Source organism: Hyphomicrobium denitrificans ATCC 51888, from assembly GCF_000143145.1.
Lineage (GTDB): Bacteria > Pseudomonadota > Alphaproteobacteria > Rhizobiales > Hyphomicrobiaceae > Hyphomicrobium_B > Hyphomicrobium_B denitrificans.
Genome location: NC_014313.1, coordinates 1759926 through 1990611, shown reverse-complemented (window position 1 = coordinate 1990611; position 230686 = coordinate 1759926). Strand labels below are relative to the sequence as shown.

218 protein-coding genes, 5 tRNA genes and 4 pseudogenes are annotated in these 230686 nt (G+C 61.4%); 140 read left to right on the top strand and 87 right to left on the bottom strand.

Translation table 11 applies throughout. The features are described 5' to 3' along the window. Positions 1–23: 23 nt before the first annotated feature. On the bottom strand, positions 24–2198 hold the full coding sequence (locus HDEN_RS09595) for a CHASE2 domain-containing protein (RefSeq protein ID WP_013215910.1): 2175 nt from the start codon (positions 2196–2198) through the stop codon (positions 24–26). A gap of 298 nt (positions 2199–2496) precedes the next feature. On the opposite strand from HDEN_RS09595, the gene HDEN_RS09590 reads away from it, so the two are divergent. The 45 genes from HDEN_RS09590 to lpxB all read left to right on the top strand — a co-directional run bounded on the left by HDEN_RS09590 (position 2497) and on the right by lpxB (position 48861). Further along, the gene (locus HDEN_RS09590; protein ID WP_013215909.1) at positions 2497–2862 is read left to right on the top strand and encodes a hypothetical protein; all 366 of its coding nucleotides are present in this window, start codon (positions 2497–2499) and stop codon (positions 2860–2862) included. Between the two features lie 173 nt (positions 2863–3035). Further along, positions 3036–3296 (top strand): hypothetical protein, encoded by a 261-nt coding sequence (locus tag HDEN_RS09585; RefSeq protein ID WP_013215908.1) that lies wholly within the window; start codon positions 3036–3038, stop codon positions 3294–3296. Between the two features lie 332 nt (positions 3297–3628). Next, positions 3629–3892, top strand: a complete 264-nt coding sequence (locus tag HDEN_RS09580) for a hypothetical protein (protein WP_013215907.1) — start codon at positions 3629–3631, stop codon at positions 3890–3892. Between the two features lie 455 nt (positions 3893–4347). Next, on the top strand, positions 4348–4713 hold the full coding sequence (locus tag HDEN_RS09575; protein ID WP_013215906.1) for an NADH-quinone oxidoreductase subunit A: 366 nt from the start codon (positions 4348–4350) through the stop codon (positions 4711–4713). Then, the gene (locus HDEN_RS09570) at positions 4704–5300 is read left to right on the top strand and encodes a NuoB/complex I 20 kDa subunit family protein (RefSeq protein WP_013215905.1); all 597 of its coding nucleotides are present in this window, start codon (positions 4704–4706) and stop codon (positions 5298–5300) included. The genes HDEN_RS09575 and HDEN_RS09570 overlap by 10 nt, the downstream gene beginning before the upstream one ends. A gap of 21 nt (positions 5301–5321) precedes the next feature. Further along, positions 5322–5741, top strand: a complete 420-nt coding sequence (locus tag HDEN_RS09565) for a hypothetical protein (RefSeq protein WP_013215904.1) — start codon at positions 5322–5324, stop codon at positions 5739–5741. A gap of 15 nt (positions 5742–5756) precedes the next feature. After that, positions 5757–6356, top strand: a complete 600-nt coding sequence (locus HDEN_RS09560) for an NADH-quinone oxidoreductase subunit C (protein WP_013215903.1) — start codon at positions 5757–5759, stop codon at positions 6354–6356. A 56-nt stretch (positions 6357–6412) separates the two neighbouring features. After that, positions 6413–6712: a hypothetical protein gene (locus HDEN_RS09555; protein ID WP_013215902.1), complete on the top strand. Its 300-nt coding sequence runs from the start codon at positions 6413–6415 to the stop codon at positions 6710–6712. An 11-nt stretch (positions 6713–6723) separates the two neighbouring features. Further along, a complete protein-coding gene (locus tag HDEN_RS09550) occupies positions 6724–7173 on the top strand; it encodes a thioesterase family protein (protein ID WP_013215901.1) in 450 nt (149 codons plus the stop codon). Positions 7174–7175: 2 nt separating this feature from the next. Then, positions 7176–8366 carry an NADH-quinone oxidoreductase subunit D gene (locus tag HDEN_RS09545; RefSeq protein ID WP_013215900.1) on the top strand — a complete coding sequence of 397 codons (1191 nt, stop codon included), beginning with the start codon at positions 7176–7178 and terminating at the stop codon, positions 8364–8366. 230 nt (positions 8367–8596) lie between these two features. After that, positions 8597–9079 (top strand): hypothetical protein, encoded by a 483-nt coding sequence (locus HDEN_RS09540; protein WP_013215899.1) that lies wholly within the window; start codon positions 8597–8599, stop codon positions 9077–9079. Between the two features lie 251 nt (positions 9080–9330). After that, positions 9331–10497 carry an NADH-quinone oxidoreductase subunit NuoE gene (gene nuoE, locus HDEN_RS09535; RefSeq protein ID WP_013215898.1) on the top strand — a complete coding sequence of 389 codons (1167 nt, stop codon included), beginning with the start codon at positions 9331–9333 and terminating at the stop codon, positions 10495–10497. Between the two features lie 5 nt (positions 10498–10502). Beyond that, on the top strand, positions 10503–11789 hold the full coding sequence (gene nuoF / locus HDEN_RS09530) for an NADH-quinone oxidoreductase subunit NuoF (RefSeq protein ID WP_013215897.1): 1287 nt from the start codon (positions 10503–10505) through the stop codon (positions 11787–11789). A gap of 18 nt (positions 11790–11807) precedes the next feature. Then, entirely contained in the window at positions 11808–13901 is a 2094-nt protein-coding gene (nuoG, locus tag HDEN_RS09525; protein ID WP_013215896.1) for an NADH-quinone oxidoreductase subunit NuoG, read from the top strand. A gap of 29 nt (positions 13902–13930) precedes the next feature. Next, positions 13931–14977, top strand: a complete 1047-nt coding sequence (nuoH, locus tag HDEN_RS09520; protein WP_425337345.1) for an NADH-quinone oxidoreductase subunit NuoH — start codon at positions 13931–13933, stop codon at positions 14975–14977. Continuing rightward, positions 14974–15462: an NADH-quinone oxidoreductase subunit NuoI gene (gene nuoI, locus HDEN_RS09515; RefSeq protein WP_013215894.1), complete on the top strand. Its 489-nt coding sequence runs from the start codon at positions 14974–14976 to the stop codon at positions 15460–15462. Before nuoH ends, nuoI begins: the two co-directional genes overlap by 4 nt. A 38-nt stretch (positions 15463–15500) precedes the next feature. Next, positions 15501–16151, top strand: coding sequence for an NADH-quinone oxidoreductase subunit J (locus tag HDEN_RS09510; RefSeq protein ID WP_013215893.1), 651 nt, complete (start codon positions 15501–15503; stop codon positions 16149–16151). Then, positions 16148–16456, top strand: coding sequence for an NADH-quinone oxidoreductase subunit NuoK (nuoK, locus tag HDEN_RS09505; protein ID WP_013215892.1), 309 nt, complete (start codon positions 16148–16150; stop codon positions 16454–16456). Before HDEN_RS09510 ends, nuoK begins: the two co-directional genes overlap by 4 nt. 86 nt (positions 16457–16542) lie before the next feature. Then, positions 16543–18501: an NADH-quinone oxidoreductase subunit L gene (gene nuoL / locus HDEN_RS09500; protein ID WP_013215891.1), complete on the top strand. Its 1959-nt coding sequence runs from the start codon at positions 16543–16545 to the stop codon at positions 18499–18501. Continuing rightward, positions 18498–19985 (top strand): NADH-quinone oxidoreductase subunit M, encoded by a 1488-nt coding sequence (locus HDEN_RS09495; RefSeq protein ID WP_013215890.1) that lies wholly within the window; start codon positions 18498–18500, stop codon positions 19983–19985. The genes nuoL and HDEN_RS09495 overlap by 4 nt, the downstream gene beginning before the upstream one ends. A gap of 11 nt (positions 19986–19996) precedes the next feature. Next, positions 19997–21457 carry an NADH-quinone oxidoreductase subunit NuoN gene (gene nuoN, locus HDEN_RS09490; protein WP_013215889.1) on the top strand — a complete coding sequence of 487 codons (1461 nt, stop codon included), beginning with the start codon at positions 19997–19999 and terminating at the stop codon, positions 21455–21457. A 4-nt stretch (positions 21458–21461) separates the two neighbouring features. Further along, a complete protein-coding gene (locus HDEN_RS09485; protein ID WP_013215888.1) occupies positions 21462–22238 on the top strand; it encodes a biotin--[acetyl-CoA-carboxylase] ligase in 777 nt (258 codons plus the stop codon). After that, positions 22235–23950 carry a ribonuclease J gene (locus tag HDEN_RS09480; protein ID WP_013215887.1) on the top strand — a complete coding sequence of 572 codons (1716 nt, stop codon included), beginning with the start codon at positions 22235–22237 and terminating at the stop codon, positions 23948–23950. The genes HDEN_RS09485 and HDEN_RS09480 overlap by 4 nt, the downstream gene beginning before the upstream one ends. 49 nt (positions 23951–23999) lie before the next feature. Further along, positions 24000–24404, top strand: coding sequence for a methylmalonyl-CoA epimerase (gene mce / locus HDEN_RS09475; RefSeq protein WP_013215886.1), 405 nt, complete (start codon positions 24000–24002; stop codon positions 24402–24404). A gap of 42 nt (positions 24405–24446) precedes the next feature. Further along, the gene (locus tag HDEN_RS09470) at positions 24447–24722 is read left to right on the top strand and encodes a DUF1467 family protein (RefSeq protein WP_013215885.1); all 276 of its coding nucleotides are present in this window, start codon (positions 24447–24449) and stop codon (positions 24720–24722) included. A gap of 172 nt (positions 24723–24894) precedes the next feature. Continuing rightward, on the top strand, positions 24895–26427 hold the full coding sequence (gene proS, locus HDEN_RS09465) for a proline--tRNA ligase (protein ID WP_013215884.1): 1533 nt from the start codon (positions 24895–24897) through the stop codon (positions 26425–26427). Positions 26428–26530: 103 nt separating this feature from the next. Continuing rightward, on the top strand, positions 26531–27802 hold the full coding sequence (locus HDEN_RS09460) for a lipoprotein-releasing ABC transporter permease subunit (protein WP_013215883.1): 1272 nt from the start codon (positions 26531–26533) through the stop codon (positions 27800–27802). Positions 27803–27807: 5 nt separating this feature from the next. Beyond that, on the top strand, positions 27808–28533 hold the full coding sequence (locus HDEN_RS09455) for an ABC transporter ATP-binding protein (RefSeq protein ID WP_013215882.1): 726 nt from the start codon (positions 27808–27810) through the stop codon (positions 28531–28533). 66 nt (positions 28534–28599) lie between these two features. Then, positions 28600–32142 (top strand): DNA polymerase III subunit alpha, encoded by a 3543-nt coding sequence (dnaE, locus tag HDEN_RS09450; protein WP_013215881.1) that lies wholly within the window; start codon positions 28600–28602, stop codon positions 32140–32142. A 149-nt stretch (positions 32143–32291) separates the two neighbouring features. Then, positions 32292–32543, top strand: a complete 252-nt coding sequence (locus HDEN_RS09445) for a hypothetical protein (RefSeq protein WP_013215880.1) — start codon at positions 32292–32294, stop codon at positions 32541–32543. A 107-nt stretch (positions 32544–32650) separates the two neighbouring features. Then, positions 32651–33016: a hypothetical protein gene (locus HDEN_RS09440; RefSeq protein WP_013215879.1), complete on the top strand. Its 366-nt coding sequence runs from the start codon at positions 32651–32653 to the stop codon at positions 33014–33016. A gap of 389 nt (positions 33017–33405) precedes the next feature. Further along, on the top strand, positions 33406–34395 hold the full coding sequence (locus HDEN_RS09435) for a 30S ribosomal protein S2 (RefSeq protein WP_013215878.1): 990 nt from the start codon (positions 33406–33408) through the stop codon (positions 34393–34395). Positions 34396–34487: 92 nt separating this feature from the next. Next, positions 34488–35411, top strand: a complete 924-nt coding sequence (gene tsf, locus HDEN_RS09430) for a translation elongation factor Ts (protein WP_041921626.1) — start codon at positions 34488–34490, stop codon at positions 35409–35411. Between the two features lie 87 nt (positions 35412–35498). Beyond that, positions 35499–36233, top strand: a complete 735-nt coding sequence (gene pyrH, locus HDEN_RS09425) for a UMP kinase (protein ID WP_013215876.1) — start codon at positions 35499–35501, stop codon at positions 36231–36233. Between the two features lie 83 nt (positions 36234–36316). Then, complete coding sequence (gene frr / locus HDEN_RS09420) at positions 36317–36880, top strand: ribosome recycling factor (RefSeq protein WP_013215875.1); 564 nt, start codon at positions 36317–36319, stop codon at positions 36878–36880. An 80-nt stretch (positions 36881–36960) separates the two neighbouring features. Next, entirely contained in the window at positions 36961–37719 is a 759-nt protein-coding gene (locus tag HDEN_RS09415; RefSeq protein ID WP_013215874.1) for an isoprenyl transferase, read from the top strand. Between the two features lie 9 nt (positions 37720–37728). Further along, positions 37729–38604 carry a phosphatidate cytidylyltransferase gene (locus HDEN_RS09410; RefSeq protein ID WP_013215873.1) on the top strand — a complete coding sequence of 292 codons (876 nt, stop codon included), beginning with the start codon at positions 37729–37731 and terminating at the stop codon, positions 38602–38604. Next, positions 38604–39854, top strand: coding sequence for a 1-deoxy-D-xylulose-5-phosphate reductoisomerase (locus tag HDEN_RS09405; protein WP_013215872.1), 1251 nt, complete (start codon positions 38604–38606; stop codon positions 39852–39854). Before HDEN_RS09410 ends, HDEN_RS09405 begins: the two co-directional genes overlap by 1 nt. A gap of 68 nt (positions 39855–39922) precedes the next feature. Then, positions 39923–41068, top strand: coding sequence for an RIP metalloprotease RseP (gene rseP, locus HDEN_RS09400; protein ID WP_013215871.1), 1146 nt, complete (start codon positions 39923–39925; stop codon positions 41066–41068). A gap of 278 nt (positions 41069–41346) precedes the next feature. Continuing rightward, on the top strand, positions 41347–43755 hold the full coding sequence (bamA, locus tag HDEN_RS09395) for an outer membrane protein assembly factor BamA (protein ID WP_049775280.1): 2409 nt from the start codon (positions 41347–41349) through the stop codon (positions 43753–43755). A 173-nt stretch (positions 43756–43928) separates the two neighbouring features. Further along, positions 43929–44990, top strand: coding sequence for a UDP-3-O-(3-hydroxymyristoyl)glucosamine N-acyltransferase (gene lpxD / locus HDEN_RS09390; protein ID WP_013215869.1), 1062 nt, complete (start codon positions 43929–43931; stop codon positions 44988–44990). Between the two features lie 56 nt (positions 44991–45046). Then, entirely contained in the window at positions 45047–45550 is a 504-nt protein-coding gene (gene fabZ / locus HDEN_RS09385; RefSeq protein ID WP_013215868.1) for a 3-hydroxyacyl-ACP dehydratase FabZ, read from the top strand. Next, on the top strand, positions 45543–46349 hold the full coding sequence (gene lpxA, locus HDEN_RS09380) for an acyl-ACP--UDP-N-acetylglucosamine O-acyltransferase (RefSeq protein ID WP_013215867.1): 807 nt from the start codon (positions 45543–45545) through the stop codon (positions 46347–46349). The genes fabZ and lpxA overlap by 8 nt, the downstream gene beginning before the upstream one ends. 9 nt (positions 46350–46358) lie before the next feature. Next, a complete protein-coding gene (locus tag HDEN_RS09375; RefSeq protein WP_013215866.1) occupies positions 46359–47636 on the top strand; it encodes an LpxI family protein in 1278 nt (425 codons plus the stop codon). Then, positions 47629–48861, top strand: a complete 1233-nt coding sequence (gene lpxB, locus HDEN_RS09370; protein WP_013215865.1) for a lipid-A-disaccharide synthase — start codon at positions 47629–47631, stop codon at positions 48859–48861. Before HDEN_RS09375 ends, lpxB begins: the two co-directional genes overlap by 8 nt. On the opposite strand, the gene gltA is transcribed toward lpxB, so the two are convergent. Together gltA and gltX (HDEN_RS09360) are read right to left on the bottom strand one after the other, a co-directional pair. Continuing rightward, positions 48819–50144, bottom strand: a complete 1326-nt coding sequence (gltA, locus tag HDEN_RS09365) for a citrate synthase (protein WP_013215864.1) — start codon at positions 50142–50144, stop codon at positions 48819–48821. The two genes, lpxB and gltA, sit on opposite strands and share 43 nt — an antisense overlap. Before the next feature lie 198 nt (positions 50145–50342). Then, entirely contained in the window at positions 50343–51887 is a 1545-nt protein-coding gene (gltX, locus tag HDEN_RS09360; RefSeq protein WP_013215863.1) for a glutamate--tRNA ligase, read from the bottom strand. Between the two features lie 111 nt (positions 51888–51998). Between gltX (HDEN_RS09360) and HDEN_RS09355 the strand changes: the two genes are divergently transcribed. Then, positions 51999–54338 carry a ComEC/Rec2 family competence protein gene (locus HDEN_RS09355; protein WP_013215862.1) on the top strand — a complete coding sequence of 780 codons (2340 nt, stop codon included), beginning with the start codon at positions 51999–52001 and terminating at the stop codon, positions 54336–54338. Here HDEN_RS09355 and lexA read toward each other — a convergent pair. The 3 genes and pseudogenes from lexA to HDEN_RS18170 all read right to left on the bottom strand — a co-directional run bounded on the left by lexA (position 54332) and on the right by HDEN_RS18170 (position 56621). Beyond that, positions 54332–55051: a transcriptional repressor LexA gene (lexA, locus tag HDEN_RS09350; RefSeq protein WP_013215861.1), complete on the bottom strand. Its 720-nt coding sequence runs from the start codon at positions 55049–55051 to the stop codon at positions 54332–54334. The genes HDEN_RS09355 and lexA overlap by 7 nt on opposite strands. 166 nt (positions 55052–55217) lie before the next feature. Then, positions 55218–56123, bottom strand: a pseudogene (locus HDEN_RS18590) (IS1 family transposase). Positions 56124–56156: 33 nt separating this feature from the next. Beyond that, positions 56157–56621, bottom strand: coding sequence for a hypothetical protein (locus tag HDEN_RS18170; protein ID WP_150103234.1), 465 nt, complete (start codon positions 56619–56621; stop codon positions 56157–56159). Between the two features lie 68 nt (positions 56622–56689). Here HDEN_RS18170 and HDEN_RS17765 point away from each other — a divergent pair, with 68 nt between their 5' ends. After that, complete coding sequence (locus HDEN_RS17765; protein ID WP_013215860.1) at positions 56690–57565, top strand: BRO family protein; 876 nt, start codon at positions 56690–56692, stop codon at positions 57563–57565. A gap of 1 nt (position 57566) precedes the next feature. Here HDEN_RS17765 and HDEN_RS09335 read toward each other — a convergent pair whose 3' ends face one another. From HDEN_RS09335 to HDEN_RS09320, 4 genes are all read right to left on the bottom strand, one after another. Further along, positions 57567–57800 carry a hypothetical protein gene (locus HDEN_RS09335; RefSeq protein ID WP_013215859.1) on the bottom strand — a complete coding sequence of 78 codons (234 nt, stop codon included), beginning with the start codon at positions 57798–57800 and terminating at the stop codon, positions 57567–57569. After that, the gene (locus HDEN_RS18360) at positions 57800–58027 is read right to left on the bottom strand and encodes a hypothetical protein (RefSeq protein WP_041921625.1); all 228 of its coding nucleotides are present in this window, start codon (positions 58025–58027) and stop codon (positions 57800–57802) included. The genes HDEN_RS09335 and HDEN_RS18360 overlap by 1 nt, the downstream gene beginning before the upstream one ends. 334 nt (positions 58028–58361) lie before the next feature. Next, entirely contained in the window at positions 58362–58556 is a 195-nt protein-coding gene (locus HDEN_RS09325; RefSeq protein WP_013215857.1) for a hypothetical protein, read from the bottom strand. Positions 58557–58625: 69 nt separating this feature from the next. After that, positions 58626–58901, bottom strand: a complete 276-nt coding sequence (locus tag HDEN_RS09320) for a hypothetical protein (RefSeq protein ID WP_013215856.1) — start codon at positions 58899–58901, stop codon at positions 58626–58628. A 129-nt stretch (positions 58902–59030) separates the two neighbouring features. Between HDEN_RS09320 and HDEN_RS18165 the strand changes: the two genes are divergently transcribed. Then, complete coding sequence (locus HDEN_RS18165; RefSeq protein ID WP_150103233.1) at positions 59031–59279, top strand: hypothetical protein; 249 nt, start codon at positions 59031–59033, stop codon at positions 59277–59279. A 137-nt stretch (positions 59280–59416) separates the two neighbouring features. Here HDEN_RS18165 and HDEN_RS09310 read toward each other — a convergent pair whose 3' ends face one another. Then, positions 59417–59857 carry a hypothetical protein gene (locus HDEN_RS09310; protein WP_013215855.1) on the bottom strand — a complete coding sequence of 147 codons (441 nt, stop codon included), beginning with the start codon at positions 59855–59857 and terminating at the stop codon, positions 59417–59419. 153 nt (positions 59858–60010) lie between these two features. Between HDEN_RS09310 and pdxH the strand changes: the two genes are divergently transcribed. Next, positions 60011–60661, top strand: coding sequence for a pyridoxamine 5'-phosphate oxidase (gene pdxH / locus HDEN_RS09305; protein ID WP_013215854.1), 651 nt, complete (start codon positions 60011–60013; stop codon positions 60659–60661). A 99-nt stretch (positions 60662–60760) separates the two neighbouring features. Next, a pseudogene (locus tag HDEN_RS18465) lies at positions 60761–61579 on the top strand (DUF1499 domain-containing protein); the annotation flags it as partial. 88 nt (positions 61580–61667) lie between these two features. Here the strand turns inward: HDEN_RS18465 and HDEN_RS17985 are convergent. Then, positions 61668–62576, bottom strand: a complete 909-nt coding sequence (locus tag HDEN_RS17985; protein WP_013215852.1) for an MBL fold metallo-hydrolase — start codon at positions 62574–62576, stop codon at positions 61668–61670. 214 nt (positions 62577–62790) lie between these two features. Beyond that, on the bottom strand, positions 62791–63186 hold the full coding sequence (locus tag HDEN_RS09295; protein WP_013215851.1) for a PilZ domain-containing protein: 396 nt from the start codon (positions 63184–63186) through the stop codon (positions 62791–62793). Between the two features lie 169 nt (positions 63187–63355). Here HDEN_RS09295 and HDEN_RS09290 point away from each other — a divergent pair, with 169 nt between their 5' ends. The 4 genes from HDEN_RS09290 to HDEN_RS09275 all read left to right on the top strand — a co-directional run bounded on the left by HDEN_RS09290 (position 63356) and on the right by HDEN_RS09275 (position 69926). Then, positions 63356–63598, top strand: a complete 243-nt coding sequence (locus tag HDEN_RS09290; protein WP_013215850.1) for a hypothetical protein — start codon at positions 63356–63358, stop codon at positions 63596–63598. Positions 63599–63696: 98 nt separating this feature from the next. Next, positions 63697–64203, top strand: coding sequence for a hypothetical protein (locus HDEN_RS18160; protein ID WP_150103232.1), 507 nt, complete (start codon positions 63697–63699; stop codon positions 64201–64203). A gap of 351 nt (positions 64204–64554) precedes the next feature. Then, a complete protein-coding gene (locus tag HDEN_RS09280; RefSeq protein ID WP_013215849.1) occupies positions 64555–68997 on the top strand; it encodes an autotransporter domain-containing protein in 4443 nt (1480 codons plus the stop codon). A gap of 245 nt (positions 68998–69242) precedes the next feature. Then, positions 69243–69926 (top strand): SDR family oxidoreductase, encoded by a 684-nt coding sequence (locus HDEN_RS09275; RefSeq protein ID WP_013215848.1) that lies wholly within the window; start codon positions 69243–69245, stop codon positions 69924–69926. 30 nt (positions 69927–69956) lie between these two features. Here HDEN_RS09275 and HDEN_RS09270 read toward each other — a convergent pair whose 3' ends face one another. Both HDEN_RS09270 and HDEN_RS09265 read right to left on the bottom strand, forming a co-directional pair. Further along, positions 69957–70682: a helix-turn-helix transcriptional regulator gene (locus tag HDEN_RS09270; RefSeq protein WP_013215847.1), complete on the bottom strand. Its 726-nt coding sequence runs from the start codon at positions 70680–70682 to the stop codon at positions 69957–69959. Positions 70683–70990: 308 nt separating this feature from the next. Beyond that, positions 70991–71851 (bottom strand): ferritin-like domain-containing protein, encoded by an 861-nt coding sequence (locus HDEN_RS09265; protein WP_013215846.1) that lies wholly within the window; start codon positions 71849–71851, stop codon positions 70991–70993. 113 nt (positions 71852–71964) lie between these two features. On the opposite strand from HDEN_RS09265, the gene HDEN_RS09260 reads away from it, so the two are divergent. The 7 genes from HDEN_RS09260 to HDEN_RS09230 are packed head-to-tail and all read left to right on the top strand — an operon-like array spanning position 71965 to position 80900. Further along, positions 71965–74235: a NosR/NirI family protein gene (locus tag HDEN_RS09260; RefSeq protein WP_013215845.1), complete on the top strand. Its 2271-nt coding sequence runs from the start codon at positions 71965–71967 to the stop codon at positions 74233–74235. A 41-nt stretch (positions 74236–74276) separates the two neighbouring features. Then, positions 74277–76202, top strand: coding sequence for a TAT-dependent nitrous-oxide reductase (nosZ, locus tag HDEN_RS09255; protein ID WP_013215844.1), 1926 nt, complete (start codon positions 74277–74279; stop codon positions 76200–76202). A gap of 30 nt (positions 76203–76232) precedes the next feature. Next, positions 76233–77606, top strand: a complete 1374-nt coding sequence (locus HDEN_RS09250; protein WP_041921622.1) for a nitrous oxide reductase family maturation protein NosD — start codon at positions 76233–76235, stop codon at positions 77604–77606. Beyond that, a complete protein-coding gene (locus tag HDEN_RS09245; RefSeq protein ID WP_013215842.1) occupies positions 77603–78526 on the top strand; it encodes an ABC transporter ATP-binding protein in 924 nt (307 codons plus the stop codon). The genes HDEN_RS09250 and HDEN_RS09245 overlap by 4 nt, the downstream gene beginning before the upstream one ends. Next, entirely contained in the window at positions 78523–79353 is an 831-nt protein-coding gene (locus HDEN_RS09240) for an ABC transporter permease subunit (protein WP_013215841.1), read from the top strand. The genes HDEN_RS09245 and HDEN_RS09240 overlap by 4 nt, the downstream gene beginning before the upstream one ends. Further along, positions 79350–79901: a nitrous oxide reductase accessory protein NosL gene (locus HDEN_RS09235; RefSeq protein WP_013215840.1), complete on the top strand. Its 552-nt coding sequence runs from the start codon at positions 79350–79352 to the stop codon at positions 79899–79901. The genes HDEN_RS09240 and HDEN_RS09235 overlap by 4 nt, the downstream gene beginning before the upstream one ends. A 9-nt stretch (positions 79902–79910) precedes the next feature. Further along, entirely contained in the window at positions 79911–80900 is a 990-nt protein-coding gene (locus HDEN_RS09230) for an FAD:protein FMN transferase (RefSeq protein ID WP_013215839.1), read from the top strand. On the opposite strand, the gene HDEN_RS09225 is transcribed toward HDEN_RS09230, so the two are convergent. The 3 genes from HDEN_RS09225 to HDEN_RS09215 form a co-directional block, all read right to left on the bottom strand. Further along, positions 80895–81098 (bottom strand): hypothetical protein, encoded by a 204-nt coding sequence (locus tag HDEN_RS09225; RefSeq protein ID WP_013215838.1) that lies wholly within the window; start codon positions 81096–81098, stop codon positions 80895–80897. The two genes, HDEN_RS09230 and HDEN_RS09225, sit on opposite strands and share 6 nt — an antisense overlap. Positions 81099–81345: 247 nt before the next feature. Further along, on the bottom strand, positions 81346–81885 hold the full coding sequence (gene fae / locus HDEN_RS09220; protein WP_013215837.1) for a formaldehyde-activating enzyme: 540 nt from the start codon (positions 81883–81885) through the stop codon (positions 81346–81348). A 336-nt stretch (positions 81886–82221) separates the two neighbouring features. Further along, positions 82222–82296, bottom strand: a tRNA-Gln gene (locus HDEN_RS09215). A 281-nt stretch (positions 82297–82577) separates the two neighbouring features. Between HDEN_RS09215 and HDEN_RS09210 the strand changes: the two genes are divergently transcribed. Continuing rightward, a tRNA-Pro gene (locus HDEN_RS09210) sits at positions 82578–82654 on the top strand. Positions 82655–82794: 140 nt separating this feature from the next. Here HDEN_RS09210 and HDEN_RS09205 read toward each other — a convergent pair. The 3 genes from HDEN_RS09205 to HDEN_RS09195 all read right to left on the bottom strand — a co-directional run bounded on the left by HDEN_RS09205 (position 82795) and on the right by HDEN_RS09195 (position 85809). After that, positions 82795–84090, bottom strand: coding sequence for a DUF2130 domain-containing protein (locus tag HDEN_RS09205; RefSeq protein ID WP_013215836.1), 1296 nt, complete (start codon positions 84088–84090; stop codon positions 82795–82797). Positions 84091–84194: 104 nt separating this feature from the next. Further along, on the bottom strand, positions 84195–85016 hold the full coding sequence (locus HDEN_RS09200; RefSeq protein WP_013215835.1) for a cytochrome c: 822 nt from the start codon (positions 85014–85016) through the stop codon (positions 84195–84197). 13 nt (positions 85017–85029) lie between these two features. Further along, entirely contained in the window at positions 85030–85809 is a 780-nt protein-coding gene (locus HDEN_RS09195) for a cobalamin-binding protein (RefSeq protein WP_013215834.1), read from the bottom strand. 203 nt (positions 85810–86012) lie between these two features. Between HDEN_RS09195 and HDEN_RS09190 the strand changes: the two genes are divergently transcribed. Next, a complete protein-coding gene (locus tag HDEN_RS09190) occupies positions 86013–86726 on the top strand; it encodes a Crp/Fnr family transcriptional regulator (protein WP_013215833.1) in 714 nt (237 codons plus the stop codon). 18 nt (positions 86727–86744) lie between these two features. Here HDEN_RS09190 and pdxR read toward each other — a convergent pair whose 3' ends face one another. Next, positions 86745–88262 (bottom strand): MocR-like pyridoxine biosynthesis transcription factor PdxR, encoded by a 1518-nt coding sequence (gene pdxR, locus HDEN_RS09185; RefSeq protein ID WP_013215832.1) that lies wholly within the window; start codon positions 88260–88262, stop codon positions 86745–86747. A 356-nt stretch (positions 88263–88618) separates the two neighbouring features. Here pdxR and HDEN_RS09180 point away from each other — a divergent pair, with 356 nt between their 5' ends. From HDEN_RS09180 to HDEN_RS09165, 4 genes are all read left to right on the top strand, one after another. Next, positions 88619–90442 (top strand): methanol/ethanol family PQQ-dependent dehydrogenase, encoded by a 1824-nt coding sequence (locus tag HDEN_RS09180; protein ID WP_013215831.1) that lies wholly within the window; start codon positions 88619–88621, stop codon positions 90440–90442. Between the two features lie 90 nt (positions 90443–90532). Then, positions 90533–91243: an MOSC domain-containing protein gene (locus HDEN_RS09175; RefSeq protein ID WP_245256603.1), complete on the top strand. Its 711-nt coding sequence runs from the start codon at positions 90533–90535 to the stop codon at positions 91241–91243. Between the two features lie 93 nt (positions 91244–91336). After that, positions 91337–92398, top strand: coding sequence for a tRNA dihydrouridine(20/20a) synthase DusA (gene dusA / locus HDEN_RS09170; RefSeq protein ID WP_150103231.1), 1062 nt, complete (start codon positions 91337–91339; stop codon positions 92396–92398). A 9-nt stretch (positions 92399–92407) separates the two neighbouring features. Further along, entirely contained in the window at positions 92408–93232 is an 825-nt protein-coding gene (locus tag HDEN_RS09165; protein ID WP_013215828.1) for a sulfite exporter TauE/SafE family protein, read from the top strand. A gap of 99 nt (positions 93233–93331) precedes the next feature. On the opposite strand, the gene HDEN_RS09160 is transcribed toward HDEN_RS09165, so the two are convergent. The 4 genes from HDEN_RS09160 to HDEN_RS09145 all read right to left on the bottom strand — a co-directional run bounded on the left by HDEN_RS09160 (position 93332) and on the right by HDEN_RS09145 (position 97896). Next, complete coding sequence (locus tag HDEN_RS09160; protein WP_013215827.1) at positions 93332–94837, bottom strand: phosphomannomutase/phosphoglucomutase; 1506 nt, start codon at positions 94835–94837, stop codon at positions 93332–93334. Positions 94838–94943: 106 nt separating this feature from the next. After that, the gene (locus HDEN_RS09155; protein ID WP_013215826.1) at positions 94944–95513 is read right to left on the bottom strand and encodes a retropepsin-like aspartic protease family protein; all 570 of its coding nucleotides are present in this window, start codon (positions 95511–95513) and stop codon (positions 94944–94946) included. 43 nt (positions 95514–95556) lie between these two features. Then, the gene (locus HDEN_RS09150; RefSeq protein WP_013215825.1) at positions 95557–96261 is read right to left on the bottom strand and encodes a retropepsin-like aspartic protease family protein; all 705 of its coding nucleotides are present in this window, start codon (positions 96259–96261) and stop codon (positions 95557–95559) included. 6 nt (positions 96262–96267) lie between these two features. Beyond that, complete coding sequence (locus tag HDEN_RS09145; protein ID WP_041921620.1) at positions 96268–97896, bottom strand: sensor histidine kinase; 1629 nt, start codon at positions 97894–97896, stop codon at positions 96268–96270. A 98-nt stretch (positions 97897–97994) separates the two neighbouring features. Here HDEN_RS09145 and HDEN_RS09140 point away from each other — a divergent pair, with 98 nt between their 5' ends. The 3 genes from HDEN_RS09140 (at position 97995) to HDEN_RS09130 (ending at position 99788) form a co-directional block, all read left to right on the top strand. Beyond that, positions 97995–98561: a thermonuclease family protein gene (locus tag HDEN_RS09140; RefSeq protein ID WP_013215823.1), complete on the top strand. Its 567-nt coding sequence runs from the start codon at positions 97995–97997 to the stop codon at positions 98559–98561. Between the two features lie 5 nt (positions 98562–98566). Next, positions 98567–99178: a glutathione S-transferase family protein gene (locus tag HDEN_RS09135; RefSeq protein WP_013215822.1), complete on the top strand. Its 612-nt coding sequence runs from the start codon at positions 98567–98569 to the stop codon at positions 99176–99178. Between the two features lie 112 nt (positions 99179–99290). After that, positions 99291–99788, top strand: coding sequence for an Lrp/AsnC family transcriptional regulator (locus tag HDEN_RS09130; protein ID WP_041921963.1), 498 nt, complete (start codon positions 99291–99293; stop codon positions 99786–99788). 12 nt (positions 99789–99800) lie between these two features. Here the strand turns inward: HDEN_RS09130 and HDEN_RS09125 are convergent, their stop codons facing one another. Both HDEN_RS09125 and HDEN_RS09120 read right to left on the bottom strand, forming a co-directional pair. Beyond that, the gene (locus tag HDEN_RS09125) at positions 99801–100694 is read right to left on the bottom strand and encodes an NAD(P)-dependent oxidoreductase (protein ID WP_013215820.1); all 894 of its coding nucleotides are present in this window, start codon (positions 100692–100694) and stop codon (positions 99801–99803) included. Between the two features lie 98 nt (positions 100695–100792). After that, positions 100793–101452: a hypothetical protein gene (locus HDEN_RS09120; RefSeq protein ID WP_013215819.1), complete on the bottom strand. Its 660-nt coding sequence runs from the start codon at positions 101450–101452 to the stop codon at positions 100793–100795. 219 nt (positions 101453–101671) lie between these two features. On the opposite strand from HDEN_RS09120, the gene HDEN_RS09115 reads away from it, so the two are divergent. Continuing rightward, entirely contained in the window at positions 101672–102907 is a 1236-nt protein-coding gene (locus HDEN_RS09115) for a threonine ammonia-lyase (RefSeq protein WP_013215818.1), read from the top strand. Positions 102908–103005: 98 nt separating this feature from the next. Here HDEN_RS09115 and HDEN_RS18355 read toward each other — a convergent pair whose 3' ends face one another. After that, positions 103006–103170 (bottom strand): hypothetical protein, encoded by a 165-nt coding sequence (locus HDEN_RS18355; RefSeq protein WP_013215817.1) that lies wholly within the window; start codon positions 103168–103170, stop codon positions 103006–103008. Between the two features lie 340 nt (positions 103171–103510). On the opposite strand from HDEN_RS18355, the gene HDEN_RS09110 reads away from it, so the two are divergent. Together HDEN_RS09110 and HDEN_RS09105 are read left to right on the top strand one after the other, a co-directional pair. Further along, positions 103511–105835, top strand: a complete 2325-nt coding sequence (locus HDEN_RS09110) for a DUF4384 domain-containing protein (RefSeq protein WP_245256602.1) — start codon at positions 103511–103513, stop codon at positions 105833–105835. Positions 105836–106060: 225 nt separating this feature from the next. Then, positions 106061–107239 carry a type III PLP-dependent enzyme domain-containing protein gene (locus HDEN_RS09105; RefSeq protein WP_013215815.1) on the top strand — a complete coding sequence of 393 codons (1179 nt, stop codon included), beginning with the start codon at positions 106061–106063 and terminating at the stop codon, positions 107237–107239. 128 nt (positions 107240–107367) lie between these two features. Here the strand turns inward: HDEN_RS09105 and msrA are convergent, their stop codons facing one another. The 3 genes from msrA to HDEN_RS09090 all read right to left on the bottom strand — a co-directional run bounded on the left by msrA (position 107368) and on the right by HDEN_RS09090 (position 108945). Then, positions 107368–108111, bottom strand: a complete 744-nt coding sequence (gene msrA, locus HDEN_RS09100; RefSeq protein ID WP_013215814.1) for a peptide-methionine (S)-S-oxide reductase MsrA — start codon at positions 108109–108111, stop codon at positions 107368–107370. A 95-nt stretch (positions 108112–108206) separates the two neighbouring features. Then, positions 108207–108755 (bottom strand): BPSL1445 family SYLF domain-containing lipoprotein, encoded by a 549-nt coding sequence (locus HDEN_RS09095; protein ID WP_013215813.1) that lies wholly within the window; start codon positions 108753–108755, stop codon positions 108207–108209. A gap of 115 nt (positions 108756–108870) precedes the next feature. Then, positions 108871–108945, bottom strand: a tRNA-Val gene (locus HDEN_RS09090). 284 nt (positions 108946–109229) lie between these two features. On the opposite strand from HDEN_RS09090, the gene HDEN_RS09085 reads away from it, so the two are divergent. Both HDEN_RS09085 and HDEN_RS09080 read left to right on the top strand, forming a co-directional pair. After that, positions 109230–111542: an efflux RND transporter permease subunit gene (locus tag HDEN_RS09085; RefSeq protein ID WP_013215812.1), complete on the top strand. Its 2313-nt coding sequence runs from the start codon at positions 109230–109232 to the stop codon at positions 111540–111542. Between the two features lie 72 nt (positions 111543–111614). Next, positions 111615–111992: a DsrE family protein gene (locus tag HDEN_RS09080; protein WP_013215811.1), complete on the top strand. Its 378-nt coding sequence runs from the start codon at positions 111615–111617 to the stop codon at positions 111990–111992. On the opposite strand, the gene HDEN_RS09075 is transcribed toward HDEN_RS09080, so the two are convergent. Next, the gene (locus HDEN_RS09075) at positions 111982–112665 is read right to left on the bottom strand and encodes an HAD family hydrolase (RefSeq protein WP_013215810.1); all 684 of its coding nucleotides are present in this window, start codon (positions 112663–112665) and stop codon (positions 111982–111984) included. The genes HDEN_RS09080 and HDEN_RS09075 overlap by 11 nt on opposite strands. A gap of 170 nt (positions 112666–112835) precedes the next feature. Between HDEN_RS09075 and rpiA the strand changes: the two genes are divergently transcribed. From rpiA to gltX (HDEN_RS09035), 9 genes are all read left to right on the top strand, one after another. Next, a complete protein-coding gene (gene rpiA / locus HDEN_RS09070; protein ID WP_013215809.1) occupies positions 112836–113561 on the top strand; it encodes a ribose-5-phosphate isomerase RpiA in 726 nt (241 codons plus the stop codon). Beyond that, positions 113561–114079 carry a DUF2059 domain-containing protein gene (locus HDEN_RS09065; protein ID WP_013215808.1) on the top strand — a complete coding sequence of 173 codons (519 nt, stop codon included), beginning with the start codon at positions 113561–113563 and terminating at the stop codon, positions 114077–114079. Before rpiA ends, HDEN_RS09065 begins: the two co-directional genes overlap by 1 nt. Before the next feature lie 16 nt (positions 114080–114095). Continuing rightward, positions 114096–115475, top strand: coding sequence for a glutathione-disulfide reductase (gene gor / locus HDEN_RS09060; RefSeq protein ID WP_013215807.1), 1380 nt, complete (start codon positions 114096–114098; stop codon positions 115473–115475). A 55-nt stretch (positions 115476–115530) separates the two neighbouring features. After that, entirely contained in the window at positions 115531–116286 is a 756-nt protein-coding gene (locus tag HDEN_RS09055; RefSeq protein ID WP_013215806.1) for an SDR family NAD(P)-dependent oxidoreductase, read from the top strand. Between the two features lie 133 nt (positions 116287–116419). Continuing rightward, entirely contained in the window at positions 116420–117823 is a 1404-nt protein-coding gene (locus HDEN_RS09050) for a class II 3-deoxy-7-phosphoheptulonate synthase (RefSeq protein WP_013215805.1), read from the top strand. A gap of 88 nt (positions 117824–117911) precedes the next feature. Beyond that, positions 117912–118070, top strand: a complete 159-nt coding sequence (locus tag HDEN_RS18350; RefSeq protein ID WP_013215804.1) for a hypothetical protein — start codon at positions 117912–117914, stop codon at positions 118068–118070. Positions 118071–118244: 174 nt separating this feature from the next. Continuing rightward, positions 118245–118658, top strand: coding sequence for a universal stress protein (locus HDEN_RS09045; RefSeq protein ID WP_013215803.1), 414 nt, complete (start codon positions 118245–118247; stop codon positions 118656–118658). A gap of 96 nt (positions 118659–118754) precedes the next feature. Beyond that, positions 118755–120482 carry an NAD+ synthase gene (locus HDEN_RS09040; RefSeq protein ID WP_013215802.1) on the top strand — a complete coding sequence of 576 codons (1728 nt, stop codon included), beginning with the start codon at positions 118755–118757 and terminating at the stop codon, positions 120480–120482. A gap of 67 nt (positions 120483–120549) precedes the next feature. Further along, complete coding sequence (gene gltX / locus HDEN_RS09035; RefSeq protein WP_013215801.1) at positions 120550–121920, top strand: glutamate--tRNA ligase; 1371 nt, start codon at positions 120550–120552, stop codon at positions 121918–121920. A 30-nt stretch (positions 121921–121950) separates the two neighbouring features. Here the strand turns inward: gltX (HDEN_RS09035) and HDEN_RS09030 are convergent, their stop codons facing one another. Continuing rightward, a complete protein-coding gene (locus HDEN_RS09030) occupies positions 121951–123153 on the bottom strand; it encodes a DUF2865 domain-containing protein (protein WP_013215800.1) in 1203 nt (400 codons plus the stop codon). Between the two features lie 286 nt (positions 123154–123439). Here HDEN_RS09030 and cysS point away from each other — a divergent pair, with 286 nt between their 5' ends. Next, a complete protein-coding gene (cysS, locus tag HDEN_RS09025) occupies positions 123440–124849 on the top strand; it encodes a cysteine--tRNA ligase (protein ID WP_013215799.1) in 1410 nt (469 codons plus the stop codon). 684 nt (positions 124850–125533) lie between these two features. Here the strand turns inward: cysS and HDEN_RS09020 are convergent. Continuing rightward, positions 125534–127246, bottom strand: a complete 1713-nt coding sequence (locus HDEN_RS09020) for a long-chain-fatty-acid--CoA ligase (RefSeq protein WP_013215798.1) — start codon at positions 127244–127246, stop codon at positions 125534–125536. A gap of 316 nt (positions 127247–127562) precedes the next feature. Here HDEN_RS09020 and HDEN_RS09015 point away from each other — a divergent pair, with 316 nt between their 5' ends. The 4 genes from HDEN_RS09015 (at position 127563) to HDEN_RS09000 (ending at position 131010) form a co-directional block, all read left to right on the top strand. After that, positions 127563–127832, top strand: a complete 270-nt coding sequence (locus tag HDEN_RS09015) for an acyl carrier protein (protein ID WP_013215797.1) — start codon at positions 127563–127565, stop codon at positions 127830–127832. A gap of 93 nt (positions 127833–127925) precedes the next feature. After that, positions 127926–129170, top strand: a complete 1245-nt coding sequence (locus HDEN_RS09010; RefSeq protein WP_013215796.1) for a beta-ketoacyl-[acyl-carrier-protein] synthase family protein — start codon at positions 127926–127928, stop codon at positions 129168–129170. A gap of 271 nt (positions 129171–129441) precedes the next feature. Next, entirely contained in the window at positions 129442–129819 is a 378-nt protein-coding gene (locus HDEN_RS09005; protein ID WP_013215795.1) for a cyclophilin-like fold protein, read from the top strand. Positions 129820–129867: 48 nt separating this feature from the next. After that, a complete protein-coding gene (locus tag HDEN_RS09000; protein WP_041921960.1) occupies positions 129868–131010 on the top strand; it encodes an alpha-hydroxy acid oxidase in 1143 nt (380 codons plus the stop codon). 9 nt (positions 131011–131019) lie between these two features. Here HDEN_RS09000 and HDEN_RS08995 read toward each other — a convergent pair whose 3' ends face one another. After that, complete coding sequence (locus HDEN_RS08995; RefSeq protein ID WP_013215793.1) at positions 131020–131424, bottom strand: GNAT family N-acetyltransferase; 405 nt, start codon at positions 131422–131424, stop codon at positions 131020–131022. 186 nt (positions 131425–131610) lie between these two features. Between HDEN_RS08995 and HDEN_RS08990 the strand changes: the two genes are divergently transcribed. Then, positions 131611–131964 (top strand): YbaN family protein, encoded by a 354-nt coding sequence (locus HDEN_RS08990; RefSeq protein WP_013215792.1) that lies wholly within the window; start codon positions 131611–131613, stop codon positions 131962–131964. A 102-nt stretch (positions 131965–132066) separates the two neighbouring features. Here HDEN_RS08990 and HDEN_RS08985 read toward each other — a convergent pair whose 3' ends face one another. From HDEN_RS08985 to HDEN_RS08975, 3 genes are all read right to left on the bottom strand, one after another. Then, complete coding sequence (locus tag HDEN_RS08985; RefSeq protein WP_013215791.1) at positions 132067–132366, bottom strand: hypothetical protein; 300 nt, start codon at positions 132364–132366, stop codon at positions 132067–132069. Positions 132367–132554: 188 nt separating this feature from the next. Further along, a complete protein-coding gene (nhaD, locus tag HDEN_RS08980) occupies positions 132555–133946 on the bottom strand; it encodes a sodium:proton antiporter NhaD (protein WP_013215790.1) in 1392 nt (463 codons plus the stop codon). A 510-nt stretch (positions 133947–134456) separates the two neighbouring features. After that, a tRNA-Ile gene (locus tag HDEN_RS08975) sits at positions 134457–134532 on the bottom strand. Positions 134533–134640: 108 nt separating this feature from the next. On the opposite strand from HDEN_RS08975, the gene HDEN_RS08970 reads away from it, so the two are divergent. Next, positions 134641–135378, top strand: coding sequence for an SIMPL domain-containing protein (locus HDEN_RS08970; RefSeq protein WP_013215789.1), 738 nt, complete (start codon positions 134641–134643; stop codon positions 135376–135378). Positions 135379–135386: 8 nt separating this feature from the next. Here the strand turns inward: HDEN_RS08970 and HDEN_RS08965 are convergent, their stop codons facing one another. From HDEN_RS08965 to HDEN_RS08950, 4 genes are all read right to left on the bottom strand, one after another. Then, positions 135387–136298, bottom strand: a complete 912-nt coding sequence (locus HDEN_RS08965) for a carbon-nitrogen hydrolase family protein (RefSeq protein ID WP_013215788.1) — start codon at positions 136296–136298, stop codon at positions 135387–135389. Further along, positions 136295–136903, bottom strand: a complete 609-nt coding sequence (locus tag HDEN_RS08960) for a hypothetical protein (RefSeq protein ID WP_013215787.1) — start codon at positions 136901–136903, stop codon at positions 136295–136297. Before HDEN_RS08960 ends, HDEN_RS08965 begins: the two co-directional genes overlap by 4 nt. Before the next feature lie 14 nt (positions 136904–136917). Further along, positions 136918–137352 (bottom strand): ketosteroid isomerase-related protein, encoded by a 435-nt coding sequence (locus HDEN_RS08955; RefSeq protein WP_013215786.1) that lies wholly within the window; start codon positions 137350–137352, stop codon positions 136918–136920. A 155-nt stretch (positions 137353–137507) separates the two neighbouring features. Further along, complete coding sequence (locus tag HDEN_RS08950; protein ID WP_013215785.1) at positions 137508–137927, bottom strand: secondary thiamine-phosphate synthase enzyme YjbQ; 420 nt, start codon at positions 137925–137927, stop codon at positions 137508–137510. 37 nt (positions 137928–137964) lie between these two features. On the opposite strand from HDEN_RS08950, the gene greA (HDEN_RS08945) reads away from it, so the two are divergent. Beyond that, positions 137965–138423, top strand: a complete 459-nt coding sequence (gene greA / locus HDEN_RS08945) for a transcription elongation factor GreA (RefSeq protein ID WP_013215784.1) — start codon at positions 137965–137967, stop codon at positions 138421–138423. Between the two features lie 107 nt (positions 138424–138530). After that, the gene (locus HDEN_RS08940) at positions 138531–138845 is read left to right on the top strand and encodes an EthD family reductase (protein ID WP_013215783.1); all 315 of its coding nucleotides are present in this window, start codon (positions 138531–138533) and stop codon (positions 138843–138845) included. 56 nt (positions 138846–138901) lie between these two features. Here HDEN_RS08940 and rpoD read toward each other — a convergent pair whose 3' ends face one another. The 3 genes from rpoD to HDEN_RS08925 all read right to left on the bottom strand — a co-directional run bounded on the left by rpoD (position 138902) and on the right by HDEN_RS08925 (position 143581). Continuing rightward, complete coding sequence (rpoD, locus tag HDEN_RS08935; protein ID WP_013215782.1) at positions 138902–140902, bottom strand: RNA polymerase sigma factor RpoD; 2001 nt, start codon at positions 140900–140902, stop codon at positions 138902–138904. A gap of 112 nt (positions 140903–141014) precedes the next feature. Beyond that, positions 141015–143000 (bottom strand): DNA primase, encoded by a 1986-nt coding sequence (gene dnaG / locus HDEN_RS08930; RefSeq protein ID WP_013215781.1) that lies wholly within the window; start codon positions 142998–143000, stop codon positions 141015–141017. Between the two features lie 143 nt (positions 143001–143143). Beyond that, on the bottom strand, positions 143144–143581 hold the full coding sequence (locus tag HDEN_RS08925) for a GatB/YqeY domain-containing protein (protein WP_013215780.1): 438 nt from the start codon (positions 143579–143581) through the stop codon (positions 143144–143146). A gap of 169 nt (positions 143582–143750) precedes the next feature. Between HDEN_RS08925 and carA the strand changes: the two genes are divergently transcribed. The 6 genes from carA (at position 143751) to greA (HDEN_RS08895) (ending at position 151882) form a co-directional block, all read left to right on the top strand. After that, on the top strand, positions 143751–144950 hold the full coding sequence (gene carA / locus HDEN_RS08920; RefSeq protein WP_013215779.1) for a glutamine-hydrolyzing carbamoyl-phosphate synthase small subunit: 1200 nt from the start codon (positions 143751–143753) through the stop codon (positions 144948–144950). A 113-nt stretch (positions 144951–145063) separates the two neighbouring features. Further along, a complete protein-coding gene (locus HDEN_RS08915) occupies positions 145064–145687 on the top strand; it encodes a hypothetical protein (protein ID WP_013215778.1) in 624 nt (207 codons plus the stop codon). A 37-nt stretch (positions 145688–145724) separates the two neighbouring features. Continuing rightward, on the top strand, positions 145725–146486 hold the full coding sequence (locus tag HDEN_RS08910) for a hypothetical protein (RefSeq protein WP_013215777.1): 762 nt from the start codon (positions 145725–145727) through the stop codon (positions 146484–146486). Between the two features lie 126 nt (positions 146487–146612). Beyond that, positions 146613–147827 (top strand): MFS transporter, encoded by a 1215-nt coding sequence (locus HDEN_RS08905; RefSeq protein ID WP_013215776.1) that lies wholly within the window; start codon positions 146613–146615, stop codon positions 147825–147827. 164 nt (positions 147828–147991) lie between these two features. After that, the gene (gene carB / locus HDEN_RS08900; RefSeq protein ID WP_013215775.1) at positions 147992–151267 is read left to right on the top strand and encodes a carbamoyl-phosphate synthase large subunit; all 3276 of its coding nucleotides are present in this window, start codon (positions 147992–147994) and stop codon (positions 151265–151267) included. Positions 151268–151408: 141 nt separating this feature from the next. Beyond that, the gene (gene greA, locus HDEN_RS08895) at positions 151409–151882 is read left to right on the top strand and encodes a transcription elongation factor GreA (RefSeq protein WP_013215774.1); all 474 of its coding nucleotides are present in this window, start codon (positions 151409–151411) and stop codon (positions 151880–151882) included. 31 nt (positions 151883–151913) lie between these two features. On the opposite strand, the gene HDEN_RS08890 is transcribed toward greA (HDEN_RS08895), so the two are convergent. Continuing rightward, positions 151914–152483 (bottom strand): hypothetical protein, encoded by a 570-nt coding sequence (locus tag HDEN_RS08890; protein WP_013215773.1) that lies wholly within the window; start codon positions 152481–152483, stop codon positions 151914–151916. Positions 152484–152506: 23 nt separating this feature from the next. Next, on the bottom strand, positions 152507–152995 hold the full coding sequence (locus tag HDEN_RS08885) for an Lrp/AsnC family transcriptional regulator (RefSeq protein ID WP_013215772.1): 489 nt from the start codon (positions 152993–152995) through the stop codon (positions 152507–152509). Positions 152996–153126: 131 nt separating this feature from the next. On the opposite strand from HDEN_RS08885, the gene HDEN_RS08880 reads away from it, so the two are divergent. Further along, positions 153127–154158 (top strand): mitochondrial fission ELM1 family protein, encoded by a 1032-nt coding sequence (locus HDEN_RS08880; RefSeq protein WP_013215771.1) that lies wholly within the window; start codon positions 153127–153129, stop codon positions 154156–154158. A gap of 124 nt (positions 154159–154282) precedes the next feature. After that, the gene (ettA, locus tag HDEN_RS08875) at positions 154283–155941 is read left to right on the top strand and encodes an energy-dependent translational throttle protein EttA (RefSeq protein WP_013215770.1); all 1659 of its coding nucleotides are present in this window, start codon (positions 154283–154285) and stop codon (positions 155939–155941) included. A 207-nt stretch (positions 155942–156148) separates the two neighbouring features. Here the strand turns inward: ettA and HDEN_RS08870 are convergent, their stop codons facing one another. From HDEN_RS08870 to HDEN_RS08855, 4 genes are all read right to left on the bottom strand, one after another. Continuing rightward, positions 156149–158017 (bottom strand): hypothetical protein, encoded by a 1869-nt coding sequence (locus HDEN_RS08870; RefSeq protein WP_013215769.1) that lies wholly within the window; start codon positions 158015–158017, stop codon positions 156149–156151. A 162-nt stretch (positions 158018–158179) separates the two neighbouring features. Continuing rightward, on the bottom strand, positions 158180–158866 hold the full coding sequence (locus HDEN_RS08865) for a PRC-barrel domain-containing protein (RefSeq protein WP_150103230.1): 687 nt from the start codon (positions 158864–158866) through the stop codon (positions 158180–158182). Between the two features lie 300 nt (positions 158867–159166). Then, positions 159167–159748 (bottom strand): ABC transporter substrate-binding protein, encoded by a 582-nt coding sequence (locus tag HDEN_RS08860; RefSeq protein WP_041921617.1) that lies wholly within the window; start codon positions 159746–159748, stop codon positions 159167–159169. Between the two features lie 145 nt (positions 159749–159893). Beyond that, the gene (locus HDEN_RS08855; protein ID WP_013215766.1) at positions 159894–160529 is read right to left on the bottom strand and encodes a hypothetical protein; all 636 of its coding nucleotides are present in this window, start codon (positions 160527–160529) and stop codon (positions 159894–159896) included. Positions 160530–160670: 141 nt separating this feature from the next. On the opposite strand from HDEN_RS08855, the gene HDEN_RS08850 reads away from it, so the two are divergent. The 3 genes and pseudogenes from HDEN_RS08850 to metH all read left to right on the top strand — a co-directional run bounded on the left by HDEN_RS08850 (position 160671) and on the right by metH (position 166410). Then, on the top strand, positions 160671–161699 hold the full coding sequence (locus tag HDEN_RS08850) for an ArsR/SmtB family transcription factor (protein WP_013215765.1): 1029 nt from the start codon (positions 160671–160673) through the stop codon (positions 161697–161699). Then, the gene (gene metF / locus HDEN_RS08845) at positions 161699–162616 is read left to right on the top strand and encodes a methylenetetrahydrofolate reductase [NAD(P)H] (RefSeq protein ID WP_013215764.1); all 918 of its coding nucleotides are present in this window, start codon (positions 161699–161701) and stop codon (positions 162614–162616) included. Before HDEN_RS08850 ends, metF begins: the two co-directional genes overlap by 1 nt. Before the next feature lie 28 nt (positions 162617–162644). Continuing rightward, positions 162645–166410, top strand: a pseudogene (gene metH, locus HDEN_RS08840) (methionine synthase). Positions 166411–167051: 641 nt separating this feature from the next. Here metH and HDEN_RS08835 read toward each other — a convergent pair. The 3 genes from HDEN_RS08835 to HDEN_RS08825 are packed head-to-tail and all read right to left on the bottom strand — an operon-like array spanning position 167052 to position 169487. Beyond that, positions 167052–167549 (bottom strand): GNAT family N-acetyltransferase, encoded by a 498-nt coding sequence (locus HDEN_RS08835; protein WP_150103229.1) that lies wholly within the window; start codon positions 167547–167549, stop codon positions 167052–167054. A 1-nt stretch (position 167550) separates the two neighbouring features. Further along, positions 167551–168690 carry a polysaccharide deacetylase family protein gene (locus HDEN_RS08830; protein ID WP_013215760.1) on the bottom strand — a complete coding sequence of 380 codons (1140 nt, stop codon included), beginning with the start codon at positions 168688–168690 and terminating at the stop codon, positions 167551–167553. Continuing rightward, entirely contained in the window at positions 168687–169487 is an 801-nt protein-coding gene (locus HDEN_RS08825; protein ID WP_013215759.1) for an enoyl-CoA hydratase, read from the bottom strand. Before HDEN_RS08825 ends, HDEN_RS08830 begins: the two co-directional genes overlap by 4 nt. A gap of 229 nt (positions 169488–169716) precedes the next feature. On the opposite strand from HDEN_RS08825, the gene cysE reads away from it, so the two are divergent. The 3 genes from cysE to HDEN_RS08810 are packed head-to-tail and all read left to right on the top strand — an operon-like array spanning position 169717 to position 171333. After that, a complete protein-coding gene (gene cysE, locus HDEN_RS08820; RefSeq protein WP_013215758.1) occupies positions 169717–170544 on the top strand; it encodes a serine O-acetyltransferase in 828 nt (275 codons plus the stop codon). Positions 170545–170565: 21 nt separating this feature from the next. Then, the gene (locus tag HDEN_RS08815; protein ID WP_013215757.1) at positions 170566–170781 is read left to right on the top strand and encodes a DUF3126 family protein; all 216 of its coding nucleotides are present in this window, start codon (positions 170566–170568) and stop codon (positions 170779–170781) included. Positions 170782–170799: 18 nt separating this feature from the next. Then, a complete protein-coding gene (locus tag HDEN_RS08810; protein ID WP_013215756.1) occupies positions 170800–171333 on the top strand; it encodes a gamma carbonic anhydrase family protein in 534 nt (177 codons plus the stop codon). 106 nt (positions 171334–171439) lie between these two features. Here the strand turns inward: HDEN_RS08810 and HDEN_RS08805 are convergent, their stop codons facing one another. The 3 genes from HDEN_RS08805 to HDEN_RS08795 all read right to left on the bottom strand — a co-directional run bounded on the left by HDEN_RS08805 (position 171440) and on the right by HDEN_RS08795 (position 173722). Then, the gene (locus HDEN_RS08805; RefSeq protein ID WP_245256769.1) at positions 171440–172078 is read right to left on the bottom strand and encodes a transglutaminase-like cysteine peptidase; all 639 of its coding nucleotides are present in this window, start codon (positions 172076–172078) and stop codon (positions 171440–171442) included. 207 nt (positions 172079–172285) lie between these two features. Continuing rightward, on the bottom strand, positions 172286–172912 hold the full coding sequence (locus tag HDEN_RS08800; RefSeq protein WP_013215754.1) for a PilZ domain-containing protein: 627 nt from the start codon (positions 172910–172912) through the stop codon (positions 172286–172288). A gap of 183 nt (positions 172913–173095) precedes the next feature. Beyond that, positions 173096–173722, bottom strand: a complete 627-nt coding sequence (locus HDEN_RS08795) for a PAS domain-containing protein (RefSeq protein ID WP_245256768.1) — start codon at positions 173720–173722, stop codon at positions 173096–173098. Positions 173723–173939: 217 nt separating this feature from the next. Between HDEN_RS08795 and HDEN_RS08790 the strand changes: the two genes are divergently transcribed. Then, on the top strand, positions 173940–174668 hold the full coding sequence (locus tag HDEN_RS08790; protein ID WP_013215752.1) for a rhomboid family intramembrane serine protease: 729 nt from the start codon (positions 173940–173942) through the stop codon (positions 174666–174668). Between the two features lie 67 nt (positions 174669–174735). Next, positions 174736–175278, top strand: a complete 543-nt coding sequence (locus HDEN_RS08785; protein ID WP_245256767.1) for a CBS domain-containing protein — start codon at positions 174736–174738, stop codon at positions 175276–175278. Here HDEN_RS08785 and HDEN_RS08780 read toward each other — a convergent pair. The 3 genes from HDEN_RS08780 to folE all read right to left on the bottom strand — a co-directional run bounded on the left by HDEN_RS08780 (position 175260) and on the right by folE (position 177543). Next, positions 175260–176279, bottom strand: a complete 1020-nt coding sequence (locus tag HDEN_RS08780) for a patatin-like phospholipase family protein (protein ID WP_013215750.1) — start codon at positions 176277–176279, stop codon at positions 175260–175262. The two genes, HDEN_RS08785 and HDEN_RS08780, sit on opposite strands and share 19 nt — an antisense overlap. A 178-nt stretch (positions 176280–176457) precedes the next feature. After that, the gene (gene hisI / locus HDEN_RS08775) at positions 176458–176907 is read right to left on the bottom strand and encodes a phosphoribosyl-AMP cyclohydrolase (protein WP_013215749.1); all 450 of its coding nucleotides are present in this window, start codon (positions 176905–176907) and stop codon (positions 176458–176460) included. Positions 176908–176931: 24 nt separating this feature from the next. Next, on the bottom strand, positions 176932–177543 hold the full coding sequence (gene folE, locus HDEN_RS08770; protein ID WP_013215748.1) for a GTP cyclohydrolase I FolE: 612 nt from the start codon (positions 177541–177543) through the stop codon (positions 176932–176934). Positions 177544–177678: 135 nt separating this feature from the next. Between folE and HDEN_RS08765 the strand changes: the two genes are divergently transcribed. The 3 genes from HDEN_RS08765 to yidD all read left to right on the top strand — a co-directional run bounded on the left by HDEN_RS08765 (position 177679) and on the right by yidD (position 179471). Then, complete coding sequence (locus tag HDEN_RS08765; protein ID WP_013215747.1) at positions 177679–178137, top strand: iron-sulfur cluster assembly scaffold protein; 459 nt, start codon at positions 177679–177681, stop codon at positions 178135–178137. Between the two features lie 248 nt (positions 178138–178385). After that, positions 178386–179048: a hypothetical protein gene (locus HDEN_RS08760; RefSeq protein WP_013215746.1), complete on the top strand. Its 663-nt coding sequence runs from the start codon at positions 178386–178388 to the stop codon at positions 179046–179048. Between the two features lie 117 nt (positions 179049–179165). Further along, positions 179166–179471, top strand: a complete 306-nt coding sequence (gene yidD / locus HDEN_RS08755; RefSeq protein ID WP_013215745.1) for a membrane protein insertion efficiency factor YidD — start codon at positions 179166–179168, stop codon at positions 179469–179471. On the opposite strand, the gene HDEN_RS08750 is transcribed toward yidD, so the two are convergent. Beyond that, entirely contained in the window at positions 179447–179929 is a 483-nt protein-coding gene (locus HDEN_RS08750) for a hypothetical protein (RefSeq protein WP_013215744.1), read from the bottom strand. The genes yidD and HDEN_RS08750 overlap by 25 nt on opposite strands. A 231-nt stretch (positions 179930–180160) precedes the next feature. On the opposite strand from HDEN_RS08750, the gene thrS reads away from it, so the two are divergent. After that, positions 180161–182113, top strand: a complete 1953-nt coding sequence (gene thrS, locus HDEN_RS08745; protein ID WP_013215743.1) for a threonine--tRNA ligase — start codon at positions 180161–180163, stop codon at positions 182111–182113. Here the strand turns inward: thrS and HDEN_RS08740 are convergent. Beyond that, positions 182110–182613: a DUF992 domain-containing protein gene (locus HDEN_RS08740; RefSeq protein WP_245256766.1), complete on the bottom strand. Its 504-nt coding sequence runs from the start codon at positions 182611–182613 to the stop codon at positions 182110–182112. The two genes, thrS and HDEN_RS08740, sit on opposite strands and share 4 nt — an antisense overlap. Positions 182614–182798: 185 nt before the next feature. Next, a complete protein-coding gene (locus tag HDEN_RS08735) occupies positions 182799–183203 on the bottom strand; it encodes a lysozyme inhibitor LprI family protein (RefSeq protein WP_013215741.1) in 405 nt (134 codons plus the stop codon). A 156-nt stretch (positions 183204–183359) separates the two neighbouring features. Here HDEN_RS08735 and HDEN_RS08730 point away from each other — a divergent pair, with 156 nt between their 5' ends. Both HDEN_RS08730 and HDEN_RS17975 read left to right on the top strand, forming a co-directional pair. Continuing rightward, entirely contained in the window at positions 183360–184295 is a 936-nt protein-coding gene (locus HDEN_RS08730; protein ID WP_013215740.1) for a pirin family protein, read from the top strand. Positions 184296–184597: 302 nt separating this feature from the next. Next, positions 184598–184891, top strand: coding sequence for a hypothetical protein (locus HDEN_RS17975; protein WP_013215739.1), 294 nt, complete (start codon positions 184598–184600; stop codon positions 184889–184891). A gap of 43 nt (positions 184892–184934) precedes the next feature. Here HDEN_RS17975 and queF read toward each other — a convergent pair whose 3' ends face one another. From queF to HDEN_RS08710, 4 genes are all read right to left on the bottom strand, one after another. After that, a complete protein-coding gene (queF, locus tag HDEN_RS08725) occupies positions 184935–185393 on the bottom strand; it encodes a preQ(1) synthase (protein WP_013215738.1) in 459 nt (152 codons plus the stop codon). Positions 185394–185398: 5 nt separating this feature from the next. Next, complete coding sequence (locus tag HDEN_RS08720) at positions 185399–185821, bottom strand: 6-pyruvoyl trahydropterin synthase family protein (RefSeq protein ID WP_013215737.1); 423 nt, start codon at positions 185819–185821, stop codon at positions 185399–185401. 50 nt (positions 185822–185871) lie between these two features. Further along, complete coding sequence (queE, locus tag HDEN_RS08715; protein ID WP_013215736.1) at positions 185872–186498, bottom strand: 7-carboxy-7-deazaguanine synthase; 627 nt, start codon at positions 186496–186498, stop codon at positions 185872–185874. Between the two features lie 162 nt (positions 186499–186660). Further along, a complete protein-coding gene (locus tag HDEN_RS08710; RefSeq protein WP_013215735.1) occupies positions 186661–187689 on the bottom strand; it encodes a radical SAM protein in 1029 nt (342 codons plus the stop codon). 331 nt (positions 187690–188020) lie between these two features. Here HDEN_RS08710 and HDEN_RS08705 point away from each other — a divergent pair, with 331 nt between their 5' ends. After that, positions 188021–188506 carry a PaaI family thioesterase gene (locus HDEN_RS08705; RefSeq protein ID WP_013215734.1) on the top strand — a complete coding sequence of 162 codons (486 nt, stop codon included), beginning with the start codon at positions 188021–188023 and terminating at the stop codon, positions 188504–188506. A 6-nt stretch (positions 188507–188512) separates the two neighbouring features. Here HDEN_RS08705 and HDEN_RS08700 read toward each other — a convergent pair whose 3' ends face one another. The 3 genes from HDEN_RS08700 to HDEN_RS08690 are packed head-to-tail and all read right to left on the bottom strand — an operon-like array spanning position 188513 to position 189798. Next, complete coding sequence (locus HDEN_RS08700; protein ID WP_013215733.1) at positions 188513–188758, bottom strand: hypothetical protein; 246 nt, start codon at positions 188756–188758, stop codon at positions 188513–188515. Next, a complete protein-coding gene (gene queC / locus HDEN_RS08695; protein WP_013215732.1) occupies positions 188737–189435 on the bottom strand; it encodes a 7-cyano-7-deazaguanine synthase QueC in 699 nt (232 codons plus the stop codon). The genes HDEN_RS08700 and queC overlap by 22 nt, the downstream gene beginning before the upstream one ends. 3 nt (positions 189436–189438) lie before the next feature. Further along, a complete protein-coding gene (locus HDEN_RS08690; protein WP_013215731.1) occupies positions 189439–189798 on the bottom strand; it encodes a GFA family protein in 360 nt (119 codons plus the stop codon). 145 nt (positions 189799–189943) lie between these two features. Between HDEN_RS08690 and eno the strand changes: the two genes are divergently transcribed. From eno to HDEN_RS08650, 8 genes are all read left to right on the top strand, one after another. Beyond that, a complete protein-coding gene (gene eno, locus HDEN_RS08685; protein WP_013215730.1) occupies positions 189944–191230 on the top strand; it encodes a phosphopyruvate hydratase in 1287 nt (428 codons plus the stop codon). An 813-nt stretch (positions 191231–192043) separates the two neighbouring features. Next, entirely contained in the window at positions 192044–192361 is a 318-nt protein-coding gene (locus tag HDEN_RS08680) for a hypothetical protein (protein WP_013215729.1), read from the top strand. Next, a complete protein-coding gene (locus HDEN_RS17760) occupies positions 192348–194147 on the top strand; it encodes an ATP-binding protein (RefSeq protein ID WP_049775270.1) in 1800 nt (599 codons plus the stop codon). Before HDEN_RS08680 ends, HDEN_RS17760 begins: the two co-directional genes overlap by 14 nt. A gap of 170 nt (positions 194148–194317) precedes the next feature. Continuing rightward, positions 194318–194866 carry a hypothetical protein gene (locus HDEN_RS08670; protein ID WP_013215727.1) on the top strand — a complete coding sequence of 183 codons (549 nt, stop codon included), beginning with the start codon at positions 194318–194320 and terminating at the stop codon, positions 194864–194866. Beyond that, positions 194863–195738, top strand: a complete 876-nt coding sequence (locus tag HDEN_RS08665) for a ParA family protein (protein WP_013215726.1) — start codon at positions 194863–194865, stop codon at positions 195736–195738. The genes HDEN_RS08670 and HDEN_RS08665 overlap by 4 nt, the downstream gene beginning before the upstream one ends. A gap of 7 nt (positions 195739–195745) precedes the next feature. Continuing rightward, a complete protein-coding gene (locus HDEN_RS08660) occupies positions 195746–196114 on the top strand; it encodes a hypothetical protein (protein WP_013215725.1) in 369 nt (122 codons plus the stop codon). A 59-nt stretch (positions 196115–196173) separates the two neighbouring features. Next, positions 196174–196659, top strand: a complete 486-nt coding sequence (locus tag HDEN_RS08655) for a hypothetical protein (RefSeq protein ID WP_013215724.1) — start codon at positions 196174–196176, stop codon at positions 196657–196659. 581 nt (positions 196660–197240) lie between these two features. Then, entirely contained in the window at positions 197241–197423 is a 183-nt protein-coding gene (locus HDEN_RS08650; protein ID WP_013215722.1) for a hypothetical protein, read from the top strand. 22 nt (positions 197424–197445) lie between these two features. Here the strand turns inward: HDEN_RS08650 and HDEN_RS08645 are convergent, their stop codons facing one another. Beyond that, positions 197446–197748: a cupin domain-containing protein gene (locus HDEN_RS08645; protein ID WP_245256765.1), complete on the bottom strand. Its 303-nt coding sequence runs from the start codon at positions 197746–197748 to the stop codon at positions 197446–197448. Between the two features lie 355 nt (positions 197749–198103). On the opposite strand from HDEN_RS08645, the gene HDEN_RS08640 reads away from it, so the two are divergent. The 3 genes from HDEN_RS08640 to HDEN_RS08630 are packed head-to-tail and all read left to right on the top strand — an operon-like array spanning position 198104 to position 200038. Then, positions 198104–198445, top strand: a complete 342-nt coding sequence (locus tag HDEN_RS08640) for a PadR family transcriptional regulator (protein WP_013215720.1) — start codon at positions 198104–198106, stop codon at positions 198443–198445. Next, a complete protein-coding gene (locus HDEN_RS08635; RefSeq protein WP_013215719.1) occupies positions 198438–199097 on the top strand; it encodes a permease prefix domain 1-containing protein in 660 nt (219 codons plus the stop codon). The genes HDEN_RS08640 and HDEN_RS08635 overlap by 8 nt, the downstream gene beginning before the upstream one ends. 2 nt (positions 199098–199099) lie before the next feature. Then, positions 199100–200038 carry an alpha/beta fold hydrolase gene (locus HDEN_RS08630; protein WP_245256764.1) on the top strand — a complete coding sequence of 313 codons (939 nt, stop codon included), beginning with the start codon at positions 199100–199102 and terminating at the stop codon, positions 200036–200038. Between the two features lie 122 nt (positions 200039–200160). On the opposite strand, the gene HDEN_RS08625 is transcribed toward HDEN_RS08630, so the two are convergent. The 5 genes from HDEN_RS08625 to HDEN_RS18345 all read right to left on the bottom strand — a co-directional run bounded on the left by HDEN_RS08625 (position 200161) and on the right by HDEN_RS18345 (position 206656). Next, entirely contained in the window at positions 200161–200970 is an 810-nt protein-coding gene (locus tag HDEN_RS08625; RefSeq protein ID WP_013215717.1) for an ABC transporter ATP-binding protein, read from the bottom strand. A gap of 26 nt (positions 200971–200996) precedes the next feature. Beyond that, positions 200997–201956 carry a FecCD family ABC transporter permease gene (locus tag HDEN_RS08620; RefSeq protein WP_245256763.1) on the bottom strand — a complete coding sequence of 320 codons (960 nt, stop codon included), beginning with the start codon at positions 201954–201956 and terminating at the stop codon, positions 200997–200999. A gap of 56 nt (positions 201957–202012) precedes the next feature. After that, positions 202013–203056: an LLM class flavin-dependent oxidoreductase gene (locus HDEN_RS08615; protein ID WP_013215715.1), complete on the bottom strand. Its 1044-nt coding sequence runs from the start codon at positions 203054–203056 to the stop codon at positions 202013–202015. A 49-nt stretch (positions 203057–203105) separates the two neighbouring features. Further along, entirely contained in the window at positions 203106–204149 is a 1044-nt protein-coding gene (locus HDEN_RS08610) for an ABC transporter substrate-binding protein (protein WP_013215714.1), read from the bottom strand. A gap of 86 nt (positions 204150–204235) precedes the next feature. Further along, positions 204236–206656 carry a TonB-dependent receptor gene (locus HDEN_RS18345; protein WP_013215713.1) on the bottom strand — a complete coding sequence of 807 codons (2421 nt, stop codon included), beginning with the start codon at positions 206654–206656 and terminating at the stop codon, positions 204236–204238. 845 nt (positions 206657–207501) lie between these two features. On the opposite strand from HDEN_RS18345, the gene HDEN_RS08600 reads away from it, so the two are divergent. After that, positions 207502–208197, top strand: coding sequence for a VIT1/CCC1 transporter family protein (locus HDEN_RS08600; protein WP_013215712.1), 696 nt, complete (start codon positions 207502–207504; stop codon positions 208195–208197). Positions 208198–208506: 309 nt separating this feature from the next. Continuing rightward, complete coding sequence (locus HDEN_RS08595; protein WP_013215711.1) at positions 208507–209229, top strand: outer membrane protein; 723 nt, start codon at positions 208507–208509, stop codon at positions 209227–209229. A gap of 553 nt (positions 209230–209782) precedes the next feature. Here HDEN_RS08595 and HDEN_RS08590 read toward each other — a convergent pair. Further along, positions 209783–210055 (bottom strand): annotated as a pseudogene (locus HDEN_RS08590) (efflux RND transporter permease subunit); the annotation flags it as partial. Positions 210056–210343: 288 nt separating this feature from the next. After that, positions 210344–210769 carry a MerR family transcriptional regulator gene (locus HDEN_RS08580; RefSeq protein WP_013215710.1) on the bottom strand — a complete coding sequence of 142 codons (426 nt, stop codon included), beginning with the start codon at positions 210767–210769 and terminating at the stop codon, positions 210344–210346. Positions 210770–210834: 65 nt separating this feature from the next. Between HDEN_RS08580 and HDEN_RS08575 the strand changes: the two genes are divergently transcribed. Further along, complete coding sequence (locus HDEN_RS08575; RefSeq protein WP_013215709.1) at positions 210835–211488, top strand: cation efflux transmembrane domain-containing protein; 654 nt, start codon at positions 210835–210837, stop codon at positions 211486–211488. Here HDEN_RS08575 and HDEN_RS18340 read toward each other — a convergent pair. Then, positions 211485–211865 carry a hypothetical protein gene (locus tag HDEN_RS18340; protein ID WP_013215708.1) on the bottom strand — a complete coding sequence of 127 codons (381 nt, stop codon included), beginning with the start codon at positions 211863–211865 and terminating at the stop codon, positions 211485–211487. The genes HDEN_RS08575 and HDEN_RS18340 overlap by 4 nt on opposite strands. Before the next feature lie 177 nt (positions 211866–212042). Here HDEN_RS18340 and HDEN_RS08565 point away from each other — a divergent pair, with 177 nt between their 5' ends. The 3 genes from HDEN_RS08565 to HDEN_RS08555 are packed head-to-tail and all read left to right on the top strand — an operon-like array spanning position 212043 to position 217062. Continuing rightward, positions 212043–212438, top strand: coding sequence for a FixH family protein (locus HDEN_RS08565; RefSeq protein WP_013215707.1), 396 nt, complete (start codon positions 212043–212045; stop codon positions 212436–212438). Then, positions 212435–213907: an efflux RND transporter periplasmic adaptor subunit gene (locus tag HDEN_RS08560; protein ID WP_013215706.1), complete on the top strand. Its 1473-nt coding sequence runs from the start codon at positions 212435–212437 to the stop codon at positions 213905–213907. The genes HDEN_RS08565 and HDEN_RS08560 overlap by 4 nt, the downstream gene beginning before the upstream one ends. After that, positions 213904–217062, top strand: coding sequence for an efflux RND transporter permease subunit (locus HDEN_RS08555; RefSeq protein ID WP_013215705.1), 3159 nt, complete (start codon positions 213904–213906; stop codon positions 217060–217062). The genes HDEN_RS08560 and HDEN_RS08555 overlap by 4 nt, the downstream gene beginning before the upstream one ends. Positions 217063–217613: 551 nt before the next feature. Here HDEN_RS08555 and HDEN_RS08550 read toward each other — a convergent pair. From HDEN_RS08550 to HDEN_RS08525, 6 genes are all read right to left on the bottom strand, one after another. After that, on the bottom strand, positions 217614–218819 hold the full coding sequence (locus HDEN_RS08550) for a phage/plasmid primase, P4 family (RefSeq protein ID WP_013215704.1): 1206 nt from the start codon (positions 218817–218819) through the stop codon (positions 217614–217616). Then, a complete protein-coding gene (locus tag HDEN_RS17755) occupies positions 218816–219688 on the bottom strand; it encodes a toprim domain-containing protein (RefSeq protein WP_013215703.1) in 873 nt (290 codons plus the stop codon). The genes HDEN_RS08550 and HDEN_RS17755 overlap by 4 nt, the downstream gene beginning before the upstream one ends. Positions 219689–219837: 149 nt before the next feature. Next, on the bottom strand, positions 219838–220053 hold the full coding sequence (locus tag HDEN_RS08540) for a helix-turn-helix domain-containing protein (RefSeq protein ID WP_049775264.1): 216 nt from the start codon (positions 220051–220053) through the stop codon (positions 219838–219840). Positions 220054–220219: 166 nt separating this feature from the next. Further along, complete coding sequence (locus HDEN_RS08535) at positions 220220–221020, bottom strand: hypothetical protein (RefSeq protein WP_013215701.1); 801 nt, start codon at positions 221018–221020, stop codon at positions 220220–220222. Further along, positions 221007–222263: a tyrosine-type recombinase/integrase gene (locus HDEN_RS08530; protein WP_013215700.1), complete on the bottom strand. Its 1257-nt coding sequence runs from the start codon at positions 222261–222263 to the stop codon at positions 221007–221009. The genes HDEN_RS08535 and HDEN_RS08530 overlap by 14 nt, the downstream gene beginning before the upstream one ends. A 147-nt stretch (positions 222264–222410) precedes the next feature. Next, positions 222411–222500: transfer RNA gene (locus HDEN_RS08525), tRNA-Ser, on the bottom strand. 234 nt (positions 222501–222734) lie between these two features. Between HDEN_RS08525 and HDEN_RS08520 the strand changes: the two genes are divergently transcribed. The 7 genes from HDEN_RS08520 to HDEN_RS08490 all read left to right on the top strand — a co-directional run bounded on the left by HDEN_RS08520 (position 222735) and on the right by HDEN_RS08490 (position 230165). Then, positions 222735–223868 carry a septal ring lytic transglycosylase RlpA family protein gene (locus HDEN_RS08520; RefSeq protein ID WP_013215699.1) on the top strand — a complete coding sequence of 378 codons (1134 nt, stop codon included), beginning with the start codon at positions 222735–222737 and terminating at the stop codon, positions 223866–223868. Between the two features lie 108 nt (positions 223869–223976). Next, a complete protein-coding gene (locus tag HDEN_RS08515) occupies positions 223977–225170 on the top strand; it encodes a D-alanyl-D-alanine carboxypeptidase family protein (protein WP_013215698.1) in 1194 nt (397 codons plus the stop codon). Positions 225171–225199: 29 nt separating this feature from the next. Further along, complete coding sequence (gene tmk, locus HDEN_RS08510) at positions 225200–225829, top strand: dTMP kinase (protein WP_013215697.1); 630 nt, start codon at positions 225200–225202, stop codon at positions 225827–225829. Next, positions 225829–226950: a DNA polymerase III subunit delta' gene (locus HDEN_RS08505; protein ID WP_013215696.1), complete on the top strand. Its 1122-nt coding sequence runs from the start codon at positions 225829–225831 to the stop codon at positions 226948–226950. Before tmk ends, HDEN_RS08505 begins: the two co-directional genes overlap by 1 nt. Before the next feature lie 49 nt (positions 226951–226999). Continuing rightward, a complete protein-coding gene (gene metG / locus HDEN_RS08500) occupies positions 227000–228562 on the top strand; it encodes a methionine--tRNA ligase (RefSeq protein WP_013215695.1) in 1563 nt (520 codons plus the stop codon). Next, the gene (locus HDEN_RS08495; protein WP_013215694.1) at positions 228562–229371 is read left to right on the top strand and encodes a TatD family hydrolase; all 810 of its coding nucleotides are present in this window, start codon (positions 228562–228564) and stop codon (positions 229369–229371) included. The genes metG and HDEN_RS08495 overlap by 1 nt, the downstream gene beginning before the upstream one ends. Next, on the top strand, positions 229368–230165 hold the full coding sequence (locus tag HDEN_RS08490; RefSeq protein ID WP_013215693.1) for an MBL fold metallo-hydrolase: 798 nt from the start codon (positions 229368–229370) through the stop codon (positions 230163–230165). The genes HDEN_RS08495 and HDEN_RS08490 overlap by 4 nt, the downstream gene beginning before the upstream one ends. A gap of 39 nt (positions 230166–230204) precedes the next feature. Here the strand turns inward: HDEN_RS08490 and HDEN_RS08485 are convergent, their stop codons facing one another. Beyond that, entirely contained in the window at positions 230205–230609 is a 405-nt protein-coding gene (locus HDEN_RS08485) for a DUF930 domain-containing protein (RefSeq protein WP_013215692.1), read from the bottom strand. Positions 230610–230686 lie beyond the last annotated feature (77 nt).

Here is a 230686-nt window from a genome sequence, read left to right as displayed (position 1 = left end):
CGCGCGTGACACCCCGCGCAGCGTCAGGGCTGGACGAACTGGCTTAGGCCCCGGCTGTAGTAACCCGCGATGGATGACGGGCAAAGCTTGCGGCATTTGACGAGCGCCGCTTCGCGCTCGCCGGTGTCCGACGACGCAACAAGCAAAGTCGTATGCGCCGCCTTGAGTTCGGAAAATTCTGACGACGCCGCAAAGGTCTCGTCGCCGATCAGCGCGAAGATCCGCTCGGGACGATCCTTGCCGCGCGGCATCACGGTGCCGAGTTCCAGAAATGCGAAGCTGGGCACATCGGCGGCCGTTCGCTCGCCGACGACGATATCCACGCCGAACGTCTTCGTCGCTTCCTCGAAGCGTGCGGCGACGTTCACGGCATCGCCCAGAACGGAATAGTCGAAGCGCTGAGGCGAGCCGACGTTGCCGACGACGCACGCGCCGGTATTCAATCCTATGCCGAGCCGCACCGGCACGGCGGTTTCGCCACGCAGCGCGCTCTCTTCCGAAAGTTTGGCGTTGAAGCGCGCAACATCGTCCAGCATTGCGAGCGCCGCGCGGCACGCGTTTCGTGCGTGCTCTTCATCCTGCAACGGAGCGTTCCAGAACGCCATCACGGCGTCGCCCATGAACTTGTCGATGGTGCCGCGATGATCGAGGATGGTGTCGGCGAGCGGCGTGAACAGGCGGTTGACGAAGCGAACCAGCTCGTCCGGCTGCAGTCCTTCCGATAGTTTCGAAAAGCCACGGACGTCGGCGAACAGCAGTGTGACGTCGCGCTCGTCGCCGCCGAGTTTCAACCTGTCGGGATGCCGGGCGATTTCGGAGACGACGGACGGCGAAATATAATGCCCGAATGCCGAGCGGATCTGCGCACGTTCGATTTCCGATTGAACGTAGCTGGTCAGCGACGTTCCGAGATAGAGGAACGCGATCGCCAATCCGGGATACACCGGATCGAACAGCAGGCCCGCGCGAGAAAACGCAAGCCAGGATAGAGCGACAATGCCCGCAATCGCCAGGCCGCCGACGATGGCCGCGATCAGCGCGCCGCTGCGCGCGATCATCCACGCGACCAGCGCGCCGAACAGCACGATGAATGTGATCTCGAGCCCGGTCGCGTAGGCTGGCCGGATCAGATGCTCGCCGGAAAGCATCTGCTCCAAAGCCTGCGCCTCGATTTCGACGCCAGGGATCGAAGACGCAAGAGGCGTCGCTCGAAGATCGAGCAAGCCCGTTGCCGTCGCGCCGATGAAGATATGACGCGCCTTGATCGCCTCGGGATCGAAGCTGCCGTCGAGGATGTTGCTCGCCGAGATCGTGCGCTGTGGATCGTGCGGCGAGAATTTGAGCCACAGCTCGCCGCGGTCCGTTGTCGGCAGAATTGTTTGCCCGACGCGAACGGACTCGATGCCGGTTTGACTACCGAAGGCTTCGACGTCGCTGCCGCCCGACGACTTCACGAAAATCGTCGACTGTCCGGTGCCGACGCGAAGCGCTTCCAGCGCTTGCGAAGGGTAGAGCTTGCCGCCGATCGCGACGAGCAGAGGAATGCGCCGGACGATCTGATCCTCGGACGGCACCCAGTTGACGGCGCCGACGCCACGCGCCGCCTGCGCCAGTATCGGCAGATTTTCGACGCCGCCGGGATAGGCGTGGACGAACATCATCGGATTGTCGCCCGCGAACGAGATGCCGCCGCGATAGGCAGCGACGCTGCGATTGGACTGCGCCTCGCCCGCCACGCCGAGCACGACCGGAGCGGATGCAATGGCATTCGCGAGTTGTTGGTCATTCGAAGGAAGCCGTGAAATCTCCGACACGATGGCCGCGCTGACCGCTTGCCCATCCAGCGATCGCAACAGCGCATCGGGCGACAGCCGATCCGGCTCTGCCAGCACGACGTCGAACGTGATCGATTTGGCGCCGGCCCGATGCAGACGCGATGTCAGTTCCGCGAGAACCGATCGCGGCCACGGCCATTGGCCTGCGCGCGCCAACGAGGCTTCGTCGATCGCTATGATGCGCACCGGAAACGACGGATCGGCGGCGCGTGGGGCGGCGCGCAGATAAGTATCGAAAACGGATAGCCTCAATTGCGAAATCGGCTGCGGATCGGCGACGCGCAACGCAACGCAGGCTGCGAGAATTGCGAACGCAACGAGCGCATGCAGGGGTATGCGAAATAGTGCCGGATACCGGGACATGAGCGAAGACCTGATACTATGATCTGCGATCGCTTCATAAGGAATCGTGAGCGATAATCGCACGGTGAAGGCGAAAACTTATAGGCGAATGTTGTCCGGTTCCGCATGCCTTGCGCGTTGAAGGATTAATTTGCGGCGCGTGTCGCCGAACGGCTCTCGCCCGATGGCAGGCAATGCAATCGCGACGGTCGCCGCCGTTTATTTGCTCTCCCCTTAAATCCGCCGGGAGCCCGCTAACAGGCAGCCACAATTCATTGGTTAGTCCGCGCACCAACGAAGGCAACCGAGGATCTTAAAAATGCGTCTTGCATCCATTGGCCTGGCTACGGCTGCTGTTCTCGTCTCGACGATGGCCGCGGACTCTCAGACCGTCCGCTTCAACGATGGCAATTTCTCATTCCGCTTCGGCGGCAGCGATCGGCGCGGCGAGGTCGAAGGCAAGCGCGCGAGCTGCGAAGTTTATGCGCGCATCGCTCAAGTGCAGGCCGACGCGAACAATAGATTCCGTTGCGGCTATCGCGGTCCGCGTTGGGATTCGGATTTGAGACCGCATTTCCAGTGGTGCCGTTGGGCTCCGCGCCGGGCGCTCGCGGAAGAGCAGCGCGGACGTGCCGAACAGCTTCAGGATTGTTTCAATCGCCTCGGCGATTTCGACGGCCGCTGAATTCGAACGGCGGGGATACTGCGCAGCCTCGCGCGGTATTCCCACTGATCGAGTGTGCTGAATTCCTGAATAAACGCTCATCTATCATACGAAGAAGTATAGCGCGCGGCCATCGGAAGCGCGGCTTTCGCGCGTTGTTGGAAGCACCTGAGTTCGACAACCGGGAGCTTCCTATGACATCGATGAAACAGCTTGCAGCAGTTGCGTTTGCGGCGTTGGCCGTCGTCGGTTTTTCCGCTTCGGCCGAGGCCTATCACGGTCGCGGATACGGACACTGGCATGGATACGGCCACGGCCATTATGGCGGCGGATACGGTCACCGGCGTCACTGGGGATATGGATGGGGCTATCCCGCGTGGGGCGTCTATCCGGCCTGGGGCTACGATTACCGGCATTGCTATTGGCGTTATGGCCGCCGCGTCTGCTGGTACTGAGCGATGAAGATCGGCGGCGTTAACGTCTGCGATAGTTTGACACTGATATAAGAGCGTTCCGCTCCGTCCCCCATGAGCGGCACGCGCGCAAAGCATCCCCTGAATTTGCTGCGTTACGGGCGTCGGCTTTCCCCCAAGCTGACGCCCTTTATTTTGTCACCGGGGCACGCGCACACATCGACGATGAGGAAAAAGGCTCTGCAACTTGAGTGAGTGCAAGCTTACCAAACAGTATATTCTTTAAACGTAGATATTCATCAACCTGACAGGAATCCTCACCTAGAAGTGCCGCGCGTCGCGAGTGACGCCAACGCACCATTAGGAGCCTTATTATGAAGACCACTTTGACTGTCGCACTTGCTGCCGCTGCTATGATGCTCGGAGCCGGCGTTGCCAGCGCGCATGACAAGACCGCCAAGGGCGTTCATCATCATCATGCCCATCACGCTGCGCACCACAAGCACGCTTCCAAGCATGCTTCCAAGCATGCTTCCAAGCACGCCGAGAAGCATGCAGCGAAGAAGGCGCACAAGCACGCCGCGAAGCACGGCCACAAGCACGTCGTGTCGAAGAAGGCCGTCAAGAAGGCCGGTTGATTTTCGGCGAGGTGTGGAGGCCGCTCCTTCACACCTCGTGTCCGGCCGGTACCCGCCTGCCGATTCGTTAGACCCACGACCCCGACGCCGGGGGTGTTCGGCGACCCGCGCTAGAATAAGCGCAATTGCTTCAATTCATAAAAAATATCGATGTTTTCACTGCGGCGCGGTCTACGCTGCCGGCCGTCGGGCCGCTGCGAATAAAACCATCAGTCTGCAGGCAACCTGCAACCCTATGGGTCGTTGAAACAGACCGGCCTCCACGCGAGGCGGTGCGGCAGGTCGGCACCAGCAACCGCATCGGTCAAACGGTTCCTTTTTAGCTCATAGACATATAGTCCCAGCCGTTTGAAGCACTCGCGAGTTGCACCCCATTAGGTCCTGGGCTAACACCGGGCGTGCGCGGCGGCATCGTGCGCCTTTGCAGGCTCCGTGCCCTATGTGGACGAGATGCGATGGTCGATCTGACTTCTCACTACCTGCCAATTGCGATTTTCATCGGCGTTGCGCTGTTGATTGGCGCAGCCCTGATGGTGGCGCCGTTTCTGGTTGCGTACCGCAATCCGGACCCCGAAAAGGTGTCTGCTTACGAATGCGGCTTCAACGCCTTCGATGATGCGCGCATGAAATTCGACGTGAGGTTCTACCTCGTGTCGATCCTGTTCATCGTCTTCGATCTCGAAATTGCGTTCCTGTTTCCGTGGGCGGTGGCGTTCAAGGACATCGGCGTATTCGGGTTCTGGTCGATGATGGCGTTCCTCGGCGTGCTGACGGTCGGCTTCATCTACGAGTGGAAGAAGGGCGCGCTCGAATGGGAGTGATACGCACCAACGACGGACAGATCATCTTCGACCGCGCCTTGGATAAGGCGCGCGAAGGCGTCTCGGGCGCGGCAACCTCGATCATTCGTCCCGACGACCAGTTCTTCACCGGAATCTCCAACGAGTTGGCCGACAAGGGCTTTCTCGTGACGACAGTCGATGACCTCATCAACTGGGCGCGCACCGGCTCGCTGATGTGGATGACGTTCGGTCTCGCCTGCTGCGCCGTCGAGATGATGCAGGCCTCGATGCCGCGTTACGATCTCGAACGCTTCGGCTTTGCGCCCCGCGCTTCGCCGCGCCAGTCCGACGTGATGATCGTCGCCGGCACGCTGACCAACAAGATGGCTCCGGCGTTGCGCAAGGTCTACGACCAGATGCCGGAACCGCGTTACGTGATTTCGATGGGAAGCTGCGCCAACGGCGGCGGCTACTATCATTATTCCTATGCCGTCGTGCGCGGTTGCGATCGCGTCGTCCCGGTCGATGTTTACGTCCCGGGTTGCCCGCCGACGGCTGAGGCGCTGGTCTATGGAATTCTGCTGCTACAACGCAAAATACGCCGGACGGGAACGATCGAGAGATAGGCAACTCGGAAAGGCCGTGTCGTGAACCGCCGCCTGATAACTGCAGCTGCAGGCACCCTTTCGGTTTTCGTTGCGGCCGTTGCGCTATCGCAGCCGTCACTCGCCGCTGAGTCCGGTCCGAATCTTGTGGGCACGTGGTCCGGCCACACGGATTCGATCGGCGATATCTATGGTCTCCGGACGCGCGAGCGCACCGTCCATATCACGGAGCAGACCGACCGGAGGTTTCGCGGCTATTTCGTCTACGAAGGCGGCCGCCGCGATTTCTTCGGGATCGTCTTTCCCGATAACACGTCGTTCGCGTGGACCTCGACCGCCGCGAAATCCGTGACGGAAGGCCGAATTCTCGGCGACGGTCACATCGCGGCCTGTTACATCGAAGCCGGAACGGAAGCGACGGCTGGCTGTTCCGACCTCACGCGCGTTGATAAAAAGCCCTAAGCGGATGCTGTTCTGATGGAAATCGCAAACCTTATCACTCACGTCGGCACGCTCTTCGGAGCCGACATCCTCGCCAGCAGCACGGCCTTCGACGAGGCATCGATTTCCGTGCCCCGCGACCGGATCGTCGAGGTGCTGACGAAACTGCGCGACGATCCCAAGTGCCAGTTCGAGGTTCTGATCGATATCTGCGGCGTCGACTATCCCGAGCGCGCCGAACGCTTCGAGGTCGTCTATCATCTGCTTTCGCCGCGCCTCAATCAGCGGCTGCGCATCAAGATCTCGACCGACGAGACGACTGCGGTGCAGAGCGTGAACGACGTCTTCCCCGCCGCCAACTGGTATGAGCGCGAAGCTTACGATCTCTATGGCATCCGCTTCATCGGACATCCCGATCTCAGACGCATCCTGACGGACTACGGTTTTCAGGGACATCCGCTGCGCAAGGATTTCCCGCTCACCGGTTACGTCGAGGTTCGCTACGACGACGAAAAGAAGCGCGTCGTGTACGAGCCGGTCAAGCTCACGCAGGAATTCCGCGATTTCGATTTCGAAAGCCCGTGGGAAGGTCCGAACTACATCATTCCGGGTGACGAAAAAGCACAGCGTTCATGACGGCTGCCGGGCGTCGGCCCGGTTCCGGTTCCATCACCTGCACCGTGGGCATTTGAATGGATTTTGAAACGAATGTAGCCATTTCGGCCGGGTTGATGGTCGCTGCATTCGTTCTCGACTGGCCGCGCGCAATCGTGGGTGTGGCGTTCGGCGTTCTGGGCCGGTTTCTGCCTTATGCGACGATCGTCGTTCCGCTCGGCGTCGTCCTCATCTCGATCGGCGGCGAGTTCGTTTACCCGCTGCTCGGGCGCACCGAATCGCCGAGCCTGTCGTCATTCGCGATCGGTTTATTTTCGGTCGCAGCAACAGCTTCTAACCTCTATATAACGATCCGAAATCTGAAAGACAGACTGTGAGGGCCGACGCAGTGAAACCTTCGCTTCAGGCTGGAGCGCGCACTGAGTTTTCGTTTCGTGTGCCGGCAACGAAAACGGTGCCGTATCTTTATCCGGAGGCTCGGGAGTTCCAGCTCATGCCGACGGTCTTCGCGACCGGCTTCATGGTCGGGCTGATGGAATGGACCTGCCTGCACATCCTCGAGGAGCATCTCGATCAAGGCGAAGGCTCGCTCGGTGTGCATATTAACGTGTCGCACGTCGCGGCGACCGTTCCAGGGCAAACGGTCACGGTCGAGGCCGAGTGCACGAAAGTCGCGGGGCGTCGCATCTTTTTCCACGTTAAAGCCCACGACGGGATTGACCTGATTGGCGAGGGCGAGCATGAGCGCGTGGTCGTCGATTGGGAAAAGTTCGAGCAGCGCGTAAACGGTAAGGCGAAGCTCGCGCGTCTCTCTCCAATTACGCGGGGAACTGGTTGAAAATGGCCGAAACGGAAATCCGCAACTTCAACATCAATTTCGGACCGCAGCATCCGGCCGCGCACGGCGTGTTGCGCCTGGTGCTGGAACTTGACGGCGAAGTCGTCGAGCGGGTCGATCCGCACATCGGCCTGTTGCATCGTGGGACCGAGAAGCTCATCGAGCACAAGACCTACATGCAGGCGATCGGCTATTTCGATCGTCTCGATTACGTCGCGCCGATGAATCAGGAGCATGCGTTCTGCCTCGCGGCCGAGCGGCTGCTGGGCATCACCGTCCCGCGCCGCGGTCAGCTGATCCGCGTGCTCTTCTCCGAAATCGGCCGCATCCTTTCGCATCTCCTGAACGTCACGACGCAGGCGATGGACGTCGGCGCCCTGACCCCGCCGCTCTGGGGCTTCGAGGAACGCGAGAAGCTGATGGTGTTCTATGAGCGCGCATCCGGCGCGCGCATGCACGCCAAGTATTTCCGCATCGGCGGCGTGCACCAGGATCTGCCGGAAAAGCTGATCGACGACATTTATGCCTTCTGCGATCCGTTCCTGAAAGTCGTCGACGACATCGACGTGCTCCTGACCGAGAACCGCATCTTCAAGCAGCGCAACGTCGATATCGGCGTCGTCTCGCTGGATGAGGCCTTTGCCTGGGGCTTCTCGGGCGTCATGGTCCGCGGCTCAGGCGCGGCCTGGGACCTCCGCAAGTCGCAGCCCTACGAATGCTATAGCGAACTCGATTTCGATATTCCGATCGGCAAGAACGGCGACTGCTACGACAGATATCTGATCCGCATGCAGGAAATGCGGGAATCGACCAAGCTGATGAAGCAGTGCTGCGAGCTGCTGAAGTCGCCGGGCGGCCAGGGGCCGCACTCGGCCGAGAACAAGAAAGTCGTGCCGCCGAAGCGTGGAGAGATGAAGCGCTCGATGGAAGCGCTGATCCATCACTTCAAGCTCTACACGGAAGGTTTTCACGTCCCCGCCGGCGACGTCTATGCGGCCGTCGAAGCGCCGAAGGGCGAGTTCGGCGTCTATCTCGTGGCGGATGGCTCCAACAAGCCCTATCGCTGCAAGATCCGCGCACCGGGCTTCCCGCACCTCGCGGCTATGGACTTCCTGAACCGCGGGCACATGCTGGCGGACGTCTCGGCCATCATCGGGTCGCTCGACATCGTGTTCGGAGAGATCGACCGCTGACGGCGGGCGCCGCGCGGCTGTCTGCTATGACCGCCGGGAATGGCTGATCCGTTTCGCGCGTCACATCACGCTTTAGCCCGGCCGCATGCCTGCCACTCCGGCTGCCTACGCGGCGGAGGCGCTGTCGCGCGGCTGTCATCCGGGAGCGACGTGGACTAGCATCCGCCTCAAACCCCTGGCAAAACAACGCCTCGCGGTTTCGCAGTCCAAGTAATCCCGAGGTGATGCGTATGATTTATGGTGCAAGCCCAGTCATCGACAATCTGTTCCTGCTGGCGGTCGTCGCGCTGGGATGGGGCTTAAGCCTTTCTACTTATCGCCTTTTTGCCCGTTCGCGGGGCTGGCCGATGGGCGCGCTGCAGGCCGACGCGCCGTTCATTCCCGTGCTGATAGGACTGGCCGGACTGTTTGCCGGACTGATCTTCGCCGCCGCGCGCGGCTCCGATGATGGCGGCTGGGTCATCATCGCCCTCGGCCTGCTGTTCGCGGTGTTGTGGACCGGGTTCCTGCGCGTCGCCTCGCAGCTCTCGCTGATCCTTGCGCCGATTGCGACGTTTCTATTGCTGCTCGGCTGGCTGGCGGTGCCGCTCGGTTTTTCAGAGCGTCGATGGGCGACGGAACGACCATCTGAAACGCTTCAGCGGCGCGGAATTTTGAAACCCGATTCGTCGGTCGCCGTGCCCAATCCGCCGGCATCAGACGGGACCCCTTGATCCTCATCAAACAGTCATAGATCGGGGAACCATTAGTCGCACCTGCTTGCTGTTTATCTCGGTCGCTTCATGCTTTCGCCGCATCTGCAAATCCTTGCCTAGTCGCGTTCTTCCGCGTACTGGACCGTGTTGACGCTCGAAGGGTAATGTCGATTTGCAAGAGTCGGCATTGGCGTGGCGGGGCAAGGTCGTTCGTCTGACCTGACCACGTACTATTCGGCGCCGCGACCCTTGGTTTTCAGGAGCCGTTGATGGCTGTTCGCCGAGTGAATCCGGATCAACCCGCTGAGTTCGCTTTTTCAGCGGAGAACCTTGCGTGGGCGCAAGAGACAATCGCGAAATATCCTTCGGGCAAGCAGGCATCCGCCATTATCCCGTTGTTGTGGCGCGCTCAGGAACAGTCGGGCGGATGGTTGCCTGAGCCCGCGATCCGCGCCGTCTGCGATCTTCTCGGAATGGCCCATATCCGAGGCATGGAAGTCGCGACGTTCTACACGATGTTTCAGTTGTCGCCGGTCGGAACGAAAGCGCATGTGCAGGTCTGTGGTACGACGCCGTGCATGCTGCGCGGATCGCGCGATCTGATTTCGGTCTGCCAGCATCGCATTCACGAACATCCGCACACGCCCAATAGCGACGGCACGCTGTCGTGGGAAGAAGTCGAGTGCATCGGCGTCTGCGCCAACGCGCCGGTCGTTCAGATCGGCAAGGACACCTACGAAGATCTGACGGCGGAGCAATTCGAAAAAGTGCTCGACGGCTTCATCGCCGGCAAGCCGCTGAAGCCGGGTTCGCAGACGGGACGCACCGCATCCTGTCCCGCCGGTGGTCCGACGAGCCTGACGGATCAATCGCTGTACGATGGTTCGACGATCGACGCCTGGAGAAAGCGCTTCGAAGAAACGTCTGAGGCGACCGATCATGCCCAGGAAGCGACATCGCCGTCCTCTCCTGCCGGATCATCATCAGCAGCGGCGGCGCCTGCAGTTCATCCCGCAGCGCTGGCTGCGATCGCGAACGCAGGCCTCGTCAAGGAACTCGAGGCGCGCGGTGGCGGCAAGGCGATGTCGGCCGGCGAACTCGATAAGATCAAGGCAGATATGCTGCGCGATCGTGTGATCGCAGCCGCACAGGCCGCTCAAGACCCGGAATTGTTGAGTGAGCCGCGCGGCGGCAAAGGCGACGACCTCTCGCTGATTTGGGGCGTTGCGGATAAGATGGCCGAAAAGCTGAATTCGATCGGCGTCTGGCACTTCGATCAGATCGCTAAATGGACGCCCGCAAACGTCGCCTGGTTCGAAAGCCGCCTCGACGGGTTCAAGAGTCGCGTGACGCGAGAGAAATGGATCGAGCAGGCACAAAAGCTTGCGTCGGGTTGGCGACCGGATTCGAAAGCCGGTGAAAGGCCGAAGGACTAGCTCGCATGCTTCATGACCGCGATCGCATCTTTCGAAATCTTTATGGCTTCCATGACGCGCGCCTCAAGGGCGCGATCAGCCGTGGCGCCTGGGACGGCACGAAGTTCTTCATCGACAAGGGTCACGACTACATCATCGACGAGGTGAAGAAGTCGGGCCTGCGCGGACGCGGCGGCGCTGGCTTTCCGACGGGCCTCAAGTGGTCGTTCATGCCGAAGGCGGATCATCGCCCGAGCTATCTCGTCATCAACGCCGACGAGTCGGAGCCGGGGTCCTGCAAGGACCGCGAGATCATGCGGCACGATCCGCATCTTCTGATCGAGGGAGCGCTGCTCGCAGCCTTCGCGATGCGCGCCCACACGAGCTACATCTACGTGCGCGGCGAATACATCCGCGAGCGCGAGGCGCTGCAGCGCGCCATCGACGAAGCCTATGCGGCGAAGCTGATCGGCAAGAATAACGTCCACGGCTGGGACTTCGATCTCTACGTTCATCACGGCGCCGGCGCCTACATTTGCGGCGAAGAAACCGCGATGCTCGAAAGCATCGAAGGCAAGAAGGGCCAGCCGCGTCTGAAGCCGCCGTTCCCCGCCAACGTCGGTCTTTACGGCGCACCGACCACGATCAACAACGTCGAGAGTATCGCCGTCACCGGCGAAATTCTGCGCCGTGGCGCGAACTGGTTCGCAGCGCTCGGCCTGCCGAACAACACCGGCACCAAGCTGTTCCAGATTTCCGGTCACGTCGAGCGGCCGTGCACCGTCGAAGAAGAGATGGGCATTCCGCTCAAGGAACTGATCGACAAGCACTGCGGCGGCATTCGCGGCGGCTGGGACAACCTGCTGGCGGTCATTCCCGGCGGATCGTCCGTGCGTTGCATCACTGCCGAGCAGGCGATGAACGTGACGATGGATTTCGACGCGCTCGGCAAGCTCGGCTCCGGCCTCGGCACCGCGGCGATCATCGTCATGGACAAGTCGACGGACATCATCGGAGCCATCCGGCGCATCGCGTACTTCTATAAGCACGAGAGCTGCGGCCAGTGCACGCCGTGCCGCGAAGGCACCGGCTGGATGTGGCGTGTGCTCGAGCGCATGGAGCGCGGGCAGGCGGAAAAGCGCGAGATCGATCTTCTCTTTGACGTCACGAAGCAGATTGAAGGCCACACGATTTGTGCGCTGGGCGATGCGGCGGCTTGGCCGGTGCAGGGACTGATCAAGAATTTCCGTCCCGTCATCGAAGAGCGCATCGACCAGTATCAGGCGAAGCACGCGCGCGTGGCGGCGGAGTAGGGCGGCGGACAACGAGCAATGCCAAAGCAACTGATAGTCGACGGCAAGGCAATCGAGGTCGAAGACGGCACGACGCTGATGCACGCCTGCGAGATCGCCGGCGCCGTCATCCCGCGCTTCTGTTATCACGAGCGCCTGTCGATCGCCGGCAACTGCCGCATGTGCCTTGTCGAGGTGCAGGGCTCGCCGAAGCCGATCGCATCCTGCGCGATGCTGGTCAACGATCTGCCGCCGAACAAGGACGGCTCTCCGAAGATCATCAGCACCACGTCGCCGCTGGTCAAGAAAGCGCGCGAAGGCGTGATGGAATTCCTGCTCATCAATCATCCGCTCGACTGCCCGATCTGCGATCAGGGCGGCGAGTGCGATCTGCAGGATCAGGCGATGGCGTTTGGCATGGGCGGTTCGCGCTACCATGAGAACAAGCGCGCCGTCGAAGAGAAACATATCGGTCCGCTGATCAAGACGATGATGACGCGCTGCATTCACTGCACGCGCTGCGTCCGTTACATGACCGAAGTCGCGGGCGTCGAAGAGCTTGGCCTCATCGGACGTGGCGAAGACGCCGAGATCACGACCTATCTCGAACGCGGCATCATGTCGGAGATGAGCGCCAACGCCGTCGATCTCTGCCCCGTCGGCGCGCTGACGCATCGGCCGTGGGCGTTTTCCGCGCGTCCGTGGGAAATGGAATCGACTGAGACGATCGACGCGATGGACGCCGTCGGCTCGGCAATTCGCGTCGACACGCGCGGCGGTGCCGTCATGCGCATCCTGCCGCGCAACAACGACGCCGTGAACGAGGAATGGATTTCGGACAAGACGCGCCACGTCGCGGATGGCTTGAAAATCCAGCGGCTCGACCAGCCGTACATCCGCAAGGGCGGGCGGCTCCAGCCTGCGAGCTGGGATGAAGCCCTCGCCCTCGTCGCCGACAAGCTCAAGGCGGCTTCGCCCGACAAGACCGGTGCGATCGCGGGTGACCTCGCGGCTGCGGAAGAAATGTTCGCGCTGAAGGATCTGCTGACGCGCTTCGGTGCCACCTCGATCGATTGCCGCCAGGCCGGAGACAAGCTCGATCCGAAGCTCGGCCGCGCCAGCTACGTTTTCAATTCCTCGATCGAAGGCATCGAACACGCCGACGCGATCCTGATCGTGGGCTCCAATCCGCGCCTCGAAGCGCCGGTGCTCAATGCGCGCATCCGCAAGCGCTGGCGGACGGCGTCGACAAAGATCGCGCTCATCGGCGCCAAGGCCGATCTCACATACCCATATGAATATCTGGGCGCTGGCCCCGACACGTTGGCCGACGTCGCGAGCGGCAAGCACGCTTTCGCGGACGTTCTGAAATCGGCCGAGCGCCCGATGCTGATCGTCGGGCAGGGCGCGTTCGCGCGCGCCGACGGACTCGCCGTGCTTTCGCTGGCGGCGCGCATCGTCACCGCCGTGTCGGCCGGCAAGGACGCGGCATGGAACGGCTTCAACGTTCTTCACACGGCCGCGGGCCGCGTCGCCGGTCTCGATGTCGGCTTCGTGCCCGGCAAGGGCGGCAAGGACGTCGCCGGCATCCTCGGCGGCGGCATGGACTTCGTCTATCTGCTCGGGGCCGACGAAAGCGATCTGTCGAAACTTGGAACCGCCTTCGTGGTTTACCAGGGTAGTCACGGCGATCGCGGCGCGGAGCGCGCTGACGTCATCCTTCCGGGCGCCGCCTACACCGAAAAAGGCGCGACCTACGTCAACACGGAAGGCCGCGTCCAGCAGACGACCAAGGCGGCGTTCTCGCCGGGAAGCGCCAAGGAAGATTGGACCATCCTGCGCGCGCTGTCCGCGCGTGCGGGCAAGACACTGCCTTACGACACATTGAAAGACCTGCGCGCCGCCATGTACAAAGCCGCGCCGCAGCTTGCCGAGATCGACGCGGTCGAAACCCGCGCGGTGTCGGGCCTTGAAACGCTCGCAAAGCTTTCCGGGCAGCCGACGGCGACGGCCTTCGCATCGGCGATTGAAGATTTCTATCTAACCAACGCGGTCGCGCGGGCTTCGGCTGTCATGGCCGGAATGAGTGCGCTTCGAAGCGCCCGCGACCAGAGGCTCAGCGCGGCGGAATAGGAACGATGCTCGAGACCCTGCAAACATTCATGACCGACTACGGCTGGAACCTGCTGATCCTCCTCGTGGGATCGCTGGCCGTGCTTGTCGGACTTTTGGTCATCATCGCTTTTCTGCTGCTGTTCGACCGCAAGGTCTGGGCCGCCGTGCAGATGCGCCGCGGTCCGAACGTCGTCGGGCCGTTCGGCTTGTTCCAGTCGTTCGCCGACCTTTTGAAATTCGTCTTCAAGGAGCCGGTGATCCCGGCAGGCGCCGATAAGGCCGTCTTCCTGCTCGCGCCGCTCGCGACCGCGATGTTTGCGCTGTCGGCGTGGGCCGTCATCCCGCTCGACCAGAACATCTGGGGCAAGTGGGTGATCTCCGACATGAACGTCGGAATTCTCTATCTGCTCGCGATTTCCTCGCTCGGCGTCTACGGCATCATCATGGGCGGCTGGGCGTCGAACTCGAAATATCCGTTCATGGGCAGCCTCCGGTCTGCAGCGCAGATGGTGTCCTATGAAGTCTCGATCGGATTCGTCATCATTTGCGTGTTGCTGTGCGTCGGCTCGCTCAACATGACCGATATCGTCAACGCGCAGCGCGCCGGTCTTGGAACGCGCGCCGGCCTGACCAACTCGTTCCTCGATTGGTACTGGCTGCCGCTGTTCCCGATGTTCGTCGTGTTCTTCATCTCGGCGCTCGCCGAAACGAACCGCACGCCGTTCGACTTGGTCGAAGCGGAATCGGAACTCGTCGCGGGCTTCATGGTCGAATATTCATCGACCCCGTATCTGCTCTACATGCTGGGCGAGTACGTCGCGATCGTCACGATGTGCGCGCTGACGACGATCCTGTTCCTCGGAGGCTGGCTGCCGCCGCTCGACGTCTGGCCGCTGAACGCGATCCCGGGCTTCTTCTGGTTCCTCGCCAAGGTCGTCTTCGTCTTTTTCATGTTCGCGATGATGAAGGCGCTGTTGCCGCGCTATCGCTACGACCAGCTGATGCGCCTCGGCTGGAAGGTGTTTCTGCCGCTGTCACTGCTCATGGTCGTGGTCACGGCCGCAGTGCTCAGGTTCGGAGGATTTTTGTCATGAGCGTTGCTCGCGCTGCAAAGTCGCTGTTCCTGACGGAAATCGTCGTGGCGTTCGTGCTGACGCTCCGCTATTTCTTCGCGCCGAAGAAAACGCTGAACTATCCGTACGAAAAAGGCCCGCTTTCGCCGCGCTTCCGTGGCGAGCACGCGCTTCGTCGCTATCCCAATGGCGAAGAGCGCTGCATCGCCTGCAAGCTTTGCGAAGCGATCTGCCCCGCGCAGGCGATCACCATCGAGGCCGGACCGCGCCGCAACGATGGCACCCGCCGCACCACGCGTTACGACATCGACATGACGAAATGCATCTATTGCGGGCTGTGCCAGGAGGCTTGCCCCGTGGACGCCATCGTCGAGGGACCGAATTTCGAGTTCGCGACGGAAACGCGCGAAGAGCTTTTCTACGATAAGGAGCGGTTGCTTTCGAACGGCGATCGCTGGGAACGTGAGATCGCGAAGAACATCGCGCTCGACGCGAAGTATCGCTAAATCGCCCATCCGACGGGATAACAGGAAGAACGAGAACGATGGCGGAGGCAGGTTTCTTCTATCTCTTTGCGGTGTTGGCGGTAGCGTCCGGCGCGATGGTCATCCTCGCCAGAAATCCCGTGCACGCGGTGCTGTTTCTCGTCCTGGCGTTCTTCAACGCCGCCGGACTTTTCCTGCTGCTCGGCGCTGAATTCCTCGCGATGCTCCTCGTCATCGTCTACGTCGGGGCCGTGTCGGTGATCTTCCTGTTCGTCGTCATGATGCTCGACGTCGACTTTGCCGAGCTGAAAGCGGGCTTCATCAAGAACGCCAAGATCGGCGCCATCGTCGGCGGCGTTGTGCTCGCCGAGCTCGTCGCTCTCTTCAGCTTCCGCGGATTCAGCATCGCGCCAACCGTCAATGTCGCGGCGCCGATGCCGGCTGCGGGATCGACACTCACCAACACCGCGGCGCTCGGACAGATCCTTTATACGAAGTACGTCTATCTGTTTCAGGCGTCCGGCATGATCCTGCTGGTCGCGATGATCGGCGCCATCGTGCTGACCTTGAAGCACCGCACCAACGTCAAGCGCCAGTCGATCGCAGCCCAGGTATCGCGCGATCCGGCCAAGACGCTCGAAGTCGTGAAAGTTCCAACCGGCGGATCGGTCGTCCCCGCCGCGAGCAAGCGCGCGGAGGCTGTGGAATGACCATCGGACTCGGACATTATCTGACGGTCGCCGCCTGCCTGTTCACGCTCGGCGTCTTCGGCATCTTCATTAACCGCAAGAACGTGATCGTCATCCTGATGTCGATCGAGCTGATCCTGCTCGCCGTGAACATCAATCTGGTCGCGTTCTCGCATTTCAACGCCGATCTCGTCGGCCAGGTGTTCGCGCTGTTCGTGCTGACGGTTGCCGCCGCCGAATCCGCGATCGGCCTCGCAATCATCGTCGTCTACTACCGCAATCGGGGTTCGATCGCGGTCGAAGACGTCAACATGATGAAGGGGTGAGACGTGATCGGGTTCTGGCAACGACACGTGTCGTACGCTCTCGCCACGAACGAGGGGCATGACGGGAATAGGGGGATTGTTTCCGCATGATCTACGCGACGATTGTTCTGCTGCCGCTTGCCGGCGCGCTTATCGCTGGCCTCTTCGGTCGCATCATCGGAGACCGTCCGAGCGAAGTCATCACGACGGCGCTGCTGATTATTGCGGCGGCGCTCTCATGGGTCACGTTCGTTCAGGTCGCGCTCGGACATGAGACGCACACCGTCACGCTGTTCCGCTGGATCACGTCGGGCGAACTCGACACCTCCTGGGCGCTGAAGATCGACACGCTGACGGCGGTCATGCTCGTTGTCGTGACGACCGTGTCCTCGCTCGTGCACCTCTATTCCATCGGCTACATGCACGAGGACGACTCGCGCCCGCGCTTCTTCGCGTATCTGTCGCTGTTCACGTTCGCGATGTTGACGCTGGTGACGAGCAACAACCTCGTCCAGATGTTCTTCGGATGGGAAGGCGTCGGCCTCGCATCGTATCTGCTCATCGGCTTCTGGTATAAAAAGCCGTCGGCCAATGCGGCTGCCATCAAGGCGTTCGTCGTCAACCGCGTCGGCGACTTCGGCTTCGCGCTCGGCATCTTTGGGCTGTTCTTCGTCTTCAATACGGTCAATCTCGACGCGCTGTTCGCCGCCGTGCCGACCGCCGTCGGCAAGACCTTCGTCTTCGCCGGATACGAACTCGACATCCTGACGACGCTCTCGCTGCTGCTCTTCATGGGTGCGATGGGTAAGTCGGCGCAGTTCCTGCTGCACACCTGGCTTCCGGACGCGATGGAAGGTCCGACGCCTGTCTCGGCGCTGATCCATGCCGCGACGATGGTCACCGCCGGCGTGTTCATGGTCGCGCGGCTGTCGCCGATTTTCGAACTGGCGCCCGAGGCGCTGAAATTCGTGACGCTGATCGGCGCCATTACGGCGTTCTTCGCGGCGACCGTCGGCCTCGTCCAGAACGACATCAAGCGCGTCGTCGCCTATTCGACGTGCTCGCAGCTTGGCTACATGTTTGTCGCCTGCGGGATCGGCGCTTACGGCGTCGCGATCTTCCACCTCTTTACGCACGCGTTCTTCAAGGCGCTTCTGTTCCTCGGCTCGGGCTCGGTCATCCACGCCATGCATCACGAGCAGGACATGCGGATGATGGGCGGGCTGCGCAAGAAGATCCCGTGGACGTTCGCGGCCATGCTGATCGGCACGCTGGCGATCACCGGCGTCGGCATCCCGCATCTGACGGGTTTCGCTGGCTTCTATTCCAAGGACGCGATCATCGAAGGAGCGTATGCGGCTCAGACGCCGAATAACTACGCCTTCTGGCTTCTCGTCGTTGGCGCGCTGATGACGTCGTTCTACTCGTGGCGTCTCATCTTCATGACGTTCTATGGAAAGACCCGCGCCGATCATCATACCTACGATCACGCGCACGAGAGCCCGTGGACGATGATGCTGCCGCTCGCCGTGTTGTCGGCCGGCGCGATCTTCGCCGGCGTCGTGTTCTCCGGCTACTTCATCGGACATCACGAGAATGAGTTCTGGGGCGCGGCGCTCTTCCGTTCCGAGACGAACCACATTCTGCACGAAATGCATGATGTGCCTGGATGGGTGCCTTACTCGTCGCTCATCGCAATGCTCGTCGGCTTCGGCATTGCCTGGGTCTATTACATCGGCGCGCCCTGGCTGCCCGCCGCGACGGCACGGGCATTCAAGCCGCTGTATCTCTTCCTGCTCAACAAGTGGTACTTCGACGAGCTGTACAATCTGATCTTCGTGCGCCCGGCGTTCGCGATCGGACGCCTGCTCTGGAAGGGCGGCGACGGCGCGATCATCGATGGCGCGATCGACGGGACGGCGGCCGGTGTCGGACGCGTCACCGAAAGGGTCGTCCGCCTACAGACCGGATACCTCTACCACTATGCTTTCGCGATGCTGCTGGGAGTGGCGGCGCTCATGACCTGGCTCACCTACAACGGGCTTTTCGCCGGGGTGTTTAAATGAACAACATCCTTTCGGTTATCACCTTCCTGCCGCTCGTCGGCGCGCTTCTGATCGCCGTGCAGAATGCGGAAGCGAAGCAGAACGCCCGCTGGATCGCGCTCTGGACGACATTGGTCACGTTCGCCGTTTCGCTGCTGATCTGGTGGAACTTCGACACAACCCAGTCGGGCTTCCAGTTCGTCGAGGAACACGCCTGGCTCGGATCGCTGAAGTACAAGCTCGGCGTCGACGGCATCTCGATGCTGTTCATCATCCTGACGACGTTCCTGATGCCGCTCTGCATCCTCGCGAGCTGGGTGTCGGTCGAGAACCGCGTCAAGGAATACATGATCGCGTTCCTCGTGCTCGAAACGCTGATGCTCGGCGTGTTCTCGGCGCTCGATCTCGTGCTGTTCTACCTGTTCTTCGAGGGCGGCCTCATCCCGATGTTCATCATCATCGGCGTCTGGGGCGGCAAGCGGCGCGTCTACGCCAGCTTCAAGTTCTTCCTCTACACGCTGCTCGGCTCTGTGCTGATGCTGCTCGCGATGATGGCGATGTACTGGCACGCGGGAACGACGGACATTCCGACGCTTCTGCAGACCAAGTTCCCGCCTGACATGCAGTGGTGGCTGTGGATCGCCTTCTTCGCCTCGTTCGCGGTGAAGATGCCGATGTGGCCGGTGCACACCTGGCTTCCCGACGCGCACGTCGAAGCGCCGACGGCAGGCTCCGTCATTCTCGCCGGCATTCTCTTGAAAATGGGTGGCTACGGCTTCCTGCGCTTCTCGCTGCCGATGTTCCCGAATGCCTCGGCCGATCTCGCGCCGCTGGTCTTCTCGCTGTCGATCATCGCGATCATCTACACGTCGCTGGTGGCGCTCGTGCAGGAGGACATGAAGAAGCTGATCGCCTATTCGTCCGTTGCCCACATGGGCTACGTGACGATGGGCATTTTCACTGGCTCGCAGCAGGGCATCGACGGCGCGATCTTCCAGATGCTGTCGCACGGCCTCGTGTCGTCCGCGCTGTTCCTGTGTGTCGGTGTCATTTACGACCGGATGCACACGCGCGAAATTTCTGCCTACGGCGGACTAGTCGAGCGAATGCCGAAATACGCTGTGGCGTTCATGATTTTCACGATGGCCAACGTCGGACTGCCCGGCACCAGCGGCTTCATCGGCGAATTCCTGACGCTGATGGCGGCCTTCAAATCCAACACCTGGGTTGCGATCCTGGCGACGACCGGCATCATCCTGTCGGCGGCGTACGCGCTCTATCTCTATCGGCGCGTAGTTTTCGGCGTGCTCGAGAAAGCCAATCTCCGGAGCATTCTCGATCTCTCGCCGCGGGAGATCGCGATCCTAGCGCCGCTGATATTGCTGACGATCTATTACGGATTCTATCCCGCGCCCGTGCTCGATGTGACGGCGGCGTCGGTCAAGAATCTCGTCCAGAACTATCAGGATGCCCAGAACACGGCCGCCGCTCTCCTGGCGCCATGAGGAATTGACCGATGGACAGCGCGCTACTCAACATCATCTCGCCGGAGCTGATCCTGGCGCTCGGCGCCCTGGCGCTGCTGATGCTCGGCGTCTTCAGCCCTGAAGGCGAGAAGACCGGCCGCTTCATCGGCTGGCTTACCATCGGCGTGCTCGGCGCGGCGATCGTCGCGCTGTTTCAGCAGACCGGCGTTTCGCAGGCGTTCGAGGGTGCATTCGTATCGGATCCGCTGACGCGCTTCTTCAAGATCATGATCCTGGTCGCCGCGATCGTGGCGCTCATTCTGACCTTCGACAGCTTTGCCCGCGCCAAGCTGCTGGTGTTCGAATATCCGGTGCTCGTTCTGCTCGCCGCGCTCGGCATGATGCTGATGGTGTCGGCGAACGATCTGATCACGCTCTATCTCGGGCTCGAACTGCAGAACCTTTCGCTCTACGTCATCACCGCCTTCAAGCGCGACAACGTGCGATCGAGCGAAGCCGGTCTCAAGTATTTCGTTCTGAGCGCGCTCGCGTCGGGCCTCTTTCTCTATGGTGCTTCGTTGCTTTACGGCGTTACCGGCGCGACCGGCTATGGCGCCATCGCGGCGGCGACGCAGCTTCCCGAGATGGCAGCAAACATCGGTCTGACGTTTGGTCTCGTCTTCGTGCTCGTCGGGCTTGCGTTCAAGATTTCGTCGGTGCCGTTCCACATGTGGACGCCGGACGTCTACCAGGGCGCGCCGACGCCGGTGACGGTGTTCCTCGCGAGCGCTGCCAAGGTCGCCGCGATCGCCATGGTCGTGCGCTTCACCCAGGCCGCCATGCCCGGCGTGCCGGGACAATGGCAGCAGATCATCATCTTCCTCTCGATTGCCTCGATGGCGCTCGGCGCCTTCGCCGCGATCGGCCAGACGAACATCAAGCGCCTGTTCGCGTACTCCGCGATCGGCCATATCGGGTTTGCGCTCGTCGGCCTCGCGGCCAACAACACCGAAGGCACGGCGGGCGTGCTGCTGTATCTCGCCATCTACGTTGCGATGACGCTCGGCGCCTTCGCCTGCGTGCTCGCGATGCGCCGCAAGGGCGAGAACGTCGAGAATATCTCCGATCTCGCAGGCCTCGCGAAAACGGACCTGACCTACGCGTCGATCCTTGGAATCCTGATGTTCTCGCTCGCCGGAATTCCGCCGCTCGCGGGCTTCTGGGCGAAGTGGTACGTCTTCCTCGCCGCCATCAAAGCGGGCCTTTATCCGCTGGCCGTCATCGGCGTCGTGACCAGCGTCGTCGGCGCGTTCTACTATCTGCGCATCGTCAAGATCATGTTCTTCGACGACAGCGCCGAGGCCTTCCAGCCGCGTGAGGGCAAGATCTCCGCGGTCATGATTCTCTCGGCGGCTTTCATCGTTCTGTTCGTCCTGCCGTTCATCGGCGGAACGCTTGTCGATGCGGCGACAGCGGCAGCAGCCGTGCTGACGCCGGCGCACGCGCTCTAGCGCAATGATGGATGCTCAACCCGCACCGCGCATCCTGCACATCGACGAAACGCAATCGACCAACGCCGACGCCATGCGCCTCGCTCTCAAGGGCGAGGCGCTGCCGCTCTGGGTGATCGCCCGCCGGCAGACGGCGGGTCGCGGCCGCGCCGGTCGCTCGTGGGTCTCGCCGGAAGGAAACCTCTATACGAGCATTGCCTTCTGCTGCTCCGCGCCGATGGAAAAAGCGGGACAATTGTCACTCATCGCGGGAATCTCGCTTTTCGAGGCCATTCGCGCCTCGACGGACCTTGCGCAGGACGCCCCGCTTCGCCTCAAATGGCCGAACGACATTCTGATGGGGACTGCCAAGATGGGGGGCATTCTGGTCGAAAGCACCACTGCGCGCGGAAGCCCCGGTTTCCTCGCGGTCGTGGGCTTTGGCTTGAACCTCGCGTCGTATCCCGATGACCTCGGCCGCGCGGCGACCGCTCTCAGCCAGCACGCGCAAGCGCCAGTAGCTGCAACTTTACTCGACGCTCTGGCCGGGCAATTCCCGCAGTGGCTCGACGTCTGGAAGGACGGTGACGACTTCGCAGCCGTCCGGCGCGCCTGGATGGAACGGGCGGGTCCGATCGGCGAAGCAATTTCCGTCAATTCGATTGACGGACCAATTCGCGGGACATATCGCGGGCTTGCCGACAATGGGGCGTTGCTTGCAGAGGTCGGCGGCGAGCTGCGAGAGATCAATCACGGCGACGTGGCGCTCGGCGGCGCGGACACGCCAAATGGGGATGCATGAGCGAATACGACAGGTCATCGCAGCGGTCGCATAAAGGCAAGTCCGACGAACTGGTGTTCATGGCGCTCGGCGGTCTCGGTGAGATCGGCATGAATACGTATCTCTACGGCTACGGTCCGCCGAATGCTCGTTCGTGGCTGATGGTCGATCTCGGCGTGACGTTCCCGCATGAATCGGAACCGGGCGCCGACGTCGTGCTGCCGGATCTGCGCTACATCGTGGCCGACCGAAAGAATCTCGTCGGACTCGTTCTGACGCACGCGCACGAGGATCACATCGGCGCCGTGCTCGATCTCTGGCCGTCGCTCGAATGTCCGATTTTCGCGACGCCGTTCACCGCGGGCATGGTGAAGACCAAAGTCGGCGAGGCGGGAAGGTCGGCGGCGCTTCCGATCCGCACCGTTCCGCTCGGCGGACGTTTCAAAGCCGGCGTCTTCGACATCGAGTTCGTCGGTCTGACGCATTCGATTCCCGAGCCGAACGGCATCGCGATCAGAACGCCTGCGGGGCTCGTGTTTCACACCGGCGACTGGAAGTTCGACCCGACGCCCGTCGTCGGCAAGCCGCACGATCCGGAAAAGCTGAAATCGCTCGGCGATGAAGGCGTGCTCGCCCTCGTCGGAGATTCGACGAACGCGATGCGCGACGGCCGCTCGGCCTCAGAAGCCGACGTCGCCCACACGTTGATGAAAATCATCGCCGACGCGCCGCGTTGCGTCGCCGTGACGTTGTTTGCGTCGAACGTCGCGCGTGTTGCGTCGATCGCGGAGGCGGCGCGCAAATCCGGGCGCACGCTCGTCGTTGCAGGCCGCGCGCTTCACCGCATCATCGAAGTCGCGAAAGAGACCGGCTATCTCCCTGAGAGTTTCACATATCTCGATCAGCAGCGCTTTTCCGATCTGCCGCGCAACAAGACGCTCGTGCTGTGCACCGGCAGCCAGGGCGAGAGCCGCGCGGCCGTCGCGCGCATCGCCGAGGAGGCGCATCCCGACATCTCCCTCGACAAGGGCGATCTCGTGATCTTTTCCTCGCGCACCATTCCCGGCAACGAGAAAGCCGTCTCGAAAGTTCAGAACGCGCTGGCACGCATCGGCGTCGACCTGATCACCGATACTGACGCGCTCGTTCACGTCACGGGACATCCGCGACGCGAGGAGTTGAAGGACATGTACGCGTGGCTGCGGCCGAAGCTGGCCGTGCCCATGCATGGCGAAGCCCGCCACTTGCGCGAGCATGCGAAGCTCGCGCGCGCCTGCGGCGTCAGCGAGACGTTCACGATCGTCGACGGCGAAATTCTGAAGCTCTGGCCGGGGCAGGCGGGCGTCATCGACGAAGCACCCGTCGGACGGCTCTATCGCGACGGCAACCTGATCGTTCCCGATGTCGAAGGGCCGGTGAAGGCGCGTCGCAAGCTGTCGTTCGTCGGCATCGCGGTCGTATCGCTGGTGCTGTCGCGGCGCGGCGACGTGCTCGGCGAGCCCGGGCTCGTTCTCGAAGGCATCCCGGCGGCCGATGCCGACGGCGACTCGATGCGGGAAGTCGTGTTCGACGCCATCGACGGGACGTTCCGGTCGATCCCGCCGAAGCGGCGTAGCGATCTCTCGATGGTGCAGGAGGCCGTTCAAAAGGCCGTTCGCGCCGCCATTAACGAAGCCTGGGGCAAGAAGCCGGTTGTCAAAGTGCTGCTCTCCGTGGTGGAAGCTAGGGGCTAGCCGCGCCTGACAGGTGCCGCCCGAAATTCACCATTCTGGAGAACGACGCATGATCGGACGTTTGAACCATGTCGCCATCGCGGTCAAAGATCTCGAAAAGGCTGCATCGGTTTATAAAAACGCCCTCGGCGCCAAGGTCGGCCCGCCGCTCAAGCAACCCGAGCACGGCGTGACCGTTATCTTCATCGAGCTGCCGAATACGAAAATCGAACTGCTCGAGCCGCTCGGCGAAAATTCACCGATCGCGAAGTTCCTCGAGAAGGCACCGGATGGCGGTATCCATCACGTGTGCTACGAGGTCGAGGATATCACGGCGGCCCGCGATCAGCTGAAGTCGCAAGGTGCGCGTGTCCTCGGCGACGGCAATCCGAAGATCGGCGCGCATGGGAAGCCCGTGCTGTTCCTGCATCCGAAGGATTTCTGCGGCACGCTCGTCGAGCTTGAGCAGGTATAAGACTGAGCCGCCGAAAGGCGAAAGGCAGGCAAGGGCCGACTGATGCGAACGTCGATCGCGATAGCCATCTTTTTCTGCCTCTGGTTCATTACGCTCTTTGGCGTTCTTCCGTTCTTCGCCAAGACGCAGGACGAGGCGGGAGAGGTCGTGCCCGGCACGCCTGAAAGCGCCCCGTCCCGCATCAACATCTGGAAGCTGTTTCTGGTGAATACGCTGGTGGCGATCGTCGCGTTCGCGGTCGTCTACGTGGTCATCGCCAACTTCGATGCGATCGCGGGCTTTTTCGGCGTGGTGCTGGGGCGCGAGCCCGCCAACTGATCCACTGCGGAAGTCTCGGGCACGATCCGCGGCCTCGGTAAATTCCTGGACCGGGGCCACGCACGCGTTCCTTGCCTTCGCATTGCCAGAAGCGGCGCAATCCGCTATCGCCGATGACCGATACTGGCCGGGCACGACACCCGGCCGAGCCCCAAAAAAGCGAGCCTATTGAATGAGCAAGCGTGCCCTGTCCGTCAGCCGTGAAGAGAACTTCCCCGACTGGTATCAGGCGATCGTCCGCGACGGCGACATGGCCGAGACGAGCCCGGTGCGCGGCTGCATGATCATCAAGCCGTGGGGCTGGGGCGTGTGGGAGCGCCTGCAGGCCGAACTCGATGCGCGCATCAAGGATACCGGCCACGACAATTGTTACTTCCCGCTCTTCATTCCGATGAGCTTCATCGCCAAGGAAGCCGAGCACGTCGAAGGCTTCGCCAAGGAAATGGCGGTCGTCACGCATCACCGGCTGAAGAACGAGGGCGGCAAGCTCGTCGTCGATCCCGATGCGAAACTCGAAGAGCCGCTGATCGTTCGTCCGACATCCGAGACGATCATCGGCGACGCGTTTCAGCGCTGGATCAAAAGCTATCGCGACCTGCCGCTGCTCGTGAACCAGTGGGCGAACGTAGTGCGCTGGGAAATGCGCACGCGTCTTTTCCTGCGCACGGCGGAATTCCTCTGGCAGGAAGGCCATACCGCGCACGCGGACAAGGATGACGCCGTCGCCGAAACGCTGAAGATGCTCGAAGTCTATCGCACGTTCGCTGAGGATGTCCTCGCGATGCCCGTGATCGCGGGCGAAAAGCCGGCGAACGAGCGCTTCCCCGGCGCCGACAACACCTATTCGATCGAAGCGATGATGCAGGATGGCAAGGCGCTGCAGGCCGGCACCTCGCATTATCTCGGAACGCATTTCGCGGAAGCGCAGAACATTCAGTTCCAGAACGCCGACGGCAAGCTCACTTATTGCCATACGACGAGCTGGGGTGTTTCAACCCGTCTCATCGGCGGCGTGATCATGACCCACGGCGACGACGATGGCCTGCGTTTGCCGCCCGCGATCGCGCCGCGCCAGATCGTCATCGTGCCAATGCTGCGCGAGAAGCCGGAAGACGCCGCGCTCATCGAATACTGCGCGGCGCTCGAAAAAGATTTGAAGGCCGCCGGCATTCGCACGCTCGTCGATGCGAAGGCGGTGAAGTCCGCCGAGAAGCGCTGGAACTGGGTACGCCGCGGCGCGCCGGTCATCGTCGAAATCGGCGGCCGCGACGCGAGCGGTGGCAACGTCACGTTCATGCGTCGCGATAAGCTGCGCGACGGCGACAAGGTCATCTCGCAGACCTTGCCCCGCGCAGATTTCGTCAGTCAGGCTCCGGCGCTGCTGAAGGAAATCCAACAGGCGCTCTATGCCGAAGCCAAGGCGCGGCTCGACGGCAACATCATCACGAACCTCAATTCGTTCGAGGATCTGGCCGCCTATTTCGGCCCGGCGGAGGGCGACGATGAAGGCGGCGCCTTCAAGGGCTGGGCGCGCGTTCCCTGGTCGCGGCCCGAGGGCGATAGCCTGGACGCGATCGCGGATCGCCTGAAAGCCCTGAAATTGACCATCCGGAATGCCCCGCTGGGCCAGGAACAGGCGGTGGGCAAGTGTCTTTTCACGGGAGAACCCGCGAAGGAGTATGTCTTAATCGCCCGAGCCTATTAAAAACCCTTAGGGAATCGCGCAGCCGCAACTCACCCCATGCCTTAACTCAGACACATGGGGGTGCGATGCGGCGCGCTTCACGGGGAAGACGGAGCGAGGGGCAATGACGACGGCCGTCCGGGATACCAAGCCCTTTTCGTCGTTCGAATGGATGATCGCCGGACGCTATTTGCGCGCCCGCCGCAAGGAAGGCTTCATCTCGGTCATCGCCGGATTCTCGTTTCTCGGCATCATGCTGGGCGTCGCAACGCTCATTATCGTCATGGCCGTGATGAACGGCTTCCGCCACGACCTGTTCTCCAAAATCATGGGCCTCAACGGCCACGTGATCGTGCAAAAGCTCGGTGAGCGCTTCGACGATTACGAGCAGATGGCAGACAAGATCGCGCGGGTGCCCGGCGTGCAAGTCGCTATGCCGGTCATCGAAGGCCAGGTGATGGTGTCGTCAAGCTCGCAGGCCTTGGGCGGTCTCGTGCGCGGCGTGCGCGAAAGCGATCTCAAGGCTCTGAAACTCGTTTCAGGAAATATCCGCGCAGGGACGCTCGACGGCTTCGACGAGCAAACCGGAATCGCGATCGGCGTGCGACTGGCGAACCAGCTGCACGTCGGCCTCGGCGACAGCATCACGCTCGTCTCGCCACGCGGTGCGGCGACGCCGTTCGGAACAGCGCCGAGATCGAAGCCCTATCAGATCACGTCGATCTTCGAGCTCGGCATGAGCGAATACGATCGCATGATGATCTTCATGCCGCTCAAGGAAGCGCAGAAATATTTCTCGAAGGGCGGCGAGGTCGACGTCGTCGAGGTGATCGTCAACGATCCTGAAAACGTCGACAAATTCCGCACCGACATTCTGCAGGCGGGTGGCCCCTCGATCGCCGTCGCCGACTGGCGGCAGCGTAACGAGACGTTCTTCAACGTGCTTTCCGTCGAGCGCAACGTGATGTTCATCATCCTGTCGCTGATCGTGCTGGTCGCGGCGCTGAACATCATCTCCGGCCTGATGATGTTGGTGAAAGACAAAGGCCGCGACATCGCCATTCTGCGCACGATGGGGGCCACGAAAGGCGCGGTGATGCGTGTCTTCCTGATCACCGGAGCCTCGATCGGTATCGTCGGCACGCTGGCGGGGCTGCTGCTCGGCGTCGTCTTTTGCTGGAACATCGACAGCATCAAGAATTTCGCGTCCTGGGTCACAGGCACGACCGTCTTCGATCCGAGCGTCTACTATCTGACGAAGCTGCCTGCCGACATCGATCCGCACGAGACCGGCGGCATCGTCATCATGGCGCTCGTCCTGTCGGTCATTGCAACGCTCTATCCGTCGTGGCGGGCTTCAAGGCTCGACCCCGTCGAAGCGCTGCGGTACGAGTGACGCTCATGGAGACATCGCCCGCCGGTACAACTTTTTCGCCGATCTTGCAGCTCGAGGGCGTAACGCGATCGTTCCGCCAGGGCGAGCGCGAGATCGTGGTCCTGAAGGGTGTCGATGCCGTGTTATGGCCGGGCCAGGCCGTCGCCCTCGTTGGACCGTCCGGCGCGGGCAAGTCGACGCTGCTGCACATCACGGGACTGCTCGAATCTCCGACGAGCGGCCGCGTCTTCCTGAACGGCCGCGACTGCGCAACGCTTTCGGAAGGCGAACGAACGCGGCTGCGGCGCAAGGAAATCGGTTTCGTCTATCAGTTTCATCAGTTGCTGCCGGAATTCTCGGCGCTTGAAAACGTCGTGCTGCCGCAGCTCATTCTCGGCCGCGCCCGCAAGGCTGCCGAAGCCCGAGCGTTGGCCCTGCTCAGCGGCCTCGGCCTCGGCGAGCGCGCCAACCATCGTCCGGCGGAGCTTTCCGGCGGCGAACAGCAGCGCGCCGCGATTTGCCGAGGACTTGCGAATTCGCCCAAGCTTTTGCTGGCCGACGAGCCGACCGGCAACCTCGATCCTCACACGTCCGAATACGTGTTCCGCGAACTGATCGACCTCATTCGCCATCAGGGCGTCGCGGCGCTGATCGCGACCCACAACCTCGAATTGGCGCGGCGCATGGACCGCGTTCTGCAGATGCACGAAGGGCGGCTCGTCGAGCTGGCTCCGGCAAGCGTCGGACGTTGAACGCGCTGGATTCCCGGCTGTGGATGGCGTTCTGACGAAAACGGCTATGATGCCGTAGTCTAAAGCATGGAACAGATTCGGCCTGCCAAAGCTCCGCAGTTCGTGCATCTCAAGGTGCATTCGGCATACTCGCTGCTCGAAGGCGCGCTGCCGATCGCCAAGCTCGCCAAGCTCGCCGAAGCGATGCAGCTTCCGGCGCTCGGCCTCACCGACAGCAACAACTTTTTCGGCGCGCTGGAATTCTCCGACAAGCTTTGGGGCGCGGGCGTGCAGCCGATCGCCGGCGGCTCGCTCGATGTCGACTTCGGCGACAACCGCGACGCTCAGCCGTCGGCGTTGCGATCGCTGAGCAACGAGCCGCGCAGCAAACCTGCGGGCAAGATCGCGCTGCTCGCGATGACGGCGGACGGCTTCGCCAATCTGATGCGGCTGTCGAAGGCGCTCTATTTCGAAGCCGCGGCCGACGAGCCCGCGCACGTCAAGATCGCGCGCATCGAAGAGTTTTCGGAAGGCATCATCGCGCTGACCGGCGGACCGCAAGGCCCGATCGATTCAGCTCTCCGCGACGGCCAGCACGATCTCGCACTCGAGCGCATAAAAACGCTCGAGAAGATTTTCGGTGATCGGCTCTACGTCGAGGTGCAGCGCCACGGCCTGCCCGAGGAAGCCGACGTCGAGCCGGATCTTCTCGATCTCGCTTACGCGCGGCGCATTCCGATCGTCGCGACGAACGAATGCTATTTCGCGCAGCGCGGCGACTACGAAGCACACGACGTTCTGCTGTGCATCGCCGACGGCCGCTACGTCGTCGAAGACAACCGCCGTCGCGCCAGTCCCGAGCATTATCTCAAGACTGAAGCGGAGATGGTGTCGCTGTTCGCGGACCTGCCCGAAGCACTCGCCAACACCGTCGAGATCGCGATGCGCTGCACGGCGCGGCCCGAGGGCCGCAAGCCGATCCTGCCGCGCTTCGTCAAAGCCGACGACAGTCTGAGCGAGATTGAAAACTTCCGGCTCGAAGCTGCCGAACTCAAAGCGCAGGCGAAGGACGGTCTCGCGCGGCGTTTGGCGGCGCACGGGCCCGCGGCGGGATTTACGGTCGAGGATTACGAAAAGCGGCTCGTCTACGAAATCGACGTCATCACGCAGATGAAGTTTCCGGGCTACTTCCTGATCGTGGCCGACTTCATCAAGTGGTCGAAAGCCAACGGCGTTCCGGTCGGGCCGGGCCGCGGATCGGGTGCGGGCTCGCTCGTCGCCTATGCGCTGACGATCACCGATCTCGATCCTTTGCAATTCGGGCTGCTGTTCGAGCGCTTCCTCAATCCCGAACGTATTTCGATGCCGGACTTCGACGTCGACTTCTGCCAGGAAAAGCGCGATCGCGTCATCGACTATGTGCAGAAAAAATACGGCGACGATCGCGTCGCGCAGATCATCACGCACGGAAAGCTGCAGGCGCGCGCCGTGCTGCGCGACGTCGGCCGCGTACTGCAGATGCCGTACGGTCAGGTCGACCGGCTATGCAAACTTGTGCCGAACAACCCGGCCAATCCAGTCACGCTGGCGCAAGCCATCGAGGGCGAGCCGAAGCTGCAGGAAGAGCGTGACCGCGAACCGATCGTCGCGCGCCTTCTCGAAATCGCGCAGAAGCTCGAAGGCCTCTATCGCCACGCGTCGACGCACGCCGCCGGCATGGTGATCGGCGACAGGCCGCTCGAAGAACTGGTGCCGCTTTATCGCGATCCGAAATCGCATTTTCCCATCACGCAATACAACTGGAAGATGGTCGAGGCGGCGGGCCTCGTGAAGTTCGACTTCCTCGGTCTCAAAACGCTCACCGTGCTCGAAAAGGCCGTCAAGCTGATCAGCCAAGTGCGCGGCGTCACCGTCGATCTGCCGAGCCTGCCTCTCGACGACAAGCCGACCTACGACATGCTGGCGAAGGCCGATACGGCTGGCGTCTTCCAGCTTGAAAGTACCGGCATGCGCGAAAGCTTGAAGCGGCTGAAGCCCGACCGCTTCGAAGACATCATCGCCATGGTCGCGCTCTACCGGCCGGGTCCGATGGACAACATCCCGACCTACATCAATCGCAAGCACGGCGAGGAGCCCGTCGATTACCTGCACGACATGCTCCAAGGCATTCTGAAGGAAACCTACGGCGTCATCATCTACCAGGAGCAGGTCATTCAGATCGCGCAGGTGATGGGCGGCTATACGCTCGGACAGGCCGACATGCTTCGCCGCGCGATGGGTAAAAAAGACAAAGCCGAAATGGCGAAGCAGCAGGCGCGCTTCGTCGAGGGCGCCGTCGCCAAAGGCGTGAAGAAAGAAGAAGCGAAATACATCTTCGAACTCGTCGACAAGTTCGCTGGCTACGGCTTCAACAAATCGCACGCGGCGGCCTATGCGCTCGTCAGCTATCACACGGCCTATTTGAAGGCGAACTTCCGCGAGGAATTCTTTGCGGCGTCCATGACGCTCGATATGGGCAACACGGACAAGCTCGCGATGTTTGCGTCGGAAGCGCGCAAATCCGGAATTCGCATGCTGCCGCCGTGCGTCAATCAATCGGCCGTCGATTTCGGTGTCGAGCCGGCGGCGGAAGGCGCGAAGCACGGCGCTATCCGCTATTCGCTGGCCGCGTTGAAGAACATCGGCGCGGGCGCCGTCGAAACGATCGTCAACGAACGTAACGAGAAGGGCGCATTCAAGTCGCTCGCCGATTTCGCGGAGCGGGTCGATGCAAAAGCGCTCAACAAGCGCGCCATCGAAACGCTGGCGAAAGGCGGTGCGTTCGATGCGTTCAATAACGATCGCGCGCGCGTCGCAGCCAACGCCGATACGATCCTCGCGTCGGCACAGCGGCGCACAGCGAACGAAGCGCAGGGTATGACCGATCTCTTCGGCTCTGGCGGCAAGGCAGCTGAACTCGTGTTGCGCTCGGCGGAAGGCTGGACGCCGATGGAGCGCTTGGCCGCCGAGTTCGAGGCCATCGGATTTTATCTCTCGGGCCATCCGCTCGATCAGTACGATCATGTGCTGTCAAAGCTCGGCGTCCGAAAATTCACCGAGTTCGAAGTGCTGACCGAGCGCGGCGCGACAGCCGGACGTTTGGCAGGCGTCGTCATCGCAGCGCGCGAACGGCGCTCGCAGAAGGGCAATAAGTTCGCGTTCGCATCGTTCTCCGATGCGACGGGACAGTTCGAGGCCGTGATCTTTTCCGACACGCTCGCGGTTTGCCGCGAACTCCTCGAGCCCGGAACGCCGGTCATCGTTTCAGTCGAAGCCGAGCGCGATGGCGATACGCTGAAAATGCGCGTGCAATCGATTGAAGCGCTCGATAAGGCGGCCGCGGGTGTTGCACGCAATCTGCGCGTCGTTCTCGATCAGCGCGAATGCGCGGGAGCCAACGGCGCGCGTCTCGCGGAAATCAGCAGCCGTCTGAAGCCGACGCATCGCGGCGGTGAAGTGCGCATCGTGCTTCCATTGTTGGATCGTGGTTGCGAAGTGGATTTGATTCTACCTGGACGCTACGACGTTTCGCCGTTGGAGGCCGGTCGCATCGCGGCGCTGCCGATCGTGGTGGAAGTCATCGAGGCGTAGAGTCGGCGTCCGAACTTCTGGTTGCGCGCACGCGCACGGCGCACCTTGCTCCGCAGAATAATCTTGTTAGCGACGACGGCTTTTTGATCATTCGCACGTTTAGGGTCTGGACGTGCGGAGACGCGTCATATGCTAGATAGGAGCCTTCGATGAAAAAGAGTCTGATCGCAGCTGCGGCCTTCGCCGCTCTGACGCTCGGTGGCGCAAGCATGGCGAGCGCCGGTGTTGCCAGTTCCAGCCTGAACGGCATCAGCACGCACAACAGCAGCTCCGCTGCTGAGCAGGTCGATTATCGCCGTCACGGCCAATACAAAAAGCGCGGCGTCAAGCGTCACTCGTGGCACAAGAAGAAGTGGGTCTGCCGCTATCGCCACGGTCACCGCCACTGCGCCTGGCGCTAAGCCAGTCTGTTTGTCAGGAGAAGGCTGTCTGCAAGACGCAGCCTTCTTCTGACATAGTTTAGGCGCAAGGGTCGCCCGCGCCAGCCCAGCCGAAACGAGGGAACATCATGTCAAAACTTTATGCTGCCGTTATCGCCGCTCTGCTGATCGTTCCTGCCGCTCATGCGCAGGACGCGAAAAACGCGCCCGCGCCCGCCAAAATGAGTGCTGCGGACATTAAGTCGACACTGGATGCGGCGGCGGCCGACCCGGCGAAAGTCAAAGCCTACTGCGCCATGTCGAAAAAAATGGACGAAGTCGGTGACGACCAGAAGAAAGCCGAAGCCGCCGGCGACGAGATCGACGGGTATTTCAAAGTGCTTGGCGACGATTTCGAGAACGCATGGGATGCCGGTCAGGACGCAGCCGACGAAACGCCGGAAGCCAAAGCCATGGACGAAGGCATGACGGCTCTCGACGCCAAGTGTAAGTAATCGCGAGCGTCATTTTCCTGGACGAAAGATTTAAGTCCAGTCGATCGCCGTGCCGTCCGGCTGGCGATTTGCAATCCCAGACAACGGCACGCGGCGGCCTGAGCGCTTGAGCTCGGCGGACAGCGTGCCGTTTTTCTTTTGCCCGGCGTCCGAGCAGTGGCGTTATAGGCAACTTGAAGCGTGCCGAATGCCGCGCTTTTGGGCGGCACGCGTGGGTTGCACTTCCGGAAAAACCCCCGTATACAGCCGCCATCTCACACGCGAGACCATGTGCCATGCGGATGAAAAGCCCCGCATCGCGCTCCGGTGGAGAAACGTAAGCCCATGAAAAGGCTTGCTGATCTCTTCTCAGTCTTGCGGAGGTCTAACCGGAAAAAGGATCCTATTCGATGGCACTTCCTGCCTTCAATATGCGTCAGCTTTTGGAAGCTGGCGTTCATTTCGGCCACCAGGCTCACCGCTGGAACCCCAAGATGGCGCCGTTCATCTATGGGTCGCGCAACAAAATCCACATTCTCGACCTGACGCAGACGGTGCCGATGCTGCACCAGGCGCTGCTCAAGGTTTCCGATACCGTCGCCGGTGGCGGTCGCGTTCTGTTCGTCGCGACGAAGCGTCAGGCATCCGACGGCATCGCCGAAGCTGCAAAGCGCAGCGCGCAGTACTTCATCAATCACCGCTGGCTCGGCGGCACGCTGACCAACTGGAAGACGGTTTCGCAGTCGATCCGCCGTCTGCGTCAGCTCGACGACATTCTTGCCGACCCGCAGGGCCGCACCAAGAAGGAAGTGCTGAACCTGACGCGTGAGCGCGACAAGCTCAACCAGTCGCTCGGCGGCATCAAGGACATGGGCGGCACGCCCGATCTCCTCGTCGTCATCGATACCAACAAGGAATCGATCGCGATCCAGGAAGCGCGCAAGCTCAACATCCCGATCGTTGCGATCGTCGACACGAACTGCGATCCCGACGGCATCGACTATCCGGTTCCGGGCAACGACGACGCTGGCCGCGCGATCACGCTCTATTGCGATCTGATGGCGCGCGCCGCCCTCGACGGCATCGAGCGCGCTCAGGGCTCCTCCGGTATCGATATCGGTGCTTCCGAAGCTCCGCCGGCCGAGGATCTGCCGAAGGTCACGTTCAAGGGCATTGAAGCGCCGCGTGGCGAAGCCGACGATCTCAAGCGCATCACCGGCATCACGCCGAAGCTCGAGCAGCGCCTCAACGACGCTGGCGTCTACCACTTCTGGCAGCTCGCCGACCTCGATGCCGATTATACGGCGGCGCTCGACCGGCAGCTGAAGCTCAAGGGGCAGGTCGTCAAAGAAGATTGGGTTGCGCAGGCTAAGAAGCTCGTGGAAGCAGCCGCCGTATAAGGGCGCGGATTTCGCGCCCTCACACGGGGTTGAACTTGTGAATCAGGACAACAGAGGCGCCTTTCGGCGCCTCGAACCTAATGGGTGACAGGATGACGACGATCACCGCAGCAGATGTGAAGAAGCTGCGCGACATGACCGGCGCAGGCATGATGGATTGCAAGACGGCGCTGACCGAAACCGGCGGCGATATCGAAGCCGCCGTCGACTGGCTGCGCAAGAAGGGTCTTTCGAAAGCCGCGAAGAAGTCGGGACGCATCGCCGCCGACGGTCTCATCGGCATCGTTGCGAAGGGCCGCGAAGGCGCGGTCGTCGAGGTCAACTCGGAAACCGACTTCGTTGCGCGCAACGAGCAGTTCCAGACCATCGTCCGTGACATCGCCTCGCTCGCGCCCGCCGCGAAGGGCGATCTCAAGGCGCTCCTGGCTGCGACCTATCCGGGCTCGAAGAACAACGTCGAAGTCCAGCTGCAGGAAGCCGTTGCGACCATCGGCGAGAACATGACGCTGCGCCGCACGTCCGCGATCGCCGTCAAGGAAGGCGTCGTCGCCGACTACGTTCATAGCCGCGTCGCCGACGGCCTCGGCAAGATCGGCGTGCTGGTCGCGCTCGAAAGCGCCGGCGACGAGCCGACGCTGTTTGAGATCGGACGCCAGCTTGCGATGCACGTCGCGGCAGCAAGCCCGCTTGCTCTCGACATCGCCTCCGTTCCTGCTGACGTGATCGAGCGCGAAAAGGCGATCCTGGCCGAGAAGAACCAGGGCAAGAAGCCTGAGATGCTCGAGAAGATCGTCGCCGGCGGCATCAAAGCCTTCGCCAAGGAGAACTGCCTGCTCGAGCAGCAGTACATCCACGACACGACAAAGACGGTCGCTCAGGCCGTGAAGGAAGCCGAAAGCCGCGCCGGCGCGCCGATCAAGGTCGCGGGCTACATCCGCTACGCGCTGGGCGAAGGCATCGATAAGAAGGAAGAGGACTTCGGCGAGGAAGTCCGCAAGCTCGCGAGCGGCGGCTAGGCGGAATCGCGTTCGCGCGTTAGGTATCAACCGGCCGAGCCACGCGTTCGGCCGGTTTTTTATGCAGATCGACGGGAGTAGGTGGCGATGGCGGCGCGCGGATCTGATCTCAAATACAAGCGGCTGCTGTTGAAGCTTTCCGGCGAAGCCCTGATGGGCAAGCAGCCCTACGGCATCGATATGTCGGTCGCCGACCGGCTGGCTGGCGACATCGCCGAGGCGACGGCGGCCGGGGCTCAGATCGCGGTTGTCATCGGTGGCGGGAATATCTTTCGCGGCCTTTCGGGTGCTGCGAAAGGCATGGACCGGGCGACGGCCGATTATATGGGCATGCTCGCGACCGTCATGAACGCGCTGGCGTTCCAGAACGCGCTCGATCACAAGGGCGTCCCCGCGCGCGTACTCTCCGCCATACCGATGCCGACGGTCTGCGAAAGCTACGTTCGCCCGAAATCGTTGAGCTATCTCGCGAAATCTCAGGTCGTGCTGTTCGCGGCCGGCACCGGCAATCCCTTCTTCACGACCGACACGGCTGCCGTCCTGCGCGCCATCGAGATGAATTGTGACGCCGTTCTGAAGGCGACGCAGGTTGATGGCGTCTACTCGGCCGACCCGAAGAAACACCCGGACGCCAAGCGCTACGACCGTCTGAGCTATGCTGAAGTTTTAGCTAACGATCTCAAAGTGATGGATGGAGCGGCCATTGCTCTTGCCCGAGACAACCGACTTCCGCTAATTGTGGTTTCCATCGACGAACCAGGAAACCTCTTGAAAGTGCTGCGCGGCGAAGCGCGCCAGACGATCATCGAGACTACCGGTTGAAATCCGCGGCAGCGTTTTCGCCCTGCGCCGCGTGCCATCGCGGCTGCGATGGCGGCGCACCGTGTCCGTTGGGAGGATAACGCATGTCTTTGGCTACACACGATATCAACGAAGTCGAAAAGCGCATGCGCGCCTCGCTCGACGCACTGAAGCGGGAATTTTCCGGACTGCGGACCGGACGCGCCAGCGCCAACCTGCTCGATCCCGTCCAAGTCATGGTCTACGGATCCAGAATGCCGCTCAATCAGGTCGCGACCGTTTCCGTGCCGGAGCCGCGCATGATCTCGGTCCAGGTCTGGGACCGCAGCAACGTGACAGCGGTCGACAAGGGCATCCGCGAGGCCAACCTCGGGCTCAACCCGATCATGGACGGGCAGATCCTGCGCCTGCCGATTCCGTCCCTGACCGCCGATCGCCGCCAGGAACTCGTCAAGCTCGCTCACAAATATGCCGAGCAATCGAAAGTTGCGGTTCGTAACGTCCGTCGCGAAGCCATGGATCTTTTGAAAAAGCTCGAAAAAGACGGCAAGATGAGTCAGGACGATCATCGCGGCCATTCCGAGAAGGTCCAGGAGCTGACAGACCGGATCATCAAGGAGGTCGACTCGACGCTCGTCACGAAAGAGGCTGAAATCCAGAAAGTATAGGCGGTCGGGGTGAGGGAGCCTCAGGGCTCTTCGATCTTTTTGTGCGCCGTCCGGCGCTTCATTACAGAGGCCATGCCAGAGTGGCGCCAGCAGCTAAGCTTTCCGATGATCAGACGCGCGCTCTCGCGCCGCCGCGGCATGTCGCGATCATCATGGACGGCAACGGGCGCTGGGCGAAGGAGCGGGGGCTTCCGCGCACGCTCGGACATCGCCAGGGCGTCGAGGCCGTCAGGCGCGCCGTGCGCACGGCGATCGAACTCAACATCACGTATCTGACCATCTTCAGCTTTTCGTCGGAAAACTGGAAGCGCCCGGCCGATGAGGTCGACGACCTGATGGGGCTGATGAAACGCTTCATCCGGCGCGACCTCGTGGAACTGCACGAGGCCGGCGTCTGCATCCGCGTCATCGGCCAGCGCCAGCATGTCGACAGCGAGTTGACGAAGCTGATCGACGATGCCGTCGCGCTGACGAAGGGCAATGACAGGCTGACCCTCGTGATCGCGTTCAACTACGGTTCGCGGAGCGAGATCGCGGGCGCGGCGCGCAAGCTCGCCGCCGAGGTCGCCGCAGGCACGCTCGATCCGTCGGCCATTACGGTTGAACGCATGGCCAACGCGCTCGACACGTCCGGCATTCCCGATCCCGATCTTCTGATCCGGACCTCCGGCGAAATGCGGCTGTCGAATTTCCTGCTGTGGCAGACGGCCTATTCCGAATTCGTTTTTCTCGACTGCTATTGGCCCGATTTCGACAAGGCCGCGTTCGAGGGCGCGATCCACGAATTCCGGTCCCGCGAGCGCCGTTTCGGCGGCTTGACGCAACGCTCGACCGCGTGAGGCTTTCCGATGGCCGCCGGCAAGCCTGACGACACCTCGCGCAAGCTTCTGGACAGAGTCGCCTCTCTGCCACCCGAGCTTTCGAAACGCATCGCCTCCGGGATTGTCATCGGCGCCATAGCGCTCGCGATGACGTATTGGAGCCCGTCGCTGTTCACGATCCTGATGCTCGTCATCGCAGCCGCGATGAGCTGGGAATGGGGCCGGATGGTGCGCGGAGCGACACTGACCGACCCGGCGATGATCGTGCACGTTTTTGCGGTGCTGCTCGCGGTTTTGCTAAGCGCGTCCGACATGGCGGGTCTCGCCATCGCATCGACCGTTATCGGAGCGATCGCGGTGGGCGCATTGACGTTTGGCGTCGGCAATGCGCAGCTCTCGGGCGCGGGCGTTCTCTATACCGGCTTGCCTGTCGTCGCGCTGGGCTGGATCAGGGGCGACGAGCCGCTCGGATTTTCGGCGACGCTGTTCGTGCTTCTAAGCGTCATCGTGACGGATATCGGCGCCTATGCGAGCGGCCGGACCATCGGCGGGCCGAAGCTTTGGCCTGCGGTATCGCCCAACAAAACGTGGTCGGGTCTCCTTGGTGGCGTGCTTGCGGCTTCGCTCGCAGGCGGGCTATTTGCGTGGGTGTCCGGCACGGGATCGGCTTCGTGGCTCGCGGGCCTTGGGCTCGTTCTGGGGCTCGTCGCACAGGGCGGTGATTTGGCGGAATCGGCTTTGAAACGCCATTTTGGCGTGAAAGACAGCAGCAATCTGATTCCCGGCCACGGCGGTGTCATGGACCGCATGGATGGTATCGTCACTGCCAGCGTCATTGCTGCCATCGTCGCATTCGCGATCGATGCCTATGCGCCCGCGCGGGCGCTTCTTTATGGATCGTGATGCACATGGCAGTAACGGCAAGCGTTCCGAACAATGAGGTGAAAGCGGCGTCGCCGGTGGAAATCGAGTGGCCGCACGCGTCGCGGCCTTGCCGCCTGACGGTCCTCGGTGCGACCGGTTCGGTCGGCACCAGCACGCTCGATCTCGTCGCCCGCGCGCCCGAGCGCTTTGAAGTCGTCGCGTTGACGGCGCAGTCGAACGCGCCGGCGCTTGCGGCTCTCGCGCGTCTGCATCGCGCCAAGCTCGCCGTTATCGGTGACGAGAAATACCTGCCCCAGCTTCGCGACGAGCTGGCGGGCACCGGCATCCGCACCGCTGGCGGCGCCGACGCGCTCGTCGAAGCCGCACTGATGCCCGCCGACTGCGTCATGGCGGCCATCGTCGGCGCGGCTGGATTGCGCCCGACGTTTGCGGCGGCGTCTTGCGGAAAGCGCGTTGCGCTCGCCAACAAGGAATGCCTCGTCTCCGCCGGGCACGTTTTCACCGCCGAGATCAAACGCAGCGGCGCCGAGCTTCTCCCCGTCGACAGCGAACATTCCGCCGCCTTCCAGGCGCTGACCGGCGCAGAGCCCGGATCGATCGAAAAGATCGTGCTGACCGCGTCAGGCGGCCCCTTCCGCACGTGGACGCGTGAAGCTCTGGAAAACGCGACGCCGGAGCAGGCGCTCAAGCATCCGAACTGGTCGATGGGCGCCAAGATCACGATCGACAGCGCCACCCTCATGAACAAGGGCCTCGAGCTGATCGAGGCGTTTCATCTCTTTCCGGTTTCCGTCGATGCGCTCGATTGCGTCGTGCATCCGCAGTCGGTCGTCCATTGCCTTGTCAGCTACGTCGACGGATCGGTGCTGGCGCAGCTGGCGGCCCCAGACATGCGCACGCCCATCGCCGTGGCGCTGGCCTGGCCCGGACGAATGTCCGCGCCAACCGAGCGCCTGGACCTCGCGCGGCTTGGATCGCTGACATTTGAAGCCCCCGACGAGACGCGGTTCCCGGCGCTCCGGGTGGCGCGCGCGGCGCTCCGGCGCGGCGACACCGCGCCCGCAGTTCTCAACGCCGCGAACGAAATCGGCGTCCAGGCATTTCTCAATCGGAGAATCAAGTTCCTGGAGATCGCGAAGCTCGTCGAAGAGACCCTGGACGCGGCCGAGCGGCAGGGCGCCATTTCAGCGGCGCAGTGTCTCGATGATATTCTTTCAATCGATGAACGGGCGCGCCGACTGGCAGAAGACGCCCTCAATCGCTATTAAACACCTAAACTTGGCTGACTGCGCGCCGCGATTCGATTCCTGCGGCACCCCTGAAGGATTGGGACTCAATGGACTTCCTGGCGACTCTGGCCACGTGGATCTGGCAGTACGGCATCATGTTCCTGCTCGTGCTGACGCTGGTCGTGTTCATTCACGAGCTTGGCCATTTCCTTGTGGCGCGCTGGTGCGGCGTGACGGTCAAAGCCTTTTCGATCGGCTTCGGGCCTGAAATCTATGGCTTTTACGACAAGCACGGCACGCGCTGGCGGTTTGCTTGGATCCCGCTCGGCGGCTACGTCAAGTTCATCGACGACGACAACGCGTCCTCGCAGGGCTCGTCCACCAAGGGCTTGACCGCGTCCGAGCGTGCGGGCGCTTTCCATTCCAAACCCGTTTCGTCGCGCGCGGCCGTCGTCGCCGCCGGTCCGATTGCGAATTTCCTCTTGGCGACAGTGCTGTATGCGGCGCTGAACATGACAGTCGGCGTCCGCGTGCTGCCCGCCCTCGTCGACGGCGTTGTGCCCAATTCGCCGGCCGCTCAGGCCGGATTCCAGCCCGGCGACCAGGTCGTCGCGATCAACAACACGGCAATCGAGAAATTCGAGGATCTGCAGCGCATTGTCGGTTCGAGCGCCGGCGAGCCGCTGGCGTTCACGATCGAGCGCAACGGCGAAAAGCTGACGCTCAACGCGACACCGAATGTGGACGAACAGCGTGATGCATTTGGCCGCACCTTCCGCCGCGGGCTGATCGGCATCCAGCGCACGATGTCGGCCGACAAGGTTCGGACCGTCGACGTCGGCATTCCGCAGGCGATTTTGCTCGGAGTGGGTGAAACCTACGGCAACATCAGCCAGACGATTGCCGGCCTTTGGGACATCGTCACGCGCCGGCAGTCGGCCGAGCAGATGGGCGGCCCCATCATGATGGCGGAAGTGACGGCAAAGGTTGCGGAACTCGGATGGGAGCCCATGCTCCGCTGGATCGCGTTCATTTCAGCGAACATCGGCTTCCTGAACCTGCTGCCGATTCCGGTCCTCGATGGCGGCCATCTTTTGTTCTACGGCTACGAAGCCGTGCGTCGGAAACCGGCGAGCGAACGCATGCAGCAGATGGGATTCCAGGTCGGCCTGGCGGTGCTGATGATGTTGGTCGTTTTCGTCAATTTCAACGACATTATGAACGTTTGGCGGCGCATCACCGGGACGGGCTGAAGCCAAGCGGAATCATGGGGGAGTGGCGTAAACTTACAACTTTGCGGGTCCCTTCTGAATCGTTAAAAGCGTTATCGTCCGCAGCAGGTTACGACTTCGAATCGGGGGGTCCGAAAAGAAGGTCGAGCGTTGTTGCGGGAAAACGATTGAGTGCCGAGTCGATAACAACACGTCGAAAAACAAGAAGAAAACGCACTTGACGACGCATGAGTGTGACGCTGCCGCCGACAGCGCGCATGTGAACCGGGGGTCGGCGGCACACGGGGGCTAATCCGCGTATGCAGAGAATTCAGGTCATTATGGCGGGCTTGCGCCTCTTTTTGGCGCTTGCATTTATCTCGCCAGTGATCGCGATGGGAGACGCCACCTGGGGGTCGGGTGCAGCGTTTGCTCAGGGCGTCATTCGCAATATCGAGGTCGTCGGTAGCCGGCGTGTCGAGCCCGAAACCGTGCGCTCGTACCTGCAATTCAATGTTGGTGACGGCTATAGCGCCGCCAAGGTCGATGCCTCGATCAAGGCGCTGTTCGCGACCGGCTTGTTCGCCGACGTTTCGATTCAGCCCAAGGGTTCGACGATCGTTGTCTCGGTCAAGGAAAACCCGATCATCAATCAGGTCGCCTTCGAAGGGAACAGCGAGGTCGATACCGCGACGCTGTCCGGCGAAGTGCAGCTCAAGGCCCGTTCCGTTTTCACGCGCGCCAAGGCTCAGGCCGACGTGCAGCGCATCCTCGACGTCTACCGCCGCCAGGGTCTCTTTGCAGCGAGCGTCGAGCCGAAGCTCATTCAACTCGAAGAAAGCCGCGTGAACCTCGTGTTCGAGATCACGGAAGGCGGCGCGACGAAGGTCAAAGGCATCAACTTCGTCGGCAACCACGCATTCAGCGACAGCCAGCTGCGCGACGTCATCTCGACGACGCAGGTCGGCTGGTTCGACTTCCTCAAGGGCACGTCGATCTACGATCCCGATCGTATGAACCTCGACCGGGAACTGATCCGCCAGTATTACCTGAAGAACGGCTACGCCGACGCCTCCGTGACGGCAGCGAACGCTGAAATCGATCCGGACGGCACCGGCTTCCTCATCACCTTCGCGGTCGATGAAGGCCCGCTCTACAATTTCGGCGCCATCAACATCGAGAGCTCGCTTCCCGATGTGCGCCCGGACGATTATCGCAGCCAGTTGCTGACGAACTCGGGCGAAGTCTATGACGCCTCCGAAATCGACAAGACGAGTGAAAAGCTGACGCTCGCCGTCGCCGACGCTGGGTACGCGTTCGCTCGCGTCCGCCCGCGCGCCACGCCGGACGTCGCCAATCACACGATCTCGATCTCGTACATCATCGACGAAGGTCCGCGCATTTACATCGAGCGCATCAACGTCATCGGCAACACGCGCACCAAGGATTTCGTGATCCGTCGCGAATTCCGCTTGGCGGAAGGCGATGCCTTCAACTCGCTGATGGTCGATCGCGCCAAGAAGCGCCTGAAGGCTCTCGGCATCTTCAAGGACGTCGACATCAAGCGCCGTCCGGGCTCCGCGCCTGACCGCGTCGTTCTCGACGTCATGGTGCAGGAACAGTCGACGGGCGAACTCTCGTTCGGTGCCGGTTACTCGACCAATGAAGGCGTCATCGGCGACGTGTCGATCACGGAACGCAACCTGTTCGGCAACGGCCAGTATCTGCGCCTCGGTCTCGCAGGCTCCTTCGAGCGTATGCAGGTCGACCTGTCGTTCACCGAGCCGCGCTTCCTCGACCGCAACCTGTCGGCTGGATTCGACCTCTTCTATAAACAGCTCAACTACCAGGACTCGTCGGGCTTTGATCAGCGCAAGGCTGGCGGTCAGGTTCGCCTTGGCTTCCCGATTGCCGAGAACCTGTGGATGCAGACGAGCTACGGCCTGTCGCGCGACGAGATCTTCGACGTTTCGAACAATGCTTCTATCGCGATTAAGGAAGCGTGCGGAGCCACCAATCTATTAGACAATACCACTCCGGGTTGCCGCGACTCCGGTTACTGGACGTCGCTTGTCGGCACGACGATCACCTACGATAAGCGCAACAATGCGCAGAACCCAACCAGCGGCTACTTCCTGCAGGCAGGAACCGACTTCGCTGGTCTTGGCGGCGATGCTCAATACTGGCGCGTCAACGCCGAAGCGCGCGCCTACTATCCGATCACCGAGAAGATCACCTTCGTCGGCCGCGCCATTGGTGGCACGATCCAGGGTTGGGGCGGTGAAGACGTTCGATTGCTCGACTCCTTCTTCAAGGGCGGCGAGACGGTTCGCGGCTTCGATCGCGCCGGTTACGGTCCGCGAGACTTGAGTTCGGCCAACCACGACGCGCTCGGCGGCCAGACGTATTGGGCGACGACGGCCGAGATTCGCTTCCCGCTACCGTTCGTTCCGGACGATCTCGGCCTGAGCGGCGCAGTCTTCGCGGATGCTGGTTCTCTGTTCGGTGCAACTGGCGGTGTTGAAAGTGCACTCAATGCTCCTGGTTGCGTGGAAAATGGAAAGCCTTGCCAACTCGCGGACAGCAGCTCGATCCGTTCGTCGGTCGGCGCCAGCTTAATGTGGAACTCGCCGGTCGGTCCGATCCGCATGGACTTCGCGAAAGTCCTGACCAAAGAGAAGTACGACGAGACGCAGTTCTTCCGCTTCGGCGCGTCGAGCCGCTTCTAGCGAGCGTCCGGGCGGCGGCAAATCGCCCGGAATTACAGCGCTCAGCCTATACGTAGGCGTCACGCGATTGATTTGACCGCGCCGGGGGCTTGCCAACGCTCCCGGCGTCGTTCATTCAACCGCCTTAATCACCCAACACAGCGCCGAAGCATCGGCGGGCCGGAGGCGGCAAGATGGAGCATCCCGGATTTTTTGAGCGGGCCGGGCCTTATACTCTATTCGAGGTCGCTCAAGCCGCGGGGGCCGAAGTGCCCGCAGGTGCCGATCCGGCGATGCCGATCGAGGACGTGCGGCCGCTGGCAGAAGCGAGCCGCGCCCATATCTCCTTCATCGACAATAAGAAGTACCTGGCTCAGCTCGATGGCACGCAGGCAGGCGCCTGCCTCGTCGCGCCGCCGCTCGCAGGCCGCATCCCGGCAGGGACGGTCGGCCTTGTCACCCGCCAGCCCTACCACGGCTTCGCCCGCGCCCTGGCGCTGTTCTACCCGTCTGCGATGCAGCCGATGGTGGCGACGCCCGGAGCCCAGCCTGTTGACCCCACGGCCCGCATCGAAGACGGCGTCGTGATCGAGCCGGGGGCCGTCATCGGCCGCGAGGCACATATTGGTGCCGGAACGCGGATTGCCGCCGGAGCTGTCGTCGGCGCGCGCGTGACCATCGGCCGGAACTGCTACATCGGCGCGCTCGCGACCGTCACCCACGCCCTCGTTGGTGACCGCGTGATTATCCATTCCGGCGTCCGGATCGGCCAGGACGGCTTCGGATTTGCTATGGGTCCGGGCGGCCACCTCAAGGTCCCCCAGATCGGCCGCGTCATCGTTCAGGACGACGTGGAAATCGGAGCCAATACAACAATAGATCGCGGTGCGCTGAAGGACACCATGATCGGCGAAGGCACGAAAATTGATAATCTTTGCCAGATCGGGCACAACGTCGTGCTCGGCCGGCACTGCGTGATCGTCGCGATGTGCGGCATCTCAGGTTCGACCGAGCTTGGCGACTACGTTGTCATGGGCGGCCAGTCCGGCACCGTCGGCCACATCAAGATCGGAACCGGTGCGCAGGTCGGCGGCGCGTCGCATCCGGCACATGACGTTCCGGCCGGAGCGAGATATTTCGGCACCCCGGCAAAACCGCTGCGCGAGTCGGCGCGCGAGCAGGCGCTCTTGAAGCGTCTGGCCGCACGCGACCGAAGCGGCGCCGACGATGGTTCAAAAGGCTCAGGCGGAAGCTGAGCGATAAAAATGCCGCCGGGAACATAATTCCCGCGGTTATATTGGAGTTGATGGTTATGGACGACACGGCCAAGGCAGGCAAAGCGCTCGGAACCGCGGATATTGCAACCGTGATGAAGCTGCTGCCGCATCGCTATCCGTTCCTGCTTGTCGATCGCATCTACGACATGGACCGGGACGACAGCTGCGTCGGCGTCAAGAACGTGACGATCAACGAACCGTTCTTCCAGGGCCACTTCCCGCAATTCCCGGTGATGCCGGGCGTGCTGATCATCGAAGGTCTGGCGCAGACGGCGGGCGCGCTGTGCGTATCGAACGTCGGCGAGGATTATCGCGCCGAGCTCGTCTACTTCATGGGCATCGACAACGCCAAGTTCCGCAAGCCCGTGCTGCCTGGCGATCAGCTCCACTATCACGTCAAGAAGGTTCGCAATCGCGGGCGCGTCTGGCGCTTCCGCGGCGAAGCGAAAGTGAACGGGCAGGTCGTGGCGGAAGCCGAGATCAGCGCCATGCTCGCCGACAGCGCCGACGCTCGCGCCTTTGCGAGCAAAAATGGCTGAAGTCGACGTTCATCCGACCGCCATCGTCGAAGACGGCGCGCGCCTCGGCCCCGGCGTAAAGGTCGGCCCCTTCTGCATCGTCGGCCCGAACGCGAGCCTCGGCGAGGGCGTCGAGCTTGTGAGCCACGTCGTCGTCGCCGGCACGACGGAGATCGGCGCACGCACGCGCATCTTTCCGTTCGCTTCGATCGGCCACCAGCCGCAGGATCTCAAATACAAGGGCGAGCCGTGCTCGCTCACCGTCGGCGCCGATTGCCTGATCCGCGAAGGCGTGACGATGAACCCGGGCACCGAAGGCGGCGGCTCGGTAACGACGGTCGGCGATAGTTGCGCCTTCCTCGCCAACAGCCACGTCGGCCATGATTGCCGCGTCGGCAACGGCGTCATCTTTTCCAACAACGTCATGCTCGCGGGCCATTGCACGGTCGGCGATTACGCGATCATCGGCGGCGGCGCGGCCGTGATCCAGTTCGCGCGCGTTGGACATCACGCCTTCGTCGGCGGTATGTCGGGCCTCGAGAACGATCTCATCCCGTACGGCATGGCGCTCGGCAATCGCGCCTATCTTTCCGGACTGAATATCGTCGGCCTGCAGCGCCGCGGATTTTCGCGCGCCGACATCCACGATCTGCGCCGCGCCTATCGTTCGCTGTTCGCGGCGGAAGGCACGCTGATCGAGCGCATGGAGGATGTCGCCGAGGAATTCTCCGGCCACGCATCGGTCGAGGAAATCCTCGCTTTCATTCGCGAGGGCGGCAAGCGCTCGCTATGCACGCCGAAAATCGGCACGGAAAGCTGAGGTCCGGCCATGACGGGGCCGGCGGATCGCATTGGGATTATCGCAGGCTCTGGATCGCTGCCGCGTGAGGTCGCGGAAAGCGTCGTTGCGCGCGGCGGCCACGTTCACGTCGTGATGGTCAGCGGCGCCGCCGATGCGTCGCTCGCGATGTTTCCCCATACGGTCGTCAACTGGGCGCAACCCGGCCGCGCGACGGCGGCGCTGAAAGCGGCGGGCGTTCGCGACGTCGTGATGCTCGGCGGATTTCAGAGGCCGGATTTTCGTTCCGCGCGACCTGACATTGCATTCTTCCAGGTTCTGCCTTCGGTGCTGCGCTTCCTGAAGGCGGGCGGCGACGATGCCGTTCTGCGCGGGCTCGTCGCTCTGTTCGAGCGGCGCGGCTTGAACATCGTCGGCGTTCGCGATGTTGCGCGCGATCTGACCGTTGCCGAGGGTGTGCTGACGGGGCCGCCGCTGTCGTCTCAAAATTCAACCGACGCAGAAAAGGGCTTCGCGCTGATCGCCGCGCTCGGACGCTACGACATCGGGCAGGCGGCGGTGATCGCCAACGGGCGGGTCGAAGCCATCGAAGGTGCGGAAGGGACGGATCGCATGCTGAAGCGCGTGGCGGAGGCGCGCCGCGCGGCTGGCAATTCCAAGCAAGGCGGCGTTCTCGTGAAGCGGCCGAAGCCGGGACAGGATCTTCGCGTCGATCTGCCCGCGATTGGACCGAATACGATCGAGAACATTGCATCTGCTGGGCTCGCAGGTGTCGCGGTCATGGCCGGACATGTGCTCGCAGCCGAGCGGGAGCGGATGATCGCGCTCGCTGGAACGCGCGGGGTGTTCGTCGCCGGAATTTTGGAAGCGCCGGAACCAGCCCTGTCGTCTGACGAGCCGGACACGCGAGCCCCGGGCTGGCTCGGTTCTGTCGCGATCGATGCGCGCGCGATGCCTGACATTCGCCGTGGTGCAGGCATCCTCGCAGCGTGCGGCAAGTTCGAGACCGGCACCGCAGCCATCATCGATCATGGACGCGTCATCGCGGTGGGCACATCGGAATCGCCCATCGAAGTCATCGAGCACGTTGCGTCGTTGCGAAAAGGTGACCGGCGCCGAGGCGTCATCGTCGTCGCGCCGTCACAGAAACTCGACGATGCGCTGCTACGCACGGCTGCGAAGTATAAGTTCGCAGGCGTCGCGAAGTTGGGAGAGACGATGAACACCGCAATCGACGGCGCAACCGTGCGGCTGGCGGACAGTCTCGGCCTTTTCATCAGCGAAACGGGAGCGCCCGCGCGTGTCTGACGCGTCTCACAAGCAAACCGGCGAGAAAGAGTTGCGGCTGTTCCTCGTCGCAGGCGAGCACTCGGGCGACGCGCTCGGCGGCAAACTGATCGCTGCGCTCAAGCAACGGTACGACGGCACGCTGACGCTCGCGGGCGTCGGCGGCGAGGATATGGCGCACGAAGGATTTGCCTCGCTGTTCCCGATCGAAGACGTCGCCGTGATGGGACCGATGTCGATCCTGCCACGCCTGCCGCGCATCATGCGGCGTGTGTATCAGACCGTCGACGCGGCGCTCGCGTTCAAGCCCGATGCCGTCGTCATCATCGACAGCCCGGAGTTCACGCATCCGATCGCGAAACGCATTCGCAAACGCGCGCCCGATATACCGATCATCGATTACGTGAGCCCGAGCGTCTGGGCATGGCGGCCGGGTCGCGCCAAGCGCATGCGCCGCTACGTCGATCATGTCCTGGCGCTGCTGCCGTTCGAGCCTGATGCACACGCGCGCCTTGGCGGACCGGCCTGCACGTATGTCGGTCATCCGCTGATCGAGAAGCTCGATGCGATCGAACGCGCGGACGGTGCGGCGCTGTCACGGCGGCTCGGCCTCGCTGCGGAAAAGCCCGTGCTGCTCGTTCTACCCGGCAGCCGCACATCCGAGGTCACGCGCCTCGTCGATGTCTTCGGCGACGCCGTGGCGCGGGTTTCGGCACAACAGCCGATCGAGGTTGTCATTCCGGCGGTGCGCCATGTCCGCGATCTCATCGTCGCGAAGACGGCAACCTGGGCGGTGCGACCGCACATCGTCGATGCGGCATCGGCCGACAAATACGCCGCCATGCGGCTCGCGCGCGCCGCGCTCGCAGCCTCCGGCACGGTCACGCTCGAACTGGCGCTGGCTCAGACGCCAAGCGTCGTCGCCTACCGTGTCGACAAGCTGATCGCCAATCTGCGGTTCCTGCTCAAGGTGCCGAGCGTCGTGCTGGCGAACCTCGTCCTCGGAAAAAACGTCTATCCGGAATACCTGCAGGAGGCGTGCACGGCCGAAGCGCTCAGCGCCGCCATCCTGCCATTGCTTGGCGACACGCCCGAGCGGCGCGCGCAGCTTGAAGCGCTCGCCGGGACGCCCGGGAAGCTTCGTCTTGCTTCCTCGAGCCCCAGCATTGCCGCCGCCGATACGGTTCTGGCCGTCGTCTCCGCTCAGCCGGGAGCGGGGAAATCGCGGCGCGGCGGACCGATGTAGAGCTGGCGCGGACGCCCGATGCGCTGCTCCGGATCTTCGATCATTTCTTTCCACTGTGCGATCCAGCCGACGGTGCGCGCAACCGCGAACAGCACCGTGAACAGCTCGACCGGGAAGCCCATCGCCCGAAGTGTGATGCCCGAATAGAAATCGATATTCGGATAGAGCTTCTTCTCGATGAAATACTCGTCCTGCAGCGCGATGCGTTCGAGTTCGAGCGCGATCTTCAGCAGCGGATCGTCGCCGTGGCCGAGCGCGTCGAGCACCTCGTGGCAGGTCTTCTGCATCACCTTGGCGCGCGGATCGTAGTTCTTGTAGACGCGATGACCGAAGCCCATCAGCCGGAAGCCGGAGTTCTTGTCCTTCGCCTTCTTGACGAACTCCGGAATGCGATCGACCGAGCCGATCTCCTTCAGCATGTTCAGTGCGGCTTCATTGGCGCCGCCGTGAGCCGGTCCCCAGAGGCACGCGATGCCCGAGGCAATACAGGCGAACGGGTTGGCGCCCGACGACCCCGCGAGGCGCACGGTCGAGGTCGAAGCGTTCTGCTCATGATCGGCGTGCAGGATGAAGATGCGATCGAGCGCGCGCGAGATGATCGGATTGACGACATACGGCTCGCACGGCACCGCGAAGCACATCTGCAGAAAGTTCGACGTGTAGTCGAGATCGTTGCGCGGATAGATGAACGGCTGACCCATCGCGTACTTGTAGGTCATCGCCGCGATCGTCGGCATCTTCGCAATCATGCGATGGCTGGCGATCTCGCGCTGGGTTGGATCCGAGATGTCGGTCGAGTCGTGATAGAACGACGACAGCGCGCCGACGGTGCCCACCATCACGGACATCGGATGCGAGTCACGCCGGTAGCCGGTGAAGAAGCGGGTCATCTGCTCGTGCACCATCGTATGACTGGTGATGGTGCGGCGGAAGTTGATGAACTCGGTGTTGTTCGGTAGCTCTCCGTAGAGCAGCAGATAGCACACCGCGAGGAAGTTCGTATTCTCAGCAAGCTGATCAATGGGGTAGCCGCGATACAGCAGCTCGCCCTTGTCGCCATCGATATACGTGATGGCGCTCTTGCAATTCGCCGTCGACGTGAAGCCCGGATCGTACGTGAAGCAACCGGTCTGCTTGAAGAGGTTGCCGACGTCGATCACGTCCGGCCCGATCGAGCCGGTGCGAACGGCGAGTTCGACCTGCTTGTTGTCGACCGTCATCGTCGCGTTCGGTTTGTTAGGGCCTTCTCCGCCCTTGGCCGCGTTGCTGTCGTGAATGTTCATGGTTTGCCACCTCGCCCGAGGATCAATGGCCGCCACTGCCGAGAAAACTTATGGTGTTTTCTTCGTCCGTAACGGCACGCAGTCAACGACTGGGAGCTGCCATTCCCGTCGCCGTAAAAGCGATTGCACTGCAACGGGTTTAGCGATCTTTTTGCGGTGCGGCAACCAGCCTCGTTCGGCAGCAGCATTGTGCATTAGTCATACGACGGACGCGTCCGAAATCCGGGCAAGAACCTCGTTCCGGCCAAGAAGTTCCAGCACATCGAACACCGGCGGAGAAACGGCGCGCCCGGTGAGCGCCGCGCGTAACGGTTGCGCGATGCTGCCGAGTTTCGCGCCCGTTGCTTCGGCGTGAGCTTTAACGGCGGCCTCCAACGTCGGCGCTTTCCAATCGTTTTCGGGAATGGCCGAAAGAATTTTGAGTGCCGCAGCGTTCGATGCCCGGCCCTCGCCGTTCAGCAGCTTCGCCGCCTTATCCTCAAAGCGGATCGGCCGCTCGGCGACGATGAATAGCGCGCCGGCAATAAGCTCGGTCAGAGTTTTCGAACGCTCCTTCAGTGCGGGGATCGCGCGAAGGAAAACATCCCACCCTTTTGCTGCAAATAAATTCGCAAGCTCGGTTCCGGTTGCGACGTGCGGCAGCTGACGCAAGACTTCTCGCGCGAGCGCGATGTCGGAGCGCGCGGGCGCCTTCGGATCGATTGCGATGTCGCTCAGCGCTTTGAAATCGAGATGCGGCAGCATCTCGCGAACCTGACGAGCGAGATCCTCGTCGGATGCAGCGCGAATGTAGTGACCATTGAGATCGTCGAGCTTCTTGAAGTCGAGCCGCGCCGGAGCCTTGTTGATGCCGTCGATGTCGAACCAGCGGAGGAGGTTCTCCGCCGAGATGATCTCATCATCGCCGTGGCTCCAACCGAGACGCACGAGATAATTGCGCAGCGCTTCGGGCAAATATCCCATCGCGCGGAATTCTTCGACGCCTTGCGCGCCGTGTCGCTTCGAGAGCTTGGCGCCGTCCGCCCCGTGGATCAGCGGCACGTGCGCGAACTCGGGAACCGCCCAGCCCATGCCTTGATAAATCTGCGTCTGACGTGCGGCGTTGGTCAGGTGATCGGCGCCGCGCACGACATGCGTGATACCCATGTCATGATCGTCGACGACGACGGCGAGATTGTACGTCGGGTTGCCGTCCGACCGCAGGATGATGAGATCGTCGAGATCCTTGTTCGGAAACACGACATGCCCCTGCACGTGATCTTCGACGACAGTCTCGCCCTCGCGCGGCGCCTTGAGACGCACCACCGGCTTGACGTCCTTCGGCGCATCTTTCGGATCGCGGTCGCGCCACGGTGACAGAAAGATCAGCGGGCGTCCTTCCGCCTTCGCCTTTTCGCGCGCCGCATCGATCTCGGCGGGAGAGGCGTAGCAGTGATAGGCCGCGCCGCGCTTCAGCAACTCGGCTGCGACGTCGCGATGCCGGTCGGCACGGGCGAACTGCGAGACGGCCTCCCCGTCCCAGGAGAGACCGAGCCAAGCCAGGCCGTCGAGAATGGCGGCAATTGCCTGCTCGTTATTGCGCTCGCGGTCCGTGTCCTCGATGCGCAGCAAGAATTTGCCGTTACGGCCCCGCGCGTAGAGCCAGTTGAACAGCGCCGTGCGCGCGCCGCCGATGTGAAGATATCCGGTAGGGGAGGGCGCAAATCGAACGACGGGCGCACTGGAAGTCGCGGTCTCAGTCATCGGACCTTTTCGCTTATCGGCCTTGAGGGAATGAAGCTCCGCTCGTAGCATGGCGACCAAGACAAGTTAAGGGGGCGGGGAACCTCCCACCATTCGCATTCGGTCCCGGAAATGTCCGTCAACGCGCGCGACCTCGATGCTGCGCTGATTGCCGCGCCCTCGCACGGGACGCGAAGCCTTGCGCTTGCGCTCGAGAGGGAGCGTGAGCAATTCTTTCTCTGGTCGCCGGTTTGCTTCGGCGCCGGCATCGCGGCCTACTTCGCGCTGCCCGTCGAGCCGCAACTCATCGTCGCGTTCGTGCCGTTGGTTCTGGCGATCATTTTGCGGCTGGCATCGACACGCGGTTCGCTGCCGTCGGCCATCCTGGCGGGACTCCTTCTCGCGGGACTCGGGTTCGCCGTCACCAAGCTTCGCGTCGAAACGGTTCGCGCGCCGGTGCTGACGAAGACGCTGCGCAATGCCGAGATCATCGGCACCGTGACGCTCGTCGAGGTCAAATATCCGCGCGGCCAGCGGTTGACCGTCGCATCGGCATCGATTGCCGGCCTCGCGCCGGAAGCGACGCCCGCGGTCGTCCGTGTTCGGACGATGTCGTCTCAGTCGAAGGCCAAGCCGGGTGACCGCGTACGCTTGAAAGCAAACCTGTCGCCGCCCGCGAAGCCTGCGCTACCGGGAGGTTTCGATTACGCGCGCACGGCCTGGTTCGATCAGGTTGGAGCGGTCGGCTATGCCTTCGCGCCGCCCGCGATCGAGGCGCATGCCGACGGCGGTACGCTGACGGCGCAGTACCGGCGTGGCATCGAAACGCTCCGCCAACTGATCGCCACGCGCATTCGCGCCGTGCTTCCCGGCGAAACGGGTGAGATCGCGTTGGCGCTGATCACCGGCGAGCGCGGCGGCATCAGCGCCGAGACCAACAACGCCTTCAAGAATTCCGGGTTGTTTCACATCCTGTCGATCTCGGGCCTGCACATGGTGATCATGGCGGGCGCGCTCTTCTATTCCGTTCGACTGCTCCTCGCCGCGATTCCGTTTTTTGCTTTACGGCTGCCGATCAAAAAGATTGCCGCCGCGATCGGAATTCTCGGCGCGCTGGGCTATCTCGCCATCTCGGGGGGCGCATTCGCGACGGTCCGCTCGGCGTTGATGATCCTCATCATCTTCGGCGCGGTGCTGATCGATCGTCCGGCGATGGCGCTCAGAAACATCGCGCTCGCCGCATTCTTGATTCTTATCGTCTTTCCCGAAAGCCTCCTCGACGCGGGCTTCCAGATGTCGTTCGCGGCCGTGACGGCGCTCGTCGCGGCGCATGAACTGCTGACGCGTTTCCTCGGAACGAACTCACGGCCGCATCCGGTCGCGCGCGTCGTGAAATTCTTTGGCGAGATCATCGCATCCACGCTGATCGCCAGCGTCGCCGTTGCGCCGTTCGCCGCCTACAACTTTCATCAAAGTCAGCAGTACGCGGTGCTGGCGAACATGATCGCCATTCCGATCTGCAACATCATCGTGATGCCGGCGGCGCTCGGCGCCATGATTCTGATGCCGTTCGGGCTGGAGTGGATCGCGCTGAAGCCGATGGCTTGGGGCATCGAGGGCATGGCGTGGTGCGCGAACATGGTGGGTGCTCTTCCGGGCGCGGTGGGACACCTGCCGGAGATTCCCACCATCGCGTTTGCCTTGATGCTCATCGGCGGTCTGTGGCTGACGCTCTGGCGGACGCGCATCCGGCTTGTCGGCGCGGGCCTTGCGCTGCTCGGGCTCGTCGCGACGCCGTGGATGCCGCGGCCGGACGTGCTCGTCGCGCAGAAGGGGATGCTGGTCGCTGTGCGCGACGCGTCGGGCAAGCTTTCGTCGCTGCCCGCGCACGGGGCGAAGTACGACCTCGAACGCTGGCTCGAATACGACGGAGACGGACGATCGGCGCGCGACGCTCAGGCTGGGGGCGCGTTCAGTTGCGACGCGGTCGGATGCATCGCGCACGTCAAGGGCGCGACCGTCGCCGTTGCGCGGCACCCGGCAGCTGTCGCCGACGATTGCCTCAACGCCGATATCCTCATCCTGGACGACCCGAAGCCGGCCGACTGCGCTGTCCCGGGAACCGTGATCGACGTGTTCGATCGCTGGCGCAACGGCGCCTACGCGCTTTATCTCGCGCGCGACGAGGCGAGCCCCGAGCCGCGTGTTCGATTGGAGACGGTCGCGGCGCATCGCGGCGAACGGCCGTGGAGTGTTCTTCCGAAGCGTCGGTCTTCGAATGCTGCGGGCGCTGCCGATCCGCCTGCAACGTTACCGAAGCCGCGTATCCTCGATGCGGCAGGAACCGTCGCGGCCAAACGCGGCGACCCATCGACGTCCGGCGCGGACAACGCTCCGCCGGAACCCCGAGCGTTGCATGACGACGACCCCGGCGAACTCGCGGGTATGGATGACGGCCAGGACGCTCAGTAGCGCCGCAGCAAGCCGACGAGCCGTCCTTGAATATCGACCTGATCGGGACCGAAGATGCGCGTCTTGAATTCCGGATTGGCGGCCTCGAGTGCGATCGTCGAGCCCTTCTTGCGAAGCCGCTTCAGCGTCGCTTCCTCGCCTTCGACGAGGGCCACGATGATGTCGCCGTTCTCGGCCGTATTACAGCGGCGCACGATGACTGTATCGCCGTCGTGAATGCCGGCCTCGATCATCGAATCGCCTTTGACCTCAAGCGCGAAGTGCTCGCCGTTGGTCAGGATGTCAGGCGACACGGCAATGTCGTGCGTATGGTTCTGAATGGCGCTGATCGGCGTGCCGGCGGCGATGCGGCCCATGACCGGAACGGAAACCGTCCGCGCGTCGATGACGTGCGATGGCGGTGGCGTCACATTTTGTTTTGGGCCGGTTCCCGTAATAACACTCGGCTGGAACCCTCGTGGCGCGGCAGGCGTCGCGGAAGTCGCGGCGGCGATCTGGTTTTCCGGAAGCTTGATTACTTCGATCGCGCGGGCCCGATGCGGCAGGCGGCGAATGAAGCCGCGCTCCACAAGCGCCGTAATCAGCCGGTGAATGCCGGATTTGGAACGGAGATCGAGAGCGTCCTTCATCTCATCGAAGGACGGCGGCACGCCGCGCTCCTGCATGCGTTCGTGAATGAACATCAGCAGGTCTTTCTGTTTTTCCGTCAGCATAGCGTAGGTCTCAAGCCCCCTTTGGCTGTCGTTCGGCTGAAGGCACGTGCGGCGCGAACGCTGCCGATCGACGTGCTTCAAATGCCAGATGCCAAGTACAAATCGTGTATGTACGCTACACGTTCTCGTCTCGTTCCGCAAGCGTTAAGCCGCGCGCGGCAGTGTCTCAGTTTGAAATCTGAGGCTGGCGCTTCTTGTAGGTCGTCGGGCGACCCGGCTTCGGAGCAACGGCGTCCATGCGTTCAATCAGATCTTCGAACGACAGCAGCTTAGTGGTGAGTCCCGCCGACATGGCAGGCGAGACGCGAAGCGTCTTGTGGATGCGGCACCAGTTGTAAAAAAAGAAGTACAGTGACAGCGCATTGCGGTTGGCTGGCCAGCTTCTTTGAGAACGCATTCGACAGGCGGGCGAACCGCTTCATGCTCATGCGCATCGTAAGGTTCTGGCGTTCGACGTAGGACGTCGAAATGTGTTTTGCGTCGGGTTCACCGACGATCGGCGTTTTCTTCGCACCGATGCACTCAGGCGGGCTGTACTTGCGCTCGTTCGCTTCTACGCTACGACCTTTCGGAACGTCGCCGTAGAGTTTCACAAGCTGCGCAAAGTCGATGTCCGTATTTCCGAACGCCTTTTCGACGGCCACGAGTTAATGCCGAAGCCCGTCCGTCGTCAGTTGTACGCGATTGGCGAGACGGTTTTCAGATCGTCCATGAACGCATACGCCGAATAGGCGTCTCGCTGGCCAACGGTCCAGCTGCAAATGAATTTGCTGTCGGCGTCGATGGCGGTCCACGTCCACACGTCGCCGCCCTTGGGAGGGGTCTTGGCGTCTACGACGTTCTTGTTCTTGGCGTAGACGAAGCTCCAGATTTCATTGCACTGGACGCGCTAGGATTGAAGGCCGCGCACGTTTTCGTCGTGGAAGGCTAAAGCGGCGCGGCCAGCCTCATCGAGCAGCTTTGCTACCGTGTTGATCGACACATCGCAGACGCGGGATGCCGACCGCATAGAGCTGCCTTCGCAAAGCATCGAGAGGATTTGGACGCGCTTAGCTATGGGCAGATTGTTCATGCCCAAATAATACATGAACTTTTATGCTTGGCGTCAAGCATCTCCTCCTGAGGTTTCATCGGTTTTTGGCGGCGGTATTGCCATTTGGCCGAAGTCGTCCGGTGGCTCAGCACGCGGTTTGGTGCTTAAGGACAGCTTTCTTGATTTATTGGGTTTGTGATCGCGTAGTCCGAACTCGTTCGGGCCAAATTTTCGGAAAATCTCGCCTTTTCGGACGTAGGCTGACAATGCACTCGTCAATGATACCCTGTTTTCCCTGGATACCTCCCGACCCATGGCCTTAAGCAGTTCGACGATGTGAACGGGGTGTCCTCGCTCAGAAATGATATCGCGAGCTTGATCAACCATGCTTTTTTCACCGTAAGGACCAAGACCAAGGAGTTCGCGGAGTGCTCTGGCATATCCATTTGCTTCACGCAGTCTAAACTCAAGTATCTGAATTTCCCTCTCTTTCTGTCTCAATCTAGCTTCTATCGTTTGTCGATCAGCCATCACCATCGGTTCCCTTGAGTTCCATATCCATTGATGTAAAATGATGTAAGAATCGATTGAGAGAGGGATAGTTGATGTCGAATGATTTGACAATGCAGCCTGCTTATCAGGCGACCATGGAGCGCCTCGAGCAGGCAAAACGCATATCGCCCAAAGGCGTACCTTATTGGTTGGCAAGGGAAATTATGCCAATCATGGGTTATCAGAGCTGGCGTAACTTTGAAAAAACTCTTGGCCGGGCGAAAGAAGCGTTCGGAGCTATTCATGAGGATGCCGACAAGCATTTTGTCGAAACCGACACTATGCTTCTCATCGGTGGCGGGGCTGAGCGATCTGGTAAGGACTATTTCCTAAGTCGTCCGGCTGCCTACCTTATCGCGATGAACGGCGATCCGGCCAAGCCGGAGATAGCTGCAGCACAAGCATATTTCGCAGTTCAGACACGGCGGATGGAGATCGAGGACGCTCGGACAAAGGACGAGAAGCGTTTGGAGGGCCGGGAAAAGGCGACCGTCGCATTCAAGAAGGTCAGTTCTGTTGCAAAGAAGGCTGGCGTCGCAAACACGCATCAGCCGTTTTTTCATGACGCGCGCTATCAGGGAATCTATCGCGCCACATCAGCCGCAGCGGTTCGTGAAGCGAAGGGAATTCCAGACGGAGCCAACCCTTTCAATTATTTTGGGGCTCTCGAACTTTCGATGCACGAATTTCAAATGAACCTCGCGGCTGACGTTATTGCCCGGGAAGGCATCAAGGACGAAACGACCGCCATTCAACGCAACTTAGACGTTGCGCGGCATGTCCGCAGCACCATCGACGCCGCTGGCGGCACAGATCCGATGAAGATCGAAATAGCCGAGCCGATTGATGAAGTGAAAAAACGCTTGGCGCCACCTAAGCCGCCGAAAGCCACAAAAGCAAAAAAACCGAAGAGCGGCAAAGCTGCCTAATTCACTTCTTCATCCATCGGGTAGCCGCCGCCTTCCGCGCGATATCCTTACGACGCTTGTCGCTCAGGGCTTCAGCGCGAGCCTTGCCGCCGCGCTTTCCCAGGCTGACGGCAGCCTTGTCCTTTCCATCTTCGGTCAACATCTCTTCCTCTTCCCCCGTGGCAATACGGGCGATCTTGATAGCGTTCCCGATAACGTCAGCAGGGCGCTTCTCGCCCTTCGGTCCTTTGGGCATTAAAGATCCTTCAAAACGGCGTCCATTGCCTCGATTGCAACATCGAGGCGAGCCATCTTTTCATTGTGGCGACGGAGTATACCCCGTCGGTTTAAAGTCATGCGCTCCCACCGCGATTTTGCGCCGTCCATTCGTTTTCGTTCCAACTTTCGCAGATCTTTGGCAGTTGCAAGGGTGCGAGAAAGATCAAGTTTGAGGATCACGCGCGGGTGTGAAGCGATTGCCATCGAAAGAACCCCTATGCTTGGCGGAAGGCATAGCATCAGAACGGGCGTCATTGCACAGCCGATCCAGCGTTTCCCGCCGGTACGGGTTCATCGCGCTGTGGGTGCAATAGGCCCCTCGTAGCGAAGCTGGCAGGCAACCTCAAACCAGTTCCGGAAATGCCCGGAGCGGGCCAGCTCCGGACCTCGCCATCGAATATAATCTCTTAGGGTGCGCTGATCCATAGCGCTAAGCATAGCACGGGAGCTGTGCATTGAGACGCCGCAGTCAACCGCGGAAAAATTCAAACTGAGACACTACCCTGCGCGCGCCAACGCGCCGTCGGATCACCGCGCGTTATTTGCTGATTTCTTTCACGCCGAGCGGAGTGAGGCCGTGGCCGCCTTCCGGGCTTTCGACGATCCAGCCTTCCTGCCGGGCGAATGCGAGTATCGCGGGCAGGTTCTGCGCCGGAAGCACCGTGTCGGACGTCTCGCCGATGCCGTACAGGGCTTTGAGGTACTGCCGCGCATGCTTCTCGATGTCGTCCATGATCGCGCGGGTCCCAAAGCTCGTTTTGCGTTTAACGCCCGAAACGGACGATAGTTCTTGCGGTCGCCGTCAGTACGCGATGCACCGCTTCAGCCACATGACGCCGGCGTGTTTCGCCCTGAGGCACGACCAATAGGAACCGGCTTTCAGCTCGATCACGGCAAGGGCATCGTCGAGATCGATCATCTTCTGCAGTTCGTCGCGGATTTGCGGCGCTGACCTCGGCGACGTCAGAACCCACAAGGACTCCAGCAGCCGCGCCGCGCCCATGCTCTCCAGTTTCGCCCGAATGTGGGGGCTGTGACGCGAATCGCGGATTTCAAAGCTGATCGCGTAGTGAGCCATCAGATCTCCAACATCGATAAAATACGGCCTTCGCGCCGCGGCCGGATCGAAACCAACGTTTCGACGCAGTGCAAGGTCCTCAATTCATCCGTTGGATTTCGCGCGCCGGTCAAGACGCGAGAGCTTTCCGTGTCGCCCGGAGCCTTCAGCGGTGTGGAAAATCGACGGATTGAGCTTTTCCGGCAGTTCTCAGCGCCGGGGCACCCCACATTTTCGCCGTTCAAGCGGGATAGTCATCGGCTCATGCGAGGCGTTTTTTCACAAATCGTAGTCGGGGTCATCGTGACCGTCATCGGCACCGTGATCGCCAATGCCGTCGTCGGCAACGGGCGCTCTCATTTCATGCCCGGAAGCCATTTTTCCGGCAGCCGCCGGTGAGATACAGCCGCCCGGTGAGAGGCAGTCGAGCCGCGATGCTCGAATTCCAGCGTCGCCCGGATCACTCGGAAAAAAGGCGGCCAATGCGGCCGCCTTTTCTCGTTTTGTGGGATCGGTAAAATGAGTAGACGGGGAAATTAGCTTTCGACTTGCCAGATGCCGGTCGGAAGGCGGCAGGCCACGATCTCGGTGCGCTTCGTGACGTCGAGGCTGCTCAGCACCACGACGGCGTAGCGGCACACGGATCCGTTGACGGCCTTGAATGAGGAGACCGGCTGAACGATGCCGGATAGGCGGCCGTGATTGCGGTGCCAGACGTAGCTCGAGCCGTCTGCGATCTCGGTCAGCGCCAGTTGCACGCTTTCGAGCGCCGCGATCTCATCGCTTTCGTTCAGGCTGGGACGTTCGATGGCGGCGGGCTTCAGATCGCTATCGGTGCCTTTGAGGCAGAGACAGTCGGCGGCAGCGGTCGCGTCTCGGGCGTGCGCGAGTTCGGGAACGAAAAACAGCGTGGTGACGAGCGCGAACGCCGTCAGGCCGACTGCGGCAAAGGGGAAAAGAGACGCATTATCCGACATGACGCTACTTTCTACGCGACGAAAACATTCGAACGGCCATACAAGGCGATAAGGCAATTTTGCCCTGCTATGGTTAAAGGGTGCTGAAGAGCTGGGTCGCGAAGACTCAAAGCAAGACGTCCAGTGCCGAAAAGCAAACATTGAGCATGCAACATGAGTGAAGCGACCAAAGTCCCCGCAGGCAGCAGCACACCGGATTTCAGCGCGGCGGAGGATCCGTTCGCGCTGTTTCATGCCTGGATGGCTGAGGCTGAGAAATCCGAGGTCAACGATCCGAATGCGATGTCGGTCGCGACCGTCGATCAGTCGGGATTGCCGAACGTGCGAACGCTTCTTCTGAAGGGCGTGGACGACGCGTCGAGCGCCGAGCGCGGCTTCGTCTTCTATACGAACTTCGAGAGTGCGAAGGGGCAGGAACTGCTCGCCACACCGAAGGCGGCGCTGCTGTTTCACTGGAAGTCGCTCGAGCGGCAGGTCCGCATCCGCGGAGCGGTTTCGCTCGCATCGCATGAAGAGGCCGACGCCTATTACGCGACGCGTCCGGTGTTGAGCCGCATCGGCGCCTGGGCTTCACAGCAATCGCGGCCGCTGTCTTCGCGCGACGTGTTCGAGGCCAAGATCCAGCATTACGAGCAAAAGTTCGCCGACGGCGTGATTCCGCGGCCGGCCTACTGGTCCGGCTTTCGCGTTGTTCCGAGTGAGATCGAGTTCTGGGCGGCGCGGCCATTCCGGCTGCACGACAGGATCGTTTTTCGCCGCGACGCGCCGCACGATTCCTGGCACAAGACACGCCTCTATCCATGAGGCGAGGCGGCCTCGGCGCCGCTGGAGCTTGGATATCTTAAAAACGCGCCAGTCGTGGCGCATAGACCGGGCTGGCGTTTCGGGAAGCGGCAAAGCGAGATGACGCCGGGCATGGCGACGAACGACGGCATAGGGGTTCAGCGCGCACCGCGACGGCTGCGGGATCGCCGGCGGTCGTCACGTATCTATTACGCTGGCGGCCAGCCGCCGTCGTTTCTGGCGAAGTGGACGAGCCGGCTCGCGGTCTTTGTCGCCATCGCGGCGGTCGTGACGGCCGTTCTGCACCGCCTGCATCTGTTGCCGACGTCGGTTGCGATGACCATCGCGATCACCGTCATTGCCGGCGCGATGCTGGCGCTCGTGATGGCGACCATCGCGGGTCTCGACATCTGGTTCACCGGACGGCAGGGCGCGGCCCGGGTGCTGTGCGGCTCGGTGGTGGCGCTGGGGTTGCTCGCGATCCCGGCCGGAACCTGGGCTTTGAGCCTGCGCTGGCCGCAGATCGACGACGTGTCGACGGATCTCGTCGAGCCGCCGGATTTCACGGAAGCGAAGGACGAGCGCGCGCCGGACGCAAATTCCGTCGAGTATCCGGGCGAGCGTTTCGCGACGATCCAGCGTGCAGGCTATCCCGATCTCAAAAGCCTCGTCTTGCCGCGAAGCGCGGATGACGCCTACGAGCTTGTGCTGCAGGCGCTGGCGAAGTTGAAGTACAAGACGACACTCGAGCTGCCGCCGGAAAATGATGAGAGTTCTCCCGGGTTCATCGAGCTTTCCGATCATTCACTCATTCTTGGATTGGTCGATGACGTCGTGATCCGCGTGCTTGCCGAGGATCAGTCGGCGCGCGTCGATGTGCGTTCGGCGTCACGCTATGGGCAAGCGGACTTTGGCCGCAATGCAGAGCGTGTGCGCGCGATCCTGAAAGAAGTCGCGGCGCGATACGAAGCCTCGGCCCCGAATGTCGCCAGCCCGCAGGTGGCGAAAAAGGACGACAAGGTCACGCTCAAGCCGGCGAAAGTGCGCGGTCCGGTGTCAAAGGCCAATCGCCGGCGACCTGACCTTTCTCGATCAGATATTCGACGTGGGCTTGGACGGAAAGAGTCGCCGCAGGGATCATACGCGGGTCGAGTCCCCGGTAGACCTCCGGAACGATTTGACGAATAGTCGTTAAGCCCTTCGCAAGCGCGTCGAGAATTGATCTTTCGCGCCAGTTTCTATGCAGCAGGTAGGCTTTGACGGTGCGCTGGGGCTCGCGAATGCGTCCGCCGTGACCGGGCAGAAAAACGTCGTCGCGCCGGTCGAGAAGGATTTCGAGCGATGCGACGTAGTCCGCCATGCGGCCCTCCGGCGGTGCAATGACCGTCGTGTTCCACGCCATGACATGATCGCCGGAGAAGACGAGCGGGCGGCCTTCGAGCGCGAAGCACAAATGGTCCGGGGCGTGACCCGGCGTATGAATGGCGGTCAGCGCCCAATCTTTGCCCTCGATCGTGTCGCCGCCTTGAAGCGCGAGATCGGGCTGGAAATCATAGTCGACGAACAGCTTGCCTGAAGGGCTGTCCTGTAACGCGATATGCCCGGCAGCCGGATCGCGCGGATAAGCGGCGACCAGCGCCCCGGTTGCAGCCTTCAGCTTGGCTATTCCGTCGACGTGATCGCGGTGCGCATGCGTCGAAAGGATGTGCGTGATCGGCCGCGTGCCGGCGACGGCCAGGATCGCGTCGCGGTGCGCAGCGTCGTCGGGGCCGGGATCAATGACCGCGAGCGTCGTCGAGCCGACGAGATACGTATTGGTGCCCTTGAACGTAAAAGGCCCGGGATTGTTTGCAACGAGCCGCACGACGCCCGGCCCCATCGGCGAAGGGACGCCATACGTGAACGCCATGTCGGTGTTGAACTTGAGAGCGTCCAAGCGGCGCCAGCCTCCTGAGCCTTCGCCGAACAATATTCGGCTGGTCTGGGGTCGCAAAGCGCAGTCGAAGCGGAATGCTCGACACCCCTCGGTTCCCGCCGAATGGCCTATCAAAACGGTCACGGGTTGCAAGCTGCGCGATTGTCGGGCCAGACATGCCTGGGCGCGTCGTGAAACACTGTTGCAGCGGCCGAACGCGCTCGGCACGCGAACGCTAGGTTTGATCGGTCTCGTGCAGCTTCTGCGCCTCCCGCTGCGCGAGGCTGCTGATGGCGCGGACGTGCGCCTGCTCGATGAATGCCGCGCGTTCCAGCAGGTACTGGTAGGCGGCGGCGTCCTGCTTCAAGGGCTTGGTGAATTGTACGCCGGCCTTGTGCCAGACCAGCCAGACAATCGTGCCTTCGACGCTGATGTCCGGCGTGAACGAAATCTTCAGTCGGTCGCCTGCGGCCAGTCCCGACACCTTGTCGATCCTTAGTCCGGCATTCGAGAAATCCACGACCTCGATCGCCCGCGCAATGCCGTGACATTCCGCGATGGCGCTGAATTGAACCCTTCGCCGTTGATCCTTCCGGCGCAGAAATTGGCCTTGCATGACTGTATCGCGCATCAGCACTCCCCAGGGTTCGGTCGCGCACGACTGAATACTGAACAGCATGTATGATCATAAAGCGCTATTTTTGAGTTAAGACTCGGCTCTATCGGTACGCAAAGCATCTTGAGTTCCATGTAATGACTAGTAACTATGTATTAATTCTATCGATTCGCAGGAGGACGAGATGCGATCTGAACTTGAGGCTGTGCTGGAAGCTTATCGGCAGGATGCGGCGCTCGAAGAGCAACTGATTCAGGACATTCTGACGGTGCTGGCGGTGACCGGCGCGGCGCGCAAGAGGACGGTTCAGGAGATTTCGCAGGTCGTCAATCGCCATACCGTGAAGCTCGCCGAGGAGCGAGACTACCGGCAGGGTTCCGATGAGATTGCGCGGTACGATTTCCAGCAGCCCGTTCGGCAAATGTAGTCGCCACGGCGAGGGAATGACTTCGCGTGGTTAGCCTCGTTCGATGGACGTTGCGCCCACGTGCGCGGACTCGTCTCTAAAGCTTTGGGAGCGGTGCGATGCGATCGAACTATCTGGGGCGCATCACCGATATTTGCGCGGATATAGCGACGAAGCTGACGGCTGAGACATCTCGCGACGACACGGCAAGCGCTCAAACTCGGGCTGTGGCACGGCGCACAAATACCTCAAGTTTTTCAGGTATTTCCGGCTCATCGCGGCGGTCGCGCGATTTGCGGGATGATGAAGGTTGTGGCGTTTCTGCCGGTACTACTCTCCATGACGAGCGTGAAGATGCGATCACGGAAGAATGCGATGATGCGTTGCGGTTCGCGGCTTTTGTAAGGGATCTTGATTTCCTCCGTCAGCGGATGCTGGGTGTTTCCTTTTGTGATCGCGTCTGGAGTATGTCGCGCGAAATTGCTGGCGCGGCGGAGAGCGCGGGCGACGCTCAGTTGACGCCGGCATCCGATGCCGGGCAGGCGCTGACATCGGTTTGCGATGCAATTACCAGCGCCGTATTGTTGTTGCCCTATCACAGCACCAGTGCGCGGCGCGGACGATAGCAACCCCTCAATCCTTGGCAGCTGACTCGGGTTGGTGTTCCGGCGCAGAGCGTTGCTGCGCGCGCCTTCCAAATTGCATGTCTCTTCATTGATGCGCGCGAAGCGCAGTCGGACGTTGAGTGTAGATATTTAGCATCACATTGAAGATTTTCCGACACCGCAGCCCGATTTCTGTGAAGTCTCGGCCCTTCTGAATGCGCAATCGCCTTTTCCCGAGAACTAGTACTATGCTACTCAAGGATCATAAGGCGCGATTCTAGTGTCATGCCGTGTCGTGACGACTTCAACGGAGAGCACCCGCTTTTCCGATCGTGACCTTGCGTGTGCTGCATCCAACGGGGGAATACATACATGGGCCGCAGGGATCTTTCGACCCGCCGTCACTTTGCCAAGCCGAACTCTGCTGAACACCGCGACGCGCCGCAAGCGCGATTGCCATCGTTTGCGCCGCCGGCTTGCTTTATCTCGACATTGGCACTGGGCCTCGTCATCGGCGGTGGCGTCATGGACGCTCAGGCCGCAGGCTGCACATCATCCGTCGCCGGAGTCGACTTGACCTGCACGGGTTCGGTCAGCAACCCAACCGCATTTACGGCGACGTCGGCGTTTGCGGTTCACCTCGGCACGACCTATCCGACAGTATCTCCGACGAGCATCACACGGAGCACGAATGCTCCGGGCATCAAGATCAATGCCGGAAACTATGGTGGTTCGATCACGATGACCAACGGATCGTCGATCCAGGTGCAATCGGGATCGGGCTCTGATCGGCATGGTCTCGTTGTCTCAAGCGCCGCTTCCGGCAGCAACAAGACGTTCACGATCGATATCGACGGCTCGATCGCATCGGCGGACTCGAGCGGTGACGCAGTGCGTCTCGAAGGAACGAGCCGTTCCATCTTCGATGTCAACTTCGGGCGGAACGCGCACATCGGCGGCGGAGATGGCGACGACGCGGTCATCGTAACAGGCGCCCGGAGCTTGCTGCTTAAAAACTACGGCATTCTCGAAGGCGGGACCGGCCAGCCGACGACCGGAGGCGAGGGCATCAATGTCGGCAATGGCACGCGGATAGCCTCGCGCGGCGTTACCATCGAAAATCACGGCACGATTACGGGCACCGGAAATGCGGGCATCGCGGGCGGTCAGGGCATCACCGTTTTCGGTGACGGCGATGTCGACATCGAGAACAGCCGGCGCGGAAAAATCAGCGGCGCCACGCAAGGAATCCGCGTCGAGGCAGACGGCGACGTGACGATCACGAACCGCGGCCATATCGAAGGCAGATCGAAAGCCGGTGTCGAAGTCGCCGATGGCGACACTGTCAGAATCAGTAACAGCAGCTCGCGCACGATCGAGGGCGCAACCGATGGCGTCTATGTGCACGACGTCGATGACGCCATCGTCGACAACGATCGTGGTCGCATTATCGGCCACAACGGCGACGGTGTTCGTATCGAAGATATCGACGACAACGTGACGGTGCAGAACCGGTTCGGATTTTCGAGTTGGGGCGCGGCCCGGATAACGGGTTCGGACCACGGCGTATCCATAAGCGATGTTGACGGACGCGCGTCGGTCGACAACCGCTTCGGAGGAAAAATTACAGGTCGCAGCGGCGACGGCGTTCATGTCCGCGACGTTGACGAGCGGATCACGGTTGATAACTCATTCCTCGGCAGCATTCGCGGAGGTGATGATGGCGTCGACATCAGAGATGCGGGCGACGATGTCGTCATCCGCAACAGCTTTGGCGGCTCGATCTCGGGTCGCAGAGGTGACGGTATCACGGTCAGCGACGTCCGCGACGATGTCTCGATTACGAACACCTTCGGCGGACGGGTTTCCGGCCGCGATAACGGCATTGTCGTCGATGACGTGCGCGACGATGTCAGCATCGACAATCGCTTCGGCGGCAGCATATCCGGCCGCCGCGATGACGGCGTTCATGTGCGCGATGTTCGCGGCGACGTGACGGTGTCGAATGGACTAGGCGGTCGCATCTCGGGCGGCAAAGATGGCGTCGATATCAAGGATGTCCGCGGCGACGTCACCGTCAGCAACGCACTCGGTGGTCGGATCTCTGGCCGAAACGGCGATGGCGTCAAAATCGAAGACGTTCGCGACGATGTCCGCGTCGACAATCGCGGCAAGGGCGAAATCAAAGGTCACGATGACGGCGTTCATATCGAAGATGTTCGAGATAACGTCACAGTGGACAACAGCTTCGGGGGACTGATCGAAGGCTTTCGTGACGACGGCGTTGATATCAGCGACGTCAGTCGCGACGTCGAAATCCTCAATCGTTTCGGTGGAAAAATCACGGGACGAGACAACGGCATTCAGATCGAAGACATCGGCGACGATGTGAGAATCGACAACCGTTTTGGAGGAACTGTCACTGGCCTGCGCGGCGATGGCGTGCGTATCGAAGATGCTGACGGATCCGTTTCCATCCGAAACAGCTTCGGCGGCAAAATCACTGGCGATGACGACGGCATTCACGTCTCCAATGTCGATGACAACGTCAGGATCGATAACCGCTTCGGCGGAACGATAACCGGTCGCGATGACGACGGGGTCGATATACGCGACGTCGAAGGCAGCGTGCGGGTCGACAATCGGTTCGGCGGGCGCATTTCTGGTGAAGACAACGGTCTGAAAGTTCGCGATGTCGATGGCGGCGTCAGGATCTCCAACAGCTTCGGCGGAACAATTCGCGGCGACCGTGACAATGGCGTCGATATCGATGACGTCGAAGGTAACGTTCGGATCGACAATCGGGCCGGCGGCTCGATTTCCGGCCGCAATGACGGCGTGCATGCCGATGATGTCGATGGCAACGTCACCATCGATAATGGCAGCGGCTCGATCCGCGGCCGCAGAGGCGATGGCATCGATGTTTCCGCGAACGGCAACGTCACCGTCAACAATGGCCGGCGCGGCCGCATCACGGGTGGCGACAGCGCCATCCAGATCGATGCGCAATCCGCCGAAATCAACTCATCGGGGTTGATCCGTGGATCGGGCGTCGGCGATGCAACGATCAAGCTGAAGACAAAGGACGGCGCGACGATCAATAACGAGCGCCGCGGCCGGATCGTCGGGCGCCACTACAATCCGACGGACTTGATCGTTGAGGCGGAGGGCGGAGCCGTCACGATCAACAACGACGGCACGATGCTCGGCCGAATTGATCTCTCCAATGCAGGCGATACCGAGCTGGGGAACGTCTTCAACAACACGAGTGATCACAGCTGGACGTTCATCGGAGCCAGCAACCTCGGCGATGGTCTGGCGGACGTCTTCAACAACACGGGCACCGTGTTCACGACTGATCCCGATGCTCCGGAAAACAATGATTATACTGAGCTTGCCGGCGTCGAAATTTTCAACAACGGAAGTTCGAATACGAACGGGACGATCGATCTGCAGGATGGCTTTACCGGCGACGTGACGACTCTTACGCCGACTGACGGTGGCACCTTGGCGTTCAATGGCGCGACGGGGCACAGCTATCTGAAAGTCGACAGCTTCCTCGGTTCCTCGTCGAATTCGAGTTCCGATCAGTTGATCATCAACGGCGACGTCTCGGGACAGACGCTGATCGAGGTGAATAACGTCAATCCCGGTTTCGGCTCGTACAATCCTCTCGGGATCGAAGTTGTCCGCGCCACCGGACAAATATCGGCGCAGAATTTTGCGCTGATACATGGGCCGATCGACACCGGTCTTTTCGACTACGATCTGTATCTCAATGATGCAAACGAGTGGGTGCTTGCGAGCGCGCCGAACCGGACATTCGTCGAGCTTCCGAGCCTTGTGTCAGCGGCGCAATCGATGTGGCACAATGCGTCCGGCGTCTGGCTCGACAGAACCGCCGATCTTCGCGTTGCGGTTCAACGCCCGTGTGTATCGGAAGGTTTGAAGGGGCCGGCTGAAACATGCGGCAAGCCTGCAACCTCGGGCGCTTGGGTCAAGGGGCTCGGTTCGACGGAATCTCGTGCAGCCTCGCATTCGGTTTCGATCATGGGGACGCGCAATACCTATAAGACGGACTACGATCAGAGCGGCGGCGGCGTTGTCGCCGGCTACGATATCGTAGTGCGGGCCAATGACGGGCAGGGGATCTGGCTTGCTGGCGTCATGGGTGGCTACCTGCGATCGGTGGTCGATTTCGAAAGCTCGGCGACGCGCGCTGATTTCGAAGGCGGTGCGGTCGGCGCGTACATCACCTATCTCAAGGGGCCTTGGTTCCTCGATGCCAAGCTGATGGCGAATATCGGCAACGTCGATTATCGCGGCTCGTTCGGCGAGAAAGATAACGCGGGCACAACATCGATCGGCGGCGTGCTCGATACGGGTTACCGCATCGATCGCGGCCAATACTTCATCGAGCCGGGCGCGACGCTGGCTTACGTCAACTCGGACATCGACAATTTATCGGTATACGGAACGTCTGTGAACTTTGCGAACGGCGATAGTTTGAGGGGCCGTTTGGGCGTGCGTGTTGGAACGACGGTCCAGGACGAGCGCGCAAAATACGAGCCGTTCGTCGGCGTCAGTGCCTGGTACGAATTCCTCGGCGATAATTCCGCGAATGTCGCCAGCGGCGGCTACGTCCTCCAAGCTGCGGACGACATGACCGGCGCGATCGGAGAAGTGACCGGCGGCGTGAACGTCTACAGCCTCTCCGACAACGGGCTGAGCGGCTTCGTCAAAGGCAATTTCGAGTTCGGCAAGGACGACTACCTCTCATTCGGAGGCAGCGTAGGCATGCGCGTCGCCTGGTAGTGGAAGGCGTGCCGTTGCCGGAGAGATGCGGCTCTCCCTCTCTCTCCGGCAACGAACTGAACTTAGTACCTATGCTCGCGTTGACGATTGCAACTTCAAGTAGTAGCGTTATCCTCAGTTAGTCTTCATGCGGCGAATTCATGATGCGTCAGTGTGATGTGTTTGACCGCAGCATGGCGAAGACGTGGGACGGCGTGACAGTGCCCGGGACGGGCAGCGTGTGTATCTGACTGCGCGGAGCTGACATGGTTCGAACGCTCGAAGGCCTCGTAATTGCGATCCCGGCGGCGGCTACGGCGACGGGATCGGCTGTCGCAGGATTGATCGCTGCGGAACAAGGCGAATTGATCCTGGGAGCGCAGACGACAACGCAGCTCCAGTCGGTCGAGCGATCAATTCAATCGGGCGAGATTTCGTATCCGGTTCAGTGCGATATCGAGCAGGCTAAATCCGTCGATGAGTTCTTCAAGATCGCGATCGCGCAGTTCGGACGGATCGATGCGATCGTTCTGGAAACAAAATTTCCGAAGCGATCGACGCTGATCGAGAAATCGATCGGTTCGGGTGTGCGAAGGCTGCTGTATTGTCTTGATGCCGCCCTGCGCTATTGCTCGGGCGATCTTCACATCGTGACTATTTCGCCGGGAGCGGACCGCTATGCCATTCCCGTTGCAAACGCCTTTCTCGGCGGCCGCCTTGCCGCGCGGAAGACGGCGGCGTCTCCGGCGCTGACTGTGCGCATGTCGGTGATCTCGCTTGCCGACCGCGCGAGCTCCGAAAACGGAACATTGGCGCGGACCGTCCTGCATGTGTTGCGGGAGACGCGAAACGTCGACGTGACCGAAGCAGTTTTGTGGCAGCAGCCTGAGCAGCAGGACAAGCGATCGAAGCGCGCCTCGGCGCGGTCCAAAATCACGTTGCCGATGTGAGGCATGCGCCAGCGCTGCGTTCGTTGAACGTCACCGGCGATGCTTGGACGGCGGCAGCAAATTCAGCTGATTTGCGAGGTTTGCGGCACGCGTACGGTTCGGGAGATGCAACTTTTGCAGCACGGCGGTGACATGACGTTTCACGGTATTCAGCGAGCAGGAGAGTTCCTCGGAAATTTCGAGGTTGCTCTTGCCCACCGCGACCAGAAGAAGCACTTCGCGTTGTCTCGGACTCAAGCTGTCGATATCGGGATGGGCCTCGTATGAGCGCTGCGGTTCCGCGAACTGGCTTACCAGTGCCTTCGAGATCGTATCCTGCAGTAACGCCGGGTTCAGCGTCACGGGCATCTGCCATCCATCGTCCGCCGTATCGTGCCGCGCCCAAGACGAAACGTCGACGTGCATGAGGAGTGCGCCGCTGCCGGCTTCCGGGCTGACGGGTACGCCGAGCACGACGATCACGGTCTTGGCGCGCGGTGTGCGTGACGAAATCACGAATGAGGTGATGGTTCGCTTGCGCCTCAGCAGCGCCTGCACATCTGCGCGGCTGCCTTCATCTTCGCAATGGTCGAAATAGGATTCGCCGACTGTGAAACGCCCGAGGAGGGGGTTTGCATCGCGGTTTGCTTGCCCCGCATGTGCGGACTGAGCGCCGGGCTGGCTGCCGTGCGTCTGAATGCCGGTGATGATGCCACGACTGTCGATGAGCACGACGTGAACCGGCGGCTCTCGCAGGTCGGACTTGGGAGGAGTCATCTTTGCCTCGGACTTGGCGGGCTTGGCCCTGCGTTGAAAACCGGCCGCGAACTAGTATCGGCGCACTATACCTTTATCGCCAGCCGGTGCACCCGGTGGCTTAGCCAAGGGGTGCCACAAGCGCTATCGCTGGGACCTGTGCATCCGCAGCTGGCAATGAGAAAGCCAGCGGGGGATCGCACGTGAGCGGTAGTACCGTCCATCAATCTATGGTTGATTTTTTTGGATGAAGAGTGCACCTTCGCATCCCAGGGACTAATCCCCGTGATGACGCACTGGCTCGAGCGTCCCCGCGAAGGCTGGCAAGCTCAGGCCGACATTTTCGATCGCATCGCCGCCAATCGATCGATGGCGGTTGTCGCGAGATCTTGAGCGGCAATGAGCACCCGCTCATTTCGCGAGATCTCCGCCAGATGCAGATAGGCCTCGGCGAGATATTCGCAGAGCGCGACCGGGTCTTCCCTGCGCTCTGCCGGCAGCGCGACGATCGAGAGCCGTTGATGCGTGACGGTTTCAAGCGCGTCGAGCTTTTCGGCCGCTTCGCGTGATGTCGCAGCATATCGTCGAAGAAACGCATTGTCTGTCGTCTGGCCGTCATGTTGCTCGATGAGAAGAGCGAGGCGGCGTTCGGTGGCCGCGAGCGCGCCGAGGGTTACGGCCTCTGCTTTCGCAGCGCGCCGATTCGAATGAAAGGCGAGACGCCGCTCCTGGCGCAGGACCGAGACATGATCCAGTTGCTCGCGCGCCATACGCTCCGCAGCTTCCTTGACCTCTCCGTCCGCCTGCGCTGCAACATAAGTCCAAAACGTAAATGAACGCTCTTCATATCGCACTGCGATGGCTAGCGCGCGATAGGGTGTCATCAGGCTGGACTGCGCGATTTCTTCCGGCGACACGTCGAATGCATCCGGTATCGGCCAGGGTGCAACCGTTGCAACGGCCGCGCCTTTATGCTCGGCCGCCCATTCGGCAACACGGTCGACATGATCTCGCTCAAACTTCGCGAGTAGCTCGAAGATATACGCCAACGGCAACGAATTCTGCTTTCGCAGTGCGTTGGCCGTTTCCGTGTAATGCCGAACGGCATCGGCTTCCATCGCGCGTGCCAGCGCGAAGAATTCTCCCATCGAACGGAGTTGGCCAGCCGGCTCTGATTTCAGGGTCGACATTATGTCCTCATGCAAGCATGTTACTCTGAGCGCTGAACAATCCACGATGTTTGCGTCAGATCAAATCGGTCCCCGATATTTCCTACTATCCGGAGAACATTAGGAGGGTCTTTGTGATCGTAAAACTGACACGTTGGCTTTGCGTGACAATAATCGCATGCGGTCTCCTTTCGTGGATATCACCGGCGATCGCACAGTCGAAGCTGATGGAGTTTGCGGGTCACGCTGCGCCGCAAGATTTCTTTCCGAAGGCGACCCGTTTTGGGACGCCTCAAGGCGAACCGCCGATTCTTCCAGTGTATGCGGACGAAACGCTCGCCGGTTATGTTTACCTCACGACCGACTTCACCGGCGCAGTCGGCTATTCGGGCAAGCCGATCCGCATTCTCGTCGGTATTGATCCGCAGGGCGTGCTGACCGGCTTCAAGCTGGTTGAGCACAAAGAGCCGATCGTGCTCGTCGGCGTGCCGGAAGCGCGCGTCGTCGGCGCCTTGAATAAGCTCATCGGCGCCCATATCGGGCCGATCGCTTCGGGCGGCCAGCAGCCGCCGCAGCCGGATATCGTCAGCGGTGCGACCGTAACCATCCTGGTGATGGCTGACAGTGTCGTGCGCTCCGCCGTTAAACTCGTGAAAAGCGGACGTCTTTCGCCGGGCGATGCCTCATCCGCCGGTCCGGCAGCAGCAGCGGTTGCAACGGAAACGAAGTCGCTCGATCTCGCCCAGAATGAAACCCGCGACTGGCAGAGCCTGCTTGGCGACGGCTCCGTGCGGCGGCTGACGCTTTCCGTTTCCGAGATCAACAGCGCTTTCGAAAAGTCCGATAATAAAGACGCGGCGGCGTATCCCGAGGACGGAAAACCCGAAGACACTTTCATCGATTTGTATGCAGCGCTCGTCACGCCTCCGGTGATAGGAAAAAGTCTCCTCGGCGATTCCGTGTACGAGCGGCTGCAGAAACGCCTGAAGCCCGGCCAACAGGCGATGTTGGTCGCAGGTAACGGCATCTATTCCTTCAAGGGTTCGGGCTACGTTCGCGGCGGTATCTTCGATCGCATTGAACTCGAGCAGGCCGGTGCCGGGGTTCGATTCCGCGATCGCAATCATGAGAGGCTTGGCGATCTCGCGGCGCAAGGCGCACCCATGCTGCGCGAAATCGGGCTGTTCACTGTACCAACCGACTTCGCCTTCGATCCGACGGAGCCGTGGGACCTCCGGCTTCTGGTGCAGCGCGCGACGGGGACGCGCGAGAAAGCGTTCCTGACGTTCGATCTCCCGTACACGCTTCCCGACCGCTACGTCCGTCGCGAAAAAATTGCTCCGCCTGCAGCAAAACCGGCGGCCGTCAGTCAAGCCGGGGTCGCGGCGCCCGCTTCGCAAGCGGCATCGTCCGAAGTGGCGAGCGGAGACGAGCCGCTGTGGAAACAGATGTGGGAGCGGGAGACCGGCTCCATCGCGATCACGCTGGTCGCGCTCGCGATACTCACCGGCATCTTCTTTTTCCAGAACGCGCTCGTCAGACGGCCAGTCTTCTATACTTGGCTTCGGCGCGGCTTTCTCGCCTTCACGCTTGTCTGGCTCGGCTGGTACGCCAACGCGCAGCTCTCCGTCGTCAATGTTCTGACATTCACGAACGCGCTCGTGACCGGCTTCAGCTGGGAATACTTCCTGATGGCGCCGCTGATCTTCATTCTCTGGTCGGCGGTGGCGATTTCGCTGCTGTTCTGGGGACGCGGCCCGTTCTGCGGCTGGCTGTGCCCGTTCGGCGCACTTCAAGAGCTGATGAACTCCGCCGCCAAGGCCGTCGGCATTCCGCAGTTGCGCGTCGCGTGGAATTTGCACGAGCGTTTGTGGCCGATCAAATACGTGATCTTCCTCGTCCTCTTCGGTGTGTCGCTCTACTCGATCGCAGCGGCCGAACATCTTGCCGAGGTCGAACCCTTCAAGACCGCGATCATTCTGAAGTTCATGCGTGAGTGGCCGTTCGTGCTCTTTGCGGTCGCGCTGCTGTCTGCGGGTTTGTTCGTCGAGCGGTTCTTCTGCCGCTACCTGTGCCCGCTCGGTGCCGCGCTCGCGATCCCCGGACGCTTGCGCATGTTCGAGTGGCTGCGCCGCTGGCCTGAATGCGGTTCGCCGTGCCAGCGCTGCGCCAACGAATGCCCCGTTCAGTCCATCCATCCGGAGGGACACATCAATGTCAACGAGTGCATCTATTGCATGCACTGTCAGGAGCTCTACTACGACGACCACCGATGCCCGCACATGATCCAGGTGCGGCTGAAGCGCGAGCGGAGCGCGGCTCTCGCATCGCCTTCGACTCAAAATCCTCCGACGAAGCCGGTGCGGCCACTCATCAGCTATGTCGGAAAAATCGTGAAATCGTAGCCCGGCGATAAACACGCCATTTTTGACGTGAGGAGATTCTTATGACCAGCAAGAAAGAGACGAAGGGCCTGACACGGCGCGACATGCTTGGCCAGACAAGTGTGATTGCCGCTGCAGGTGTAACCGGAATCGCAGGCGGAATAGGCGCTTCCGAACTCGTGAGCCGGGCGAACGCTCAGGCCGCCGGCGGCGCGGCGCACGGCAACATCAATGTCGCGCCGGGAGATCTTGACGAATACTACGTGTTCTTCTCCAGCGGACAGTGCGGAGAGCTCCGCATCGTCGGCCTTCCTTCGATGCGTGAACTGATGCGCGTACCGGTGTTCAATCGCTGCAGCGCGACAGGTTGGGGACAAACCAACGAAAGCCTCAAGGTTCTGACCGAACATCTCACGCCGGAATCGCGTGAATTTTTGAAGAATCGCGGCGGCACGTACATGAACGGCGATCTTCACCATCCGCATATCTCGTTCACCGACGGCACCTACGACGGCCGCTACGCCTTCATGAACGACAAAGCCAACACCCGCGTCGCGCGCGTCCGCCTGGACGTGATGAAGTGCGATAAGATCATTCAGCTGCCGAACCAGCACACGGTGCATGGCCTCCGCGTGCAGAAATATCCGCGCACGGGCTATGTTTTCTGCAACGGCGAAGATGGCGTGCCGCTTCCCAACGACGGCAAGGTTCTCAACAGCCCGAAAGACTACTACTCGATCTTCACCGCCGTCGATGGCGACACGATGAAGGTGGCGTGGCAGGTCATCGTCGACGGCAACCTCGACAACGTCGACGCCGACTATCAGGGCAAGTACGCGTTCTCGACCTGCTACAATTCCGAGGGCGGCGTCACGCTCGCCGAAATGACCGCCAAGGAGCAGGACTGGCTGACCGTCTTCAACATCAAGCGCATCGAAGAAGCGGTGAAGAAGGGCGACTTCAAGGAAATGGGCGGCGTGCCGGTCATCGACGGCCGCAAAGGTTCGCCCTACACGCGCTACATTCCGGTCTCCAACGGTCCGCACGGCATCAACACCGCGCCGGACGGCATTCACATCATCGCCAACGGCAAGCTGTCGCCGACATGCACGGTGTTCGACGTGCGGAAGTTCGACGATCTGTTCGACGACAAGATCAAGCCGCGCGATACCGTCGTCGCCGAGCCTGAACTCGGACTTGGACCGCTACACACCGCTTATGACGGCAAAGGCAATTGCTACACGACGCTGTTCATCGACAGCCAGATCTGCAAGTGGAACCTGGATCTCGCAAAGCGCGCCTACGCGGGTGAAAAGGTCAATCCGATCATCCAGAAGCTCGATGTGCAGTATCAGCCCGGCCACAATCACACTTCCATGGGTCAAACCAAGGAAGCCGATGGCAAATGGCTGATCTCGCTGAACAAGTTTTCGAAGGATCGCTTCCTGAACGTCGGTCCGCTGAAACCAGAAAACGATCAGCTCATCGACATCTCGGGCGACAAGATGGCCATCGTACACGACGGCCCGAGCTTTGCCGAACCGCACGACGCGACCATCGTTCATCGCTCCAAGATCAATCCAGTGTCGATCTGGAATCGCGCCGACCCGATGTTCGAAGACGCGGTCAAGCAAGCGAAGGCCGATGGCGTCGATCTGGAGAACGACTCGAAGGTGATCCGTGACGGCAAGAAGGTTCGCGTCTACATGACGTCGACCGCTCCGACGTTCGGTTTGACCGATTTCCAGGTCAAGCAGGGCGACGAGGTCACCGTCTATGTCACGAACATCGACGCTGTCGAAGACCTGACGCACGGCTTTACGATCGTCAACTATGGCGTCGCGATGGAAGTCGCGCCGCAGGCGACCGCATCCGTGACCTTCACCGCCGATCTCGCTGGCGTTCACTGGTACTATTGCCAGTGGTTCTGCCACGCGATGCACATGGAAATGAAGGGCCGTATGCTCGTCGAGCCTCACGGCGCTTAAGCAAGGAACGACGTGAGACCGATCCTACGTATGCTGACGGCAGTGCTTGTCGTGGCGGGATTTTCCCGCCACGCCGGCGCCGCGCAGATCGACGCTACGCCTGGGCAAGCGCTGCAGGCCGTGGTGGAGCATGCGCAGGACGGTGACGTCATCGAGCTTGCTCCAGGAGATTATCGCGGCCGGCTTCGGATCGAGCGACCTGTCTCGCTCGTCGCAAAATCCGGGGCGACCGTGATCGGTGATGGCGAGGGGAGCGTCATCACCGTTAATGCGCCCGACGTGACGATCAAAGGCCTGACGATCAAGGGCTCAGGCCGCGATCTTCAAGGCATGGACTCCGCGGTGTTCCTCGCCCAGACTGCCGAGCGCGCGCTGGTCGAAGGAAATCGCATCGAAGGCAATCTGTTCGGCGTCTACGTGCACGGCGCGACGGACTCGCAGGTTCGCGACAACGTCATCGAAGGGCTGCGCGATATCCGCATCTCCGACGCCGGCAACGGCGTCTCGCTCTGGAATTCGCCCGGCGCGAAGATCGTCAATAACGACATCCGCTACGGACGCGATGGCATCCTCGCCAACACCAGCCGCGACAACGTCTTCAGCAAAAATCGTTTTCGCGATCTGCGCTTCGCCATCCATTACATGTATACGAACAATAGCGAGGTGAGCGACAACGTCTCGATCGGCAACACCGTCGGGCTCGCGATCATGTTCTCGCATCACTTGCGCATTCATGGAAATGTCTCCGACGGCGACCGCGATCACGGCTTGCTGCTCAACTTCGCCAATAATTCCGAGATTTCCGGAAACTTCGTGCGCGGCCGGCTGCAGCCGCAGGAGCGTTGGCTGAGCTCGGGGCTCGCCGGCAAAGCTGCGAGCGAGGACGGGATGCTCCCCGTTGGCGATCACGCGCCGTCTCTCGCGCACGGCGCTCGCATCGGACCGGAAAAATGCGTATTCATCTACAACGCCAACAAGAATCGATTTGTCGACAACCGCTTCGAGGGCTGCGAGATCGGAATACATTTCACAGCCGGGTCCGAAGGCAATGAGATGGTCGGCAACGCCTTCATCGGCAACCGCAACCAAGTCAAATACGTCGGCACACGCTACCTTGACTGGTCGAAAAACGGCCGCGGAAACTTCTGGAGCGACAATCCCGCCTTCGATCTCAATGGCGACGGCATCGCCGACGCCGCTTACCGTCCGAACGACATCATCGACAAGGTGTTGTGGACGGCGCCCGAGGCCAAGGTTCTCGTCAACAGTCCGGCGGTGCAAATCATTCGCTGGGCGCAGGCGCGCTTCCCCGCAATTCTTCCCGGTGGCGTCGTTGACACGCATCCGCTGATGGCGCCCACGCCGCTGCCCGCGCAAAACTATGGCGAGGGAGCGCGGCCATGACAGCCATCGTCGAACTCGAGCACATTGAAAAGCGCTACGGCGCGATCGCGGCGGTGAATGATGTCTCCTTCGCGCTGCAGCCGGGCGAGTCGGTTGCTCTGATCGGCCACAACGGCGCCGGCAAGACGACGCTTTTCAAGATGATGCTCGGGCTTTCACGTCCGACGTCGGGCGACATCCGCGTGCTCGGTGATCACCCCGCCGCCGGAGAGTTCGCGGCACGCAAGCGGCTCGGCTATCTACCCGAGAGCGTTTCATTCAACGGCGCGCTGACGGGCCGCGAAGTGCTGTCGTTTTACGCCCGCCTCAAGGACGCATCGACTGATAAAATCGACAGCCTTCTCGAGCGCGTCGGTCTCACGGCCGCCGCGGACCGGCCAATCCGAACGTATTCGAAAGGCATGCGCCAGCGGCTCGGCTTGATCCAGGCGCTGTTCGGCGATCCGTTGCTGCTTCTCCTCGACGAGCCGACGACCGGCCTCGATCCGGCGCTGCGGCTCGAATTCTACGAGATCGTGCAAGAGCTGCAGCAGCAGGGCGCAACGATCGTGCTCTCGTCGCATGCACTGACCGAGCTCGAGGAACGCGCCAGCCGCATCATCATTCTCAATCGCGGACGGATGGTCGCCAACGGCTCGATCGACGAGCTGCGAAAGCTCGCAGGGCTGCCGATCAAAATTCGCGTCACCGTCGCCTCCGGAAAGGCGGAAAAACTTTCGGCGCTCGTCGGACCGGTTCCGAACTGGCGCGAGATCAACGGCCATCTCGTCGAATTCGACGCGGCGCCAGGCGCCAAGATCGAACTCATCCGCCGAGCGACCGATGCGGCAGGACCCGCACAGGATGTTGCGATCCTGCAGCCGACACTCGACGATCTCTACGCGCACTTCCTGCGCCGTCACGGCGAGGCCGCAGCATGACCAACATTTTGCTCATCGCCTGGAAGGAAATTCAGGAGTGCCTGCGCAATCGCTGGGTCGTCGCGATGACCTTGCTGCTCGCGGCGCTCGCGCTGTCGCTGACGTTCCTTGGCAGCGCGCCGACGGGTACCGTCGGAACCTCCGCGCTCGATGTCGTGATCGTCAGCTTGTCGAGCCTGACGATCTTCGTCATACCGCTCGTCGCGCTCTTGATTTCGCACGATGCGATCGTCGGCGAGATGGAGCGCGGCACGATGCTGCTGCTGCTGAGCTATCCGGTCAGCCGCCTTCAGGTTCTGCTCGGAAAGTTCTTAGGCCACCTCGCCGTCCTGACGTTCGCGACCGCATTCGGCTATGGCGCTGCCGCCATCGCGCTGATGGTCTCTGGCGCCGAGATCGGAGGCGGAAGCTGGGCCGCTTTCGCGGGCATGATCCTGACATCGATCTTGCTCGGCGCCGTTTTCATCGCCATCGGCTATCTGATCAGCGCACTCGTGCGCGAGCGGGCGACCGCTGCCGGAATCTCGATCGGCGTCTGGCTGCTGCTGGTGGTTCTATTCGACATGGCCATGCTCGGTGCTCTGGTGGTCGACCAGGGCCGCACGATTTCCTCCGCGGCCGTGAGCGGCATGCTGCTGTTCAATCCGACTGACGTGTATCGCCTGTTCAATCTGGCGGGAGCGGAGAACGTCAGCGTGCTAACGAACATGTCCGGCATCGCCGATCAGGCGAGTCTCAGTCCGGCCGTGCTGCTCGCCACACTTGTGATCTGGGTCTTGGTGCCGCTGACGCTCGCTGGGCTGACCTTCTCGCGGAGGGAGCTATGACGCGGGCTTGGCTCCTCATCGGCGTGATGCTCTCGTTTGCGCTCGCAACGGCGGGCTGCCGGGAAAAGGCGAGCGAAGCGCCGCCACCGCCGCAGCATCTGACCGCCGATGCGACGGGACATTACTGCGGCATGGCTCTCGCCGAACATCCTGGTCCCAAAGGCCAGATCATTCTTGCCAGCCGAACCGATCCGGTGTGGTTCTCGTCGGCCCGCGACGCCTTCGCGTTCACGATCCTCGCGGAAGAGTCCAAGGACGTGCGCGCAATCTACGTCTCCGACATGGGCAAAGCGCAGACCTGGGACAAGCCGGGCGACGACAACTGGGTCGACGCACGTCAGGCATTTTTTGTCGTCGACAGCCGCAAACAAAGTGGAATGGGCGCGCCGGAAACGGTGCCGTTTTCGGATCGCGCCGCAGCCGACAAGTTTGCCGAAAGCAACGGCGGCCGCGTCTTATCGTTTTCCGAAGTTCCGCACGATTACGTGCTGACGTCGGATATCGGAACAGACGCCACTCGATCAACTGAAGCCATCGGTTCGCCCTAGGAGCGCGATATGACGAGCTATCCTACACGGCGAAAATTCGTCACCATCACGGCTGCGGCCGCAGGCATGGGCCTCCTGCCGTTCGCGCGATCGCATGCCGAAGACCAAGCTGCCCTGCTCGAATGGCAGGGCGTTTCGCTCGGCAGCGTCGCAACGATCCGGATCTATCATCCCGATCGCGAAGCAGGGCGCAAACTGATCGATCGCGTGGTTGCTGAAGCGCGCCGCCTGGAGATGATTTTCACGCTCTACGACAAAGATTCCGTTCTTTGCGATCTCAATCGCCGTGGCGTGCTCGTCGCGCCGCCGCCGGAACTCGTTGACGTGCTGCAGCAGTGCGACCGTGCCTGGAAGGTGACGGGCGGCGTCTTCGATCCGAGCGTGCAGCCGCTCTGGACCTGCTACTACAAGCACTTCGCGGAAGCTGGAGAAACCACGCCGCCGCCGGCCGAAAAGCTTGCGCAGTCGCTGCATCTCGTCGGCTGGCGACAAGTGAAATTCAGCCGCGATCAGATCGTTTTCGACAAGCCCGGCATGGGCTTGACGCTCAACGGCATCGCGCAGGGATATATCACCGATCGCGTCGTCGATTTGCTGCGCGAAGCGGGCCTTGAAAGCTGCCTCGTCGACATGGGCGAAATACGCGCGCTTGGCACGCATGCGGACGGCAAACCCTGGAGTGCGGCTCTGCAAGGACCCGTCGATACTGCAAAGACGCCGGCCGCGATCGACCTCGTCAACAAGGCGGTCGCGACATCGGCCGCCAGCGGATTTCAGTTCGATAAGTCCGGGCAGTCGAACCACATCTTCAATCCGGTCACTGGCCGCTGCGCCGATCCTGCGCGGGCCCTGTCCGTCGTCAGCGACACCGCGGCGTCGGCCGATGCGCTATCGACGGCGTGCGCGCTCATGGAAGACAAGCAGATTGTCGAATTGCTGCGGCGGGCAGACGGAACGCGCGCCTTCGTCTCGACCGCTGCTGGAACGGTGGAACTATAGCGGTTCGCGGGATTTGGCTTTGCTCCGCCAACGATCGGTCAGCGTTTCCCAGAACGCCCCGATAGCGACGAGCGCCACGATCAGGAACAGGCCGATCACCATCTGGATGACGCCGAAGTTCGGGGCGTCGCGCGCAACGAAGACGGCCGCGATAAGCGCCGAGATGAACATGATCGGGCGAACGAGCAAGTTGAGCACGACGGCCTCCAGATCTGCAATTGATCCGGAGATTCTAGTTGTCCCTCTCAATCCCGCATTTGATTGACATCAAGAGTTTGGATGTCGCTGCAATTCGAAGGGGCGGTCGGAAGCCGACGGTTAACTGCGGTCGCAACACGAGCGGGCAGCAATATCGCTGATACTGAAAAAGTTGGGCGGCACGCTTCCCAGGAAGCGCACCGCCCAATGTCGCTCATAAGAGCCGTTGCTCATAAGAAATGAGGTGTCAGTTCTCGACCACGCCCTCGAGAGCGTAATGCTTGATCGATTTGCGGTTCTTGATCAGCTCATCGATGCTGGGTTCACCCTTCAGCGCCCGTGCGATGGCCAATTTCATCGCCTCGTAGTTGGTCCGGTAGAGATCTTTCTTGTCGAGTTCGGCATGACCGGCGCAACGCGGATCGAGCCACACCGTCACGACGATGCAAAGATCATCGACGGCGTTTTTCGGGATGACGCCTTCGGAAACGCTGTCCACGACGGCATCAGCGATGGCGCCCTGCACCACGCCGCCGAACAATTCGATGTATTCCGCGGATGTGATGGTCACCTTGGACGTCATCATCGTGGCGGGGCGTGCGAGCTGGTTGAGGTCGCGGATCGCAAAGAAACGGGTATGTCCGGCGGATTGGCCCATCATGCTTGCGAAGGCGTGGCCAACCGGGCCATTCACCGAGCCGATCAGCACTTCCGGCATCGCATCGGTGTATTGGCCTTCGGCGGCGAGGACGGTCGCTTCGCCGGCTTTGAAGATAATGTTCGTCATGGGTTCTCCGAAGAATGGTGCGTGTCGTGATAGTCCGTACAGATGGATGACCCATCGAGCCATCCATGCGGATCGGATGGAGCAACGGGACTTGAATATCAAGCCTGCAAAATCGCGAGGCTTGTCCAAGGTCAATAGAGGAGAGTTTTCTTGAGCGGTTCGGCGCGGGGCGATTTTGCTTCGCGCGATGAAGACGCCACGCATCGAGCGCGTATCTCGTCGGAGCGACGAGAATTCTTTGCGTCGTTAGGAACGAACAAGGCGCGAGATCAGAACCGAAACCGGGCTATCGAGTGGAAATGATCTCGCAACGATATGCGAATACGGCTGCAAAATTGGCTGGGATGCCAGGATTCGAACCTGGGAATGGCGGAATCAAAATCCGCTGCCTTACCACTTGGCTACATCCCATCATGCCGTTTGGAAAACCGGCGCGAGAGCCCCGGCGGAGCGGCACCATAATCAGTCGTCGCAGGGGCGGCAATGGTGCGTGGCAAAGCGCCACCAGCCGCCTGTGGAAGGGTTCGAAGACTCAAAAGCTGCGCCGTCCGGACGCGGCATTTGGACTTGTCACACCAATCACATCAAGCGCTTGCAGGCCACCCTCCAGATCGCTATAACGCCCCTCTCTTAGGCGCCTTACTATCTCGCGCGCCTCAGAGAAAAAGCCTAAACTCAGGCTGACGGTCGGGCGGAGCGTAGCGCAGCCTGGTAGCGCACTTGCTTCGGGAGCAAGGGGTCGGAGGTTCGAATCCTCTCGCTCCGACCAGTCTTTTCAAAGAGTTAGCTATTCGCGCTCTTCCGAATTCCCCCGGTATTTCCCGGGATATGGCGTTTCCCCGATACAAGGCTGTCCCTGCAATTGCCCGTGAAACCTCGCACCTGACGGCACCGCATTACGCGGCGCGCTCACAGCTCATTCGGGTCGTTGGATGAGATCGCGGCGTCCGGGCCGTCCAGCAATTCCAGATCGAGCCCGTCGATTTCTTGCAGGCTACGTCCGGCGATGCCCTGCAGGTCGCCGTACATGCCGACAGTCGATTCAACGACGCCCCTGATCTGAGCCTCGCGCTTTGCCCAGAGCCGCGTCATCGCCTTGCGCTCGCGATCGAGGTCGGCCTGCATGTCGGAAATCTTTTCGATGATCGCCTCGACGCGCTGGCGAAAGCGCGGGCCGGTCAGATATTGATAGACAAGCTCGACCTTCGTTTTCTGGCCTTCGCCGGAATCGCGCGCCATCGCGAGTTCGATCAGCGACTGGCGGAGCACCACGGCGACGGCAAGCGCGCATCGCGTCTCGGCCACCCAGACGCCGTCGATCAGGTCGAATGCGACGACGCCTTTCGGAAGCGCGCTGGTGACGAGCAGGGAGATCTCGGCTTTTGCCGAACGCTGATCCTCGCGCAGCTTTGCAAGCCAGGCATCGCTGAAGTTCTTGGTCCGCTTCAGCTCCCAGAGAATCGTGCCGCAAACCTGGTTTTGCGACCCGACGACGCGATGCAGAACATCGCCGCCAAATTCGCCTTTCGGCACCGGCTCGATGGCGTCGCGCGGAAAACGTGAACGAAGCATCGCTTCAAGCTCAAGCTCCAGAACTTCACCCTGCAATTGCTGCGAGCCTTGCTCGGCGCGGCGCTTCAGATCCTCGATCTGTTTGCGCATGCCGTCCATCTGCTGATCTTTTTCGGCCATGCGCAGCTTCAGGCCTTCTTCGGCATCGAGCTTCGCCTTGTCGCGAACGGCGGCCAGCGAGGCCTGCACTTTTTTCTCGACCGTCAGATCGAGTTCGCGCCGCGCGTCGTCCAGATCCCGTTGCTTGCGAAGCAGCTCGGCTTGCGATTTCTGCGCTTCCTCGAGCTTGACGTTACGTTCTTTCAGAATGTCCTGAAGCTCGCTGATCTCTTTCGCTTTGCGATCGAGATCTCCTGCGGTGCGCAGCTTCGCCTTCTGCGCTTCCTCGGCGGCGATCGCCTCCCGTTCGGTTTGCAGGCGCGTCCGGATCTGTTCCTCGATCGACGCCTTCTGACGTTCGATCTCCGCCTGGCGATCGCGAAGCGTGGCCTCGCGTGCACCCATCGCCTGTTCCCTGTCGGCGATGATTTTCTCGTATCGCTGGCGTGTCGCGGCGATCAGCGGGCCCGCGAGAGATTCGTTGAGCTTGATCTCGGTGCTGCAGTTCGGACAGGTAATGGTCGGATCGCTCATTCTTTTTCCCTCACGCAAGCTCGCGGATCGTTATTGCTGCGATTCGCAAGGCAAAATAACGCAACCCCACGTTTGGCCCATAACCCGCCGGGAAGCTCCGGCGGTCAGCGCTTCGCCGAATATGCCAGGAACGCGATCAACGCGTCGATTTCGGCGTCCGGGATTTTTTCAGGCCCGAAGCCCAGCATTTGCTGTTCCGGCCACGTGCGCACGGATTTCGGGTCGCGGATCAACGCGTGAAGGCCGGTGGCGGTCATATATGTCGTGACATTCATCGGCTTGCCGAGGTCCGGGCCGGTCGCGCTTTCTCCCGCGCCGTTGAGGCGATGACAGGGAATGCAATTCTTGATGAACGATGCTTGCCCAAGACGCTCTTTCGCGTCGCCCGCAAGTGAGGAGTCGACCGCGAGCTGCGGCCAGCGGCGAACGGGATCGTCGACGCCGGTCAGTCTGGCAAGCGCATACGGCCATTGCTCGCTGCCAACGCTCGAGCGTTCCGGATTCTCCCAAACGAGGTAAAACGGCCCGGCGCTCGCTTGCTTGCCCGGCAGGTTCGGCCAGGGCGCCTTCGCCTCTTCGATCGCGATCCATGCGACGGAGCCGCCCGACGCACCCTGCATGATCAGCGAAACTGGTATCTGAGACACGAAGCCGTCCTTGGCTCGCGCTTCGATCGTCGTGAAGCCGAGCTTACCGACGTCGCCGATCAGAGCGATGAGCGGCACCGCGCGATACGTCATGGCGCGGCGATAGGAGACGTCGGCCGGGATCGTGATCGTCTGCGCGTCGGGCCTGATGAGCAGCTCGTGTGCACTGAGGCTCAGCACGCCCTTGCCGAACGAGAGCGAGAGAATGTTTTCCTTCGCGGCGAGCGGCGCGATGTTCAGCACCGTGATGACGATAAGCGCCAGAAATCTGATCAGCATGAGGACTCGCGATTCAAGCAAGGGCATTGCGGATGGCATTGAGCCCGTCGGTCAGCGCCGCCGGGCCAGGCTGGAGAATAAGCGGAGATTTGATCTCGTGAATGCGGTTATTGGCGACGGCCGGCATGTCGCGCCAGCCCTGACGATCGGAAATCTTCTCGGGCCGGACTTTCTTTCCGCACCACGACGCCAGAATGACGTCCGGCGCGCGCGCGAGCACGTCGTCGGCCGAAACGATGCGATCCTTGGCCGCCGCCGCCGATCGCTTTTCCGCGAAGATGTCGTCGCCGCCCGCAACCTCGATCAATTCCGAGACCCAGCAGATTCCGGAAATCATCGGATCGTCCCACTCCTCGAAATAGACGCGCGGCCGCGGCGTTCGCGAGCGCGTTTCCGAAGCGACGGCGCGCACGCGGTCTTCGAGCGAGCGCGCCAGATCGTTCGCCTTGTCCGGACAGCCGATGAGCGCGCCGACTGTGCGGATCATGGCGAAGATGCCGGCGAGGTCGCGCTGGTTGAAGACATGGACGGCGAGACCGGCGCGAGCGAGGTCGCCCGCGATACCGGCCTGGATGTCGGAAAACGCCAGCACGAGGTCGGGTTCGAGCGCGGCGATCTTCGGGATGTCGGCTGACGTGAAGGCCGAGATGCGCGGTTTTTCATGCCGCACGCGGGGCGGGCGGACGGCGTATCCCGACACCCCTACGATGCGCTCGTCCTCGCCGAGGAGATAGAGCGTTTCGACGGTCTCTTCGGTGAGGCAGACGAGCCTGCGGGCAGGGAATTCGCGCATGCCCCTTGTGTAGCAGATGTGATGATGTTGCAGTAGCTCGGGTGGCGGCTGGCCGGTCGGTTGCGACGCAAGGAAAGCTAGGTACTTTGGGCGGGCTCTTCGCCGCACGGCCAAGCCCCTTGGTCGCACAGCGCCGAAACATTAAATGCGGTACGAGAGATATTGGTTTTTGCATTTTCATTTAAGTTTGGGACGAGAGCGACGTGACGCACCCGCAACCCATCCGCTGCGACGCATGCACGGTCCGTCACCGGGCTGTTTGTGGCGCGCTGGGCCCCAGAGAGGTCGAGCGGCTGAACGCGATCGCGCGTCACCGGACGATTTCGTCGGGGCAGGCGATCGTCGGCGACCAGGACCGCGTCGTGTCTTTTGCCAGCATCGTGTCCGGCGTCGTCAAGCTGACGAAAACCCTGTCGGACGGACGCCAGCAGATCGTTGGCCTGCAGTTCGCTTCCGATTTCCTCGGACGCCCGTTCCGCGACCGGAGCGTGTACGAGGCGACCGCCGTCAGCGACGTACACCTTTGTATCTACGACCGGCGCCAGTTCGAGCAGCTGGTGCGCGAGTTCCCGGGTTTCGAGCGCCGGCTTTTTGAGAATACGCTGGATGAACTCGACGCCGCGCGCGAGTGGATGCTTTTGCTCGGCCGGAAAAGCGCCGAGGAAAAGGTCGCCAGTTTCATCCTCATGGTTTCGAAGAAGCTGGAGAGCATCAACGGCCATGGGGGCGAGGGGCGGCCGGCAAAATTCGAGCTACCGATCACGCGCACCGAGATTGCCGATTTTCTCGGGCTGACGATCGAGACCGTCAGCAGGCAGGTGTCTCGCCTCAAGAGCGAAAAAATCATCGCGCTCGAAGGATTGCGCACGGTCGCCGTGCTCGACCTCGCACGCCTCGAAAAGGCGAGCAGCGGCTGACGCGAGAGCGGGACGAATTCAGGCACGGCACACCGATGACTCATGCGCATCCTCGGCCCGCGTCTTATTCTGCACGGCGTCTGCGAGACGCTCGATGCCAGTCGCGATCTGTTTTTCCGACAACGACGAATATCCGAATATGAGATAGCGTTCGACATCCGGACGCGTCGGAGCAATCACCGCCGAACGCGGTGACAGGTCGTAAACGCCGACGCCGCAATTGAGCGCGCGCGTGATGATTTCCGGCGCGGCGGGCAAATGATCGGGCGTGCGCCAGACCATATGCATTCCGGCTTCCGCTCCGATCGTCGTTCCGTCACCGAATGCGCTGCCCAACGCTTGCAGCAGCGCGTCGCGTTTGCCGAGATAATGCTGACGAATCTTGCGGAGATGCCGCGCGTAGCCGCCGGTGTTCATGAAGTCCGCGAGAACAGCCTGCTCCAGCCACGGCTGACCATTGTTCGTCAGGGCCTTGTAGCGGCGCGCAGCGGGCATCAACTCCGGCGGCACGACGACATAGCCGAGACGAAGCCCGGCTCCGAGGCATTTCGAAAACGTGCCGACATAGAAAACGCGATTGGCGCTATCGAGCGCTTTCAACGCGGCCAGCGGCGAGCCGACATACCGGAAGTCGCTGTCGTAGTCGTCTTCGACGATGTACGAGTCCGTTTTGACCGCCCAAGCCAGCAACTCGAGCCTGCGATCCAGCGGCAGCGTGCAGCCCATCGGATATTGGTGTGAAGGCGTCACATAGGCGACAGCGTTGGTGACGTCGGGAAGCTGCGCAACTTCGAGGCCTTTTTCGTCCACCTCGATGTGATGCAGGTTGGCGCCGAAGGACTCGAACAGATACGAGGCGCCCGCATATCCCGGCGATTCCACGATCGCATGCGTTCCCGGTGACATCAGCATGCGGCACACGAGATTGAGCGCTTCCTGGCAGCCGCCGGTGATGATGATCTGCTCCGGCTCGGCGATGATGCCGCGTGCGGGGCGAAGATGATCCGCAATGGCTTGCCGAAGCTCGGGGACGCCCGTCGGATCTCTGTATTCGGTCAGCGCCGAACCAGCGCTCAGCAATCGCTTGTTCGTCAGACGCGTCCACGTTCTTAGGGGAAACGAGCGTGGGTCCGGACGGCCGACCCAGAAATCGATCGCAATCCGATGCGCAAGCTCGTTGACGAGCGTGTGCGACCGGATTTTTGGAAGCCGCGACCGATCATGCGCGGGCGTGCCGGTTGGCTTCTTGTGTTCAAGGTCCGTCTGCAGCGCGTGGAGAGCCTGTTCCGGGATTTCGCGGGAAACGAACGTGCCCACCGACCTCGCGGTTTCGATGTAGCCCTCATCGGCAAGCCGCGCGAGAGCCAGCGTGATCGTGATCCGCGAGACCTGGAGTTGCTGGCAAAGATGCCGGCTGCCCGGCAGGCGCTGGCCTGAGCGAAGCTGACCAGCGAGAATCATTCCCCGGATTTGCTCAAAAACCTGAGTCTGCAGATTGAGTGACGACTCTCGATCGACTTCAAGCGGAAGCTGCACATCGTCCTCCGATGGACCTACGAAAAAAGCGCCGATCTTCGGAAGTCTATAGCCACCCGGCTGAAGCGCATAGGTCCATGACCGGCTTGATGCATAGGGCCGGTCATGACGACCGGCGGGTGCCGAGCAAAAAATTGAAAAAGTGCAATCGGCGGCAGCCGATCTCCCGCTGGACTTAGCAAAATGTCCCGATGCGGAGCTACTGAGCCGATCAACTTTACGTCAGCATCGAGTTACCACGCACGCGGCCAATTTTAACGGAGCTTCCGAAAATGCTCCGGAGACGCGGCCTCGAGAATGGTGAGAACCTCGCAGCAAAGAGGTTCGAATAACAATGGCAATTGGAGGAAGTGGTAATGCGCAAACTCATGTTTGCGGCGAGTGTCGCGGCAGCGGCACTAGCCTCGCCAGCGTTGGCGAACGACGACGTGGTCAAGAACCAGGCCAACCCGAACTTCTGGGCCTCGCAATCGGGTGACTACGCCGCGACGCGCTATTCGACGCTCGATCAGATCAACACATCGAACGTTGCCGATCTCAAAGTCGCGTGGACGTTCTCGACGGGCGTGCTTCGCGGACACGAAGGATCTCCCCTCGTGATCGGCGACGTCATGTATCTTCACACGCCATTCCCGAACATCGTGTTCGCTCTGAACCTTGCGGACGAGCAGAAGATCATCTGGAAATACGAACCGAAGCAGGACCCCTCGGTCATTCCGGTGATGTGCTGTGATACCGTCAACCGCGGCCTCGCGTATGCCGACGGCAAGATCATCCTGCAGCAGGCCGATACCAACGTCGTGGCGCTTGACGCCAAGACCGGCAAGGAACTTTGGAAAGTCGCCAACGGCGATCCGAAACGCGGCGAAACGGCGACCAACACCGTTCTGATCGTTCGCGACAAGGTCATCACGGCAATCTCGGGCGCCGAGTTCGGCGTGCGCGGTTATGTGACGGCTTACGATCTGAACACCGGCAAGCTCGCCTGGCGCGCTTACAACATCGGACCGGACAATGAAATCCTGTTCGATCCCAATAAAACAACATCGCTCGGCAAGCCGGTCGGCAAGGACTCGTCGCTGAAGACTTGGAACGGCGATCAGTGGAAGATCGGTGGCGGTACCCTCTGGGGCGGCTGGTCCTACGATCCGGAAGCCGATCTCTTCTATTATGGTTCGGCCAACCCTTCGACGTGGAACCCTTCGCAGCGCGCTGGGCCCGATGGCAAGCCGATCGACCAGAAATGGACGATGGCGATCATCGCTCGCAATCCCGATACCGGTGTCGCGAGCTGGGCGTATCAGATGACGCCGTTCGACGAGTGGGACTATGACGGCGTCAACGAGAACATCCTCGTTGATCTCGACATCAAGGGGCAAAAAACCCCGGCGCTTGTCCACTTCGATCGCAACGGCTTCGCCTACACGCTCAATCGCAAGAACGGCGAGCTTCTGGTCGCCGAGAAGTTCGATCCGGTCGTGAACTGGGCAACCGGCATCGACATGGATAAGGCGAGCCCGAACTATGGCCGTCCGATCCGCGTCGCCAAGTATTCGACCTTCCGCGACGGCAAGGGCGCCGACTTCAACACCAAGGGCATTTGCCCTGCGGCTCTCGGTTCAAAAGACATGCAGCCGGCTTCCTTCTCGAAGCTGACCGGCTTGTTCTATGTGCCGACGAACCACGTCTGCATGGACTATGAGCCGTTCAAGGTGTCCTACACCTCGGGCCAGCCCTACGTCGGTGCCACGCTTTCGATGTTCCCGGCTCCCGACAGCCACGGCGGCATGGGTAACTTCATCGCCTGGGACGCGTCGCAAGGTAAGATCGTCTGGTCGAAGCCCGAGCAGTTCTCGGTCTGGTCTGGCGCTCTGACGACCGCTGGCGGCGTCGTGTTCTACGGCACGCTCGAAGGCTACTTCAAAGCCGTCGACCAGAAGGATGGCAAGGAACTGTTCAAGTTCAAAACGCCGTCGGGCATCATCAGCAACGCGATGACGTACACCCACGGTGGTAAGCAGTACGTCGGCGTGATGTCGGGCGTCGGCGGCTGGGCCGGTATCGGTCTCGCGGCAGGCTTGACGAACCCGAACGATGGTCTGGGTGCTGTCGGTGGCTACGCTGGCCTGAAGCAGTACACCAACCTTGGCGGCACGCTCACGGTCTTCTCGCTGCCCTAGCGCTTCCTCCAATAGTGAAGGTCTGCGAGAACTTTGGCCGGCACGGTTCCACGCACCGTGCCGGTTTTTATTGCTATAAGTTCAGCGACAATGACCTTGAATCACAGACGTCCGACCATCTCTCAAATGAACACGGGCGAGATCGTTGCGATCGGGCCCCAGCGGGCGCCGACCGGAATTTTCAAGCGCGCGACGGCAGGGCCGTGGCATGTCGCGAGCGACGGACTGCTCGGCGATCATCAGGGCGACCGCAAAAATCACGGCGGACCCGAGAAGGCGATCCATCAGTATCCGGCCGACAGCTATGCCGTATGGCGCAGCGAATACCCGAGCTTGATACCGGTTCTGGAACAGGGCGCTGCTTTCGGCGAAAATCTATGCCTGCCGCTGATGACCGAGGAAACCGTCTGCGTCGGCGATATCTATCGGATCGGAGAGGTGCTGCTGCAGATCAGCCAGGGCCGGCAGCCGTGCTGGAAGCTCAACCTGAAATTCGATCGGCCGGACATGGCGTGGCTGGTACAGAAAACCGGACGCACGGGCTGGTACTATCGCGTTCTAAAGAGCGGCCGGATCGAACCGGGTTCGACGGTCGACCTCGTCGAGCGGCCGCATCCACACTGGACGATCGCGCGGCTCAACGCCGTCATCGCCTCCCGCAGTCTTGCGCGTGAGGAACTGAGCGAGATGGCTGCGCTATCCGTTCTCGCGGAGTCCTGGCGCAACCTCGCTCGCCGGCGCTTGGAATCGCGCGAGGTTGAAAGCTGGTCCAAACGGCTCGGACAGAACACGGAAACCTAGTCCGAGAGAAGCGCAATACGCTCCGTTCACCCTTGCGACCGACGTGCACTCGCCAAAGGCCCAGCATTGGCTTATCGAATGCCCGCATAAGACATGCGCGGCACGGCTCGGTCCGTGCTTAGGCGAAACGAAAGCAAAGCGAAATCAGTGACCCACCCGGCGCATAGATTCAGTATCGCCCCGATGATGGATTGGACGGACCGGCACTGCCGCGTCTTTCACCGTCAACTGACGACGCGCGCGCTTCTCTATACGGAAATGGTGACCGCCGACGCCGTCATTCATGGCGACCGGGCACGTCTGCTCGGATATTCCGAAGTCGAGCATCCGATCGCACTCCAGCTCGGCGGCTCCGATCCGGCGAAGCTCGCCGAAGCCGCGCGTATCGGCGCCGAGCTTGGCTACGATGAAATCAATCTCAACGTCGGTTGCCCCTCGGATCGCGTGCAGGAAGGCCGCTTCGGCGCTTGCTTGATGTCCGAGCCCGAACTCGTGGCGGCATGCGTCGCCGCGATGCGCGCGCATCAACCTGTGCCGGTCACCGTCAAATGCCGGATCGGCATCGACGATCAGGACGCGGAAGAAGATCTGCGCCGCTTCATCGATGTCGTCGCCGATGCCGGATGTACCCGTTTCGTCGTGCATGCGCGCAAGGCGTGGCTGAAAGGCCTGTCGCCGAAAGAGAACCGCGAGGTTCCTCCGCTCGATTACGAACGCGTCTATCGTCTGAAGGCCGCGCGTCCCGACCTCGAAATCGTCATCAATGGCGGCATCGAAACGATCGAAGAGGCTCGCGCGCATCTCGATCACGTCGACGGCGTCATGCTCGGGCGCGCCGCCTATCAGAATCCCGCGATCCTCGCCGATGTCGATCGTCTGATCTTTGACGCCGATACGGAAAGTCCGACGCGCGCAGCCGCTCTCGAAGCGATGCTGCCTTATATCGAGCAGCACTTGAAGCGCGGCGGCCGCCTTTCGAACGTCACGCGCCACGTTCTCGGTCTTTATCACGGACAGCCGCGCGGCAAGACGTTCCGGCGCCATTTGAGTGAAGGCGCGACGTCGGCGGACGCGACCGCCGATGTGCTGCGCGAGGCGATTGCGATCGTCGAACGCCGCGCCGACGAGGCAAGAGACAGTTCGCGGGCAGCATAGGAACTCCCAATGCCAGCCGTCGTCTCGGGAGACAATCTGGCGGTCCTGCTTCTGTTGCTCGCAGCCGCTGGTCTGCTAGGCGGATTCCTTTCCGGTTTGCTCGGCATCGGCGGCGGCGGCGTGCTCGTGCCGGTTCTCTACGAAGTCTACGGCGCGATCGGCGTGCCGGAAGACGTCCGCATGCATGTGACGCTCGGGACGACGCTCGCCGTCATCGCGCCGACCGTGCTGCGATCGTTCGCAGCGTTTCGCGCGCGCGGAACCGTCGACATCGACATCGTGCGGCGCATGGGGCCTTGGATTTTCGTCGGTGTCACGGCGGGCATTTTGATTGCCGATCATGCCAGCAGTGTCGCTTTGCGCTGGGTCTGGGTCGTTTTCGGAACCGCACTCGCGATCAAGATGGCGCTCGGCCGCGACGACTGGCGGATCGCCAATACGTTGCCCCGCCCGCCGTGGCTCGAAGGCGCTGCCTTCGGTATCGGAACGATCTCGACGCTGATGGGCATCGGAGGCGCAAGCTTTACGGTGCCGCTGCTAACGCTATTCGGCAGGCCAATTCTGCAAGCCGTCGCGACGGCGACGGGCCTTGGCCCGATCATCGCGATCCCGGGCCTTATCGGCTACGTGATCTCAGGCTGGGGCGTGGCGGGCCTTCCGCCGCTCTCGCTCGGTTACGTCAACGCCGGAGCGCTGTTGATCGCGCCACTCGGCGTCTTGGCTGCGCCGTATGGAGTGAGGATGGCGCACAGCATTCCGAAACGTGCGCTCGAACTGGCGTTCGCCACCTTCCTCGCCTGCGTCGCGCTGCGCTTTTTAATGACGCTTATTTAGTTGGCGCCGGCGGGCCTGCTCCGCGAAGCGGAGTCGCCAGCGCCGATCCAGAGCCCGCGCCGGCGGCCGGCTCGCGGAACGCGAGTCGCCGGCGCCAACTCAGACAGCAATCTTCTGATTGTATTCACCGACCTCCGGGAAGCGCGACAGCTGCTGGTCGATGTCCTTGAAGATCGCCTTCATGTTGGCTTCCGACGTCGGGCTTTCGACGACGACGACAAGCTCGGGCTTGTTCGACGAGGCGCGGACAAGGCCCCAGGTGCCATCTTCCAGCATCACGCGCACGCCGTTGACGGTGATCAGATCGCGAATGGCCTGACCCGCGATGTGGCCGCCGCTGTCCTTCTGGCGCTTGTAGTGCTCGGTGATGCGCTCGACGACGTCGTATTTCTTTTCATCGTCGCAATGCGGCGACATCGTCGGCGAACTCCACGTCTTCGGCAGCGCGTCGCGAAGATCGGCAATCGACTTGTCCGGGTTGCGGTCGAGCATATCGCAGACGGCAAGCGCCGCGATGAGTCCGTCGTCGTAGCCGCGTCCAAGCGGCGTGTTGAAGAAGAAGTGGCCGGACTTCTCGAAACCGACCAGCGTCTTGTTCTCGAAGTTGAAGCGCTTGATGTAGCTGTGGCCGGTTTTCCAATACGTCGTGGTCGCGCCGTTCGCGATGAGGACGGGATCGGTCGTGAACAAGCCCGTCGATTTCACGTCGACGACGAACTTCGCGTTGCGATGGAGCGAAGAGATATCGCGGGCCAGCATGACGCCGACCTTGTCCGCGAAAATCTCATGCCCATCGTTCGCGACGACACCGCAGCGATCGCCGTCGCCATCGAAGGCCAGCCCGACGTCGGCGTTGGTTTCGCGAACCTTGGCCGCAACCGCGTGCAGCATCTTCATGTCTTCGGGGTTCGGATTGTGGTTCGGGAAGGAATGATCGAGGTCCGTGTTCAGCGGAACGACCTCGCAGCCGACCGCCGACAGAACTTCTGCCGCGAACGCACCCGCCGTTCCGTTGCCGCACGCCGCCACGACTTTGAGACGACGCTTCAGCTTCGGGCGGTTCGTCAGCGATTTGACATAGCGTTCAGCCATGTCGTGCACGAAGATATAACGGCCGCCGGTGCGCGTTTCATAGTCGCCGTTGAGGACGATTGATTTCAGCTCCGACATGTCGTCGGGGCCGAACGTCAACGGTCGCGACAGACCCATCTTGATGCCCGTCCAGCCGTTGTCGTTATGGCTGGCGGTGACCATCGCCACGCCTTCGACGTCGAGTTCGAACTGCGCGAAGTACGCCATCGGCGACAGCGCGAGACCGATGTCGTGGACTTCGCAGCCGCCTGCCAGAAGTCCGGTCATCAGCGCCTGCTTCACCGCGCCCGAATACCAGCGGTAGTCATGCCCGACGACGATACGACGGGGAACGCCGCGCCGCGTGAACAGCGTCGCCATGCCGAGCCCGACGGCATTGAGACCCATCAGATTGATTTCTTCGGGGAACAGCCAGCGCGCGTCATATTCGCGAAAGCCGGTCGGCTTGACGAGCGGCAGTCGTTCGAAATCGGCCGTGTTGGGTTTGAGGTCGGCGCGTGGCTTCGGCAGCATGCAATCTGATCCTTAAACGGCGTTCCGTGGCCGCGACCGGAACCGATCGCGCGGCACGCGCAACAGTGGACTGGCTAATGGCGTCGGGGTGAGAGACTTAGAGGAACTACTCTTGAAGCACTAGGGTTCCGGACCGCATTTCGACGCGGGAAAGTCGTCCTAAAAATGACATTCCGAGCAGTGTCCGGTCGGATTTACCCCGTTCGGACACGACCCCGGCGACATTGCGAACCGTAATGTCTCCGATCTCGATCCGGGAAATTGTGACAGGGGCGACCCGAGCCGTTCCATTGGCCGTTTGCGCGATGCCCGTGAAGTCTGCCGGATTGACGTAGATGCCGGCGCGGCGGGCATCATCGTATGTGAGCGCCACGAGAGACGCTCCGGTATCGACCATGACGCCGATGGTGCGTCCGTTGATCTCGGCTTCGGTCTGGAAATGGCCATAGGCGCCGGCCGGCAATGCGACGGTGCCACGTTCAGCGGCCGGTCGCTTGGCCTGCGCGGCCTGCGGAGCGTCGGCGCTCGCAGTGGGATCAGCGTCGGGCGCGGTTTCGAAAAGACTTCTCGCGAACCCCGCGACGACTCCCGGATGCGTGAGCGTATAGGCAAAGCCCGCAGCGCCGGCGGTCGCGAGCGCGAGGGACGCATAAAGACTGACGGTTGCCGAAGACATTATCGAAGCTCCGAGCCTCATGACGGGAAGCGAAAAGCTGTGCCTATTGCCTGAGCGTAATGAAGTCTCCGGCCACCTGATAAGACGTGAGACGCCTTAAGAAACTCATACCGAGCAAGCTTTCGTTAAGAGTTCCGGGCTTTGCGACGAGCGCCTCGACATCATCGATCGTCAATTGTCCGACACGAACGGACTTGAGCCGGACGGGCGCGAGATAGCTGGTGCCGTTCGCGGTCTTGAGCGGCGTGTCGAACGTCACATGAGTGACATCGATGCCGGCCTTCTCGGCGTCGGATTGACGGAGCACGACGGTCGCGGCGCCGCTGTCGACCAGCATCGGGAACGCCTGCCCGTTGACTTCCGCGTTGGCAAGGAAGCCGTCATCGATTTTGCGAATGCGCACCGATGCGGGCGCGGACGCCGTCGCGATCGACGCAGCGATGTCGCGATCGCTCGACGTGAGTTCGCCGTGCGCTACCGCGAAAAAGTTCTTGATCATCGGGACCGGATCGACCCGCGTCGAGACGGCGCCGACGACTGCGATAGCGCCGAGAGCGGCGATCGCCGCGAGGCGGCCGAAGCGTCGCTCGTTGTTATGATGCGAGAGCAGATATAGCAGGATCAGCGCGCCGATGACGGTGATCGCGATCGGCGGGCCTTGCATGGCTTCGAGACTGGAGCCGGTGAAAAGCAAGTACAGCAGCGCGCCGCCGAGCGCGACAATTGCCGATATGAGAAACGCGAACATCGAGCCTCACAGTCCTCCGCTGGCGCGATACGGCGTTGCTGCACCGTAAGGCGACGCAACACGCATGCGCGGCTGGCGTGCGGGGCGCGGCGCGGGATCGCGGTGACGTTCCTCGCCGAGGGGCTGCAGGGGCGTGATGATCTGCAGAACGCGCTGGCGCGGCAACGTCACCGTCACCTCGGTGCCCTTGCGCAGCTCCGACTGGAGATCAAACGTTCCGCCGTGCAGGCTGATGAGATTCTGGACGATCGGCAGGCCGAGACCGGTGCCACCTTCCGCCGTCTGGTGCGCGAGCGAGCCTTGACCGAATGCCTGGAGCACACGCGGGATTTCGTCTTTCGGAATGCCGGGGCCAGTGTCGGAAATCGTCACGAACTGTCCGCCGTCGGATGTATGCCCGACGGTGATTACGATGCGTCCGCCGCGCGGCGTGAACTTCAGTGCGTTCGACAAGAGGTTGAGGCAGATCTGGCGCATGGCGCGCGGATCGGCCCACACATGCGGCAGATCCGGCGCGAAGTCTTCGACGATGTGCAGCGTCTTGGCATCGGCCTTTATCTTGATCAGACGCCGGCAGTCCTCGGCGATATCCGTCAGACGAACCGTTTCCTCGTGCAGGTCGTAACGCCCCGCTTCGATGCGAGAGAGATCGAGGATCTCGTTGATGATGCAGAGGAGGTGATTGCCGCTTTCGTAGATGTTGTGCGCGTATTCGCGATACGTGTCGCTTCCGATCGGCCCGAGAATTTCTTTCTCCATGACCTCGGAAAAACCCATGATCGCATTGAGCGGCGTTCTGAGTTCATGGCTCATCGTCGCGAGAAAACGCGACTTGGCCTTGTTCGCGGCTTCAGCGCGCCGCCGCGCTTCGTCCGAGATGGCGCTCGCTTCTTCGAGTTCCGAGATCAGGCTGTCCTTTTCTGCGCGGTACTCGACCATCGCGAGGGCCGTCGAATGCAGGCCTTGCGCCAGGTAGACGAAAAAGACGTGGATGCCGATCGCCATCGACGCGAGCGCGAAATAGAACGGATCACCGAGCATGAAGAGGCGGCCGGTGACCGCCAGCGTCATCGGCACGGTGCCGGCAAGAAACACGTGCGGCAGCGTCGATGAAAACGTCATGCGGATCGCGAGCACGACCATCAACGTCGCGAAGATGAAGACATGCGAGGAGAACGTCGCCGGAAGAGAATGCGCGGTCGGCGTGTTTGAGATACCGATCAGCGCGAACGCGGCGAGCGCCAGGCCGTTGATGGCCTCGACGCGCACGAAGTGGCGGCGCCATTGTCCGACGTTGACATCGGCGCGCGGAATGGAGAGCAGCCGCCGGCATTGGTCGAGCATGTAGACGCGCGAGATCGACACGATCGCGATCCACATCGTCGCTTCCATCAGCGACGCCCAGAACATGGAGGCGATGTAGAAGATGAAGCACAGGGCCGGCATGGCGAACGGCGCGCTGGTCTCGTTGCGCGCGAACATCGTCAGCAGTTCGTATTCGAACTCGGGCTTGTGCGCGGTGCCGTGGGTGAGCCGGTCGCGAAACGATCGCAACTCGTCGTCGAGGTTCGAGCGACGCGGCGCGCGAGGTTGATGCGCGCGACCCGTTTCGACGCTGTCTGCGTTATCGTCCATACTGCCGGCATACCCACTGACGTGCCGCAGCAACCCAACGCTCGCGACCTCCCGTAAAGTGGCGTTAATTCGTTAATGCAAGGCTTAAAGCAGTGGCGATGCAGCGAAAAACCGGGGTTTGGCGGAGCTGGTCGCGGGCCCGGCGGCTCAAAGCCGTGCGGATGGCGGCGCTGGTGGCCCTCGCTTTGGCAGTGGGGTATCTCCAGCGAGGACGCGGGTCTAGGCATGCCGATCCGGGCGCGCCATTCCCGCCGTCCGTCAGCGGTCGCGCCGATCTGATCGACGGCGACAGTCTCCGGGTCGGCGGTCATGAGGTTCGCCTGAAAGGCATCGACGCGCCGGAAGGGCGGCAGACGTGCCGGAAGAACGGAGCGCCCTGGCAATGCGGAAACGCCGCGCGCGATGCACTAGGCCGGATGATCGGCCGTGAATCCGTCACCTGCTCGGTGAGCGAACGGGACCGTTTTGGCCGGCTGCTGGCGACCTGCCGGATTGGAGACCGCAACCTCAACGCCGCGATGGTCGCGGCCGGAATGGCGGTCGCCTACGGTAGCTACGAACGTGAGCAAGCGGCCGCAAAAGCCGAACGCCGCGGAATATGGGACGCGGAATTTCAGATGCCGCGCCAATGGCGCGACGAAAATAACGGCTCATACGCGAGGTAGGAAACATGCTGATTATCGAAACAAAACGCGCGCCGAACCCGCGTCGGGTCACGATCTTTCTCGCGGAAAAAGGCATCGACGTTCCGCGTGAGGAACGCGATCTGATGACCGGCGATCTGCGTCTCGACGACTTTTCGGCCGTCAATCCCTGGCAGCGTGTACCGGTGCTTGTTCTTGACGACGGCACGGCCATTTCAGAGTCGGTCGCGATCTGCCGCTATTTCGAGGAACTACAACCCGAGCCGCCGCTGTTCGGAACGGGTGCCGTCGGGAAAGCCGAGGTCGAGATGTGGAACAGGCGGGTCGAACTCGGCCTGTTGGCCGCCGTCGCCAGCGTCTTTCGTCACCTTCACCCGCGGATGGCGCATCTCGAAGTGCCGCAGGTGACGCCTTGGGGCGAGGCCAACAAGGAGAAGGTTGAGGCCGAGTTGACGAAGCTTGATCGCCGCCTCGCGGAAAGCCCGTTCATCGCCGGCCCTGAGTACTCGATTGCCGACATCACGGCGTTGGTTGCGATCGACTTCATGAAGCCGGCCAAGCTGGCGGCGCCCGATGGACACGCCAACGTCATGCGCTGGTACCGCGAGGTGGCAGCGCGGCCCAGTGCATCCGCTTAGCGGTCGCGATTGAAAAATATTTCCAACATTTTTATTGACTAAGGGCCTGCGAAAAATATTAATCTCAGATTTCGGGATCAAATTAAAATCATGTTCCGGAGAGGCCGTGATGTTGGATGAAATGGATGTCAAAATTCTGCGCATCCTGCAGGAAGACTGCACGCGGCCGGTTGCCGACATCGGCAAGGAGGTCGGGCTCTCGACGACGCCCTGCTGGCGGCGGGTGCAGAAGCTCGAAGAAGCCGGTGTCATTCAGCGCCGCGTCGCCATCCTCGACGCGCATCAGATCAACGCCGGCGTGACGGTCTTCGTCTCGATCAAGACCGACAAGCACTCGCTCAACTGGCTGGAGAAATTTCATACCGCCGTCGCCGAATTTCCGGAGGTCGTGGAATTCTATCGCATGTCGGGCGACATCGATTATCTCCTGCGCGTCGCCGTTCCGGACATCGCCGCTTATGACGTCTTTTATAAAAAGCTGATCTCGCGCATCGAAATCGCGAAAGTTTCGTCGGCATTCGCGATGGAGCAGATCAAGTACACGACCGCGCTGCCGTTGCAGTTCGCATTGCCCGCGAGCGAGGCGAAGCCGGAACGCGTCGAAGCCTGACCCGTCGCTCGATCACGACTTCGGTTTGTTGCCTGATTTCGGATCGAGGCGCGCAATAAGGCTCGACGTATCCCAACGGCCGCCACCGTCAGCCGCGATCTGAGCATAGAAACTATCGATGAGACGCGTGGCCGGAAGTTCGGCGCCGTTCGAAGCGGCTTCGCTCAGGCAGATGCCGAGATCCTTGCGCATCCAATCGACCGCGAATCCAAAATCGAATTCACGCGCGTGCATCGTCTTCCAGCGGTTCTCCATCTGCCACGACTGCGCCGCGCCTTTTGAAATCGTTGCGATCAGCGCTTCGATATCGAGCCCTGCATGTTCGGCGAAATAGATCGCTTCGGCGAGGCCTTGCACGACACCCGCCACCGCGATCTGATTGCACATCTTTGCAAGCTGACCCGAGCCCGATGGTCCCATGCGACGGACGCTGCGTGCGAATGCGGCGATCAAAGGTTCTGCGCGCGCATAAGCGGCCTCATCGCCACCCGCCATCACGGTCAATGCGCCAGCCTCGGCGCCGGACTGGCCGCCGGAAACGGGGCAATCGAGAAAATGCAAACCGCGAGCTTCGGCGGCGGATGCAAGTTCGCGCGCAAGCTGCGCCGACGCCGTCGTGTGATCGATGAAGATCGCGCCCGGCTTCATCGCTTGAAACGCGCCGTCAGGGCCGGTCGTCACGCTGCGCACGTCATCGTCATTGCCGACGCAGGCGAATACGGCGTCGCAATCGCGCGCGGCCTCGGCAGGCGTCGAAGCCGTTTCACCGCCAAACTGCTCGCGCCATTTCGCGGCTTTCTCAGCCGAGCGGTTATAGACGACGACGTCGTGACCGCCGCGGGTCTTGAGATGCCCCGCCATCGGATAGCCCATCACGCCAAGTCCGAGCCATGCCACTTTCGCCATGCCGTCAATTCTCCTGCGCCCAGCCGGGCTTTTACAGCTGGCTTATACAGCGGATCGTGTGCCGCGTGCGTAGCGGCGAAACGACGTTACTCGGGAAGCTAGTCGCGATCGTCGGGATAGCGGCCGCCGAATTGCGCATCGCCGCGCATCGGCACGCCGCGAACCGTGCAGACCGCGTCGTCGCGTCGGTCGCGCACGCAATCGACATGCCTTTGATCGGCCAATCGCCATTGCGAGAATTCAGGACCGAAACTCGCCGCAGCCTTGCTTCGCCAGGCTTCGATGGCGGCGCGGCGCGCATCCTGCTCGCGCACGTCGTAGGGGACGCTGCGGTCCGGCGCGTTAGCCGTTGCTTCGATGGGACGGCTCGCGGCGGACCCAGGAGGCGGCGCGGATTCGCCTGCTGGCGGCGGCGGGCGATCAGGAGGCACGTAAGCGTCGCCCCGATTGTTGCGATCGTCACGATCGGATTCATCGGCCTGACCGGGCGGAGGCGGGCGCCAGGCATCGTCGCGACCGGTGGGCGCGGCGGCCTGCGGCCTCGCGACATTCGCTGGCGCATATTTCGGTTCCGCCGGAACCCGTCCCGAGGAGTTGGCCGGTGAATACTCGGCGTCATTGCCCGCCTGGTTTCCCTGCCCATAAGGCCGGTACGAATACTTCGCGTCGGCGGCGCTATCGGCGGCCATCGCCACGGTCGGCGCGAGGCCTGTCAGGAGCACCAGCGTCAGCACGGATATCGGAAGTCGGCCATACATTCAGATTGCTCCACTGGCTGGTAAACGCGCGCTGAACGGCTTGGCGGCGCCGAGTCTCCATCGCGCATCTGAGTTAAATCCGAATGGCATCGTTAGGGAACATTCAGGTTGCTTTACTCCATCGCCGAGATGCCGCGGAGAATCGAAACCGGGCTATGCTATGAGCCTCGATGATCCCAACCTCAGCGCTGCAAAAGCGGCGGAATTGAAGACATTCTAATGTCCAAGCTCTTGCCCGTCACCTATAGCGACGTCGTTCGTGCCGCTGACGCAATCCGCGGCGCCATCATCGAAACGCGGTTCCAGCCCAGCCGCACGCTCAGCACGCTTCTCGATGCGGAAATCTGGCTGAAGTTCGAGAACCTGCAGTTCACCGCCTCCTACAAAGAGCGCGGCGCGCTGAACAAGCTGCTGTCCCTGACCGAAGCCGAGCGCAACGCGGGCGTCATCGCCATGTCGGCGGGGAATCACGCGCAAGGCGTCGCCTATCACGCGCACCGTCTCGGCATTCCGGCGACGATCGTGATGCCCGCCTCGACGCCGACGATCAAGGTCGAGAACACGCGCGGCCACGGCGCGACGGTGCTTCTCGAAGGCCAGACGCTCGAAGACGCATCGCAGTTCGCCGTCCGTTATGGGCAAGAGCACGGGCTGACGTTCGTGCATCCCTTCAACGATCCGGTCGTCATCGCGGGACAAGGCACCGTCGCGCTGGAGATGCTCAAAGCGACGCCTGATCTCGACACCCTGATCGTGCCGATCGGCGGCGGCGGATTGATATCCGGGATGGCGATCGCGGCGAAAGCCATCAACCCGAAGATCAAGGTCGTCGGCGTTGAAGCGCAGCTTTACCCATCGATGCTCAACGCGGTGAAGAAATCCTCGCTGCCCGTCGGCGGCGACACGCTCGCCGAAGGCATCGCGGTGACGCTGCCGGGCGACGTGACGAAGTCCATCATCGAGGAGCTTGTCGACGACATCCTGCTCGTGTCGGAAGCCGACATCGAGCGCGCGGTCGCGCTGCTCATCAACATCGAGAAGACGGTCGTCGAAGGCGCGGGCGCTGCCGGTCTCGCGGCGCTGCTTGCTGCAAAACGTCTGTACAAGGATCGCAAGATCGGGCTCGTGCTCTGCGGCGGCAACATCGATACGCGCCTGCTGGCGAGCGTGTTGACGCGCGAGATGGCCCGCGAGGGACGTCTCTCGCGGCTGTCGATCGATCTTCCCGACCGGCCGGGCCAGCTTGCGCGCGTCTCCGGCCTCATCGGCGGCGTCGGCGCGAACATCCTCGAAGTCTATCACCAGCGGATTTTCACCGACGTTCCCGCTAAGGGCACGGAACTCAACCTCGTCATCGAAACGCGCGATCGTGCGCATCTCGATCAGGTCGTTGCTGGGCTCAAAGGCGGCGGCTACTCGGTGCTCGTCAAAGGCTCGGGTTCGGGCGCGCTTTGAACGGCGAGCGAGGCAAAGAAAAAGCCTTACGCAGATGAAGCGTAAGGCTGAGTTAGATCGGGTCGAGGGGATCGGGCCGTGAAACTCTGAAATCAAACCTACCTGGAGGTGGAAGCTGCGACGCTTGCGGGCAACGGATCGGGCGCTGCCAGCGCGAGCGTGCCGAGCAGGATCCCGCCCGAGATCAGGAAGCACAGCGCCATGGTCAAGCGTGTCAGCTTGTTCGCGCGGGCATTCCGGTCATAAGCGGCTTCGAGATCCATCTTCGGTCGCCTGTCTTCGCTTCAACCAAGTAAGTCGTCGCTTCAAACCAAGTAAGATTCTTGTAACCGAGTTTTGCCGCGCGGTCGAAGCCGAACTCGCCCTATCGCTAATGCAAGAATTGTAAATTTAACGGATTGTTCATTCCTGTTAATGCGGCGCGTCCGCGAGGGCGGTACGGAAGGCTGCGGCCGGAAAGCCCGACGCGATATCGGCGCATTGGCGATAAGGCCATCTCGCCACTATGGTGCCGCGCCGTGGCCGTAGCGACAGAACTGCGGAATGGGGGAAGGGGTCCCGAGGGGTACTTTGGTTGGTGCGCTCATAAAATTGCGGAAGCACGTGCTCGCGCTCTGCCTGATCGTCGGTGCCGCGTGGGGCCTCGGCACGGCGGTTGCCGATGACGTTGTGCCGTCGCCGCCCGATATGACGGTCGCCGCGCCGTTGGCACCCAAAGACGCGCAGGGCGTTCCGCCGCGTCCCGAAGAGCCGCGCGCCGCCAAAGCCTACGACACGCTCAGCACGCATTGCGCCCGCTGCCACCAGACGGGACGGCTCGAGCTTCCGCTGGCGTCCGGCGGGCTCTCGAACATTCTCGCCATCGACGATCTGGCGCGCGATCCGGTTCTGGTGAAGCCCGGCGTGCCCGATGCATCGCGCCTCTACGATGTGCTCGAAACGCGGCATGCGCCGCTCGATGTGTTCACCAGCGGCTCCGTCGCCGCCGAGCCCCAGCCAGAGGACATCGAAAGCATTCGCGGCTGGATCAGAGACCTGCCGCCGTCCACGCAAGCATGTCCCGTCCGCCATCCGGTGCGGCCCGACGACATGGACAAGATGATGCGCGATGCGCAGCGCCTGGAGCGCGACCAGGCCGGTGACGTGCGCTTCATCACCTTGGCGCATCTCGACAACGCCTGCGCGACGCCCGCCGAAATGTCGGCTTACACGCAGGCGCTGAACAAGCTGATGAACTCGCTCTCGTCATCGGCCGAGCCCGTGAAGCTGACGCCGCTCAACGCGGGCGGAACGGTCTTCTCGTTCCGCATGTCCGATTTCGGTTGGGATGCGCGCCGATGGAAGCTGATCGAAAGTGCATATCCCGCCGTGCTCGCGCTTCCGGTCGCGTCGGATGTTTTGCAAACGGCCGGAACGAAAGTGCCGATCGTCGATGGCGATTGGCTTGCCGCCGCTGCAGGCGAAGCGCCGCTCTACTATGAATTGCTTGGCGTGCCGGAAAAACTCGCGGATCTCGCCAAGCTCAATTCCGTCGATATCGAGCAGAGCATCAAGACAGCGGCGGCGCGACGCATCGCGATCGCAACCAGTGCCGTCACGCGCGGCAATCGCCTGATCGAACGCCATCCCGGCAGCCGTGGCGGGCTCTGGCTGGTCTACGATTTTGCGACGACCTCCGGCGATCAGAATATTTTCGAGAACCCGCAAGGCCCGCACTCGGCGCTCTATGGGCAAAAGCCATTCAAGCCCGATGAAATCCGCGCGATCTATGTTCTGCCGAACGGCTTTTACGCGTTCGCTCTTTATGACGCCGCAGGCAATCGCATCGACCGCGTTCTGCCGGGCATCGAAAAACCATACGCAGGCGTCGAGGCCGATGCCGTCGAGCCGACAACCAAAACCGGCGTCAAATGCTTCGCCTGCCACAGCGATGGCCTCGTCGAAGCCAAGGACGATTTCAAAACTGCCTTCGATGCATCGGCGCCGCTGAGCCCAAGCCGCGCGACGGCGCTCCGCTTGTTCGGCACAGACAGCGAAAACACGCTGTTGCTGATCGGCAGCCGCGACCGCTATCACCTCGCGGTTCGCAGCGTCGGCATCGATCCGAACGCGCGCCTGCGTGGCGCCGAACTCGTCACCGGCCTCGCCGAACGCTATCGCGAGGGCGCGGTGTTCGAGACGGCGCTCGCTCAGATCGATCGCGAACGCGACGCGTTTCTCGCTGACTTGACGGATGCTCGTGGCGCGGCCGCTCCGCTCGCGCGCCGTCTCCTGCACGGCGTGCTGTCGCGTTCCGAACTCGAGCGACTATTCGCGCTTCTGAAAGGCATCGACGTGCCGTCGCCGGCAGTCGCGCGTCCCGGCGGCTTCCTGCACGAAACGAAATCCGACATCGGCCTCAGCATGTGGCTGGACAAGCCGCGTCCAGTTTCCGGTGATCTCGTGACGGTCAAGATCGAGGCCGACAACGATTGCTATCTGACGGTCATCAGCGTCGACGCGGCAGGTGTCGCGACCGTCCTCTTCCCGAACGATTTCCAGACCGACAATCTGCTCTCCGCGTCGCGGCCCGTCAGTATTCCGCCCGCGGAAGCGCCCTTCCAGCTCCGCTACAAGTCGGAGGGCAGCGAAACGCTTCTGGCGCGCTGCTCGACGAGCGCGACGCCGCCGCTCGGCATCGAGCACGATTTCGAGCGCCAGAGGTTTACGGCCCTCGGCAACTGGGAAAACTTCATCGAGGATACGCTCGTCACCGAATGGGAACTGCGAGCCAGCCCGGAAAAGGCGGAGCGCGCGCGTGTGGCCCGCTCGGGCGCCCTGCGGCGGCGGCGGGATCGCGGCGAACGCATCGAGCCGCCACGGCCCGACGTTCCGACCGACAAGCCGTTGCGCGACGGCCGCGCCGTTCTTGTTCTTGGGCCGAAGTAGCGGCGCGACGGCGCAGGTTGTGACGCGCGTGTGACAATCGCGGTGCTGACGGTGAGCACGTGACGGCAACCAATTTTGCAGCAACAGAGCGCGCCCGTTCTAAAGACCTTTACATGCGGGATCGCGCCACCTAAATGCAGGCCCTTATTGCCGCAAGGAAAGTGGGCACCGCTCGGCCGCCGCAGACCAACACGGATGGTTCCTTCTGCAGGAGGTTCTTTCGCGATGGAGAAATTCGCAACCGCGCTCGAGATGGTGACCGAAATGAAGCCGGAAGGCCCGGTCTTCGCGGCACGTCCGCACGCCGCTGGCCGCGCCGCGCGCTGGTTCATCAACAATTTTCCGGGCGAAGTCGCTTACGCTTACAAGGCGAACAGCTCCGTCTTTCTGGTCGGCGCGCTCTATGGCGCCGGCATCACGCAGTTCGACGTCGCCTCCGTCGCCGAGCTTGAGGATGCCGCGACCATTCCGGGCGTGCGCCTGCATTTCATGCATCCGGTGAAGTCGCGTTACGCCATTCGCCGCGCCTACTTCGACTACGACATCAAGTGCTTCGCGCTCGACACCGAGGACGAGCTGCAGAAGATCGTCGAGGAAACCGACGGCGCGAAGGATCTCGAACTCTTCGTGCGCATTTCGGTGCCCGCGAAGAACAGCCGCGTGCCGCTCGAACATAAGTTCGGCATCACCGGCCAGAAGGCGCAGAGGCTGCTCGTCAAGACGCGCCAAGTCGCGGACGAACTCGGCATCACGTTTCACGTCGGCTCGCAGACGACGACTCCCGACGCCTACGCAATGGCGTTCGAGGAAGTCAAAAAGCACATCGTGAAAGCCGGCGTCGTCGTGGATGCGATCGACATCGGCGGCGGTTTTCCATCGCGCTATACCGACAGTGTGCCCGCACGTCTTTCCGACTTCATCGAGGTCATCAAGTCATCGATGGACAAGATGCCGGTGACCGAGCATTGCCGCCTGATCTGCGAGCCCGGACGCGCGCTCGTCGCCGAGGCGGAAAGCCTGATCGTCAAGGTCGATCTCAGGAAGTCCGGTAATCAGCTTTTCATCAACGACGGCGGCTACGGCGCGCTGTTCGACAGCGCCCACATCGGCTTTGTTTTTCCGGTGCGCTTGATCCGCCCCGGCCTCGATCCGAATGAGCCGCTGGAGCCGTTCGAGCTTTGGGGACCGACGTGCGACTCGATCGATCGCATGAAGGGGCCGTTCATGCTGCCCGCTTCGGTGCGCGAAGGCGATTACATCGAGATCGGCAATATCGGCGCTTACGGCCGCGCTCTCGCGACGCGCTTCAACGGCTATGGCGAATACACCGACGTCATCCTGCAGGATGAGCCGATGTATTCGATCTATACGGAAGAAGCCGCGCCCGTCGCTCGCAACGCCTGAGCTTGCTTTAGCACTTCCCGCAGACCCACACGTCATGGCCGCCCTCGAGGCGGCAATCCAGGGCACCACGTTCGGGCAGCACCATGCGCGTCTCTGGATGGCTGGGTCAGTAGCGAAGCAGTGCCGCCTCAGTGCGTCGGCTTGGCGACGGCGACGAGAGCCGGTTCGGCGCGATAGGCTTCCGGATAAAGCCGCTTCAAGTTCTCGATCTTCGGCATGTCGTTGATGACGATGTACGGATACGACGGATTGAGCGTCAGAAAGTTCTGATGATACGCTTCGGCCGCATAGAAGCTGCGGCCTGGTTCGATGGTCGTCGCGATTGGTTTTGAAAAGACCTTCGCGGCGTCGAGCTGGCTGATGTAGGCCTTCGCGACCTTCGCCTGTTCATCCGACGTCGGAAAGATCGTCGAGCGGTATTGCGTGCCGCGATCCGGTCCCTGCCGGTTAAGCTCTGTCGGATCGTGCGCGACGGAAAAGTAGATTTGCAGAAGGCGTCCGTAGCTCACCGTTTTCGGATCGAACGTGACGCGCACGGATTCCGCATGTCCTGTCCGTCCGGTTCCGACGACTTGGTACTTTGCGTCTTCCGCCTTGCCGCCTGCGTAACCCGACACGGCTTCCTTCACGCCCGCAACGTGCTGGAAAACGCCTTGCACACCCCAGAAGCATCCGCCTGCGAACACGGCGGTTTCGACGGCCGCCGTGACGGGTTCGTCAACTGTGGGAGCAGGGAGCGGGCGGCCTTCCTCCGACACCGAACGCGACGCGCCGAAAATGAATGCGGCGGCGAGGATCAAAGCACCGGACAGGAAAATGCCGTTCAGCCAAGAGAGGCGCGAGCGTGTCGGTTTCGACGACGATGCATCCATGAAACGCTCCCAAACGAGAAAAGGCGCCCGAATGTCTCGGACACCTTTCATACGTCTAAGTCCCGAGTGCCGTTACATGACGGCTGCGGAAACGCTCACCGCGATATGCGCGAAATCTTCGAGCCTTCGAGCGTCAGGTTATACATGAGGCCCTTCGGATCGAGGATGAAACCAACAACGGGACTGGTGATCTTGTTGGTATCGACCGATCCGCCGACGCCAACCGTGATGATCGCAACCGAACCATCGACGCCGACTTTCCAGCCCGACGTCCGGCGGAACTGATCGAGCGCCTGCGGGGTCATGAACATGATGATGACCGAGCGCGACTGAATACCGAGCTGAAAGCCGACCGATGCCGAGACATTGTTATAGTAGCCCGCCGTCCGGCCGTGCACGCGCAGCGCGCCTTCTCCGTATTCGCCGCCGAAGCCGAACCCGGCTTTGACGATTGACGGAAAGACGAGGATGCCGACCGCCTTGTGCGCCAGTTCCCGGGCGCCGCGGACCTGATAGAAAAAGGTGTCGAGTGTCGCGTCGACGCCGGCATCGATGTCCGGAGCCGAAGCGGCCTTGACTTGAGGCGACGCGACGAGCACCGCAGCGAGCGCCAGAAACGCGACAGTTAGACCTTTGAGTGACATTTTTGCTCTCCCTCGCCTCCCGCAGCACTGGTGGCGCGGATTCGTGGCCAAATTCGGAGCTGGGAGAGACTAAAATTGTCCAGGCAACTCGCGGTACGGGGTGTTGGCCGGGGCATGGTGGGCGGTACAGGGATTGAACCTGTGACCCCACGCGTGTGAAGCGTGTGCTCTACCGCTGAGCTAACCGCCCTGTTCGAAGACGGCCCTTATGCGAGGCCGGGCCCGAACCTGTCAAGCGCGCTGCGTAGACGCCGCCTGATATCTGACCGATGCCCGACTCTCGGTGTCGCGGAATCGGGTTCTGCCGCCAGCCTCTGCCAGTGCCTCGCGGGCGGAAAGCTGTTGTTTGACCGTGGCCCGCTTGCCACGTGCCCTTGCGCTCGCCCGATTCATAGTGCGATGTGCCGAAAACGTGCGACCGCGGAAGATGCTGATCTACGGTGTCTTTATTCGGGGGTCGCTCGGGAGGAAGGTTTGCAGCTCGAGACGCCGCCACGTCCGTTTCCGATGTCGCTGGGTTTGAATAAGCTGGGCTTGATCGGGCTCCGGATTCCCTGGCTGACCGCGGCTCTCATCCTCCTCATCACCGCGATCGCGGCAACAGGCCTGATGCGGTTGAAGGTCGACGACAGCTTGTCCGAGCTGTTCCGCACCAACACGCCCGAATTCAAGACCTACGAAGAAATCGATCGCCGCTTTCCGTCGAGCGAATACGACGTGCTGGTCGTCGTCGAAGGCGAGAAGCTTTTGACGCATGAAGGCCTCGCCGCGTTCGCGAACGCGGCCGCCGACTTGCAACTTGCCGATGGCGTCGATGGCATCGTCTCGATGCTCTCGGCGCGTGGCAAGCCGGACTCGACCGGCTATGCGCCGCCCGTCGTGCCCGACGATCTGCCCCAGGACAAAGCCGCCTTCGACGCGATCATCTCGGCGCTGAAGAACAACGACATCGTCAAAGGCAAGTTTCTGTCCAATGACGGTCAGCTTGCGTTGATGGTGCTGGCGCTCGATCGTGGCGTCGTTGCCGAAAAGTCCGCGAAAACCGTCATCGGCGCGATCGAGCAGGTCGCGAAAGAGGATCTCAATCCCGCCGGTCTTTCGGTCAAGCTCGCCGGTGCGCCGGTGATGCAACTCGAGATCCGCAATTCGGTCGAGCGCGACCAGATCGTCTATAACGGCCTCGGCCTGCTGTTCGGCGCGACGATTGCTGCGATCTTCTTTCGCCGCGTTTCTCTGATGCTGGTCGCCGCCCTGCCGCCGGTCATCGCGGTGATTTGGTCGCTCGGGCTTCTGGGCTGGCTGGGGTTCAAGCTCAACCTGTTTCTGAATGTGATGACGCCGCTCATCATGGTGATGGGCTTCGCCGACAGCATGCAGATGGTGTCCGCGATCCGCATCCGGTTGCGTGAGGGCGACACCAAGCTCGAAGCGGTGAAATTCGCGATCAACGTCGTTGGCCCTGCGTGCGTTCTAGCGCACGGGGCGGCGCTGCTGTCGTTCCTGGCGCTGTTGTTCTCGGAGTCGGGCCTCATCCGCACGTTCGGCGAAGCCGGAGCGATGGCGGTCTGCATCTCGTTCGTCGCCGTCATCGTCGTGCTGCCGATGCTGGCGCTGCTGTTCATTCGCAACGAGAAGTCGCTGGCGCGCGAACATTCGCCCGCCGACCGGATGATGGATGCGCTCGGCAACTTCGTCGGCGTCGTCGTCGATCGCGTCGTCAAGCATTCCGTACTTTACACACTCCTCGGCTTTGCGCTGTTCGGCATCTTCGCGTACCTGCACCTGCAGCTCGAGCCGCGCTATCGCCTCGCCGATCAGGTCCCGGACCGCGAGCAGGCGCTCGCCGCGACCGGCCGCATCGACTCTAAACTCACCGGCGCCAACCCGTTCCACGTCATGATCCGCTGGAAAAACGGCGCCAGCCTTTACGACCCCACGACCCTCAAGGTCATCGAGGAAACGCACGCTTCGCTGGAGAAATCGGCAGGCCTCGGCAACGTCTGGTCGCTGGAAAGCCTCAGGCGATGGCTGCGCGAGAATGGCGACGACAGCGTTGAGACGATCAAGAAATACGTGGGCCTGCTGCCCGAACATCTGGTCCGTCGCTTCATTGCCAAGGAGCAGGACGCAGTCCTTGTGACGGGACGGTTGCCCGACGTCGACGCGAGCCAGATTCTGCCAGTGGTCCATAAGGTCGATCAGGCGCTCGATCCGATCCGCGCGCAGTTCCCGCAGTATGAGATTTCCGTGACCGGTCTGCCGGCGCTCGCCGCGCGCAACAGCTACCGCATGATCTCGCAGCTCGATGAGAGCATTCCGCTTTGCGTGCTGGTCGCGGCCGTGCTTCTCGCGATCGCATTCCGCTCGGTCTTCGTGGGCTTCATCAGCCTGCTGCCTGGGCTGTTCCCTGTCGTCACGTCGGGCGCACTGCTCTGGTACTTGAATGGCGGATTGGAGTTCGCGTCCGTTGTCGCGCTGCTCGTCGTATTCGGTCTCGGCGTCGATGCGCTCATCCACTTCTTGAACCGGCTGCGACTTGAAGAAGGGCCGGGCGTGTCGCCGGAGGTGGCGATACGCAATGCGCGCGTGCTCGTCGGCCCGGCGATCATCCTGACGACGATCGTGCTCGCCTTCGGCCTCGGCGTGACCGTGTTTTCGGATCTCCCGTCGCTTCGGCTCTTCGGCTTCGTTTGCGGCGTGACGCTGGTCGCGTCCCTCGTCGCCGACCTCGTGTTTCTGCCGGCGAGCATTCTTGTTTACCGTCGCTATATCAGTCGGCATTTCTGACTGACGGTGGTTGCGATCCCGGATTAATCAGCGCACTCTGGCGCAGGCGGACTCGCGGGTGAGGCGATCGCTATGACGCAGAAGCTGATCATCATCCTGGCCAACACCGATCCTTGCGACGGCGAGGCGATCGGTGCACCGATCGTCCAGGCGATGGTCGCCGCGACGATGTCATTTCATGTCGAGGTCATCTGCACCGGGACGTCGACAAAACTTCTGAAGTCCGGTGTCGCGGATAAAATCCGCCTCAAATCCGCCGATACGCGCTCGATCCACGACTTCATCAAGGAAGCGCACGCTGCCGGCGTGAGATTTTATTACTGCTCGCAGGGCCTCGATCTCGGAGGCCTTCACAAATGCGATCTGATCCCGGAATGCAAAGGTGTCGTCGGTGCGGCGCATCTGATCGAGGCGATCATGTCCCCCGATAGCAAAGTGCTCACGTACTGACGGTCTTTCCTGCGAATTTATCGAGGGCCGCAGTTAAATCCTTATAGTCGTCGATGACCGCGTCCGGTCCGTATGATGCAACGGGATCGACGCTATATCCGAAGCTGACGGCGACGATCGGAACTTGCGCCGCCTTTGCCGTGCGGATGTCCGTTTCGCTGTCGCCCACCATGATCGACGTTGCCGGTCGCCCGCCTGCGCGCGCGATCGTGCCCGTCAAATGTCGCGGGTCCGGCTTGTAGCTTCCGAGACTGTCGCGTCCGGTGAGCGCCGAGAAATAGCCATCGAGATCGAGTTCTTCGAGCACGCGCCGGGCATGGATTTCGATCTTGTTCGTGCACACCGCAAGCGTCGCGCCGCTGCTGCGCAGTGCTTCGAGCGTCGCGACGACGTTGGGATAGGGGATACTCCGGTCGGCGATATGTGCGGTGTAGTAGGCGATAAAGACTTCGAACAGATCGTGAAGCTCGCGTTCCGGCAGCGTCCGGCCGTGCGCTTTGACCGCGCCGTCGATCATCGCGAGCGCGCCATGACCGACGAAGCGGCGGATCTCGAGTTCGTTCACCCGCTCGAGACCGAGCGTCTTCAGGACGTAATTCGTCGCTTCGGCAAGGTCCGGCGCCGTATCCACAAGTGTTCCGTCGAGATCGAAAACGATCGTCCAGTCTTTCATGAACTCTCCTTAGACGGCCGCTATCGAAAGGGCGTCATGATCGACATCATTGCGGGTGAGGCATCCGGCCTGGCAGCGTGCAGCTTGAAAGGGTTTCACCGTCAGCCTACAGAAGTCGCGCGAATTGAGGTCGAAGGCACGTCATAGCGGTATAACTCGTTGGGGCAGACATGAGCAGCGACGATTGGAAGCGTCAGGCGGCGGAACAAGCCTTGAGCTACGTTGAAGACGGCATGAAGCTCGGCCTCGGTACGGGGTCGACGGCCGCCAAGTTCGTCGATCTTCTCGGCGAAAAAGTGAAAGGCGGCCTGAAAGTCGTCTGCGTTCCGACCTCCGAGGCGACACGCGCGCAGGCGGCGGCTTTGGGAATTCCTCTCGCCACCCTCGACGAGCATCCAGCCCTCGATCTGACGGTCGACGGCGCCGACGAGATGGACGAGGAGATGCGTCTGATCAAAGGTGGCGGCGGCGCCCTGTTGCGCGAAAAGATCGTCGCGGTCGCGTCCGACCGGGTCGTGATCATTGCCGACAGCTCGAAGCGCGTCGATGTTTTGGGGCGCTTTCCGCTGCCGATCGAAGTCGTGCCGTTTGGCCTCGCATCGACGCAACGCCTGATCTTTCAGATGGCCACCGACGCCGGTTGCGATGGCGAAATCAAACTGCGCCTGGGCGCGGGCGGTGCCCCCTTCGTGACAGACAATGGCAACCATATTCTCGATTGCTCGTTCGGCGCGATTGACGATCCGGAGGCGCTGGACGACGCTCTGAAGCTCGTTCCGGGCGTCGTGGAGACGGGACTGTTTCTCGGCATCGCCGACGTGGGAATTGTTGCCGGACCGATGGGCGTCGAAGTTCTTTCGGCGATCGATGCTGATTTCGACGAGGAGAATTCATAATGCGTTCGATCATTGCTGCGATCTGCCTTGCCGTCGCTTTCGCCGTTCCGGCGCTGGCCGACGACGCACAACCGCCTGTCGATCCCGCTCGTGTCGCCGCGGCCCGCGATCTTCTGGAAGTGACGGGCGTCACGCGGCAGATGGACGGCATGGTTGAAGCCATGTCGCGCGGCTTCGCCAAGGGCGCTGGCGCCGAAAATTCGGAAGCAGGCAAGCAGCTTTCGACGCAGTTCGATTCCGGAATGAAAAAGCTTCTGGAATACAAAGATCAAATGATCTCGGACTTTGCCGTGCTTTATGCTCAGACGTTCACGGAAGAGGAAATGAAAACCGTCGCCGATTTCTATCGCTCGGGCGCTGGTGCCAAGTTCATCGCCAAAACGCCGGAGCTGATGCAGAAGGGTGCGACCATCGGCATGAAATACAGCGAGAAGATCGCCGATGAGATGAAAGCAGCCACGCAGCCGCCCCAGCCCACGACCCCGTCCGATCAACCCACCCCGGCGCAGCCGAAATAGAAGCCATTACAGGTTCATGCAGGAATTCGAATACGATCTCTTCGTCATCGGCGCAGGGTCCGGCGGCGTCAGAGCCGCGCGGATCGCGGCGAGCTACGGTTCCCGCGTCGCAATCGCCGAGGAATATCGCGTCGGCGGCACGTGCGTCATTCGCGGATGCGTGCCGAAGAAAATTCTCGTCTATGCCAGCCGCTTTTCCGACGAGTTCGAAAACGCGGCCGGGTTCGGCTGGTCATTTTCTGAACCGAGCTTCGATTGGCCGTCGCTGATCGCGGTCAAGGACAAGGAAATCGCGCGGCTCGAAGCGGCCTATGGTTCGACGCTCGCGAAGTTCAACGTCGAGGTTTTCGCGGAGCGCGCGACGGTCTCCGGCCCGAACGAGATCGTCCTCGCCTCGGGGCGGAAAATCACCGCGAAATATATCCTCATCGCAACGGGCGGCCGGCCGAACCTCGACCCAAATCTGCCCGGCATAGAGCACGTCATCACCTCCAACGAAGCTTTCGATCTGAAGACGATGCCGCGTCGCGTCGTCGTCGCCGGCGGCGGCTATATCGCGGTCGAGTTCGCATCGATCTTCAACGGCCTCGGCGCCGACGTCACGCTCGTCTATCGCGGCGAGAAAATCCTGCGCGGGTTCGACGAGGATTTGCGCGACGGTCTGACGGCCGCCATGACGAAGCGCGGCATCCGCATCGTCACCGGCCAGGTTTTCTCGAAGATCGAGAAATCGGGCGGTGCGCTGGCCGGGCATCTGACCGGCGGCGAAATCCTTGAGGCCGATGCGATCATGTTCGCTATCGGCCGCTCGCCGAATTCGACCGGATTGGGGCTTGAAGCCGCTGGCGTCAAACTCGACGGAGAGGGCGCCGTCGTCGTCGATGCAGGATCGCGAACGACCGTTGCGTCGATCTACGCCGTCGGCGACGTCACCAATCGCGTCAATCTCACGCCCGTCGCCATTCGCGAGGGACACGCCTTCGCCGACTCCGTCTTCGGCGGCAAGCCGAAGTCCGTCGACTACAAGATGATCCCGACCGCCGTCTTCGCGACGCCCGAAATCGGAACCGTCGGCTTTTCCGAGCACGAAGCCCGGATGCAGTTCGGCGCCGTCGATATCTATAAGGGCAGCTTCCGGCCGATGAAGTCGATCATCGCGGGCCGGGATGAGCGGATGATGATGAAGGTCATCGTCGAAGCCGCGAGCGACCGCGTCGTCGGCGTCCATCTGCTCGGCCCCGACTCGGCCGAAATCGCGCAAATGGCGGCGATCGCGCTGCGCATGGGCGCGACGAAGTCTGACTTCGATCAAACAATGGCGCTGCATCCATCCGCCGCGGAAGAACTTGTGACCTTGCGCGAAAAATGGGTAGCTCCGGGCGAAGCCGCCGGTTGATCCGAGCCCGACGGAAATCTAAGGGTTCACCTCGATTCCAGGCAGAGAGGGCGGCATGACACGTCTCAGCGGAAAAATCGCGATCGTCACCGGAGCGGGAATTGGCATCGGCCAGGCGATCGCGAAGCGATTTGCGGCTGAGGGCGCGCATGTCTGGGTCACCGACATCAACGGCGAAACTGCCGAGGAAACCGTTCGCGATATCAAGGCTAACGGCGGCGCCGCAACGGCGATGGTCGTCGACGTCTCCAAGGGACAGGATCTGACGGCGCTCGTTCGCAACGTCGAAGTGGCGCACGCCCGTGCCGATATTCTGGTCAATAACGCCGGTATTCTCGTCCGAAGCGAATTGCGTCAGCTGTCGGATGCCGACTGGGACAAGCTGCGCGAAGTGAACGTCGACGCCATTCTGCGCTTGAGCCGCGATGCGCTGCCGTTGCTGCGCAAAGGCCAGAACCCGTCCATCATTAACATCTCGTCGATCATGGCGCATCGCGGCCTGCGTCCGCTCGCGGCCTATACGGCGACGAAGGGCGCCGTGACGGCGCTGACCAAGGGCCTTGCCGTCGAATACGCGCCGTTCAGCATCCGCGTGAATTCGATCGCTCCGGGTTATATCGAGACGGCGATCACCAACCGCCTGCTGAAGCTGCCGCCCATCAAGCAGGCCCTCATCGACAAGACCCCGATGGGCCGCCTGGGGCAGCCCGAAGACCTCGTTGGCGCAGCGGTCTTTTTTGCTTCCGACGACAGCCTATATTGCACCGGCGCGGAGCTGTTCGTCGACGGCGGCATGGCAGCTGGGCTCTAAGGTACTTTCTTCGCCTGCAACCCAGCTTGCCCGGCTGAGCGTCGCTGGCGTATAAGCCCCAATAAAGCGACACGGAGCGCATTGGCCGGCCGGCCGCAAGGCCCGGCAACCGAACGCTCGCCAGGAGTTCAAGATGGCACCTGCCACACAGTCCGAAAAATGGTCACCCGATAGCTGGCGCGCCAAGCCGGTCCAGCAGGTTCCGGATTATCCGGACGCCAAGGCCCTGCAGGATGTCGAGGCTCGTCTCGCGACGTTTCCGCCGCTGGTTTTCGCGGGCGAGGCACGCGACCTCAAAAAGCAGCTTGCGTCGATCGCGCTGGGCAACGGTTTTCTCCTCCAGGGCGGCGATTGCGCCGAAAGCTTCGCCGAGCACCGCGCCGACAACATCCGCGACTTCTTCCGCGTCTTCCTGCAGATGGCGGTCGTGCTGACCTATGCCGGCGGTGAACCGGTGACGAAGGTCGGGCGCATCGCCGGGCAGTTCGCCAAGCCGCGTTCGTCGCCGACCGAAAAGAAAAACGGCAGCGAGCTTCCGAGCTATCGCGGCGACATCATCAACGGCACCGAGTTCACAGCGGCGGCGCGTATCCCTGATCCGGCTCGCCAACTCGAGGCGTATCGCCAGTCGGCGGCGACGCTCAACCTGATCCGCGCCTTCGCGACGGGCGGCTATGCCGATCTCGAGCGCGTGCATCAGTGGAACATGGGCTTCGTCAAGGATAGCCCGCAGGGCCATCGCTATCAGGAGCTTGCCGATCACATCGCCGAGACGCTGCAGTTCATGCGTGCGTGCGGCATCACATCGGAAAACACGCCGCAACTTCGCGCGACGAATTTCTACACGAGCCACGAGGCGCTGCTGCTCGGCTACGAGGAGGCGCTGACGCGCAAGGATTCGACCAGCGGCGACTGGTACGCAACCAGCGGCCACATGATCTGGATCGGCGACCGTACGCGCCAGCCGGATCACGCGCATATCGAATACTGCCGCGGCATCAAAAATCCGATCGGATTGAAATGCGGTCCTTCGCTCGAACCCGATGGTTTGCTGCGGCTGATCGATCTGCTCAATCCGAAGGACGAGCCGGGTCGCCTGACGCTCATCTGCCGCTTCGGTTACGACAAGGTCGAAGCGCATCTGCCGAAGCTCATCCGCGCCGTTAAGAAGGCTGGGCGCACGGTTATCTGGTCCTGCGATCCGATGCACGGCAACACGATCTCGGCCGTCAATGGCTACAAGACCCGGCCGTTCGATCGTATCCTCAAGGAAAGCCTGTCGTTCTTCGAAGTGCATCGCGCCGAAGGCTCGCATGCTGGCGGCATTCACGTCGAGATGACGGGCCAGAACGTGACGGAATGCACGGGCGGTGCGACGGCGATCTCCGAACAGGATCTGTCGGATCGCTATCACACGCATTGCGATCCGCGGCTCAACGCCGATCAGGCGCTGGAGCTGGCGTTCCTGGTTGCCGAGCAGCTGAAGAAAGAACGCGCAGCCGATGCGCGGCTTGAGCCGAGAACGCTCATCGCTTGAGACCAAGGTCGCCGGCCGTGTGCGTATCGGCCGGCGATGCGTCTGTCTCGGGTGCGGTGCACACATCGCACCGACAGGGAGTGCAAGCATGCTTCGCATCGTCTTGGCATTCGCATGCATCGTCTACGTATCGGGTGCTGTTGCCGCGCAAAAGAAACCCACGCTTGCGCAACAGGTGCAACCCTCGGGAATTTGCTGGGAGCCCGATATCGAGTTTCCCGTGCCCTGCGATGAGGACGACGATTAACCTATCGTCATGCACGTTTTCGCTAAGCGGCAGGTTCCGCCGTGTGCGGAGTTCTTTCCAGCTGGTAAAATCGCATTCCGAAAAGTAAAGTGACGCGCCGCCCGTTGACTTAGGACAATGGCATACGGTTCAGCGCTCCATAACGTTTTCCACGGTCATACCAGTGAGGAAATCATGGTCCATAAAATTCTCTGTGCAGTCGATGGCACGTCTCATTCCGATAAGGCCGTCCAGTTTGCGGCAGAGCTCGCAAATAAGCTCGGCTCGAAGCTGACGATCGCTTCGGTCAACGTGATGATCGGCGGAGCCCGCAGCGGCGCGATGTATCTCAAGGAAGATCGCGACGTGCAGCAGGCGCTCGACGCAGCGGCAAAAGCGGCAGCAGCTGGCGGTGCCAAGGACGTAGCCACGGCCTACCTGCGCAGCCGTGAAGCGGCGGCGGGAGTCGTTGCCTATGCCGAGCAAGAGGACTTCGATATCATTATTACCGGAACGGGTGATAAGCACGGGCTGTCGCGTCTCGTTCTCGGCTCTGTCGCTGCGGACATCGCGGGTCGGGCGCATTGTACGGTCATCATCGCGCGTTAAAGCGTGACAACACTTACCTTGAAGCGGCATAAGACGGATATCGGCGCGCCCTAGAGTCATGGCGCGCCGACCCTTTCTCGAGGATCCGGCCGCCGTATGCGCATTGCCCTTGCTCAACTCAACGCGACCGTTGGAGATCTCGCCGGCAACGCGCGCCGCGCTGCCGAAGCGCACGCCAAAGCCGCTGCGCTCAGCGCCGACGTCATCGTCTTCCCGGAACTTTTTCTGAACGGGTATCCGCCCGAAGACCTCGTTCTGAAGCCGGCATTCCAGGACGCCACCCGCGCCGAGCTCGAGCGCCTCGCCACGGCATGCGCGGAAGGCCCGGCCATTTTGATGGGCACGATCTGGCGCAAGGACGGCAAGGTTTATAATGCCGTCGCGCTGCTCGATCGCGGCCGCATCGAAGCCATCACGGCGAAGGCCGAGCTTCCGAACTACGGCGTATTCGACGAAAAGCGCGTCTTCGCCTCAGGCCCGATGCCGGGGCCGCTCAACGTGCGCGGGGTGCGCATCGGTGTTCCGATCTGCGAGGACATCTGGACGCCGGAAGCCGTCGAGACGCTGGCCGAGACCGGAGCCGAGATCATCATCTCGCCGAACGGCTCACCGTTCGACTGGCATAAGCCCGACACGCGCATGAACATCGCGGTCGCGCGGGTGACGGAAAGCGGCTTGCCGCTCGCGTATTTGAATCAGGTCGGCGGTCAGGACGAACTCGTCTTCGACGGCGCCTCGTTCGTGCTGAATGGCGATCGCAGCCTCGCCGTGCAGCTTCCCGCCTGGCGCGAAGCTCTCGTAGTGACGGAATGGCAGCACACGCCCTCGGGATGGCGGTGTCAGTCTGGCGAAGTGGCGAAACTCTCCGACGGCTCGGCCGCGGCTTACGACGCCTGCGTTCTCGGGCTCCGCGATTACGTCGACAAGAATGCATTCCCCGGTGTTGTGCTCGGATTGTCGGGCGGCATCGATTCCGCGCTCGTTGCGGCGATCGCGGTTGATGCGCTCGGTCCGGATCGCGTTCACGCGGTGATGCTGCCGTCGAAATTCACGTCCGATGACAGCCTGCAGGACGCGGCCGAATGCGCCAAGGCGCTCGGTATCCGCTACGACAAGGTTTCGATAGAGCCTGCCGTCGCCGGTCTGACCTGGAGCCTCAAGGATCTCTTCGCAGGCACGAACTCCGACATCACGGAAGAAAACCTGCAAAGCCGCGTGCGCGGCACGATCCTGATGGCGATCTCGAACAAGTTCGGCGCCATGCTCGTCACGACCGGCAACAAGAGCGAAATGTCCGTCGGCTATGCGACGCTCTACGGCGACATGAACGGCGGCTTCAACCCCATCAAGGATCTCTACAAGACGGAGGTCTATGCGCTGTCTCGCTGGCGCAATGAGCAGCGCCCCGATGGCGCGTTCGGGCCGCAGGGCATCGTCATTCCGGAACGCATCCTGACCAAGGCGCCGACCGCTGAATTGCGCGCCAACCAGACCGACCAGGACTCGCTGCCTCCCTATGATGCTCTCGACGATATTCTCGTCAGCCTCGTCGAAAAGGAAATGCCGGTCGCCGCAGTGATCGCGCGCGGCCACACTCTCGAAACCGTCAAGAAGGTCGAGCGGCTGCTTTATCTCGCCGAATACAAGCGCCGCCAGGCCGCGCCCGGCGTCAAGATTTCCTCGCGCAACTTCGGCCGCGACCGCCGCTATCCGATCACCAACCGGTTCCGGGAGGACGTTCCCTCAGAGAAGCCGGAAAAGACGGCTTCCGCCGAACCCGGGACAAGGGACGGCGCACGGACACATCCAAACGTCGCAAAATAATCGGCCCGCCCTTGCCATCTGACGGCCGGCCGGTAGGGTGCAGCGCGTTGAAACCTGAGACAATCGAATGAAACCGCGCGTCCGCTTCGCTCCGAGTCCCACAGGCCGCCTGCACATCGGCAACATCCGAACTGCGGCGCTGAACTGGCTCTATGCGAGAAAGCACGGCGGGCATTTTCTACTCCGTCTCGATGACACCGACACCGCGCGCTCGACCGACGAGTTCGCGCAGGCCATCCGCGACGATCTCGAATGGCTCGGCCTGACGTGGGACGCGGAAGCCCGTCAGCAGGACCGGACCGCGCGCTATGACTCGATGGCCGCGGCGTTCAAGGCCAGCGGCGTGCTTTATCCTGCCTTCGAGACCGAGGAAGAGCTCGATCGGCGGCGCAAGCGTCAGCTGGCGATGCACCGCCCCCCGATCTACGACCGCGCCGCGCTGAAACTGTCCGAGGCAGAGATCGCGGAAAAAATCGCCGAGGGACGAAAGTCGCACTGGCGCTTTCGTCTGCCGAATACCGCGAACGGCACCGGGCTCGCGCCGCAGCCGACGCTCGTCTCCTGGAACGATTTGATCCGAGGCGATCAGACCGTCGATCTCGGCTCACTGTCCGATCCGGTTCTCATCCGCGAGGATGGAACGTATCTCTACACGTTCACCAGCGTCATCGACGACATCGACTTCGGCATCACGCACATCGTGCGCGGCGAGGATCACGTCACGAATACCGGCGTACAGCTGGCGCTGTTCGAAGCGGCGGGCGCAACGCCGCCTGCCTTCGGGCATCACTCGCTGCTCATCGGCGCCGACGGTCAGGCCTTGTCGAAACGTCTCGGCGCGCTGTCGGTGCAGAGTTTCCGCGATCTCGGACTTGAACCGATGGCGGTGCTGTGCCACGCCGCGCTCGTCGGAACCTCCGACGCCATCGAGCCGCTCGCCTCGCGTGACGCGCTCGCCGAAAAGCTCGACTTCGATAAGATTTCAACGGCCCCCGGCCGCTTCGACGTTGAGGAGCTGAAGTCCCTCAACGGCAAGCTGCTGCACATGCTCGACTATGGCGACGTTGCCGAACGGCTTCATGCGCTCGGCGTAACGGGCGGCGAGACGTTCTGGAATGCCGTGCGCGGAAATCTCGAAGTGTTGGGCGACGCGCGACTCTGGTGGGACGTCGTCACCGGCGATATCGAGCCGGTCATCGAAGACGCAAAAATGACGGTCGCGGCCGCCGACGTATTGCCGTCGGAACCGTGGAGCGAGAACACCTGGTCGGAATGGACGGCCGCCGTCAAATCGCGGACTGGAGCGAAGGGCAAGGCGCTGTTTCATCCGCTGCGGCTTGCGCTCACGGGACGCGAGTCCGGTCCCGAGCTGAAATCGCTGCTGCCGCTGATTGGACGAGACCGCGTCCTGGCGCGTCTCGAAGGCAAGCGCGCCTAGCCAGAATTTCCGACGATCCCGGCGGCGCGGTTAGTGCTGCGCTTCCGTTTGCCAGCCGCCGCTGTCGGCCGGGGCCGGAGCTGCCGCTGCTGCCGACTGTGCCGCCATGGCGCGAGCGTCATACCCTGGCGCAGCCCCTGCGCGCTGTTGTGGGGATGACTGGCCCGGCGCGATCTCGGCTTTCTTGGGCGCTGAGCCATCGGCGGGCACGTACTCGGCCAATTTGCACGAGCAGCCTTTGACGACTTCCTTGCGATAGCGGAATGCGAACTTGAGCTTGTTGTAGGCTTCCTGCGAGCGGAGCGCGACCGCCTGGTCGATCGAGCCGCCCGGGTTCGGATAATAGTAAAGCTCGGCCGGCGCCGCGCACTTCGACGAGCAGGCATCCGCATCCTGCGGGAAGTGGCTCGGCAGCGTCGAAAAACTCATCGGAAAATAATAGCCGTCGCAGAGGCGCACGCACACGGTCCGGTACGTCTGCGCGCCGTTCGATGCGCGCGGGGACCACGTGCTGCCGCCGCTCGATTCTTCATCCTCCCACATGCCGTCGCTGCGCCGCCGCGCCATGTCGACGTAGTTCGCGCCGCAGTTGTTGCGCGCGAGTTCGCGGATGATGTCGTCCTGATACGAGTGTCCCGACGAGCCGAGAATGTCCTGCCGCCGCGCATCGAGTTCGGAGAGCTTGCGCTTCGACGCATCGACCTGCCGCGAGAGATCCTTGCACTGAGCCGTGTTGCGCAGCGATTTCGTGAACAGGAAATATTCGTAGCAGCCGCGGTCGAGTTGCGCCTTGCCGCTGTCGACGGCGCGCTCCATCGCCCGGATTTCGTTCTCGATGCCTGGCAGCGCATCGCGCGACTGTCCGTTCTTCTGACCCTCTTGCACGAGACGTTGCTCGAGCTGGAAGCAGATCGGATTCTTTTGCGGCCAGTTACCGGCGGACGGTGCAGGAGCCGGAGCAGGGCTCGACGGCGATCGCGGCGCGCCGGGCTGAGGCGGCGCCATCGGCGGCGGCGCATCCTGCGGCACGGGAGCGGGGACGGCGTCGGGCTGGCGATAAACCGGTTCGCGCGGCATCGGCGGGCGCTCGGGACGTTCGTCGTCACCACCGCCGAACGGCCACCAGCCCTGCGCCGAAGCCGGGCCCGGAACGGCAACAATCACAAGCGCCAGCGCCATGAGCGCCAGCACCAGGCGCCGGCCGACAATTCCGATGGATCCCGCTTGGCTCACGCCAGCCTCTCGAACCTGAGTGAATCGAATCTGCGCACAGCTGATCGTGCCTAATCCCAAGATAAGGCGCAGTTTTGAAGCCTTAAACGCCGATTTGCTAGCCGGTCAATGCGGAGCAATTGCGACCGCGCCATTTTTCCGAACGCATTCAGAACCTTGACGCGAGCGGGCAAATCGCTAAGGCGCTGGGCGGAAGATATCCCCACGCCACCGCCCTGTGCCATACTTCGCGCCGGATCGCCCGGCGCGGTCTGACGCAGACGAAAAAGACGGACGAGGTCGAGACTTGGCTCTGAAGCTCTACAACACGTTGACACGGCAGAAGGCCGAATTCGCGCCGATCGATCCCAGCAACGTGCGCATGTATGTGTGCGGCCCGACGGTCTACGATTATGCCCACATCGGCAACGCCCGGCCCGTCATCGTGTTCGACGTGCTGTTCCGCCTGTTGCGCCACGTCTACGGGCCGGAGCACGTCACCTACGTCCGCAACATCACCGACGTCGACGACAAGATCAACGCGCGGGCGGCGCGCGACTTTCCGGACCTGCCTCTGAACGACGCCATCCGCAAAGTCACCGAGGCGACCGAGAAGCAGTTCCACGAGGACATTGCCGCGCTCGGCGTTCTGCCGCCGACGTTCGAGCCGCGCGCGACCGAATACATCCGCCGCGACGACGGCCGCGAGACGATGGTGTCGCTGATCGAAGCACTTGTTCAGCGCGGCAACGCCTACGTCGCGGAAGATCACGTGCTGTTCGACGTCGCGTCGATGCCGGACTACGGCCGCCTTTCAAACCGCTCGCTGGACGAGATGGAAGCGGGTGCCCGCGTCGAAGTCGCGCCGTACAAAAAAGGCCCGATGGATTTCGTGCTCTGGAAGCCCTCGAAGCCCGGCGAGCCGGCATGGCCGAGCCCGTGCGGAATTGCGACGCCCGGCCGTCCGGGATGGCACATCGAATGCTCGGCGATGGCGGGCGCACTGCTCGGCCCGGAGTTCGACATTCACGGCGGCGGCATCGATTTGACGTTTCCGCACCACGAGAACGAAATCGCACAATCGCGCTGCGCCCACGGCACGCCGTTCATGGCGAACGTCTGGATGCACAACGGCTTCCTGCAGGTCGAAGGCGAGAAGATGTCGAAATCCCTCGGCAACTTCGTCACGATCAATGAATTGCTGAGCGACGGCTGGCCGGGCGAGGTATTGCGCTTCAACATGTTGCGCACGCACTACCGCCAGCCGATCGACTGGACGAAGAAGGGGCTGGAAGAAAGTCAGAAAATCCTGTCCGGCTGGTTCTCGCAAAACGGTTTGAGTACGGACGATCGAACCGAGCTTTCGCCCGCGTTTCTCGATGCGCTTGCTGACGATCTCAACACGCCGAAAGCCATCGCCGAGCTTCACGGATTTGCGACGGCGAAAGACGCGACGCGGCTTGGTGCTGCGTTGAGCTTTCTTGGCTTCGATGGCGCGACACTAAAAAAGGCGGACGCACGTGCCGCCGAAACTGCGCAGTCCGTCGCCTCCAAAGTCGAGCCGTTGATCATCGCCCGCCTCGACGCACGCAAGCGCAAGGACTTCGCCGAGTCGGACCGCATCCGCGACGAACTCGCGAAGATGGGCATTTCCCTGAAAGACGCGAAGAACAAAGAAACTGGCGAAATCGAAACAACCTGGGAAGTCGCGAGGTAGGGAACAGGTTTTAGGGAATAGGGAATAGGGAATAGGTTTTAGGGAATAGCGTCGGAACTTGTTTTGAATTCGCTGCAATAACGTCATGGCCGCGAAGGCGGCCATCCCCGACAATCTGGAGAATATCTCTGCTGGCGGTAAGCGGTCTGCAGCAACAGCGCAGGGCGCGGTTCGCGACAGATGATCAGTAGGCCGCCTATGTGCGTAGCCCGAACCTGGCGTAGATGGCCGCCTTCGCGGCCATGACGGGAAGAGGATGGATTGACGTCCCAATTCCTGATCTCGCCCCTAACCTAAAACCTAAAACCTAAAACCTAAAGCCCAGCCTCACATTCAGGAATTTGCGGCCGCGCCACTTCTCCCCTCCCCTTGACGGGGAGGGGTCGGGGGTGGGGTGAAGGGCTTGGCGAATTCTCAGAGGCAATGTGCAATCGGCGCGGTTCGGATCGCGTTGGTCACACCGCGAATATCGCGCCTAGATATTTCCCCCACCCCTAAAGGGGGAGGGGAATTGAGAGAGGGCGCGTTTGGCGCTTGTCATTCCAAGCAGAGGTGTTCAGGGACCGAAAGAGAAATCTTTCCAGGGGAGGGAAGTGGGATCTACGGTGCTTGTCTCGCACAAGGGCCAAGAGAACACGGGCATCGCCCATGTTTCTCTAATCCCTAATCCCCAGTCCCTAAAACCTAATCCCTCTTCTTCCGTTCTTCCGCGACAAGCTCCTTCTTCGACAGCTTGCCGATCATCGTCTTCGGCAGGGCGTCGCGGAACTCGATCTGAGCCGGCAGCTCGATCTTCGAAATCTTGGTTTCGAGATGCTTCAGAATGTCGGCGGCCGTCGCCGTCATGCCGGCCTTCAGTTTGATGAAGGCCTTCGGCGCTTCGCCGCGGTAATCGTCGGGAATGCCGATCACGGTCACTTCCTCGACCGCCGGATGCTGGTAGATCGCATCCTCGATACGGCGCGGGTAGACGTTGTAGCCCGAGCAGATGATCAGATCCTTGATCCGGTCGACGATCGAGAAATAGCCGTTCTGATCCATGATCGCGACGTCGCCGGTGCGGAGGAAATCGCCGACGAACTGCTTCGCCGTTTCCTCGGGCTTTTTCCAGTAGCCCTTCATCACCTGCGGACCCTTGGCGCAGAGTTCGCCACGCTCGCCCTGCGGAACCTCTTTCGTCGGATCGTCGAGATCGCGTAGCGAGATGATCGTGCCCGGAAGCGGCGGCCCGATCGAGCCCGCGACCGGCTCCATATGCACCGGGTTGCACGTCAGCACGGGCGACGCCTCCGAAAGCCCATAGCCCTCGACAACTTTCGAACCCGAAACGTCCTCGAACTGCAGCTTCACCTCGATCGGGAGCGGCGCGCCGCCTGACAGGCAGAAACGCAACGACGAGACGTCGTAGGACTTGAACTTCGGGTAGTGCAGCATCGCCGTCAGAATGGTCGGCACGGCGGGGAGCACGGTCGGCTTCTCGCGGTCGATCAGCTTCAGCGCCTCGATGAGCTTGAAGCGTGGGATGAGGATGATCTTTGCGGCAAGCTCGACCGCCATGTTCATCACGACCGTCATCGCGAAGACGTGGAACAGCGGCAGCGCGCCCAGAATGCTTTCCTCGCCCGGCTTGAGGTTGACGCCCCAGGCCATGATCTGAGCCGTGTTGGCGGTGAGGTTGGCGTGCGTCAGCATCGCGCCCTTGGGCGTGCCGGTCGTGCCGCCGGTGTACTGCAGCACCGCGACGTCCTCGTCGGCATTGATGGCGACCGGCGTCGGCGGTTCGCTGGTGGCGGAAAGCTTCGCCCCGTCGATCACCTTGTCCGCCGCCCGCGACCCGGCGACGTTGGCGATGTCGCTGCGCTTGAAGATCGAGAACAGCAGCCCCTTGAGCGGCGACAAAACGCTCCGGAACGGCACGACGATGGTGCGTGCGACGACACCCCGCAGCATGAGCTCTTCGAGCTTCGGGAAAAGCGCAGCGAGGTCATGCGTCACCATCACCTCGGTTTCGCTGTCCTGCGCCTGAAATGTAAGCTCTTCCAGAGTATAAAGCGGGTTGAAATTAACAACCGTGCCGCCGGCCTTGAGTATTGCGTAATAATAAACGATGAAGGTCGGGGTGTTCGGAAGAAATAGACCGACTTTGGTGCCACGGCCGATCCCGGATTTCTGCAATCCGGCTGTGACGCGGTCGACCTCGGCAGCGAGTTCTGCGTAGGATGTCGTGCGGCCCAGGAAGCTGATGGCCGGGTTATGAGGGAAGCGGCGGACGGCGCGTTCCAGCAGTTCCGGCACCGGACCTGTCGGAATTGGCATGAACCAGTCGATTTCCGGCGGATACGAGGCAATCCAGGGCGGATTGAGAGACCCAGACGGCTGGGCTGCTTCGGGCGTCATGGTCGTCCGATCGTTCAGTGCTGGAACAGGTCGCCTTCGGCCGATACCGGCCTAAGAGTCGCAACATGGAGTGAACTACTTTTGTTGAGTAAAGGCTAGCCGCTGCCGTTATTGCAGCGCGTGGAAAATCGGCATTTAAACAGGGAGTTCAGTTGATCTCAGGCAAGGAGGAGGCTGCCCGCGACCGTCCGTGGCTGGACTTGGCGGACGTTTAAGGATAAGTGACCCCCCCGCTTGCTGATGTAGTGGTCTTGATTTAGGTAGATGCCAAGCAAAACTGGCCCATCGCAGAGGTCTGCGAGGGTGGGAGAGGCCAATGGACGAAGTCGCGACGAAGGTTATCGATATCCTAAAGAAGCATATGAAGGAGCCGCGCGACGATATCTCGCTCGACACCCAACTCACCGATCTGAAGATCGAGTCACTTGATCTTGCGATGATCGTGTTCGACATCGAAGATGGGTTCGGAATCGAAATTCCCTACAATGCCAACGAGGAAGTCGAGGCATTTAAGACGGTCGGCTCAGTTGTCGATCGCGTCAAATCATTGATTGCAGCCAAACAGGCTTCCGCCGCAAAAGCCTAACGTTTCTGCGGCGATCTTCCCACGAATGCGATGAAGCGGACGTCGGCTACGGTCGAGCGTCCGCTGACTCGTGAGATGAGAAAGAGCTGATGAATGTCGAAGAGTAAAGCAGGCCGCCGTGTCGTCGTAACGGGTTTCGGCGTGGTGACGCCGATCGGAACGACGGTCGATGAATTCTGGGCCGGATTGAAAGCAGGCAAATCCGGCGTCAGCGCGCTTGGTGGCTTTCCTCTCGACGATCTCAAGATTCTGATCGCGGCGCAGATCAAGGATTTCGATCCGAAGCAGCGCCTGAAGCATTTCAAGCGCGACCGCATCATCACGCTTGCCGACCGCTATTCCTGGTTCGCGGCCGCAGCCGCCGACGAAGCCGTTCGCATGTCGGGCCTCGAATTGCCGGAAGCCGATCCCTATCGCTCGGCGTGCATCATCGGTTCGGGCGCCGGCGGTCTCGTCACATTTGAAACCGCCTATCGCGACCTCTTCATTCTCAACAAGCGCGCGACCCATCCGCTGACGCTGCTGCGCATCATCGGTTCGTCGGCTGCGGCGCACGTCGGTATCGAGTTCGGCGTCAAAGGCCCGACCTTCGCGACCTGCTCGGCCTGCTCGACGGCGACGCACGCCATCGGCATCGCCCGCGACTACATCCGCGACAACGTCGTCGACGTCGCGATCGCCGGCGCATCGGAATCGGTCATCAACTACGGAACGATGAAGGCCTGGCAGGCGCTGCACGTTCTCTCGCCGGAAGGCTGCTTCCCGTTCGCGAAGAAGCGCAACGGAACGGTGCTGGCGGAAGGCGCGGGCATCCTCGTGCTCGAAAGCCTGGAACACGCGCAGGCCCGCGGCGCGACGATCCTTGCCGAGCTGTGCGGGTACGGCATGGCCTCCGACAGCCAGGACATGGTGAAGCCGACCGTCGAAGGTCCGAGCGTCGCCATGCAGGGTGCGCTCGACGATGCGGGGCTGAAGCCGGAGCAGATCGACTATCTGAACGCGCACGGCACCGCGACGATGGACAACGACATCAACGAGACCAAGGCGATCAAAAACGTCTTCGGCGACTACGCCTACAAGCTTCCGATTTCCTCGACCAAGTCGATGCACGGGCACCCGCTCGGCGCCGGTGGCGGTATCGAGGCGGTCGCCTGCATCAAGGCGATGCAGGAAGGCTGGGTGCCGCCGACGATCGGTCTCGACGAGCCGGGCGACGGCTGCGACCTCGACTACATCCCGAACGTCGGCCGCGAAAAGAAAGTCACCTACACGATGTCGAACTCGTTCGCATTCGGTGGCCTCAACGCGGTGATGATTTTCGGACCGCCGCCGGCCTGAGGAAAATCCTCGGCTCTTCCTGATGCTCCGGCGAAAAGTGCGCCGCCGGAGCACGCCAGTCTTAGAACGCAAATCCGCTTTGTGCTCCGCCGTGCGACCCTTTGGACGGGATCGCGTTCCCACGCGCGGCCGATGCGCTCGTTTTCGATCCTGCGAAATTGTTTGCCGCATGTGCCGCCGAGACCCTTGAAGACTTCGCGCTGCAATGAGAAGCTTGGTCCTTGCGGCCGCGTCTCGTCCCGGTCGCGCAGGCCTTAAGGGGTTGAGGCGTATGCGGAAGATTGTGATCCGGGCCGGAGGCGTATCAATTCGCGCGAAATTGCTCGATACGCCAACTGCAGAGCGTATATGGGCCGCGCTGCCGATCGAAGCCGCCGCGAGGACGTGGGGCGAGGAAGTCTACTTCGATGCGCCGGTCTCGTCCGCCGCTGAGCCTGACGCCCGCGTCGTCGTCAAGCCGGGCGACATCGCATTCTGGCCCGACGGCGACGCGATCGCGATCGGCTTCGGCCCAACGCCCCTTTCGCGGACGCGCGGAGAAATCCGCCTCGCCGGGCCATCTAACGTCTGGGCGAAAGCTCTGGACGACGTTCGCCAACTCAAGTGCGTCCACCCGGGCGTCGCGATTTCCATTCAAGAAGATGGCTGACGCGAAGCCCCGCCGACAACGCGCAACCGATGGATGCGTCGCGTGGTGCTGAAATCCGTCGCCAGCATCGAGGATCTGCGCCGCATCGCGCACCGCAAGGTGCCACGCGAGTTCATGGACTATTACGAGTCCGGCTCATATTCCGAACAGACGCTGCGCGCCAACCGCGATGACCTCGCCGGCATAAAAATTCGCCAGCGCATTCTGTGCGGCGCGTCGAACCGCGATCTTTCGCAATCTCTGCTCGGCGTGAAGCAGCCGCTTCCGTTGGCGCTGGGTCCCGTCGGCTTGACTGGCATGGCGCATCGCGACGGTGAGATCGCAGCCGCGCGCGCGGCCGAAAAGGCGGGCATTCCCTATACGCTCAGCACGCTGTCGATCTGTTCGATCGAAGACGTTGCAAACGCGGTCGAGAAGCCGTTCTGGTTTCAGCTCTACTTCATGAAGGATCGCGGCTTCATTGCCGATCTGATCGCACGCGCTCACGCAGCAAGGTGCAGCGCGCTGGTTTTGACCGCCGACTTGCAAGTTCTCGGACAGCGCCATCGCGACATTCACAACGGCATGACGGTGCCGCCGCGCATCCGCCTGAAGACCATCGCGCATATTCTGTCCAAGCCGCGTTGGATCGCGGGCGTGCTGCTCGGCAAGCGCAGAACATTCGGCAACGTCGTAGGACGCATCGCGGGCACGGAAAACCTCACGTCCTATATGGACTGGATCAACAGCCAGTTCGATCAGGCGCTGTCATGGGACGACGTGGCCTGGATCAGGGAGCGCTGGCCGGGCAAGCTGATCGTCAAAGGCATCCTCGACGTCGAAGATGCGCGCGAGGCCGTGAAAGCCGGCGCCGACGCCATCGTCGTTTCGAACCACGGCGGACGCCAGCTTGACGGTGCGGCGTCGTCGATCTCGATCCTGCCCCGCATCGCCGACGCGGTCGGGTCGGAAACGGAAATTCTGTTCGACGGCGGCATCCGTTCCGGCCAGGACGTCTTTCGCGCGCTGGCGCTGGGCGCGCGCGGCTGCCTGCTCGGCCGCGCGTATCTCTATGGCGTGTGCGCGGCTGGCGAGGAGGGCGTGACGAAGGCTATCGAGATCATCGCCAAGGAGCTCGATGTCACGATGGCGCTCGCAGGTCTGCGGACAATTGCCGACATCGGGAAGACGTCGCTCGTCGATCCGGAGTGACGACGGCTTTTAGCGCTCGCGTGGAAACATGAACGCACGCGGCTGGCTCGGCATCTGGATCGCCTCATAGAAGCTGATCGAATTCGGCGCCGACAGCAGCAGACACATCGCTTCCGGCCCCGCCGCGCGCCGGGTTTCCTCGATCAATCGCCGCCCGATACCACGGCCCTGATAGGCGCGATCGACGGCGAGGTCCGACAGATAGCAGCAGTACGCGAAGTCGGTGACGGAACGCGCCACGCCGACCACATCACCGCCATCGCGCGCGACGATCACCAGATTCGATCCCGCGAGCATGCGCGCGATGCGGTCGCGGTCATCGGCCGGACGCCGCTCGGCAAGACCTGAGTTTTTGAGAACGCGGATAAAGGTATCCGCATCGAGATCGTCCGTTCGTTCGTAGGCGATGGCCAAATATCGTATCTTTCTAAGGATTGGGATGGAGGCAGGCTGCGGCGAAATTCGACACCGCCGCCGTAGTGTCCATCCGGCACGGAGTCGATATCGTCACTCGTCGAGCGTACACACAATCTGTCTCGATCGTCGACGTCGAAACGCCGGTTCGCCGAAGCTTAGGCTCCAACGAAAGATCCTCATCCGTTGCGCATCTTATTCGCCTCAGCCGGACTGTTCTTCGTCGCGCTGGGCGTCGTCGGGGCGTTCCTGCCGATTTTGCCGACGACCCCCTTCATCATTCTCGCGGCAGCCTGCTTCGCAAGATCGTCACCGCGCCTTGAAGCGTGGTTGCTGTCGCATCGGGTCTTCGGTCCGCTGCTGCGCGATTGGCGAGAGCGCGGCGCGATCCCACGGCACGCAAAGCTCGCCGCGCTCGGCGGATGTGCCGTTGGCTACGTTCTATTCTGGATCGGAACGCAACCGTCGGCCATCCCCGCGATCGCGGTAGCCGCATTGATGCTCACCGGCCTCGCTTACGTTTTCTCGCGGCCGTCATAGTCGTCCGCGAGATTGAAGGCGAAGAACGACCGCGATCGCAACCGGCACGCTCGTGCTGCCGGTTGCGCATGTGTGCGGCCGTCCTCGAACGTCTGCGGATTGCTATTTCGGGTTTTGCGTGCCTGCGCCCTGATCGGGAACGCGCGTGCCGACATTGCCGGTCGCGGGAAGCGTGCCCTCATTACCCATGCGATGCGAGCCCGATGCGCCGCTGCTCTCTCCCGTCCCTGCGCCCATGTCAGGCACCCGTGTCGTCGCGCTGTTTGTTGCCGGAAGCTTTCCGTCATCGCCCATGCGGTGGCGCGCAGGATCATTTGCAGGCTGATCGTCAGCAAGTGCGGGAGTGAGAGCCGCGCCAGAGAGAAGCGCGCAGAAGGCGGTCGCGATAATCATCTTTTTCATGATCATGAACTCCTTGGTTTGAGCGTCCTCCCCCAAGTGTCCTCTGGCCCGTGCCGCAATGTTAGCGAATATTCCGGCGTCGGACAGCGCAATTCGCACCCGCAAGTCCGAATTGAGCTTTCATTGTTATGAAAACCAGATTCAAATTTGCGTTTCATTGCGATCGCGGCTGTCTCACGCCGCGAGCCTTAGAGCAGCGCGGCATTCACCCACAAATGCGTGAAGATGCTCGCCACGAAGCCTATCGCAATCGCCCATGCCCAACGGAGATGGTTCATGAACGTGTAGTGATTGCGCACGAGCCCCATCAGAACGACGCCCGCTGCGGACCCGATGGACACGAGACTGCCCCCGACGCCCGTGCTCAGCGTCACGAGCATCCATTGCCCGTTCGACATGTCGGGGTTCATGGTGAGCACCGCGAACATCAGCGGAATGTTGTCGAACGCCGCACCGAGAATTCCGATTGCGATATTCGCCGTTGTCGCGCCGAGAGTGCCGTACAGATAATTCGACAGCAGCGCGAGATATCCCGCGACGCCAAGCCCGGCGACGGCGAAAATGATGCCGAAGAAAAAGAGCAGGGTATCCCACTCGACGTGTCGCATCTCGCGCAGCGAGTCGAACCCGAAGTCCTTGTCGTTGCGACGTTGGGCGATGCGCTGCAGGAAGTAGCCGTACATCTGCAGGTATCCGAGGCCGAGCATCATCCCGAGCGCCGGCGGCAGGCCGAGGAACGTCTTGAACGACACGGCCGTCACGATTGTCGCAAGAAACAGCCAGATGACCGCGATGCCGCCGTGCTTCAGACGTTTCGCATCGCCCCACGGTTCGGGCACGCCTTTCGGAACGCCGAAATGCATCAGCGTTGCCGGAACGAGAAAGTTCACCAGCGACGGCAGGAACAGATAGAAGAACTCGAAAAAGCTGAGCTTGCCCTTCTGCCAGACCATGAGGGACGTGATGTCGCCGAACGGCGAGAAGACGCCGCCGGCATTGGCGGCGACGACAATGATGATGCACCCCATCACGATGAACTGGTAATTGCCGACGCCGACCGCGACGACGACGGCGCCCATCACCAATGCCGTGGTGAGGTTGTCGATGATCGGGCCGAATACGAAGGCCAATCCGCCGACAAGCCAGAAAAGCTGGCGGTATGAGAGATTGAGGTTGACGAGCTTGCTTCTCAGAGCGTCGAAAACGCGCCGCTCCTGCATGGTATTGACGTAGGTGATCGCCACCACGAGGAACAGCATCAACTCGCCGTAGTCGAGAATGACGTGCTTGGCGGCGGCTTCTATGGCTTTGCTTTCGCCATGCATCGCGTAGATGATGCCAAGCAGCGCCCATATGAGGCCGGCCGCGAGCATCACGGGCTTCGACTTGCGCAGCTGGATGGCCTTCTCGACGGCCACAAGGCCATAAGCGATGAAGAAAATGGCGAGGCTCAGAATCCCGACGGGATGGCGCGTCAGGTCGATATTTGCTGTGGTTTCAAGCGCGTGGGCAGATGAGGCAAGCGAGAAGGCAAAGACGAAGGCGAGCGAAAGCCACAGCCTGCTGTAAATGCCACTCATCGTGTCTCCTCGCTAACCGGCCGCAGCCTCCAAAAGATCAAGTCCAATGCACCGCCACAGCGACGCAGTCTGTCACGCACAGAAAATCGTACACTGAAGAATACAGATTGCGAAAGCCTGCAATCGCTTGAAACAGCACGCAAACGAAGTCTCTGCGAATGCGTCGCAGATCGCAATGCGCTGTCGCAACATGAAGATGAGCGCGTAATCGCGTCTATTGCACGCGATGCGGTGTCTGACTCGCGCAGTGTGAGGAGCAATCAGGCCGAACGCGAAATCGCGATCCGCGTCTCACTCACGGAGGCCGTTTGCATCGCTACGCGTCGCTCGAGCGTCACCTGCGGCTCGCTCGGCAAAACTCGGAAAAAGCGTTGAGCGCAGCAAAGGCGATCGGCAATTGCCGGAGAGACATGCTCATGCAATGCGAGGAGCGATGATGCGACATCGACCGGCGCCTCGCGCGAAACGCGCGGACAGCTCGGCTCAAACGTTCTATGTCATTGATATGATTGGTGGGCCCGCCAGGACTCGAACCTGGAACCAGACGGTTATGAGCCGTCAGCTCTAACCATTGAGCTACGGGCCCACGCCGGGCTCTCATACCAGATGTTCAACGGCCCGACAGCCTTTTGCCTTCTTTTTTCCGCCAACGATCTATAGCGACATTTGTGCCAGTCGGAGGAGTTGAAAATCGATGCTGAACAATAAGCTGCGCGCTTTTGAAGGAACAATTCTCACAGGCGTCGTCGCCGCCGCTCTGATCGCGATGCTGCCGCTTTCCGCAAGCTATGCCGGGGATAAAGACATGGAACGCACGATCACGGTTTCAGCGACGGGGACGGCCGAGGCCGAGCCCGATCAGGCGCGCATCACCTCCGGCGTCGCGACCGAAGCCCCAGCCGCACGCGACGCACTGACCGCCAACTCCGAGGCGATGAACAAAGTCATTTCGGCGCTTAAAACGAAAGGCATCGACGCGAAGGACATTCAGACGGCGTCGTTCAATGTCGAGCCGGTTATGGATTACTCCAAGGACGGCCAGCCGCCGACGCTCAGAGGCTACCGCGTCAGCAATCAGGTCGTTGTGATCGTTCGCGATCTTGGAAATCTCGGAACGGTGCTCGATGATCTGGTGAGCGCCGGCGCCAATCAGATTCAAGGTCTGGCATTCGAGGTTTCGAAAGCCGAAACGCTGAAGGACGACGCACGCAAGGATGCGATCGCAAACGCCTTGCGCCGCGCCAAGCTGTTGGCAACCGCCGCGGGCGCCGAGGTCGGGCAGGTACTTCAGATATCGGAAGAAACGACGCCCGACGCTCCGGTGGTCTTCGCCGCGCCGCGCTTTGCCAAGGCGCAGGCCGCGTCGGTGCCGGTCGAACGCGGAACGAGCACGCTCGAAGCGCGCGTCACCACAACCTGGGCGCTGAAATAAGCAGATTGTTAGGCGAGTTCGACGGTCTCGACGTCGACTCGCCGCATCGGCGCGCCGGGCTGCAAGGCCCAGTCGCAGTAATTGTGCATCTCGCCCATCTCGCGCACGCGGCGCAGCCGTTCGAGATCGATCGCCGCCGTAACCCATTCGGCGGCGTTGAGCGTGCCCTGCGCGAGCACGCCCGTGTCGGAGACGCCCTGTTCGGAAGGCACGTAAATGCCCGCCGCGCCGGCATTGAAATCGACGGCCGGAGACCACGGTGCATCGCCGACGGTCGGGCTTTGCACCGTCGCGATGCCGTTTTCGAGCGCCCGCGCCAGCGATCCCGTGCGCACGCGGTGATAGCCCGAGACGCGCTCGGTGCACGACGGCACCAGCACGACTTCGGCACCGGCTTCCGCCATCGCGCGGACGAGCAGCGGAAATTCGCTGTCGTAGCAGATCGCGATCCCGAACGTGCCGAGCTTGGTCTTGAACACGCGCACGACGGTTCCGGCGGAAATTCCCCAGTCGCGTTCGAACGGCGTCATCACGAGCTTTTCCTGCTCGCCGATTGAGCCGTCCGGCGTCACGAGTTGCGCCGCGTTGACGTAGCTGCCGTCCGATTTGAGCAGCGGCCCCGATCCGGTCAGAATGTGGACCTTGTGCTTCTTCGCGAGATCGGCGTGGAACTGCACGCGCTCGGCGGTCAGCTTCGCGACCTTCGCCAGCGTCAGCTTCAGATCGCCGTAGACCTCAGGCCCGAAGCACGCGGCCTGCTCGATCGCGGCATATTCCGGAAAGACGAGAAGCGAGGCGCCCGTCGCGGCGCCATTCTTCACCCAGACAGCAACCTTCTGCTCCCATTCGGCAAGCGTATTCGGCTGGCCGATGGGATATTGCGCACTCGCGACTTTCAAAGACTTTGGCTGCTTCGTCAAAGCGTCTTCATCCAGAACTGCATGTCGTGGCGGGTTTCGTCCGGCTGGTCGACATCCTTCCAGTCATAGGTGGCAACGATGCCGTCGACAGGATGGTAGCCGCGCTTATTCCAGAACGGATCAAGTGGGGCATAATCCGCCGGTTTCAACGGGTGATCGTCGGGACGGACGACCCGGCAGAATGTCGAATACTGAAATCCGCCGAGCTTATGCGCCTGCGCCTCGCGGCCGTCGAAGAACGCGTGACCAAGGCCATAGCCGCGATGGCTTTTGAGAAGCACGCTCTCGCCGCAATAGAAGATCTTCGAGATGTCGTAGCCCGCCTTGAGGAACGGCTCGCCGAACTCGTCCGCGTGCTCGATCATCGGCGCGGCGGTCGACGCCCCAACCATCTCCGTGCCGTCATAGGCCGTGATGACGACGGCGCCTTTCGCAGCGGCAAACCTCTTCAGATACTTTTCTTCGTACTCGAGCGTGCCGTCGTAAAGATACGGCCAATCGCGGAAGACGACGATGCGCAGCCGCGCGAGATCGGGAAGGATCTTGTAGATGTCCTCCCCGGTAACCGACTTGACGTCGAGCTTCTTTTTCTCCGCCGCTGCCATCCGCATCGTCCTCTTTAGCCTGCGACCTGCGCGATCCAGTCGGTCAGATTGTAATACGTCGTGACGCGCGCGATCTTACCGCCGCGGATCGCGAAAAACGTTCCGGCGGGCAGCACGTATTTCTGACCGACCGCATCGGGAAGGCCTTCCTCGGTGTTCTTGTAAACGCCGTGTACGTTGAATTCCGCCGCCGCGCGCGTCGCATCCTTCGACACGAGCACGACGATGTCTTTGAGCTCTTCCTTGTAATTGTGCGTCATGCGCGCGTTGAAGGCGCGAAACTTCTCCTTGCCCTGACGCCGCTCGCCCTGATTGATGTCGTGGATGACGTCGTCGGTCATGAACTCGATCATCGCGTCGGTGTCGCCGCGGTTGAAGGCGGCGTAGTAATCGCGGATCAAAGCGGCGGTTGCACTGCGGGCTTGCGATTCAGCAGTCGTGTCGGACATCGGGGATCTCCAGGCTTCCGATTCATGAAAACTCGTGGCGGTCTTAGCAGGTCAGCCCCCCGCCTTCCATGCGCATGCTGACTGCGGTAAACGCGACATTTCTGACGTCCGGGCGAGTTCGAAACGCAAAAAAGCGCGTTTGGCTAGCGGAGTTCTCACTCGCCGACGACGTGAACGACAATGGAGCGCGCGTGGGGCCGCCGCCGGTGCTCGAAAAGATAGATCCCCTGCCAGGTGCCGAGCATCAGCTTGCCGCTCGCAACCGGAATGGTCAGCGTCGTCTTCGTCAGCGCGGTTTTAACGTGCGCGGGCATGTCGTCGGGACCTTCGGCGCGATGAATGAAGAGGGAATCGCCGTCCGGCACGAGCCGCTTGAAAAACGCCACGAGATCACGCTGCACGTCGGGATCGGCGTTTTCCTGGATCAAAAGGGATGCCGAGGTGTGGCGGCAAAAAACATGCGCAAGCCCGGCTTCAATCCCGGAAGCTTCGACGATCTCAGCGACAGTCTTCGTAAATTCGGTGAGGCTGACGCCATCCGTGTTAATCGTGATGGTCTGTTGCAATTGGCGCATGCTGGAACCGGGCTCCTGAACTTCCTATGTTAACGCAATGAGCAGAGCATTCGTCAAAGAAACAGAGGCGCTCGACGAGCTTCCCGAGAGGCTGGTTTCCGAGCATCGCAACCTCGTGACGCCGGAAGGGCTCGCGCTGATCGAGGGCGAGATCAAGCGCCTGCAGGAGGACCTGAACGCCGCGCGCGAGTCGGACGATCGCAACGCAATTGCACGCGCATCCCACGATCTCCGCTACTGGAGCCAGCGCCTCGCGACGGCGGAGCTTCAGCCGCCTGCGAGCGACGCCTCGGTCGTAGCGTTTGGCTCCCGCGTCACGCTCGAACGCGACGACGGCCGCATGCAGAAATTCCGCATCGTCGGCGAGGACGAAGCCGATCCCGCGAAGGGCTCGATCTCCTACGTTTCGCCGTTGGCCCAGGCGCTTCTGGGAAAAGCCGCAGGCGATACCGTCAAGGCCGGAAGCGGCGAAGCTGAAATCATAAAAATCGAATAGACCGCCGCATATACGATGACTTGGCGCGAACCTGGTTGCACACGTGCGCCGGCAGTCCTAAGCACGCGCCAGAGCGCGCTTCCGCGCGATTGAAGGAGGAGACAGCCATGATCAAGGTTAGCGTGATGTACCCGAACACTCCCGGAGCGCGTTTCGATCACGCGTACTACGCCGAAAAGCACATGCCGATGGTCAAAGCCAAAATGGGCGACAGCTGCAAGTCTTATACGGTCGACAAAGGCATCGCGGGCGGCGCGCCCGGCGCTCCGGCCACCTACGTCGCGATGTGCCACCTGTTTTGCGATTCCGTCGATGCCTTCCAGGCAGGCTTCGGTCCGCACGCGAAAGAGATCATGGCCGACATCAAGAATTACACCGACCTGTCTCCCGTCATCCAGATCAGCGACGTCGTCGTCGGATAAAGCGAGAATTTTCTCACCAATGAAAAAGGGCCGCTTTCGCGGCCCTTTTTGTTGGATCAGTTATCGAGGAAGCTTCGCAGCTTGCGCGACCGGCTCGGATGTTTGAGCTTGCGCAGTGCCTTGGCTTCGATCTGACGGATGCGTTCGCGCGTCACCGAGAATTGCTGGCCGACTTCTTCCAGCGTGTGGTCGGTGTTCATGCCGATGCCGAAGCGCATGCGCAGCACGCGCTCTTCGCGCGGCGTCAGCGAGGCGAGCACGCGCGTCGTCGTATCGCGCAGGTTCGACTGGATCGCCGCTTCGATCGGCAGCACCGCGTTGCGATCCTCGATGAAATCGCCGAGGTGCGAGTCTTCCTCGTCGCCGATCGGCGTTTCGAGTGAGATCGGCTCCTTCGCGATCTTCAGAACCTTGCGCACCTTTTCGAGCGGCATCGCAAGCTTTTCTGCGAGTTCTTCCGGCGTCGGCTCGCGGCCGATCTCGTGCAGCATCTGGCGCGACGTACGGACGATCTTGTTGATCGTCTCGATCATGTGCACCGGAATACGGATCGTGCGCGCCTGGTCGGCGATCGAGCGCGTGATCGCCTGACGAATCCACCACGTCGCGTAGGTCGAGAATTTGTAGCCGCGGCGGTACTCGAACTTGTCGACCGCCTTCATCAGGCCGATGTTGCCTTCCTGGATGAGATCGAGGAACTGCAGGCCGCGGTTGGTGTATTTCTTAGCGATCGAGATGACGAGGCGAAGGTTGGCCTCGACCATTTCCTTCTTCGCCTGACGCGCCTCGCGCTCGCCCTTCTGCACCGCCTTGACGATGCGGCGATACTCGGGAATTTCGAGGCCGGTTTCCGTCGCGAGCTGATGGATTTCAGTGCGAATATCCACGACCTGCGTCCGCTCGGTCTTGACGAACTGACCCCATTTCTTGCCGTTGCCGGCGACGCGGTCGAGCCACGTCTGGTCGAGTTCGTTGCCGTAGTATTCGTCGATGAAGTGCTGGCGCGGCACGCCGTAGCTGTCGGCAAGACGCATCAGGCGGCCTTCGAGGCCGATCAGGCGCTTGTTGATCGCGTAAAGCTGCTCGACGAGGCTCTCGATGCGGTTGTTGTTGAGCGACAGCGATTTCACGTCGACGATGATCTCGTCGCGGATTTTCTCGTAAGCCTTCTGCTGCTGGCGCGAGCCCTGGTCGCCAACGAGCTGCTGCTCGAGCTTCTTGTCCTGCTGCTTGCGGAGCTTCTTGTAGGTCGCCGCGATCTGGTCGAACGTCTCGAGGACTTTCGGTTTCAGTTCGGCTTCCATCGCAGCGAGCGACATCGCATTCTCGAACTCGTCGTCGTCATCACCTTCGCCTTCCGGCGCGCCCGAGGGACGCTGATTAGCAGCAGGCTGCTCCGGCTCGGGCGAATCTTCCGATGCGGCTTCCTGAACCTCTTTCGCTTCCGGCCCTTCGTAGGTCGCTTCGAGATCGATGATGTCGCGAAGCAGAATCTTGCCTTCATTGAGTTCGTCGCGCCAGATGATGATGGCCTGGAACGTCAGAGGGCTTTCGCAGAGGCCCGCGATCATGGCTTCGCGGCCGGCCTCGATGCGCTTCGCGATGGCGATTTCGCCTTCGCGCGACAAGAGTTCGACGGAGCCCATCTCGCGCAGGTACATGCGCACGGGATCGTCGGTGCGCTCGGCAGGCTCGGACTTCGTCTCGCTTTTGACGAGGGCGTTGTTCTGCGCGACCAGCGCGCGGCCTTCCTCTTCGTCGCCGCTCTCTTCACTGCCTTCGGCGGCTTCTTCACCGTCCTCGTTCTCGACGACCGTGATGCCCATGTCGGAGAGCGTCGCGTACAGGTCTTCGATCTGATCGGACGAAACCTCTTCCGACGGCAGCACCGAGTTCAGCTGATCGAGCGTCACGTAGCCCTTGGCCTTCGCCGACTTCAAAAGGCGTTTGACCGCTTGGTCGGAAAGGTCGAGCAGGGGGCTGTCGCGCTCGGGCGCGTCGGCTGCCGGTTGCTCTTTCTCTTCCGTTTTCTGAGCTGCCTGCTGGGCGCGTGCCATTCTGCTGTCCTTGTGTACAGGCCGTTCTGAGGGACCGGCCTTAAGATCAATCTTTCAGGTCCCGGACGGTTGCCGCATCGCAATGCCCGGGGCCGGATAAACGTCCACGCGCCTAACCGGCGCGCTTAACGATCGGAGTGTCGTCGGCGGGTTGGTCGATCTCGGTATCCATCTGGTCCATCGACGCCTCGCGGGCGATCTGGCGTTTGATGTCGAGAAGGTGAGTCTCAGCCTCTTCCGTGCAATCCCGGTACCAAGCTTCTTCCGCTGCCTTCAGCGCGCGCCCCAAAGCGTCCTGCCGCTGATGCAAAGCAAGAATATGGTTCCAGGCGGCTTCGACATCAGTGGCGGAGGCATCTGGCTCGGCAAAACGGTCGCTGATGTGCGTAATCGTTCGCGCGACGAGGTCCACCACCTTTGCAACCCCCGATTTGCTCAATTGGGTGCCTAGAGAGGCCCTGTCAAGGGAATTCTGCCGCGCATGCACCGCTAAAATCTCGTCCCGGAGCGCGGTGAGCGGCTGCGATGAAAATTCGATGACCGCGATGGCTTCCGAGTGCTCGTCGATCAGCCAGGGATGGTTGAGCAACGTCTTCATGATCAGCGCCTCGCGCGGGAGCACGCTTTGCATGTGTCCGGCGAGCTCCGGGCTGGCGTTAACCAACTCAGGCGCATTGTTTTTCTTCGTGAAACGTCGCTCTGGACCGTTGAGCCGGGCACGGTCGCGCGCCTTCCAGTCCGGCGCTGCGACCGGGCGAGCATAAGACGCCTGCGCGATGCCGCCACCCTGCCGGCCGGTCGGCAATCCCGCCATCGGGCGCGGAAATCGATTGCGTCCAAGCTGATACAACCTGTCGCGGAGCTCGCGCTGATAGTGCGAACGCACGGTTGCATCCTGAATCGTACCGACCAGGGCAAAAAGACGGGCTTCGAGCGCCGCACGCTGTTCCGGCGTATCGGAGGGGGCGGCGCGAAGCTCGCGATCCCAGAGAACGTCGACCAGCGGCCGCGCTTTCGACAACGCGTCCGACATCGCCGCCGCGCCCTGCTGCCGGATGAGGTCGTCCGGATCGAGGCCATCCGGCAGGAATGCGAAGCCGAGGCTATGGCCGGGCTTCAGCCACGGCAGCGCGACCTCGACGGCACGGTCGGCGGCCTTGCGACCGGCACTGTCGCCGTCGAAGCAAAGTGTCGGTTCCGGCGCGAAACGCCAGAGCAGCTTGACCTGATCTTCTGTCAGCGCCGTGCCCAGAGGCGCCACGGACTCGGCAAAACCGCCTTCGGCGAGCGCCACCACGTCCATGTAGCCTTCGACGACGATGACGCGGTTCTTGTCATGAGCCGCCGATCGCGCCCGCGCTGCGTTGAACAGAGTGTGCCCCTTGTGGAAGAGCGGCGTCTCGGGAGAGTTCAGATACTTCGCCGGAACGTCCTTTTCGAGCGCCCGCCCGCCGAACGCGATGACCCGCCCCTTGAGATCGAGGATCGGAAACATGACGCGATTGCGGAAGCGATCGTAGGGCTCAGGGATGTCGCTGCCCGCGATCAGCATGCCCGCCGAGGCCATGTCGGCGAGCGAGAAACCCTTGCCCTTGAGATGCGCCGTCAACGCCGTGCGCGAGTTCGGCGCGAAGCCGAGCCGGAAGGCCCGAACGGTTTCGTGCTGAAGCCCGCGCTTTTCGATGTAGCGCCGCGCCTCCGCGCCAAGACCCGAGCGCAGGCTCTCCTCGAAAAACGCCGCTGAGGCTTCGAGCAGCCGATAGAGCCTGTCGCGCTGGTCTTCGTCGGCGACGTTGCGCTCCGGCTGCTTGGGCATCGGAACGCCCGCTTCCTGCGCGAGACGCTCGACGGCCTCCGGAAATTCGAGGCCCTCGGTCTTCATCAGGAAAGTGAAGATGTCGCCATGCTCGCCCGAGGCGAAGCAATGGTAGAAGCCCTTCTGGTCGTTGACGAAGAAAGACGGGCTTTTCTCGGTCTTGAACGGCGACAGGCCCCTGTACTCGCGCCCGGCCTTCTTCAGCGCCACCTTGCGGCCGACGACCTGACTGACCGGCAGCCGCGCGCGGATCTCATCCAGAAAATTCGGATTGAATCGCATCGGTGCGCGGAAGCCTCGGCAAATCCCAGATTTCGTCCTGTACGACTGGATTAAGTGATTCGCCGGAGCGCGTTGCGCCGCTTGAGCAAAATGCCAGCAAGCATACCCGCTTTCCACAGCCCTGCCGGGCGGGCCTGAAAGCTTTAGCCGAGCGCGGCTTTGACGGCGGCGCTCGCCTTCTGGAAATCCATCTTCCCGGCGTACTTCGCTTTCAGCACGCCCATGACCTTGCCCATGTCCTTCGCCGAAGCAGCGCCCGCTTCCTGAATCGCCGATTGAACGGCGGCCGCGACTTCGCTCTCGTCCATCTGCTTGGGCAGATACGCCTCGATGATGGCGATCTCGGCCTGCTCGGTCTCGGCGAGGTCGGGACGGCCGCCGTTGGTGTACTGCTCGATGGAGTCGCGGCGTTGCTTCACCATCTTGGTCATGACGGCAAGGATGCCCGCGTCGTCGAGGTCTTTCTTCGCTTCGATCTCGGCAGACTGGATGGCGGCGTTGATGAGACGCAGCGTCGCGACGCGCTGTTTCTCTCCGGCTTTCATCGCCCCCTTGAGGTCGTTGCTGATCTTGGCACGCATGGTCGCCTCCTGAATTGCAAGACCGTGGTTTAGGAGGGCATGTCCGCCAGGGCAAGAGAGGGCCCCGGTGCGGCATATCTCGCGCAATTGACGGAGCAGGGACGTTCCCATAGGTTCCGGCGCAATTTCAGCCGCTAAGCGGCTTGGCGCTCCAACACCCGGATGACCGATGACTGCACCTGAACCTTGGACAGATGTGCCCCTGACCGCACGCCTCGTTTTCGACGACGGCACCGTGATCGCCGGGCGCGGTCTCGGCGCGACAGGCTCGGCCGTCGGCGAGGTGTGCTTCAACACCGCCATCACCGGCTATCAGGAAATTCTGACCGATCCGAGCTACGCCGGCCAGATCATCACCTTCACGTTCCCCCATATCGGCAATGTCGGCGCCAATTCGGAAGACACCGAAACGTCGAACCTTGCCTCGCGCTCGGGCGTGCGCGGCTGCGTTCTGCGCGCCGACATCACCGAGCCGTCGAACTATCGCTCCGCCGAAAATCTCGATGCCTGGCTGAAGACGCGCGGCATCATCGCCATCAGCGGCATCGATACGCGCGCGCTCACCGCCCGCATCCGTGAGAAGGGCATGCCGAACGCCGTCATCGCGCACGATCCGTCAGGCAATTTCGACATCGATAAACTGAAGGCCGAGGCGAAAGCCTGGTCCGGCCTTCTCGGTCTCGATCTCGTTCCCGATGTAACGAGCGGGCAGAGCTATTCGTGGGACGAGCAGCGCTGGGTCTGGAACCAGGGCTTCACGCGCAATGAAAATCCCGAGTTTCACGTTGTCGCCATCGACTACGGCTTGAAGCGCAATATTCTCCGCTGTCTCGCCTCGGCGGGTTGCAAGGTGACGGTCGTCCCTGCAACCGAGAAGGCCGAGGACGTGCTGGCGCGCAATCCCGACGGCGTCTTTTTGTCGAATGGCCCTGGAGATCCGGCGGCGACCGGCGAATACGCGGTGCCCGAAATCAAGAAGCTGGTCGAGAGCGGCAAGCCCGTTTTCGGCATCTGCCTCGGCCACCAGATGCTGGGCCTCGCACTCGGCGGCAAGACCCGCAAAATGCATCAGGGCCATCACGGCGCCAACCATCCCGTGAAGGACTTCACGACCAACAAGGTCGAGATCGTCTCGATGAACCACGGCTTCGCCGTCGATCGCGACAGCCTGCCCAAAGGCGTCGTCGAAACGCACGTGTCGTTGTTCGACGGATCGAATTGCGGATTGGCGCTCGAAGGCAAGCCGGTGTTCTCGGTGCAGCACCATCCCGAGGCGTCGCCCGGCCCGCAGGACAGTCACTATCTCTTCACGCGCTTCGTCAACCTGATGCGCGAGCAGAAAGGCCAGGCCGCGCGCCGCGAGCGCTGAGCCAAAGCGACCGGGGCGGCCGAGCCATCGCCGCCCGATAAACCTTGCTGAACTTTAAGCACGCGCCACGGGCAAACTTGGCTATAAGCCAGGGAAAAACACCCGGAGGAATGATGCGCGCACTTCGTTTGGCTTGTCTCATGATTGCGGTGGCCGCCCCCGCATCCGCTGCCGATTGCAGCAAGGACGTTCTCGCGGCATTCGAGAAGCAGCGCACATCCAAGGTTTTCCGCGTCGAGTTCAGCCAGCCGTCGGCGGAAGGCGAAGTGCATATGGTTATCGACTATATGCCGCCCGATAAGATGCTGCAGACGGTGACCTCGCCCGCAATGCCCGGCGAGCAGCAGACGATGCTGATCGGCAATCGCGCCTATGCCGGATCCGGCGGGGCGTTCGAGGAACTCCTGCCGCAATTCACGCAATCGATCATCGCGGAGTTTGCCTCAGCGGTCGGCGCGCCGAAAAACCTCGGTGATTTCGAGTGCGTCGGCAACTTGAAGGTCGATGATCAGGATTTCGTCGCGTACCGGCTTGCGGAGAAAGCCGCCGACGGCGCGGACCCATCAACGGTCATGGCGCGTACCGTCTACGTCGATCCGGCAAGCGGCAAACCCGCCTACAATATCATCGCGGCGCTCGGCGGCAGCGCGCCTCCCGCGTTGAAAGTGAAGTATTCCTATCCGACCGATGTCGAGATCGTTGCGCCGGCAAACGCGCCCGTGCAAAAGCTTCATTAGATTTCGCTGCGTCCGGCTTTTCTCAAGGATTTCGTCAATGCGTCGCTTTGCAAGTGCCCTTGCCGCCTTCGCCTCAATCGTGAGCGTTGCGCAAGCGGAGCCGATCCCGCTCGGAGCCGCGCCTGAAGCCGCCGAAGCGAAGACGCCGCCCAATCCGTGCAGCCAGGAAGTCGCCGCGTCGCTGCAGAAGCTGCGCAAGTCGTCCTGGTTCCGCATGACCAGCAACATGATCACCGAGAACGGTCCGTCGACGATGGAGGTTGACTACATCCTCCCCGATCGCATGCACCAGAAGGTGACGAACACCGTGACGAATGCGTCGTCGGAGATCATCCTCATCGGGCGTGAAGCGTGGTCGCGCCGCGGCGAGGGAAGCTGGACGCCGATGCCCGCGAACGTCGCCGGACAACTGCAGACGCAGGTCGAAGAGTCCGTTCTCGTCGAGCAGAAAGATATCGGCAGCTACGCCTGCAACGGCAAAACCAAGGTCGATGGACATGACGTCATGTCCTACAAGCTCGAAAGTCAGCCCGCCAAAGGCGAGTCGTTCCGAAACCAGACCTATCGCGTGTTCTACGTCGATGCCATGACCGGCCTGCCGTACAGCAATGCGCTGCTCGTTCCGGGCCGCGACGACAAGCCGATCTTCAAGACGACGTATGCGTTCCCGCTCGACCTCAAGATCGAGCCGCCGAAGGATATCACCGCTCCGGCTCCGGCTCCGGCTCCCGCTCCTGCCGCTGCGCCGCCGGCTTCGCCAGCGCCGGCTCCGGGTGCGGCATCCGATACCGGCAAGTAAGGCGGCGCTGGTACGGCCTCCAGGATCGTCGCCGGTACTGCCCGCGCTTCGATGGCTGCTATGCCCTCTCCAAGGATGACCTCTGCCGGCTATGCCGCTACAAGCGGCGGCCGGAGATAGATCCTCATGAGCGCAATTGAGTCATCCGTGGACGCCCGACCGGCGGCCGCCAAGGTAACGTTCTCGATTTTGCTGGCGGTGAGCTTCTGCCATCTGCTCAACGACGTGATGCAGTCGTTGCTGCCCGCCGTATATCCGATGCTGAAGACCAGCTACGGCCTGTCGTTTTGGCAGATCGGGCTTTTGACGACCGCGTTTCAAGGCACCGCCTCGCTGCTGCAGCCGCTCATCGGCTATTACACCGATCGCCGTCCCGTCGAATATTCGACCAGCGCCGGCATGACCTCGACGCTGCTCGGACTGGTCCTGCTGTCATTTGCGCACGGCTACGCGATGCTGCTCATCGGAGCGATGCTGGTCGGTCTCGGATCGGCTGTCTTTCATCCTGAATCATCGCGCATCGCCCGGCTGGCATCCGGCGGACGCCACGGCCTCGCACAGTCCCTGTTTCAGGTCGGCGGCAACTTCGGAACGGCGCTCGGACCGTTGCTCGCGGCGTTCATCGTGCTTCCTTATGGACAGTCGAGCATCGCGTGGTTCGCGCTCGTCGCGCTCCTCGGCATCGCCATTCTCTGGCGCATCAGCCAGTGGGGAAGCGCCGTTCGCGCGCGTCCGAAAGCTGGCGCCGAAGCTGCCGCAATGCCCTTTCCGCGCGATCGCACCATACTTGCGATTGCGACATTGGCCGTGCTCGTCTTCTCGAAATACATCTACATGGCGAGCCTGACGAGCTACTACACATTCTACGCGATCCATAAATTCGGCGTATCCGTGCAGCAGTCGCAGCTGATGCTGTTCGCGTTTCTCGGCGCCGTCGCCGCAGGTACGATTCTCGGCGGCCCGATCGGCGATCGCATCGGCACCAAGACGGTGATCTGGATCTCGATCCTTGGCGTTCTGCCATTCACGCTGGCGCTGCCTTACGCCAATCTCGAGTGGACCATTGCGCTCACCATCGTCATCGGCGTCGTGCTGGCGTCGGCGTTTTCGGCGATCGTCGTCTTCGCCCAGGAACTGGTGCCGGGGCGTGTCGGCATGATCTCGGGGCTGTTCTTCGGATTCGCGTTCGGGATCGCGGGAATCGCTGCCGCCGTTCTCGGCATCGTCGCCGACGCCAAAGGCATCGACTATGTCTACCACGTCTGCTCTTATTTGCCGCTGCTTGGCCTGCTCACCTTGTTTTTGCCGTCCTTGAAGCATGCGAAAGAGGAAAGGGCGTAGTTTCTGACACAGTGTGACAGTTGCGAAACCCTATGCCGCAGTATTTTCAGGGTTCCCCCTCCGTCCGCCTTTGCCTATAAGCCCCCCTTAGCCTGAGATCAGAAACATCAATCGCCGAGCCGGCTGCGTCGCCCGCTTTCGCCTCGGCCAAACGCTTGCGCGGCATGCCCAAACGCACCGATATCAAATCCATCCTCATCATCGGCGCCGGCCCGATCGTCATCGGCCAGGCGTGCGAGTTCGACTATTCCGGTACGCAGGCCTGCAAGGCGCTGCGCGAGGAGGGGTACCGGATCATTCTGGTCAACTCCAATCCGGCGACGATCATGACGGACCCGGATCTGGCGGATGCAACTTACATCGAGCCGATCACGCCCGAAGTCGTCGCGAAAATCATCGCCAAGGAAAAGCCCGACGCGATTCTGCCGACGATGGGCGGACAGACGGCGCTGAACACCGCGCTGGCGCTTCATCAGCAGGGCATTCTGCAGCGCCACGGCGTCGAACTGATCGGCGCCAACGCGGCTGCGATCGACAAGGCCGAAGACCGCCAGCTCTTCCGTGAGGCGATGAAGACGATCGGGCTCGAGACGCCGCGCTCCAAGCTCGCCCACACGCGTGAAGAAGCGGCCGATGCCCTTGAGCATGTCGGCCTGCCCGCGATCATCCGGCCGTCGTTCACGCTCGGCGGAACCGGCGGCGGCATCGCCTACAACCGCGAGGAATTCTTCGAGATCGCCGAGCGCGGGCTCGACGCCTCGCCGACGACGCAGATCCTGGTCGAGGAAAGCGTCCTCGGCTGGAAGGAATTCGAGATGGAGGTCGTCCGCGACAAGGCGGACAACTGCATCATCATCTGCTCGATCGAGAACGTCGATCCGATGGGCGTGCACACCGGCGACTCGATCACGGTCGCACCGGCGCTGACGCTGACCGACAAAGAATACCAGATCATGCGCGATGCCTCGATCGCAGTGCTGCGCGAGATTGGCGTCGAAACCGGCGGCTCGAACGTCCAGTTCGCAGTCAATCCCGCCGACGGCCGCCTCGTCGTCATCGAGATGAACCCGCGCGTCTCGCGCTCGTCCGCGCTCGCCTCGAAGGCCACCGGCTTCCCGATCGCCAAGGTCGCGGCCAAGCTCGCCGTCGGCTACACGCTCGACGAAATCCAGAACGACATCACAGGCGGCGCGACGCCGGCATCTTTCGAGCCGACGATCGACTACGTCGTGACCAAGATTCCGCGCTTCGCGTTCGAGAAATTCCCCGGCTCCGACACGTCGCTGACGACGTCGATGAAGTCGGTCGGCGAAGCGATGGCCATCGGACGCACGTTCCGCGAAAGCATGCAGAAAGCATTGCGATCGATGGAAACGGGCCTGACCGGCTTCGACGATATCCATCTCGACGGCATCGGGCAGGGCGACGACAAGAACGTCGTGCGCGCCGCCGTCTCGCGACCGACCTTCGACCGCATCCTGAAAGTCGCGCAGGCGTTCCGCCTCGGCTTCTCGCAGGAAGAGGTCCACCAGTACAGCAAGATCGATCCTTGGTTCCTCGCCGAGATCAAAGGCGTCGTCGATACGGAAGCGCGCGTCATCGCGCACGGCCTGCCGAAGACGGAGACGCAGCTTCGCGCGCTCAAGGCGCAGGGCTTCTCGGACGCGCGTCTGGCGCACCTCGCAAAGGTGAGCGAAGCCGACGTTCGCCGCGCGCGCCACGACCTGGGCGTGACGCCGGTCTTCAAGCGCATCGACACGTGCGCGGCGGAATTCGCGTCGCCCACCGCCTACATGTATTCGACCTACGAAACCGGCCTCAGCGGCGATCCCGTCTGCGAAGCCGATCCTTCTGACAAAGAAAAGATCGTCATTCTCGGCGGCGGCCCGAACCGAATCGGCCAGGGCATCGAGTTCGATTACTGCTGCTGCCACGCCTGCTTTGCGCTGACCGCGGCGGGCTTTGAGACGATCATGGTCAACTGCAACCCGGAAACCGTCTCGACCGACTACGACACCTCGGACCGCCTGTTCTTCGAGCCGCTGACTGCCGAAGACGTGCTCGAAATCATCCGCGTCGAAAGCAGCAAGGGCAAGCTCAAGGGCGTCATCGTTCAGTTCGGCGGCCAGACCCCGCTGAAGCTCGCGAGCGCGCTGGAAGAAGCCGGCGTTCCGATCCTCGGCACATCGCCCGATGCGATCGACCTTGCCGAAGACCGCGATCGCTTCAAGGCGCTCATCGAAAAGCTCAATCTCAAGCAGCCGAAAAGCGGCATCGCCAAAACGCCGGGCGAGGCGCGCGCCGTTGCCGAAACGATCGGCTATCCGGTCGTCATTCGTCCGTCGTATGTGCTCGGCGGCCGCGCGATGGAAATCGTCCACGACGGCAGCGAGGTCGATCGCTACGTCACGCGTCTTTCCGCGACGCTCGACCGTCCGTCCGAACTCGTCGTCTCCGAGAGGCGCCCGCTTCTGATCGACAGCTATCTGACCGACGCGGTCGAAGTCGACGTCGATTGCCTTTCTGACGGCAAGGATACGTTCGTCGCCGGCATCATGGAGCACATCGAGGAAGCCGGCATCCACTCGGGCGACAGCGCCTGCTCACTGCCGCCGCACTCGCTCTCGGCTGACATCATCACCGAACTCGAACGGCAGGCGCGTGAGCTTGCTCTGGCGCTGCGTGTGGTCGGCCTGATGAACATTCAGTTCGCGATCAAGGACGGCGAGGTCTTCATTCTTGAAGTCAATCCGCGCGCCTCGCGAACGGTGCCGTTCGTTGCCAAGGTCATCGGGCTGCCGATCGCCTCGATCGCGTCGCGGATCATGGCGGGCAAGCCCCTCGCGAGCTTCGAGCTGAAGAAGCCGGTCTACAAACACATCGCCGTCAAAGAAGCCGTATTCCCGTTCGCGCGCTTCCTCGGCGTTGATCCGATCCTCGGACCGGAAATGCGTTCGACCGGCGAGGTCATGGGCATCGACCACGATTTCGCAATGGCCTTCGGCAAGAGCCAGCTCGGCGCCGGACAGACGCTGCCCTCGGGCGGCACGGTGTTCGTGTCGGTCAAGGAAAGCGACAAGGCGCGGATCGTCGGCCCGGTGAAGGAACTCGAAGCGATGGGCTTCAAGGTCGTCGCCACCCGCGGCACGAAGCGGTTCCTGGAAGCGAACGGAATTCAGTGCGAAAGCATCAACAAGGTTCTGGAAGGCCGCCCGCATATCGTCGACGCGATCAAAAACGGCGATATCCACCTTGTTTTTAATACAACCGAAGGTTCCAAGGCGCTGAGCGACAGCAAGGACATCCGGCGCACGGCCTTGCTTCACCACATCCCCTATTATACAACATTGTCAGGGGCAGTGGCTGTCACACGAGCCATCAGGGCGTTGAATTCCGATACGCTTCAAGTGGCGCCGCTGCAGGCTTTTGCGCATCATTGAGCCGTTCGCAATACAGGTGATCTGAACGCTTTTGAATAGCGCGTGCCAGCACAGCCACTTTTCTATTCATTAAAGCGCGAGTTTAACTGGGTCGGAGCCGGCGCTCCGCGAGTAGAGACCGTTCGAGACGTGGAGAAGATGATGGAACGGGTGCCGATGACCATCGAGGGATACAAGAACCTCGAAACGGAGCTGCAGCGGCTGAAAGCTGTCGAGCGTCCGCGCATCATCGCTGCGATCTCGGAAGCGCGCGCCCACGGCGACCTTTCGGAAAACGCGGAATATCATGCCGCCAAGGAACAGCAGGGGCTGAACGAAGCCCGCGTTGCTGAGCTTGAGGACAAGATCAATCGCGCCGAGGTCATCGATACGTCGAAGCTCTCTGGCGACACGGTCAAGTTCGGCGCGACGGTCACGCTTCAGGACGAAGATTCCGAAGACAAGGTGACGTACACCATCGTCGGCGACACCGAAGCCGACCTGAAGAACGGCAAGATCTCGATCTCGTCGCCCATCGCGCGCGCGTTGATCGGCAAGACGAATGGCGAGAGCGTCGACGTCACGACGCCGAAGGGCACGCGGACCCTCGAAGTTCTGAAAGTCTCCTGGAAGTAACGCCGCCGCAGCGCTCTCGTCTGCGTTGGAATTAATCGCTATCGCCGTCGAAGTAGGCGCGCGCCGCGTCGCATTCGCGCTGTGAAGGCAGGAGATCGAACACTCTGTCGTCGCCTTCGGTGCCGCTGAGTTCGACCGTATCCGCCGTGCCTTCGAGCGCTAGCCCGGTTTCGCCCGTCTTCAGTCTCAGACCGCCGGCGCCGATCGGGCTCAAGCGGAAGATGCCGCCGTCTGCCTCGAGAAAGCAGTCGAAACCCTGATCGCTCGCCTTGCAGCTTGCAGCCTGTCCGTACCACTCGTCTTTGACTGAAAGCATTAGCGCGAAGCCGAGCTGGAAACGATCGGCGGAATTCGGCGAGCCATCCGAGTTCGTTTTGGCCAAGTCGACCTCGATGCTGCGCACGCGTTGCGCCGGGTGCGTTTTGAGATGCGCTTCGTTGTAGGTTGCCGCGAAACACGGCCGCCCGGCGAGCACGTTCGAGAAATAACGATCGTAGAGATCGCTCGACGTCGCCGACGCGTTGCTCGCCACACCGAGTGACAGCGAACCGGCGAGAAGCATGAAGCGCATGAGTGTCGGATTGCTCATAAGGCCCTGCATGCGTCCTCGACTTCGTTCGTGTGTCAGGTCTCTTCCGGTCCAGTCACAGCAATCGGAACGCCAGGCTCGCGCTTGGTTCTTCGAATGGTCAGGAACGTCTTGACGCTCGCGACGTTCGGCGCCGACGTCAGCGCATCGAGCACGAAGCTTTGGAACTCGGGCAGATCGCGCGCGATGCATTTCAGCATAAAATCGCTTTCGCCGGAAAGCATGTAGGCCTCCCGGACGAGGGGCCAGCCGAGAACGCGATTTTCGAAAGCGCGGAGATCGGACTCGGCCTGATTGTGCAGGCGGACCATGGCGAACGCGGTCAGAGCATATCCGAGCGCGACCTCATCGATCAGCGCCGTGTATCCCGAAATCAGCCCGGCTTCCTCGAGCGCGCGAACCCGGCGCAGGCACGGCGGCGCGGAAAGCCCGATCCGGTTGGCGAGCGCGATGTTCGTCATCCGGCCGTCGGCCTGCAGCTCTTTGAGGATTCGCCAGTCGGTCGCGTCGAGTTCTATTGCCATTAACATTCGTTCCAGGAGGCGCGAGTGTAATATCAGGAACGCTGCTCCATCGCACCACGTTTCGTTTGTTTCGTTAGTGCGGCTGCTTCGGGGCTCGACACCCGACGCCGAAGAGATGAAAACATCGCCGCATGACCGCTTCTCCACTCGACGATCACCCCCTCGCAGGCCAGACGGCCTGGATCATCTCCGACGGCAAGGCCGGGCACGAGGCTCAGTGCTTTGGCGTCGTCGAGGCGCTGGGTCAGAAGGCCGAGGTGAAGCGCGTCGCGCCGAGCGGCGTCTTCAAGTGGATGGCGCCCTGGGGTCCTGTCGCGCCCCGTGAACGCTTCGGACAGCCGGGCGCGCAGTTTGCTCCCCCGTGGCCGGTCATCGCGTTTGCGACGGGCCGCACGACGATCCCCTATCTCCGCGCGCTTCGCCGGCTGGCAGGCTTTAAGACGTACACGGTCATTCTCATGGACCCGCGAACGGGACCGGGCACCGCCGACCTGATCTGGGTTCCAGAGCATGACCGTTTGCGCGGATTGAATGTCATCACGACGCTCACCGCCCCGCATCGCTATTCGCCGCAACGGCTCGAAGCTCTGCGCGCGCACATGCCGGCGGCAATCGCCGCGCTGCCGCAGCCGCGCGTCGCCTGCCTGATCGGCGGACCGAACGGCGATTACACCTACAGTGACGACGACCAATCCCGGCTTGTCGCATGTCTCAAGGATTTCGCGCACCGCGGCTTCGGTCTGATGATCACGACATCGCGGCGAACACCGGAGAAGCTCGCGGCCGGTATCAAGGACGCCGTGCGCGATACGAATGCGCTGTTCTGGGATGGCGGCGAAAACAATCCCTATCCGGATTTTCTCGCCCACGCCGACATGTTTCTCATTACCGCCGACAGCGTCAGCATGACGTGCGAGGCTGCCGCGACCGGGCGACCGATTTATATTTTTTCGCCCTCCGGCGGTGGCGCGAAGTTCGATCGCTTCCATAAAGCGCTCGCCGAACACGGCGTCACGCGGCCGCCGCCAGCCCCCGGAAGTGAAATCGAAACCTGGAGCTACAGGCCGCTTCACTCCGCTGACGTGATCGCATCCGAGATTGTGCGCCGTTGGACGAAACGCGCGAAAATGCTCCCCGGCCTCGTTTCGGCGCCGCCGCGCTGAACCCGCGGCATGCGGCGGTCTGAGCGGGTTGAAACGCGAGCCCAATGATATATTTGAGCAATGCGCAGCGATCGGCTAGAACGCGCGCCTAACCCCTTAAACGTCTTACGCAGAGGCGCCCCCGATGGCCGCACACCAGTACGTCTACCATATGCACAAGCTCTCCAAGGCCTATCCGGGCGGAAAGCAGGTGCTGAAGGACATTTCGCTGTCGTTCCTGCCGGGTGCGAAGATCGGCGTCGTCGGTTTGAACGGCGCGGGTAAATCGACGCTTCTGAAAATCATGGCGGGCGTCGTTGACGACTTTATCGGCGAGGCGCGCCCGGCCGATGGAATCAAGGTCGGCTATCTCCCGCAGGAACCCGAACTCGACGAGACGAAGGACGTGCTCGGCAATGCGATGGAAGGCGTCGCCGAGAAGAAAGCGATCCTCGATCGTTACAACGAAATCGCCGCCAACTATACCGAAGAGACGGCGGACGAAATGACGGCGCTGCAGGACCAGATCGACGCGCAGAACCTTTGGGACCTCGACGCCCAGGTCGAGCAGGCGCTCGATGCGCTTCGGTCTCCGCCGGGCGATTCCGACGTGACGAAACTGTCGGGCGGCGAAAAGCGCCGCGTCGCACTGACTAGGCTGCTGTTGTCGAAGCCCGACATTCTCCTGCTCGACGAACCAACCAACCATCTCGACGCCGAAAGCGTCGCGTGGCTCGAACGATATCTCCGCGAATATACGGGTTGTGTCATTCTCGTGACCCACGATCGCTACTTCCTCGACAACATCACCGAATGGACCCTCGAACTCGATCGCGGCCAGGGCGTACCGTGGAAGGGCAATTACTCCGGCTGGCTCGAACAACGCGCGAAGCGCGAAGCCGCCGAGAAGGCGCAGGAAGAGGGCAAGCAAAAGGCTCTTTCGCGCGAACTCGAATGGATCCGCTCCTCGCCGAAGGCCCGTCAGGCCAAGTCGAAGGCGCGTATCACCGCGTATGAAAAACTCGCCGACGAAGCCGGACGCGAAGAGAACGGCCGCGCCAGCATCCAGATCGCGACCGGCCCGCGCCTCGGCGGCGTCGTGATCGAGGCCGACGGACTGAGCAAAGGTTTCGGCGACCGTCTGCTGATCGACAATCTCTCGTTCAAGCTGCCGCCCGGCGGCATCGTCGGCGTCATCGGTCCGAACGGTGCCGGCAAGACGACGCTGTTCAAGATGCTCACCGGCCAGGAAGAACCTGACGCCGGATCGATCCGTCTCGGCGATACCGTGAAGATCGCTTACGTCGACCAGTCGCGCGCGCACCTCGATGACAAGAAAACCGTCTGGGAGGAAATCTCCGGCGGCCTCGATCAGATGCTGCTCGGCGGCAAGAAGGAAGTGCCGTCGCGCGCCTATTGCGGCTGGTTCAACTTCAAGGGCGCCGACCAGCAGAAGAAGGTCGGATTGCTATCGGGCGGCGAACGCAACCGCGTGCATCTTGCGAAGCTCCTGAAAGAGGGCGGCAACCTGCTGCTCCTCGACGAGCCGACCAACGACCTCGACACCGAAACGCTCGGCGCGCTTGAAGCGGCGCTCGAAGATTTCCCCGGCTGCGCCGTCGTCATCTCGCACGATCGCTTCTTCCTCGATCGCCTCGCGACGCACATTCTGGCCTTCGAAGGCGACAGCCACGTCGAATGGTTCGAAGGCAACTTCGCCGATTACGAGGAAGACAAGAAGCGCCGCCTGGGCGACGAGGCCGTCGAGCCGCATCGCATCAAGTTCAAGCGCTTCGAGCGGTAACTGCGCGCCGGCGGCCGGCTCCGCACAGCGGAGTCGCCGGCGCAAAGGGAAGAGTGCCGCATCGTATCAAGTTCAAGCGCTTTGAGCGGTAATTGCGCGCAGGCCGCCGGCTCCGCGTAGCGGAGTCGCCGGCGCCAAGAGAAGAGTGCCTCATCGCATCAAGTTCAAGCGCTTCGAACGCTAGTTCAAATGCGAACTGTCTGCCGGTCAGTACATCTGCACCGGCAGCACGCCGCCCGGCCCGACCATCAGGCCCCAGATTTCGTCAGCTGCGACCTCGACGGTATCGTTGGCCATCGGAGCTTTCGACCCCTTCAAGCTGTAGGCGTGCTTGCCCGGAGCGAGTTCGAGCGTCGGGCCGTCAGGAGCTTTGCTCCCCGCGCCACCCGGAATCTTGATCGTCTTTCCGGCGATCACAAGCGTCGCGGGCGTTTCGAGAATGTTGCCGAATAGAATTTTCGTCTGGCCTGGCTTCGGCATCAGTCCGGATTTCTTCGCGGCCTCCGTCTGCCGGATCGACAGTTGAGCCGTCGTCTCGCCGCTGGCACGGCCGAGCCTCAGGACGGCCGGACCTTCGGGCATCGTATAATAAAGCACGACCTCGTCGGGCTTGATGACTGCTTTGGAGGTATCCTCGGTCCAGCCTCGCTTGCCAAGTTCGGCGCGATAGAATTCGAGAACGGACGCGAGCTTCGCTGGCACGCTGGCATTGGCGCTATATCGGAACAGCGACTTTTCACTCCCGCTCAGCGAGTGCGGCTTCGGCACAGGCAGTCCGCCCGCTTCGTCGGCTTCCAGCGCCTGCGTCGTGTCATTGCCGGATGAAGTCTCGGAAGCAGAGGCGTCTGGCGCAACCGCTTCCTCTTTCTGCAAAGCCGAGCCCGCGCCGGTCACATTGACCGACGTTCCCATCTTCATGATGGTGAGTGAAACCTCCTGCTCGCCTTTGTGGAATTCGAGCGCGACCATGTTCGGCTGATTGATGACGGTCTTGCGCTCGCTCCAGCCGAGCGCCGGCATCTCGGCGCGATAGAATGCGACGACCTCGGCAACGCTGGATGAACTGTTGTAATCGAGACGTCCGGCGCTTCCGTCGAAATCGAGACCGTCAGCCGTCGATGGTACGGGGATCGGTGCTGAGTTGCCCGCAAGGGCCGTGAGCTTCGACTGCGGTTGCGATGCCTGAGCGGCGCGTGCATCGGCTGGCGGCTGAGGTGCGGTGACGCCTGCAAGAGCGTCTTTCGTCGCCTTCTTCGCTTGCTCCATAATGTCGAGCGCCAGCGCATCCATGGCGTCGCCGAGCTTGTCATGCGCCGTCGGCGCGGACGGCTGCGGAGTCGGCTCCGGCTTGTCTTCGGGCGCTTCTTTGGCCGCGAAAAGAATTTGTGGCGGAATGCTCTCGAGGTTGACGGCCGTCTTGCCGTCGTCGCTCTTTTGCAGCGTCAGGATGAGCGGCTTTTGATTGTCTTGAACGTAGTAGGAGAAAAGACCTTTCTCCGTTTTCTTGTCGGCATACGCGGCTTTGGCCGAGTCCTCCTTCGACCACGGTGACCAGCCGCGCGCGATCAACTCCGTTCTGAAAAAATCGGACGTGGCTTCGACGGTGTCAGGCGTCGTGCATTTGAGATGCGGACGATCGGCATCGAATTTGATTTCGGTCGCGTTTTTCGGGAACGGCAGGTCGTGCTCCAGGGGCACGCCGGAATACGTGACGCTGGTCGCATTATTCTGCGCGGGCGCCGCATTGATGAAAACCGAAAGCCCCTGCGCGCCTTTCTTGAGAGACGCGAGCACCATGTCGGGATTTGCCTGTTCGCTCGCAGAGACGCGGCCGTATTGTTGCCAGCCATCGGCGCTCAAGACCTTGAGCGTCTCGGCGGCCGTATCGGCGACGGACGACGGCGCGGTGAAAATCGTCGACAGCGGACTGGCGTAGATTTCCTTGCCGCCGGATATGCGCGGCAGCTTGCTGGTGTCGAGCGCCTCGTCCGCCCATCCGGACGGAGCCGGTAAAAGCATCGCCATTCCGACAATTGCGAATACTGCGGCCGCATAGCGGCTCATTCTCGGCGTCATGAATTTCTCTCCCGGCTGCGCGGAGTTTCATCGCGTGCGGGAACTTGGGTAATGGACTCAACCGGCATTAGCCAAGTGGGGATCGGCAGTTTGGATAAACCGCCATGAAAAAAGCCGCGCTTTCGAGAAAGCGCGGCTTAAAAAACAGGCAGTGTAGGGAGCTTAGCCGTTGCTTTTGTCGACGATCGGCAACTGCTTGGCTTCCTCCGAACTGATCGACAGCTTCACGCCGTCGGAAACCTCGGTGATCTTGTCGCCGCCAATGGCATAGACCTGCGCGTTCATGCCGGCGGGCGTTCCGGCCGTGACCAGGATCTCCTGCACCTTGCCGGAGGTATCCGACTTCACGCCGTTGATCTCGCCGATCTTCGCGCCGTCCGAGCCGAGAACGGCCTGGCCGATTTTGAGCTGGCTGGCTTCGATGGTCGAACTCGCAGCACCCGCGGCGTCCGGAGCGGCTTCGGCTGCCGGAGCTTCCGGGGCCGGTTCCTGAGCAGCGCCTTCGGGAGCAGGGGCCTCGGTGGCGTCGGCGGGAGCAGCGGGAGCCTCGGGCTCCGGCGCTGGAGCTGCGGTATCGCCGCCTTCCGGTGCCGGCGCGCTCTGGCCGTCCGCAGGCGCGTCGGCCTCAGGGGCCTGCGCGGTTTCCTCGTTTGCGGAGAGGGTCTGTTCCGCCTGTGCAGCGTCAGCCGGCTCGGCCTGCTGCGCGAGAACGATCCTGTCGTTCGTCGCGGAATATCCTGGAGAAGTTCCGAGCACCAGCATGGCGGCAGCAAATGAAGCGCTCGCCAGAGAATACGTTTTCGCCGAGAACAAGACGGCCTCCTTACCTGCTTCGCGGCCTTGCTTCATGTTGCAAGCCAGCTTCAACCTGACCGGCATCCCACGTGCCGGGCATCACACGTCGATAGCATCGCTAGCGCCCGCAGGCGAACAGCGGTGTCAATGAGATTACCGCGAATGGGAACGTAGGCGCGGACATGCGTGCCGCCATCGACACGCTGCGCGCATCCGATCCACATAAGAGCCAATGCGAGCGAGATTAAGAGGCACATCGGGCACGGTGAAAAATATCCTCGATGCGTGCACAAAAAGCACAACCGGCGGGAATCGTCTGCCCGCCGGTTGTGCGATTCTGTGATTTCATCGCGCTCAGCGGCTGAGAGCCAGCACCAGCGCGCGGGGATTATTGCCGTTCTCGGTGATGTAGTTCTGGAAAAGATCGTCGAGGAACGACGTCATCCAGAAGCCGACGACCTGCGCGTCGCGCACCTTGTACCCGGAGCCCGACTTCATCACGAGCCAGCGGATGTCGTACGTCGCACCGGAACGCAGTGTGATGCGCGCGTCGACATTCGTGCCGCCAGCATCGCCAGGACCCTGGCCGACGACGACAGCGCTCGCCACCGGATATTCCGGAGCCGTTTTCGCCGCGTATTTGGCGATGAAGTTGATCATGCCGTTGTAATAGCTCGGACGCTCGGCCTTCGGCAGCGTGCGCGCATGCGGTCCAAGCGCCGTCAAACCGATGTTGGGGACGTCCATGTGCTTGCGCAGAACGTCGCTGAAGGCGACGACACCGCCGGTGCGTTGCGCGGCCAGCAGTTCGTTTTGAACGCCCTGCATATAGGCTGCGGGCGATTCCGCGCGTGCATTCGTTGTCGTCAGCGCCGCGACGCAGACCATTATGGCAATTAGCCAGCAGGCGGAGCGCGTCCGCGTCCAAATTGTCATCTGCGTGTCTAACCCTCGCATAGTCGCCCCTTACCAGTTCTCTCTTCTCAAGTCAGCCCGAAAGGGATGTGCCGCCATCTGTCTGCTCGCACAAACCAGACCTACCGCGGTAGAGAAGCAACAATCTCGTCAAAACGATGCCCGATTACGCTCCGGCCGGTGCAAGATCAGCGTCGAATTTGTGGCCGCCCGATGGCCCGTTCGCCCCCGTCACCGCATCCGGTCGTAGCAAAGGCAGCCCAAGGATGCGGCAAAGCTCGAGAATTTCGCCCTGTCCGACTTGTTCCGCCGTCGCCAGCGTGACGCTGCGGCTTGCCTCGGGATGGACCAGAACGACGTCGCGCACGACGCTGGAAAGCGATGTCCGGATTTTCACCGAAACGCCCGCATAGGTCGAAAGCGGCATCCGCCAGCCCTGCGTCGAGAACGGCGTTCTGTCGACGACCATGACGTCGCCATTGCGAATATCGATGATGCGGTCGGACGCCATGGCGATGACGATGTTGCGCAGCGGCCAGCAGACGAGGGCCGCCCAGAATACGAGAGCGATCGCAAGCTCGACGGCCGCGATCGGATTGGCCACGAGCACGGCGCGGAGCTCCGGCGACGCTACGGCGTACACCGCCAGACCGATTTGCGGGACGACGATCAGCGCTGCAAGCGTTGCCATCAGAAGCAAGCCGGGTAGCTTCGCGATCTTGGGCTCGCTGCGTCGCAGAGTGATCGGCAGCTGGTACATTGCGCCGGAAATCACCACGAACTCAGGAGATTGTTGCTGCATCTACATCACCGCTTCCACGCCGCCCAGGCGCTTGGAGAACGGTATGCGGACGCTTGCTAAAACGTGGTTAAGGACTGTCCGAGGTTTTGATAGGCCCAAAGAGAGCTTGACACATAAACATATGTTTATATGTTTCCCGCCATGTCGACGGCGGAACTCAAAACATCGGATCTCGTGACGGCGCTGAAAGCAGCGGCCGAGCCGACGCGCCTGCGCATTCTTCTGCTGCTCGCGGGCGGGGAGCTGAACGTCAAGGATCTGACCCTGGTCCTCGGGCAAAGCCAGCCGCGCATCAGCCGCCACCTGAAGCTGCTGTTCGAAGCCGGCCTGATCGAACGCTTCCGCGAGGGCAGCTGGGTCTATTTCCACATCTCGGACCGCCAGCCGGGTGGCCGTTTGGCATTGCGCCTCGTGGCCGACGTCGACCCGTCCGAGGCGGCGGTTCGCCTCGATCGCGAACGGGCCGATGCTTTAAAGCGGGAGCGCGAGGCGTCCGCTCAAGCCTTCTTCGAAAAGCACGCCGCCGATTGGGACCGCATCCGCACGCTGCACGTCGCGGAACGGGAAGTCGAAGCCGCGATGCGCGAAGCGATGGGCAGCGGACCGTTTCGCTTCCTGCTCGATCTCGGAACGGGCACCGGCCGCGCGCTTGAACTATTTTCCGATCGCTTCGAGCGTGGGCTCGGCATCGACGTCAATCAGGCGATGCTGGCGTACGCGCGCGCCAAGCTGAACACGGACGGCTGCACGCGCGCGCAAGTCCGGCACGGCGACATTTATGCGCTGTCGATCGCCGACCGCCAGGCCGACGCCATCGTGATGCATCAGATCCTGCACTTTTTGTCCGATCCATCGCTCGCGATCCGCGAGGCGGCGCGCGTTCTGGCGCCCGGTGGCAAGCTGCTGATCGTCGATTTCGCGCCGCACGAATTGGAATTCCTGCGCACAGAAGAAGCGCACGAGCGTCTTGGCTTTTCGCACGACCAGATCAGCGACTGGCTGAAGGATGCCGGTCTCGTTCCGCGCATGGTGCGTGATCTGACCCGCAAGCCGGGAGGCAGCGAGAAAATCTTGACGGTTACGCTTTGGCTTGCGGAGCGGCCGAGGGACTTCAAAGGCAATACGAACAGAGATGCCGCGGCCACCGGCACTCTTGAGGAGGCTCGGTGATGGCTCAGGGCAACGAACGCAAAAGCAAGCTTCTCGGCTCCGGCGACATCGTCGTCAGCTTCGAATTCTTTCCTCCGAAGACCGAGAAGATGGAGGAGACGCTTTGGTCGTCGATCTCGCGTCTTGCGCCGCTGCGCCCCGAGTTCGTGTCCGTTACGTATGGAGCAGGTGGCTCGACGCGCGAACGCACGCACGCGACCGTCACGCGTCTTCTGCGTGAAACCGATCTGAAGCCCGCCGCGCATCTGACGTGCGTCGATGCATCGAAGGAAGAGGTCGACGCTGTCGCCAGAGCATACTGGGACGCGGGCGTTCGCCATATCGTGGCGTTGCGCGGCGATCCGGCTCAGGGCGCAGGCACGAAGTACGAGCCGCATCCGGGCGGATATACCAATGCCGCCGATCTCGTCGCCGGACTGAAGAAGATCGCGAACTTCGAGATTTCGGTTGCGGGTTATCCGGAGACGCATCCGGAAAGTCCGTCGGTCGAAGCCGATATCGAAAATCTGAAAGCCAAGGTTGACGCCGGCGCCGATCGCATCATCACGCAGTTCGGTTTCGATAACGCGCACTTCCTGCGCTATCTCGAACGCGCGCGTGCCGCCGGAATCTGGGTGCCGATCTCGCCGGGCATCGTGCCGATCCACAATTTCAAGCAGGTGTCGGGATTTGCGAAGCGCGCCGGTGCGACAGTGCCGTCATGGCTGGCGCGCCGTTTCGAAGGCCTGGAAGACGACCCGGCGACGACGCACCTGGTGGCGGCAGCGGCGGCGACCGAGCAGGTGATGGACCTCGTCGACGAAGGCATCAAGAAATTCCACTTCTACACATTGAACCGCGCCGACCTCGTTTACGCCATCTGCCACCTGTTGGGCTTGAGGTCTGCGAGAACGGATGCCAGCGCCAACGCGGCGTGACCCGAACACACTGAATGCGAGGCATAAGATGAGACGTAAGCCGAGTTGGGCAGCGCTGGAAAAGGCCGCGAGCGAACGCATCCTGATCATCGACGGCGCGATGGGCACAATGATTCAACGCCACAAGCTCGGCGAAGAACACTATCGCGGCGAGCGCTTCGCCGATCATTCCAAGGACGTCAAAGGCAACAACGATCTGCTCGTCCTGACGCAGCCGAAGGTCATCGAAGGCATTCACGCCGAATATCTCGACGCCGGCGCGGACATCATCGAGACGAACACGTTCAACGCGCAGCGCATCTCGCTCGCCGACTATCACATGGACGAGCTCGGCTACGAGATCAACGTCGCGGCCGCGAAGCTCGCACGCAGCGCCGCCGACGCCGCGACCGCCAGAACGCCGGAGAAACCACGTTTCGTTGCCGGAGCCGTCGGCCCGACCAATCGTACGGCGTCGATTTCCCCGCAAGTCAACGATCCTGGTTTTCGCAACGTCAATTTCGACGAACTGCGCGACGCGTACAAAGAGCAGGTGCGCGGATTGATCGACGGCGGCGCCGACATCATTCTGATCGAAACGATCTTCGACACCTTGAACGCCAAGGCGGCGGGCTTTGCGACGCTCGAGGTGTTCGAGGAAAAAGATCTCGAGCTGCCGATCATGATTTCGGGCACGATCACCGATCGCTCAGGGCGCACGCTGTCGGGCCAGACTGCGGAAGCCTTCTGGTATTCGATGCGGCACCTGAAGCCGTTTTCAATCGGCTTGAATTGCGCGCTCGGCGCCGAGCTGATGCGCCCCTACATCGCCGAGCTTTGCCACGTCGCCGATGTCCGCATCTCGGCCTATCCGAACGCCGGATTGCCGAACGCGATGGGTGAATACGACGAAACGCCGGATGAAATGGCGTGCAAGGTCGAACCCTGGCTTGCCGACGGACTGATCAACGTCATCGGCGGTTGCTGCGGCTCGACGCCCGATCACATCTCGCACATCGCCAACCACGCAAAGAACTACAAGCCGCGGACGCCGACGAAACTGGAACCGCGCCTGCGCCTCTCCGGCCTCGAACCTTTCGTCCACGGGTGAAATCAGAAAAATGACAGCAGGAAATGCCGCGCAATTGTTCATCAACGTCGGTGAGCGAACGAACGTCACAGGGTCGGCGAAGTTTCGCAAGCTGATCGAGCAGAACGACTATGCGGGTGCGCTGACCGTCGCGCGCCAGCAGGTCGAGGCGGGCGCGCAGATCATCGACATCAACATGGACGAGGGCCTGCTCGATTCCGAGAAGGCGATGACCACGTTCATGAACATGATCGCGTCCGAGCCCGACATCTCGCGCGTGCCGGTCATGATCGACAGCTCGAAATGGAGCGTCATCGAGGCGGGCCTGAAGTGCGTGCAGGGCAAGGCGATCGTCAACTCGATCAGCATGAAGGAAGGCGAGGGGCCGTTCCTCGAACAGGCGCGCAAGGTTCTGCGCTACGGCGCGGCCGTCGTCGTCATGGCCTTCGACGAGGTCGGCCAAGCCGACACCATCGAACGCAAGGTCTCGATCTGTGAGCGCGCCTACAAGCTGCTGACGGAGAAAGTCGGCTTTCCGCCCGAAGACATCATTTTCGATCCCAATATCTTCGCCGTCGCGACCGGCATCGAGGAGCATAACGGTTACGGCATCGCCTTCATCGAAGCGGCGCGCCAGATCAAAGAGAAGATGCCGCTCGTGCATATCTCGGGCGGCGTCTCGAACCTGTCGTTCGCATTTCGCGGCAACGAGCCAGTGCGCCAGGCGATGCACTCGGTGTTTCTCTACTATGCCATTCAGGCCGGCATGGACATGGGCATCGTCAACGCCGGTCAGCTGACGGTTTACGACGACATCCCGGTCGAACTGCGCGATCTCTGCGAGGACGTGATCTTCAATAAGCGTCCCGACGCAACGGATCGCCTTCTCGACGCCGCGCCGAAGTTCAAAGGCGAGGGCGGCGCGAAAGCCAAGGAGAAGGATCTCACCTGGCGCGAAGGCACGGTCGAGCAACGGCTCTCGCACGCGCTCGTCCACGGCATCACGGAATTCATCGAGGTCGATACCGAAGAAGCACGCGCCAAGGCTGAAAAGCCGCTGCATGTGATCGAGGGTCCGCTGATGGCGGGCATGAATATCGTCGGCGATCTCTTCGGCGCCGGAAAGATGTTCCTGCCGCAGGTCGTCAAGTCGGCGCGCGTGATGAAGCAGGCTGTGGCCTATCTGCAGCCTTATCTTGAAGCGGAAAAGATCGCCTCGGGCGTTGATCAGATGCCATCAGCCGGCAAGATCCTGATGGCGACGGTGAAGGGCGACGTCCACGATATCGGCAAGAACATCGTCGGCGTGGTTCTCCAGTGCAACAACTACGAGGTGATCGATCTTGGCGTGATGGTTCCCGCCGCCAAGATTCTCGAGACCGCAAAAAAAGAGAAGGTCGACATGATTGGCCTCTCAGGCCTCATCACGCCGTCGCTCGATGAAATGTGCTTCGTCGCCGCCGAGATGGAACGCGAAGGCTTCGCGTGTCCGCTGCTGATCGGCGGCGCAACGACAAGCAAGGTGCACACCGCCGTCAAGGTCAGCCCGAACTATCAGAAGGGTCAGGCGGTCTACGTGCTCGACGCCAGCCGCGCCGTCGGTGTCGTCTCGAACCTGCTTTCGGAAACCGAAAAAGAGCCGTTCGTCCAGAACATCAAAACCGAATACGCGAAGGTGCGCGAAAATCACCTTGCACACGAAGCGCGCAAACAGCGCATCACGATCGAAGCCGCACGCGCCAACAAGTTCAAGATCGATTGGAACGCGTTCAAGCCGGTGAAGCCGAGCTTTCTCGGCGTCCGCGCATTCCAGAACTACAACCTCGCCTCTCTCGTGCCGTACATCGATTGGACTCCGTTCTTCCAGGCCTGGGAGCTTGCGGGCCGCTATCCGCAAATTCTGACCGATAACAAGGTCGGGTCCGAGGCGAAGAAGCTCTTCGACGATGCCCAGGTTTTGTTGAAGCGGCTGGTCGAGGAGAAATGGGTGACGGCGTCTGCCGTCGTCGGCTTCTGGCCCGCGAACAGCATCGGCGATGATATCGAGGTGTATACGGACGATACCCGCTCGACGCAGTTGACGACGCTGCACACGCTGCGCCAGCAGATCGCCCGCGATCCGTCGCGTAACCGCGCGCACACCGCGCTCGCCGATTTCATCGCGCCGAAGGAAACCGGCGTCGCCGATTATATCGGTGGCTTCGCCGTGACCGCTGGCATCGGAGAAGACGAAGCGATCGCCAAGCACATCAAGAAAACCGACGACTACAGCCGCATCATTGCGAAGGCGCTCTGCGACCGCCTCGCCGAAGCCTTCGCCGAAGCGATGCACCATAAAGTGCGCCGCGAGCTTTGGGGCTACGCCAAGGGCGAGAAGCTGACGAATGACGATCTGATCCTTGAAAAGTATCAGGGCATTCGTCCCGCGCCCGGTTATCCCGCACAGCCCGACCATACGGAAAAGGCCACGATCTGGAAGCTGATGGACGTGCAGAACAATGCCGGCATCGAGCTGACGGAAAGTTTCGCGATGTGGCCGGGCGCCGCCGTATCCGGCTTCTACTACGCGCATCCCGAAAGCCATTACTTCGGCGTTGGCAAGGTTGAACGCGATCAGGTCGTCGACTATGCGGCGCGCAAGGGCTGGACGGTGGAAGAAGCCGAGCGCTGGCTGTCGCCGGTTCTGAATTACGACCGCCAGACCGCGACGACGAAAGCGGCCTGATCACCCAACACTACGGATGTCCAAAAAAATCGGCGCGGTCACATCAGTGCCGCGCCGATGGTCATTTGGCTCGCGCCAGGCTTCCTGCAAAGTCCCCGTCTCGTTGGCTCCTTGGAGCGTTTGCCGCGGGTTTGCGATTCAGGCGTTCCTCTCGAAAGTCGCTCTCAGATTGCCCCGATCACGACCGCAAAAACGAAACCAAATGACAGGACAGTAGCAAGGGCATTGAAACTCGCTTGCAAGGTCATACCGTCACCTCTCAAATGAGAGTTTTGGATTCCGTCGCGCCTCTCTCCGAAGCGTGATGACAGCTACGCAGCCGCAAGCAGTGCTGACAAGTTAAAAGCATTTTGCGATGCAGAGAGAACGCCTTGATTTCTAGGCGTTTCGATACGTCGGGACGCGTGCGATCACATCGGAAGCCGTCATATGCATCGCACGCCCGTCGCGATGGCTTCGATCGTCGAGTGACGGAAAAATCCACGTTTCCAATCGCCGATCCGCCAAGCGCTTATTTCATGCGTTGCGAAAAATCTGACGGCGTGATCGCCAGCCGCGCAAGAAATGCGGCGCACAAAAAAGAACTGTAAATAATTATCCTTACACTTTGAAATGCGCTTCACGACGGAAGAGATCGCCGTTCAGTCCGCCGTCAGATGCTTGCGCAACAAAATCTCCGAGCTTCCCTCGACGACGAGATCGCTCAGAGTCGCGATGCGATTGAATCCATGCTTCTCATAAAAGGACAGCGCACGCGTGTTGAACTCCGACGCCGCGACCCAGAGATTTTGCGCGCCGATGCTGCGCGCTTCGCTCTCGAACCAGTCGAGGATCGCGCCGCCGATACCGTGGCTTTGATAGCCGGGAAGAATGCCGAGAAACTGCAGGTAAGGACCGCGCAGCCAGTTGTTTCGAATGCTGATCGCTCCAGCAATGACGCGGTCGGCCTTGATCGCGAAACGCGGCGCGCCGGCTTCCTCGTTCGCGAGAAACGCCGTCAATGCTTCGCCCGTGTAGGCATAACGCGCCCAGGGATCGATACGTGAAAGCAGGGGCCCGACGGTTTTCGCCGCGACCGGCGTCATGGGCTCGAGGTCGAACCCCTTCAGCCGAACGGCCTTCATGCGCAGGCTCGCCATGTCACTTCGCGCCGTCGGCCGGTTGCTTTGCGCGCGAACGCTGCTGCGGCTTGACCGACGTCGCCCAGGGCTTGCTTGCCTTCGCCGTTGCCGCGCGTTGTGCCGGAGCTGATGCAACCGATTGCTGGCGTGACGCTGCGTTCAGCGGATGCTGCAGGGCGCCGATGAAATCGTAGCGGTTGGTGTCACCGGGCTTGCGGTCGTAGCACTCGGCCGTGATGACGGGCTTGCCCATGCCGACAAGCTCGCTGACGGTGACGAATTTGTAGCCCTTCGCCTTGAGCTTCGGAATGGCGATGAGCAGCGCCTCGGCCGTGTGCCAGCCGCGCCCGTTGGCGTGATTGACGATGATCGATCCGGGCTTGGTCTCGTTGACCATCGCATCCGCAATGCGCTTCGCCGACGTATGTGGATCGGGATCGCCGGTCGCGACATCCCATTGGATCGCGAGCATCCCGGCATCGTTGACGGCTTTCATCGACGCGTCGTTGCAGGCGCCATAGGGAAAGCGAAAAACTTTCGGCAGCTCGGGAATGTCACGCAATGCGTTTGGCGACGTGGCGAGGCACTGGTTGCCGCCAAGATCGGCGCGCGCGTCGGCATAAGCTTTTTGCGGAGCGACCACCTGCTGCCGCACTACAGCCGGAGCAAGCAGTCTCAGGTTCGCATGCGTTTCCGTGTGATTGCCGATTTCGAACAACGGATCGAGCATCAGCTGTTCGGTGCGGGCGCGGTGCGAGGCGATCCATTTGCCGCCTGCGAAGAACGTCGCCTTGACGCCTTGCTGCCGCAGATAATCGAAGATGCGGCCATCGTATCCGGCGATCTCGCCGCGCTGCTCGCAGAGATCGAACGTCAGCGCGACGACCTTTTCTCCGCTCGCGATATCGACGCGCCGGATCGCGCCGCGCAGTGTATCCGGCACGGCCGGGGCCGGTTTGAAATCTCCGAGCTTGATCGGCGCATCGAAGCTGCGATTGCCTTTCGCGGCCAACTCTTCTCCCGGCACGCCTGCGAGCGCGGCGGCCGAGAAGCACGCATTTTGAACCGCCGCATCGGCGGCTAACCCCGCCGTCGCGAACGCGAGACCCGAGAGTCCTGCGATCAGAGAAAGAGCAAATCTATGACTCGAATATCTCATTGGCCTTTGAAAACCGGTTTTCGCTTCTCAAGAAAGGCGCGCCGGCCTTCGGCGTAATCGGCGCTCGCAAAACAGGCTTCGACAGCGGCGTCGAGTTTCGCCATGTCCGGATGCTCCGGCCGCCGTGAGATTTCGTCGATCACGCATTTCGCGGCAGCGACCGACAGCGGCGCGTTCTCGGCGATCTCCTGCGCCAGGGCTCTGACGGTCGCTTCGATTTCGCCTTTCGGCACGAGCTGCGTAATGAGCCCCATCGCTTCCGCGTCGGCGGAGCGGAAACGGCGGCCCGTGAACAGCAGCTGTTTGGCGCGATCGGCAGGCACAGCGGAAAGGATGGGACGAACCCACCGCGCGTTGTAACCAATGCCGAGCTTGGCCGCGGGAATTGCGAACTGGCTCGTGTCGTCCGCGATCCGCATATCGCAACAGAGCGCCAGTCCGAGACCGCCGCCCAGGCAAAATCCCTGGATCATTGCGATCGTCGGCTTCTGACAATCGATCAACGCGTTGAAAGCGGCATCGTTCAGCGCATCGTAAACCTTGGCGGCGTCGCCGGTGCGTCCGCTCTCGAATTCAGAGATGTCGGCGCCCGCCGAGAAGGCTCTGTCGCCCGCCCCGCGCAGCACGACGACGCGAACCTCATTGTCGGCGGTGGCCCGTTCGATCGCCCCGGGAAGCGCGCCCCACATGCCCCCGGTCAGCGCGTTCATGCGCGATGGATTGTCGGCCGTAATCCAGGCGATTGCGCCGTCTTTGCCATATCTTAGCGTCGGGCCGTCGCCGTTGGTCTCTGCCATTCCGGGCCATCCTTATGACTGTCGGGGGGCTATTTAATGAGCAATTCAGGGTACGGCAAAGATCGGCGCCGGTGGCAGATGCGCGCGGTGCGGTAAGACTTATATACTGAGGACAGGTTCTCTGATTGACCCGGGCGCGAGCCATCGTTAATCGGCTGGGATAATCGTCAGAGGACGGGTCATATTGCCGGCCTGATGATGCCGGAACCTGCGAGCAAGAGGCCCTTACGTGTCGAACGCCAAGACAGCAACGACGAAGATCCAGATCGTCGACCCTATCTGGGCGCAGATACGGTCCGAGGCGCAGGCCGCGATGACGGCGGAGCCCGCGCTCGGCAGTTTCATCTTTGCGACGGTTCTGAGCCATGAGCATCTCGAGGAGGCGATATGCCATCGTCTCGCGCAGCGTCTCAATCACACCGACGTCGACGCCGGGCTGATCTCGCAGACGTTCCTCGGCGTGCTTCAGGACGACAATAAACTCGGCAAGATTTTCCGGGCCGATCTCTCGGCCGTCTACGATCGCGATCCGGCCTGCACGCGCTATCTCGACCCGCTGCTCTATTTCAAAGGCTTTCACGCGCTGGTCACGCATCGCTTCGCGCACGCGCTTTGGAAAAGAGGCCGCCGCGATTTCGCGCTTTATCTGCAAAGCCAGGGCTCGCGCTTTTTCGGCGTCGACATTCACCCGGCGGCGCGCTTCGGGCAGGGGATCATGCTCGATCACGCGACCGGCTTCGTCGTTGGCGAAACGGCGGCCGCCGGCGACAACTGCTCGTTCCTGCATGCCGTGACGCTCGGCGGCAGCGGCAAGGAAACAGGAGACCGCCACCCCAAGATCGGCGATAACGTCCTCGTCGGAGCGGGCGCTAAAATCCTCGGCAACATCAAAGTCGGCTCGTGCTCGCGCATCGCCGCCGGGTCGGTCGTCCTATCGGACGTTCCTCCGAATGTTACCGTCGCCGGAGTTCCGGCAAAAATTGTTGGCAGTGCCGGTTGTTCGGAACCCGCCCGCTCGATGGAGCAGGGTTGGGTTGACGATTTCGGCGGCCTCTGACGCTCACCAGGAGAGAAAAACTTGAAGAAAGACGAGCTAGCAAAGCTGCAGGCCTATTTGCGTAAAACGTTCGGCGCGCCGTCGTTGGAAGTTCGGCCGCAGCCGAAGAAAGACGACATGGCCGAGGTCTTCATCAACGGCGAGTTCGTCGCCGCGCTCTATCGCGAAGAAGACGAGGGCGAGATCTCCTATCAGCTGCAGATGGCCATCCTCGATATGGATCTCGAAGGCGTTTGAGACTGCGAGGAATTGCCGATGACTCTCTACAACCTGGACGGCGTTGACGTTGCAACGCCTGCCAGTGGAGCCTTCTGGGTCGCGCCCAACGCGGTGGTGCTCGGCAAGGTCAAGCTGGAGGAGGACGCCAGCGTCTGGTTCGGCGCGGTGCTGCGCGGCGACAACGAGTGGATCACGATCGGCGAGCGTTCGAACGTGCAGGACGGCTGCGTGCTGCACACCGATCCCGGTTTCCCGCTGACGATCGGCGCCGATTGCACGATCGGCCATATGGTCATGCTGCACGGCTGCACGATCGGGCGCGGCAGCCTGATCGGCATCGGCTCGATCATTCTGAACGGCGCCAAGATCGGTGACGAATGCGTCATCGGAGCGAATACGCTGATCCCCGAGAACAAGGAAATTCCGCCGCGTTCGATGGTGATGGGCTCGCCGGGAAAGATCATCCGTCAGATCAGCGATGACGAGATCGTGCGCTTTCAGCGCGGCGCGGGACGCTACGTCGCCAACTGGAAGCGCTTTGCCGCCGGACTAAAGCCACAGGCATCCTGACGCCAATCGCGATATCACGCGACGGTCACAAGTCTCGCCTGATGCCGACGGCAGAGGCGAGACTTGATTGCTCGAACCAGTTTCGGGGCCAGTTTTAGGGCCAGGTTCAGGGAAAGACTTCGATGCCCTGAAACTCGGTGGGTTCCGGGTTCGACTGAACGCCCGCAATTGCCGACGGCGTCGAAGCATCGTTCGGATCGAGCGAGACCCACGCCTTCGGATCGACAAACGATTGCCGCATCACGTAGTGGTACGGCGTCTGGTTCCACAGCCGGACGATGTCGATCTTGTTGTCGAGAATGTAGTCGCCGAGCGTCGTGCGCACGGTCAGCACCGCATGCCCTTCGTTCTTTTCGTCGCGAACGACCGTCATGAGAAACGCGCTCGACGGCCAGCCGCGTGCGATCAGACGGTGGCGCTTGAGAAGCGCGTAGTCCTCGCAGTCGCCGCGCGTCTTCGGCAGCGTCCAGTATTCGGTGACGCCGTAAACTTCCATATCGGTCGCCGGTTCGATCTCATGATTGACCGTGCGATTGACGACGTCGAGCTCGCTCAGGTTCTCCGGCGTCGCCTCAATGCGCGCGTCGGTGTAATTCTTGGAGACGCACTCCGACGGCTCCCGCTCGCAGAACGAGACGAAGCCATAAGGAGGCTGCGAGCTGCCGTAGATCCGCATGAATTCCGGAGCGCGCTTCGCTGCCGGACTGACTATGGCAAGGTGCTGCGCCGCCGCCGGCATAGCCATGGCCACAAAACTCAAGGCCACGCCAATGGCCACGCTACCGTACATCATGATACGCCCTCGAACACGGTACGATACACTACGCGAAACACTTGTTTTTAGCATGAATGCTGTCATCGGCATTCGCGCTAAAAACGTATAAAAATTTAACTTCGAGATTTTGGCAACTCGGCGGGCGATTTGGGGCATCACACAACCAACGCAAAACGATTATGGAAAACTGTCGCGCAACGCCTCGGGAGATTGCAGAGTCAAGAATTGCACCCCGATGCCCTGCGCATGATGTCGCCGAACGATTGCCCTGGTTTTGCCGGCAACGACAAAACTCCCGAGCGGCGGTCGTGCTGGCGTACCAAGCGACGCGCCCGATGCTGAAAGATCGAGCAGTTCCACGTCGATGATGACGTCTTCGACCCTCAACGTCGTCCGTCGCCCGCGAGTTCCGACGCGCTCGTGCAAACGGCCGGCTTCTTCCGGGAAGTCACTCCGGTTGATGAGCCACATAATCTGTGCTGCGAGTTTTTCCCGCTTGTGCTCGGTGACTTTGAAACTGAAGGCAAAACCATCGGGCGTGTGACGCGCGACGACGCCTTCGACGCCTCCGAGGTGATCGAAATACGCGATGACGCGCTCGCCGACTTCAGGCGCGTGCGGAGAGACGACAGCCGCGCCGCCGACGGAGATGTTTTCGAGCTGGCAGTTGAATTCGTTTCGGTCGGCGCGCATGAAGCGTCCGGCCAGCGACAACGGCAAACGGCGATGCCGGCGCATGTCGCGCGCGACGGCTGCGTCCTGGGGGCGCAAATGTTCGCGGAGTGTTGTCGAATACGCGGCCATTGCCGGTCCTTGAGGTCCTGAAAAAACCTGGTTGGGACATCGGCCGCGAGCGGCTCGGAGACGACCCGCCTCGACTATGAGGAACGGTCCTTAATGAACTTCTAATTTGCGCGTCATAATCGGTTGCGATGTTGGCTCTCGCCGCCCTTAACGCGCCGAAAGGTTAGTTTTGAGCCAAAATGATCACTCGTTATCGACGCGGCTGAGACCGCCTTCGTAAACCCTGAATTGACGCCGGTTCGAGCGGACGATCCGCGCCTCGCGGATCGTCGGCATCAGGACTGGAATATTGCTGCCTTGCTCTGTGGGAAGGGCGACGCCGTCGGGCCAGATCAGTTCATGGCTGAGGAGCTTGCGTTGGGTCAGCGCAACGGTTCCGAGCCAGTTCGGCCTCGCGACAGGCGTCAGCGCGCCGAGGAAGCGATCTACCGTGTCGCGCGTGTGCGTCAGCGGCAAGATCAGAAGCTCGAACTCAGTCGAAAGCCCGCTCGTGCTGCCGGCGCTGATCCGAAACACGCAGACGGCACCCTCTGAAGCGCTGGCGATTTGCTGCGCGATGATGCGCGCGTCGCCATCCTCGAAAAGCCGGAACAGATCGACGCCGCGAAAATCGATGCCGAACGCCTCGCAGATGCGAGTTCCGGCGAGGCGGAAGCGCAAGCTCGATGGGCTGACGCGTTCCAGGATGAATGTGTCGGGCAGATTTCCCGAAATGCACGATGGCTCGATTTCGAAGCGCTTCGGCGCCACACGGTCGCCGCGGAGACTATTCCAATATGAATAGAGCGCTTGACTGACAGATTCTTGCATGAGCATGCGCCCGTCCTGTTGGCTAAGGTATCGGCCTGAGCCGTGCCATTCCGGTACACGCCGTCGCGGCGAGTGTCGGACCTGTGGACGAGGGAGCATCCTTCATGCCATCGGGGAGGAGCCCGGCGCACGCAGCCGGTTAACGCGCCTGCGATCGACATGAACCTTAACGAGGCCGGGGAGCCGCGAACCCTCCAGCCGTCAGAGTGGGAAGCCCGTGACCAAGCGAGAACCAATCTTCAATGTGCCGGGTGGAGTGCTTGCGACGCTCGCCGTCTTGATCGCCGTTCACGTTGCGCTCTCGCTTCTGTCCCCGCTGCAATACGAGTGGTGGGTTCTCGCCCTGGCGTTCATCCCGGCGCGCTATGCGGGCTTCGCTTCCCAGCTGCCCGGAGGCGACACCGCATCGATCACGTCGCTGATCACCCACATGACCGTGCACGCCGACATCATGCACCTCGGATTTAATGCGGCGTGGCTTCTGGCATTCGGCTCCGTGCTTTGCGCGCGGCTTGGCAGCCTGCGCTTCCTCGCCTTCTCGATCATGGGCGGGCTCGCAGGCGCGCTGCTGTTTCTCGTGTTCAATCCCGGTCTTGCTGCACCGGTGATCGGCGCGTCAGGCGCCATCTCCGCGATGATGGGCGGCGTGATGCGGTTCCTGTTCAACGCCATTGATCGCCGCGAAGGCTATTTGCTTCGCGAGCAACCGCGATCGATTCCGCGCATGTCGCTTGTGCAAAGTCTGAAAGATCGCCGCGTCGTTCTCGCGTCGCTCGTATTCGTCGGCGTAAATCTCCTGGCAATTGTAGGATTTGGCAAATTCGGTGAAAGTGGCGCGATTGCATGGGAAGCGCATATCGGCGGATATGTATTCGGCCTATTCGCATTCGGCGCTTTTGATGCTGCAACGCAAAACACTGCTCCGCCTGCGTCGGAATTCGATTGAGTGCTTGCATTCGCGACAAAATTGCCTCAGCCTTCGATATAGTTCGCCGCCAAGAGCGGACATATCAGTGGGAGACGCTGCGGAAGCCGGGCCAGATACCGGACAGCGCGCCATAGACACCAGGGCGCATATCGTCCGCTATATTCGGCGCGGTCTTCCAGAAATGGAGGCTGGAGCTGTGATTATCGGACAGATACTCAAGTCGAAGGCGCGCGGTGTGATGACGGCGCGGCAGGAAGATACGATTCAGGAAATCGCGCTACGCTTGTCGAGCCGCAAGATTGGCGCCATCGTTATCGTTGGCGAGACCGGCAAGGTCGTCGGCATCATTTCAGAGCGCGACATCATTCGCCTGATCGCCGAGCATGGTGCGGAAGCACTGAAAATGCCCGCAAGTCGTGGCATGACCCGTAACGTCGTATCGTGCTCGGAAACCTGCACGATCGACGAGATCATGGATACGATGACGCGCGGCCGCTTCCGTCATCTGCCAGTGATCAACGACGACGCTCTCATCGGAATCGTCTCGATCGGCGATATCGTCAAGCATCACACCGCTGAGGTCGAGTTGGAAGTGACCGCGATGCGCGGCTACTTGGCGACCGGCTGAAGCGCACTCGAAGACGACATGGACAGCGCGCGCCCGCGTTCCTCGACGCTCGGCGCGCGTTTCGTTTCTCGCGTTCCGATCTCGCGAACGATATCGTCGAGCTGACGTTCGAGCGCCTGGCTGCCGCGTTCGATCGCCTCCTTGGCGCGATGAAAATCGAAAAGCCCGACATCCTGCAATCTGGGTGAGATCATCACGTCCGGCGGATCGCCCGCGAGGCGAGATCGCGCGATGCGGTCCTGCACGATGTTGAACGCATCGACCATGACGGTCGAGATTCCTGGCGCTCCGTCGCCACGTCCGAAGAACTGCCGATGCAGCAAGGCGCGAACGCCGGTCGTCGCCTTATCCGCGCGCGCGTCTTCATCCACCGCGAGACTTTGCTCGTCGTCCCCCTGATAGAGCGCTTCCGGCATCGACATGACGCTGCCGCGCCCGAGAATATCGAAATTGAGATTGACCGCGATGACGTACCTCGCGCCGAGCGCGCGGCACACCGAAACCGGGATCGGATTGACCAGCGCGCCGTCGAATAGCCAGCGCCCGTTGACCTTGACCGGCTTGAACACGCCGGGCAGCGCATAGGACGCGCGAACGGCATCGACGAGCCGCCCGCGAGACAGCCAATGCTCGTGCCCCGTGCCGACTTCCGTTGCAACGGCGGTGAAGCGCGTTTTCAGGCTTTCGATATTGCAATCGCCGAGATGCTGTTCGAGACGTCCGCAAAGCCGTTGGCCGCTGATCAGTCCCGTGCCTGCGAGGTTGAAATCGAGATATCCGAAGATCCGCTTCGGCGTCAGGTCGAGCGCCCATTGCTCAAGATTATCGAGGTGACCGGCGGAATAGCAGCCGCCGACGACCGCGCCGATCGACGTGCCCGCGATGATATCAGGCTGAATGCCGGCTCGCGCCAGCGCCTTGAGGACGCCGATGTGGGCCCATCCTCGCGCCGCGCCTCCGCCTAACGCCAATCCGACCTTTACGTCCGACATCCCCGGCATGTGGCACTCCCGACCGTCTCGGGCGGAACGCGTCGAAGCGCGATGGCCTTTCAGGTCTTTCCTTTTGGAGAATGCTAACGCGGGCGCATTAAGACGCCGCTACCAAGAGGTAACCGATCGATGAACGCAGTCGGTTACGCCCATTGTAGCTGAAGCAACTCAAGCTCGTGCGCGAACGTCAATCGTGATCGGCGTCAAGCGGCAGGCCAGCGGATTCGAGGCTCAGGCTTCCGGATGAGTCCGGCGACGCGATGAGGCGGCGATAGAAACAGGACGGCGCGCCCGTGTGGCAGGCAACGCCGTCGCCCTCGACATCGGCGAGAAGCCAGACGACGTCCTGATCGCAATCTGTTCTGACTTCTTTGACGGAGAGAAGATTGCCGCTCTCCTCGCCCTTCTTCCAGAGCTTGCCGCGCGACCGGCTCCAGAAGTGCGCGAACCCGGTCGCGATCGTTTGCTGAAGCGCTTGTTCGTTCATGTGCGCGAACATCAGAACGTTGCCCGATCTCGCATCGGAAACGATGGCGGGAATCAGTCCGTCGGAACCGAACTTGGGAAGAAAGGACGACGTCTGTTCGATGGTCTCGCCAGGCCGAAGCGCAGGCGAACTTTTGCTCGTATCAGTCATGTTGATCCTGTTGCGGAACGGCGGCTAGTCGCGGACCACCGCCATGAAGCGATCGCGTAACGCCGAATTGCGCTCGAACTCGCCGAGAAAACGAAACGTGACGGTGGCCACGTCACGCTGCTGAACACCGCGCGCCGCCATGCAGTGATGACGCGCGCTCATCATGATCGCGACGCCTCTCGCTTGAAGCCCTTCCTCGAGCGTTGTCGCGATCTGTTCGGTAAGACTTTCCTGCGTCTGCAGACGCCGGGCAAAGATATCGACGACGCGCGCGATCTTCGACAAGCCGACGATGCGGTCCGACGGCAGATAGGCGACATGCGCGCTGCCGAAGAAGGGCGCGATATGGTGCTCGCAATGGCTCTCGAAGGCGATATCCTTCAGCAGCACCATTTCGTTATAGCCGGACGGATCCTCGAACGTCTGGGCAAGTTCCGCCAGCGCGTCCTGCTTGTAGCCTTTGAAGTATTCCCCGAACGCTTCCGCCACCCGCTCCGGGGTTTTCTCCAGTCCCGGACGCGCCGGATTGTCGCCGCTCCAGGCGATCAACGTGCGCACGGCCTCTTCGGCCTCGGCGCGCGACGGGCGGCGCGGCGACAGCGCGGTAACGGGCGTCGGGAGGGTGAGCTTTTTCATGTGATCCGTAGCGTTGCGAGCGAATGCCGGTCCTCGCCTTGGCGGCCGGCGTACCCTATATAGAAGGCCCAATATACGACGAGCCGGGCATTTGGACGAGTGTCGATGCAGGGCGTCGGTGAACCATAGGTTTCCATGGCCGACCTCGACGAAATCTACAATACGCGCATCCTGGAGCTGGCTGGTGCGATTTCGCACACCGAACGCCTGGAGCATGCCGATGCCCGGGCGACGGCCCATTCCAAGCTCTGTGGCTCGACCGTAACCATCGATCTGTCGCTCCGCGACGGCCGCGTCAGCGATTACGGACAGTCCGTCAAGGCGTGCCTGCTGGGCCAGGCCTCGGCCTCCGTCATGGCGCGCGAAATCGTCGGATCGACGCCCGATGAGCTTCGCGCCGTCGCCAGAAAGATGCGCGCCATGTTGAAGGACGGCGGCCCTCCACCGGCCGGGCGCTGGGCCGACCTCGCAACGCTGGAGCCGGTTCGCAATTATAAGGCTCGCCACGCATCGACCCTGCTTGTGTTCGATGCTGTTGAAAGCGCGCTTGACGATATCGCCGCCGGGCGCGACGCAGCGGTCGCCGGGCAATAACCTTTACGACAAAAACATTCGGCGCCTCGCTCCGGCGCTCATCAGCAAGGGTCGGTTTTCCGATATTTTGCGTCCTGGTCCCGAGCAGCATTTCTTCCCGCGACATTGTCTCATGCGTGTTCCGCCCGAACGGGAAAACTGGGAGTGGAAGTCTTTCGCGCCTGCGGGTATGCCCTACGGGGTTGCGCGCGTTCGCCCTTGGCTCACGCATAGGGACCGGCGCGGGATGAAGGGAATGGAGAGTGTTGATGGCGTCCAGCGGCGACAACGTTAAACCGGGCAGCGATAGCCATTCGCCCATGGGCGCGATCAAATGGGGCGCGATCGCCGTCCTCGCAGTGCTCACGATTTACGGTCTTCAGGGCAAGACGTCGGCCGAAGGGCAGCTCTCCACCCTCAAGAGCGAAGCCGACGCATTGAGAAAGCAGGTCGACAATGCGCTCGGTCAGCGGAAAACCGCGCAGGAAGAAATCGCGCGCTTGAAAACCGCCGAGGCCGACGCCTTGCGTCAGGTCGAGGAAGGCAAGGCCGACGTCTCGACGGCGATGGCGAAGGTCACCGAACTCGAAGCGAAAACTCAGGGCTTGGACAAGGAAATTCAGGACCTGAAATCGAAGCTCGCCGCCACGGAAGACCAGCAGGCGAAGTCGGGTCGGGCTTTGGACGACGCCAACACAGCCAAGGCGGAGCAGGAGAAGGCGAGAGCCGACGCTGAAAACGCCAGGGCGACGGCCGAAAAAGCCAAGGCGGATGCCGAGGCAGCTGTCGTGCTGCTTCAAAAGCAGATCGAGACACTGAACGCCGAGTTGCAGACCGCTCGCAAAGACGCCGAAGCCGCCAAGGCTGCTGCCGCTCAGCCATCGGATTCGAAATCATCAGCCCCGGCGTCTCCCGCCTCGCCGCAGCCGTAAAACTTCCCCGCAACCCAGATTTCGCTTTGATGAAGGCCCCGCAAGCTCCGCACTTGCGCTCTTGCAGGAACATGGGCTTTGCTGAGGGTTGTGTCTGTTAGCTGCCAGCCAATATCGATGAGCCGCATTGCCAAGGCGCTGATGAAAGCGCCGATCCACGTTTATCGTGTCACGTTCAAACCGCTGGTCGGCGGCCAATGCCGCCACTGGCCCACGTGCTCGCAGTATGGGTTAGAGGCCATCGAGCTCAACGGCGCGTGGCGCGGCTTCTGGCTGACGCTATCGCGCTTCCTGCGCTGCGGACCGGGCGGCACCCACGGAATAGATCCGGTGCCGGACATTCGCGCCGATCGCCACCCGTTCGCGCCGTGGCGCTACGGGCGATGGGGACGGCACGCTCAGGCGGCCGCGACCGACGACTGAGGCACCGAAGCGTCCGACGCTGCATCGGCCTCGAAAGCCGAAAGATCATGAGCCGACCCGGGAAAGAAAACATCGCGATCGAGCTGCATGACGCTGCGCATCAGTTCGAGCAGGTTGTCGAACGCGACTTTCGCGATCAGCTCGAAGCACATCATCTCCCAGGCATTGGCGCCCTGGTATAATTGCCCCGCGAGAATGGTTTTCACCGTGATCTCCGGGCACGCGTCGTTCTTCAGAAACGCGGCGAGCGACGGTGCGACCGCAGGCGGGATCTTGATGGTGCCCTCGGGCCAGCTCTGCGAATAGGCGGCGCGGCGGAACAAGGTCTCGGTCATGAAATGCGTTTCGAGCGCAGCCTGCACGGCGGGCTCGACAACTGCCTGCACGAAACATGTCGGGCGCACCTTGCCCTGGATGTTGACCATCCGCTTGCGGATGAGAAGTTTTGCGGCTGACACGGCGGCTCCCCCGATCTGAGAAACTGACGCTACGCCAGAAGCGTAAGAATTGGCCTCTGCGAATCCCTAGAATTGCGTCGGTCCCGTAAGGACTTCGGCAACGCCTGCGGCCACCGGACAATTCACGAACCGTTAAGACGCCTTGACTTGAACCGGCCGTCCCCCCATTAGCGGTCTCGACATCGTCTTACGCCGCGCCCGTTGGCGGCGAGTGAGCACAGGAGGCCCGACATGACCGACGTCACCATTACGTTCCCCGACGGCAAACAGCGCCAGGTCAAAGCCGGAACGACGGGCCTCGAAATCGCCAAATCCATATCGCCATCGCTCGCCAAGCGAACCGTCGCTATGCAACTCGACGGCGTGCTGTCGGATTTGGCCGACCCGATCAACAAAGACGTATCGATCAATTTCGTCGCCCGCACCGATCCGGCAGCCTTGGAGCTGATCCGGCACGACGCCGCGCACGTCATGGCGGAAGCAGTGCAATCGCTCTGGCCCGGCACCCAGGTGACCATCGGCCCGGTGATCGACAACGGCTTCTTCTACGACTTCGCCAAGCAGCAGCCGTTCGAGCCGGAAGACATTCCGAAGATCGAAAAGAAGATGGGCGAGATCATCGCCAAGAACGCGGCGTTCACGAAAGAGTTCTGGTCGCGCGATGACGCCAAGAAGTTCTTCCGCGACAAGGGCGAGGTCTTCAAGATCGAACTCGTCGACGCGATCCCCGCGGGCGAAGACCTGAAGATCTACAAGCAGGGCGAATGGCTCGATCTCTGCCGCGGTCCGCACATGACCTCGACCGGCCAGATCGGCAAGGCGTTCAAGCTGATGAAATTCGCGGGCGCCTACTGGCGCGGCGACAGCAACAATCCGCAGCTGCAGCGCATCTACGGCACCGCCTTCGCGACCGAGGATGAGCTGAAAGCCTATCTGCATCAGCTTGAAGAAGCCGAGAAGCGCGACCACAGAAAGCTCGGCCGCGAGATGGACCTTTTCCATTTCCAGGAAGAAGCGCCGGGTTCCGTCTTCTGGCACGCCAAGGGCTGGACGCTTTTCCAAACGCTGATTGCGTATATGCGCCGTCAGCAGCAGCGCGCCGGATACGAGGAAGTGAATTCTCCCGACATGATGGAGAAGCACTTCTGGGAACTCTCCGGTCACTGGGAAAACTACGGAGAGAACATGTTCACGACCGTTCTGCCGGACGAGCGCGTGTTCTGCTGCAAGCCGATGAACTGCCCTGGCCACGTGCAGATCTACAAGAACGGTTTGAAGAGCTATCGCGACCTGCCGTATCGCATCGCCGAGTTCGGCAAGGTGCATCGCTACGAGCCGTCGGGCGCGCTGCACGGAATGCTGCGCGTGCGCCACTTCACCCAGGACGACGCGCACATCTTCCTGACCGAAGATCAGATCATGGAGGAATGCCTTAAGATCAACGATCTGATGCTCTCGATCTACAAGGACTTCGGCTTCGAGGAGATCGTCATCAAGCTTTCGACCCGGCCCGAGAAACGCGTCGGCGCGGACGAGCTTTGGGACAAAGCCGAGAAGGCGCTGGGAGACGTGCTCGACGAGGTCAAGCGGCGTTCGAACGGCCTGATCAAGACCGAAATCCAGCCGGGCGAGGGCGCGTTCTATGGTCCGAAGCTCGAATACGTTTTGAAGGACGCCATCGGCCGCGACTGGCAGTGCGGCACGACTCAGGTCGACTTCAACCTCGCCGGACGCCTTGGCGCGTTCTACATCGACGAGCACTCGGAAAAGAAAACGCCGGTGATGGTCCACCGCGCGATGTTCGGGTCGCTCGAACGCTTCACCGGCATTCTGATCGAGAACTTCGCCGGACATTTCCCGCTGTGGCTCGCGCCGCTGCAGATCGTCGTCGCGCCCATCGTCTCGGACGCTAACGACTACGCCAACGAGGTCGCTCAAAAGGCGAAGGCGCTGGGCCTGCGCGTCGAGACCGATCTTCGCAACGAGAAGATCAATTACAAGGTGCGCGAGCACTCGCTGGCGAAAGTTCCGGTGCTGCTCGTCGTCGGCAAGCGCGAAGCGGAAGAGCGGAAAGTTTCGGTCCGCCGCCTCGGCTCACAGGATCAGACCGTGATGAGCCTCGACGACGCTCTGAAATCCCTCGCCGCCGAAGCTATCCCGCCGGATTTGCGTACGAGCGCTTAGCCGCGCTCCAGCGTCAGTCCGGCGACGCCGGCGGAGAGGTTGAGGCCCGTCTGGCCTTCGACGCTGATGGGCTGCAGAACGATCGATTTGCCGGAGCCGCCGATAAGCGCGTTCGCATTGGCGCCGATGCCGACGGCTACGCCTGCGGTAACCCCGCCGTAGCCGCCTTCAAGCGCGCCTTCCGCGACGTCGACCGTCGTGCCGAGAACGGTCCACACCAGCGTGCTTTCGCCCGTGAAGCCGATATCGACGCCGATCTTCGTGATCGTCGCCATGTACGGATGCCGGCGCGCGCTGACGGCTGTCGTGAACACGCAGCGCATCTGTTCTTTAGAGCCGAGGATGAGGCCGACCCCGCCGTGGCCTTTGCACTTCAACGTGCCGAGCGTGATCTTCGGTGCAGCCGCAGCGGGCTTTGCCTCGATGCTGGCGGCCGCAACGACCGCGACGGCGGCTGCGAGAATGGAGGACGTTGTGGCGAGCGACGGCTTCATGGACATGTGTCTCCTTTGACCGGCCAACAGTCAGTGAGTGCCATCACTCACCTTGGCAGCGGTCTGACGATAAGGCCTCGTTTAAAGTGGCAATAACGTCGGATCGGTGGCGGTGACGGCGCTTGCGGTGGAGTTTTCCCCTCCACGGTTGCCGATCTATCGCGGGGCGGGGAGCCTGTCCTTCGAACCGGTCAATGCTCTTCGTAGCGGTCTTTGAGTTCTTTCGTCCGCTCTTGCGTCTTGGCCGTCATGCATTCGAGGCTGGCCGCGGCCGTCCCTGTACCGCCGCTCCATTCCTGGGCGATCAGGTCCTTGCAGTCGGCGTCGCGAAAGGCGAGCCAGGCACGTTGCGACACGCGTAGCGCCTCTTCGAAACTCGCGGAGTCATAGGGCTTATCGAGCTTGCGTTCTTTGATGAACGCGACAGCATTGGCATACGCGACGTTCAAATCCTTGTCGGCCGCCTTGAAATCCTTCTCCGCGCAGAAGTTCATTTCGACGGTGGACGAGGCGTTCTCGCAGTCGATCTTCTGCGCGTACGCAGAGAGTGGAGCGAGGGGCAGCAGGAGAACGATCGTGGCGATCAGGCGTTTCATGGGAATGGTTCCAAACGTGGCCTACGCCTTTTACTCATCCCACGCATGCGCAGGAAGCGCAGAACCGATATGAAAACGTAATAAGATGAACGCCGGAACTTACCGCGATTTGCCGACAGCCGCCTTCATCTGGTTGGCGGGCAGGAAGGAGTACCGATGAGCTGGCTGACCGACAACGATCCCATCCCGGGCGACGCCAAGTCGTGCGACGCGATCGAGCACGTCATCATTCCACGCGCCCACGACCTCGGCGGGTTCGAGGTGCGCCGCGCGTTGCCGTCGGCAAAACGGCAGATGGTCGGCCCCTTCATTTTCTTCGATCAGATGGGTCCGGCACAGTTCCTCGCCGGTCGCGGTATCGACGTCCGCCCGCATCCGCATATCGGGCTCTCGACCGTCACCTACCTGTTCGATGGCGAGATCATGCATCGCGACAGTCTTGGATCGGCCTTGGCGATCCGGCCGGGCGAGGTCAACCTGATGACGGCCGGACGCGGCATCGTTCATTCCGAACGAACCGGACTGGAACGGCGTACCGACGGCCAGAACCTTTTCGGCATTCAAGCTTGGATGGCCTTGCCGAAGTCGCACGAGGAAACCGCTCCGGCGTTCGCGCATCATGCGGTCGATGAACTTCCGCGCTTTGAAGGCGAGGGCAAACGCGTTCGCCTCGTCGTCGGATCGCTGTATGGCGCGACGTCGCCTGCGAGCTTTCCGCACGACTGCTTTTATGCCGAAGCGGTCCTCGCGCCGGGTTCGATTCTGCCGCTCGATCCCGGCTATGATGAGCGCGCCGTCTACGTCGTGGCGGGCCGCATCGATATCGCGGGCGAGTCGTTCGAGAGCGGTCAGCTTCTGGTCTTCAAGCCCGGCGACCGCATCTCCATCTTGGCGGAATCGAATGCCCGCCTGATGCTTTTAGGCGGTGAACCGATGGATGGTCCGCGCCATATCTGGTGGAATTTCGTGTCGAGTTCGAAGGAGCGCATCAACGAAGCGCGGAACGATTGGCGGCAAGCCAAGTTTGATATTGTTCCCGGCGATGAACAGGAATTCATCCCACTCCCCGAGGATCGTGCGCCGCCAGTTTAATTTGCTTCTCAGAAAATTATCTATCTGCCGGCGCACCTATCGCTTCAAGTCGCAGATACGTTCAGCTGTCGTTCAACCGCGCGTCACAAAGACGGGATCTTTGTCGGCGATACGAAAGACCGACGGATGACGCCCGTTGATGAGTTCAACAAACATGTTCTCGGGCGTCTCCTAGAACACAACCTGCAGCGCAAACCGTGCTGCGGCGTTCAACAGAAGCGGAGTTGTTCGCTGCGCAACGAGCATTCGAATTGAAGCTCGGCGGACAAAATCTTACGACACACTCAGCTTAGGAGAATTCGATGCGTAAACTATTTTTGGCAGTCGCCTTCGCATTAGGCTTCGGCTTTGCCGCCACCGGCTCGCAAGCTGCCACGATCGGCAGCAACGTCTCGGCTCTGCAGTCGAGCGCGAAGGCCGGCAACTCGCTGGTGGAGAAAACACAGTACCGCCGTCGCCATTGGCGCCATCGCCATAACTGGCGTCATCGCGGGTATGCTCGCCCGTGGGGTTACAGCTACCGTCGTTACGGCTGGCGTAACAACTACTATCGCCCCCACTACCGTCATCACCGTCATCACCGCTACTACAGATAATCTGTAGCGATTGATCCGTACGGATTTATGCGGAGGACGAGGCTCAGCCTCGTCCTCTGTACGTTTGGACGCCTTGATCGGGAAGCCAGACATCTTTGGGAAGCGTGCCCGTCTGCCAAAATACGTCGATCGGAATGCCGCCGCGCGGATACCAGTATCCCCCGATCCTGAGATAATGCGGTTCGATCAGCGCCGCGATGCGCTTACCGATCGCCACGGTGCAATCCTCGTGAAATGCCCCATGATTGCGAAACGACGCGAGATAGAGCTTCAGCGATTTGCTCTCGACGAGCCACGCATTCGGAACGTAGTCGATGACCAGATGCGCGAAGTCCGGCTGACCCGTCACCGGACATAACGACGTGAACTCGGGCGCCGTAAATCTCGCCGCGTAATGCGTGTCGGCGTGCGGATTTGCGACGCGTTCGAGCTCCGCTTCGTCCGGATCGCGCGGCAGACTGACATTGCGGCCAAGCTGTTTCACCTGCGGCTTGCGAGCCATCGTCGTTACTCCGCCGCGAGTTGAGTTGAGCGCGAAGGCCCGCGATAAACGCAGCCCTCATTGCAGCTGTCGCGATGCACTTCGACTTGAACGAGACCCGGCACGCGGTTCGATAAGCGGTTCCAGATCCACATTGCGATGCGTTCGAGCGTCGGTGCGCTCAAGCCTTCGATGTCGTTCAGCATGCGGTGATCGAGGTCTTCCTCTGTCTCGCGCAATGCCGACGACAGCTCATCGAAATGGAAGATGTAGCCCGTGTCGCGGCCGGGCTCGCCCTCGACGACGACGCGAGCGCGGAACGAGTGCCCGTGCACGCGCGCATTCGGCGTGCCCGGCGCTGCGGAGGGCAGAAAGTGCGCCGCCTCGAACCTGAAGTCTTTGTAGATCTGCATCGCGCTGAAATAGGGGATTTCGCCGGGCCGCGCCACCCCGCGCGGTCGGCCGCGTTCGCGGCAAGCTGGCGCGGAAAGGCGTTAAATTAAGGAATTCCGAGCAGTTTATGGGTCTGAAGCGATAGCCGCCACCCAGGGTTCGCTTTGCAATAAGCGACGGCCGCCTGCGTGTTGGCTTCGCGCGTCGCCCCGTCCATCGGTTGCAGAAAACGGGTTTGGAAGGCGAGATCGGCATAGTCCGCCGGATCGACACCCTCCTGCGGATAGACCAGCTTCAACTCGTGGCCGTGCTTCTGCTGAAGTTGCGAACCGGCTTTCGGCGACACGCAGATCCAGTCGATCGTCTCGAGCACGGGCAGCGTGCCGTTCGTTTCGATGGCGATCGTGAAGCCGCGCGCGTGCAGGGCGTCGACCAGTTCCTGGTCGACTTGCAGCATGGGTTCGCCGCCCGTCAGAACGACAAGCATGTCACCATCGGAACCGCACGCGGCCCGGCACGCCCGCGCCAGATCGTCTGCCGTTCGGAAGCGCCCGCCGCCCTCGCCATCGGTGCCGACGAAGTCCGTATCGCAGAACTGGCAGACGGCCTTGGCGCGGTCGACCTCGCGGCCGGTCCACAGGTTGCAGCCCGCGAAGCGACAGAAAACCGCCGGCCGCCCGGCGTTCGTGCCTTCGCCCTGCAGCGTGTAGAAAATTTCTTTGACGGCATACATGGCGCGATACCTGGAGTGCTTCCGGAAAAGTGGGAACCGGTTTTCCGACCAGAAGCACGACAACACTAGGAGCTAGAGCCTTTCCGCGGTTCCCTCGGAAAGGCTCTAGGGCCGCCGTGTGCCAAGTCAAGTTAAGGTCGCAGGCTTCGAGACCACCGAGGCTTAGCGCAGTTGCGGAGCCGCCGAGCCGATATCCCGGCCAAGACCGCGAACGAACTGCTCGATGTGCCCCATGCGGCTGACCAGCGATACCCGATCCGTCACCGGAATGACGGTCTCTCCCGGCTGGGCCTTCACTCTGCCCTGGCGCATGGAGACGGACGCGCCGAGCACCTGATTGCCGCCGCCCGCGGCATACCAGAGCGGGATGTCGTCGGGGCTGTTGCCGGCGGCGAGGCCAAGGTCGACATGCGGCATCAGGAGGCGCGCCACCGCAACGAGGCGTGCGACCTCCCAGGGCGAGCAGCGCGGGTGGTCCTCCCATGACGTGCCTCGATAAGGCATGAAGCGCGAGAAGCGCAGATGATAGAGTCGAGGGAATTGCAGCAGCCAATAGAGATGGTCGATCCGGTCCGCCTCGCTTTCGCCGAGACCGACGAGGATCATGCTGCGCACGGGCATCCCCTCGTCCTGACACATCTCGATCAATGCCTTCCTGGCGTCCAGGCTGTCGCCAGGTTTTGCCTTGGCGAAGATCTCGGGATTGAACGTTTCCAGCGAACTCGTAATGCTGGCGACGCCGAGCTGCTTTAACCGCCGCACGCCGTTTCGCGTCAGCGATGGCCCGAGATTGATTTCGATCTCGATCGACGAGACGTCGCGGATCGCATTGACGGCTTCGCAGAGTTCGTTGTCGTAGCCTGCGAGATCGGTGCCGCCGGAAAGATGCAGATGACGGATTCCGAGGTCTTCGATCGCCTTCACCGACGCAACCAGCTCATCGAGCGGAAACGACTTGACCGTGAAATAAGTGCAGTATGTGCAGAGCGGCTCGACCCGGCAGGGCATCATCGACGAGATACCGGCCGACCACCACAGCGTTTTGCCCATCGTCTCGTCGCGGATCTTCGACGCGGCGGCGAAGAGCTGCAACGCGAGCGCCGGTTCGCGCGAACGCTGCAACAGTTGCAACGCAAGCTCCTTCGGAGGGTCAGGCCTCGTCACCTGTGCGATCAGTTCGGAAAAATCCATTGCGTTTCCTGCAAATGCGGCGCGGCGCCGCCGTCGGCCCAGCGTCAAATTTCCAAATGGCTATATCGCTGGAGAGCGTGTCGGCGAGCATAGCCGGATCGTTCGCAACGCCATTTGCGAGGAATCAAAGCCGACGAGATGGGTTGTCTCACCTCGGCTGCCGCGATTCTGGCCCACGGCGCTTTGCTTCAGCGGTATGAAGCGTGTGGACCTGCGGTTCCTTTGCCCGGGCCAAGTTAAGGGTGGACACGAAGCACCGGAGCCGTGAATCTCGCGCTGCGTATCCGCTGCCGGTTGCGCGTTTTTCCTAAGCAAGCCATGAACGGCCGCCATGACAGCAAGCCAGCCCCCCGACGTTTCGACAGTCATTGTTAGCCCCGAGTTGCTCGCCTCGATGACGGGCCTCGAATACTTGCAGAAAATGCAGCGCGGCGAGTTGCCGGGCATGCCGATCGCGAAGACGCTCGGCCTAGAACTCGCCGAGGTGGAGCAGGGGCGCGCCGTGTTCGTCTCGACACCCGTGTTCGAGCACTACAATGCGATCGGTACCGTGCACGCCGGATATACCGCGACGCTGCTAGACTCGTGCATGGCCTGCGCCGTGCTCTCCGCGCTGCCCAAGGGCACCGGTTTTACGACAATGGAATTCAAGGTCTCGTTGTTGCGCCCTGTGACGAAGGAAACCGGCATCGTCCGCGCCGAAGGAACGCTGTTGAGCCGAGGTCGGCGCGGCGCGGCGGCGGAAGGCCGCCTGACGGATGCCAACGGCAAACTGCTCGCGCACGCCACGACGACGTGCCTCATCTTCGAGTTCTGATTTCTCTCAGGCGAGCGACGCAAGAAGTGCGCGCAACTCGTCGCCGGTTTCGCTGAAATCCTCGAACCGCCGCCCCGCCTTGACGTACCAGTAGCGGCTGTTGTTTGGATCGCCTTCGATCTTGTGCAGGCAGGCGTGCAGCCAGCAGAAGTCCGGATCGCTCTCGCTCTGCTGCGCGATGGCGTGTGCGCCCTCCCAATCGCCATTGAGCGCCAACTCGACGCCGCGCTTCAGGTCGTCCGAGCCTGCCATTCATTCCATCCCTTGGCGCGAAGCTCGCAAGCCGGACAAGTTCCGCAACCATATCCCCACGCATGGCGATGCGAACGATCGCCGAGATAGCACGTGTGCGTATCTTCGACGATCAGATCGACAAGGGCTTTCCCGCCGAGCTTGTCCGCGAGATCCCACGTCGCCGCCTTGTCGATGAACATCAGCGGTGTCTCGATTTCGAGATGCGTATCGAGCCCGAGCGACAGCGCTTGCGCCAGCGCTTGGACGGTCGCATTCCGGCAATCTGGGTAGCCGGAAAAATCCGTCTCGCACATGCCGCCGACGAGCGTCCCGATGCCCCGGCGATACGCCAGTGCCGCCGCGTAGGTGAGAAACAAGAGATTGCGCCCTGGAACGAACGTTGTTGGCAACCCCGTCGCGGCGAAGGTGATCTCGGTTTCGCGCGTCAGCGCCGTGTCGCTGATGCTCTGCAGCGCCGGAAGATCGAGCACGGCGTCGTCGCCGAGCTTCGATCCGCCGCTGAGGTTCGCAAGCTTGGACCGGATGACCGGCCGCTGCGCCAGTTCGACGGCATGGCGCTGGCCATAGGTGAACCCGACGGTTTCGACACGTTCGTAGCGGTCGAGCGCCCAGGCGAGACAAACGGTCGAATCCTGGCCGCCTGAAAAAAGGACGAGGGCAGACGTTTGGGGCACGGTCTAGAGACTTCTTCCGTCGAATTGGGTTGGCGTCATTGCAGTGACATCGACGCCGTCGAGACAGCGCACGTTGACGGCGACCATTGGGCCTCCGTTCGGATTGTCGCCCTCCGCGAACGAAGCAACGCCGCAGGTCGAGCAAAACAGGTGATGAATGATATGCTTGTTGAACTGGTAGTCCGTCAGCGCCTCACGGCCCGACAACAGCCGAAACTTGGCGAGTGGCACGAATGTCAGGATCGATCCGCGCTTCTGGCAAATGGAACAGTTGCAGGTGACCAGGCTTGCAAGATCCGATTCGACCTCGTAGCGAACCAGGCCACAGTGGCAGCCGCCCGTCCAGGTTTTCGCTTCCGCCATACGCTCCGCCTTTCAGTTAACTAGCCGTTCGGGTAGGGAGACATCGCCCGGCAGGACTTTGCTCCTGTAGTAATAGAGTTTACAACCCAGGCGCAAATTCTCTGGTCCCGCCCGGGCCGACCAACGCCAAAATTTAGGAACTCTCATGACCGCCATCGTCGATATCATCGGCCGCGAAATTCTGGACAGCCGTGGCAACCCGACGGTCGAGGTCGATGTGCTCCTCGAAGATGGAGCCGAGGGCCGCGCCGCCGTCCCGTCCGGAGCGTCGACCGGTGCGCACGAGGCGATCGAGCTTCGCGACGGAGATAAGGACCGCTATTTCGGCAAGGGTGTACTGAAAGCCGTCGACGCCGTGAACGGCGAAATCTTCGATGCGTTGGCTGGCATGGACGCCGAGGATCAGCGCGGCATCGACGCGGCGCTGATCAAGCTCGACGGAACGGCGAACAAGAGCCGCCTCGGCGCCAACGCGATTTTGGGCGTATCGCTTGCGGCCGCCAAGGCTGCCGCGATCTCCAACAACCTGCCGCTCTATCGCTATCTCGGCGGCGTCAACGCGCACGTTCTCCCCGTGCCGATGATGAACATCATCAACGGCGGCGCGCACGCCGACAATCCGATCGACATTCAGGAATTCATGATCATGCCGATCGCGGCAGAGACATGCGCCGATGCGATCCGGATCGGCGCTGAAGTCTTCCACACGCTGAAGAAGAATTTGAAGGATGCCGGTCACTCGACGTCGGTCGGTGACGAAGGCGGCTTCGCGCCGAACCTGAAGAGCGCCGAAGAAGCTCTGTCGTTCATCGTCAAGTCGATCGAAAAGGCCGGCTACAAGCCGGGCGAGGACGTGGCTCTGGCGCTCGACTGCGCGTCGACCGAATACTTCAAGAACGGCAAGTACGAGCTGGCGGGTGAGGGAAAGACGCTCGATAGCGCGGGCAACGCCAAATATCTCGAAAACCTCGTCAACAAATTCCCGATCATTTCGATCGAGGACGGCATGGCGGAAGACGACTGGGCCGGCTGGAAGCTGCTGACGGAGCTTCTTGGAAACCGCTGCCAGCTCGTCGGCGACGATCTCTTCGTGACCAACACGAAGCGCCTCGCGGACGGCATCGCGAAATCGACTGCGAACTCCATTCTCGTGAAGGTCAACCAGATCGGTTCGCTCTCCGAAACGCTCGACGCCGTCAGCATGGCGCAGCGTGCAGGCTACACCGCGGTGATGTCGCATCGTTCCGGTGAAACAGAAGACTCGACGATTGCCGATCTTGCGGTTGCGACGAACTGCGGTCAGATCAAGACGGGCTCGCTGTCGCGTTCCGACAGACTCGCGAAATACAACCAGCTGATCCGCATTGAAGAAGAGCTGGGCGACGTCGCAGTTTACGCCGGACGTTCCATTCTGCGTGGTGCTGCCGCGTAAGAAGAAGGCCGCAAAAAAGACATCTCGCGGAACCAGGATCGTCGAGGGCGCGTTTGCGCTTCGACGACGGAACGGAACGGGGATGTTGTGGGTCAGTCAAGCGTAAAGCCCCGGAGTTCGAGCGCTCTCTCACAAAAACGAACGCTCTTCAAAAAACGCGCGCGCAGTTTCGCGGCGTCAAAACGGCGCGTGTTGTCATCTGCGGTCGCGCGCCGCCCGGCTCCCGTTGCAAATCGGGAGGAACAGAGTTCACCACTGCCTCAGACTTCTGCATTGCCGTATGAATACGGTCCGCGTCCGAGAACGCTCGTCACGCGTGTCGTCGTGCGCGGTATCCGTCTTACGTCGGACGCCACTGTTCTCCTGCTGGCATCGCCATTCTTCGCCGTTTGGTACACGGTTCGGGTCGGACGGAAATTGATTGAGACCCGGCACCCAGGCTCCGATAAACTAGTCGCCAGGCGGAACAAATCCTGACGACATCCGCCCGCCGATCGTGTGCGTGGCCCCGCATTTACGATCATAGCTAACAATTCATTTCACATCGTCAGCACCTGAAAAACGCCTCGAATAATGGGGCTTGCCGCGATCGTATGGCCGCGTTGTAACGCCGGAACAAAGGCTCCAGCCTGCGACTTTAGGGCAGGAAGCGATGGCTCGTCGCCGGCGACCGCGTGCGGATTAATTCAGGGGTAAGACAGGATACCCCAATATAGCGCTAGATTTGTAACCCGATGAATTTTTGATCGAGACATGCCTGTATTTGGCGGAACATCTACAGCAACCCTCATCGATACTCGACGATTGTCGGATATGCGAAAGTCGATCGGTACGTCTGCAGCGCTCGATATCATTGGCGACTTTCAGGACGTGCTGCGCGACCGGCTGTACGAATTCGAGAAATGCAAGGACGCGTCACCTGCTGCGCAGTTCAAGGTTCTTCATGATCTCTCGACGACTGCTGAAACGCTTGGCCTTCTAGAGCTTGCGCTTGCCAGCGAGCGATTGGTCTATCAGCTCCGGTACGATCCAGATGCGCCGTATGACTCTGACCTTTCAGCAGCCGTCGTCGATGCCGGTGGCCGCGCAATTCATGCTATCGAAGATTATCTGCGCCATGCATCTCATTAGGCTCCGCGTCTACAAAGAGCAGATGACGAGCATCGCGCGCACAACGACGTTCGCGATGATCGGGTACGCGATCAACGCCGTGATTGCGTTCATCGCGTTCGTGGGCGCTATTCCTTTCGGCTGGCTACTTGTCTGGACCATCTGTTCGTTGACGATATGCACCGGCATTGGCCTGCAGACGTACGCGAGAAAGTTTGAGACGAAATCGAAGCGGCGAAACGTGCACAGCGCAAATATCGCGCTCGTTTACGCCTTTTTGCTTTCGTTGCCTTGGGCGGTGCTCGCTGTGACCTGGCTTGGTTGGCTCGATGATAACCGCCAGATCATTCTGATTGCGCTGACCGTTGGAATGGCGGCGAGCGGGAGTTTGCTGTTGATGCCGGTACCGGCGGCAGCGGCGGTCTCGGCGATCACGATCCTCGCGCCTTTGATCGTCAAATGGGGGCTCCTCGGAGCGGAAAAGAATTTCATTCTCGCCGCCCTCGCGGCAAGCTTCCTCGCGTTCCTGTTGTTTTTGATCGCGATCGGCGGACGCATGTTCCTCGAACGTCTGCACGCGCTCGATCAAATCCGGGTTTCCGAGGCCGAGGCGAAGATGGCGCGCGAAGAGGCCGAGCGCGCGACCAGCGCCAAGTCCGAATTCTTCGCGACCATGAGCCACGAAATCCGCACGCCTCTGAACAGCATCATCGGCTACACGAGCCTGGTGCTCGCGCGGCAAGGTCTCAGTCGCGAAGACACCAATGATCTGTCCATCGTGCGAGACGCGGGCAAGGCGCTGCTCGCGATCGTCAACGATATCCTTGATTTCTCGGCGATCGAGGCGGGCCGGCTGAAGTTCATAAAAAGCAGCGTCACGCTTCCGCCGCTGATCGAAGGCTGCGTCGCGCTTTTCTTCGCCGAAGGGCGCGAAAAGGGTTTGGTCATTCGTTCTGAAATAGACCCCGATCTCCATGATCTGACGTTCACGGCCGACGCTCATCGCCTCCGGCAGGTGCTGCTCAATCTCGTGAACAATGCCGTCAAGTTCACGTCGGAGGGATCGGTCGTGGTCGGCGCCAAGATTCTCGACAGGGAAGAGAACTCGGCAAACGTTCGCTTTTTCGTGCGTGACACGGGGCCCGGCATTCGCGCCGACCTGATACCGAACCTGTTCCAGAGATTCAGCCAACTCGATAATGGCCGCGACCGTCGCGGCGGCTCGGGTCTGGGACTTGCGATATGCAGAAGCATCGTCCAGGCCAACGGCGGCAAAATCGATATCGAAAGCCATGAGGGCGAGGGTTCGACGTTCTGGTTCGAGGTCCCGCTGGAGATTGCCGCACGCGATCGCGATGCGCAGCAGGACGCAATCGATGCCGGCGGAGCCGAGCCGCGCCCGCTGAAGGTTCTCGTCGTCGACGATGTCGAACCGAACAGAAAACTCGCATCCGCGGTGCTGAGACGGGCCGGCCACGACGTCATCACCGCAGCCAGCGGCCCTGAAGCGATCGCACGCGTCGAGGATGACTCATTCGATGTCGTGCTGATGGACGTTCAGATGCCAGGGATGGACGGCCTCGCAGCCACGCGTGCGATCGGTCGCCTGACGCCGAAGCACACGCTTCCCCCCGTCATCGGCATGACGGCGAACGCTTTCCCGTCGGACGTCGAGAACTGCATGGCGGCAGGCATGGCCGCTCATGTGGCAAAGCCATTCGATTTCGGCGAATTGCTGCGCATGGTGACGACGGTCGCCAAGCGCGGTAATGCCGAAGCCGCTGCCGGCGCAGTCGCGCGATCGTGAGCGGCACGACGCCGAGGTGCGCTATTCCGCACCGCTTGATCTTTGATTGGCTGGCCTCGACCCGCCAGTGATTTGCGTGTCACACAAACACCCGGCCGCGCGGTCTATGCGCTGGCGTTCGCGCCGTTCACTCCCTATGGTTGCGGCGGAATTTGTTGGGGGCGTAGCGCATGCTCGAGCGTGATCTGTACGAGCCCGTATACAACTATCTTGAACTCCGTTTCCGCGATCGCCTGCAACCGGCCCGCGGCGATCTTCGTCACATCACAGCGATCACGGCAAACACCGGCGGCAACGCGACGGGCATCTGGTCGAAGCCCGACCTTTGCATCATCAGCCTCTCCCGCCAGAAATATGGATTGAGCTGGCAGATCGATCTGCACGGCTTTGAAGTGAAGCCGCAAGGCGCGTGTTCCGTTCAGTCCGTGCACGAGGCGTTGAACCATACCTCGCTTGTCAATTTCACGCATCTCGTCTGGCACGTCGGCGACTGGAATGAATCCCGCGCCGACTGCTCAACCATTCTGTCGCGATGTTCCCATTACGGCGTCGGCTTGATCACGTTCAGCACGCCGGGCGATCTCACGTCCTACGTTTTGCATCTGCCCGCGCGCCGCCATGAACCGTCGTCCGATGCTTTCGACGAGTTTGTCGAAACACGCCTGTCACAGGACGACCGAACGAAACTGCTCAGCTGGATCACGGAATTGCGGCGATGAGCATTTTCGTGGCGGTCGCGAACCCGAAGGGCGGCGTCGGCAAGTCTCTGACGACGATGATGCTCGCCGATGGGCTTGCGCTGACATTTGGCGCGCGCATCCTCGTCATCGATGCCGATCCCCAAGCCGGAGTTTCGAAAGCATTGCTTAGCATTGGCGCCGAGCAGGAGCTGAAATCGCGGCAGATCGGACTCGGCGCCATTCTGAAGTCTTTTCATAAAGGCGATAGCATTCGTCTCGCGGGACATCGCGTTGCTGCCGGAGATCTGATCGAGCTTCGCGGCCGCCAGCCGGGGCTCATCGACATCATCCCGTCGAACCACGAGCTGCTCGGCACGCTCCCAGAATTCGAGCATGCCGTGCGCAAGAAGCGGCGCAAGGATCGTCTCGACGTTCTGCTTTCGAACGCGCTGCGTGCCGAGCTGTATCAGATCGAGTCCAACTACGATGTCGTCCTGATCGATTGTCCGGCTGGGCCCGGCGTCCTCGGGCTTGCCGGTTTGCGATTGGCGCAGCACATCGTCATGCCGACGAGCCTGGAGACGAACGCCTATTCGACGCTGACGGATTTCTTGCGATTCATTCTCGCGGACGACCTCGGCCTCGCGTCTCGCGTGCGCGTGCATCCGCTGATCACGCAGTATCATGCGACGAACACCACGCAGCGCGAGATGCTTCATCACATTCGGCAAGGGCTGTATGAGCTGAACGCGATCCCGCGTCCGGTCCCTTATTCGACAGCGCTTCAGAACGCTGCGACGCATCCCGGCGCAGGCAATTTTCGTTCCGCGCGAGAGAAATACGGCAACGCACTTCCCGATCTCGTCGCGGTGACGAAAGCCGTGGCGGAAAGACTGAGCGCGAACCAGTGAGGGTACAGTGAGCAAATCAGTTTCACCCGGCGAAGCTCTCGAACGCATCTTCGAGGTCATTCGGGAGGAGGCGGTCGCCAATCCGACGTTTGCAAAGCGGCTGCTCGACGCGGCCGGCGTGACTGTCGTCTTCTCGGGTCCCGATGCAGCGAAAGTCGCCGATCCCATTCTCGCCGCGGCGCGCGCCGAATATGCGGATTTTAGGGAAAGCTTCATCGGCTTCACGGAAAAGGATCTGAAGAGCTTGCTGAAAGGCTTTGCGTTGGCGACCGACGAGCAGATCAAAAGCGTGAAGACGAAGCCGAAGCAGAGCGGCCTCGTCGATCTGATGTGGGAAGGCGCGAAACGCAAACTCGACGAGCGCCGGGTCAAATAAATTCTTGCGTCGATGTCCTGCAGCAGGACACGATCGCCGCAGTTCAACAGGGGGACTGGATGAAAACGCGCTTCACGTTCTTGGCCGCCGCGACGCTTCTTGGATGGGCGTCTGCGAGCGCCGCACAGGCAGGCGATTTGCCATTTAATCTTTTGAACGGGTCGTGGGGCGGCGGAGGCGATCTGATCTATACCAGCGGCCCGCCCGACAAGCTTAGCTGCCTCGGCTATTATAGAAGCGCGGACGGCGGCAAATCGCTCGGCATCGCGTTACGCTGCACCGGCCAGCCGGACAAGATCGAGTTTCGCAGCAAGCTCGCATATGCGGACGGAAAGCTGTCGGGCACGTGGGAGGAACGCACGAATAACGCCACCGGCAATGCATCGGGCACGATCAGCGACAATGCGCTGCGCGTGGACTTCGGCGGCAGTCTGGAGGGAACGGTCTCGATTGCGTTCTCGGCATCGCAGCAGTCGATCAACATCACCATTTCGACGGCCGGTTCCGAGCTCAAAGGCGCAAAGGTCAGTCTTAATCGGCGCTGATCCGCGCAGCAGAGATAGGTCGCTTGAAACCGGTGCGATGGATTGAACTCTCCCTGATCTTGAGCGTTGTTTCGAAGCACGCGCCGGTGGTAACCGGCCACAACAGGGAATGATGGACGCAGCCATTTTGCCGGTTTCTCGCTGCGACACCAACGCATCGGTACGCGTGGACATCTAACCTGTTCCGAGCGCGTGCTCCGCCTTTTCCGGCTGGGCCTCATATGCTGCGGCGCGGTGTCCGTTGCCTGGAAATTCGCTCCCAGCGTTCCCACATCATGAGTAATGCAGCTAAGGAGGACTTCCATGGCCTATTATCATGATGCCAAAGCGGTCAACGACGTTGGGAAGCTCAATAGCCTGTTCAACGTCGTTATGGTTGCCGGCCTTCTCGGGTTCGCGATCTGGACCTTTATCGTCGGCTAACTTCGCGTAACTGACTTGGGGGAGAGTGCTCTGAAACATCTCTCCCATTTCGCATGCGGCGTGATTCAAACGCAGTTGAGGAACGACGCTGAAGCATAAGCGTTAGCTCATTCGCGATGCAGGGCAGTGCAGCCCGCGTCATGAGAGGAGCACGACGCATGAAGGACAAGGCGCCGAAGGCGAAGCCGGACGAAGACAGCTCGCAGCAACCGCGGCAACAGCACACGCCATCCGACAAAGAGCAGAGCATTATCGAGACGGAAGACCGCATCAAGGAGCGCGAGAATCTTTCCGATACGTCGGACGACAACTCGCGCGCGGGCAAGCCCCCGAAATCCTAATTATCAACTTGGACGATCTTGCTTATGCCTTTGCGGGTGGTAGTTCGTGACCGTCGTACGTATACGCGGGCGGAACGTAGATATTCAGCGTTCTGAGCGTCGAGCGGCCGGTGTTTACGATCTCATGCCGGTCGCCGCGCTGAATCAGCACCAGCGATCCTGCCTCGAGCGGATAGGTATGCCCATTGATGCGCGCTTCGCCGTGACCGCTTTCGACATAAAGCCATTGGTCGGCTCCGTGATGACGGTTATCCGGGCCGCCCTCTCTGCCGCCCGGCTCGATGACCATCGACGCCGCCTGTGAGCGAGCGTCGCCGATCAGCACTCGGAAACCTTTAGCGTACGTGACGGATGCGTGTTTCATCCTCAGGACAACAGCGCAACGCGATTTGGGTTTCGTTGATCGAAGAACTCCGGCTTCGGGTGAGCGTTCGCCGCCGCGTCGGATCGAGGCTGTAGCGGGGCCTTTGAATTGAGAAGTGCTGGTCCCGAATTTCGATGCACTGATGGTCGATCTCTGCACCACTTTATCCGGCGGTGCGCGGTGTTTGACTGCCCACGCCGGCACCAGGTTCTGACAGGAGGCATGGGTCGAGTTTCAACCGTTTTGCACGGAGGCGGATTGCCATGCCTATCGCTACGAGGTATATGCCTTGAGATGATAGGTATGGAGCGATTGTTTGAAACGAGACGCGAACCCTAGCTTTCTAAACGGCGTGCCCGAACTGCTCGTCCTTCAGTTGCTCAAGGGGCGGGAAATGTACGGCTACGAGCTTGTTCAGGCGATCAAGGAAGCAACCGGCGAAACCATCGTCCTTGGTGAAGGCGTGGTCTATCCAGTCCTGCACATGCTCGAGCGCGAGGGCGCGCTTAAATCGCGACGTCAGTCTGTATCGGGACGAAGCCGCATCTACTACAGCCTCACGCCTGTAGGCGAGCGCCGCCGTCGCGACATTCAAGGCTCATGGCAACGCACCACAATGGCCATCCGCAATGTGTTGGAGGGGCCGCGCCATGCGTGACGTATTCGCTCCTCTTCGCGACAGGCTTTTGCGTGCCGGCGTACGGCCCAAGACTGTCAACCGCTACTTGTCCGAGCTTCGGGATCACGTCGATGACCTGACTGCGGAGTTGGAGGAAGAGGGGATATCGGAGAACGCGGCGCGAGAGCGTGCGTTATCGAGACTCGGCAGCATCGAGACGCTGGCTGAGCCAATGATTTCGGACCGGCGATTTCATAGCTGGACAGGCAAGACGCCTTGGGCCGTCTTCCTGATCGCTCCGATTGTCAGCTATGGCGCAATCGTCGCGCTTCTGACCTGTGCGTTGATCTTTGCAACGTCACCCATCGCTCCCGCCTGGTTCGGTACGGTGGGCTGGGGAACGACGCAATTCGCGGCATACGTCGCGCCGCTGATCCTTGCTTGGATGCTGGCCTTCATGGCGCTGCGCCAGCGTTCGCGCGCCATGTGGCCGCTGGTCGGTATGAGTCTCACGATTGTCGCTGCGGCCGTCATCGAGATACAGGTGAAATTCATAGGTCCCCAGCAGGGCGGCGAGATCGCCGTAGCGCTGACCACGCCTTCCGTCGCGCAGATTGCCGCCCTTCTTCTAGTGGCGGCTGCGCCATTGCTTCTGCTCGGAAGACACGATCAAACCGCTTCTCAAGTATAACCATGCCCACTCATGCCAAGCATTTTGCGACGTTTGTCTTCGCCGCTTTCATAGCAGCGTCTCCGGCGATGGCCGAACCCCGGTCGTTCGAAACGCCTCGCGCAGATGGCAGCGTGATCCACTGGATGCTCGATCTGCCTGTCAACGAAGCAAAGTCGGCGCTGGTCGTCATTGCGCAGGGATCGGGCTGTGCGGCTGCCATGCAAAGCTCGAATCTTGAGCTTGCCCGGTCCGCCTTCGGAAATCTCGCCGCGTTGACGGTCGAAAAATATGGCGTCAAACCGGGCGACAATCCAACTGACGATCATGGGGACTGCTCGCAGCCATTCCGCGAGCATCATACGGTTTCGCAGCGCGTTGCGGATTATCGCCAGATCATCGGCAGCCTGCGCGATGCGGCGTGGTGGAATGGCAAGCTGGTTCTGTTCGGCGGCTCCGAAGGCGGAATAGTTATGGCGATGCTCGCGCCAGAGGTTCGGGCCGATGCGGCTATCCTGATCTCCACCGGAGGCGGTGTGCCGTTCGGCCAGATGGTGCGGCAGTCAATCCCCGAAGAAGGCTGGCCGACGGTTGACGCCACATTCGAGAGGGCAAGGCAGAACCCGGACAGCACAGAATTGTGGGCCGGGCAAAGCCTGCGTTTTTGGGCCGATGCGATCGACCGGCGCGCAGCCGACTACATGCTGCGCGCCGATACGGACTTTCTACTTATTCAAGGTGGGCGGGACCGGGCAGGCGCGTCAAATGTTGCGCGAGCTGTCGGCGACCTGTTCGCCAGCGCGGGTCGATGCAATCTGACCTATTGGGAGTTTCCGGCTTTCGATCATGGAATGATTGACGCCAACGGGAATGCGCACATGGTCGAGGTGCTGTCTCAAGCCGCGCTCTGGCTGGCCTCCCACACGGCCACAAACGTATCGGCGGCCTGCACGACACAGTAACGGACACTGCCTACGCCGATTTCGGCTGAGCCATCCCGCAACCTCTTATAGGCATCGATTTCTATGCTCTTCGCGACCCCATCGCGAAGGTGACGAGTGCCGACGATCTGAAAAGTGCATGCCTAGCCTGGCTCGCGTGGGAAAAACGCGGCGCGATCTTTGCTCAGCAAAACACATTCAACATCGATGCCGTAGAGGCTTCGCAAGCTTGCGCTATTCAGGATTTGGTGAGGATGCCCATCTTGAGTTAGGCGGCCGTTGATGAGCAATGCGATGCGGCTAGACGCTTGATAAGCGAATTGCGGATCGTGACAGGTTATCAAGACCGAATGACCGTCTCTCGCGAGATCCTTCAGATGCTGCGCGATCTTTACTTGATAGCCGAAATCCAAATTTGATAGCGGCTCATCCAATATTAGGGTGGAAGCCTCCTGGGCGAGCGCGCGTGCGATAAGCACAAGCTGGCGTTCGCCGCCCGAAATACCGCTATAGACGCGGTCCGCAAGATGACGAATCTCGAGTTTATCAAGCGCCGTCTGCACGGCGGCATGATCAACTTCGCGGGGGCTACTCAATAGGCTTCGCTTCGGCAGCCGTCCCATCAACACCACCTCGCGTACCGTATAAGGAAACGGCGTCGTGTGGACTTGCGGCACATAGGCAATGCGCGTCGCGATCTGTCGGCTGGTCAAGGACGCGAGACGCACATTCCCAACGAAGACTTCACCCTGTGTCGGAGCCACCAACCCCAGAAGCAGCCGCAGCAGCGTCGTTTTTCCAGCTCCGTTGGCGCCGAGGAGAGACACAACCTCGCCGCGCTCCAAGACGAGGCTGACGCCTTTCAATATCTCACGCTTATCGAAGCAAAAATGCACATCGCGGGCTTCAACGCGTCCCGCCGAAGAAACATCCGATCCGGCTTCTCGCTGCACGTCCGTCAACGTCCCGTTCCGAACCGTTAGAGCCACGCCCGCCGCGTTCGGCCAAGCACCAGAATGAACGCCGGAATCCCGAGCAACTCCGTCACGATGCCGATCGGAATTTCCGCCGTGGTAATACCACGCGCGAGACAATCGGCGCACAGCAGGAACAACGCGCCCAGCAACGCCGAAAGCGGCAGCAACCGCGCATTGGAAGGCCCAAAGAGCAATCGCGCGAAATTCGGAATCATCAGTCCGATCCAACCGATGATGCCAGCAATCGAGACTGAGAGCGCCGAGATCAGCGTTGCCGCAATGATCACGCCATAACGCACGGCCTTGACGGGAACGCCGAGCGTGCGCGCCTCGTCGTCACCCATCGACAACGCGTCGAGCACCCGGCCGCACAACGTCAATCCGACGATACCCGCCAAAATCGGCACGGTCACAACGGAAATATGCTTCATCTCGATCGACTGCAAACTTCCCATCAGCCAATAAACGATCGCAGGCAGCTGATTGTAAGGGTCGGCGGTATATTTGACGATCGATAGCAGCGCGGTGAAAAGCGCTCCGCTGATGATCCCGCCGAGAATGAGCGTGACCATCGTTCCGGGGCCAAACAGATTGGCAATCAGAATGCCGAGCGCCACCGCCAGCAGTGCCATCGCAAACGCCAGCAACTGCACCACGATCCAGTGCCCGGAAATCAGCAGGCCGATCGCTGCACCAAAACCTGCGCCGCCAAGCACGCCGAGAATTCCGGGCGAGACGAGTGGATTGCGGAATATCGCTTGGAACGCCGTGCCGGAAATCGCAAGCGCCGCACCGATCAGCGCGGCGGCGAGAACACGCGGCAGACGAATATCGACAATGATGTTGTGAAGCAGCGCATAGCGTTCGGGCGCAAGCTCGCGCAATCCCAGGCTCGCTTGCACAAATTCGCTGATATCGCTCAGCGTGAGCGGATAGCGTCCGAGCGCCAGAGAAAACGCCATGGCGGCAAGCAGCACAACTCCCAAAGAAAATATTGGCGCGGCCGCGCCGCCGGGCTTCATGTCGTCAGCCGCGAAATGAGAGCTTGCTCGACGCGCGGCCGAACTTCGCGCCCGAGGAGCGTGAGCGAGCGATCCAAAAGATCAAACGGCAAAAACCCGAAGAATGCACTCAGAGCGTTGAGGTAGGTGATGCCGAGTTCGTCATGGAGTTCTAGAAAGCGTCGCGCGCAGGTCTCCGGACTCCCGGCGATCACCATCTCCCGGTAGAACACCTCGGGATCGAGGTCGCCTTCCGTCAAAATCCCCTTGCGATTGAAAAGACCGAAGCCCTTCAGCCTGCCCGCAAGTTTCAAAACCGTCGGCCATAGCTCTTCCCGCGCGCTTGCATCCGTCTCGCTGACGTAGACGAAACGCCCGAACGGCACGCGGGTGACATCGCCGCCCGCGTCCTTGAATGCCCGCATCATGCGCCGCTGGTTCGCCATGTTCGTAATACCATGACAGATGATCGCGTGCCCCTGACGCGCCGCCCACGCGGCCGTTTCCTCCGTATACGTTCCGATGAAAACGGGTGGATGCGGCTTCTGAACGGGCTTCGGTTCGATGGAATACGAATTCTCTCCGAAGGGCACTTTGCGATCCTGCCAAGCTTCGAACAAGAACTCCAGCCGCGACTGAAAACTGACATTCGCCGATTCCGGATCGACGCCATAAACCTCAAGGTAGCGCGGGTTGGCTCCGCGTGAAATTCCGAAGTCGACGCGCCCATCCGAAATGACGTCGAGCGTCGCGATTTCTTCCGCTAGCCGTACCGGATGATGCAGCGCCAGAAGCAACACCGAGAACCCTATTCGAAGGCGCCGCGTACGCGCCAGCATCGCCGAAGCGAGAACAAGCGGCGAAAGACAACGCCGTCCTTCGACTTCGACGATACTACCCTGAAAGTGCTCTTCATTTAGCCACAAGCCTTCGAATCCCAACGCCTCGGCCTGTTCCGCCAAGTCGAGCAGCCGCGACGACGAAACTGCCTCAAGTCCGCCCGCGCACCCCGATAGGCCGATGCGGAATGTTGGCGCTGCAGGCTTCATGTCTTGCCGCATCGTTCCCTCATTTTATTACAGCGGCGAAAGGATCGCTCGAAGGTGCAAATCATTTGGATGCCCCGGCGCGACCCGTCAAAATCGTCTCGGCATCATCACGACTGAGATCGACCTTGAAGAAGTTGGAATAGAAATTTCGAACTTCATCTTCGATCGCGACATCGGCAAAGAGATCGGGATGAAACAGCTTCGCCGCCCATAGCACCGTAAGCGGCTGCTCGACGGTTCGATTTCCCCAGACGTGCACTCCCATTGGAATGGCGAAAACGCGCTTGGTCTTGACGGCCGATACGTTGGCGAGCCGCGCATCACCGTAGACATTTGAGATATCGTTCTCGGTTGTGACGATGATCACCTCCGGGTCCCATGCGAGAATTTGTTCGATCGAAAAGTTGAACGCTTCTCCGATCCGTCCATCATCGGTGACGCTGCGCCCGCCCGCCTTGGCGATCCACCACTCGGCGATTTTATGCGGCTGTGTAAGACTTCTGTAATTGGCATAAAGCACTCGCGGACGCTGATCGTCCCGCAATCCGTCGGCGCGGCTGGCGACCCTCTTCATCGTTTGATCGAAATATTTGCTATAGGCGTCCGCCGCATCGTGCCTTCCAAACAGCTCGCCAAGCAGATGCATCACGGATTTGACGTCGTCGGGCTTTTGCCACGACAAGTACAGCGCCGGAACATGTGTGCGAGCGAGCTGATCGATCGTCGCGCGATCCATCGTCAGGACGACGTCCGGCGACGCCTCGATCACACCTTCGATGTTCGGACCCTGACCAGTCTGGATGACTGGACGGCTCGCCAGACCCGGTGCGACGACGTACTGAAACCGCCAGCGCGGGCCGCCGAGATTCGGCGGCAGGTTATTTGCGATCGATCCCGCTTCCCCGATCGCGAAAACGAAGCTGTTGAGAACAGGAACTGGCCCGATCGTTCCAACTCGCGTGATCTTGTCGGGCACCTCAACGGAGCGCCCGGCCATGTCCGTCACGAGTCGACCGGCGAACGACGGCACCGTGGTCGTGACTGCGAGAAGGATGGCAAGCCATAAAACTCGCAAATGGAGGACACCTGGGCATCGAAGGTGCATGAAGCGGTATCCAGCTATCGACGGAATTTGCCACCCGTCGTTCAAATGGAAAATGGGGACGCTGACAGCGTCCCCATTGGCGATCCTCAGAATTTGACCGCGACGGTCCCGATAAAGGTCCGGGGCGCACCGACGTAGTACTGCGCATCCGAACTGAGATCGGTGTCGCTCGGCGAAATTTGCGAAATGTATTCCTTATCGAACAGATTGACGACGCCGAACTTCAACGTAGCTTCCTCCAGGCCGAGCTTCTGCCTGATGTTGTAGGCGACCGTGAAATCGGCTACCGCATAACCCGAAACCTTATTCTTGTTCTGCGCATCGCCGTATCGATCACCAATGACGCGGACGACTGGAGTAAACGCAAAGTCGTACCAGGAATAGGTGACCCCAGCTTTGAACATCGCACGCGGCGTATTCGGAAGCTGATTGCCTTTCGTCTTGATCGGAGAGCCGCCGCTCAATGTCTGGGTATCGCCGTCGAAGGTTTCGGATGACACCGTCGCCGACGCGAACGCAAAGAGCTGATCGCCGAAATTGTACGAGGCTTGCAGTTCCGCCCCGTATTCGGTGGTCGACCCCGTGCCAACGTAATACGCGAGGTTATTGAGGGCCGGATCATTGATCTTGACCTGCTTGTGGTCGTGGAGCGCGTAAAAGACGCCCGGAACGATGGTCAGCCCGTGATTGTTGTAGCGAAGCTGAGCGGAGAATTGATCCGCGATCTCGGGCCGCACATTGTCGACGAGATCCTGCAGATCGATATTCGCATTCTGGAATGCGGTTCGATTGCTGATGTAGTTGCTTGCCTGCGGGCCCCAATCCGGACGTCCGAAGTTGCGGCCATATGAGAAATTGGCGCTCCAGCCGCCGCCAAAGTCGTTCGTGATGCCGAAGTTGGGCAGGAATTCATTGTAATCGCGCGCCGTCACAAACGCGTCGCTGTATTCCGAAAGGCCGGGATACGACAAAGCTTCATCGAGCGTTCCGTTAGGAACGCCTGCCGTCCGGTAATAACGCATCTCCGGCGCGCCGAGGCTCATGTAACGAACGCCGCCCGTCACGGATACGGTGCCGAACTCCTGCGTCAGTTGAACGTAGGGGCTGTTGACGACGAAGTTGTCGATTTTCGCGATCGTATTCCAGTTCGCGAAGGTCAGCGCGCCGGTATTTGAAATGCTGAACCGGCGCTGATCGGTCGGCGGCGGCGGCGGTGCAAGCGACTGCCACCAGTATCCCGCGACGACATCCGTGCCCGTCGCGAAGTGCCCGTCGTATTCCAGCACGCCGCCGAGATTGTCGTTCTGCTGTCGCCAGATCTGGAGCTGACCGTTGGCGCCCGATCCGACACCGGACCATTGCTCGCCATCGTTGTTCCAGTAGTAGGGCTTGAATACGATGTGCTGCCCTTCCGCGAGCCGATAGTCGACGCTGGCGAATACGGCGTAGTCCTCAGAACTTACGCGATTGAATTTGTAGTAGTTCGCTTTGTTCGCCGGATTGAAGGTCTTATCGTAATCAAGTCCGTAGTATTGGCTGAGGTTCTGCGTCTGCGCGTAGGTGAGCGCCTTGTAGGGATTGCCCTCGAACTTGCTGTAGACTGCGTTGATGTCGACCTTGAGATCTTTGGTGACTCTCTGGCTCAGTCCGACGGCGAAGTTATCGCGCGATTCATCACCCGATCCCGACCATTTGTCTGCGCTGGCGGTTGATCCGGAAATGAAAAGCTCCGTGCCCGTGCTGAGCAAGCCGGTATCGACGCGCGCAAATGTTTTGTTGAAGTTCCACGAGCCGAAGCTCTGCTCGGCAAAGACGGACGGTGTGCTCTGCGGCCCAAGAAGAACCTGATTGATTACGCCGGAAGCATTCGAAATTCCCAGGCTTCTATCGGCCGGAATAGGCCCTCTGTACACGTCGAGGCGCGAAACGTTCTGGAGGTCATAGAGGTCGTTGCCGCCGACGATTCCCATGATCGGGAGACCGTTGATGGTGCGTGAAAGATGAAAGTCACCCTTTCCCGCGATATTGATATTTCGCGTTGCACTGAGACCAAACGGGTCAGGACTTTCGACATTGACCGACGGTATGATGCTCGCAGCCTGATAGAAGCTCGTCTGCGCCGGACCGCCAAGAATATTGATCCCTTCCCGACTGACGCTGCTTGCGCGTCCGAGCGTCGGATCACTCACGATGACGCCACCGACGGTCTGCGCCGTTACGGATGGTGCTAGTATACCCTGGCTGTCGAGTTGCAGCCCGTGCACATTCCCAGCCAATAAATCGTCCTGGCCCGGTGATTGCTCCGGCACGTTAATGGGTGTCGATTTTGCTTTTTTAGATTCGCTGCTTTTCTTGACCTTACGCTTAGGCGCCTCGGTTTTCTTGTCCGAGAGCACCGTGACTGGCGGAAGAGTCTGTTCGGCGTCGCCGGTATTCGCCTCTTGAGCAAGTGCAGCGATCGGAACGAGCAACAGAGCACCACTGAGCGCGAGTTGTTTCTTTTTCATTGTGCTTCTTCCCAACGGGATGCGCGGTTTTACGCATGCCGCCCTGAAGGGCGGAGCGTTTTGATTTGAATGTGTTTGCTTCCGTGATCGGCTTCTTTCGGAAGCCGTTAGCGCCTTATGTCGCGCGGATCTGTGGAGGCGCGTTGGCTTTTGCTGGCGATGTCAAAGAAGCCGTCTCGTCTGGGGCAATGCCAGATGAGACGACGCGTCTGCCGCCGCCGTATACCGCAGATTGACGATGCGCAGCCGCATGAGCGGCGCGAAAAAACTCAGACACGACTTCCCCCAAAGTACCCGGCTCCCCCGAGCCGCAACGCACGATATATTTATACAGCTATATCGATGGCCACAAGTGTGAATTCTGTATGCGGCCATTCGTGTCGTCTATGACGAATAATCAAAGACAGTCGTGTTGCTTCAGTCTTGCATCTGATTGAAAAATATCGTGATCAGATGCTTGTTTTCATTCATCCGTACAGAGAGCGACGGGTCGAGCGTTATCGCCCGCTCTCAGGCTCTGAATAAAAAGGGCTCTCTCGCATTGGTTCAGTTGCCGCAGATCAATCCAAAAAAGCAGGGATGGACTGGCGACCGCAAAAACCATCGCTGATGAGGACGGTGATCGTGGGTGAAACGCATGAGCGACCCGCCGTCTAAAATCCTTTCCCCAACGCTGGGATAGGATTGAGGATTGACGTCAATGCAACATCATAAATGTGTGAAATACAGTGATAAAATGCGATTTTTGTAGGCAGACATTCACCAACATCAAGCAAATCTGTCTTTTGTCGCGACTATGACATAACAAAACTGAGCTTATGAGCTGTCTCGAGCCGGGGAATTCGATGCGCGCCACCCACAAAGAGAGCCATCTGATCGAGCGTATAGGTTGGCTTCGAGCCGCTGTGCTCGGAGCCAACGATGGTTTGATTTCAACGTCGAGCCTCATTGTGGGTGTGGCGGCCGCCACGACAGCACCGCATGAGGTTCTCGTTGCCGGCGTCGCCGGGCTCGTGGCTGGCGCAATGTCGATGGCGGCGGGAGAATATGTATCGGTCAGCTCGCAGGCCGATACGGAGGAAGCTGATATGGCGCGTGAGCGCCAAGAGTTAGCCGAGCAACCCGAAGCCGAGCTTGCGGAACTAGCCGCGATCTACGAGCAGCGTGGCGTTGACCCTGATCTGGCGCTGCAGGTCGCCAAGCAGATGATGGCAAAGGATGCTTTTGCGGCACACGCGCGCGACGAGCTGGGGCTGTCGGGCCATATGATGGCCAACCCTGTTCAAGCCGCCTTTACGTCAGCGGCAACTTTTGCCTCTGGCGCAGCGCTACCGCTGATCGTCGCGTTGCTTTCGCCCGCCGGAACGGTTGTCTGGAGCGTATCCATTGCCTGCTTGATCGGCCTCGCGACCCTCGGAGCCATCGGCGCGTGGGCGGGCGGAGCAAGCGTGCTCAAGCCTATGATCCGGGTTGTGTTCTGGGGAGCTGTCGCCTTGGCGTTCACGGCCGTAATTGGCGCTCTCATAGGCAAGGCCGTCTGAGATAAGGCTCAGGGGAGGACCACCCACAGGGAACTAGCTGACAGGCGGCTTGCCAGTGAGAAAAGCCGGCCGCCGGAGAGCCATCGTACGTTGCTTGCAGGCATCGGATACTATGGCACGCCGCCGAATACCGCGAAGGCTGGCGGAAGAGGTGTCTGCCAAGATTTCGATGTAAGGTATTGATTGGGGTTTGATTTTTCAAAACCATTCCTCTGGCGTCCCACAGATTATCCCACGCTGGTACGTGTCTGGCTTTTTCTCCTCGCCGCCGCATGCGACGGTCCGAAATGCTCGGGGAGGACGTATCATATGAAAAGCGCGGCGATCGTTTTGGGAGCCATTCTGATTGTTAGCGGAGCCGAGAATGGCAAAGCGGATGACTGGTCAGCGATATCGATAGGCGCCTATACGCAACTAGGCCATTTCAACAGCTCTGTTGAAAGTGCGACGTTCAACGATTGGTCAGTCGATCAGGTTCGATCGACAGACAGCAGCAGCACCAATTGGAATGGAGGATTAACGGTCGCTGCAAACTGGCGCCTGCAGAATGCTGTCATCGGGGTGGCAGTTGACTACGACCCGTTTGGATCTACGCAAGGCCTTGGATGTCTTTATTATTGGTCGGACGGCGGTCAAAGCAATGTCTTCGTTTCGGATGTTCAGAGCGGTCGGTGCACCCGCGATGTTGCATGGTCGGCGAGTTTCGTAGGAAAAATCGGTTGGCTAGTATCGCCCACCACTTGGGTATACGGATTGGGCGGCTGGACAGTTTCTCGGGTCGAACAGAACTTCGAGAAATCTTTCAACCTTGAACAGGTCCACGCGACGCTGGACGGAGCGACGTTTGGGGGAGGTATCGAATATCGCCTCACGGAAAACTGGCACGTAAATGTCGAACTTCGATACACGAAGTTGAATACCGTCGAGAAGAAAACGTTCTCCGAAGAGATTGATGCGCCGCAGTTTACGAAATTCGGAGGCGATTTGGAGACAGTGCGTCTGGGGCTATCCTATGTGCTGCCAATTCGATGAGAGCTATTCAACGGGGCGACCCAGATTGCTCCATCGTGGAATCGGAGCAATCCACGAGATAACGGAGGGATAAAACGCAATATTTACGGTGCGTTATCGGTATTTCTTGGACTTGAGCGGATGTCTTCGGATTGGTGCGGATTAGAGCTTCTGGCGGAAGGGGTGTCCGCCAAGAGTGCCTGATATTAAATAGTTTTATGGACGAATTGCTGAGGAGTCCACAAACCGGTCCACAATTCGCGCCGCAATGGGTGCGCGGTTAGAGCACACTCGTGCTCCGAGCCAGGATCGATGCACGCGGGTGCGTTCGCGCCGTGTGTGCTTGGCGTGGCGCCCTGCGTTTTACCTGCGATGGCCGATTGCGAGTGTCTCTGCATTGACGGTCGTAGCCAGCCGATCTGCGATAACCCGTCCGATCAACCTCGCGCATGCGCGCCGGCTGCGTGCTCCTCGCCAAACTCCAACCCGGCTCAAAAATCCGACCAGACACCACCGACGGCAAGTCAAAGGAAATTGACTGGGCTCGAACGACCCCGAGTCAGTGTCGCAACGTGATCGGCCACACCGACACGGCGAGGATTGCCATGGCCAGCACGATGGTCAGCGTCTTGGCCTTGAGCACGCCCTTGATGACCGGCCGGTAGATGGCGATGAGCAAGCGGTTCAGCGGATTCTTCGCCTCGGGGATGATGCGCCCCCGCACCAAGATGATCATCAGCGCTGGTACCAGTGTCACCGACAGGATGGCGGCGGCCGCCATGGCGAAGGTCTTGGTGAAGGCGAGTGGTCCGAACAGCCGCCCTTCCTTCGATTCCAACGTGAAGATCAGCGGAGGGACATCGGTCGGGTGTGGTTTGGATGACGTGTATACATGGTCACTCGAACTCTCGGACTATCCGCCAAGCATCAATCGCAAATTCGGCGCAATCGGATAATGGAAACCTGTGGCTGCAAACAGTGCGATAATTGGTGGACCCAGCCGAAAGGTATCAGAGGGGCTCGTTCCAGCGTGATCGTTTGATCTCCAGAGCATTCGGAAGTTCGATCTACAAAGTCCGCGGAGACCCCGAAGCAAACCAAGGTCCGCAATCGATTCTTCATTTTAACAGAGATTCTAGTGTTCTATGTGCAGACAATGCTCGTGGTGCGAGAGAGTGTCGATGATGCGGCACTTGGCGATGCGCCCCTTGGCGCAGGCCTTGATCATGTGTTCGACCTCAATCTTGAGAGCGGTGAGGCGCTCGATGCGGCTGGTGATGGTGCGGAGGTGCTCGCGTGCGAGCGCATCCACCTTGGCACAGGATAGCTGCGGCCGTTCGGCCAGGTCCAGCAGTTCGCGGATCGCCTCGACCTCGAATCCGAGCTCGCGCGCATGGCGGATGAAGCGCAGACGATCCACCGCTTTGGCGCCATAAAGCCGCCGGTTGCCCTCGCTGCGCGGGGGCGCGGGTAGCAGCCCGATCCCCTCGTAATACCGGATGGTCGGCACCTTCACCCCGGTTTTGCGGGACAAATTGCCAATGGCCATAAGGTCGCTCATAAAGCTCTTGCTCCTCTAGTCGCTAGAGATCGTACGCTTTGGGCCACCGAAACGAAAGGGCGCCCATGACCGACTCCTGCCGATCCTCCGCTTGCGCCTGCCACGGCAATCCGCGCTTCGATGGCATGGATCCGCGCTACAAGCGCGTGCTGTGGACCGTGATTGCCACCAACGGCATCATGTTCCTTATCGAGATGGCGGCGGGACAGATGGCAGGCTCGCAAGCGCTGCAGGCGGACGCGCTGGACTTCCTCGGCGACACGCTCACCTACGGCATCAGCCTCGCGGTGATCGGCAAATCCTTGCAGGTGCGCTCCAGCGCCGCTCTGCTCAAGGGCATGAGCCTTTTGCTGATGGGGTTGTGGGTTTTTGGCAGCACGCTCTACCACGTGCTTGTTCTCGGCCTGCCGCGCGCCGAGATCATGGGCGGCATCGCCGTGCTGGCACTTGCCACCAATCTCGCCAGCGTCCTCCTGCTGCTGCGCTACAAGGACGGCGACGCCAATGTCCGTTCCGTGTGGTTGTGCTCGCGGAACGACGCCATCGGCAACGTCGCGGTGATGATCGCCGCGCTCGGTGTGTGGGGCAGCGCCAGTGCGTGGCCCGACCTGATGGTGGCTGGCATCATGGCCTGCGTCTTCCTGACGTCATCCACGCAGATCTTGCGGCAGGCGTGGCAGGAGCGACGGGAAGCCGCGCTCGCCGCACATCATGTCTAAATCGTCATGAGGCGGATTCCGCTGGGTGGATTGCCGACCACGCCGAGCTGTGCCAATTTGAGTCCTGTGAGAAACAAGCTCTTCCAGCGCTGGTTTGCGACGCTCGGCATGATCGCCATGCTCGGGGCGCTCATATCCATGCCTCTCGCCGCGACCTCTGCCTTGGCTATGGCCGGCACGCACACGGCGGTTTCCCACGATATGTCGATGGCGGACACCAAGGGCGAAATGTCCTGCCAGAAGCCGATGAAGTCGTCCCCGGACTGCCCGCAGAAAGTTTGCCCGGAGATGGGCAGCTGCCTTGTCAAATGCTTCCAGCCCTTGCTGGCGCCGATTTCCGAAGCGCGGCTGTCCTGTGACGTGATTGCGGAGCGCATGGTAGCCCTGCCTGCCGCTGTCACCACCGGCTCTTTGGTCCCTCCACTCCTCCGACCTCCCAGCGTCTGAACCGTGCCCTCCGGGCGTCCACGCGGTCGCGGCATTGCCGTGGCCTGCAGCGCGTCGGCCAATGGTGGCCCCGCGCGGAAGGTTCATGACAATAGGAGATACCCAACATGCAACGATCCTCGTTGCGCGCGGCCGCCATCGGCGTCGCGCTGCTAATAAGCATGGCCGGCACGGCATTTGCCAACACCGAGGACTACGAGTTCCAGCTTCTCGACAAGGACGTGAAGGCTGGGGCCGCGGTCATTTCGGTGAAGCTGGTCCACAAGCCCTCCGGGCGCGCCATCGCCGATGCGGTGATCTTTGCCAAGCGCATCGACATGGGGCCGGAAGGGATGGAGACGATGACCGCGCCGATCGAGGCCGTCTCATCCACCCAACTTGGTGTCTACACGTTCAAGACCTACCTCGGCATGGTCGGGCAATGGGCCCTTTCCCTCGGCGCCAAAGTGCAGGGCGAGACCGGCACGGTCGAGAGCAAGCTCATCGTCAAGGCCGAGCAATGAGCGTGACCAAGGGGTTGGTTTCCGCCGCAGCGATTATCGCTGCGGCGGGAGCCGGCTTGTGGGCCTGCCAGACCGGCCTCATCAAGCTCCCGCTGTCGCCCGCAGCGGCTATGACCGAAACGCATGCCGCCGCCAGCGGGCCCGTCGTCTATTACCGCGACCCGAACGGCAAACCGTTCTATTCGCTGGCGCCGCGCAACACGGATGATGGCAAGGCCTACGTCGCCGTCCAGGCTAGCGAAGACGTATCCTTCGAGCCCAGGCCGAAGACCGAAGCCGTTGCGCGGGCGGCCTCCTCGCCCGGCGACAAGAGGATCAAATTCTACCGCAACCCAATGGGCCTGCCGGATACGTCCCCGGTGCCGAAGAAAGACTCGATGGGGATGGACTACATCCCTGTCTATGAGGGCGACGACAGCGATGACGGCTCCATCAGGGTGTCGCCGGGCAAGATCCAGCGCACCGGCGTCGAGACCGTGGAAGTCGGCCGCCACCCCATCATCCGCACCATCCAGGCGCCAGGCGCGGTCGCCATCGACGAACGCCGCGTTGCTGTGGTGGCGCCAAAGTTCGATGGCTACGTGGTCAAGGTCGGCGACATCACCACCGGCACGCATGTGCGAAAGGGCGACGTGCTGGCCACGGTGTTCGGCCAAGCCATCCTTGACCAAGCCGCTCGCCTGCTCATCGAGCAGAATTCCGGCTTCACGCGCAGCGACGACACTTTCACCCCGCCCAGCCTCAAGGGCCCCGGCGGTGTGGTCGGCGCCAGCCGCCGGCTGCAGAACCTCGGCGTCACGCAAGAATTCATCGACCAAGTCAAGCGCGACCGACAGGTGCCCGACATCTTCACCATCCGCGCCCCCATCAGCGGCGACGTACTGGAACGCAACTGGAGCGACGGCCAGGGATTCAAGCAAGGCGACGTGGGCTTCCGCATCGCCGACCATTCTGTGGTGTGGATGATGGCGGACGCGGCCGAGGGCGACATCGCCCTGATCAAGCCAGGACAGCGCGTGAAGGTCACGATGCGCGCGTACCCCGGCCGGGTCTTTGAAGGCAAGGTCGGTGTGGTCTACCCGCACCTGATTAAGGAGACCCGCACCGCGCAAGTCCGCATCGAGATGGCCAACGCGGACATGGCGCTGCTGCCGGACATGTACGGCAACGTCGAGATCGCCACCGGCGGCAACGCCGACGCCCTGGCCGTCCCCGCCAGCGCTGTGATCGACAGCGGCAATCGGCAAGTCGCGCTGCTCGACCTTGGAAACGGCCGCTACCAGCCCCGCGAAGTGAAGCTCGGTCGCACCGGCGACGGCTTCCGCGAGGTGCTCAGTGGCCTCTCCGAAGGTGACAAGGTCGTGGTCAACGGCAACTTCCTCATCGACGCCGAAAGCAACCTGCAATCGGCGCTGAAGGGCTTCGACGCCTCGGCCACCACGCCGTCCAGCACGGAGGCCAGCCAATGATCGCGCGCCTCATCGCCTGGTCGGCGAAAAACCTGATGCTGGTGCTCATCGCCACCGCCTTCGTGGTGGTGGCTGGCGTGTGGGCGGTGCGGACCTTGCCGCTAGACGCCATCCCCGACCTCTCGGACACGCAGGTCATTGTGTACACCGAGTTCCCCGGACAATCACCGCAGGTGGTGGAGGACCAGGTCACTTATCCGCTGACCACCGCGATGCTGACCGTGCCGCGCTCCAAGGTGGTGCGCGGGTTCTCGTTCTTCGGCGTGTCGTTCGTCTACATCATCTTCGAGGACGGCACCGACATCTATTGGGCGCGCTCGCGCGTGCTGGAGTATCTCAGCGCCGCCGCCAAGCGCCTGCCTATCGGCGTGACACCAACACTGGGCCCCGATGCCAGCGGCGTGGGCTGGGTCTACCAATACGTTTTGCAGTCGCCGAACAAATCCCTCGCCGATCTGCGCTCGATGCAGGATTGGGACGTGCGCTTTGGCTTGTCGAAGGCCGAAGGCGTGGCCGAAGTCGCCAGCGTCGGCGGCTTCGTCAAGCAGTACAACGTCGTCGTCGACCCCAGCCGCCTGCGCGCGCTGGATGTTCCACTCTCCAAGATCCGCGACGTCATCCGCGGCAACAACATGGACGTCGGCGGGCGGACCCTGGAGTTGTCCGAGCACGAGTTCATGGTGCGCGGCCGCGGCTATCTCAGGAGCATCAACGACCTCAACAACATCGTGGTCAAGGCCGATGGCGGCACGCCGGTGCTGCTCAAGGACGTGGCTCACGTCGAGATCGCCGGCGACGAACGGCGCGGCATTGCCGAGCTCAATGGTGATGGCGAGGTTGCCAGCGGCATCGCCTTGCAGCGCTCCGGCGCCAATGCGCTGACCGTCATCGACAACGTCAAGGACCGGCTGAAGGAGATCATGCCGTCGCTCCCCGCCGGGACCTCGGTGGTGCCGGTCTACGACCGTTCCGAACTGATCCACCGTGCCATCGAAACCTTGAAGCACACGCTGGTCGAGGAAAGCCTCGTCGTGGCAGCGGTGTGCATCATCTTTCTACTGCACGTCAGGAGCGCGCTGGTCGCCATCCTGATGCTGCCGGTCGGCATCCTGATCGCCTTCACCGCTATGCGCGCGCTCGGCATCGGCTCCAACATCATGAGCCTCGGCGGTATCGCCATCGCCATCGGCGCAATGATCGACGCGGCCATCGTGATGATCGAGAACGCCCACAAACACCTGGAGCGGGCGCCAAAGGACAAACCGCGCATCCAGATTCTCATCGGCGCAGCGGCGGAGGTCGGCCCCGCGCTATTCCTGTCGCTGCTGATCATCACCGTGTCGTTCCTGCCGATCTTCACGCTGGAATCGCAGGAAGGGCGGCTGTTCGGGCCGCTGGCCTTCACCAAGACCTTCGCCATGGCCGCGGCCGCGCTGCTTTCGGTGACGCTGGTGCCGGCGCTGATGGTGATTTTTGTGCGCGGACACATCATCCCCGAGGAGAGGAATCCCATCAACCGCGCGCTGATCGCCATCTACCGCCCGGTGATTAAAGCCGTGCTCAAGGCGAAGACGCTAACCATTGGGCTCGCCGTCATCATCCTCGCCGTTTCCATATGGCCGGTGACCAAGGTCGGCAGCGAGTTCATGCCGAACCTCAACGAAGGCACGCTGCTCTACATGCCCACGACCTTGCCGGGGCTTTCCATCACCAAGTCGGCGGAGCTGTTGCAGACGCAGGACCGCATCATCAAGTCGTTTCCTGAGGTGGCCTCGGTCTACGGCAAATCGGGGCGGGCGCAGACAGCCACCGACCCCGCGCCGACGGAGATGTTCGAGACCATCATCAATCTCAAGCCGAAGGAGGAATGGCGCCCCGGCGTCACCACCGACAGCCTGGTGGCGGAGATGGACAAGGCGCTGCAGTTCCCCGGCGTCTCCAACGCCTGGACCATGCCGATCAAGGCCCGCATCGACATGCTCTCCACCGGCATCCGCACGCCGGTCGGCGTGAAGGTGATCGGTACCGACCTCACGGCCATGGACCAGGTCGCCCGCCAGGTCGAAACCGTCCTCAAAACCGTCCCAGGCACCTCCAGCGCCTATGCTGAGCGCGTGATGGGCGGCTATTACCTCGAAATCCTGCCCAACCGCGAGCAACTCGCGCGCTACGGCCTGATGATCTCGGACCTGCAGGACGTGATCTCGATGGCGCTTGGTGCGGAGCCCCTCACCACCACCGTCGAGGGCCGCGAACGGTATACGGTCGCCCTGCGCTACCCGCGCGACCTGCGCTCGGACCCGCAGGCCATCGCCAAGGACGTGGTGGTCTCATTGCCCGGTGGTGGCACCGTGCCGTTGGGCGAAGTGGCGGACATCAAGCTCACCCAGGGCCCGACCACCATCCGCACCGAGAACGCCAAGCTTGCGACCTACGTCTACGTCGACATCCGCGGCCGCGACCTCGGCGGCTACGTGGAAGCCGCGCGCAAGGCGGTGAATGAGCAGGTGAAGCTGCCGCCCGGCACCTATCTCGTGTGGAGCGGTCAGTTCGAATACCTCGAACGCGCCGAGGCCCGCATGCAGCTGGTGGTTCCGGTGACGCTGATGATCATCTTCCTGCTGCTGTTCCTCAACTTCCGGCGGCTCACAGAGACCCTCATCGTGATGCTGTCGCTGCCGTTCGCGTTAGTCGGCGGCTTCTGGCTGATGTGGTGGCTCGGCTACAATATGTCCGTTGCCGTGGCGGTGGGCTTCATCGCGCTGGCGGGCGTCGCCGCCGAGACCGGCGTGGTGATGCTGATTTACCTCGACCACGCCTCGCGCGAGGTGCAGGCCGAGTGCATCCTTGAAGGGCGGCCCTATACGCGCGCCGATTTGTACCACGCCATCATGGTAGGCGCGGTGGAGCGCGTGCGGCCGAAGATGATGACGGTGGTGGCGATCATGGCGGGCTTGCTGCCCATCATGTGGAGCACCGGCACCGGCTCGGAGGTCATGCAGCGCATTGCGGTGCCGATGATCGGCGGGATGGTCTCTTCCACGCTGCTGACGCTGATCGTCATCCCGGCGATCTACGGGCTGGTGAAGGGCTGGCGCTTGCCGCTGAAGGCTTCGCTGCGGACACGCCGCCTCAACATTGAGGAGGCGGGGTAATGATGGGCAATGGCATGGGCGGCATGATGTGGGGCATGGACATTCTCGGCCTGCTCCTACTTGCCGCGCTGGTGCTCGGCATCGCGGCGCTGCTCAAATACCTCTTTGCGCGGAAGTGAAGTTCGCATGGGAAAGACTGCACGCTGATTGTTCTGTTGTTGGCGCTGGCCTCGGCCGTTGCGCCGACGGCTTCGGCGATCTCTCCAGCGAGCAAGCCCGACGGTCCCTCCCTCACCAGAAGACGGAAGATCGCGAGGCGCTGCTCATGGGCGAGCGCGGATAGTCAGATAACGGCTTCGGCTTTTTGCATAAACAAATAATGCAATAATAATTGAAATGTTCAATAAGCAAAACCCGCCTGACATTTGGGGGACCAATGGAGTTCGATGTTCTTGTCGCACTTGCGCTTCTCGCGCTCGTCATCGGCGTTTCCACTCTATTCAAGGGCATTCGCAAGCTCTGCGAAGCAGAATGTCTGGCCATGAAGGTGCGGCGTGAGCTCGCAGATTGCGAACAGGCGCGCCGCGAGCTTCAGGAGTTTACCATGCTGTTCAACTACGGCGTTGCCATTCGAGGCAACCTTCGATCATCCACTTCAGTATCCCTGGCCATTCTGATTGCAACTTGGTGGTCAAATCCGGGTCTCGTTCAGCCGGAGGTATCGTTACCGCAAACGGCACGAGGTGGAACCGACGCCTGATCGCCTCGTCGACAGTGCGCAATCCAGGCTTATGATTGCCCGCGATGACAAGCTTGAACTGAGGGTCGAATTGGAAATAGTCCTGCCGCATGAAGCGCGCAGAGATCTTGTCACCTCCCGTGAGCGTTTTGATGCGAGCCTCGGCCCATCGGCGCCCTTCTTCGGTTTCCACCGCTGTTACAAGACGCGCGCCTCTTAAGGCTGCAAGTTCAGTCTCATGGCGCTGATGAATGGATGCCGTGAACGTTTCGATCGGCGCTTGCTGGTGGTAGTCGCCAAGGATGTCGCTAATTGTTTTGAGCAACACCGATTTGCCGTTCGCACCCGTGCCGTAAAAGAAAAGCAGAGCATGTTCCTGCACGGAACCGGTCAAGGCGTAACCAAATGCGCGCTGTAGAAATTTCTGTAACTCCTTATCGCCGCCCGTAATGCGATTGAGAAAGTCGCGGAAAATCGGGCATGAGCCGCCCGGTGCGACGGTCGTTAAGCGTGTGTTGTAATCTGATGGCAAGCTTGGCTTGAGTATGCCAGTACGTAGATCAACAAGGCCAGCCGGCGTGTTCAGCGCCCAAGCATCCGCATCCCATTGATCCGACGTTGCGGCTAGTCGGCGATCAGCCTTGGCGAGGCGCTCGACTGCTGCGACGGTCTTGGCGCTTGCGATCGTAGTAGATAGTCGCTCGGTCTTACACCGGGCCGCAGCGTCGCGACAAACGTGACGCACGAGGTCGAACGCCATGAGTGTATCGTCAGCCCTCCACTGCGTTCCACTCCATAGGAGCCACTTACCCCAAATTGCAACGTAGCGCAGGTCGTCTCGGTGATAGTGAGCGAAGTCAAGCGCGAGCGCTTCGTCGGAAAATCCGCTCGGTCGGTCGACGTCAAGTTGGCTGACAGCGGAATTCTCCCGAGGTCTGATAACTGCAACCTTATCCGCGAGAGTATTCTCTGGCGGTCGTTCGCTCTTCGATATGCGAGGAGCAGCGTCTGCTTCGTGCAGCAGATTTGTGCCACGCAATTTCGCATCCAGGGGATCTTTTGCAGCGACCCCCTTCATGGATTGCTCCCCGGCGCGACGACGGCACACTCGCGCCCGGCTGCGGCCCATCGCGAAGCGCATTTGTTCGCTGCTGCGGATCCGACAGGGTCCGTGTCAGAGAAAATCGTTATTGATGATATGTCTCTAAGTACTGGAAAACGGGCTATGGCACCGGCACTGGTCGCTGCCCAAATCGGGTTCCATCCAGAGTCGAGAATGGCGAGCGCGTCTTCGACCCCTTCGCAAATTCCTATGGCTTCTACAACTTCGTAATCCGGCGAAATGCGTATAACGCCCTGCTTACCAAGCATCTTGCGCTCGATCTTGTGAGCATCGCGATCGAGAAACGTCCGGTGAATACCGCAGGGTTCAACGGTCACCGGATCGGTCATGAGCGCAACCATCGCATGCGCATCGGGGGCCCATCCGAGGACGTGATCGAGGTCAATCGCGACGCTGACGTCGAGCCCACGCGAGAGAAGGTAGCGCTGGGCGGGTGAACCGCGGTAGCTGCGCCGTTTCTGCCATCGTGCTACGGCGAATGCTTGCCGCCGTTCAGCGTCGTCAGAAGCGTTGTGCGGCGCGTGCGCGGGTTTCGGAAGTGGCTTGTGTACCGGCGCCAGGCCTCCAAGGAAGGCGCGGGCGATATCGAGCGCACGGTGAAAATTGACGCCATGCACCCGCATGATCAGTGCGATCAAGTCACCGCCTTCACCGCTTTCGTGATCGAACCAAGCGCCGCGCTTTGGTCCCTCGCGCACAATCGCAAGCGAGCCATGTCGCCCGTAACGGATTTCGTTGCGGGACAGAGATGATGGCTTGCCGAGCAGTGCCCACGTTACATTATCGACGTCCGTCGCGAGCAGGCTCGCGAGTTCATGTGCCATGGCCGAATCCCCAGTTCGGACGAGATGGCGCCCGCGATACGCTTGCGGAAAACGCGCGAATAACTTACATTCGCGCCATCGATTGCTGGTTTTTCGGCCGCTTCGGGGTGCAACCCGGGCGGCCAAATTGTTTGTCGCGAATTATTCGGTTAGCCCGCTCCCACAAGGGGAAGGTGCGCGATAAATTTTTCGAGTGCATCGGCTGGAATGATCGTCCGGCGTCCCAGCTTGCGGGCAACAAGGCGCCCGCTCTTGATCGCCTCGTAGATCAAATCCCGGCCAACGCCGGTCATGACGACCGTTTCATCGATCGTGAAGGCAGCGCGTCGGACCGGCGAATTCGTCGCCATCGTTTCGAAACGCACGGCAGTTTCAAGGGGTGTCGATTTTGGTGCAGCAGCACAGGGCGTTGCAGCGCGTTGGCGGCCTGCTGGTCGGCGTTTTAATGGCTTCATAGAATCTCTCCGTCGCTTTACGTCGGAGAGCGTGTCGCAGACGGCGGTTTGGTTCTACGACAGCTAAGAGAATATTTTAGGCTGTCTTATTCTCCAGTACGGAGTGTGACACCTTCTTCCAGACTGGCCAAGTGATGCCCTCCACCGCCGACTGTCTGATTTTGTCCAGCCGACTCAACCCCTTCAAACTCGTGGCGTCAGACACAAACGGCGGACACGCATGTAAAGGAAGATAGCTTGCAAGCTCCCTGAGCAAGGTAACCAAAGTTCCTGAACCGGAGTTTTTATCAACTGTTACAGTGCCCCCGTAACAGCGAGCCCATCGCGCGACTTGGTAAGCGAAGTGTTCAAATGCCCATAGATCCCGTCCGCGCTCAACTTTCGGAAGAACTCGAAGACTATCCGTGTTGTTCGGATTAATCGGCAGTTTTTGCTGCTCCTTACACGCGGTTAGCTCTATACCCATGGAGGCGATGTTATCGATGCCTTTCGCCAACCGTGGAAAATACTCGATGGCGCGAGCGATTGCGGTTCGGCTGAAGTCACGGGAATCGGTGGGACCATCGAGCCCCGTTATCAGCGAGATAGCCATCGTCAATTGAGCATGTTCACTTAGACGCTCTAATGAGGCGAGTAACGATCTGGCCGCCTCCTGCACTTTGGTGAGTTCGACAAAAGCCGTTTTAAGATCGGCTTTTCTTCTTTCTGCTGGCAATGTCCAAGTTGCGAACAAGTGAAAGTTGGACACCTCAAGATATACGTCAAAAAAGAACTGCCTCTCGGCTGCTTTCGGAAGACACAGGATCTGAGAGAAATCGTTAGCAAGTTCCTCTGAATATCTCGTGGGAAAATCGGTGCGATGCTTATCTGCTTGCATGCGCTCTGTCCTTCGTCGCCGACTCGATTTCCGGAAACGCGATCACATTCAAACTGGAGAGGCAGTAGCGTTCCCAAGCGTTCATCAGCTTGCGACGCTTTTCGAACAGATCACCGCGCCGATACGCACTCTCGACCTGATTGGCTACCGTGTGCGCGAGCGCCATTTCAACAACGTGATTTGGAAAGCTTGTTGTTTCGGCTGCCCAATCTCGGAATGTCGATCTGAAGCCATGGACAGTGATTTCGTCCCGATCCATGCGCCGCAGCAACATGAGAAGGGACATGTCGCTAAGGTGGCGTCCGGATTTCAAACCGGGAAATACGAACTCGTTGAGTTGCACCGTTTGGAGTTCTTTCAGGATATCGACGGCGCGTGTGCAAAGCGGCACGCGATGTTCCTTGCCCGCTTTCATACGTTCGGGGGGTACAACCCAGAGCTTCTGTTTCCAGTCGACTTCTGCCCATCGCATTCCGATCGTCTCGCAGGTCCGCGCTGCGTTCAGGATCGTGAATTCGAGCGCACGCGGCGAAACACCCTCCAACGCGCGCAACCGTGCCATGAAGACTGGCAGGTCGGAAAATGACAGCGCTGGGTGATGCATGACGCGTGCGACCTTCGACGTCTTTGGCAGGAGGTTGGAAAGGTGCCCGCGCCAACGGGCTGGGTTCTCCCCTGAACGCGCGCCCCGCGCCTTTGCGGCATCCAGAATTGTTTCGATACGGCCGCGGAGGCGAGACGCCGTCTCCGGTGTCTTCGTCCAGATCGGCTTCAAAACTTCAAGCACGTCATCGGTCGTAATGGTCGAAACCGGCCGGTGGCCGAGCTTCGGGTAGACGTGCGTCTTTAGACTGTTGCGCCACTGTTGCCGATGCTTGGCGTTCTTCCACCCAGCCTCCCGCGCATCGACAACGCTCTCTGCGAACTCCTTGAATGGGACACTTCTGGCTGTAGCGGCACGTGCGGCAGCGACTGCCTGCTTGCGCGCCTCGATTGGGTCAACGCCGTTTTGAAGCAGCTGTCGCGCCTGTCCAGCGAGCCCGCGCGCAGCTGCCAACTTGACGGTGTTTGCTGAACCGAGCCCGAGGTAACGAGGCTTTCCATCACGCATGAAGCGAAACACCCACGACCTGGCGCCGGTGGGACTCACCTTTAGATAGAGACCGGTACCGTCGGCGTGCAGGCCGGGTTTCGAAATATTGGTGACGGAGACTGCGGTCAGTCGATGCGTAGTTTTCGGCATGTCCGGTCCACAAACTGGTCCACAAAATTTGAGGCGATGCTAAGCGACGCCCGCCGACGCACATAGATGCCAGCCCAACTTATTCAAGGGAATTCAATGAGAAAAATCGCATCGAGCGACGCTGGCCGACACCGGCCCATCGGCTTCTGGCGGAAGGGGTGGGATTCGAACCCACGGTGGACTTGCGCCCACGGCGGTTTTCAAGACCGCTGCCTTAAACCACTCGGCCACCCTTCCAAAGCGTCGCTACAACGCAATGCCGAACGCGGACCTACCGCGTGCCGCGTTCCGGAGCGTCCCTCCTATCCGTTTCGGTTTCCGTCCTCAAGCGGCGTGACGCCCCACGGGCGCTTAACCTGATCCTAAGCCGCATTTGTCATCTTTCCGGCAAGCTTCGGCCAACCTCGCGTGCTTTCCTGAGCATCGAGGGTGCGCTGGGCGGGCGTAGCGTATCGAGTTGAGTATGCGTAAATGAGCAGGGGCCTCTCAGGCCGGCTGGCCGTACGCGCCATGCTGGTGACGACCGCGGCGGCGATCGTATCCGCCTGTTCGAGCAACCCGCCCGTCCGCACGGTCGGCGGAGTTTCGCGCTCGGTCTTTTCCGAAGACGACTACGGCGTCAGCTCGAGCCCTCGCGTGACCGCCAGCCGCAACGTCCCGAAAGGCGGCGGCAGATACAAGCTTGGCTCGCCCTACAAGGTCGCTGGCCGCTGGTACGTGCCGCACGAAAATCCCAATTACGTCGAGAGCGGCGTCGCTTCGTGGTACGGCGACGACTTTCACGGCCGCAAGACGGCGAACGGCGAAGTCTTCGATGCCCACGCCTTGACCGCCGCGCATCCGACGATGCCGCTGCCGAGCTATGCGCTCGTGACCAATCTGGACAATGGCAAACGCGTGCTCGTCCGCGTCAACGACCGCGGGCCCTATGTGAAAGACCGCATCATCGATCTGTCCTATGCCTCGGCAAAGGAATTGGGCTACCTCAATCACGGCCGCGCCCGCGTCAAGGTGCAGTATGCCGGACGCGCGCCGCTGAACGGCAACGACAGCCGTGAGCGCCAGTATCTCGCCGAGCAGCAGTCGGGACGCGGGAATTCTTTCCCGCCCGTCGCGCAGGCATCGAACCGCTATGACGCGCCTCCGTCATACAGAAACGCGCCACCGCAGTACGAGAACGCTCGTCCAGCTTATGCCTCCGCCTCGCCGCCTGCACCCGCGCAATGGTCGCCGATTGGCTACAGAAACGGGCTGACGGGGAAGCCGTCGCCGCCGGCACGACGCGACTACGCGAACCGACCGCTTGAAACAGCGAGTTTCGAAGATCAGCGCATGTCGCTGACGGCACCGCCGGCCGCCGTTCGGCCGTTCGCGCCGGCACGGACGTACGTGCAAGTCGGACTTTTCAGCGAGCGTTCGAACGCGGAACGTCTGCGCCGTGAGCTTGGGACGCTGGGGCCGATCGAAGTCGCGCCCGTGCAAACCGCTGATGGAATGCAGGTCTATCGCGTGCGCATGGGACCGTTCTCGCCGGACGCTGCGGGTCGGACGCAAAATCAGATTGCGGCCTACGGTGTCACGAACAGCGCAATCGTCACGGATTAGTGGGCGGAGCGGCCGCTGGCGTTGACCAGGACGCCCCCGGATTGGATACTGAAGCTCGTCGCAAAATGCTGCTTGAAGAAGAGCAGTCGAAAGCGAGTTTGCAGACCGATGTTGATCCAAGCCTGCGCCCGGGTTCTTGTCTCGGCGCTCATCGCGATCTCTGTCTTGACGGCGGTAGGTCCAGAAGCGAATCCGGCGCTCGCCGCCGAGGCTGCTTTCACGTCGAAAGCTCCGCGCGCCATTCTGATCGATGCAGCGACTGGCGCGACGCTGTTTCAGCAGCACGCCGATGAGCCCGCGCCGCCCGCCAGCATGAGCAAGCTGATGACGCTTGCCGTGCTGTTCCGCGCGATGAAGGAAGGGCGCATTCAGAAGACCGACGAGTTCACGATGAGCGTCAACGCCTGGCGGAACGGCGGCGCGCCGTCCGGAACCTCGGCGATGATGGTTCCGGTCAATACCAAGGTCACGGTCGACGAACTCATTCAGGGCATCGTCATACAGTCGGGCAACGACGCGGCCATGTGCGTCGCCGAAGGCATGGCAGGCTCGATACCCGCGTTTGCGCGCATGATGAACGACGAAGCGAAACGCATCGGCCTGACGAAATCGACATTCACGAACGCCAGCGGCCTGCCCGATCCGCAGCAGGTGATGAGCGCGCGCGATCTCGCTGTCCTGGCGCGCTACATCATCGATGAGTATCCGGACTACTATCCGGTCTTCGCGCAGAAGGAATTCCTCTACCGCAAGCACCGCTTCATCAATCGCAATCCGCTGCTGTTTCAGAACATCGGCGCCGACGGATTGAAGACGGGACACACAGCGGCCGCGGGCTTCGGCCTCGTCGGATCGGCGGTGCAGGATGGCAAGCGCCTGATCGTCGTCGTCAGCGGTTTGGAAAAAGCGGACCAGCGCAAGGAGGAAGCCGTCAAGCTTCTGAACTGGGGTTTCAATTCGTTCAACACCGTGCGGCTCTACGATGCGAATGAAGTCATCGGTCAGGCGCGTGTCTGGGGCGGCAAGGTCTGGTATGTGCCGCTCGCGGCCAATGCCGATGTGACATTCACCGTGCCGAAATTCCCCGCCAATCAGAAGATCTCGGCCGAGATCGTCTATAAGGCGCCGCTGAAACCGCCGGTGAAGAAGGGCGATCAGGTCGCGACGCTGAAACTGTCGAGTTCGACGAGCGCGTCAAACGAACTGCCGCTCTATGCCACGGAGGACGTCCAAAAAGGCGGCATCGTGCGCGAAGGTCTCGATTCCCTCGTTCTGATGGCATTGCGCCGTTTGGCGTTCTAGAGTACGCGCGAGGCAGTGAGGCGAGGCCCATGAAGCGCGGAAAATTCATCACGTTCGAAGGCGGCGAGGGCGTCGGCAAATCCACCCAGGCAAAGCGCCTGGCGGAACGCCTTGAGCGTGCAGGCGTGCCGGTCATCATAACGCGTGAGCCGGGCGGCACGCCGGTCGGCGAGGATGTGCGCGACCTCATCATGAAGGATCGCCCGACCGATCCCATGACCGAGCTTCTGCTGTTCGCGGCAGCACGCGCCGAGCATGTGACGTCTGTGATCCGTCCCGCGCTCGACGATGGCACGTGGGTCATTTCCGATCGCTTCATCGATTCAACACGAGTCTATCAAGGCAAGCGCTACGGTCTCGAGCCCGAGCTGATTTCACTTCTCGAGCGCTATACGGTCTCGCCCGATTTCCCCGATCTGACCCTGATCCTCGATCTGCCGGCGACCGAGGGCGTCGAGCGCGCGCAGAACCGCGGCACGCTTTCGCGCTACGACGCCGAGCGCATCGAAACGCACGAAGTCCTGCGCAAGGGCTTTCTCGAAATCGCGACCAGCGAACCGAAGCGCTGCGTGCTGATTGACGCGAGCCTGCCGGTTTCGAGCGTCGAGACCGCCGTCTGGCAAGCCGTATCGGCGCATCTGCTCGTCGAGGCGCGCTGATGGCGCGCGCGGCATTGATCGCCGACGCCGAACCACTGCCAGAGGCCGACCGGCTCGACGATTTTCCGCATCCGCGCGAGACGCTTTCGCTCATCGGTCACGACGCGGCGCTGTCGATGCTGACCGACACGCTCGCAGGCGGGCGCATGCACCACGCCTGGCTGCTCGCAGGGCCTAAGGGCATCGGCAAGGCGACGCTCGCGTATCAGTTCGCGAAGATCGCGTTGGCGCGACCCGAGGAACGCGATCTCTTCGGACAGGGCATGAGCATCGAGCCCAATTCGCCGACCGACCGGCAGATCCGCGCACTGTCGCATCCGGGCCTGCTCGTCATCCGCCGCACCTACGATCCGAAGACAAAGCGGTTCTCGCAAACGATCCCTGTCGATGAGGTGCGCCGCCTCAAAACCTTCCTCGCCTTGAGCGCGGAATCGCAAGGCTGGCGCGTCGTCATCGTCGACAGCGCCGACGACATGAACGCGAACGCCGCCAACGCGCTGCTGAAGTCGCTCGAAGAGCCGCCGCCGCGCACGATCTTTCTCGTCGTCACGTCGGCGCCGGGACGGCTGCTGCCGACGATACGGTCGAGATGCCGGATCGCGGTCTTGTCACCGCTCTCGGAAGCCGATCTGAAGCGCGGCGCGGCGCAGGCTCTGACGAGCGCCGGGAAGCCCGTCCCCGAGGCCCATGATTGGGAGCCGCTGCTTCCGCTGGCCCAAGGCAGTGTCGGCCGCGCCCTGACGCTGCTCGGTGGCGGCGGATTGGCGCTCCAAGCCCGCATCGACGCCATCCTGAACGGCCTGCCGAAGCTCGACGCCAAAGCCGTGCACGCCCTCGGCGACGACCTGCAGGCAGCCGCCCAGGAGCGCAAATTCGAGCTATTCTTCGAGCTTTACCAGGCAACCATCGCCCGGCTCATCTCCGTCCAGGCGACAGGGAAGGGCCCGGAGCGCGACATCGCTCTCGCAGGCCGGTTGATCGGACCCGCACGCCTTGCCACATTCGCCGAGCTATGGGAAACAACGGCCCGCGACAAGGCGGATACGTCTGCCCTGAACCTTGACCGCAAATCGCTCATTCTCGGAAGTTTCGCGCGTCTTGAGGCCGCGAGCCGCGGCTGAGCGGAAGCCTTTGCCGCGCCCAAAGACGATCGACAAGGAAGCTCACCCGTTGCGCGAAAAATTCTACATCACGACGGCCATTTCCTACCCCAACGGCGTGCCGCACATTGGCCACGCCTACGAGGCCATCGCAACCGACGTCATCGCACGCTTCGAACGCCTCGACGGCAAGGACGTCTTCTTCCTGACGGGCACCGACGAGCACGGCCTCAAGATGAAGCAGACGGCCGAGCGCGAAGGCGTCACGCCGCGCGAACTCGCCGACCGCAATTCGGCGCGCTTCATCGAGATGGTGAAGACGCTCGGCCTCTCGAACGACGATTTCATCCGCACGACGGAACAGCGCCACTACGATGCCTGCGCCGAACTCTGGCGCCGCATGGAGAAGGCGGGCGACATCTTCAAGCGTCCGTATGGCGGCTGGTACTCGGTTCGCGACGAAACCTATTACAAGGAGTCCGAGACCGAGGTCCGCGAGGGCCAGCGCTTCGCGACCGCAACCGGAACGCCCGTCGAGTGGAACGAGGAAGAAACCTACTTCTTCCGCCTGTCGGCGTATCAGGACAAGCTTCTCGCGCACTACGAGGCCAATCCGGACTTCATCCTGCCCGCCGAACGGCGCAACGAGGTCGTCAGCTTCGTCAAGATGGGGCTCGAGGATCTGTCGATCTCGCGCACGACGCTCGACTGGGGCATCCCGGTGCCCGACGCGCCGGGGCACGTGATGTACGTCTGGATCGACGCGCTGAACAACTACGTGACCGCGACCGGGCTATTGACCGATCCGCAGGGCTCGCGCGCGCATTACTGGCCCGCCAACGTACACGTCATCGGCAAGGATATCGTGCGCTTTCACGCCGTCTATTGGCCAGCCTTCCTGATGAGCGCGGGACTGCCTCTGCCGAAGCGCGTCTTCAGCCACGGGTTCGTGCTGAACAAGGGAGAGAAAATGTCGAAGTCGGTCGGCAACGTCGTCGACCCGTTCGATCTCGTCAAAGCCTACGGCCGCGATGCGTTGCGCTACTTCTTTCTGCGCGAAGTGATGTTCGGGCAGGACGGCAACTATTCGGCCGAAGCGATCGCGAACCGGATCAATGCCGATCTCGCGAACAATCTCGGCAATCTCGCACAGCGCTCGCTGTCGATGATTTTCAAGAACTGCGACGGCGCCATTCCGCAGCCCGGCGCATTTAGCGCCGAAGACACCGCGATCCTCAATGCGACCGACGCGCTTTATGAGGCCGCGCGGGGCGAGATGGATCGTCAGGCAATCACGAAGTATCTCGATGCCGTCTGGGCCGTCGTCGCGGAGGCCAACCGCTACTTCGCGGCCGAAGAGCCGTGGGCGAAAAAGAAGGCCGACCCGGCGCGCATGGCGACGATCCTTTACGTCACGGCCGAGTGCGTGCGCCAGTTCGCCATCCTCGCGCAACCGGTGATGCCCGAGAGCGCGGCAAAGCTGCTCGACCTCCTTGCGGTTCCGGCGGAAGCGCGCACATTTGCAAGTCTGGGATCGGCGGGACGCCTCAAGGCCGGCACTGCGATTCCGGAGCCGCAGGGCGTGTTCCCGCGCTACGTCGATCCCGAGGAGCCCAAGGGCAAGAAATCGTGATGCTGGTCGACCATCATTGCCATCTCGACTTTCCCGAGTTCGCACCCGAACTCGATCAGGTTGTTGCGCGCGCGCGCGAAGCTGGCGTCGGGACGATGGTGACGATCTCGACGCGCATCCGCCAGTTCGACAAAGTGCGTGCGGTCGCGGAGCGCTTCGACGACGTTTATTGTTCGGTCGGAACGCATCCGCACAACGCGCATGAGGAACTCGACATCCCGCTCGAAAAGCTCATCGAGTTCACCGCACATCCGAAGGTCGTTGCGGTCGGCGAGGCGGGTCTCGACTACTATTACAAGCATTCGACGCCGGAAGCGCAGGCCGAGGGTTTCCGCCGCCACATCGCAGCCGCCCGCGAAACCGGCTTGCCGCTCGAAATTCACACGCGCGACGCCGATGCCGACACCATCGCCATTCTCGAAGACGAGCATGCGAAGGGCGCGTTCCCGGCCGTGCTGCATTGCTTCACCGGCGGCCGCGAACTCGCGATGCGCGCGCTCGTGCTTGGGCTCTACGTCTCGTTCAGCGGCGTCATCACGTTCAAGAAGAACGACGCGTTGCGCGACATCGCCCGCGACGTCCCGCTCGATCGCCTGCTCGTCGAGACGGACGCACCGTTCCTCGCGCCCGATCCCTTCCGGGGAAAACGCAACGAACCTTCTTACGTCGTGCGCACCGCCGCGACGCTGGCGTCCGTCAAAGGCATCTCGAACGCCGAACTAGCGAACGCGACGACGGACAACTTCTTCCGCCTTTATCAAAAGGCCAAGCGTCCCTCGGCCGGATCGCGCGGATCGGCCGCCGCATGACTTACAGGTTCACGATTCTCGGATGCGGCTCTTCCGGCGGTGTCCCTCGCGTCGGCATGAACTGGGGCGCGTGCGATCCGCAAAATCCGAAAAACAACCGGCTGCGATGCTCCGCGCTCGTCGAACGTAAAGGCCCCGGCGGACAGACGGCGGTGCTGATCGACACGTCGCCGGATTTTCGCGCCCAGATCCTGGCGACGCGCCTGACCGGCCTCGACGCCGTTCTCTATACGCACGATCACGCCGATCACACGCACGGCATCGACGACCTCCGCATGATCGCTTTTTCGATGAAGAAGCGCATCGACGTCTATTTCGACGCCGCGACCGGCGCGAGCCTCAAATCGCGATTTGGATATTGCTTCGAAACGCCTGACGGCTCGCCCTATATGCCCATCCTCAACGGACACGAGATCGACGGCGTGTCGCCCATCCCGGTTCGCGGCAGCGGCGGCTTGATCACGGCGCAGCCGATCCTGCAGTCGCATGGAACGATGCCGTCGCTTGGATACCGGATCGGCAATCTTGCCTACTCGCCCGACATCAACGATTTGCCGGAAGCCTCGATATCGCTGCTGCAGGGCCTCGACGTCTGGATCGTCGACGCGCTGCGCTACACGCCGCATGAAAGCCATTTCAGCGTCAAGCAGGCGCTGTCCTGGGCAGCACGCCTGAAGCCGAAGCGCACGATCCTGACGCACATGACCAGCGAACTCGACTATCAGAAGCTTGCGAATGAACTGCCGGAGGGCGTCGAGCCGGCCTATGACGGCATGGTCGTGACGTTCACCTGATCACGGCTGGCGAACTCTGCCGCCGCTCCCACCCCGGCGCTACTTCCACAGTCCGAAGTCTTCCCACTTGTCCTCGGGAATTTCTGCGCCGAGTTTGAAATCGAACGTTTTTGCTTTCATCTGGTCGTCGGACACCGTGCACTTGTACGTCAGCGCATACCAATGTTTGCCCGCGCGGAGTGCTGCGCCGTTGGCCATCACGACGTTATCCTTGAACGTCGCCAAGCTCCTGCTGCTGGTTTTCAATCGGTCGATCGCTTTGAGATGCGTGCCTTTCCGGATCGCGTCGAGGCCGCGCAGGCTGCACGCTTGGTGTGCGCGTTCCTCCGGATCGAGCTTTTCCAGCACGCGATCCATCGAAGCGTCGGCGAACGCGTCATTCGCGCCGCCCATCGCAGCCCCGGCGGCAACGAGCATCATAAAGAAATAGCTGATTATTCGCATTTCAAGCAGTGTCCCCACGTCCCGTGCAGTCGCAGATAGTTCTGCGTGCCGTCCCCCGACGACGGGCCCAAAACGCG

Coding starts and splice junctions, on each gene's coding strand:
- HDEN_RS09595 (WP_013215910.1), bottom strand. CDS start 2,198: ATGTCCCGGTATCCGGCACTATTTCGCATACCCCTGCATGCGCTCGTT.
- HDEN_RS09590 (WP_013215909.1), top strand. CDS start 2,497: ATGCGTCTTGCATCCATTGGCCTGGCTACGGCTGCTGTTCTCGTCTCG.
- HDEN_RS09585 (WP_013215908.1), top strand. CDS start 3,036: ATGACATCGATGAAACAGCTTGCAGCAGTTGCGTTTGCGGCGTTGGCC.
- HDEN_RS09580 (WP_013215907.1), top strand. CDS start 3,629: ATGAAGACCACTTTGACTGTCGCACTTGCTGCCGCTGCTATGATGCTC.
- HDEN_RS09575 (WP_013215906.1), top strand. CDS start 4,348: ATGGTCGATCTGACTTCTCACTACCTGCCAATTGCGATTTTCATCGGC.
- HDEN_RS09570 (WP_013215905.1), top strand. CDS start 4,704: ATGGGAGTGATACGCACCAACGACGGACAGATCATCTTCGACCGCGCC.
- HDEN_RS09560 (WP_013215903.1), top strand. CDS start 5,757: ATGGAAATCGCAAACCTTATCACTCACGTCGGCACGCTCTTCGGAGCC.
- HDEN_RS09555 (WP_013215902.1), top strand. CDS start 6,413: ATGGATTTTGAAACGAATGTAGCCATTTCGGCCGGGTTGATGGTCGCT.
- HDEN_RS09545 (WP_013215900.1), top strand. CDS start 7,176: ATGGCCGAAACGGAAATCCGCAACTTCAACATCAATTTCGGACCGCAG.
- HDEN_RS09540 (WP_013215899.1), top strand. CDS start 8,597: ATGATTTATGGTGCAAGCCCAGTCATCGACAATCTGTTCCTGCTGGCG.
- nuoE (WP_013215898.1), top strand. CDS start 9,331: ATGGCTGTTCGCCGAGTGAATCCGGATCAACCCGCTGAGTTCGCTTTT.
- nuoF (WP_013215897.1), top strand. CDS start 10,503: ATGCTTCATGACCGCGATCGCATCTTTCGAAATCTTTATGGCTTCCAT.
- nuoG (WP_013215896.1), top strand. CDS start 11,808: ATGCCAAAGCAACTGATAGTCGACGGCAAGGCAATCGAGGTCGAAGAC.
- nuoH (WP_425337345.1), top strand. CDS start 13,931: ATGACCGACTACGGCTGGAACCTGCTGATCCTCCTCGTGGGATCGCTG.
- nuoI (WP_013215894.1), top strand. CDS start 14,974: ATGAGCGTTGCTCGCGCTGCAAAGTCGCTGTTCCTGACGGAAATCGTC.
- HDEN_RS09510 (WP_013215893.1), top strand. CDS start 15,501: ATGGCGGAGGCAGGTTTCTTCTATCTCTTTGCGGTGTTGGCGGTAGCG.
- nuoK (WP_013215892.1), top strand. CDS start 16,148: ATGACCATCGGACTCGGACATTATCTGACGGTCGCCGCCTGCCTGTTC.
- nuoL (WP_013215891.1), top strand. CDS start 16,543: ATGATCTACGCGACGATTGTTCTGCTGCCGCTTGCCGGCGCGCTTATC.
- HDEN_RS09495 (WP_013215890.1), top strand. CDS start 18,498: ATGAACAACATCCTTTCGGTTATCACCTTCCTGCCGCTCGTCGGCGCG.
- nuoN (WP_013215889.1), top strand. CDS start 19,997: ATGGACAGCGCGCTACTCAACATCATCTCGCCGGAGCTGATCCTGGCG.
- HDEN_RS09485 (WP_013215888.1), top strand. CDS start 21,462: ATGATGGATGCTCAACCCGCACCGCGCATCCTGCACATCGACGAAACG.
- HDEN_RS09480 (WP_013215887.1), top strand. CDS start 22,235: ATGAGCGAATACGACAGGTCATCGCAGCGGTCGCATAAAGGCAAGTCC.
- mce (WP_013215886.1), top strand. CDS start 24,000: ATGATCGGACGTTTGAACCATGTCGCCATCGCGGTCAAAGATCTCGAA.
- HDEN_RS09470 (WP_013215885.1), top strand. CDS start 24,447: ATGCGAACGTCGATCGCGATAGCCATCTTTTTCTGCCTCTGGTTCATT.
- proS (WP_013215884.1), top strand. CDS start 24,895: ATGAGCAAGCGTGCCCTGTCCGTCAGCCGTGAAGAGAACTTCCCCGAC.
- HDEN_RS09460 (WP_013215883.1), top strand. CDS start 26,531: ATGACGACGGCCGTCCGGGATACCAAGCCCTTTTCGTCGTTCGAATGG.
- HDEN_RS09455 (WP_013215882.1), top strand. CDS start 27,808: ATGGAGACATCGCCCGCCGGTACAACTTTTTCGCCGATCTTGCAGCTC.
- dnaE (WP_013215881.1), top strand. CDS start 28,600: ATGGAACAGATTCGGCCTGCCAAAGCTCCGCAGTTCGTGCATCTCAAG.
- HDEN_RS09445 (WP_013215880.1), top strand. CDS start 32,292: ATGAAAAAGAGTCTGATCGCAGCTGCGGCCTTCGCCGCTCTGACGCTC.
- HDEN_RS09440 (WP_013215879.1), top strand. CDS start 32,651: ATGTCAAAACTTTATGCTGCCGTTATCGCCGCTCTGCTGATCGTTCCT.
- HDEN_RS09435 (WP_013215878.1), top strand. CDS start 33,406: ATGGCACTTCCTGCCTTCAATATGCGTCAGCTTTTGGAAGCTGGCGTT.
- tsf (WP_041921626.1), top strand. CDS start 34,488: ATGACGACGATCACCGCAGCAGATGTGAAGAAGCTGCGCGACATGACC.
- pyrH (WP_013215876.1), top strand. CDS start 35,499: ATGGCGGCGCGCGGATCTGATCTCAAATACAAGCGGCTGCTGTTGAAG.
- frr (WP_013215875.1), top strand. CDS start 36,317: ATGTCTTTGGCTACACACGATATCAACGAAGTCGAAAAGCGCATGCGC.
- HDEN_RS09410 (WP_013215873.1), top strand. CDS start 37,729: ATGGCCGCCGGCAAGCCTGACGACACCTCGCGCAAGCTTCTGGACAGA.
- HDEN_RS09405 (WP_013215872.1), top strand. CDS start 38,604: ATGCACATGGCAGTAACGGCAAGCGTTCCGAACAATGAGGTGAAAGCG.
- rseP (WP_013215871.1), top strand. CDS start 39,923: ATGGACTTCCTGGCGACTCTGGCCACGTGGATCTGGCAGTACGGCATC.
- bamA (WP_049775280.1), top strand. CDS start 41,347: ATGCAGAGAATTCAGGTCATTATGGCGGGCTTGCGCCTCTTTTTGGCG.
- lpxD (WP_013215869.1), top strand. CDS start 43,929: ATGGAGCATCCCGGATTTTTTGAGCGGGCCGGGCCTTATACTCTATTC.
- fabZ (WP_013215868.1), top strand. CDS start 45,047: ATGGACGACACGGCCAAGGCAGGCAAAGCGCTCGGAACCGCGGATATT.
- lpxA (WP_013215867.1), top strand. CDS start 45,543: ATGGCTGAAGTCGACGTTCATCCGACCGCCATCGTCGAAGACGGCGCG.
- HDEN_RS09375 (WP_013215866.1), top strand. CDS start 46,359: ATGACGGGGCCGGCGGATCGCATTGGGATTATCGCAGGCTCTGGATCG.
- gltA (WP_013215864.1), bottom strand. CDS start 50,144: ATGAACATTCACGACAGCAACGCGGCCAAGGGCGGAGAAGGCCCTAAC.
- gltX (WP_013215863.1), bottom strand. CDS start 51,887: ATGACTGAGACCGCGACTTCCAGTGCGCCCGTCGTTCGATTTGCGCCC.
- HDEN_RS09355 (WP_013215862.1), top strand. CDS start 51,999: ATGTCCGTCAACGCGCGCGACCTCGATGCTGCGCTGATTGCCGCGCCC.
- lexA (WP_013215861.1), bottom strand. CDS start 55,051: ATGCTGACGGAAAAACAGAAAGACCTGCTGATGTTCATTCACGAACGC.
- HDEN_RS18170 (WP_150103234.1), bottom strand. CDS start 56,621: ATGGTGATGGCTGATCGACAAACGATAGAAGCTAGATTGAGACAGAAA.
- HDEN_RS17765 (WP_013215860.1), top strand. CDS start 56,690: ATGTCGAATGATTTGACAATGCAGCCTGCTTATCAGGCGACCATGGAG.
- HDEN_RS09335 (WP_013215859.1), bottom strand. CDS start 57,800: ATGCCCAAAGGACCGAAGGGCGAGAAGCGCCCTGCTGACGTTATCGGG.
- HDEN_RS18360 (WP_041921625.1), bottom strand. CDS start 58,027: ATGGCAATCGCTTCACACCCGCGCGTGATCCTCAAACTTGATCTTTCT.
- HDEN_RS09325 (WP_013215857.1), bottom strand. CDS start 58,556: ATGGACGACATCGAGAAGCATGCGCGGCAGTACCTCAAAGCCCTGTAC.
- HDEN_RS09320 (WP_013215856.1), bottom strand. CDS start 58,901: ATGGCTCACTACGCGATCAGCTTTGAAATCCGCGATTCGCGTCACAGC.
- HDEN_RS09310 (WP_013215855.1), bottom strand. CDS start 59,857: ATGTCGGATAATGCGTCTCTTTTCCCCTTTGCCGCAGTCGGCCTGACG.
- pdxH (WP_013215854.1), top strand. CDS start 60,011: ATGAGTGAAGCGACCAAAGTCCCCGCAGGCAGCAGCACACCGGATTTC.
- HDEN_RS09295 (WP_013215851.1), bottom strand. CDS start 63,186: ATGCGCGATACAGTCATGCAAGGCCAATTTCTGCGCCGGAAGGATCAA.
- HDEN_RS09290 (WP_013215850.1), top strand. CDS start 63,356: ATGCGATCTGAACTTGAGGCTGTGCTGGAAGCTTATCGGCAGGATGCG.
- HDEN_RS18160 (WP_150103232.1), top strand. CDS start 63,697: ATGCGATCGAACTATCTGGGGCGCATCACCGATATTTGCGCGGATATA.
- HDEN_RS09280 (WP_013215849.1), top strand. CDS start 64,555: ATGGGCCGCAGGGATCTTTCGACCCGCCGTCACTTTGCCAAGCCGAAC.
- HDEN_RS09275 (WP_013215848.1), top strand. CDS start 69,243: ATGGTTCGAACGCTCGAAGGCCTCGTAATTGCGATCCCGGCGGCGGCT.
- HDEN_RS09270 (WP_013215847.1), bottom strand. CDS start 70,682: ATGACTCCTCCCAAGTCCGACCTGCGAGAGCCGCCGGTTCACGTCGTG.
- HDEN_RS09265 (WP_013215846.1), bottom strand. CDS start 71,851: ATGTCGACCCTGAAATCAGAGCCGGCTGGCCAACTCCGTTCGATGGGA.
- nosZ (WP_013215844.1), top strand. CDS start 74,277: ATGACCAGCAAGAAAGAGACGAAGGGCCTGACACGGCGCGACATGCTT.
- HDEN_RS09250 (WP_041921622.1), top strand. CDS start 76,233: ATGCTGACGGCAGTGCTTGTCGTGGCGGGATTTTCCCGCCACGCCGGC.
- HDEN_RS09245 (WP_013215842.1), top strand. CDS start 77,603: ATGACAGCCATCGTCGAACTCGAGCACATTGAAAAGCGCTACGGCGCG.
- HDEN_RS09240 (WP_013215841.1), top strand. CDS start 78,523: ATGACCAACATTTTGCTCATCGCCTGGAAGGAAATTCAGGAGTGCCTG.
- HDEN_RS09235 (WP_013215840.1), top strand. CDS start 79,350: ATGACGCGGGCTTGGCTCCTCATCGGCGTGATGCTCTCGTTTGCGCTC.
- HDEN_RS09230 (WP_013215839.1), top strand. CDS start 79,911: ATGACGAGCTATCCTACACGGCGAAAATTCGTCACCATCACGGCTGCG.
- fae (WP_013215837.1), bottom strand. CDS start 81,885: ATGACGAACATTATCTTCAAAGCCGGCGAAGCGACCGTCCTCGCCGCC.
- HDEN_RS09205 (WP_013215836.1), bottom strand. CDS start 84,090: ATGAGCGATCCGACCATTACCTGTCCGAACTGCAGCACCGAGATCAAG.
- HDEN_RS09200 (WP_013215835.1), bottom strand. CDS start 85,016: ATGCTGATCAGATTTCTGGCGCTTATCGTCATCACGGTGCTGAACATC.
- HDEN_RS09195 (WP_013215834.1), bottom strand. CDS start 85,809: ATGCGCGAATTCCCTGCCCGCAGGCTCGTCTGCCTCACCGAAGAGACC.
- HDEN_RS09180 (WP_013215831.1), top strand. CDS start 88,619: ATGCGCAAACTCATGTTTGCGGCGAGTGTCGCGGCAGCGGCACTAGCC.
- HDEN_RS09175 (WP_245256603.1), top strand. CDS start 90,533: ATGACCTTGAATCACAGACGTCCGACCATCTCTCAAATGAACACGGGC.
- dusA (WP_150103231.1), top strand. CDS start 91,337: ATGCGCGGCACGGCTCGGTCCGTGCTTAGGCGAAACGAAAGCAAAGCG.
- HDEN_RS09165 (WP_013215828.1), top strand. CDS start 92,408: ATGCCAGCCGTCGTCTCGGGAGACAATCTGGCGGTCCTGCTTCTGTTG.
- HDEN_RS09160 (WP_013215827.1), bottom strand. CDS start 94,837: ATGCTGCCGAAGCCACGCGCCGACCTCAAACCCAACACGGCCGATTTC.
- HDEN_RS09155 (WP_013215826.1), bottom strand. CDS start 95,513: ATGTCTTCGGCAACCGTCAGTCTTTATGCGTCCCTCGCGCTCGCGACC.
- HDEN_RS09150 (WP_013215825.1), bottom strand. CDS start 96,261: ATGTTCGCGTTTCTCATATCGGCAATTGTCGCGCTCGGCGGCGCGCTG.
- HDEN_RS09145 (WP_041921620.1), bottom strand. CDS start 97,896: ATGGACGATAACGCAGACAGCGTCGAAACGGGTCGCGCGCATCAACCT.
- HDEN_RS09140 (WP_013215823.1), top strand. CDS start 97,995: ATGCAGCGAAAAACCGGGGTTTGGCGGAGCTGGTCGCGGGCCCGGCGG.
- HDEN_RS09135 (WP_013215822.1), top strand. CDS start 98,567: ATGCTGATTATCGAAACAAAACGCGCGCCGAACCCGCGTCGGGTCACG.
- HDEN_RS09125 (WP_013215820.1), bottom strand. CDS start 100,694: ATGGCGAAAGTGGCATGGCTCGGACTTGGCGTGATGGGCTATCCGATG.
- HDEN_RS09120 (WP_013215819.1), bottom strand. CDS start 101,452: ATGTATGGCCGACTTCCGATATCCGTGCTGACGCTGGTGCTCCTGACA.
- HDEN_RS09115 (WP_013215818.1), top strand. CDS start 101,672: ATGTCCAAGCTCTTGCCCGTCACCTATAGCGACGTCGTTCGTGCCGCT.
- HDEN_RS18355 (WP_013215817.1), bottom strand. CDS start 103,170: ATGGATCTCGAAGCCGCTTATGACCGGAATGCCCGCGCGAACAAGCTG.
- HDEN_RS09105 (WP_013215815.1), top strand. CDS start 106,061: ATGGAGAAATTCGCAACCGCGCTCGAGATGGTGACCGAAATGAAGCCG.
- msrA (WP_013215814.1), bottom strand. CDS start 108,111: ATGGATGCATCGTCGTCGAAACCGACACGCTCGCGCCTCTCTTGGCTG.
- HDEN_RS09095 (WP_013215813.1), bottom strand. CDS start 108,755: ATGTCACTCAAAGGTCTAACTGTCGCGTTTCTGGCGCTCGCTGCGGTG.
- HDEN_RS09080 (WP_013215811.1), top strand. CDS start 111,615: ATGACGCAGAAGCTGATCATCATCCTGGCCAACACCGATCCTTGCGAC.
- HDEN_RS09075 (WP_013215810.1), bottom strand. CDS start 112,665: ATGAAAGACTGGACGATCGTTTTCGATCTCGACGGAACACTTGTGGAT.
- rpiA (WP_013215809.1), top strand. CDS start 112,836: ATGAGCAGCGACGATTGGAAGCGTCAGGCGGCGGAACAAGCCTTGAGC.
- HDEN_RS09065 (WP_013215808.1), top strand. CDS start 113,561: ATGCGTTCGATCATTGCTGCGATCTGCCTTGCCGTCGCTTTCGCCGTT.
- gor (WP_013215807.1), top strand. CDS start 114,096: ATGCAGGAATTCGAATACGATCTCTTCGTCATCGGCGCAGGGTCCGGC.
- HDEN_RS09055 (WP_013215806.1), top strand. CDS start 115,531: ATGACACGTCTCAGCGGAAAAATCGCGATCGTCACCGGAGCGGGAATT.
- HDEN_RS09050 (WP_013215805.1), top strand. CDS start 116,420: ATGGCACCTGCCACACAGTCCGAAAAATGGTCACCCGATAGCTGGCGC.
- HDEN_RS18350 (WP_013215804.1), top strand. CDS start 117,912: ATGCTTCGCATCGTCTTGGCATTCGCATGCATCGTCTACGTATCGGGT.
- HDEN_RS09045 (WP_013215803.1), top strand. CDS start 118,245: ATGGTCCATAAAATTCTCTGTGCAGTCGATGGCACGTCTCATTCCGAT.
- HDEN_RS09040 (WP_013215802.1), top strand. CDS start 118,755: ATGCGCATTGCCCTTGCTCAACTCAACGCGACCGTTGGAGATCTCGCC.
- gltX (WP_013215801.1), top strand. CDS start 120,550: ATGAAACCGCGCGTCCGCTTCGCTCCGAGTCCCACAGGCCGCCTGCAC.
- HDEN_RS09020 (WP_013215798.1), bottom strand. CDS start 127,246: ATGACGCCCGAAGCAGCCCAGCCGTCTGGGTCTCTCAATCCGCCCTGG.
- HDEN_RS09015 (WP_013215797.1), top strand. CDS start 127,563: ATGGACGAAGTCGCGACGAAGGTTATCGATATCCTAAAGAAGCATATG.
- HDEN_RS09010 (WP_013215796.1), top strand. CDS start 127,926: ATGTCGAAGAGTAAAGCAGGCCGCCGTGTCGTCGTAACGGGTTTCGGC.
- HDEN_RS09005 (WP_013215795.1), top strand. CDS start 129,442: ATGCGGAAGATTGTGATCCGGGCCGGAGGCGTATCAATTCGCGCGAAA.
- HDEN_RS08985 (WP_013215791.1), bottom strand. CDS start 132,366: ATGAAAAAGATGATTATCGCGACCGCCTTCTGCGCGCTTCTCTCTGGC.
- nhaD (WP_013215790.1), bottom strand. CDS start 133,946: ATGAGTGGCATTTACAGCAGGCTGTGGCTTTCGCTCGCCTTCGTCTTT.
- HDEN_RS08970 (WP_013215789.1), top strand. CDS start 134,641: ATGCTGAACAATAAGCTGCGCGCTTTTGAAGGAACAATTCTCACAGGC.
- HDEN_RS08960 (WP_013215787.1), bottom strand. CDS start 136,903: ATGGCAGCGGCGGAGAAAAAGAAGCTCGACGTCAAGTCGGTTACCGGG.
- HDEN_RS08955 (WP_013215786.1), bottom strand. CDS start 137,352: ATGTCCGACACGACTGCTGAATCGCAAGCCCGCAGTGCAACCGCCGCT.
- HDEN_RS08950 (WP_013215785.1), bottom strand. CDS start 137,927: ATGCGCCAATTGCAACAGACCATCACGATTAACACGGATGGCGTCAGC.
- greA (WP_013215784.1), top strand. CDS start 137,965: ATGAGCAGAGCATTCGTCAAAGAAACAGAGGCGCTCGACGAGCTTCCC.
- HDEN_RS08940 (WP_013215783.1), top strand. CDS start 138,531: ATGATCAAGGTTAGCGTGATGTACCCGAACACTCCCGGAGCGCGTTTC.
- rpoD (WP_013215782.1), bottom strand. CDS start 140,902: ATGGCACGCGCCCAGCAGGCAGCTCAGAAAACGGAAGAGAAAGAGCAA.
- dnaG (WP_013215781.1), bottom strand. CDS start 143,000: ATGCGATTCAATCCGAATTTTCTGGATGAGATCCGCGCGCGGCTGCCG.
- HDEN_RS08925 (WP_013215780.1), bottom strand. CDS start 143,581: ATGCGTGCCAAGATCAGCAACGACCTCAAGGGGGCGATGAAAGCCGGA.
- carA (WP_013215779.1), top strand. CDS start 143,751: ATGACTGCACCTGAACCTTGGACAGATGTGCCCCTGACCGCACGCCTC.
- HDEN_RS08915 (WP_013215778.1), top strand. CDS start 145,064: ATGCGCGCACTTCGTTTGGCTTGTCTCATGATTGCGGTGGCCGCCCCC.
- HDEN_RS08910 (WP_013215777.1), top strand. CDS start 145,725: ATGCGTCGCTTTGCAAGTGCCCTTGCCGCCTTCGCCTCAATCGTGAGC.
- HDEN_RS08905 (WP_013215776.1), top strand. CDS start 146,613: ATGAGCGCAATTGAGTCATCCGTGGACGCCCGACCGGCGGCCGCCAAG.
- carB (WP_013215775.1), top strand. CDS start 147,992: ATGCCCAAACGCACCGATATCAAATCCATCCTCATCATCGGCGCCGGC.
- greA (WP_013215774.1), top strand. CDS start 151,409: ATGGAACGGGTGCCGATGACCATCGAGGGATACAAGAACCTCGAAACG.
- HDEN_RS08890 (WP_013215773.1), bottom strand. CDS start 152,483: ATGCAGGGCCTTATGAGCAATCCGACACTCATGCGCTTCATGCTTCTC.
- HDEN_RS08885 (WP_013215772.1), bottom strand. CDS start 152,995: ATGGCAATAGAACTCGACGCGACCGACTGGCGAATCCTCAAAGAGCTG.
- HDEN_RS08880 (WP_013215771.1), top strand. CDS start 153,127: ATGACCGCTTCTCCACTCGACGATCACCCCCTCGCAGGCCAGACGGCC.
- ettA (WP_013215770.1), top strand. CDS start 154,283: ATGGCCGCACACCAGTACGTCTACCATATGCACAAGCTCTCCAAGGCC.
- HDEN_RS08870 (WP_013215769.1), bottom strand. CDS start 158,017: ATGACGCCGAGAATGAGCCGCTATGCGGCCGCAGTATTCGCAATTGTC.
- HDEN_RS08865 (WP_150103230.1), bottom strand. CDS start 158,866: ATGAAGCAAGGCCGCGAAGCAGGTAAGGAGGCCGTCTTGTTCTCGGCG.
- HDEN_RS08860 (WP_041921617.1), bottom strand. CDS start 159,748: ATGACAATTTGGACGCGGACGCGCTCCGCCTGCTGGCTAATTGCCATA.
- HDEN_RS08855 (WP_013215766.1), bottom strand. CDS start 160,529: ATGCAGCAACAATCTCCTGAGTTCGTGGTGATTTCCGGCGCAATGTAC.
- HDEN_RS08850 (WP_013215765.1), top strand. CDS start 160,671: ATGTCGACGGCGGAACTCAAAACATCGGATCTCGTGACGGCGCTGAAA.
- metF (WP_013215764.1), top strand. CDS start 161,699: ATGGCTCAGGGCAACGAACGCAAAAGCAAGCTTCTCGGCTCCGGCGAC.
- HDEN_RS08835 (WP_150103229.1), bottom strand. CDS start 167,549: ATGGCGAGCCTGCGCATGAAGGCCGTTCGGCTGAAGGGGTTCGACCTC.
- HDEN_RS08830 (WP_013215760.1), bottom strand. CDS start 168,690: ATGAGATATTCGAGTCATAGATTTGCTCTTTCTCTGATCGCAGGACTC.
- HDEN_RS08825 (WP_013215759.1), bottom strand. CDS start 169,487: ATGGCAGAGACCAACGGCGACGGCCCGACGCTAAGATATGGCAAAGAC.
- HDEN_RS08810 (WP_013215756.1), top strand. CDS start 170,800: ATGACTCTCTACAACCTGGACGGCGTTGACGTTGCAACGCCTGCCAGT.
- HDEN_RS08805 (WP_245256769.1), bottom strand. CDS start 172,078: ATGGCTATGCCGGCGGCGGCGCAGCACCTTGCCATAGTCAGTCCGGCA.
- HDEN_RS08800 (WP_013215754.1), bottom strand. CDS start 172,912: ATGGCCGCGTATTCGACAACACTCCGCGAACATTTGCGCCCCCAGGAC.
- HDEN_RS08795 (WP_245256768.1), bottom strand. CDS start 173,722: ATGCAAGAATCTGTCAGTCAAGCGCTCTATTCATATTGGAATAGTCTC.
- HDEN_RS08780 (WP_013215750.1), bottom strand. CDS start 176,279: ATGCCGGGGATGTCGGACGTAAAGGTCGGATTGGCGTTAGGCGGAGGC.
- hisI (WP_013215749.1), bottom strand. CDS start 176,907: ATGACTGATACGAGCAAAAGTTCGCCTGCGCTTCGGCCTGGCGAGACC.
- folE (WP_013215748.1), bottom strand. CDS start 177,543: ATGAAAAAGCTCACCCTCCCGACGCCCGTTACCGCGCTGTCGCCGCGC.
- HDEN_RS08765 (WP_013215747.1), top strand. CDS start 177,679: ATGGCCGACCTCGACGAAATCTACAATACGCGCATCCTGGAGCTGGCT.
- HDEN_RS08760 (WP_013215746.1), top strand. CDS start 178,386: ATGGCGTCCAGCGGCGACAACGTTAAACCGGGCAGCGATAGCCATTCG.
- yidD (WP_013215745.1), top strand. CDS start 179,166: ATGAGCCGCATTGCCAAGGCGCTGATGAAAGCGCCGATCCACGTTTAT.
- thrS (WP_013215743.1), top strand. CDS start 180,161: ATGACCGACGTCACCATTACGTTCCCCGACGGCAAACAGCGCCAGGTC.
- HDEN_RS08740 (WP_245256766.1), bottom strand. CDS start 182,613: ATGTCCATGAAGCCGTCGCTCGCCACAACGTCCTCCATTCTCGCAGCC.
- HDEN_RS08735 (WP_013215741.1), bottom strand. CDS start 183,203: ATGAAACGCCTGATCGCCACGATCGTTCTCCTGCTGCCCCTCGCTCCA.
- HDEN_RS08730 (WP_013215740.1), top strand. CDS start 183,360: ATGAGCTGGCTGACCGACAACGATCCCATCCCGGGCGACGCCAAGTCG.
- HDEN_RS17975 (WP_013215739.1), top strand. CDS start 184,598: ATGCGTAAACTATTTTTGGCAGTCGCCTTCGCATTAGGCTTCGGCTTT.
- queF (WP_013215738.1), bottom strand. CDS start 185,393: ATGGCTCGCAAGCCGCAGGTGAAACAGCTTGGCCGCAATGTCAGTCTG.
- queE (WP_013215736.1), bottom strand. CDS start 186,498: ATGTATGCCGTCAAAGAAATTTTCTACACGCTGCAGGGCGAAGGCACG.
- HDEN_RS08710 (WP_013215735.1), bottom strand. CDS start 187,689: ATGGATTTTTCCGAACTGATCGCACAGGTGACGAGGCCTGACCCTCCG.
- HDEN_RS08705 (WP_013215734.1), top strand. CDS start 188,021: ATGACAGCAAGCCAGCCCCCCGACGTTTCGACAGTCATTGTTAGCCCC.
- HDEN_RS08700 (WP_013215733.1), bottom strand. CDS start 188,758: ATGGCAGGCTCGGACGACCTGAAGCGCGGCGTCGAGTTGGCGCTCAAT.
- HDEN_RS08690 (WP_013215731.1), bottom strand. CDS start 189,798: ATGGCGGAAGCGAAAACCTGGACGGGCGGCTGCCACTGTGGCCTGGTT.
- eno (WP_013215730.1), top strand. CDS start 189,944: ATGACCGCCATCGTCGATATCATCGGCCGCGAAATTCTGGACAGCCGT.
- HDEN_RS08680 (WP_013215729.1), top strand. CDS start 192,044: ATGCGAAAGTCGATCGGTACGTCTGCAGCGCTCGATATCATTGGCGAC.
- HDEN_RS17760 (WP_049775270.1), top strand. CDS start 192,348: ATGCATCTCATTAGGCTCCGCGTCTACAAAGAGCAGATGACGAGCATC.
- HDEN_RS08670 (WP_013215727.1), top strand. CDS start 194,318: ATGCTCGAGCGTGATCTGTACGAGCCCGTATACAACTATCTTGAACTC.
- HDEN_RS08665 (WP_013215726.1), top strand. CDS start 194,863: ATGAGCATTTTCGTGGCGGTCGCGAACCCGAAGGGCGGCGTCGGCAAG.
- HDEN_RS08655 (WP_013215724.1), top strand. CDS start 196,174: ATGAAAACGCGCTTCACGTTCTTGGCCGCCGCGACGCTTCTTGGATGG.
- HDEN_RS08650 (WP_013215722.1), top strand. CDS start 197,241: ATGAAGGACAAGGCGCCGAAGGCGAAGCCGGACGAAGACAGCTCGCAG.
- HDEN_RS08635 (WP_013215719.1), top strand. CDS start 198,438: ATGCGTGACGTATTCGCTCCTCTTCGCGACAGGCTTTTGCGTGCCGGC.
- HDEN_RS08630 (WP_245256764.1), top strand. CDS start 199,100: ATGCCCACTCATGCCAAGCATTTTGCGACGTTTGTCTTCGCCGCTTTC.
- HDEN_RS08620 (WP_245256763.1), bottom strand. CDS start 201,956: ATGGCGTTTTCTCTGGCGCTCGGACGCTATCCGCTCACGCTGAGCGAT.
- HDEN_RS08615 (WP_013215715.1), bottom strand. CDS start 203,056: ATGCGGCAAGACATGAAGCCTGCAGCGCCAACATTCCGCATCGGCCTA.
- HDEN_RS08610 (WP_013215714.1), bottom strand. CDS start 204,149: ATGCACCTTCGATGCCCAGGTGTCCTCCATTTGCGAGTTTTATGGCTT.
- HDEN_RS18345 (WP_013215713.1), bottom strand. CDS start 206,656: ATGAAAAAGAAACAACTCGCGCTCAGTGGTGCTCTGTTGCTCGTTCCG.
- HDEN_RS08600 (WP_013215712.1), top strand. CDS start 207,502: ATGCGCGCCACCCACAAAGAGAGCCATCTGATCGAGCGTATAGGTTGG.
- HDEN_RS08595 (WP_013215711.1), top strand. CDS start 208,507: ATGAAAAGCGCGGCGATCGTTTTGGGAGCCATTCTGATTGTTAGCGGA.
- HDEN_RS08580 (WP_013215710.1), bottom strand. CDS start 210,769: ATGAGCGACCTTATGGCCATTGGCAATTTGTCCCGCAAAACCGGGGTG.
- HDEN_RS08575 (WP_013215709.1), top strand. CDS start 210,835: ATGACCGACTCCTGCCGATCCTCCGCTTGCGCCTGCCACGGCAATCCG.
- HDEN_RS18340 (WP_013215708.1), bottom strand. CDS start 211,865: ATGCGCTCCGCAATCACGTCACAGGACAGCCGCGCTTCGGAAATCGGC.
- HDEN_RS08565 (WP_013215707.1), top strand. CDS start 212,043: ATGCAACGATCCTCGTTGCGCGCGGCCGCCATCGGCGTCGCGCTGCTA.
- HDEN_RS08560 (WP_013215706.1), top strand. CDS start 212,435: ATGAGCGTGACCAAGGGGTTGGTTTCCGCCGCAGCGATTATCGCTGCG.
- HDEN_RS08555 (WP_013215705.1), top strand. CDS start 213,904: ATGATCGCGCGCCTCATCGCCTGGTCGGCGAAAAACCTGATGCTGGTG.
- HDEN_RS08550 (WP_013215704.1), bottom strand. CDS start 218,819: ATGAAGGGGGTCGCTGCAAAAGATCCCCTGGATGCGAAATTGCGTGGC.
- HDEN_RS17755 (WP_013215703.1), bottom strand. CDS start 219,688: ATGGCACATGAACTCGCGAGCCTGCTCGCGACGGACGTCGATAATGTA.
- HDEN_RS08535 (WP_013215701.1), bottom strand. CDS start 221,020: ATGCAAGCAGATAAGCATCGCACCGATTTTCCCACGAGATATTCAGAG.
- HDEN_RS08530 (WP_013215700.1), bottom strand. CDS start 222,263: ATGCCGAAAACTACGCATCGACTGACCGCAGTCTCCGTCACCAATATT.
- HDEN_RS08520 (WP_013215699.1), top strand. CDS start 222,735: ATGAGCAGGGGCCTCTCAGGCCGGCTGGCCGTACGCGCCATGCTGGTG.
- HDEN_RS08515 (WP_013215698.1), top strand. CDS start 223,977: ATGTTGATCCAAGCCTGCGCCCGGGTTCTTGTCTCGGCGCTCATCGCG.
- tmk (WP_013215697.1), top strand. CDS start 225,200: ATGAAGCGCGGAAAATTCATCACGTTCGAAGGCGGCGAGGGCGTCGGC.
- HDEN_RS08505 (WP_013215696.1), top strand. CDS start 225,829: ATGGCGCGCGCGGCATTGATCGCCGACGCCGAACCACTGCCAGAGGCC.
- HDEN_RS08495 (WP_013215694.1), top strand. CDS start 228,562: ATGCTGGTCGACCATCATTGCCATCTCGACTTTCCCGAGTTCGCACCC.
- HDEN_RS08490 (WP_013215693.1), top strand. CDS start 229,368: ATGACTTACAGGTTCACGATTCTCGGATGCGGCTCTTCCGGCGGTGTC.
- HDEN_RS08485 (WP_013215692.1), bottom strand. CDS start 230,609: ATGCGAATAATCAGCTATTTCTTTATGATGCTCGTTGCCGCCGGGGCT.